Raw genomic sequence first — 166,200 nt, 5'->3', positions numbered from 1 at the left:
TACGGTCTTTCCCTTTGTTTACTCTAATTGGAAAAAGGCAATACCTTTCTATTTTAAATACCTTATCTGTAGTGGAGATTGAAGCTTCTTTGAAAATTCTTCCAAATAACTTTCCCATTCCTTAGCATTTGAAAATTGTCCGCTCTCTTTCCAAGCAAACCCGGCATAGTATTTCGCAGTACCGTCTTTTACCTTTAGTTGGGCATACACGTTATTTTCATCTGGCTTCCCATTTTGATATTCTTCAACTGCTATTAAGTCTTTTGAATTACTAATAATAGCCGTACCCAATTCTGATTTTCCGTGTGGCTGCCAGTAGCTTACAACACCTTTGGACTGGTTTATAGTGGTCTTACCATCATTTTCGTGCATTGTCAAACCTGCAGAAACCTGGTCCGTTCCTTCAATTTTAATGATAAATTGAGAGAGGTTAGAACCATAATCCAATGATATATGCTTTTCTTCCGTAACAATGTCTTCCCCAGCATTCCAATCCCCATATTTTAAAACAAAGCTTGTTCTAATAGGCCCGGTAGTTACTCTTTCATAACTGACAAAGTTCTTTGAAACATGGTACGTACTATCTTTTTTAATCGCAATACCGCCCACGCCCCTACTCACTCCAACATGAAAATTATCCAAACCTTCACCTGTATCTTTATGATAAGTTCCATCGGTTTCCAGTTCTTTTTTATACCACTTGTTGATAATTGGGTAATCTACCTTTTTTAACCAGGCGTCTATTCCGCTAGACAGAGTTCCTCCGGGAACACCGTCTTCTTTTAATTTCTGGGCCGTTGGGCCATAGGTTCTAAAAGCTACACGATTGTTTTCCCAAGCATAATCATCTGTACGCTCGGGAACAAACCGTGAGTAACAAGCGGGTTCATTCGCTTCTTCCACAACCTCTGTAGACGGAATAATCTCAAAAGTCTTTACCTCATTGGGTTGCATAGTAGGTTGAAACAAAAGCTGGTCAAAACGCCCATCTCCGTCATTGTCTACAGCTTGCGAAGTTATTTTCGCTTTTGCGGACGAATCAATAAGTTCATACGATTTTGCCGAAACCAAAACCTCTTTTTTAAAAGGAACCGCTTGTAAATCTATTTCAACCGTTTCCAATGTCCTAGACTCATTTAACGGGTTCGTCAGTTCTATTTGATAGATTTCTTTGGTAGTGTCCGCGCAACCTGTATGTATTATCATTCCACAAACCCCAATCGCAACTAATAACTGTCTTTTCATAGGCTTATTTTTCGTTGGATGGTTTTCCTATTGTGGCTAAAATTCCCCCATCAACATAAAGTACATGTCCGTTTACAAAATTACTTGCCTCGGAGCTTAAAAAGATGGCCGCCCCTTGGAGCTCATTGGGATCTCCCCATTTGGCCGCTGGGGTTCTATTGATAATAAATTCATTGAACGGATGCCCGTCAACCCGAATAGGTTCTGTCTGTGACGTCGCAAAATACCCCGGTCCAATTCCATTTACCTGAATATTATGTTTGGCCCACTCCGTAGCCATATTCTGGGTAAGCATTTTTAAACCTCCTTTGGCAGCTGCATAAGCTCCTACCGTATTTCTACCCAATTCGCTCATCATAGAGCAAATGTTAATAATTTTCCCTTCTTTACGGGCAATCATACTTTTGACTACATGTTTTGATACAATAAACGGACTCACCAAATCAACATCTATAACCTGTTTAAAGTCCGCCACTTCCATATCCTCAAGCGGGGTTCTTTTAATAATACCCGCATTGTTCACTAGAATATCTATTTCACCTACTTCTTTCTGTATTTTTTGAATTGCTTCTATTACCGCCTGCTCATTGGTTACATCAAATTTATAGCCGTGGGCAGTAATTCCTTCTTTTTCATACACTTTAAGTGCCTCATCTATCTTTTCTTGTGACGAGTTTCCATTTACAATTAAGGTGGCACCAGCGTTACCTAAGCCTTTGGCCATAGCCATTCCCAACCCGTGTGTACTTCCCGTTACTAGGGCTACCTTTCCTTTTAAATCAAATAATGAAATACTCATATTTATCTTAGTTCTGTAATTTTTGCTACGTCCATATCACTATAATCAAGGTTCTCACCGGCCATACCCCAAATAAAAGTATAGTTAGATGTTCCGGAGCCACAGTGAATTGACCATGGTGGAGAGATTACCGCTTGGTGGTTCTGCATCCAAATATGACGGGTTTCTTGTGGTTGTCCCATAAAATGGCACACGGATTGATTTTCAGGCACATCTGTATAAAAATAAACTTCCATACGACGGTCATGAACATGAGCAGGCATAGTATTCCAAACACTTCCTGTTTTTAATTCAGTCATTCCCATTTGAAGCTGACACGTAGTAACGATACCTCCAATAATCATTTGATTCACGGTCCTATGATTGGCCGTTTCCAAACTACCCAACTCTAATTTATTAGCCTCTGCCCTACTAACTTTTTTGGTAGGATACGAAGCGTGTGCCGGAGCAGAATTAAAATAGAACAGAGCAGGCTCATTTGCATTGTTGCTCTTAAAAATAACTTCCTTTGCACCTGACCCAATATATAATGCGTCTTTATGCTCAATTTTATAAGAGGTTCCATCTACTTCTATGGATCCGGAAGCTCCTACATTAATTATCCCTATTTCTCTTCGCTCTAAAAAAAAACTGGACTTCAAAGGGTCTATCGCTTCAAGATGCAATGAGGTTTCTGGAACTGCCCCACCGGTAATATATCTGTCGTAATGGGAGTAGGTCATGTTCACTTTTCCCTGTTCCAGTAGATTTTCAATCAAGAACTCATCTCTTAATTGGGTAGTATCATACTCTTTTACAGCTTCTGGACTTGAAGCATATCGTGTTTCGTAATTCAATTTCATGTTTAAAAACAGTTTCGGTTATGTTTTTGTTTCAATTCTATTTTCTGTAGGATAAAAGTACTTTTTAACAGTCCAACCGTACGGGGCATATAGTCCAATAAAAGGGGGCTAATCATTCAATATCACGTATTCACAGGGCTGAGCGGAATTACCCTAAATTATAGCTTAGAAAATTCTCTGAAGAATCACTAACTTTTACCTTTTATAATACCTTATATGTAATGAAGTTTAATTTTGCCCTTGTTGTTCTCTTTGGCTTTCTCGTGCAATTACAAGCACAATCTCCCCACAAGGCTACCGACGAACTGAATTTTAAGAATTACACTACCGAGGAGGGACTTTCCCAACGTTCCGTAGTTGCCGTTGCACAGGATAAGCAGGGCTACTTATGGTTCGGTACGCGTTACGGGCTCAATAGATTTGATGGACATGAATTTAAAAACTACTACTATGATGCCACAAACAAAAATAGCTTAAGCAATAGCTGGATAAAAGTATTGTTCAGAGACGATAGCGGCATCCTATGGGTGGGGACAAAAAATGGACTGAATACCTATAACCCCCAAACCGATAACTTTGATAGGGTGCAAATTCCCAATCAAGAAAACAGACCTTTTAAAGGAGAAGTATATGATATTATTTCTGATGGAAACAAAGGAGTATGGGTAGCCGCAGATATTGGTTTAATGCACATAGATTCCGATTCTAAAGAAATCAACAATTTCAACGAATTATATAAGCCCGCTACGCTGGAATCCAACAGGGTACTATCACTCCTTAATTTAGAAAATGATGCTTTATGGATTGCTACCTCAAAAACAGTCCATTTATATAATAAGAAAGAAAATAAAATTCAGGCATATAGTTATCCAGAGGGTCAATCTCCCGAAAGCACAAAGAACTACCATACCGTTCTTTTCCAAGATAAGTCCGGTAGCATTTGGTTAGGTCACGACGGTGGACTTGCAAAACTTAACAAAGAGAAGCTGAAATTTATAGATTTTAAGATCGCTAAAAACTCAAAACCAATTGAGAGTCCCGTCCGTACTATTTATGAAGACGATGAACAAAATCTCTGGATCGGCTCCTACAGCGGACTATATTTTTTAAACAAAAAAACAGATGAGGTAACTCATCATGATAACGACCCAGAAGATCCTGAAAGCATTAGTCAAAATTCCATTTATAAAATAATGGAAGACTCTAGAGGAGACATTTGGATTGGCACATGGGCGGGCGGAGTCAATTACTTGAACAGAAAATCTAATATATTCAAAAACTACCAAATAGGTTCTAACGGCCTAAATTACCCTGTTGTAAGTTCTATTGTAGAGACAAAATCAGAAAATTTATGGGTCGGAACCGAAGGCGGCGGACTCAATTATTTCAACACATCAAACAACACTTTTAAACATTTTGTTCATGATGACGCTGACAAGAGCTCCATATCCAGCAACAATATAAAAGCCATTGTAAAAGATTACAAGAGTAATTTATGGATTGCCACACACAACAAAGGGCTTTCTTATGCTTTACTTGAAAAACAAGGGCCATCATTTAAAGATTGGGTAGACAAAACTCATACCTTCTCCAACTTTTCAACCAATAGGGCCACTTCTTTAATAGAAGACATGAATAATAACCTTTGGGTAGGAACAGATAATCGTGGGTTAAACTACTATGATACCAAAACTGGAAAAAGTTTTAGAATTGCCGACCCTAATAATATATTAGGAACTTTCATTAGTGCAATTACTCAAAGCCCAAATGAAAAAATCCTTCTTGTTGGTGGTGAAAACGGACTTGGTTCAATTTCTATAGACACCAAAGTAATAGAACCCATAAAATTTAAGGAAGGCACCCATACTCCGTATGATATTCAGAAAGTAATTAGTATTTACCCCCAGTCCAGCACCCAGTTATGGATAGGTACCGAAGGAGACGGACTCTATTCTTACAATCTAGAATCTAAAAAATCGGTACGGTACGGAATAAATAATGGACTCCCAGATGAAGTGGTTTACGGCATTCTCCCCGATAATCAAGGGTATATCTGGCTTAGTACAAACAAAGGTTTAAGTAGGTTGAATATTTCTACGGATGAAATAAAAAACTACTCGCAATCAGATGGTTTGGTAAACAACGAATTTAATTATGGAGCTTATTTAAAGACCAGAAAAGGAGATTTGATCTTTGGAGGAGTAAATGGTTTTACCGTTTTTAACCCTAAGGAAATAAAACGGGATTCTTTTATCCCCCCTGTACTCATTGAAAATTTAAAAATAACAAATACTACCCAAAAAATAGTAGACCACAGTTCCTCCAAATTTAAGTTGGCATACAATGAGAATGATATTAGTATTGAGTATGTAGCGTTAGACTATTCCAGACCAAATAACAATCAATACGCTTATATGCTAGAAGGGTTTGATTCTAAATGGCAATTTGTTGGCAATCAAACAAAAGCCACATACACCAATCTAGATCCCGGCAGTTACACTTTTCTTGTAAAGGCCACGAATAGTGACGGTGTTTGGAATGGGAAAACAGCCTCACTGGACATTCATATAAACCCGCCTTATTGGCTTACTTGGTGGGCATATATAATCTATGCAATTTTATTGGTAAGTGCTTTTTTATTGATAAGAAGATATACTCTTATACGCATTAAGGAGCGTCATGATTTAAGAAAAGAACGTCAGGAAAAGACGCAGATTCAGGAATTAAATCAATTAAAATTACAGCTTTTCACCAACATCTCACATGATTTCAGAACACCGTTAACCCTTATAACCGCTCCGTTGCAACGCCTTATTCAAGAAAAGAAAGGTGATGCGCAAATGCAAAGACAATTAACGGGTATGCAGCGTAACGCACGTATTTTGCTGCAACTTATAAATCAGTTGTTGGATTTTAGAAAGGCTGAAAATGGAAAGCTGAAAATGGCTTTTTCCAAAAATGATGTAATTCCTTTTATTGAAGAAACCAAAGCTTCCTTTAACGACCTAGCCCATGACATGGCCATACAATTTGAACTTGATGTTCCTGAGCCTCCATTGGAAGTTTGGTTTGATCGTATAGAAATGAAAAAGGTGGTTTTGAACATTCTAAGTAACGCATTCAAATTCACCCCTCCCAACGGTAAAATAAGCATCAAAATAACAACGGAGAACGATGCAATAAACATCAAAATAAAAGATTCAGGAAGAGGTATTAATGAAAAAGACATTGAATTTGTTTTTGACCGCTATTTCCAATTAGGCCAGAAAAATGATTTACGTTCTGGAACCGGTGTCGGCCTTGCCTTGGCTAAGGATATAGTTGTTCTTCACCAAGGTCAAATTAGCGTAGAAAGCGAGGTTGGCCAAGGTTCTTGCTTCACCATAAGCCTTCCATTGGGGAAAGAGCATATACAACCGGAAGACCTGATTTATGAAGAGCATATTACTGAAGCTGACCCTTTAGATTACTATGACCCTTCCACCTTAAAATCCAATTGGGTAAAAGATGAAATAGATAACGAAACCGATTTTCAAAGTGATGACAGCAAACAAACTATTCTCATTGTTGAGGACAACGTAGAAGTCCGAGCTTTTGTAAAAGGTATTTTCAATGATGAATTCAATGTACTGGAAGCCAATAACGGTATTTCCGGCATCCACTTAGCTAAGAACAAAACTATAGATTTGATTGTTAGTGACGTAATGATGCCAGAAATGGATGGTATTGAAATGTGCGAAACCCTGAAATCCGATATACTTACCAGTCATATCCCTGTTATTCTGCTTACAGCCAGAACCTCTTCCAAAATTCAAAAAATAGGTTTTGAGACAGGTGCCGATGCTTACGTGACCAAGCCTTTTGAAGCGGAATTATTGAAGCTACAGGTGCAAAATTTATTGGCTACCCGAAAAAAACTTGCCAAGAAATTCAGAACCGATCTTGTATTAGAGCCTAGCGAACTGGAACTGATATCTACTGACGAAGTATTTTTAAAAAATGCTATGGATATTGTGGAAAAGAATATGTCGAGTGCCGAGTTGAACGCAAGCTTCCTTAGCGAGAACATTAATATGAGCCAATCTGTTCTATATCGAAAATTGAAAGCCCTAACGGGCAATACCATTTCCGAATTCATTAGAGGTGTCCGTTTAAAAAGGGCTGGCCAGCTTCTGCAAGAAACCGAATTGAACATTAATGACGTTGCTTACGAGGTTGGTTTTAACGATATAAAGTATTTCAGGTCGTGTTTCAAAAAAGCCTATGGCAAAACGCCATCAGCCTTTAAAAAACAGTCCAACTTGAACCCCAAGAATGCGTAAAGAACTCAAAAACCCCTATTATTAACCCATTACTACCCCTATCAAAAGCAACATGCGCGGTAGTTTAGCTTTAACAAAAAGGTTTTCAGAAACCCTTATATAAGGTCTTAAAAGGAGAGCCTATTAACAAAGACAAATGAATATAAAAAAATACCTATCTATCGCTGTCGTGATTGTTCTTATGAATAGTTGTGCCACCAAAACCAACACTGTTACCAAAACAGAAGTTACAAAAACAAATGCTATTAATGTAGATGCAGTTTTGGCACATGCGGAGAAACAACTAGCCCTACAAACAGCAATTGCAGAGAGCCAAAATAAAATACCCAGAACGGTTACCGCAGATGGGGAAATGCATTGGGCCCACGAAAATTTTGACTGGACGGAAGGTTTCTTTTCAGGGAGCCAGTGGTTTCTTTATAAAGCCACCAATAATGAAGCTTGGAAAACAAGAGCAGAAAAATCCCAAGCCTTATTTGAGGAACACAAATACAAAACCACCAATCACGATTTAGGCTTTGTCTTTAACAACTCCTTTGGACACGGTTACGAGCTAACGGGCAATGACGATTTTAAAGCTGTAATGATTGAAGCTGCAAAATCTCTTTCCACAAGGTTCAATCCTACAGTAGGTTGTATCCAGAGCTGGGATGTAGACCGCGGATGGCAAGCGGAAAGAGGTTGGAAGTACCCTGTAATCATTGATAATATGATGAACCTAGAGCTTCTTTTTAAAGTTTCAGAATTTACTGGAGATCCTAAATACAAAGAGATAGCTATTGCACACGCAAACACCACTCTAAAGAATCATTTTAGAGCAGATAACAGTTCCTACCACGTAGTAGATTACGACCCTGAAACGGGTGACGTACGCTTCAAGCATACCGCTCAAGGCACGGCCCATGAAAGCGCTTGGACCAGAGGCCAGGCTTGGGGTCTATACGGCTACGCCCTTTGTTACCGCTATACCAAAGATCCAGCGTATTTAGATATGGCCAAGAAAATAGCCAGCTACATTATCAACCAAAAGAATCAAAAAAATGGTATCCCTTATTGGGATTATGATGCTGAAAATATTCCCAACGAACCTTACGATGTATCTGCAGCATGTGTTACGGCTTCCGCCTTGTTGGAGTTAAACACCTACACCAATGATGCTTACAAAGCTGATGTTGAGCGAATTTTGACTTCCCTAGCTACAGATGAGTTTACTGCTGAAATAGGCACTAATCATAATTTCATACTAAAACATAGCGTAGGAAGCATTCCGCATAATGCTGAAATAGATGTACCGCTCAATTACGCAGATTACTACTACTTGGAAGCTTTACTTAGATATAAAGAACAATATGAAAAATAGAGGTAGTTTCTCCATAACCTTGTTTCTCCTTTTTACTTTTTCACTGGCAATAAACTGTGCTGCACAAGAAAGTAACGTATGGTTAAATTACAAAAATGCCGTCCAGAACAACACAGAACCTATACTGCCCAACTTTTCCTATGCCGGTTACAGGTTTAGTGAAACAGGGATTCCGGAAGCTGCTCATAAAGTTTTTAGTGTTCAGGATTTTGGAGCACGTCCAAACGATGGCATATCCGATAAAAAAGCGATTATAAAAGCCATTGAAGCCGCTGAAACAAACGGTAGCGGAATTGTCTATTTTCCTGCTGGAAAGTACCTTATTAACACAAAGGACGATGATTTGAATACCATTAAAATAACATCGTCCAACATTGTTTTAAGAGGCCCGGAGAGTCCTTCTAACAAAGCGATTTTATTTTTTGAACAAGATATGCCCCCTACAGTACCTGAACACTTATGGACGTCTCCTTACGCTATACAAACCAAGACCGCCAAGGAAAGTACGTTCATCACAGATATTACGGGTGCCGCCGGAAGGGAAACCCATTCCATACAGGTTTCGGATGCTTCTAAAATTAAAAAAGGCGATTGGGTCATTGTTCAAGTAAAAGATAACGACCCCAAATTTGTAGAACAGGATATTCACCCCCTACCCTTAAACCCCAAATGGACGTCGATAATTGAAGACGGTGTACAGGTTAATGAACGGCACAAAGTTGCGTCCGTCTCGGGGAACAAAATAACTTTTGTAGACCCCATTCATTATAATATTTCCGAACAGCAGGATTGGAAACTATATACTTTCCCGCATTTATCAGAAGTAGGTTTTGAGAATTTGACCTTTGAAGGGAATTGGAAAAAAGATTTCGTACACCACCGCTCCGCACAAGATGACGGAGGATGGAGCATTTTAAACCTAACCGGATTAGCTGATTCTTGGGTTAAAAATTGTACGTTCACTAATATCAATAGAGCCATTTACTTTTCTCATTGTGCGGCTACAACAGCTCTAAATCTTGTGATAGATGGAAAAATTGGACACAGTGCCGTCAGTGTAGGCGGAGGTTCTACGGGTGTACTTCTCGCCTATATTAATGACAAGGACGGTATGCAACATGCATCTGGTGTGGGTGGCGGAAGCACTACCGGTACAGTGGTCTGGCGATCAAAACACCCGGCACACAGCAGTTTTGAATCACATGCCTCACAACCAAGATCCACCCTTTTTGATAATATTGAAGGTGGTTTTTTTAGCGGAAGAGCTGGTGGAGCGGTTAAAAACCTTCCCAACCACGGCAGGTATCTTGTACTCTGGAATTACAAAGAAACCGATGCCCCCGAAACGAACTTTCCTTTTGTTGCCAAGGATATGGAATATTGGCGCGTTGTACCTCCAATAGTTGTCGGTTTTCATGGTGCCGGCACCACTTTTAAACCAGATGAAGTACAAATTGTAGAAAGTTTAAACGCTCCCGTAAAACCGGAATCATTGTTTGAGGCTCAGTTAGAATTGAGGTTAGGAGAATTACCTAAGTGGATACAAGACCTTAAAAATGATTCCCCAAAATAATCAAGATTATTTTTTATGAAAAACGTACTGCTTCTTGCCCTTGTTTTAATGGCTTTAGGATGTAAAGATGAAAAAAAGACAGAACCGGTTTTAGCCAAAACTAAAGCCCCAAATGTTCTAATTATTTATCCAGACCAACTAAGGCGTTACAGCGCAGGGTTCTGGTCCAAAGAAAAATATAGAGCTCATGTCATAGGGAAGCCTGATCCCGTGGTTACTCCCCATATTGATAAATTGGCCGAAAACGGCGTGGTTTTTACGCAAGCCGTCAGCAACTTTCCGCTATGTAGTCCCGCACGAGGCATGATTTTATCAGGAAGGTATCCAGAACAGAACGGAATTTGGAACAACTGTAGAAAGGATCGGGACGAAAGTTTACGTGATGACATTGAAACAATAACCGACCTGTTCTATGACGCTGGTTATAATACTTCCTATTTCGGCAAATGTCATTGGCTGAAAAACGAACCCTTATTTGACGAAAAAGGGACATACGTAGGTTCTACCGAAGAACCTGGCGGAAACTACATCAATAGGTATGACACCTATGTTCCCCCAGGGAAATCCAGACATAGTATAGAGTATTTTTATCAATCCATAAGAGATACACACTATGACCCATTGGTCTATAGCAATGACCCAAACACCATTAATGGCAAAAAGGATGGTGAATTACACGAACCCAAAATCTTCACTCCAAAAAATGAAGCTGAAAAAATCAAAAACTATCTTTTGAACAAAGGCAATGTACGTGATTCCAATAAACCCTTCTTTTTAATGTGGTCACTTAATCCGCCCCATAATCCTTGGAACGATGAAAATACGGATATGAAAACCCTTGCCAAGTACTACAATAAAGAAAAGTACCCAGAAGACAGCCAATTGGCCGTACGTGATAATGCCGATTTAAAAGTGGCCAACTACGTACGCCACTATTTTGCCAACCTCACCAGTGTAGACAACTATATTGGGCAGGTTTTAGAGACTTTAAAAGAAGTGGAAGAACTAGACAACACTATTATACTTTTTAGTTCTGATCATGGTGAAATGCTTGGCAGCCATGGCAAAGAAGGCAAAAATGTATTTGAAACCGAGTCATTGGCAGTTCCCTTTATCGTGCATTGGCCAAAGGGCTTACAAGGCGGCACAATAAACGATGCCCTCTTTGGCGGACCTGATGTATTGCCAACCGTAATGGGCTTGGCCGGGTTGAACAAAAACATACCTGAAGCTATTGAAGGGATTGATTTTTCTCCTCTTTTAACCAATTCCAACAAAAAAACGGTTCAAAAACCTGAAGGAATCTTACTCATGCTCGCCAATTCACGAGGCATACTCACCAATAGATATACGCTTTGTGTGGACCAGAAAAAGCACGGAGACGATAAAGCCAAAGGTTTACAAGAAGTTTATATGTACGACAATCAAGAAGACCCGTACCAACTAAAAAAACTTAGCATAGACGAACAACCCGAAGTGGCCGGAAACCTTTTAAGTATCCTAGGAAAAGAGCTTAAAAGAACCAATGACCCATGGTACCAACAAAAAAAGTTCAAAGATGTTATCCGATATGAATAATACCGGGACATCTTTGAACTCTTGTTCACCTAACAATTAAGAAAGCGGATACTTGTCATTTAGACGGAATCCGCTTTTCTAATGATGGCAAAACGACTACTTTGTTCTTCTAACCAAAATAGTCCAATCCTGTTGTTTTTTATCTGGCGATTTTCCTAAATCCACAACGGCACCACCAGACACTTTCTTGACCTTTGACTTTCTAAGGTCTCCCCCTTTTTTCGGATTGAACCATAATACTTCAAATTCACCGGAAGCATTGGACAAATCTAACTGGGCAGTTGGTTCTGAATTAAGATAAACCACATAGACTTCGTTTTCCTTTGCCAAACAGTAGACTGTATTTTCATTCTCCGTATTACCAACAAGGTCGTTTCTATTTTCTGTTTCCCAAAACGGAACATCATTCTTTTTGAAGAAATCCATGGCGTGTACCGCTTGATCCCAGAACAAGTCCCTAGAGCGGTAATCTTCACAAGTAAGGTCTGAATGTGGGTGTGCATATCCAAAATACCATTCATTACCCCATCCACCGGCCATGAACGTACCCCATAAGGCATTTCTACGGGCATTGTCATGATCAGGATTTTCAGCATCCGTAATTAACGAATGTTGTGCGTCACCGGGTTCATCAACCGCTACGGCCCATTGAAAACCGGCTTCCTTGGATGCATTCAACCAACGTAACACTTGCCCGTGCACACGGCTGAAATCTACTTTATTCGTTTGCACTGATGGTCCTGTAAGTCCGCTTTCAGGGCCTAATAAATCATCAAACTCAATTCCATTATGGATTACCAAATGATGATGATAAGGATCGTTCTTTTTAAAGTATGTGGTCATAGCCAAACGTTGCTCCTCCTCTTGCGGAGGTGTTGTTGGGTTTGTTACCCATTCACCATTCTCCTCACAAAGATTCCAGTTTAAAGCCAGATGATGCCCAAAACGCGCCATCAATTCTCGATAATACAATTTGGTATTGGCTCCAACACCGCCATTGTCCAAAAGCCCTTGGTTCTCAACTTCAAACATTTTAAAGTGAAGAAAAAGCCCCAACTTTTGGGCATGCTCAAAAATAATCTCCCATTGGTCCATTTTGGACACATCAATTCTATTATAGGTATCATAATCTATGTAAGGGAATACATTCTGATCATCTCCGGCAATGTTGTTGGTCAAGAATGAGACCGAGTTTAAACCTTTTGAAGCCAAATAGTTTAAAGCGCCAATGATAGCTTTACCCTTTCCGTTTTTCCAAGTTGGGTCATTCTGCTTGTAATCCTGTAAATGAGCCGACCAAGTTTTAACCATACCATCCTTATGGCCATCGTCCTTAAAAGTACCATCAAGGTCTACATAGGAAAGAAAATTTTCGGGCGCATCAGGACCTTGCTTTAAAAAATACTCACCTGTTTCGGCAAATTTCAAATAACGCTCCCCTACATATTGCAATCTTCCCTTAGCCCTAAAGTCGTTTCCTTCTTTATCTGTTTTTTCAACAGTAAAGGCTCCACTGGCACCGTCCATATAGGAACCACTGAGTCCCGTAGTAGGTTTTGTACTCACCGCTGAATAGTTTCCTTTTCTAAAATCAACCTTGTACGTCCACTCACCAGTTTCGTCAGGAGCAAAATGAACACGCCACTTATTTCCTTCTTCCGAAGAAGATTGTCCCGCATAACCATCAGCAGCAAAATAACCAGGTATCACATAGGATTTACCACTTTGCGCGTGAGCAAAAGTTACATTAAAGCGATAGTTCATAAATGGGTTGTAATCTGCTTTTTCTGAGGTTCTTGGCCCATCAAAAGTCAAGGTTATTTTATGCCATTTCTTAAGCTCTCCCGAAATTTTTAAATTGGCCTGCTCAGCCATTTTTTGTTGCATTTCCTCTAGCAGTTTCTTACCGGTTCCAGCTTCAACAACCACCAATCCGATCCATCTTGCTCGACTAAATTCCTTACCGTCCCTACTCTTTGGAACTGCCTTTATCCCTATTTCATCTTTACCGTTTAGCTTAATGTTATTGTAGACTTTTACATACTCCAAGCCTTCTTCAAACATATTACTGCTTAACGGAGTTCTGAAATCCTGAAAGCTTTCTTCATTTTTCCGTAAAGTATATACAGACCGGCCATCATTTTCGCCTACCGTAAACAACACCACATCATATGTGCCGTCACCTCCATCAAAGGGAAGAAAAGCCTCCGCTTCCTCATATTTTTCAGGATTGATGGCCAACCATTTTCTATCGTTATAAAATGAATTTTTAGTGCTTTTAAACCCCTGTGCCGGATATATTCTGGCGCTTGGCCTTACTTCCTTTGCCATAGCTAATAAATCATCAGAAGCAACCTCGTTAGTTTTTTCAGGATGAAAGCTACTATCCTTGGACAATATAAATTGGTCCATTTCAAAACCATCTTCCCTCATACTAAACTGAATATCATGCTCACCGGCCTTCTCAATGTCCAAATATATCAACCCTGGCACACCGCAGTGCACTTCTAGGGTTCTTTGGCTACTGCCCCATGTCCAAGCATCTTTACCTTCGCACCATTGCATACGCTGGCCCGACTCTGGCCATGTGCCATTTACCCCCACATGAATCCCATTATCTTCAGAACCGGTGCTATAGGCCCTTGCCCATACATAATATCTGCCAGGCGTAGAAAAGTTGACTTTATAATGCAAAATGGCCATCTTACCGGGCTCGTTGGAGAAATTTTCTCCTACTATAAGCTTTTCATCATGATTGGTACGCGTATCTGGTAATATTTCTACATATCGCTCTCCACTCGCGTCTTTATAATGCAACTTGTCCTCAGTACTTTTTAATGTTGATTTAAAGTTGGAATCTATTACATACCACTTACGGATATCCGTATTTGTTTGTTTATAAAAATCCTCCGCTTCCACAACTGCTTTTCCGCCAGTCTCGTTAAACACCTTGTTTTCCTGTGACTTAGCTTGAAAAAATCCAAATGTGGTCAAGGATAGTGCGACTAAGAAGTGTTTCTTTAAACTAGACTTCCTTTCTTTTTGTTTCATTGATGTTCTGTTTTCTATTTGTTGGAATTACTACTAAAATGTCTTCAGCAAATTTTCGTTCTTTTTAAGTATTGCTATCTTAGCATTAACCTCATCAAAGATACAGGCGTAACAAGCTAACAATACATTACTAATGCGATAAACAATTTGCACAAATTTTGCGCAAAACTTATGTAATCTTGTTTTTACACTATCTAATTTGCTAAAACCATACAATTATACTGAATAATTGGGTGATATTTCATTTTTAATATGCGCAAAATTGCGCAAAAAATTTTTATTCTTTTAATGAGTGTAACAGTTATCGTCATGCATTTTTCAAAAAAGATTCTTTTACGGACTACAACCAAGACCTAATAGATTCTATCTTATCTTTGCTATAGACGCAGTGTTTCGTTTCATATTCTAATTAAATTATAGGACTTGAGAAATTCCCTATTCGTACTATTCTTTTTGTTTTCACTATCCATAATTGCACAGGGTACTTTTACCAGAACACTAAAGTTAATGGGGAGCAGGTTTGATATTACTGTAGTTACCAAAGATTCAACCGAAGCAAATAAAAATATAGATTTGGCAGTGGCCGAAATTTCCAGAATTGAAGACTTGATATCTTCATGGAATCCCCATTCACAAACCTCTGAAATCAATAAAAATGCCGGAAAAAGTCCTGTAAAAGTTTCTACGGAACTCTACGACCTCATTGAACGGGCAATAGGCCTTTCCACACTTACCGATGGTGCTTTTGACATTAGTTATGCTTCTATGGATAAAATTTGGGTGTTTGACGGCAGCATGACCCAAATACCAGACACCACAGCCATTCAATCATCAGTAGCAAAAGTAGGCTTCCATAATATAGTTTTAAACCCTGAAAATAGTACCGTTTTTCTGAAAGAAGAAGGTATGAAAATAGGTTTTGGAGCAATTGGCAAAGGCTTTGCCGCAGACAAAGCAAAGGCTCTATTAATTGAAACAGGGGTTGCTGCCGGAATAATCAATGCTTCGGGAGACATGAATACATGGGGAAAACAACCCAATGGCGAGCCTTGGAAAGTTGCCATCACCAACCCAATGGACAAAAATAAGGTGTTTGCTTTACTACCCATTACACAAGGAGCGGTGGTTACTTCTGGTGATTATGAAAAATTCGTAACCTTAGACAGCAAACGATACTCCCATATCATTGACCCAAGAACAGGATTTCCGTCAACAGGAATTATTAGCGTTACCGTTTTTGCGCCAAAAGCGGAATTGGCTGATGCTTTGGCCACTTCGGTTTTTGTAATGGGTAAAGAAGTAGGTTTGAACAGAATCAATCAAATGCCCCAAATAGAATGTATAATAATTGACGATAAAGGAAATATATCTACATCCGAGCATATTGAAATAGAGAAATTATGATGAAACGATTTTTAATAGGAATAGGGGTTGCCGCCACAATGCATAGCTGCGTTGTAGTAAAAGAATACGAAAAAGTAAATCTCAGCGACCCGGATATGACCCTGAGCGACAAAAAATGTGACCGAAACGTTACCATAGCCCACTCCTATAGAGAAGCAGCTGTAGGGGCTAACGGAGGTAAAACAGGAGGTGGCTGCGGCTGCAATTAAGTTACAAGGTGATGCACAAACGAATTATGACTTCAATAAAAAACATAGCTTTTATCTTCTTGACAGTAGGACTTCAGTTTGCTTGGTCACAGGAGGAAAATCAGGGATATAAAAAACGGGTTCTTGAAACCACCGAAGTAGATTTTTTGACCAGTTATTATTCCCAAGATGGCGACAATGCAGCCGTAACCGGCGGAAAAGGCACAGAAGAACTAACGGATGTAACCGGAACAATTATCGTATCCATTCCGTTAAACGATGACGACGTACTTACCATAGATGCGGGCGTTTCCGCTTACACCTCTGCTTCCTCAAGCAATGTTAATCCTTTTGACAAAAAAAGTGATGCCGACCCATTTGTCGCCAGTTCAGGAGCTTCACAATCCGATACTTGGGTAAATCTAACAGGTAGCTACAGCCACAGTTCCGATGACAGAAACGATGTTTGGTCCGCGAAATTCTCCGTTTCCTCAGAGTATGACTACTTTTCTTTGGGTTTTGGCGGGAGCTACGCCAAACTCTTCAATGAAAAAAACACAGAAGCCAGCATAAACGCCAATGTGTATTTGGATAAATGGACCACCATATACCCTTTTGAACTTAGACCTTTTGGCAATGATGGTGTTGGATTTTTTAGACCCGATGAAATTACCGGAAACAGTAATTACACACCCAATTTTACCGAACTAGACAAAACCAACCGCAACTCCTACTCACTAGGACTTGGCCTTTCCCAAATACTACACAAAAATGTACAGGGGCTGATTTCCTTTGATATTATTAACCAACAAGGGCTTCTTTCAACGCCTTTTCAACGTGTATACTTTTCGGATGTACCGGACTCTTTTATAGAAAATTTTCAACTGGCGGATGATATTGAACGTTTACCTGATGGGAGGCTAAAATTTGCTCTAGGCGGACGTTTAAACTGGTACCTCAACGAAATCCTAACGCTTAGAACGTATTATCGCTATTATTTTGATGATTGGGGTGTCCGCTCACATACGGCAAGCTTGGAAGCAGCCGTTAAATTGAACGATAAGTTTACACTTTACCCTTCTTACCGATTTTACAATCAATCTGCCGCGGATTATTTTGCACCTTACGAAGGACACCTTTCCAATGAAGAGTTCTACACCTCGGACTATGACCTATCCGAATACACCGCCAACCAATACGGCCTGGGAGTTTCTTATACCGATATTTTCACCAAAATGCATATCTCAAAATTTGGCCTTAAGAGTATTGACCTGAAGTTTTATCAGTACGACAGGGACACCACATTTAGCTCTTCAATCATTACCGCAGGAGTAAAATTCGTTAGGGATTAAATTGAACCCAAAACCTATTTCCAACTAGTTCGAAATAAGCATTTTATGGATTGTTGACCCTCCATCTACAGTTACAACTTGAATGACGTACATTTCAGGTTTTAAAATACTTACGTCCATTTTATAAAGTTTAGGTTTAACCTGTATTGCATTACCCTTTTCCATTTTAACCAATGTTCCATCCATGGTATAAATAGCAATATATTCCGCTTCTTTTTGCTCTTTTTGAAGCGAAATATGAACTTCCGTATGTGCCGGATTGGGATATAAACTTACTGCACTTTCGCCCTGCTCCATCAATGAATCGGAACCAATTCCCGAATCCGTAATATTCCTAGACAACACATTAGCTTCTTTTTGTACGGTCGAATTTTTACTGCTCAGCGAACATGTAAAATCACTCTCCCCAAAACTGGTTGGAAGTTGCCCATTTTTAGTAACATATATTTTATCAAGCTTAGCACCTTGTTCCCTATGGGCAAAATCTATGGTGTTATTTCCCTCGTTCAAATTAAAAGTAACAAACACTGTCCTACGCTCCTTATCGTGCAATTGCCTCCAATTAAAACCATTGCCCCCTAAAATATAATTCCACTTTAACCAAGGCCCGTTATTTGCCCGTACCCAAAAACTATCCGTATCACCTGTTGGAGTATCTACTAGAGCATACAGGCGATACGTTCCTTCTTCAACAGAAAAGTCAAAACGTATCCTTGAACCGCCACCGGAAGGCGCACTATTAAAGTAATTGCCAGACGGCGCTTCTAAATACGTACCACCTGAAACAGAACTATCTGTTCTAAACAACCAATCAGCACCAACATCTGCACACTCCGCCTCTAGCCAAATATGGTCATCCAGACCAACCGCTTCCGGACTAACGACCACTGTCACCTCATCCGAATCTACTTGACTTTCATCATCCGTTACCGTTAACCGAAAAACATAAGAACCTTCAATTAGATTACTCACATTAAGTTCCGAAGTCGTAGCTGAAGACAAGGTAGCTGTACTTGGGCCAGTAACCTGCACCCATTGAAATGAAACCGCACCACCATCAGGATCGCTACCAGAACCATCTAAAACCACTTCATCTACAGGCAAAACTATATTTTGGTCTTGGCCTGCATTCGCAATAGGTTCAAGTGAAGGTTGCCCGCCTTCTCCGACAATCTCTATGGCATTTATAATCGGATGCCTAGAGCCTCTATCAGAAGCCAAGGCTGAAAAATCAATATTAAGCATACCATCCGTAACAGAAACCGAGTGCGTTCTTACCAATAACGCATCTGCTCCAACCAATGCAAAAACATCTAAATTATCCTCTACCAATTCATTCTCCAACTGTACATCAAAAACGCGACTGCCTATTCCTCCGGAACCTCCTCCTGTTGCACCAAACCATAGTTCGGCAAAATGTAATCTTACCGAATATGCTCCGTTGGGCAACGGAATATCATAACCCATAACCTGAGATCGGCTAAACCTAAAACTCCGGTACGGCTCAGGCAAACCTGTTTGTGGCCTGTTAAGAGTTGAGCCAGTGTCAAAATGCTGGTCGGCAGTAAAGTCGATTCCGTTATAAACTATAGACGAACCACCTGCATTAATAAATAATGAAAAAGCCCCAGTAGTAGGTTCTGGTAGCACTTTCAGTTTAACCTCATCAAAATCCGATTCGCCCTCATCATCCGTAACTTGCAATCTAAAGACATAATCACCCTCAACCAGGTTACTAACCGTTAGGTTTTTAGTATTTGCTCCGGACAACTGCACCCCACCAGGACCACTTTGTTTATTCCATTGAAAGGACACCGTTCCACCGTCCGGGTCATTTCCCGAACCGTTAAAAGTATAGGTTGATGTATCTTCCAAACTCACCGTTTTATCGTTACCCGCATTTACTTCTGGCGGAAAAGAAGGTTGCTCTCCATCACCTACAATTTCAATAGCATTAATTATAGGATGCCTGGACCCTCCATCGGAAGCCAAAGCGGAAAAATCAATGTTAAGAAGACCATCTTGTACTGTTACGTTAAAACTCTTTGTTAACAGGGTCTCCGCACCTACTTCAGCAAAAACATCAAGGTTATCAAGAACTCTACTATTCTCAATAGCCACATCAAAAACCCTACTACCAATACCACCTGAGCCGCCTCCCGTGGCACCGAACCAGACTTCGGCAAAATGTAGTTTTACCGTATAATCCCCATTAGCCAATGGAATATTGTAACTCATTTGCTGCGTACGGCTAAAACGTATGCTACTATAGGGTTGAGACAACCCTGTTTGATGCCTGTTCAAAGTACTTCCGGTATCAAAATACTGATCTGCAACAAACTCTTCCCCATTCTGCACCGCTCTTGGCCCACCGGCATTTATAAGCAATTTAGAACTGCCAGCAATGGGTTCGGGAAGGACTTTTACCAACACTTCGTCTGTGGCACTCTCATTTTCATTATCCGTAACAATAAACTGGAAAATGTAATCCCCTTCAATTAGATTGGAAGCCATTAGGTTCTTAGTTGTTGTATTAGCCAGAGTCGCCGTATTAGGTCCGCTTTTCTGCGCCCATTTATACGCTATCGCTCCCCCATCCGGGTCACTGCCGCTACCGTTTAATGTGATAGTAGCTGTAGGCAAAACAAGGGTTTGGTCTTCTCCTGCATCCGAAATCGGACCGCTATTTGTTATAGTGGACTTGTTTTCGAAAATTCGGGGAACAATATGATCCCAACCAATGGAAACCACATCTAAATCGCCATCATTATCAATATCTACCACCTGAGCTCCATCATGGTGATCAAAACCAGTTCCGCCAGCATCTATGGTATGCTTTATCCAATCACCGGAATCACATAAATCATTCTCAAAAACAAGCAATCTATTATCTCCTTTCCATTCGCCCACCACAATATCCGGGTCGCCATCGTCATCAATATCCGTAGCATAAAGGCTAAGGCTCGAACTAATATCTGTGGCCAACACATGTTTTATCCATGTGGAACTTGGGTTGGAAGGCGCTTCAAACCACGCAAATTCTTTGCGATCCGTGGCACTAGTACCAATTCCTAATTGCCCAACCACAGCATCCAAATCGCCATCCCCATCAAAATCGGCCAATTGCGACCTATCCGAAGTAGTACGATAACCAATACCAGTAGATATGGTAGTCCAATTGCCGTTACCGTCGTTTCTCAGCCAATTATCGGATTGAAATAAATCCAAATCCCCATCACCATCCAAATCGGCACTTTGCAAATCCTCTCCTAAGGAATCATCGCTAATATCCCTCAAGCTCCATGTACCGCTTTTGGGATCGGCCGGTACCGTCAACATTTGAACCGTAGAACCTGAAGATTCAGCGCCGTTCCAATTAATCGCAATTTGAAAAGGCCCGCCAGGCTGGAATACACCCGATGTAATACCTTGTATTTTTTTCTCCCAATACGTTGTTCTACCTGAAGGAATATTGGTGTGGATCGTAAAGTTTCCAGCGCCATCATTCTCCGCCCAAGCCATATCCGCACCTCTGTACGCACCTTGAGTACCCAATAAATCCTGATCTCCATCACCATCAAAATCATAAACAAAAGCGACGTTTTTAAACGGATTCCCTATAGTTTTTTGCTCCCAATTTCCAGAAGCGCTCCCAGGGTTTTTATACCACCATCCTCCTGCAACAATATCTTTTAGTCCATCTCCATTCAAATCTTCTTTGGGTAGAATATAAACGGCACGGTAGGGCAATTCCGAACTTTGTAATTCATGTGTTTGCCAGTCATTGGGGAAAGGGGTGGAGCTGCACGGATTTGAGGACTGGCCGTAGACCATTCCCGTAATCAACATATTCAAAGAAAGCACCCAAAAATAAACCGATAGAAATGTATTTTCTATTTTCATAATCTCTAGTTCTAGAAAAAAGGTTGGTTAAACGTTTCCGTTAAATTATGGTATTACAGCGACCCGTAATTCCGTAATCCTCAATAAAAATAGGCTTAAAAAATAGACAAGCAATAGATGCAATCACTTAATCGACTAGTTGCTATATTAAAAGACAAACAACTACAGGACAATTACTTAAAAATTAATCCTAAAAAGAATCATTAAAATGCTTCAGACCAAAACAAGAAACTTTCTGTACCGATACCGGTACACATAAGGCCACACAATACCCTATTAAATTATTGAACGAAAACAGCTTCCAAGTATTCTTTTCTTTAGAATCCCATTGAGTTCTTAAAAGTTCCGGGGCCTGATCAGCGATAGAAACAGAAAAGGAGGTTAAATCAAAAGAGAGTCCAACTCCCTTAGCCTTAATAAAGGCTTCTTTTCGCGTCCAACAATTAAAGAAAACCTGAGTTCTTTTCTCTTCCGGAAATGCCAACAAAGACGAAATTTCATCCGAAGAAAAGAAACCTTCCGCTATTTTAGCTACCTCAAAATCATTTTTTATTCGCTCCACATCTACCCCTAATTCTCCTGTATTGGTAAAGGCTATTACAATACTATCCCCTGAATGGGAAATGTTAAAGCGCAAGGGTGTGGAATGGGAATAATATGGCTTTCCAAATTCGTTATAACTAAAATTTATTTGAGCCGAATTAATTTGTAAATATCCCCCGGACAAGACACGAAGGAGACCTCTGGCCAGGACATATACTTTTCTATCCTTTTCAAACTTAAACCTATTTCTTCGCTCCAATTCATCCTGAGATAGCAACTGCAAATAGTCAAGTTCATGAAAATCACTTGTCTTAAAAGACCATACGTGTGCTTCGGTTTTAGATAACTCCATAGGGTTCCATTCAGCCTGTTTTTCTGCTAGTCTCAAAATTTTTCATACACGTATCTATACTGGCCGCCGTTTTCTCGGCATTTAAAGCATCTTCAAAAAGTTTGTCATGATGACCTTCCACGGAAACAACAATAACCTGTTTATTCGTCATCTTTTCCCATGAAGCCACTACTTTCTCATTGAAATTCACCTCTTTTTTATCAGTTAGCAGTAATTGTATATCATTATCTACGGGCTTCCAGTTGTACTGTCTATATAATTTGATATGATTATCATGTAACGTACGGACAAGCCTTTGACTACCACTGCTCATGAAAGACTTGTACTTTTCCTTGAGCGGCAGCATCAACTTTGACCTAACAAAACTACGAACTGCTTTTACCGGGTCCGACTTTAGCCTCTTTAAAAATGCCGTTGCCCTAACATTGGTCTGCGACGGAGCAAACAGACTAAGGTAGTCCGCCATAGTGTCTGCTATGACAAGATTTACCGAATCATTCATTTCATTCAACAATCTTGTAACCTCCATACCAATGGCCGTATTGAAACAATACGCTATAAAGTGATATGGCCCTTGGGGTTGTACTTTTTTAATTTCCTTTATGAAATCAATCGCCATCTGATGGACGCTTCTATGCAGTACAAGTTTATCTTCATGACCCGATGCCTGCAGTGCATAAACCGGACGGTCTTGATGCAAATGTTTTGCAAACTGATTGTAATAAAAGAAATGGGTGCCACCGGAGTGCAAGCAAAATAAGCCAGGTTTTGTTCCTCCGGAACGAATAGCCACTAAATGCTTAAATTCTGAGGTGTCAAAAGCTTCTGCCCGCTTTTGTTTTTCAGTTTCTATATGTCGAGTAAGCTCAGCAATAGTCTGATACTGGAACAATTGATTGGGAGACACCTCTATTTTTTCCGATTTCGCTTTTGAAATAACCTGTATGCTCAATATAGAATCTCCCCCTATATCAAAAAAATTCTCATGTAAACCAATTGAAGGGAGATCCAAGACTTCTTTCCAAATAGTTGCCATTTTTGTTTCAAGCTCTGTAGACGGATGTTCCATTTCTACAACAGTGCCGCGCACTACGGAAGGTTTCATACGAGACAGACTTACCTTATCTACCTTACCATTAGGCAAAAGTGGAAACTCCCCCACTTCTATTATCCTAGATGGCACCATATATTCGGGTAACTTCTCTTTTAAAAACAGTTTAAGTGCCCTTTCCTCAACTGTACTGCTAACCGTAATATAGGCCTCCAAACGTTTGTTGTCCTCTACCATGGCCACTGTAGCAGTCACCTTATCGTATTCGGATATGGTTTTCTCTACCTCATCCAGCTCAATTCTAAAACCGCGTACTTTAACTTGATGGTCTGCCCTTCCTAAAAATTCAATAGTTTCGTTATTCCGGTACCTGCCTAAATCACCCGTTCTGTAAATTGTAGCAGAGCCTACTCCCAACGGATTCTTTACAAACACCTTTTCAGTAAGGTCTGCTCTATTAAGATACCCATTAGACACTCCTGGACCTCCTATATAGATTTCCCCAACTGCACCGTAGGGAACCATACGCTTAGCTTCGTTTAGAAGATACACCTCTGCATTAGCAACCGGCCTACCAATGGGCACATCGTCTAAGCTATTACTCTTTTCTACCTTGTGCGCAAGACACCAAACTGTGGCTTCCGTAGGCCCATATTCATTGTACAAATGTACCGAGGGCAGGTTTTTATAGTGGATTTCACACAAAGAACGCGTGCAGGCCTCACCCGCGACAATAACGGTATCCAGACTTTTTAGTTTTGTAGTACTTCCATGCTCCAGTAAAACTTTATACAAAGAAGGAAGCATAAGGGTATGGCTAACCTTGTGTTTCTCTATCAACCCCTCTATTTGAGTAAGGTCTTGCTCTATTCTATTTTCGGTTAGGATAAGATAGCCTCCTGTACAAAGTGTCCAAAAAATTCCAGCTTTGGAACTATCAAACGAAATGGAGGACATTAACAAAAAAGCACTCGGATTTTTAGGGTAAAAATCCAATCTCCCTGCTGTTGAATTGATAATGTTCTTATGGGTTATGGGTACACCTTTAGGTTTTCCTGTACTTCCTGAAGTATAAATAACATAGGCTAAATCGTCTTCTTTTACCTCGGGCAGAACAACATCTAACTCCACATCAAAATCAACGGTATCAACTAAAATAGTATTCTTGTTAGTGCCATCAAGAACTTTGGTGAGACTACTATGTGTCACAACAATATTGCAATTGGCATCTTCCAAAATAAAGCTTAACCTTTCCATGGGATAATTGGGGTCCATAGGCAGATAGGCACACCCAGCTTTAAGAATAGCCAATAAAGAAACTATCATTTCAACTGACCTATCCATACAAAGCATTACTATCTCGTTTCGCTTCTTTGTTTTTTGGAGTATGGCTTCAGCAATTATTCCTGACCGCCTATCCAATTCTCCATAAGACAAGAACACATTGTTAAATGTCAACGCATTACGATTCGGAATCTGATGTGATACATCAGATATAATATTGTGAATTCCAGGATAAGTTTTGAAATGATTTCTGCCTTCTACAACTTGGGGGAACAATACTTTTTTCTCCTCTATGGTCATCATTGGAAGTTGACCAATAGATTCATTAGGGTTTGTAATTACCCCATTCAATAACATTTTATAATGCGATAAAAAACGAGAAATAGTAGTAGATTCAAATAAGTCCGTATCATATTCAAAAGCCAAAGAAAGAGTTCCTTTTGACTCAGAGATGGACAGCGTTAAATCAAATTTAGAAACCTCGGTATCAAATTCAGTTTCATCTACTAAATGTAAATCAGTCCCAAAAGAAGGTGTGGCCGTAGCTGAATGGTATAAGAACATTACTTGAAAAAAGGGACTTACCGCTAAAGACCGTTCAACCTTCAATTCTTTTACCAATACATCAAAGGGTATCTCTTTGTTGGAAAAAGCTGAGAGCGTATTGGATTTTACAATTTCCATTAGGTTTAAAAAGCTACTGGAATCCTCTACCCTACTTCTCAAAACCACTGTATTGATAAAAAACCCAAGCACTTTCTCCAAAGACTTGGAACTCCTATTAGCAATGGGGGTTCCTACCAAAATATCCGACTGTCCCGAGTACTTATACAAAAGAATGTAATACACGGTAAGCAAGAAAACAAAGGGTGTTGTGCCAAGTTGTTTTGATGTATTCAATATGTCCGAAGACAACTCTTTGTCTAGTGGCAAGGCTTGTTGCTTCCCCTTAAAAGATGGTCTCGCCGGTCTCGTACGGTCTGTTTGCAGATTTAAAATAGGTAAATCTCCCGATAACGATTTTCTCCAATACTCCAATTGTTTTTCATCAATTGGTGTGTTTCGTTCCCAATATGCATAATCACAATATTGAAGAGTTTCATCTGGAATATCCAACGATTGTCCGGATAATAATTTCAGGTACGTGTCTGCTAATTGTTGTTTTAAAACATCTATAGACCATTCATCTATTATAATGTGATGCATGGTAAAAAACAGAAGCGTTTTGTTTACAGAAAGCTTAATTAAGGATACCCTTACCAGACTTGGAACGGACAAATCAAACACCTGTGATGACTGTTGCCGCATAACCGCCTCTGTTTCTTTTCCTACTTCAGATTTCGTTAAATGACTAAAATCATATTCCTTAATTTCAGGAACATTGTTATGTGTTTTAACTATAGGACTACCGCTAACAGTTGGATAATAAGACCTTAAAACCTTATTAACTAAAAATATATGCTCAAGACTATCTTTTAAACATTCAACTTTTAAATCTCCTTGAAAAGTAAGTGCCTCTGAATAATTATAAAAAGGGTTGTCTTTATACAACTCTTGAAGAAACCATATACGTTGTTGCCCTGAAGACAAGGGCGCCGAGCTTGTATCAGGAGCCTTGGGAATGGTTGTTAAAACAACCTCCTTCTCTTCGCGATTTTTCCACCGGCTTAATAACGAATTATTTTTATCACTTTTTTCCAAATGCTAAATCTTGGGTGTTATTACTTCAAACCAAAAAAATGCGCAACAGGATATAGTATGTTTTTATTGATGAAACTACCCAGACGTAAATCAATGTCAAAAGCACGTTCTGTTAACCAATAAGCAGATATAACAATTAAAACAATGGAAATCCAAAGTAGGAGTCTTGTATAAAATTTATTGTTTCTAATAAGATAAAGAATTGGAAAAATCAGTGCGATAATAGCAATTTGACCTAACTCTACCCCTATATTGAATCCAACCAGAGACAATGAAAGGTATTCACCTTTAAAACCTAAATCTCCCAATACACTGGCAAAACCAAACCCATGAAAGAGACCAAAAACAAAAGCAATAACCCAGTCTTCTCCTTTAAATATAGGCCTGATGTTGTGATAAGCTGCAAGGCCAACGGAAAATGCTATTATTGATTCCACCACGCGAGAAGGCAATGTTATAATTTCTAAAGATGCAAGACTTAAGGTAATTGTATGGGCAATGGTAAAAAAGGTAACGATTTTAAGGATATACATAAAAGCAGGTCTAAAACTCTTAACCGGCTCCCAGCCCCAAAAACCTGACTTAGTAGTATTAATAGCTTCGCCTGTGACTCCCTCTTTCTTGCGTCTTCGTACCACAGATGGCAGAATTAGAGCTACTAAAAATAGGATATGATCCATTCCGATCCAAATGTGCCACACACCTTGTTGCACCATAGCCAAAAAACCCTTCCACAGAGAAGTTTCTTTGATAGAAAACGTTCCATTACGTTCCCCTTCCGATAAATATAGAGCTACAATATGCTCATTATTAATGAGACCCGCCTTCCAATTATACTCCATTGCCACAAGACACATATGTGACGGGTCTTCATCAAAAAAAGCGTTGTAATCCAACGTTAAGCTATCAGGTAAATTTTCTGAATTTTCAAGACGGAAATGAAAATTGATAAAGTCTCCATAAGACAGGTTTAGTTTTGTAATCTCTCCCGTAAAGACAATTGTATAGTCTGCTAGTTCAGATGAAAATTTAGCATTTTCGAATAAATAAGCCTGAATTCTTTCTTGAAATGGCCTTACCTGTTCTATACTCGGGTGCAACCCTAAATCCAGCCCAAAAACACTATTAAGTTCGTGAGCATTTACTTCAAAACGACCTTCTATTCCAGTCTTCTCATAAATCCGAAGATATATTAAACTTTGTTTTGGTTGGTGGCCAAACGTTACTATTGGCAACAGCAGAAATAGGCCAAAGATTAATGGCAGTAATAGTTTTTTCATAGCGTTCTCAAGATAGAAAATTATTTTTTAGTCTGGTCGTTATTGGTATTTTCAAAAATTAACCATTAAATATGGCCCGCTTTTCAGGAACAAAAGGAGCTCTTTTTTCGGGCCACTACAAATATTTATAGCAAACCACCCAAAACTGATTTAATCATTAATAAACAGTAAAACAGTTACCAATATCAATTTAATTTAAAAAACATTAGGTAAAAGTCAGGATTTTTCGACGATCGACGTGTAAATCAGTTATTGAATTAGTTTTTAATTTGATAAGCTCCAAATCATAAATTAACTTAGCCATGCTATGAATCAGAAGGTTTCAACATTGTTTGAAGTCCTCATGGTTTGTGGTATGATATCAACTAGACCGTGAATTTGAAATCAACTTATACACTACCACAGCTTTTGGAAAGTGTAGCAACTGCATCACCCCAAAGTGAAGCATTTCGCTATTTGGAGGAGGCTATGTCTTATGGAGACCTTCACATAAAAACCAATCAACTGGCCTCATACCTTATCTCATTAGGTATTAAGAAAGGTGACCGTATTGGTATATATATGAACAGATGTTTGGAAACCTGTATTGCAGTATACGGAATCTTAAAAGCCGGAGCTGTCTATGTTCCCTTAGACCCTTTTACCCCAATTAACCGAACACTTGCAATTATAAATGATTGTGGAATTACGTGTCTGGTAACCACTCCTACAAAAAGAAGAAAGATAGACAACTTGCTGAACGAGCAAAGTCCAATAAAAACAATTATTGGAGATACCCTTAAAAACACAATGCAATCCACTTCATGGGATGAGATTTTCTCGGTTTCAACTAATGGTTTCATTGCGCCCAATATTTTGGAGCAAGATTTAGCATTTATCCTTTATACGTCTGGTTCTACAGGAGTTCCAAAAGGTATTATGCATACGCATTACAGTGCCCTGAGCTTGGCCAAAATTGCTGCTGACACTTACGGCTTTAACTCTGATGATGTTTTTGGGAATCCCGCTCCGCTTCATTTTGACCCTTCTACTTTTGGCTATTTTGTAGCTCCATTGGTTGGGGCTACTACGGTTATTGTTCCAGATGCCCATTTAAAAATGCCAGCAAGCCTAAGTGCACTTATAGCAAATGAAAAAATTACAGTCTGGTATAGCGTTCCGCTTATGTTAATCCAGCTTTTAAATAGTGGTACATTAAGCAAAAATGACTTCAGTTCTCTACGATGGGTGCTTTTTGCCGGTGAGGTTTTTATCACTAAACACCTTAGAGCACTCATGAACGAATGGCCGCATGCCAAGTTCAGTAATCTATACGGTCCGGCAGAACTTATTCTTTGTACCTATTACCATCTACCGGAGCCTCCTAAAACAGATGACCCTATTCCTATTGGTAATGTTTGGAGCAACACCGAGTTTAAAATACTTGATAAAAACAATAATGATGTAAGCTCTAATGAACCTGGAGAGTTAGCAGTACGCTCCGCAACTATGATGCAAGGGTATTGGAACAACAAATCGCTAACGGAACGTTCCTTTCATAAAGTAACCATAGCGGAAGGATACGACCATATCTATTATAAGACCGGTGATTTGGTTAAACTTAACCCAAAAGGAGAAATATTGTTTTTAGGCAGAAATGACCGGCAAATAAAACTTAGAGGCTATCGCGTTGAGTTGGACGAAATAGAACTAACCTTATTAAAATATAAAGATGTTGAAGAAGTAGCGGTTCTGGTGTTAGGAAAAGAAGAGGAAGTACAAGAACTGGCCGCGGTAATAAAACCTTCTAAAGATTCCTGTATAAACCTTACCTATCTCATGGAGTTCTGTAAAATAGAACTTCCCTCCTATGCTGTTCCAAAAACCATAGAATTTATGGATGATTTTCCAAGAACCAGTTCCGGAAAAATAAGCCGAAAAGAAATAGGTAAATTATTGGAAGAAAACCAAATATGAAAGACAAGATAGTATCGTACATCAAAAATAAATTAGCCTCAGAACCTATTGAAGAAATAGAGGCTGATGAAGACCTTTTGGGGTCTGGACTTGTTGATTCTATTGGAATGGTACAGTTGATTCTTTTTATTGAAACCGAAGCAGCCATAAAGGTACTACCAGAGGAGATGACCATTGAAAATTTCATGACCATAAACCACATGCTAAGATTTATAGACAGCAAACAAGATACCGACACGAAGCAGATTTAATTATGAAGAGTAATCAAAAAGATACATTTCTACCTCTTACAAAAAGTCAGTCTGCACTTTGGGCCGGTCAGCGAATGCATCCAAATGTTCCGCTTCACAACGTGGTATACACCTTTGAAGTAGAAGGAGAAATAGAACATACCCTATTCGAAAAGGCATTTCAAAAACTTATCAATGCGACAGATATACTTCGGATGGTCTTTTCCGAAGAACAAGGAAATCCAATACAGACCATTCTTAATGAAATAGATTTTTCATTGGAACTTGTAGACTTTACCAGTAGTAATGATAATATTACTGTTGATGAATGGCTCTACCAACGTACATTGCAGCGCATGGATATTTCAAAAAGGGTATTTCATACTGCTCTATTGAGAACCGGCCCGAACAACTACATTTGGTTTTTAAAGCTTCACCATTTGGTGACGGATGCCGTATCCAATTCCATTCTTTATAATCGGATGAATTCCTTTTACCAAAACGAATTGGAAAAGGTAACCGCCCCATTACAAGATTTTCCATCGTTTTCAGATTATATAAAATATGAAAACGACCAGATTACAACCAAACCAGGTGCTGATAGCCAAAACTATTGGATAGATAAAACAAAAGATACATTAGAGCTACCTCAATTTTACGGAGAAAAACTTAAAAAAAGTACCGAAGCCAGGCGCACGTATGTTCACCTTGGAGCCGAACGTTCTCAGAAGTTACGGGATTTAGCAAAACAACCTGAGTTTAGGGGATGGACGGAAGACCTGACACTCTTTAACATATTCCTCACGCTATATTTCAGCTATATTCACCGGGTAAGCGGACAACATAAAATAGCAATTGGTGCGCCAGCACATAATCGTCCTACCCGGGATTTTCAGAAAACTGCAGGGCTTTTTATTGAAGTTCTCCCCCTAGTGATTGAAATTGATGAAGATGATACGTTCATCAGTCTTTTTAACCGAGTTAAAGTTGAAACAAATGCATATTTACGAAATGTAAGCCCAGGCTGTGCAACACCTAACACCAATGCTAGTTTTAATGCCATTTTAAACTACATACACGCAGATTTTCCTGATTTTAACGGCTTTCCTACAAAAACCGAATGGCTACATTCCAATCATATGGACAGCAATCATGCGCTCCGCACCCACGTCTATGACATGAACAAAAGCGGTACGTTCAAAATAGCTTTTGATACAAATTGCCTCACTTTTTCAAAAGCTACCGCAGAAGAAATGCCAAATCACTTTCTAAACATCCTAGACGGTTTTTTAGAAGATTTTGAACAATCCATATTTAAACCCGCACTACTACCTATTGAACCTTTAAAATGTAATAGTGAAGATATATCATCTACACAGTTTCAGTCTATTTTAAGTAGCTTTCAACATAATCAGGAACAACATCCAAATTCCGTTTCGCTACAAGCGGGGAATGAAATTCTCACCTATGGCTCATTAAACAAAAAGGCCAATCAACTGGCACATTATTTAAAAAGTAAAGGTGTTGATAAGCAAAGTAGAGTGGCTCTTCATTTTTATCGCAGTCCAGACTACATAATCTGCATATTAGCCGTTCTAAAAACAGGTGCAGCATTCATTCCCGTCTCATCGGACCAACCAGCGGAACGAATTAAATACATTATTTCAAATTCTCAGAGCGCTCTTTTGCTTAGTCAAAGCGAACTCATTTCAAAAATAGAGGTGCCAGATATTGGCATTCTAGATATCCAAAAAGAACGTTCAATTATTAAAGAACAACCGGTTACCGATATTGAAATACAAAACGAACCCACGAGTTTAGCGTATATACTCTACACATCTGGGAGCACAGGCAAACCCAAGGGCGTCTTAATTTCAAACGGAGCGTTGTCTAATTATATTTTCTGGGCAAAGGAAGCTTATAACGTTAATCAAAAATCGGTTTTTCCGCTTTTTACGTCCATAGGTTTTGACCTGACCATCACCTCTACCCTTTTACCTTTAGTAAGTGGTGGTAGAATCAATATCTATAAAGAACCCACTACCGGGCCGGATGTAAGTCTGTTGAAAGTTATAGAGGATAATCTGGTAAATTGTATTAAGCTCACCCCTTCCCATCTATCTCTTTTAAAAGACAAGAAACTAGAAACCTCCTATATAGACACCATGATTGTTGGTGGTGAGGAATTAAAATCTAGCTTAGCAAAAACAGTACAGGCAGCATTTCCGTCGGAATTAAAAATATATAACGAATATGGCCCTACGGAAGCCACTGTGGGCTGTATTGTCTCAAGATACGACCAAGATAAACACACAGCGAGTTCCGTGCCAATAGGTCTTCCTATTTCCAACATGAACGCCTATATTTTGGATACCTATAAAAATCAGGTTCCCAATGGCGTTATTGGCGAGCTCTATTTAAGTGGTGCTGGGTTATCTGACGGATATGCCAACGCCCCTAACATGACGGCCGAAAAATTTGAGAAAAACCCTTTTTCACCTGAAACTAAAATGTACAAGACTGGAGATTTGGGCAGGGTGAATAAAAATGGGGAGTTTGAATATATTGGTCGCCTGGATGAACAAGTAAAACTTAGAGGATACCGTATAGAACTTGCGGATATAGAAAGTAACCTCCTTGAGGTTCCTGAAATAACCAACTGTGCAGTAGTATTAGTTGAGAACAAAGAAACTACCCCTGAAGAAGAGGTAGTAAACTGTACTACATGCGGATTACCTTCTAACTACCCAAAGGCAGATTTTGATGAGGATGGGGTTTGTCATTTATGTACCGCGTTCGAGACCTATAAAGACAAGACCGAACGCTATTTTAAAAATGATGAGCAGTTGGTTTCGCTCTTAACATCAAAAAGAAATCAAAACCGCAGTTATGATTGCATTTCACTTTTAAGTGGTGGAAAAGACAGTACCTATGTTCTTGCTCGGCTAGTTAATATGGGGCTCAAGGTTCTAGCTTTCACCATGGATAACGGCTACATTTCCGAACAGGCAAAAGCAAATGTTGACCGTATTGTAAAAAAGTTGGGCGTAGACCACATCTATGGACAAACACCCCATATGAACGAAATATTTGTAGATAGTCTTAACCAACACCACAACGTTTGCAATGGGTGCTTTAAGACCATTTATACCCTGAGCACCAAAATAGCACTTGAGAAACAAATTCCATTTATAGTTACCGGTTTAAGTCGTGGTCAGTTTTTTGAAACCCGACTTACCGAAGAACTTTTTTGGGATGAGGAATTGGACACCTCAAAAATCGACGATACCATTTTAGAAGCAAGAAAACTATATCACCAAGAGTCGGATGCCGTAAAACGACTTTTAGATGTATCCATTTTTGAAGACGAAAGTGTTTTTGAAAAAGTAGAATTTGTAGATTTTTATAGGTTTAGTGATGTCAGTTTAGAAGAAATGCTGGTTTATCTAAAAGAGAAAGCAGGCTGGATAAGACCTACGGATACCGGCAGATCTACGAACTGCCTTATTAACCAAGTTGGTATTTATGTCCATAAAAAGGATTTAGGGTATAGCAATTACTCTTTTCCATATAGTTGGGATGTACGATTAGGCCATAAGACTAGAAACGAAAGCCTTGAAGAAATAAACGAGGTAATTGATGAGAAGGAGGTTTTGCGAATCATGCACGAAATTGGGTATACCCCTTCACATCCAGACTGGGAAAACAACTCTAAGTTGGTTGCTTATTACACAGGTAAAAAAGACTTGTCCATTAAAAAATTACAAAATTTATTGGCCCAACAACTTCCTTCGTATATGCTTCCTTCTGTGTATAAACACTTGGAGGAAATGCCATTGACCTCCAACGGGAAAGTTGATAAGAAAAGTTTAAAAAACCTATCGGCGGTACAGCTGGCTATGGACACATCATATACAGCACCAAGAAATGAAATAGAAGAACTACTAGAGAATATTTGGGCCGAAGTCTTGAAATTGAACAAAGTTGGCGTACATGATAACTTTATTTCTTTAGGAGGTCATTCACTAGCAGCAATACGTGTCACTGCCCGGATTAACGAGGAAATTGAATATAATTTTCCTTTAAATAAAATATTTGAGATGCCTACAATTGCAGAATATGCAACCTATATAGAAGAAACCTTAACATCTCTTCTAGAAAAATAAAACCTTTAGTACCCTGTTTCCGTAAGTAAAACTGAATGCAGAGCAAAAAAGAAAATTTTAGCCGTTCAACAAAGCCAACGCTTATAAAATATGTAGCGTTGATAATCGCTTTGTGCTATATTTTAAATCCACTGCATCAAAAAATAAGCACTGTTTTTCACGAAGTTTCTCACATTTTGGAAATGCCTGATTCGGTAATTGGCCATGACTCCTCCATTCATGAAAATAATACCCACTATACTCATCATCATACGGATATTGATAGGCATGAGCATAATTTTATTAATATAATTGACGCCATTTTTGATGCTTCCGGCACCAATGAATCAACAGAAGACTCGCTATTAGCAGATTTTAAGTTTGATAAGCATATTACTACAGCTTATCCGGTGTTTCATCATATTCCGGCAATGAAATCTTTAGCGAATTTTAAAACCATAGAAAGTAACCTAAAACTAGGTTATTTTACCGTTTTAAAAGAACCTCCACAACCAACCAACTTCCCCATTTCCGGTTAAGGTTTACTCCTACATTTTATTTTTTTATTCAGCATCAAGTTATGTCTATGGATACGCTTGTATGTTCACTATATTTCAATCTTGTTTATTATGAAAAAACATATTACTCTTATAGTACTATTAGCTTTTGGTCTTGTGGTCCAGGCCCATGACCTTAGTGGTACGGTAACGAACGAAAAACAAATTGCCCTAGAAGGTGTTGGCGTTTATAACAAAACTACCGGTGGGTATACATATACCAATGTTTCCGGATATTTTGAACTAGATGACATATCCGTTGGAGATGTTATTTATTTCTATAGTTTAGGCTATAAAAATCATCAACTTACTATTACGGAATCGCTTTTAGACAGCAACACAAACATCACCCTAATAGAATCTGCCGTTTCTTTGGAGCAAGTGGTACTGGTTTCAAAAGTAAACGCCCTTAGCAACTTTGTAAATGTTGATGTTAAAGCAAACCCTGTTAAATCTTCGCAGGAAATTCTGCGAAAAGTACCGGGATTAATCATTGGCCAACATGCCGGAGGTGGAAAAGCCGAGCAAATTTTCTTAAGAGGATTTGATATTGACCACGGAACGGATTTAGCCATTAATGTAGACGGTCTACCTGTAAACATGGTATCTCATGCTCATGGGCAAGGGTATTCGGATATGCACTTTATAATCCCCGAAACTATTGATAATATTGACTTTGGAAAAGGTCCTTATTATGCTAACAAAGGAAACTTTAATACCGCAGGGTACATCGACTTAAAAACGAAACGCAAACTAGAAAACAACTTGATTTCGGCAGAAATTGGTCAATTCAATACCTTGCGTACCGTAGGTATGTTCAAAGTGGCCGAAAGTGATTTTAGCAATGCATATTTAGCTTCTGAGTTGGTTTTAACAGATGGCCCATTTGATTCTTCTCAAAACTTCAATCGTCTAAATATTATGGGGCGATATACTTTTAACAATCGTAAAGACCAAGATTTGAGCATTACACTTTCTCATTTTCAAAGCAAATGGGATGCTTCCGGTCAGGTTCCGCAAAGAGCCGTAGATGCAGGTTTAATAGGTAGATTTGGAGCAATTGATGATACTGAGGGAGGAAACACAAGCCGCAGCAATATTCTCCTTAACCATACCAAACAACTAGATGAACATTCTAGGGTAAAGTCTAAGGCTTATTTGACAAAGTATGATTTTGAGCTCTTTTCCAACTTTACGTTCTTCTTGGAAGATCCAGTAAACGGGGACCAAATAAGACAATTTGAAGACCGGACCATAATTGGTGCCGAAACTAGTTACGAACATTCCGTTCATGTGGGAGACCACGATTCTCAATTAAAATATGAATCAGGAATAGGTTTTAGGTATGACGATGTTAACGATGTTCAACTATCCCGAACAAAAAACCGTCAAAGCCTATTGGAGCGCTTGGCTTATGGAGATGTTGACGAGTTAAATGCCTATGGTTTTTTTGATGTAACCTATAAAAAAAATAAATGGACTTTAAACACTGGTCTCCGATTAGACTATTTTAAGTTTGATTATGTAAACAACCTTACCGAAACCTATGATAGCAAAAGCGAGAACAAGCTTTTTCTAGGTCCAAAACTTAATGTTATTTATGCTCCAACTTCCAATTTGCAGCTTTTTGCTAAATCGGGTATTGGATACCATTCAAATGATACTAGAGTGGTAACAGCAAACAATGGTAAGGAAATTCTTCCCTTGGCCTATGGAGCGGATTTAGGAGCAATTTACAAACCAGTGGATAGATTGGTTATTAATGCAGCCTTGTGGACATTGTTTTTAGAACAAGAGTTTGTCTATGTTGGTGATGCCGGTATCGTAGAACCCAGTGGAAAAACAAAGAGGCTCGGAGTTGATTTTGGTTTACGCTACCAAATTACCGATTGGCTTTATGCTAATGGAGACGTAAATTACACTTACGCCAGAAGTTCAGAAGATCAAGATGGGCAAGACCTTATTCCCCTTGCGCCAGATTTGACTTCCACAGCTGGATTGTCATTTATTGATATTAAGAATTTCTCAGGTGGAATAAACTATAAATATGTAAAAGATAGACCGGCAAACGAGGATAATTCAATTGTAGCAGAAGGTTATTTTGTAACCGACTTAAATTTAAATTATTCCATAAAGAACTGGACACTGGGCGTCATTGTAGAAAACCTTTTTGATACCGAATGGAACGAAACCCAATTCGCAACGGAAAGCAGACTGTTTAACGAAACCGCTCCTGTTGAAGAAATACATTTTACACCAGGTATACCTTTCTATCTAAGAGGAAAAGTATCAGTTAATTTCTAATAGGATTTAGATTTTACTCGATAATCGAGATTTAAATGCTTCGAGGCTTACCTCGAAATAGTAAAGTTTTTTCTTAACGAATGCCTCGTGGGCTTGCCCCGAGGTTATTTACTAAAGCGGAGCTATGTCCAATTGGATATATCTCCGCTTTGTTATTTGTACCATACTGTAAAGATGTTAAGAATTATTCTCATTATGGTGGTTCTAACTTATCTTTGCACTATACAAAACATCATAAATATCGGCATTGTCCGTTATAACTCATACATAATAACGAAACCACTATACATGTTTCAATTTTTCAATAAGAAAAAATATTTAGTCGACTACCTAGATGGTTTTATTGACATTCATAATCACCTATTGCCAGGTATAGATGATGGGGCAAAAACAGTGGATGATTCCATTGCTCTTATAAAAGCTTTGGCTGAATTGGGTATCACTCATTTTGTTGCCACTCCACATATCATGTCCAACTATTACCCCAATACAAAAGAAACCATAAATGCCTCTCTTACCGAGTTAAAAAATGCATTGCTACAAAATGATTTAAAGGATATATCCATAGAGGCGTCTGCGGAGCATATGATTGATGACATTTTTGAAAACCTATTGGAAAGTGATGGTGTTATGCCAATGAAGAAAAACTATTTATTGGTAGAAATGTCCTATTTACAGCCCCCTATTAATTTTGACGAAGCTATTGTAAAAACCGCTTCGAAGCGTTTTTTCCCAATCTTGGCACACCCAGAGAGATATGGCTTTTTGCATCATAGAAAGAAAAGGTACCAAGAATATAAAGACAATGGCATTCTCTTTCAAATGAACTTACTATCACTTAGTGAATATTACGGTAAAGAAGTGCCCAAAATGGCATTAGAACTACTAGATAACGGCTTAATAGATTTTGTAGCTTCGGATATTCATAACATGAATCAGCTTAATGCACTAAAAAAAATAACCTTATCCAAAAAAATGGTAGATCAGATTCTACCATTAATTAATAATTCTATTCAGAATTTCTACTAGATAGAAGTTCATAATTTTTATACCTAGGGAATAGCATAAAAAATGCCGCTAAATTAGCGGCATTTTTTATATCCAGTTATCAGCTTCTTAATTCTGTACCAGTATTTTCATGGTTACTGGTTTTCCTTTATTATTGGCTATACTCAAGAAATAAATACCATCCCTTAAAAGATAAACAGGAATTTGATATGTATCAGCCCCAACCATCACTACTTCATCCGCATTGATGCCACTAATTAATCTACCTTGCTGGTCAAGCAAATTAATGCCCAACATCATGAAATCTTCCGGTTGATTTAAAATTCTAACATTGGCTACGCCTTCTTTAATAGGATTCTTTTCTAAAATATAACCCATTTTATCTCCTTCTAAAGTTTCGGAAACCGTTATCAACACTGTATCCGAATGTGTTTCTCCACCGGCATTAGTAACTGTAAGTACAACCTCGTAGACTCCATTTTCTAGGAACGTACTTGCACTATCAGCTTCTCCTGATGTATTCCCATTATTGAAGTCCCAAAAATAATCTTCAATATCACCAATTGAATTACTACCAGTAAAAGTTACCTGTAAAGGGGCTTTACCCTCCTTTGGTGCAGCTTCGGCAACCGCTAGGAGACCATTTTCAGGAACTACCGTAACCTTTACTTCGTCTGTAACCGTTTGATTCTCATCATCTGTTACCGTCAATTTAAAGACATAGACACCTTCAACCATACTACTAACTGAGAGTTCAGCCGTATTATCGCCATTTAATGTAGCCGTGTTAGGTCCACTTTCTTGTGTCCACGCGAAAGTAACAGTCCCTCCATCAGGGTCTGAACCTGATCCTGAGATTACCGTACTATTATCAGGTAAGGTTAACATTTGGTCCTCACCAGCATCTGCTGTAGGAGCTCCTTCAACAACCGGTTCTATTATTTCAATACCCGATATTTTAGGAAATTCCGTAACAGGACTTAAGGTAATTGTTAGGCTTCCGTCCGTTACATTTATTCCGTTAAATGTTTCAACTATAGCAGTGGCAGCCCCTCCTGCTTCAACAAAAATATCATAGTTTTCAATTTGCTCTTGACCTTCTACATCAATATTGAAAACCCTAGAACCAGCGCCACCTGCAGAACCATCACCGGGTACACCATAATAAATCTCTGCAAAATGCAGATTAACACTATGCTCTCCATTAGCTACAGGTATATCATAAATCAGACTACCTGTGGTACGGTATCTTTCAGTTTGATAGAGAACATCGTTCTCCGTATTTGCTATGGCAATTGTATTGGTAATTGTACTCCCACCATTACTATACTGATCAGACGCCCAATTGGTTCCATTATAATTATAGCTAGGGCCTCCACTATTAATACGAGTTACCATAGATGTACTTGATTTTGTCACTGATACATCATCAAACCCTACATCCCCTTCTTCATCGGTAACGGTCAAGCGAAATACGTAAAGCCCATCTTGAAGGTTACTAACTGTTAACTCTGTTGTAGCGTCTCCACTTAATGTTGCAATACTAGGTCCGCTTTGCTGTGACCATTCATATGAAACGATTAAACCGCCATCAGGATTATTTCCAGAACCAACTAAGGTAACACTGGTTGTTGATATAATTTTATCGGACCCCGCATTTGCAATTGGTCTATTATCTTGTAAAAGTGGTGTAGTGTTTTCGTATATCCTTAACACCTTATCATTTAACCATCCATTAGAAACAACATCTAAATCTCCATCAGCATCAATATCTACGACTCTGGCACCATCATGATGTTCATAACCTAAAGCACCATCATCCAAAATAATTTTATTGAATTCTCCCGAACCACAGAGATCATTTTCGAATGCTATCAGGCGTTTGTCACCCCTCCACTCTCCAACAACAATATCTTGATCTCCATCAAAATCTATATCTATTGCAAATACACTTAAACTTCCGTTAACTTCACTGTCCAAATCATGACGTATCCATAGCTGTGTTGGGTCTGAAGGTGCTTCAAACCAAGCAAATTCTGTCTTAGGGCCTGTTCCATCACCCCCACTCCCTAAACTTAACTGACCAACGACTGCATCTAAATCACCATCACGGTCAAAATCAGCCAACTGTGCACGGTCAGCTGTTGTAGAATAGGCATCATTTACACCGGTTTCAAATTTTTCAAAATTTAGGTCGCCATTATTTCGCAACCAATTAACACCTTGAAATAAATCTAAATCACCATCTTGGTCAATATCTCCAGCTTGGATATCCTCTCCCGAAGAATCAAAACTAATATCTATTAAATCCCATGTTTGGGTGGTTATATTATTTTTATTGGGAGGTGTAAGCATTTGAATGGGTGAACCAGTAAATTCCGCTCCGTTCCAATTTATTGCCATTCTATACGTACCAGTATTATCAAATACACCGCCAGCAAGGCCTGCCAAGAAAGGTTCTACGTAATCAGTATCTCCTTCCGGAATATTTTCAAAGACCGTAAAATTACCATTTCCATCATTTTGGGCCCACACCAATTGAGCTCCGGTATACTCGCCCGTAGTACCCAACAAGTCCATATCTCCATCATCATCAAAATCATACACATGAGCAACGTTTTTGAATGTGCTGCCTATAGTGTTCTTTTCCCAATTACCAGAAGCTGAACCTGGGTTTTTATACCACCATCCACCAGTAACAATATCTTTAAGTCCATCTCCATCTAAATCGTCATCTGCAAAGGTATAGACCACTGTATAAGGATTTGGGTCAAATTCATGCACAACCCACGATTCAGGAAACGGAGTTTCGTTACAAGTTATCAAACCTGTTACATTTACCACTACTTCATCATAAATTCCAGTACCCGTATGGTCCGCATTAAATAATTCTATTCTAATAGTATGTTCTCCATCAGCTAAATCATTAAATGGGATAGGATCGTACCCATAGTATTTATCTATTAAGTCACCATCTACGTAATAATGAATATGAGTATCATCTTCATTTATAACCCAATTATCCACCCTAAAAGCAACTTCGAAAGGTTTGTTAACATCCCAACCGTTTGAAGGTGAAGTAATGGTAATATTAGCATTTGTAGGAGTTCCACCTTCAAAAGTATCTTTTGATAAAATTTCTATCCCATTAACTTTAGGACTTTGTACCACACCATTAAAGAATATACTCGCAAAGCCATCGGTAACCGTAACATTGTCAAATTCCTTCACCAAAGCTGTTGCTGGGTCTGTTTCGGAAAGTATGTCAAAGTTAGATAAAACCTCATTACCTTCAATTACTACATTAAAGACACGAGCACCAGCACCCTTATCAAGTTGATTTTCATCCACACCGAAGAATATTTCAGCAAAATGAAGTCTTATGTCATATTCCCCAGCAAGAGCTACCGGAATTTGATATTCAAAAGAGCCCTTATTATTGGTGTAACGTTCGGTTTGATACAATTCATCATCATCCGTTCCTGCAACGTCCACAGCTTTACCGTATTCACTCCCAGAGTTAAAATATTCATCTTCTTTGAAAATTTCTCCTCCAGGCCCGGTAATTTGATTTCCACCTGTATTGATTCTAATTTCCTCGAAAACAAAGAATGAAAAACTCTCAGCTACCATAGGAATACCGCTAATGTTCTCTACATTGGAAATACTAAGGTTATAATCGACATCCGCACTTAAAAGAGACGTATTTAGAAATACAGTGTGCCCGTCCGGTTGAAGCTCTGCACTTTGCACAGATACACCGTTGGTAATTGAATAATTTGACACATTCTCTGCGGTACCCTCATCCACGTATTCGGAAAACCTAACCTCCAAAACGTTGTTTCCATCAGGTTGCACACCATGAACTTCAGGAGGTGTGTTATCTTCTGAAACTCCATTGCCTAGAAATTCAACATAATTTAATCTTAAGATATCCTGTGATGAACTAGCATTCTTAAATACAAAAAACAAATCATGTTTTCCTGTTGGTACACTATTTATTGGAGTTTGCATATGTAACCAATTATCGTTCCCTCCGGTTGAAGGTATAGTTGTGGTTGTTACCAAGGTACCTGTAGGGCTGTCCAATCTAAGTTCAATAGTACTACCCGAATTGTCTGACGCCACCAAGTACTTGACGGCATTCATATTCATCAAATTACGTCCTTCAAAAGATATATATGAATTGTTATCTACCTGTATAGCATCCTTAGCTCCTTCCAATTCATACGTATTCGATACAATCGTGACGCCACTTTGATTGTCAAAATATTCAGCTTCCCGCCTCTTTGGATGTACTCGTATTTGCCCTCTAGATATAAGTCCATCACTATCCGTATAATTGGCATTTAGAACGTAAAAAATATCCATACCACCATCTATTTGGTGGTCTCCATCATCTAAATTAAGAGTTGATGTGCATGGATCTACACTTCCAACATCGTGAAAATGGTTTTCATGTCCGAGAGATGGCACCACATTAATATCCTCACAGGGAATAACACCGTCTTCCGCATCATTAGCAACCAGATTGAAATCTACATCATCGTTCCAATTAAAAAAGCCACCATCTACAGGCGAATTAAAACTAAATTCAGTAGGTGTATTACCCGCATAAATTTTTATTGTTTTAGCACCAATAGCCCCTTCAGGGTCCGTAACTTTAAGTTGTGCTGTATAAGTGCCTTTCGTAGTGTAAGGGTGTGAAATATTTGGCGTGGTATAATCAACCGTACCGTCTATATCTATATCCCAAGCATAACTTAAAGGAGAATCCCCATTAGGATCAGTAGTCTGATCTCCGGTAAAATTAACAGTTAACGGCAAAGGTCCAAAAGTCACATCGGCCGACATAACTACAGAGGGAGGAGAGTTTGTGGTAATACCTGTATAATTAACTTGAATAAGTCTGCCGATACCTTCTGGAATATCCTGAGGGCAACAACCTTCCCCATAAGCCAATATGTACATTTTACCATCTGGGCCTAATTCCATATCAATATAACCATCTTTACTGTTTCCCGACCCTGGAAAAACATCGTCATCTAGCATTTCTTCAGAAATAATGGAACCATCTGCAGCCATTTCTACTGCCCAAATGCGACTCGTATTAAAATCAAAGTAAAAGAATAAACCATCAAATTCAGCGGGAAGACGTTGTTGATCTAATAATTCATTATCATAATTATATCTAAATCCCGCTAAATAACATTTATGGAATTTTTCAATCCATGCCTCTTGAGCTGGAGGCAGAACCGTAGCTCCCGTATTCCATTTTGAAATATTTTCTGGAGCGGCTGGATTATTATAATAGGTTGGATTAGCATACGAAATTTGGTACGGATCATTATCAGCACCGGAAAAATATGGCCATCCATAATTACCCGCTTGTTTGGTCAAATTAATTTCATCTAAACCCTCTGGACCTAATTCGCTTGCAACATTTCCGTCTGGACCAACCTCTCCCCAAAATAACCAATCAGTATGCTCTTTATCCACAAAAATCCGATAAGGGTTTCTAGCTCCCATTACATAAATTTCTGGTTTTGTATTTGGAGTTCCAGCGGCAAATAGATTTCCACTTGGTATAGTATAAGTTGTGCCTGGACCAGGTTTAATCCTTAAAATTTTCCCTCTTAAATCATTTGTATTAGATGAGGCCTTCTCTGCACTAAAGTCAGAATCATCTTCATCCAATGGCGAATAAAGTTTACTACCATAAGTAGTGTTATCACCTGTGGCTATATATAGGTTCCCTTGAGAATCAAAATCCATATCTCCTCCAGAATGCCATAATGCAGACCTCGAGGTATTCCACTGAATAATAACTTCCTCTGAGCTGAAGTCTACCATATCTTCAACAACACTAAACCTAGAAACTCTATAGCCAACAAAATCTATCGGTGCATAATGAAGATAAATTTTATTGTTATTTTCAAAATCCGGGTCAATCGCTACACCCACCAAACCATCTTCATGCTCATGATAAACCGGCAAAGTACCTGCTGAAACTGTAAATTGCTCGTCAGGTTTATAAATTAAGATTTCACCAAAGCGATCTAGAATAAATATCCTGCCATCAGGTGCAAATTTAAAGTTAGTTGCATTCGATAGCCCAGTTACAATATCAACTTTGGCAAATTCATCGGTTAATTGTGCATTAACACTAGAAAGACCCGCTAAATATATAGAGAGACATGTGAAAACTAGTTTTAAAAAGTACTTTTTTTTCATGCTAATTAAGTGTTTGGTATCAAAATCTAGCGTGTTAACACACGGCTGACAAATATAATGTAATAACACTTTGGGACTGAAATACCCTACTGCTTTTCGTTAAAAGAGGATTGATACTCGGCAAATAACCGATCGACTTGAAACTCTACAACCCATAAGGCATTTATGAACAACCTAATTTTTGACTCATTAATAAGTAGAACTAGATTAGATAAATTTACAGGGGGAAGATTACTTGTATTGAACTTCTTAAATTCTAAACTCTAAATTTAGCTTATAACAACAACTCATAAAAGTTAAAAAAATACCCCAAATATAAGTTCGGGGTATTTTTTTTGGTGAAATTATTTAAAACTTCCACCATTTTTTTTGAGTTTTTCCATAGCCATAGCCATATTTTCCGCCATAACCTAGATTAGAGGAATCTACATCATTAACAATAAATGACAACCCTTTAATTTTTCCTTCTTCTTGAAGTTTGATTGGGTAATCCACGGCGTTTGTCTCTGTTATTCCTGCTCTAGTCACATAAAGAAGTAAGTCCGCATATTCACTAATTAAAAGTGTATCCGTAACCACCATTAAAGGTGCTGTATCTACGATTACGTAATCATAAGTTTCAGAAACTTGGGCAAACAATTCTTTTATTCTATCGCTCATTAAAAGCTCAGCAGGGTTAGGAGGTATTCTACCAGAGTAAATCACATCTATAGTATTTCTATGAACCAGCATAGGGTTTACTATATCCCTAATCTCAATAGTGTTGTCATACAGAAATTCAGTAAGCCCCGCATCTTTATTTCTACTGGGTTTTTGCATGTTATCAATATTACCTCCTGAGAAAAAAGTATACAACTTAGGATTTCTAATATCCGCACCTATTAAAAGTACTTTTTTATTCGTGCTTGCAAGTATCATAGACAGATTAGTAGAAAGAAACGTTTTACCCTCACCTGGAACACTAGATGTAACGAAAACAATATTACTTTTTCCTGATTTTTTCTGTTTTGATTTTATCAAATAATCTAGATTCGTACGAATAATTCGAAGAGACTCAGCCAGAACGGACCTATCTTCTTTTACCACGAGCTTTTCATCTTTCTTGGTTAATCTAGGGAGTTCACCCAAAATAGGTGTATTTTTCACTACTTTTTCTAGCGAATGCATGTTATGAACCTTGTTATCCAAAAGATCTTTTGCATAAATAACGCTAAACGGAACTAGCAAACCTAAAATGAACGAAGCTAGATATATAATTGACTTTTTAGGCGATACAGGCAACTTACTAATACTATAAGCTCGATCTACAATTTTAGACTTAGGGGAGCTTGAAGCTGCAGAAATCTGCGCTTCTTCCCTCTTCTGTAAGAGATAAAGATATAGAGATTCAGTAGTCTGTTGTTGCCTGGTAATATCTCTCAAAGCTCTTTCATTTGCGGGCGAAGAGTAAATCTTAGAATTAAATCGTGCCTGTTGTCCACTTAAAGAATTTACCGTAAGACCAAGGTTATTTACGGTACTACTTAAACTAGATTGCATACTTCTCTTCAAGCCAGCAATCTGTTGATCTAAATTAACAATTACCGGGTTCTTCTCATTTGAACTTTTAAGAAGCCGCTTTCGTTCCAGAACCAGCTGGTTATATCGATCCGTAGTACTTGCTATTGTTGGATCAGAAAGTCCAATATTCGTTGGTAAAACCTCGTAACTACCTTGTTGCTGAACCAATTCTTGCATTGATGCAGCCATATTAAGCTGATTTCGTGCATTTGCCAATTCTTGTTGGTTAGCAACACCCACATTTAAGTTGACATTCGCTTCGGCTGCAATATCCGTAACACCTTTTTCCGTTTTAAAATCTTGTGCCGACTGATCAACACTTGCCAAATCAGAAGAAATATTAGCGATTCGTTCGTCAATAAAATTAGAGGTACGATCAGCAATAATCTGCTTATCCTGAATAGCATTTTCATTATATATTCTAACTAAAGCATCAAGAATATTTGCAGCTTTTTCACGGATAGGATCCTCCAAAATAATATTAACAATATTAGAAAGCTCACCTGGATTACTAACTACAATTCGTTTCCTATACGCTTGAGCAACATCTTCTATAGGTTTTACAGAAATTCTTAATTTTTTATCCTTATAACCCTCAAAAACTCCAACATTTGGTGTTATAACAATATCCCCTATAGGCGTAGAGATGTTTTTACCAAAGGCATATATTTTCACGGGTTTGTCCTCTTCTTCAGTATAACCAAAAGTCGTAGAAGACGAAATTGTAATAAAAAAGTCCAAATTCGCCCGATTTAATATAGAATCAGCAGCAATGAAGTTCAGATTAACAGGTGGATTCTTGTACAACTCCGTTTCTTTAATATTTCCCTGAACTAAGATTTGAGTGTTTAGATTTAGTTCTTTAACCACTCTAATAAAATTTGAACGAGAACTTATGAGTTGTAATTCATCTTCTACTTTATTTTTCCCTCCTCCTAAAAGATTTAAATCCTGAAAAACATCAAGCTCGGAACCAGATGTTTTGTCCTCCAATATCTGAATCTGCGTTTGAACCGCAAACTGCGGTGTTGCATATCTAATATATAGCAAAGCAATAATTAACGCAAAAACTACGGATAGCACAAACCATTTGACATGTTTTGCATAAGTAGCGAGTATTTCCTTAAAATCAAACGAGTTGTTTGATATAGAATTTTGATTATTCAAGCTCATTTTGTTTTTTTAATGTCATATACTAATGTGCTATTGCCTAACCTTAATTTGTTCTTGTAATCAAGAGTACAGTTGAAGTAATCAATAATGACGCTATTGAAACTGCAATAGACATTCTGCTATCGAGAGTTGAAGATTTTATTGCAGAATTATTAGGCTCAACATAAACCACATCATTCTGAGTTAAATAATATACTGGAGAGCTTAGGGCTTCTTTTTTAGTTAAATCGATTCTTGTATATACTTTGGTTCCATCAAAGTCCCTGATTACCATAACATTTTCACGTCTACCTTTAATGGTCAAATCACCCGCAAAACCCAATGCCTCCATAATAGTTATCCGCTCACCATCTACAGGGTAGGTTCCCGGTCTACGAACTTCTCCCAAAACAGATATACTAAAGTTTCGAAGACGAATATTTATAATAGGGTCTTTCAAATAATCAGAAAGCTTATCTCTTAGAAGAACTCTAACTTCTTCACCTGAAAGTCCTGCAATTTTCACTTTCCCAATTACCGGGAAATCAATTTCCCCATCCTTATCTATTAAATAATCTACCTGTTCCGGTCTAATTCCACCTTCTCCTCCCCCTCTTAATAAATTAAAAGGAGCACTAGCTTCACTGTCCAAGGTAGACACATAAATACTTACTAAATCATCAACTTTAAATTTTGGTGTAAAACTGTTTTTATCAACCAAAGTTTCAAAATCACCAGTATTTTGAAAATACACAACTTCCTTTCTTGTAGCACAAGAAGAAAGTAGGATTCCCGAAACAACTAAGAGTGGGGCTACAGTTTTTAAAAATCGAAAAATATCAAGTGAAAGCATTTTTTTAATGGACATAGTGTTCAAATTTTGGTGCAATGATAGTAAATTAAAAAATTATAGAACTTTTTTAAGAGGATGATTCTTAGTTGTCGTTTTGTCTTTTTTATCCAAAACACATAATTCTGAGTTATTAGATATAAATTCCGGAACGATCTCTTTCATTAAACTAACAGTGCTCTCATTGAAGAACATATTGGACACACAAAGCTCATCAATTTTAGACCTCACTAGTATATAATCAAGTTCTCTAGTTTTACCGATCATAATTTTTTTATGATAAGTAGGCAAGGTGTTTTCTCCATTTGCTAATAACTCTTCATATAGTTTTTCACCTGGACGCAAACCGGTTATCTTAATATCTATATCCTCTGGATACTTAAGTCCTGAGAGTTTTATCATATTTTTTGCCAAGTCAAATATCTTTACAGATTCGCCCATGTCAAAAATGAATATCTCTCCTCCATCTCCCATTGCTCCCGCTTCCAATACCAATTGAGAAGCTTCTGGAATAGTCATAAAAAAACGAGTAACATTCTCATGGGTAACCGTTAACGGACCACCATTTTCAATTTGTTTTTTGAAAAGAGGAATTACTGAACCATTTGATCCTAATACATTTCCAAAACGCGTTGTTATAAATTTCGTTTTTCCTTTTTGCTGCATACAACTAATATACATTTCTGCAATTCGCTTTGTAGCACCCATTACATTTGTAGGGTTAACAGCCTTATCAGTAGAGATGAAAATAAATTTATCTACGTTATGACTAATAGATAAATCGGCAACAACTTTAGTACCCGCTACATTAATTTTTATAGCTTCATAAGCATTGTATTCCATTAAAGGCACGTGCTTATACGCTGCAGCGTGAAACACAATATTAGGCTTGTATTCTTGAAAAAGATTATTTAATCTATTCTTATCACGCACATCCCCAACAATAGGCATGAAATTATGAAAGCCATTTTGTTTCAATTCCTGCTGCAGGTCATATAATGCAGATTCTGATTGATCTATCACGATGAGCGACTTATAATTATATGTACAAACTTGACGTACAATTTCACTACCAATAGACCCTGCACCTCCTGTAACTAAGACAACCTTATTCTTAACTTCTTCGGAGATTTTTGAGTTTCTAATGTTAATTGGAGCCCTATCCAAAAGATCTTCAATCTGAATCTGTTTAATTTGAGAAACTTTCAGCTCACCATTGATCCACTGTTCTACAGGAGGGACAATTTTCACCTGAACAGGAAAATCAACCAGACCTTCAACTAACACCTTAAGGTCTTTAGGGTCAATATTCTGAATAGAAAAAATAACCTCAGAAATACTATTTTTCAATATAAAGTCCTTGTTCAAAACATCTTTGTGGAAAACTTTTACTCCGTTTATCTGTTTCCCAACCTTTTTCTCATCTTCATCTATATAACCAACAACCCTTACCCTACTTTTGGTATGGTTAACCAGAGCACTTTGGGTTAGTATCCCTGACTCCCCTGCTCCAAATATCAGAACATTCTTATTGACCTTAAAATCACGGGCCATAAAGGTACTGTACAAAGACTTAAAGACATACCGGGAAGCGGTTAACGCAACAAAACTCAGTAAACTATGAATAATAATAATCCCTAACGGTACCGTGAAGTTTTCAAAAACCCCTAATTCACGATTAAAAAGAACCATTGAAATTAACAAAATACTAGACAGACAAATAGCATTAAATATGTTGTAAACATCCCTAACACCCGTATGCCTAACTACCCCTTTATAAGATCCTGTAAAAATAAAAGACGCCAAAGCTATCAATGAAATGATTGGCAATTGAACAAAAAGCTTATCAATATCAAAGTCCAAAGTAAGGTTAAAACGTATAATATATGATAAGACGAAAGAAATAGCTATCATTACTACATCAATAGCTAAAACCAGCCACTTAGAAGCGTACTTGTGAGCGTTATTTACTAAATATTCTTTTATCATCAGATTAAATTTTGGTTAGTATCAACTCTACCACTCTTTCAAGGTCACTTTGCGAAAGATTAGAGCCACTAGGCAAACATAGTCCTCGATTAAAAAGGTCTTCGGACGTACCATCAGAATAATGAGGGAACTCAGTGAAAACCGGTTGCAGATGCATAGGTTTCCATAAAGGTCTTGATTCAACATTGTCTTCCAAAAGAGCAAGACGGATTTTTTCTCTTATAACAAAAGAAGGTGTAAGTATACAGCTTAACCATCTATTGCTATAATAACCACTAGGTTCTTCTAAAAATTCAATTTCAGGAAGATGTGCTAAATGTTTTTTATAAAATTCGAAATTAGATCTTCTCTGGTCAACACGATTTTGAAGTACCTCCATTTGACCACGACCGATTCCCGCTAAGATATTACTCATTCGGTAATTATACCCTACGGATGAATGTTGGTAATGAGGAGCATCATCCCTTGCTTGGGTAGCCAGAAACACAGCTTTTTTCTTTATTGCTACCTCTTTAGCAATCAAAGCCCCACCACCAGAAGTTGTTATAATTTTGTTTCCGTTAAAAGACAAAATCCCTATTGAACCGAAAGTACCGCATTTTTGATTATTAACGCTGCTACCTAGAGCTTCAGCACTATCTTCTACAACCGGTATACCGTACTTTTTTGAAATTTCGGCTATGGCTTTAACATTGTATGGCATACCGTATAAATGAACAGCTACTATTGCCTTAGGTTTTTTACCCTTTTCAATCCTATCCTGGATGGCATTCTCAAGTAACTTTGGAGAAATATTCCATGTATCCCTTTCACTATCCACAAAAATTGGTGAAGCACCCAGATACATAATCGGGTTTGCAGAAGCTGAAAAAGTGAAACTTTGACAAATAACTTCATCACCTCTAGTAACACCTAACAATTCTAAAGCCAAATGGATAGCAGCAGTACCCGAACTTAGCGCGGCAACATGAACGCTACCCCCAACAAACTCGTTTATAGATTTTTCAAAATTATCTACATTAGGTCCCAATGGAGCCACCCAATTGGTATCAAAGGCCTCTTGAACATATTTTTGTTCGCCCCCGCCCATATGCGGAGAAGACAGCCAAATCTTATCTTTAATAATAGTTTTCAATTAAAATTGGTTTTAGTTCTTTTAATTTGGGGTTGCCTTAATTTATTTATAATCATCGGCCAAACATATAAATATAATCTAAAAATTACTAAAAAGTTCTTTTTGATTACGGAATACAAAACTAACCTCTAATTCCTGAACTCCTTACTAATTTTGTTATAAGCCTAAAAAATTCGGTTAATAACACTTGTATGGCTTATTATCTTTAATTAAGCTTGAGCTGTCATACCTACGTTAGAAAGTTGAAAATAGATTTCCCAATCTACTTGCAACTATTTACACAAATACATGCATATCCCTATTAACACTAACAATTATTGCATTAAAAAAATAAAGGAGCAAATTCGTTTTCCGACTGCTCCTTTGTTTTTTCGTTCAAAATTAAATCCTGTTGTAATCCTTAAAGTCTTTGTGATTTTTTTTATACAATTCCTCTTCCGGCAGGGATTTAAAGTATTCATACGTCTTCTTCATCCCTTCGGACCTGGACACCTTAGGTTCCCAGCCTAAAATTTCTTTTGCCTTTGAAATATCCGGCTGTCGCTGCATAGGATCATCTTGTGGCAAGGGCTTATATATTACTTTTTGATATGTACCTGTTAATTTAACAATTTCCTCAGCAAAATCCCTTATCGTAATCTCGTGCGGATTACCTATGTTCACGGGTAAAGCATAATCGCTAAGCAAGAGTCGGTATATGCCTTCAACCTCATCATCAACATAACAAAACGAACGCGTTTGGCTTCCATCACCAAAAACAGTCAAATCTTCACCTCTCAGTGCCTGACCTATAAAAGCGGGAATAACTCTTCCATCATTTAATCGCATTCTAGGACCGTAGGTGTTAAAAATACGTACAATTCGTGTTTCCAAACCATGAAATCGGTTATAAGCCATTGTAATTGATTCCATAAATCGTTTTGCTTCATCGTATACCCCTCTTGGACCTATAGTATTTACATTACCGTAATATTCTTCGGTCTGCGGGTGAACAAGGGGATCCCCATATATCTCTGAAGTAGATGCAATAAGGATTCTAGCATTTTTAACTTTTGCCAAACCTAAAAGATTATGAGTGCCCAATGCCCCTACTTTTAAGGTCTGTATTGGAATTTTCAAATAATCAATTGGGCTAGCGGGTGATGCAAAATGCAAAATGTAATCCAATTTACCAGGAACACTTACAAATTTTGTAACATCATGATGGTAGAATTCAAAATTTTCCAACTTAAACAAATGTTCAATGTTACGTAAATCACCTGTAATAAGATTATCCATGGCAATGACATAATAACCTTCTTTAATAAAACGGTCACACAAATGGGACCCTAAGAAACCTGCCGCCCCGGTAATCAGTATTTTCTTCATTTTGTATTTTTATTATTCTGATCAACTAGCCAAAAGAACTTACACGCATTAAGCTCCAAATAGTTTGTCAAAATTGAATATCATAATCACCACGAATATAAATACAATGTGCAAAACAGAAGGTTATTTTTCTTTAAAAAACTATAAACTTCAATTATCTAAGTTAAAATGCATATAGTCCTATCCAACATCTTGTTCGTATATAATTTCGGACAATGCTTAGCAAACAAGAATTACATCCCCTATAAAATAATAATAATCGAGTACATCAATATATAAGATATTGTTAAACCGTAGCACTTTCCAACACATAATCCTGAAATAAATCTTTTTAAGCGAAAAATGTAAGGTTGTTTTGAGTTATTTAGTAATCTTTGCAACCTAATAAAATGAACCCAGTCATGAAAAAAGTAAATAAAATATGCTGTATTGGTGCAGGATATGTAGGTGGACCAACAATGTCCGTTATTGCTAGTCAGTGCCCTGAGATTACCGTAACCGTTGTAGACATCAACCAATCTCGCATTGACCAATGGAATGATTCAGACCTAGACAATTTACCCGTTTACGAACCTGGCCTAAAGGAAATAGTTGCCAAAACGAGAGGAAAAAACCTTTTCTTTTCTACCGAAGTGGACAAAGCTATTGATGAAGCCGAAATTATATTTATATCCGTAAATACCCCTACAAAGACTTACGGAAAAGGAAAAGGACAAGCGGCAGATTTAAAATTTGTAGAGCTTTGTGCACGTAATATTGCCAAAGTAGCTAAGAGTGACAAGATAGTTGTAGAAAAATCTACTTTACCGGTTAGAACCGCTAGTGCTATTAAAAGTATCCTTGAAAATACAGGAAACGGTGTTAAATTTGAAATACTTTCCAATCCTGAATTTTTAGCAGAAGGAACAGCCGTTGAAGATTTGCTAAAAGCAGACCGCGTACTTATTGGTGGTGATGAAACACCTTCAGGTCAAGAAGCCAAGGACACTTTAAGTTCAATTTACGCACACTGGCTTCCAAAAGAACGAATATTGCAAACCAACGTTTGGTCTTCGGAGCTGTCCAAGTTGGTTGCCAATGCATTTTTAGCTCAGAGAGTTTCTTCCATTAATGCTATTTCGGCCTTGTGCGAACGAACGGATGCAAATGTTTCCGAAGTTTCAAGGGCAATAGGTACAGACAGTAGAATTGGACCAAAATTCCTAAACGCTTCCGTAGGTTTTGGCGGATCTTGTTTTCAAAAAGACATCTTAAACCTTGTTTATATCTCAAGAAGTTTTGGTCTTACTGAAGTTGCGGATTATTGGGAACAGGTAATTATCATGAACGATTACCAAAAGAGACGTTTTGCGGAAAATATAATATCCACTCTATATAATACGGTTTCCGGTAAGAAAATTGTGTTTTTTGGATGGGCTTTTAAGAAGGACACAAACGATACTCGAGAATCTGCAGCCATTAATATTGCCGATGCCTTGTTAGAGGAAAAAGCAGAAATCGTAGTCTATGACCCAAAAGTATCTGCAGAGCGAATCTATGCTGACCTAGATTATTTGGATACCCGTTCTCCAGAAGAAAACAGAAAGCTTTTAACCGTTGTTTCCAATCCTATGGACGCCGTTCAAGATGCCCATGCCATTGCTATTTTAACCGAATGGGACGAATTTAAAAATTATGACTGGGATTCCATATTTGAAAAAATGTTGAAACCGGCATTTGTCTTTGATGGTCGCCGCTTGCTTTCAAAAGAAGATATGGAAGCCAAAGGCTTTCAGTATTATAAAATAGGACAATCATGAAAATTCTTGTCACCGGTGCGGCCGGTTTTATAGGATATCACATTTGCGAAAAACTCCTTGAACAAGGATATGAAGTTATAGGCTTAGACAACATCAACGATTATTATGATGTAAACCTGAAATATAACCGATTAAAACAACTGGGCATTGCAAAAAACGATGCCCAAGTTTTTCTCAAAAAATGTTCTGGCTCTACACATGGCAATAAATTTTCTTTTGTTCGAATGAACTTAGAGGATAGAGAAGCTCTACCTCAGCTCTTTAATGATGAGAAAATTGACAGGGTGTGTAATTTAGCCGCTCAGGCCGGTGTACGCTATAGTATTGAGAACCCTGAAACCTATATAGATAGTAATATTGTTGGTTACTTAAACCTATTGGAATGCTGCAGACATAATAAAGTTGAGCATTTAGTATACGCCAGCAGTTCCAGCGTCTATGGTTTGAACGAAAAAATACCTTTTTCCACATCCGATAGTGTAGACCACCCCATTAGCTTGTACGCTGCAAGTAAAAAGAGTAATGAATTAATGGCCCATACCTACAGCCACTTGTTTGGTTTTGCAACAACAGGTTTACGGTTTTTTACCGTCTATGGCCCTTGGGGAAGACCGGATATGGCCTTGTTTTTGTTTACTGATGCCATCGCTAACGGAAAACCCATTAAAGTTTTTAACCATGGAAAAATGGAAAGAGACTTTACCTATGTTGATGACATTGTAGAAGGAGTTGTTCGGATTTTGACAAAATCTACCAAAAATAGAGAGTTGTACAAAATTTACAACATAGGGAACAACAACGCTGTTAAACTCACCAGTTTCATAGATGCTATTGAGAACAGTATGGGGCAAAAGGCCGAAAAAGAACTGATGCCCATGCAACCTGGGGATGTAGAACGTACTTGGGCAGATGTTGATGATTTGATTAGAGATTACGAATATCAACCCAATACCTCGGTTACAGATGGTGTTCAAAGATTTGTAGAGTGGTATAAGGGATATTATTATCAATGATGAATATAATATTGGATATTTTAAAACTTTTCAAATATTACGCTTCTATTATCGTTATTCAGTAAAAAATAGTGCACTCCTGTTTTAATTCATCTTTTAAAGAAAAAATTAATAGAACTTTAATACTGAACCAACATTTTAATATAAATATACTTCGTCATTTTTTAGTACAGAAGTTAACATATTCTATTTTACCACTAATATTTTAATCTAAATTTGAATGTCACTCGAAAAACTGAATTTTCCATCCGAATATACAATTTTAGTAACTGGAGGCGCAGGATTTATTGGTTCAAACTTATGCGAAGCCCTATTGAAAAATGGCAATAAGGTTATTTGTCTTGATAACTTCGCAACCGGAAAACGCCAAAACATTGAACCATTTCTTAGTAACGAGAATTTCACTTTAATTGAAGGAGATATTCGTGAGTTAAATACTTGCGAGAGTGCCTGTAAAGATACTGATTATGTGCTACATCAGGCCGCATTAGGATCCGTTCCGCGCTCCATAAACGACCCAATTACAAGTAATGAGGTTAATGTTTCGGGATTTTTAAATATGCTGGTTGCAGCTCGCAACGCAAAAGTTAAGCGTTTTGTATATGCTGCTAGCTCCTCAACTTATGGCGATTCAAAGTCAATGCCCAAAGTAGAAGATGTTATCGGCAAACCTCTATCCCCATATGCCATTACAAAATATGTAAACGAGCTTTATGCAGATGTATTTTCAAAAACTTATGGAATTGAGACCATAGGACTTAGGTATTTTAATGTTTTTGGAAGAAGGCAGGACCCTAATGGCGCATACGCCGCGGTAATTCCAAAATTTACCATGCAACTCATGAATCACGAATCGCCGGTAATAAATGGAGACGGAAGCTTTTCTAGAGACTTTACGTACATTGACAACGTTGTAGAAATGAATATCAGAGCTCTTATAGTTGACAATAAACAAGCACTTAACACCGTTTACAACACGGCCTATGGGGAGCGAACGGACTTAAAAGAATTGGTTGAATTATTAAAACAATACTTAAGTAAGTACGACTCCAAAATTGAAAATATTAAAGTAATTCATGGTCCTCAGAGGCAAGGAGATGTACCCCATTCTTTGGCCTCTATTGACAAGGCGCGAAAAAACTTAGGTTATGATCCCCAGTACGATATCAAGTCAGGTCTAAAATCAGCAATGGAGTGGTATTGGAACAATTTAAAATAAATAAAAGTATGAACACATCAAAGATTGCGATTATCGGTCTAGGCTACGTAGGTCTGCCCTTAGCACGTTTGTTTGCTACCAAATATCCAGTAATAGGTTTTGATATAAATGAGAAAAGGATTGAAGAACTACAATCCGGAAAAGATAATACCCTGGAAGTAAGCGATGAAGATTTAAAAACTGTTTTACAAAACTCTTCTAATTTTGATAAAGGTCTTTACTGTACATCCAAGCTAGAGGATATTGCGGATTGTACTCATTATGTTGTAACGGTACCAACTCCAGTTGACAGCACGAATAGACCAATCCTAACCCCTCTTTACAAGTCCAGTGAAACAGTTGGTCAAGTTTTGAAAAGGGGTGATTTGGTTATTTACGAATCTACGGTCTATCCAGGGGTTACCGAAGATGAATGTGTACCAGTTCTGGAACGAGTAAGCGGATTAAAATTCAACGAAGACTTTTTTGTTGGTTACTCCCCTGAACGAATCAATCCAGGAGATAAAGAACATACTGTAGAAAAAATTCTTAAGGTAACTTCTGGCTCTACACCTTCCATTGGTAAAAAAGTAGATGAACTATATGCTTCCGTTATTACAGCAGGAACACATTTAGCCCCCACTATAAAAGTTGCTGAGGCGGCAAAGGTCATAGAAAACTCACAACGCGATATAAATATTGCCTTCGTTAACGAATTGGCCAAAATTTTCAATCTAATGGAGATTGATACAACGGCTGTTTTAGAAGCTGCTGGAACCAAATGGAATTTCCTTCCATTTAAACCAGGTTTAGTAGGTGGGCATTGTATTGGGGTAGACCCTTACTATTTGGCTCAAAAGGCACAAGAGTACGGTTACCATCCAGAAATTATTTTGGCCGGGCGCCGTATGAATGATGGAATGGGAAAATATGTTGCTTCAGAGGTCATAAAGTTAATGGTTCAAAGAGATATCAAGATTAAAGGAGCAAATATTCTTGTTCTAGGTATAACTTTTAAGGAAAACTGCCCAGACGTTCGGAACACCAAGGCAGTTGATGTTATAAGCAACTTAAAAAGTTACGGGACAAACTTAACTATATTTGATCCATGGGCTTCTAAGGAGGAAGTTAAAAAAGAATTTAATCTTGACATGGTATCAACCCTGCCCAAAGAAAAGTTTGATGTGGTTGTTTTAACAGTAGCCCACAAAGAATTTCTTGAATTTAACCTTAAGAACTCTTTAAATCCTAATGGTATTATATATGATGTCAAAAGTATACTTAAAGATAATGTAGACGGCAGACTGTAATAAACTCTACTCAATTTTAAAAGGCTAACACATGTGTTGGCCTTTTTTTTTGATTTTGTCCTTACCTATTACAACTAGGTTCAATCAGACTATTTATAAAGGGGCATGCAAACATCCATGTTCACAAAACTTTCTAAGCTCTTCTCCACTTTTTCAATCCATTCCCCCGTAGCTTATTACTTATCTATTCCAGCTTATAGTTAAAATGCGTTATCAAATCCTGCAATAAAAAATAGGCTTTATCAACTAAAGATTTAACCATATTGCGCATTTCATCGATTTTATTATTAACAAAATGTTAAAAATCATATATAGCAACGTCTCTAACATGGTGCATTACCGTACTGTATCATGTATTCGACAAACGGTATATTTTAACATATTTTAGCGCTTTTCATCGATTTTTATATATTTTTTATCGATAAAAGCAATTTTTAAGATTTTGTTTCTATTTTTGGCCGCTTGCATTTTGTCGATTAATTTGGTTTTTGACCGATAGAAAACAATTTGACAACCGTAATTTTTTTGACGAAAATTTAACTTTTTAGCCCACTTATGAAATTTTACCCCACCACTCCCAGCAAATCTTTTATTGGATTCGTTTTTATTTTTCTACTCATTATTATATCATGTAGCAAAGACAGTGAATTACTAAAAGATGCCGTTTTAGCCGACCCATCAACTGCAATTAAAGAAGACACTAAAGAAACTTCCGAAGAAATTACGGAAGAGGAATTAGTTCCGGAAGAAGCGGTTCTTCCTGAAGAGGAAGAAATTGTAGAAGAAAAAGTTTATGAGACCAGAACAACTGTGTTTACTACTATTCATGATGCACATTTACAAAGTGGTAAAGGATATAATCAAGATTTAATTCGTCTTGATGAAGGGCATAGAGAAAGCTACCTTATGTTCGATATTAGCCCTATTGACTCTATTGGCGGAATCATAGAAGAGGCTCATCTAGAATTCACTATAAGTACAGATGATGGCCATGGAACTATCTCTGTATTAAAAGGGGATTCAACTGACTGGTCCGAACATGATATATCAGAAATAACCGCGCCTAAATCAGATACTTTATTAGGATCTACAACAGATGATTATCATGTGAATCAAACACAGGAGATTATTTTAGATCAAGAAAAATTAAATCCGGAAGTTCTTACATTAGTACTTAAACACGAAGATGGAAACGATTTGGCTTTTGCGTCAAAAGAACATAGTTCAAAGAATGGCCCAAAACTGGTCATTACCTATAGCGCTCCTCAAGATTCCGAAGGTATAGTCTCTGCTGATCAAAATCCAACTAAAGAAGTACCGTCATCTCCATCTATAGATGACGAAGATGCTCCAGTAAGCGAAACACCGGAAGAGCCTACTAACCAAGAAGAAGAAGAAGAAGAAGCACCAAGTAATGATACGCCTGAGGTTATAGAAGAGGAAGAGCCGGATACTCCTATTTCAACGGAAAATCAATCCCCTATTGCTGTAGTAGATGCATCACCTTCTTCAGGTACAGCTCCGCTCAAAGTAAATTTCACAGGGAATAATTCCAGTGACGATGAAGAAGTTAAAAATTACGGATGGAACTTTGGGGACGGTTCATCTTCTAATGAAGCTAATCCTTCACACACCTTTGAGAAAGCCGGGACCTTTAAAGTTGTACTTACAGTACAAGATGCTCAAGGAAAAATTGACACAGAAGAAACCACGATTACGGTAAAAGCCAAAGAAAACAATGCTCCTGCTGCTGTAGCCAAAGCTTCGGTAACTTCTGGCGAAGCTCCATTGAAAGTTACTTTTGACGGAAAAGAATCATCAGATGATATTGGAGTAACCAGTTACCTATGGGATTTTAAAGACGGTGACAAGGGAAGCTTGTCCTCTACTTCCCATACGTTTACAAAAGCAGGCACTTATGTAGTAGTGTTGACTGTCAAGGATAAAGATGGATTAGAAGACACGGATACCGTAACCATAACTGTTACTGAAAAAGAAAATGAAGCTCCCACTGCCAAAGCTTCCGCAAACACCACAGAAGGAGAGGCTCCATTAGAAATTCAATTTAAGGGAAGTAACTCTACCGATGACACTGCCGTAAAAAGCTATTTTTGGGATTTTAAAGATGGGAGTACATCTACAAGCTCCAACCCGTCTCATTCCTTTACAAAAAAGGGAACTTATAATGTAATACTTACTGTAACTGATGAAGAAGGTTTAAAAGATTCTGATACCATTACAATTACAATTACCGAAACAGAAAACGAAGCACCAGTAGCGGTAGCCTCTGGTTCTCCCCTAACAGGTTACGCCCCTTTAACAGTAGAGCTAAAAGCTTATAACTCTACTGATGATAAAGCTATCAAGGGTTATTTTTGGGATTTTAAGGATGGATCGACCACAACCACAAAAAATCCTTCACATACGTTTAGCGAAGCAGGCATTTATCAAGTTGAACTATCCGTTAAGGATGAAGAAGGACTTACCCATTCTACGACTATAGAGGTTAAAGTAAATGAAAGACCAGTAGACAATAGTGGTGGAAATACCGGGGGTGGCGATACAGGTAGTGGTGGTAACACCGGAGGAGGAAGCTCTGGAGGAGGAAGTTCGAGTGGAGGAAGTTCGAGTGGAGGAAGCTCGGGTAATTATCCTTCCAACGCAGTTTTTGCTTCTGATTATGGTTTCAAATCCGGAGACGCGACGGCTGCTTTTGAAGCTGCTATTACCTCTGGAAACAGTTATATTGTTATAGATAAACAGAGTAGTGATTGGGTTATTCAACCAATGAAGTTTTTTAATTTAAGAGACATAACAATTGTTTTTGAAGAAGGAGTAGTCTTAAGAGCTAAAAAAGGTGCATTTGGAGCATCTAATGCTCAATTATTTCAAATGGCCAACCCGAGTAACGTTACTATTGAAGGTAACGGAGCTATATTTCAAATGAATAAATCTGAATATACTAATGGAGAAGGACGCCATGGAATTAGCATATATGGAGGCAAAGATATTAGTATTAGTAATTTAACAATCAAAGATTCAGGAGGAGATGGCATTTTCATTACGCGAAGTTCAAATAAAACATTTTCTGAGAACATTAATCTTACAGGATTGATTTCTCAAAATAATCGTAGACAAGGTTTGACTATTACCAGTGGTCATAATGTTAACGTAAAGAATTCCAGTTTTTCTAGTTCAAGTGGAAGAAAGCCTGAGGCCGGAGTAGATTTGGAGCCAGACGAAGATTTTGAGAGACTAACGAATATAAATTTTTCCAATTGTATATTTTCGGGTAACGACAGTTTCGGATTCCTGTTGTCAACTATCAAATTAAATTCTAGTTCCTTACCCATTTCAATTACCGTTAAAGATAGTGAGTTTAAGAACAATGGTAAATCACCGGAAAGTGGTGTAAGTACTACAGAAATTTATATCGGTGGAGGACAAAAATCAAATCCAGTAAAAGGAGAAATCCGATTTGAAAGAATAAAGTTTAACGGAAGTCGAAGCAGAATTATTTTCTCTAGAAAATCAGCAAATGGTTATAAAGCGATTTTTAAGGATTGTGAGGCCAGAAATGTTGTTTCTTCCAACTCTGATTCTCCTATTGAGCTTCAAGCCGAATCTACCAATAATACCTTAGGTAATTTTGTCTTCGATAATTTCTATATCGAATACTCTAAAAACGTACCATTTATGGAAATCAATGCTCCAAGTGCTGGAGGTTCTTTTACCGTAAAAAATATTTCAGGTTCTTTCATTTTAAAGGAGCCTAACAATCATCCATTATTATACTCTGGAGGGTATAACCCCGCGAAAAACAGTAACGTATCAATAAATTGGAATCATTAATATATTGATTTCTTCAAAAAAACTCCTTGTCAAATGGCAAGGAGTTTTTTTTTGGGGAAAAACTAAAAAACATTCTCCTGTGATAGAATTTAAATACTAACGAAGTTAAGTATTCGTTTTTTTAATTAAGTAACTAAATTAGCTATAAATACACATAGATTTTGGCAAAGGCCATTTCTTGATTTTAATTTGAATCAAATATTTTAGAAAGTGTCGAAACTCATTTATATTAATTACCGTAATAATCCACCTTCCAATATCTCAAAGAAACTGTTTAAAATCAGCAAACTTATAGAACCCGAGAATATTGAAGCTAATCCTCCATTCATTTACACCGAAAACAAAACATTTTACTCCATCGTTAATCCAGTGGAAAATGTAAAAACTGAAGATGGTTGTATTTTATTGGGATATTGTAAAAGTATAGATAATTGGTACAAGGTTCATGAGAATATATCAGATGGTAGTTATGCTATCATAAGAGAAAATGAAAAAACTACTGAGCTACTATCTGATAATGTTGGTTCACGGACACTTTGGTACTATTTTGATGAGAATATATTTGTAACATCAACCTCTCAAAAAGCAATAGTATTATATCTAGAAAATTTTGAGTTTAATGAAAAATTAATTCCCTGGATGTTATCAACAGGTACTCTAGGCCCAGAATTCTCTTGGGATAAACGTATTAAACGCTTAAAACCTAAAGGACGAGTATTGCTAAATAAAGCAAATTGGAATTTAACAGAAGAATATATAGCTACCAAGTTCATTGAAAGTAATAAAAGTTTTAAGTATCATAAAAGTCAACTATTCGAAACTATTAAATCTACATTTTCATCATTAAACATTAATTATGAAAATTGGGTTCTTCCTTTGTCCGGAGGTTATGATAGTCGAGCTATTTTATATCTACTTAAAGACTCTATAAATAACACGAAGTCTATAAAAACAATTACTTGGGGAACAAAAAATGCGGTACTCTCTGAAGGCAACGATGCATCCGTTGCAGAAAAAGTGTCAAAAATTGTTGGAACTAATCATAACTATTTTCCAATAGATTCAAGCATTTATTCTCCTGAATTAATTTTGAAACGTTTTCTAGACAACGGGGAAGGTAGAGTTGATCATATATCTGGTTATACAGATGGCTTTTTTGTTTGGAAAAGTTTATTCGAAAATGGGGTAAATGGTATTATTAGGGGTGATGAAGGGTTTGGCTGGGTTGATGTTGCATCTCCCCTACGAGTTCGATATAATATTGGTTGTGCTCATTGCGAAGATTTCATCAACTTGAAAAATTATAGACAATATGGTATTCCAGAACAAGTCATACCTACTTATATGCTTCAAGGCAAGGATGAAAGTCTAGAAACATGGAGAGACAGACTATATCATGAATTTAGAATACCTACAGTTCTGAGTGCACTTTCTGATTTAAAACTGGGTTATGTAGAACAAATAACCCCATTGATGTCAGATAATATTATTACCGCCGTTCAAAATCTACCGGATAAGTTACGAACAGACAAATTTCTATTTAGAAAAATTACTGAAAATCTAAAACCTAAATTAAAATATGCAACTAAGAGTGCTACTTCCGATCCTCAAAATATTCTTAGCTCGACTGAAGTAATGTCATATATAAGAAAAGAGTTGTCTTCATCATATGCAAAAGAAATTTTTTCAGAGGAATTTTTACATATGATTATTGAAAAAAGTCAAATAAATAAAGATAATACACCAAAAAATAAGTATAAAAAATGGTTGAAGCCCACATTAATAAAACTTATACCTAATAAAATCAGAATTCACTTGGCATCTAACCATAAACTTTCCTTAGATAATAATATTTTAATGTTTAGAGTATATATTATTATATATATGCACCAAAAATTATCCTTTACGGAAAGTTTCAATGAATAAATATTGCTAATAACTTATTATCACATCAACTAACTAATTATTATTTACCAGTTCGTCATTTAGTTTTTGAGATAATTAGATTTTAATTTTTTCAATATTATATCGATTAACTGCACATTAATTACTTTTACTGTGTAGTTCATCCAATTTAATATAATTCCAATACCAAACACATCTAACATTTGTTATTAACTTATAATCAAAAAAAAAATGTAACTATAAATAAAAGGGAGTGTAATTTAAAGTGAGGTTATTGAAACCCAAATTCAATATTTCTCAAAACGGTTAAGACCTATTTAAATCCCTCCTATCAAAGAGACTCAAATCTCTTAAAAAATCTTAACCTACTTATGAAAATTCATCGCTCTAAATATGTTCGATTGATACTAGCTGTCTACGCTTTAACTTTTTTACTATCCTGTAGCAAAGATACTGACCTCTTAGCCGATTTGGTTGTATCTGATGTGCAACAGGCTAAGCTTACGGCAAACTTAGCAGTTAGTGATAAATTTTTAATTAATTCTCAAGAAAGTACGGTATTAGATGTATTGAATAATGATTCATTTATAGATGACAATAAAGTTGAAATAATTGAGACAAGTCAACCAGAGAATGGGTTAATCGTGATTAACACTGATAAGACTCTGACGTATTTCCCAAATCCTTCAGATGCTCCCGATGAAGTTGTAAGTACCGAAGAAAAACCATCCATCCCAAGTGAAATACCAATAATTGAAAATCAACAAAATCCCGAAATGGAAGAACCTTCAGTAATGGAAGAAGAGACAAATGGGACAATAGAAATTGAAAAAAGTAAAGAAGAAGAACCAATTGAAGAAACCTTTACTTATACAGTAGAAGTTGAAAATAAGGAAGGGGAAACAGAAACCCAAGAAGCCAGTGTAACCATTATCAAAGATATGGGCGAATTAAAAGCCTTTCCCGGAGCGGAAGGTTTTGGAAAAAACGCTACAGGCGGAAGAGGTGGTTTTATTTATCACGTTACAAATTTAAATGACGGTGGAGCTGGAAGCTTAAGGGAGGGGATTGAAAAAAAATCCGGCACTAGAACTATAGTCTTTGATGTATCAGGCTATATTGTTTTAAAAAGTCCTCTAAAGATACGCAAAGGATATGGCAATCTCACCATTGCTGGGCAAACAGCCCCCGATGATGGTATAACGCTTAGGGGTTCGAGTTTTTGGATTCATGATTCAAATGTAATCATCAGATATCTTAGAATAAGGCCTGGTAAAGATTGGATACCAAGTAATGTGGGTACATCCAATTCAGAAAATTACGAACCTGATGACGCTTTAAGAATTAAGGCTTGGCCGGGTACTACTGTAGAAAACATTATTATTGATCATTGTAGCATTTCTTGGGGTAGAGACGGTGTATTAGATATATCGGGATCAACAAATGGTTATTTAAAAAAATTGACTATCCAAAATAGCATTATATCCGAAAATGTAGATAAAGGTTATGGAACCTTAATTGACAAGAATATTTCTGATATTACTTTGGTTCAAAATCTATGGGCTCACAATAAAGAGAGAAATATTTTATTTAATAATAATCCTGGCGATGGCGGTATTGAATTTATAAATAATTTAATATACAATTTTAAAAGGGGAACAATTTTGTTTTATAGTACAAAGGCAGACATTATAGGAAATGTTTATTTAACAAATTCTAACTCTAACCGAACTCTAGAAACTATTCGTCTAGAAACTAGCAATCAATCAAGAAGTAGTACTGAGTTATATGCCTTTGATAACATTGAAGATAACAATGCTATTACCCTATCGAAAAATGGAAATAATAATATATATCCTTATTTAAAAAACTCAGCAATACTTAATTCTACCACCACAATAATTCCAAGTTCCGAAGTTGTTAAAGCTGTTCTTCCAAATGTAGGCGCTTCATTTGTTCAGGATTTAGTAGATGTTCGAATAATTAACGATGTAAAAAATGGAACAGGGTCTAGAATAAGCCACGAAGATGAAGTAGGCGGATTTCCAAATCTAAAATCTTCCAAACGAGCATTAACTTATGACCAAGATAAAGATGGAATACCTGACAACTGGGAAATCGCTAATAATTTAGACCCATTGGATGCTCATGATGCAAATGAAGATTTCAATAATGATGGTTACACCAATTTGGAAGATTTTCTATTTAGCTTGTTATAAGAGACTACTTTATAATTTGGTTTGACTTAATTGAATATAGCTCGTATATTTTGATAAAGAAAACTTTTATTCAAGTACAATCTTTAAAGATGGTAAATTAAATGAGGCTTGTGTAGCCTTACCGTTTCTGTAACCTTCCTTAAAAATGCCCCGTGGGCTTGTCCCGGGAAAAATTTACTCTCTCCGCTAAAGTTTTGATTTGCTTCTCAACAGCAAAAGTTATCTTTAAACAATTAAATAGGGTTTCTTCTTTCTTTTTTCTAATCTTGCAAGAAAATATTTTTTATAAGATTTTTTTATGGCAAAAAAAAGCATTGCTTTCATAATTCACTCAATGTCTTCCGGTGGTGCAGAAAGGGTTGTAAGTATTTTGAGCAACGAATTAATTAATAATTATCAGGTCTATATTTTTACTTTGACCAATGCACCTAGTTTTTATAAATTAAATAAACAAGTAGTACTTGTACCAGGTTTAAATGATATGAAACCTAGCGCAAATTTTATTTCGTCACTTAAGCTAAATTATAGGCTTCAGAACTTAATTTATGAAAATTTAAAGAGATACAATATTGATGCCTGCATTGCTTTCATGACTTCTACCAATATAATCTCCACTCTTGCCGCTAGGAGGGCAAAAGTACCTGTTATAATTAGTGAAAGGAATAACCCTTTTGCACAAAAAAACAATCTTAATTCGTTTTGGCACATACTACGAAGATACGTGTATCCAGTATCTGACCGGTTGATAGTTCAAACAGATAGAGTTGCAAAATTTTATGAACCTTTCATTCATGAACGAAAATTAATTGTTATTCCTAATCCTATCAATCCTGATTTCAAATATGATTACGAAATACAAAGAAAAAATATAATTTTAAATGTTGGAAGCTTAGAAAACCAAAAGGGACAGAAAATTCTTATTGAAGCTTTTAATAAGCTCCAAATTAACGATTGGGAACTTCATATAGTAGGAGAAGGCAGTAAAAAGAAAGATTTACAACACTTGATTCAAAAGTATAATTTAGAACAACGAGTATTTCTTCTTGGGAGAATTTCAAAAATCGACCAGTTATATTCTACCTCTAAAATTTTTGCATTTTCTTCTCGTTTTGAAGGGTTTCCCAATGCCCTTTTAGAAGCTATGCATTTTGGATTGCCATGTATATCTACAGATTGCCCAACAGGCCCTTCTGAATTGATTAGAAATGGAGAAAATGGTTTTTTGATTCCGGTTGATGACATTGACCTGTTGTCCAAAAAGATGAAGTTGCTTATTGATAACGAATCTTTACGAATGAATCTAGGAGAACAAGCGAAATCCTCTGTCCACTCCTATTCTTCTGATAAAATCGTTAAAAAATGGAGTATAACATTAGAAAAACTACTTTCAGAAAAGAGTTCGGTTCACGGATAATTACACGATGATACTTAAAAAAATTAAGAAATTCATATTACCCTTAAAAAAAAGTGTTGTAATACAAAACTTACTTTTAGTAAGTTTTATTACATTTTTGATTAAAGGTTTTGGTTTTTATAAGGAAACTATGGTGGCCGCTAACTTCGGCCTCTCTGAAGTTTTAGATACTTTTTTTATTGCTATTTTAGTTCCAACCTTCATCAATAATGTTTTTTTAGGAGCTTACAGAAGCGTATTTGTTCCTAATTATATCAGCGAATTAAAAAACAACGGTAATAAGGGTTCTTTTCAAAGTACTAGTTTTTTGATTACAATTGCTTTAGGAATTTTTTTCATGCTAATTGCATATCTCACTACAGACGTATTTTTAGAGCATATTTATCCAAGTCATGATAAGGATTATTATAACTTAGTAAAAGGACAATTCTATATAATGTTACCATGCGTTATGTTCTGGGGTCTTGCGTCTCTTTTAGGAGGTCTCCTAAACATCGCTAACGAATATAGGCTGTCTACTTTTGCTAACATATTTACTCCAATTACCGTTATTTTATGCCTAACTTTTTTCAAAGAGTTAATGGGTAATAAAGTTTTGGCTATGGGAACATTAATAGGATCCGCTTTATCATTTCTGTATCTTTTCACTATTGCAATGAGAAAGAAGATTTTATACTTTGATTTTCCAGATTTTAAAAATAAAAATATTCAAATTCTTTTCAAACAAATACCAGCCAAAGTAAGCTCTGGATTATTAACTGGTTTTAACCCTGTGGTAGACCAATTTTTTGCGGCACAACTTGTTATTGGTTCTATTGCGGCAATAAATTACGGTGTTAAAATCCCTGCTTTTTTCGCGGGTCTAGTAACAATTGCAATATCTAATGTTTTGCTCCCTTACTTTTCCAAATCAATACATGATGACAGAAAAAAGGCTTTTGAAAATTTATTTAAATCTTTAAAAATCGTATTTGCCACTGTAAGCGTGTTAGCCATTATCGGTATTTATTGGTCAGAGGATGTTGTTAGCTTACTTTTTGAACGAAAAGAATTCACTTCAAAAGATACTCAAGTAGTTTCAAGCATTCAACAAATTTTTCTTATTTATCTACCTTTTACAATTTCAGGTATGTTAATGGTTAATTTTTTAACTAGCCTAAATAAAAATTCAATAATGGCTTTTGCAGCTCTTGTTGCCCTAGCTATGAATTTTCTACTAGATTATGTATTAATGCAATATTATGGTATACTTGGAATTGCATTCAGCACTACCACTGTTGCTGTTCTAAAAAATACTTTTATCTTCTTCTATATTTATAAAATAAGTACTAGGGAAGGTGAATATTTCTAAAAGATCGGTCTATTCTTGTAAACTCTATTAATGCTAGAAAGTCTTAAATTTAAATTTATCCAAGTAGATTCAGCACTAATTTTCTCATCTTTTCGTTACTAGAGATACTACACATTTCAAAATAAATATTATGAATTCTTTCATTTTAAAATTTTATCATGGGACACTTTTAGGAAATGTATTCCGTAGCGTATTTCATACTTTAATAAACAGCTTACCTGACGTAGCATTTCAGAGATACCGTTATTTTAAAAACATGGGAAAAAAACTAAGGTTAAACCCGCCAAAGACGTTGAATGAAAAAATATGCTGGTTAAAGCTGAATGATCGTACCCCACTACACACACAATGCGCAGACAAGTATGGTGTTAGAGATTACGTTATTGAAAAAATAGGATCTGAATATTTGGTGCCTCTCTATTTTCAAACAGAAAAAGTAGAAGATATCTGCGATGAAAAATTGACTGAAAGACCTTGCATAATAAAAACCAATCATGATAGTGGAGGAGGGATATTTATTTACGAAAAACAAAAGATTAATTGGGAAGAGGTTCAATCTGAATTGAAAGACAGATTATCACATAATTATTACGAAAAATATAGAGAATGGCAATATAAAAATATTAAGCCTTCTATTATAGTTGAAAAATTATTAATTAATAAGGAAGGCGGCATCCCATTTGATTACAAATTACACTGTTTTAATGGAAAAGTAAGAATGATTCAAGTAGATATGGGCAGAGGCACGGATAATCATTATAGAAATTGGTATGATATTAACTGGAAACGAGAACCTTACAAATGGTCTTCTCCTAGTAAAAATGGTCAATTTACCGACCCTAGCAAGAAAGATGTACCAAAACCTGAAACATTTGATGAAATGGTTCACTTATCCAATAAACTTTCTAAACCGTTCGATTATGCAAGAGTTGATTGGTACGATGTAGATTCAAAATTGTATTTTGGTGAAATAACATTTCATCATGATGGAGGAACTAAACCAATTCTACCTGAAGTATGGGATTTAAAACTAGGTCAAGAATTGAAATTAACTAAATATAAAAAATAGAATTACCATAATTCAAGCTTTAAACTAATTTTAAAGTATATTACATTTGACTCTGCTTAAATCTACTTACTATATTTCCATTTAAATGAAGATTTTAGAATTTGGAAGGTACATTCTTTTATTTCTGTTATTATGCAATATACCTGCGTACTCATTACTGTATTTTGGTTCAGGCATGGGAGTAATTACAAGTTACCTTAGTACACTTTTATTATTAGTTTATTATCTTCTTTCCAAACCATGGGAAAAACCAGCCTTGCCATTTATAGTATTTGGGTTGCTTTTTTTTACTTTCAGTAGTTTTAATTACACAGAAGTAGATACTACTAATTTCTTTATTAAGGAATTTTTCAGGTTTATGATTGCTGTTATTTGTTCTGTAACACTATTAAAAAAATCTAAAACTGAAGATTTTTTTTTCATTCTATTAATTGGAGCGCTGAGTATAATTATAAATGCAATTGTTTTTCCTGAAGCGAATGCTGCACACCAATTAGTAAAAGGCCGTTTTAGTGGTTTTTTCCTGAATCCAAACTACGCGGGTAGTGCTTGTTTAATAGGCTTTGCATTGACATATCGCCTAAAAAACCGACTATTAATGTTGTCAGGGCAATTTCTTTTCACGTTGGCGGGCATCTTCACTCTTTCGCGTACATTTGTAATTGTTTGGCTATTAATAAATGTAATAGCTACTTTTCGAGACAGGAAAAATGTTTTTGTGCCGTTAATTGGTTTGGGGGTTTTGATAATCATGTTCACATTCACGGATACAAAAATTTTTGCCAGTAATCGTTTTTCTGCCCTCGAAAGTTTCTTTGGTGATGGACCTGTAGAAACTGAAACTCTAAAGGAAGATTCAAGAACTGCAACATGGGCTTTATATTATGATTTGATTATTGAAAAACCTATCGTAGGACGTGGTTTTATGAAATTACAAAAACACACCGCAACACTTCCTGGTATCCACAATACATATCTACTAGTATTAGGAGAGGCTGGTATTTTTCCTTTTATAATATTTATCCTTATATATATTTACCTACTAACTAATAGTTACAAAAATTTTAAAACGCATCCAGAACTCTTATATATTACACTTATTATAATGCTATCAATGGCAGTAAGTCATACATATTTTTTTATCTATAATAACTTATTGTTCTCTATTTATGTATATGTACAACTCAGGACAATAAGAAATCAAAAAATCACTAATTCCACAATTAAAAGCTAAAAGTTTAAAATGGCGTGAAGTACCTCGATGATTATGGAAAGTTTAAAAAAAGTCAAAGTAGTATTTATAATTCCTTCTCTTAAACCGGGAGGTGCGGAACGTGTATTTGCGTTTGTTTCACAAAATCTAGATCAAAAACGTTTTCGGAGTGAATTGTTAGTTATCGGTCATAAAAAAGACTCATCTTACATAATAGAAAATATCCCTGTTACTTATTTATATAAGGAAAGAGTTCTATATGCTATCCCGAGCATAATTAATTTTATAAAATTAAATAAACCTAACATTGTATTAACTTCAATAGGCCATTTGAATTTGATTGCAGGTGGTTTGACAAGAATATTTAAGAATACCCAGTTTATCATTAGACCAACCAATATACAAACAGATACAAAAATAACATGGTGGGAATCTAAATGCATTTCATGGGTTGACTCTATAATATGTCAATCACAAGATATGTCCCAAAATTTCAGGCAGATATATAGAACACCTTCATATAAGATTAGTATTATTCAAAATCCTATAACTAATGTTGCTCCTATAATCGTTTCCGATACCATTACGAAATTGCAGAATTTTGTTACAGTTGGCCGCTTAAATAAAGTCAAAGGACATATTCGAATCATTGAATTATTATCAGAATTGGAGAAAGATTTTCATTATACTATAATTGGAGACGGGCCTGAGCGCGAAAAAATTTTTTCGAAAATAGAATTTTATGGTCTTAAGGAGAAAATAACCCACATCCCGTTCACGAATGAAGTAAATAAATACCTTCTCAAAAATGACCTCTTTTTACAAGGCTCTTACTCAGAAGGTTTCCCAAATGCTGCTTTAGAGAGCTGCACTATGGGTACACCCGTTTTAGCATTTGATGTTCCGGGAGGAACTAAAGAGATTATTCAAAATGGAGTTAACGGTTACTTGGTAGATTCAAAAAAAGAGTTTCTCAATGCTTTAAATGGTCAATCAAATTGGAGTCGAAACAAAATCAGGAAATCCGTTTTAGAAAATTTTGGTTCAAAGGTTATCTTGAAAAAATATGAAGAGTTACTGTTAAGCTTTAATTAGAAAATTTTATAATACCTAGTATTTTTATATTGTAATAAATAATGACCATATCCATTTTCATATATTCCATGGCTGGTGGTGGAGCTGAACGTGTAGTTTCATATCTCTTGCCGTACATACAACAGCAAGGTTTTACCGTTCATTTAGTTCTGATGAACGATACAATTAGTTATGATTTACCACAAGACACTGTAATTCATTATTTAGAAAGATCAAAGGGTGATGAAAATGGTATTATTAAATTAATAAAACTTCCCTTTTTAGCTTTTCAATATGCAAGACTACTTAAAAAATTAAATATTACTCATTCTTTCAGCTTACTTACACGACCTAACTACATTAACACTTTGTCACGGTTGTTTCCTTCGTCCAGTCCCAAAATTATTATAAGTGAGCGATCTTTTCCCAGTCTACAGTATGGTTATGGAAATTTTCAATCGAAAGTGAATAATTGGCTTATTTCTAAGTTGTATCCCAAGGCTGATTATATTCTTTGTAACTCTCAAGGTAATGCAGATGATTTAACTACAAATTATGGTATTGAATTAAATATAACGGATGTCATTTATAACCCTGTTGACATTGAACGTATTGCGAAGATACAGCGGATTACCTCATTTTTTAATCCTGATTATTTTAACTTGGTAACCATCGGACGACTTGATTCCGGAAAAAACCATGAACTTTTGATTCGTGCTTTGCAGAACATTCCAAAAGCTAGACTTTATCTATTAGGTGATGGAGTCTTACTAAAGTATTTAACGGAGTTGACAAAACAATTAAACCTCCAAGACCGCGTTTTCTTTCTTGGCTTTGACAACAACCCTTATCAATACTTAAAAGCGGCCGATTTATTTGTTTTCGGCTCCAACCACGAAGGCTTTCCCAATGTTCTCTTAGAAGCCATGTGCTGTGGGCTACCTATTTTAACAACAAATTGTAAATCTGGCCCCAGTGAGATCATGAAGCTCGAAGAAGCCCATGATCAGGATATAATGAAAACACCTTACGGGATTTTAACTCCGGTTAGTGATGTCGGCCTTATGGCCAAAGGAATGACTTATTTTTTAGAAAATCCAGAGTACTTAGATAGCTGTAAAACCCATGTTCTTGAGCGCATAAAGGACTTTAGTAAGGAAGGAATCCTAAAATCTTATGAACTAGCTCTATCCAAACAATAAAGGCCTTCATCCAAAGTTTTATTGGTGCAAACACCTTAATAGATAATGAAAAGAAAACTTTTTAGAATCGCCGCTGTTCCCGGCTCACTTGCCGTGCTCTTAAAAGGTCAATTACGCTTCATGAACGAGAGTTTTAATGTTAGCGCAATAGCTTCTGAGGGCGAGCAACACCAAACCATAAGAGAAACTGAAGGCATCAACACTATAGTGGTAAATATTGACAGAAGGATTAATATTCTTGCCGACTTAAAATCGCTTTACAAATTATATACCCTTTTTAAAAAGGAGAAACCTTTCATTATTCACTCCATCACTCCCAAAGCCGGACTTTTAAGTATGATTGCTGGCTACTTAGCAGGTGTACCTTATAGATTACACACCTTTACAGGACTCGTATTTCCTACCCAAACAGGGATGATGAAAAAAATGTTGATATTTTTTGACCGCATTATATGTTTTTGTGCCACAAACATCTACCCTGAAGGGTTAGGGGTTAAAAATGACCTAATTTCGTACGGAATTACCAAAAAACCTTTAAAAATAATTGGACATGGTAATGTGAATGGAATAGACCTAAATCATTTTGACCCAAATTTGTATAACAACTCTATAAAGAAAGATATTAGAAGAGAACTTTCTATAGCGAAATCAGACTTTATATGGTGTTTTGTAGGTCGCATAGGGTATGATAAAGGTATAGAAGAAATGATCAATTCATTTATTCAGGTGCAAAAAAAGTCAAAAAATTCAAAATTATTACTTGTAGGACCGTATGAAAAAGAACTTGACCCATTACCCCATTCAATCGAACATGAAATTGAAACAAACAAATCTATAATTTCAGTAGGTTGGCAACAAGATGTGAGACCTTATTTTGCTATCTCAAATGTTTTTGTTTTTCCAAGCTATAGAGAGGGTTTTCCAAACGTTCTGCTGCAGGCAGGTGCCATGGGTATTTACAGCATTGTTACTAATATAAATGGCTCCAATGAAATAATAGACAACGGCATTAACGGAACTATAATTCCTGTAAAGGACAGTATTGCATTAACAGAGGCTATGTTAAACTGTCTAGAAGACGCTTCAAAACATAAGAACTACAATGAAAAATACAGGCGGTTTATCGCTGAAAAATATAGTCAAGAGTATGTTTGGTCCGAACAGTTAAAAGAATATCAGCTTCTAAACTAATCCGCATCCATCAGGTTATTTAAAAAGCGGTTAATAGTTTTTAGTTAAGACCTTTACACATCAAGTACAATATTATTTGAATCATTAGTTATGACCTATTCCTAATTGTATTTTAACAAAAAATCAAGTACTTGGTCTATATCCAAAATTAGTAGGTATTTTTATAGTTATTTTGCGACAGGAATTAGAATTGTTTTATGATTTACCGACATTTTTTTAAAAGATTAATTGATTTTATACTGGCATTATCAATTTTAGTATTGACCTCACCAATTATACTATTGGTCATTATTTTTTTAGGAATTGCAAATCAAGGCAATATATTTTTTATTCAAAGCCGCCCGGGCAAAAATGGTAGAGTTTTTAAAATACTGAAATTCAAAACCATGAACGACAAAAAAGATGCCTCCGGTAATCTTTTACCGGATGAAGTAAGGCTTACCATTGCAGGCAAATTTGTAAGAAAGACGTCACTTGATGAATTACCACAATTGATAAATGTCTTAAAAGGAGATATGAGCCTTATTGGCCCTCGCCCATTATTAGTTTCTTATCTACCCCTTTACAATGATTATCAAAAACGAAGACATGAAGTCAAACCCGGCATAACAGGATGGGCACAAGTAAATGGCAGAAATGCTATTTCTTGGAATAAAAAGTTCGAATATGATGTCTGGTATGTAGACCATTTGACATTTATACTGGATTTTAAAATACTAGTTATGACGGTATTGAAAGTTATAAAAAGTGATGGTATTTCCTCCGATACAAGCGCTACAATGGAACTATTTACAGGAACAGGAAATAACGAATTATGCGATTAAGTATCATTATACCATGTTATAACATGGAACTCTATCTAAAAGAATGTGTAGACAGTCTTTTAGACCAACAAATGACCAAAACAGAATATGAGATAATTATCGTAAACGATGAATCTAAGGATGCTACGCTGCAAATAGCACAAACTTATTCCAGTAAGCATTCCAACATCCATGTAATTGATAAAAAAAATGCCGGAGTTGGCGCGGCTCGTAATTCGGGCTTTGATATAGCACAAGGGGAATATATTTACTTTTTAGACCCTGATGATTACGTTGCACAAAATACGTTGCCTTTGCTCTTGGAGCTATGCAAAAAGAATGATTTAGACATTCTTACCTTTACAACCAAATCAGTTGTTAGTAAGCCTTATCCCTATTCCAGGAATATTGATTCTTTTAATCCAGATGTTCCTTTAGAAATAAAAGATGGTATTACCTATATTGCCGATAAAAAGCATAAGAATGAAATCTGGTGGTACCTCATAAAAAGAGAGTTCATAAAAAACACGGGAATCCGTTTTATTGAAGGCAAATGGATGGAAGATGCCATACTCACTGCCGAGCTGTTCTGCCAGGCCAAAAGAATGGCACATACCAATTTAGACGTACATAGATACCGAATTTTACCAACTTCGGCAATGCGCAATAAGAGCCCGGAACATTACAATAAAGTGATTTATGACAACGCCAATGCCGCTCATGTATTTGATAAGTTAATAGCAACTGTTCCTAAGGAGCATGAAAATGCCCAAGCATGCATTAAGCGGTTAAAGACCAGACAGCAATCGTTTGTTTTTTTCCTCATGGTACGCTTAATGAAGTCAGATATATCAGTTTCGGAGATTCCGGCAATGTTATCGGACTTTGAAAAAATAGATGCTTACCCATTAAAAAAATTCATAGGAGAAGATTATCACGGAATAGGCTATTCTTGCTTGGTTTTCGTATTTAATAGGAAACCTTTGATTAATCCATTCATAAAGATGTTCCGATCTTTTTACACCCTAACACAATGAACATTCTCATATCTTCTGCGGGCAGACGCGTTTCTCTTGTCAGAGCTTTTCAAAAGGAGCTTAAAAAAATATACCCTAGTGCAAAGGTATTTGCTTCAGATGCCGATCCAACTTTATCCGGAGCCTGCCAAATAGCCGACGGTTATTTTAAAGTACCTTTTGTTACCCATCCTGACTATTTTGATGTTCTCATAAAAGAATGTAGAGATAGGAATATTGAGTTATTGATACCAACCATAGATACAGAATTACTACCGCTGGCTCAGAATAGGCTTCTTTTAGAAAAAAACGGGGTTACTCCTGTAGTGGCTTCATCTGATTTTGTGGGCAAATGCAGGGATAAAAGACAAATTCATAAGTTTTTTGAGGAACATAATGTTGCGGTAGCCAAAGAGTTTTCAAAGGATAAGTATGAACTACCCTTATTCATTAAGCCAATAGACGGTAGTCGTAGTGTAGACACTTATCTTATAAAGGAGGAAAAAGATTTGACCTCCTATCATTTTGAAAATGATAAGCTCATGTTCTTGGAGTATCTTGACCATGACTTTTATGATGAATTCACCTGCGATTTATATTATGGAAAAGACAACAAACTGAAATGTGTAGTTCCTCGTAAACGGATTGAAGTTAGAGATGGTGAAGTTTACAAAGCTTTGACCGTTAAAAATCTCTTGGTTGATTACATTAAGAAGAATTTAGCGCATGTTAATGGTGCTGTTGGATGTCTTACAGCTCAATTTTTTGTCCATAATACAGAAGATAAGGTTAGAGCTATAGAAATTAACCCGAGATTTGGTGGTGGCTACCCCCTATCCTATTTATCAGGAGCCAATTATCCAAAATGGATTATTGAGGAATTTACTCAAGGCAAACATATTGAGGAAAACTTTGATTGTTGGGAAAATGATTTGCTTATGATACGATACGATGATGAAATTCTAGTTCATGGATATAAAGGTTGATGAAAAAACAGTTATCGTTTTTGATTTAGACGATACACTCTATAATGAAATTGACTTCCTCAGGTCGGCCTATTGTGCAATTGCCCAAGAATTGGATTTCAAAAAATGGAGGTCTCTATTTGCACAAATGTTCTCTATGTACAGAAATAAAGAAAACGTATTTGAACATTTAGCAACTACTTATAACATCAAAAAGGAAGCTCTCATAAACCTTTACCGAAATCACAATCCTACTATACAACCATTTTCAGGGGTTCTTCCTTTACTACAATCAATTAAGGACAAGGGAGGAAAATTGGCTATAATTACAGATGGGCGCAGCAAAACCCAAAGAGCTAAGCTTTTAGCGTTAGGTATTGAAATTTACTTTGATAAAATAATTATTTCTGAAGAGTTGGGCTCGGAAAAACCTGATAAAAACAACTACTTAGAAATAGAAAAAACCTTTGCAAATCATAGTTACTGCTATGTAGCGGATAATATAAGGAAAGATTTTATAGCTCCTAATTTTTTAGGATGGGACAGTATTGGTTTGATTGATAATGGCTTAAATATTCATAGCGATGGCTATCGCTATTTTATAGAAACCCATCTTCCTAAAGTTTTTATAGAAAAAATTGGAGATATCGCCGTAACATAAAGCAATTATTACCTTATTTTTTGAATAAAAGTTAACTTTCCTATTTTTTTGAAAATCCTCCTTAAAGCAGTAATTTTATAATACTATTTTACTCATCTTTACACCATGCGAAAATAGGTTTACATTAGACAATTTGTAACTGAGTATCAATTAAATACAATCGAATGGCTTCAGAAAAAAGTTATTTGCTAACCAACACCACATCAGTAATCAAAATTTTGCTTTACGGTTAAATTCTATTGAGAAATCTCAACAATGAAATCCAACACTAACCTGAGGTTTAAGATTACTTCTACCTCAAGCATTTAACCTGCATTAATGATTGAAATTGTAACCGAAAGGAATGAATGGAACGATCTCATGAAAATGGTCGACCACTGTGACTTTTACCATACCTACCACTATCATTACCTTTCAAAAAACGAAGACGAGACACCTATTCTAATTCACTATGAAGAAGATGGGGCCAGTATTATTATACCTTTAATGCTAAGAGATATTGAAGGGACATGCTATAAAGATGTTACTTCTGTCTATGGTTATGCCGGACCACTCTGCAGTACCAAAAGCCTTAATTTTGAAAATACCACGTTTAAAATTGAATTACAGAAGCTTTTTATTGAGCAAAAAATAGTTTCCGTTTTTTCCAGACTTCATCCTTATATAGACCATCAAGAAGAGATTCTTGCCAATATTGGAGATATTTCAAGTCCTGGAGAAGTGGTCTATATAGACCTTACCCTTCCCTTGGATATACAGCGCCAACAATACAGTAGTCGCTTAAAGACTTACATCAACAAAAGCAGAAAAGTATGTTCTGTCAGAAAAGGTACTTCCGAGGAGGATATTCGGACCTTTATGGATATCTATTACGAAAACATGCGTAGGGTAAATGCGGATGAAAGTTATTTTTTCAATGACCGCTATTTTTATCAGCTCATGTTAAGTTCATTCTTTAAAACAGAACTTTTGCTATGCGTTATAGATGAAACCCAAGAAGTTATAGGCGGCGCCATGTTTATTAAAACCGATGAGATTGTTCAATATCATTTATCCGGCTATAAGGAAGAGTATGTGAACCTTAATGCCATTAAGCTGATTATTGATACTATGCGTATTGATGCCACTGAGGAAAACTACAAGTTTTTTAATCTTGGCGGTGGAAAAGGTGTTAAAAGTGATTCTTTATTCGCTTTTAAATCCACTTTTTCTAAAAATCACAGACCGGCTAAATTTTGGAAATGGATTGTAAATCCTAAAGTCTACAAAGACTTGGTTAAAAAGCGGGAAGAGCAGCTATGCGACAGCACGAATGATGGTGAAAGCAATTTTTTCCCAGCATATCGCCAAATGCCCAAATCTCATTAATCTTAATTTGTTTTGATAAAAAATAATCCCTTTCTCTCAGATACCTACGTTTCCGTTTGGTCTAAACACTTTAACCAAAATAAGAAACCACTGAGCTTTGATTGCTTTAAGAATATTGGTTTTTATGGCTCAAGCTACTTGCCTTTATACATTAATACTGGAAAAACCCTAACCAAGGGCATGGATTACAGTATGGGAAGTACAGATGGCAAGGATTATAAAAACAAGGTCTTTCTTATTTATGATGTTCCAGCATATTTTAATAATGATATAAGCATTACTGCTGACTCAAAACTCAAGTTTCAAAGCTCAAAGCAATATCCTGGTTTTGCAATAAATTTAGAAGAGTATAGCAACTTCAACGAGTATATGCTTGCTACTTTCAGTAAGAGTAGCAGATACAAACTCAATAAATACAAAAAGCGCTTTGAAGCCTGTTTTGATATTACTTACAAAATGTACTTTGGTGAAATCACTAAAGATGAGTACGATGCAGTTTTTGTTTCATTTAAAGAATTACTCACTAAGCGCTTTAACGATAAACAAATAACAAATAATAACCTCAATCCTGGAGAATGGCAGTTTTATTATGATGTTGCCTTTCCCTTAATTCTGGAAAATAAGGCTTCTTTATTCGTTATTTATGACGGAGACACTCCCATTGGAGTTACCTTAAGCTACCATTCCGATATCGTACTATTTGATGCCATTACCGTTTTTGATATTGACTATGCCAAATTCCATTTAGGCTCGGTCACTATTATGAAACTAATTGAATATTGCCTAACTGAAAAAATTAAGATTTTTGATTTCTCAAAAGGATATTTTGATTATAAAACTAGATGGTCCAACAAAACATACGATTTTGAATACCATATTTTTTATGACTCCTCATCTATATTGGCTAAAACATTGGCTCAGGGACTAAAGTCCTTTTTTGATTTAAAACAGAAGTTGCGTGAGAAAAATGTAAACGAAAGATTACATAGACTAACTTATAAGCTTAAGAGCAGAAAAACAGAAGTATCAACAACGCAGACCGCGTTCAAATTTGAAGCTATTTCGGAAGAGCCGCACCAAAATGATTTAACCGAAATTGATTTAAAAGCTGCGGAAAACCATATACTAAAATCATTGGCTTTTGAGTTCTTATATCTTAATGATGAATGTTCAAAAGACTTAAAAGTATATAGAGACAATGCAAAACAGTATTACTTTATAGGCCAAACAAAAAAAGCAAAGGCAATACCAGTTCAACAATTGTAACTATTGAACAAAATTGATATTAACTCAATAAACATTTAATAACAGTGCTGTTTAATTCGCTTGATTTTTTGATTTTTCTTCCAGTGGTCTTTATACTGTACTGGTTTGTGTTCAAAAAGAGCCTGAAAATTCAAAATTTATTGGTAATTGTAGCCAGTTATGTCTTTTATGGCTGGTGGGATTGGCGCTTTCTCATTTTAATATTTTTTAGCACCGTTCTAGATTTTTTCGTTGGTCAACAAATTTTCAAATATCAGGACAACAAGCAAAAAGCCAAATATTGGTTATGGGTAAGTGTAGCTTTTAACCTAGGACTATTAGGCTTTTTTAAGTATTTCAACTTCTTTGTTGACTCCTTTATAGAGTCTGTAAATGCACTAGGTTATAGTATTAAAAGTGTTTGGACACTCCGTATTATTCTACCTGTAGGGATATCTTTTTACACTTTCCAGACCATGTCCTACTCGTTTGATATTTACTATAAAAAACTGAAGCCTACTACTAATTTCGTTTCTTTTGCCGCCTTTGTAGCTTTCTTTCCTCAACTTGTGGCAGGACCAATTGAAAGGGCGTCAAATTTATTGAACCAAATTAATACCCGCCGGGTCTTTAACTACGAACAAGCTACTAGTGGTCTTAAATTAATTCTATGGGGATTCTTTAAAAAGCTAGTAATAGCTGATTCTCTAGCTCCCATAGTAGACGATATTTTCACCAATTACCCAGATTACCCGGCCTCTACCCTTATCCTTGGGGTCTCGCTTTTTAGTTTTCAGGTATATGGTGATTTTAGCGGTTATACGGATATTGCAATTGGCACCGCAAAACTTTTTGGTGTAGAACTAATGTCTAACTTCAAATTTCCAAACTTCTCCAGGAACATTGCGGAATACTGGCAAAGATGGCACATTTCATTAAGCACATGGTTCAGGCATTACCTGTACATTCCCATGGGAGGTTCACGAGTAAGCAAACTAAAATCGTTACGGAACATTGCGGTTATTTTCTTGGTAAGTGGCCTTTGGCATGGTGCAAACTGGACATTTGTTTTTTGGGGCGGTATTCATGCGCTACTCTACATTCCCGTATTTTTAATGGGAAGAAATAGGGTGTACGCAGATAATGTTATTGCAGAACGTACCTGGTTACCTAGTATTACGGAAATAGGCCAAGTACTTCTAACTTTCTTTCTGGTTACTTTTTCCAGAATATTTTTCAGGTCCCCTTCCCTATCCTCCTCTTTTGATTTCATAAAGCAGATAAGCAGTAACTTTCGCTACGAACCCTATATGCACCCTATGGGCTATAGAATGCTGGACTTTTATGTATTGATTGCCCTTTTCACTATTTATGAGTACCTGATAAGAAAGGATGAGAGGTCTCCATTTAAATTCAGCTCGCCAGTTGTCCGGTTTTTATTGTATACCCTGGTAGTTTTGAGTATATTATTATTCTATGATGATGGTGTAAACCGTTCGTTTATCTACTTTCAATTTTAGTTGGGATGAAAAAATTTGTTCTAAAAACTATAGTATATATTCTATTGATTCTTCTTGTATTGGAAGTAATTGTTAGGGTATTCCATTTATATACTGAAGACCCACCGCGTTTTATAGATGAATACGGCGTTGAAAAGCGAGTACCTGACCATGACGGGTATGCTGTTACTGGAAATAGGAATCAAAATTTCTCGAAATTCCATATTAATAAAGCTGGTTTTAATTCCTTTAGGGAATTTACCCCATCTACGGATACATATGAAATGGCACTAATTGGAGACTCTTTTATTGAGGGTTTTCATCAAGATTTCACCAACTCTATAGGTAAACAAATAGAAAACCAGACTAATGGCGTACAAGTTTATGAGTATGGATATGCGGGTTATGATTTTGCCAATCAAATGCATCTTGTGTATGCCTATCAAGATGATTTTAAACTTATAGATCAAATTGTTCTATACTTGAATTACGATAACGATTTGGGCCGCGCAGAATATGAGCCAAACAAAGACCGAATAAAAATGTTGTCCTCTACATTATTTAAAATAAGGGACAACATTAAGCTACTGGCCTATGGAAGCAAAATTGGGATTGTAGAACCGCTAAAAAAACTAGCACAACGCGGTGTAGCTTTTAATGAAACCGATAAAGGGTATCAAACCAACGAGCTAAAAGACAGTGAAGAAGCAAAATTAAAACAAGATCAAGAACGGATTGCCAATTTCAAAAATCTTATAAAACTATATGGTTTTGACAAAAGTAAAACCAGCTTACTTTTGGACAGCAGAAAAACCAGCGAGCGTTTTCTAGCTTTTTGTCGTGATAATGACATACGTTATATTGATTTCTCTATTAGTTTTGAAAGCTCAAAGAAACCCACTACTCTTATCTATGACCATCACTGGAACTCACATGGGAGAGCCTTAATTGCAAATGAGTTAGCTAACTATCTAAAGAAAGCTAAATCATCCAAGCCTTTACCAAATACAGCTGAGTAAGCACCTGCTAATCATACACATGAATTCATTAAACTTTTTCTTTAGCGCATACACAAAAGAGTCCTTGCCCTCTTATTACAAAAGCTTACTGAACTGCTATACACAAGAACTAGTCTTTACCAATTCTAAAGAAGAAAAATTTCAACTACCAGCCTCATCTTTTGTTGTGGAGGATATTCCTGGTTATTTTACGGTAAAAAAAGATGTACTTCCTAAAGAAATAGGGTGTTTAAGTATAAAGCAGTATCCCGGTTTTCTTATCAATTTTGAAAACGTAAAATCGCTCCCGGACTACCTTAATGAGAGGTTCGGAAAAACCAGTCGTTATAAACTACGTCGGGAACAAAAGAAACTGGAACAGTGTTTTGACATTAGGTATCAAATGTATTTTGGTGCTATTGAAAAACCGGAATACGATTTTTTAATGGACGAGTTTTACCGCCTATTGGTGCTACGCTCATTAGAAAAAGGAATCAAAGACAATATTAACCTAGCTACACAAGATTTTTATAGAGCACATGTTTACCAAATGATTTTAGACAAAAAGGCTTCGTTCTATGTTATCTATAACGGTAAAATGCCAATTGATATTTGTCTTAACTTTCACATGAAAGACGTAATCTTTCAATATATAAGAACCTATGACATTGATTATTCAAAATTCAATACAGGGTATACGGACTTAATGAAACAAATAGAATGGTGTATCTCTAACAAAATAAAACTTATAACTTTTTCCAAAGGCGATTTTTATTGGAAAAGACGTTGGTGCAATACTGTTTACGATTACCACTATGAAATCTTCTTTTTAAAAAATTCATTGATAGGAAGATTAAAAGCTTCATCATACTATTTATTGAAAGCCCTGAAGCAATATGTACGCGAAAAAGGATTGATTGAAAAATACCACGATTACCAATCCAAAAGGAAAAACTCTCAGGAATTAAATAGCGAGTTGCCCAAAATTAAACACACCAATATACCTTTTCATACGGAAATCAAGAATATTGAATCCATAAATTTTAAGAGTAGCGAATTCGATTTTTTAAGAAGAGATATTTACGATTTTCTTTATGAGAGTGACGAAAAAGAGTCGGAAATTAACGTTTACTCAATTTTAGACCAATCTGATTCTTACTTGGTTATAGGAAAAAACAGCAAAACGGTGCTCTCCAATACTGCATTTTCATCATCTTTTTAAAACAAATTAGAGAAAAAACCGGCTTTTTAAAACCGGTTCTGCCGTTCATCGAATATTTTCTTAATATTTTCTTAAAAAACGTCCAGACACTACACTTCGTCGTATATATTCGCAGTTAAACCCCGTAAACGAGAACATCGTGGCTGAATTAAATAAAAGTTCCCAAAAGTCGACCCTAAAAGTTTGGTTCGCAGAATTGAAAGAAGATATTATTCTTTCTATTTATCATAGATCCCCAATAATTTTTCTTCTATTTATCCGTTAGATCTGTCAATTAGAAGTTAATTGAAATTATTTTAACTGATCCCCCTTGATAGACCTGAAGCATAGAATTTCGCGGTTTCCAAATCGGGAAGTTCTTTTCACAGACTTCTTTGATACACTAGTTCATCGTACTGTACACCCCAACTACGCTATACGCCTATGGGGCAAGTTTATGGTCCGGGAGCTTGGTATGAAACTTTCTTCCGAAAAACTCTTTACAATACGTAACGAATCATTATTGTACCTCGGAAAAAAGCAACACCGGTCTACACTAGAGATAAAATACAAAGAGGTTATTGAAGAGGTCTACAAAAGACTTGTTAATTCAGAGAATCTACATGATGTTCCATTCGCTAGATTCAAAAACCTATTTGAAAACGCAGATTATATTGCGGAAATATCCGTTCAGTTTAAAAATGACGAGCTTATTGAAATTCTTTCGCATTATAAACAGAAAGGATATAAAATATATTTACTATCAGACTTTTACCTTTCCAAAAGGGTAATTTTAAGAATACTAGAGCATCATAAAATTGCAGACCTCTTTGATGCTGTATTTATTTCAAGTACCGTAGGACTTAGTAAAGAAAAAGGTGGACTATACCCATATGTACTTGACAAGACCAATACAGAAGCTAAATCTGTATTGATGATTGGAGACAATAAAAAAAGTGACGATATAAACGCATCCAAGTACGCTATTGACTCCTTACATTTAAAACATTTTTCGCATAAATTCAGGAATAAGCGTAATCTTTTAGGATCTGATAAAAATGATTTTAGAAAGGCCTGTAACCTTATTAAATCAAGATGTTTAAATAGTGAACATAAGTTTAGTGAATATATAATTCATTTCTATTTCTTTACGGAAAGACTCTATATTAATGCCAGAAGAAATGGGACAAAAGACCTGTTTTTCCTCGCCAGAGAAGGTCATTTTCTAAAACAATTGTTTGATTGTTATCAAGAAATGAACTTGTTTAAATGTGAAGAAAAGATAAACACACATTATCTAAAGGCTTCAAGACAATCTGCCACCCAACTGGCCTTGCGACCTTTGGAAAACGAAGATTTTGAAGAGCTATTAAGGAAGTTTGGAGATATGTCCTTACAGCATTTTCTTGATTGGTTTCCTTTTTCGGACACTACCAAGAACAACATTACCAAAGACATACCCGCCTCTAAGGACGAGACCATAACGGACTTCTTTAAATCGCCCACTATGGCACTTCTTAGAGAAAACGAAGCTTTTCAAATTGCCTACGAGAAAAATAGAAATTTACAGAAAACTGCATTTTTAATGTATCTAAAATCTTTTGGAGCCAATTATGAAAAAGATGGCCTTGCCCTAGTTGATGTTGGTTGGGGAGGAACCATGCAAGAGAGTATTTACAAGTTCCTAAATAAGAAAACACCGGTAACCGGGTACTACTTAGGTTTAAAAGAAATATATAATATAGAAAAGGACACCAAAAGATTTGGTTTGAATTTCTCCATATATCCTAGCCAAGATTTCTATGATGATATCCTAATGGCAAACGGACAACTTTACGAACAATTGTTAGCTGCACCACATGGCAGTACATTAGCCTATAAGTTTGCAGAAGAAGGAGAGTCCCCAACCGTTGAATACCATGAACCCAATGAGAAAATGGTTTTCGATAAATTTATTTCTCCTATTCAAGATTACATGTACAGAGAATTTAAAAATCTGTTTACAGAACTTCGTCCTATAGATTACTCAGAGCAAGTAACCCAGGAGTATATAACGGATATGGCTTTACGAACTGGTATATTCACCAACAGAAAGAAGCTTAATTTCATAAAACAAATTACTAAGGGGTTCTACCAAAACGTAGGAGAAAATAAAGTTGGTCTAGAATACGACCCCAACCAAATAACTATTTCCAAAATAGGTCTTATCAAAACCTTTATAAAATCACCTGAAAAGGTTTTTAGATACTTGGTAAAGATAAAACCCTTCTTGTACTACAAAGGCTTCTATTGGCTTTCTTGGCCGGTAAATTTATCCTACTACTATATTAAGTTCAACTTTTGGGCCAAGAGAAAATGGCTTAAGAAAGGCTTAATCTCTTAGTAATTAAAATTTAGAAATTATAAATTCTGAACGTCTGTTTATTTGGTGCTTTTCTTCACTACAGTACGTAGTATCATCACATTCGTTCAACAAATTGCTTTCACCATAAGCTTCGGCAGAAAGTCTACTAGCTTCAACGCCCTTCTTCAAAAGGTAGGCTTTGGTTCTATCTACCCTTCTTTGGGATAACCAATCATTATATTTTGATGCACCTCTAGAATCCGTATGGGAAGTAATTTTCAATTCCAATTCCGGATGTTTTTCCAGAATAGCCGCTAACCCATCCAATACTTTTTTCGATTTTGCATTTAAGTAGGATGAATTCAGGTCAAAGTAAGCAAAACCTAAATCATCAATTTCTGCTCTTATTTTTGCTTTACGTTGGTTCTCTGCCTCTAATTTGACCTTTTCTGCAGCAGCTAAACGTGCCTCTTCTTTTTCTTTCGCCAAGCGAGCGGCTATAGCAGCCTGTTCTCTTTCCCGTTGCTCAACGGCAGCAAGAGAATCTTTTTCTTTTTGGAGCTTTTGGGCCAATTCTTCCATTAGGGCCAACTTCTCTTCTCCTTTTTTGGATAATCCCTTTTCTATACCAAATTGATACACTACTCCCGCGGCATGTTGCAAATGATTAGTGGCCTGATCATTATTGGCCGACCACTTTCCTGATGAACTAAAATCAAGTCCAATTCTATCGGAAAACCAAGTTCTAAAGCCTACAACCGCATTATAAGTTCCCCTTGGCTGATTGTTCGCATCTGTATAGCCAGCACCAACACCCAAGTAGGGGTCAAACCAGCCCGTTTGTCCTATAATTTTATTAAGATCATAAGTTAATCTTGCATCCAGCCCATAGTAGTGAGATTCTTCAAGGTTTGTTTCTCCATCAATAAACTTACCTATCTTATATTTATTATAGCTACCAATAGCCTCTACTCCTATTCCACTTTTAAAATATCTGCCTATGCTTACCCTAGATGGATAAGAAAGTACGTTCCACTGCTCGCCAAATGAAAAGAGCTCGTCAAAAACATCTCCAGAATCATCCACAATGTTGTAGCCAATGCCAAACATCCATGAGCTTTTTACAATACTATCTTTTTTGGTGAGTTGAAGTTCTTCTTGTGCCTGTAGCAAATTGACCGAAGCGCATAGCATAGCCACTATATAATACGTATAGGTTTTCATAGCAATTAGATTTGGGTGTTCTAACTACAAAGTAATGACTATCAAACCAATAAGACTACAATACACTTTGAACGGTAACAAAATTCGATGGTCTGCTGGAATTATAATATTCTTAACAGCCTTTAACGCTACTGTTGTAAGAGGATATTTTTCTGTGCAAGTGGTAATTTGTAAACGGAGAACGGTGTGATTATAGAAGTTGATGTTTTATCGTTACCGGTAATATTTTCAACTTTTAAAACAAGCTGGTCTTCGGTCTCATTTTCAATGAACAACCTAGGTTGAAAGGAGTTTTTGCTCTTTCCGGCACAATAAATAACCAAAACCTCCTTTGAAAAATCTACTTGAGGGACCGGTAACCCTGGTTTCCTTGTTCTGTTAACCGTTGAATAAAACTTCTGCAAAGTTTTCATATCCGTAACCACCAAGAATTCTTCTTGGTCCGAACCGCTATAATTATCACTTTCTATAAGTTGCAATCGGGCTTGGGTTAAGGTTTGTAATTCTCCTTCATTCTCTGCCCTCTTCTCCTGCACTTTACAGGTTGAAAACAAGACTAAAAAAATTAAGAGAACGGATTTCATACTAACTATACGATTTATCAAATCTTGCCTTATATGCTTTTTCATAAAGGGCTTCGTACAAAGGTAAAACCTTCATTATATCAAAACGCTCAGCAGAAATAACGGCATTTTTCTTGAACGTTTCCAAAGTTGCATCGTCCTCTAAAATACTTACGGCATTTTTGGCCATATCCACAACATCGCCAACATCACTTAAGAAACCGGTAATTCCATGTTCATTAACCTCTGGTATACCTCCAGCATTACTGGAAATAACAGGTACTTTATTTATCATGGCTTCCAGAGCGGCCAATCCAAAACTCTCCGACTCGGATGGCAATAAAAATAAATCGGAAAAACACAGTATCCGGTCTATCTCATTACTATTTCCTAAAAATATCACCCTATCCGAAATCCCTTTTTCTTCACATAACCTTTCGGCATTTGCTTTTTCAGGACCTTCTCCTACCATTACCAATTTGGCCGGAATTTCTTTCTGTACCCGGTCAAAAATCTCAATTACATCAGGAATACGTTTTACCTTTCTAAAGTTACTGATGTGGGTGATAATCCGTTCATCATCCTCTGCCATCAAAGAACGCTGACAGTCCGTAAAAGATGTGCTGTAATTTGATTTATCAATAAAGTTGGGTACAACCTCTATTTCCTTTTTTATATCAAAAATTTCCATGGTGTTTTGTTTCAGGTTTTCTGAAACCGAAGTAACCACATCCGATTGATTGATGCTAAAGGTAACCGCAGGTTTATAGAACGGATGCTTACCAACCAAAGTAATATCCGTACCATGCAGTGTTGTAATCATAGGTACGTATATGCCTTCTTCCTCCAACATCTTTTTTGCCATGTAACCCGCATACGCATGTGGTATTGCATAGTGCACATGAAGAAGGTCTATCTTATGAAGCTTTATAGTATCTACCAATTTACTTGATAAGGCCAGTTCATAAGGCTGATATTTAAATAGAGGATATTCTGGCACATGAACCTCATGAAAATAAATCTTGTTGCCCAAAAGCCCCAAACGAACCGGTTGCTTATAGGTTACAAAATGAACTTCATGACCTCTATTGGCCAAAGCTATACCCAGTTCTGTGGCTACTACACCGCTGCCCCCAAAAGTAGGGTAACAAACTATTGCTATTTTCATTAGTCAAATTTAGCTAAATCTGTAAAGTATGTCGGTATAAGTTGTTCTAAATTTCAAACCTGCCTCTAGATTGCACACGAAACGCGCTATTTATCAATTGAGAAATTGATTAACAATGAAGTACTACATGAAAAAAGATTGATTTAATTTAAAATAGCATCATAGATAACCTGCTGAATCCGGGTTCTTAACCCTGACTTTATCAAAAGTGTATTGGATGAAGAAGGGTATGTTCTATTGGATAAGAACACATAAACAATCTCTTCCTCAGGATCAGCCCAAGTATACGTACCCGTAAAACCGCTATGTCCAAAGCTTTTCCTTGAAACGCATCCACAAGTAGGTCCGCTATCTTTTAGTTGGGGTTTATCAAAACCTACACCACGTCTCACATTTTCATCACAGAAATAACAGGTATTGAATTTTTTCACGGTACGGGCATCCAAGAACCTAGTTCCCCCATACATACCGTTCTGCAAGTACATTTGCATAATCTTAGCCACATCTTCCGCATTGCTAAAAAGGCCTGCATGGCCTCCTACACCACCTTGCATGGCAGCGCCCATATCATGAACATAGCCCTGAACGGTTTCATAGCGGTAATATTTATCTTCTTCAGATGGCACAATCCTATTTTTTGGAAATTTCTCAAGCGGATTATACGCCGTACTGGTTGCACCTATCGGTTGATACAGAAACTTATCTACTTGCTCATCTAACCGTTTCCCTCCTACTTTTTCCGCATATTTTTTCATGACGTAATACCCTACATCACTATATCGGTACCGGTTGGATTTTAAATCTTGACGCCCGATCCTATTATAAATTGAATCGTTATAAGCATCGGTCAAATACAACTTGTCCGTTACCTTATACGAAAAACCATCAGTTGGTTCCGTTCTATAGAACTCCTCTGAGGGCTTTCGGTTTTTATCAAGCGTATCTACATAGAAGGCAATCCATGCCGGAAGGCGCCCGTAATGGGACAAAGCTTTTAATACGGTAACATTTTTTAATTCCGTATCTGCGTACTCCGGTATTAAATCTTGAAATGTACTATTAAGTTTAATATCTCCCTCTTCTTCCATTTTCATAATCATAGGAAGTGTTCCTAAAATTTTAGTGATGGATGCCAAGTCATAAATACTCTGAGTGGTAATACTATCCTTGGAATCATAGGTTGGCTTTCCAAAACCTTTATTGTAAACAACCTTCCCTTTGCGGGCAATCAAGACCTGAGCCCCGGGAAACATTAACGAATCAATTCCATGCCCTACCAAAGTATCTACTTGGGCCAGTTTAGCGGCATCAAAACCTACTCTTTCCGGGTAACTGTATCCTAACCGTAACAGAGACTTTAACTTCACCTGAGTATTAACAGGAAAATCTTGGTTTGCTGTAACAGGAAGCTTTCCATCCGTAGGAATAGCACCAAAAATCGCTTGAGCGGCCTTACGCTGCGCCAATTCACTATTTTGATAGGCTACCAACACCGCGTCTATACTTTTAAAAGAAGGGACATCTAAGAGCGCATAGGGCTTAGCAAATACAGATAAAATGAGGTTGGAAGTCCTTTCTTCGGCTATCTCCTTCAACCATTGCAGTTCTTTTTTTGAAAATTTATAGGCTTTCCACGGACTTTCATTGCTCTTATGATGACCAATAATCACCAAGTTGTAATCTTTAAGTTTGTTCTTTAGCGTTCCAATATCGCTCGCATTTACCTGAGTAACCTTAGCATACTTGTTCAGTTCTTCAACAAATGAATCGCTATCCGCATCGCCAAACTTTACATAAGCAATCTTTTTATTCTCCAATTGCTTAATGCCCATTAGGTAAAAGTTGTTCTTTACAACAGTAAGTGCCTTTTCAATAGCCTCTTCATAGACCAAATCATCCGTTCTAGAATTTAAATCCTCATATAAATTCTCTAATTGAATGGGTTTATAGTTGTTGAGTCCCACTTTGTATTTGGCCATTAGAATTTTCTTTACCGAACTAGCCAATCTTTCTTCGGAAATTTTCCCTTTATTATATGCTTTTGTTAGTTTTTCTTTGGCTTTTACCACCTCTGTAGGCATTAATAGAATGTCATTCCCGGCCATGAACGCAGCTACTTCAGCATCACCGTCCTTACCGTGGTTGGTTACGCCTTTCATGTTAAGGGCATCGGTAAAAACCAGACCTTCAAAGCACATTTCTTCTTTGAGCAAACCAGAAATAATTTGTTCCGACAGTGAAGAAGGAAGCTCTTTTTTCAATTCCAAGGCCGGAACTTCTAAATGTGCTACCATTACACTACTTAGGCCCTCATCTATCAACCTTCTAAACGGATATAATTCTACACTATCCAAACGTTCTCTTGTAAAATTGATGATAGGAAGAGCTTTATGTGAATCCGTAGCTGTATCTCCGTGCCCCGGAAAGTGCTTTCCACTAGAAAGTACTCCTGCACTTTCCATACCTTTCATAAAGGCAATACCTTTTTCGGCTACATTTTCTCGATCTTCACCAAAAGAACGGTTACCTATTATTGGGTTTTGTGGGTTTGTGTTGATATCTACATCAGGAGCAAAATTAATATGGACACCTAAGCGCTTGGCATGTTGCCCTATTCGCTCACCTACCTTATAAACAATGGTGTTATCCGTAATAGCCCCTAAGGTCATGTTCCAAGGAAAAGCGTAGGTAGAATCCAACCGCATGGCCAAACCCCATTCCGCATCCATACCAACCATAAGGGGTACCTTTGCTACAGATTGAAATTCATTGGTAAGTTTTGCCTGTCTAATTGGACCTCCGGTGGAAAATATAACCCCTCCTATCTGCTGTTCCTTAATGAGGCTTTTTAGCTTGTCCGTACTGGATTTTGCCTGGTCCGAAGCTACCATAACCATAAAAAGTTGCCCCAGCTTTTGATCCAAGGTCATTTCATTGTAGCGCGCATCTACCCAATTGCTCTGCGCCAAACTATCTTTGGTTACCAAAGGATGTTGCTGGGCACTGACACTCAGAAATACGAAAAAAAGAAAGGAAAAAACAAGGAAAAACCGCATTATAAAATAAATCTATGGCAATAACTAAAAACTAAAAGGAATATTGCATTTCATCCGATATATATAATGAAATCAATACCTCAGAAAATAAAAAATAGTATTACTACATAAAACGGGAATGCCAACTTTCCGATGCCGGCACCTCCCAATGTTCCTGATATTCCTCTTTGTTGGTAACCAGATTATTGAAAACAATGGTGTTTTTTGAGACCGCTTTTTGCTTTGCCATCTTTTTAAAATCCACAAGAGGCTTGTAGGCTATATGCTCTCCTTGCTTATAGGAGACATTCATCTTATCCAACAGCTCAACATTGTATTTTTTTTCTAAATGTTGAATAAAATGTACAGATGCATCAATAGAACAACCTGATGCCGCTGTAGCACTCTGATCTAAAGCCAATACTATAAATCTCCTATATTTAATTTCGTATCCGGCCTTTAATTGACTACCGTGAGCCGTCCACTCGGTAATGAACGCATCCAACTCTTTCTGAATTTCTTCTAGTTCTGTTTCGGTAAAGCTGCGGCTACCTTGATAAATCCAAATGCGTGAAGCACTGGGTAATGTATTAAATTCTACTAGCATTTTAGTGTTCTAAATTTGGGGTTCTTATTGGGGCATTTATAAGTCTTTGGCAGAAGCTATAAGCTCTGCTATATCCATTACTGCAATGGCTCCTTCTTTCTCTTTATTCTTTACACCATCCGTCATCATAGTATTGCAAAACGGGCACCCGGCGGCAATAATTTCCGGCTGAGTTTCCAATGCCTGTTCAGTTCGCTCTATATTAACGTCCTTATTGCCTTTTTCCGGCTCCTTGAACATTTGGGCACCACCGGCACCACAACATAGCCCTTTTTCCTTACAGCTTTTCATTTCTATAAGCTCTGCATCCAATTTACGGATCAAATCCCGGGGAGCTTCATAAACATTGTTGGCCCTACCTAAATAGCACGGATCATGATAGGTTATACGCTTACCTTTAAATTTTCCACCTTCCAAAGTAATTCTTCCATCTTCAAAAAGCTTTTTCAAGAATTGCGTATGATGAACTACCTCGTAATGACCGCCCAAACCGGGGTATTCATTTTTAATGGTGTTAAAACAATGCGGACAGGCCGTAACTATTTTGTTAATCCCATAGGCATTCATCACCTCTATATTGGTGACTGCCTGCATTTGGAACAAAAATTCGTTTCCCGCTCTTTTTGCCGGGTCTCCGGTACAGCTTTCTTCGGTTCCCAAAACGGCAAAAGAAACATTTGCCTTATTCAACAATTGAACAAATGCTTTGGTTATCTTTTTTGCCCTATCATCAAAACTACCTGCGCAGCCAACCCAAAACAAAACTTCGGGTTTTTGACCTGCAGCAAAAAGCTCTGCCATTGTTGGAACTTTTAATTCGTTCGCCATTCTATAAAATTCAAGTTCTATAAATTATTCTAGTGTCCTTAAAAGACTATACCTATTCTTCTTTAGCCCAATTTAATCGGTCCATTTGGTTAAAAGGCCAAGGAGCGCCATTATTCTCTACGTTACCCATCATATTATTGAGGTCCGTAGGAGCGGCAGATTCCTCCATTACCAAGTATTGACGCATATCCATAATTATAGAAAGCGGATCAATGCTTACCGGGCAAGCTTGTACACATGCATTACAAGTAGTACACGCCCAAAGTTCTTCTCGGGTAATATAACCATCCAAAAGTTGCTTTCCGTCATCAACAAATTGGCCTTTATTGGCATCTATATTTTTGCCTACCTCTTCCAACCTGTCCCTGGTGTCCATCATTATCTTTCTAGGAGACAGCTTTTTTCCGGTCTGGTTGGCAGGACATTCATCCGTACAACGGCCACACTCGGTACACGTGTAAGAGTTTAACAGTTGTACCCAACTCAAATCCATAACATCTGAAGCCCCAAATTTAGCCGGTTCGGCAGACTCTTCTTCTGCCGGAGCAGCAAAAGGATCGGCAGACGGGTCCATCATTAATTTGACTTCTGCGGTTACCGCATCTAAATTCTTAAACTGTCCTTTAGGCTCTGATTTTCCGTAGTATGTATTAGGAAAAGCTAAAAGTATGTGCAAGTGTTTTGAATAGTACAGATAGTTCAAAAAACAAAGTATACCTATAATGTGTAACCACCATGCCGTGCGTTCAACAAGAATTAATGAACTCACGGACATTCCGTCAAAAAGTGGTGCTATAAACTGACTTACTGGAAACATGCCGGCTTCCGTATAGTGTGCAGCACCCATCTGTTGCAACTGGTAATCAGCACCGTTCATGGTCAAAAAAAGCACCATTAGCACTAATTCTATATAAAGAATAAGGTTACCATCTTTTTTAGGCCAACCGGTCATTTCCGGTTTTAAGAATCTTTTAATCCGGACAATATTTCTACGAATCCAGAAAACGGTTACAGCTACAATAACCAAAAAAGCCAATATTTCAAAAGAACCTATTAAAATATCGTAAACTGTACCGAGTGGGGCAAAAAGACGATGTGTTCCTAAAAGACCGTCCAAAATAATTTCTACAACTTCAATATTTATGATAATGAACCCCACATAGACGATAATATGAAGGAAACCCGCAATAGGACGAACGACCATCTTGGTCTGCCCTAAGGCTATCTTGGCCATATTTTTCCATCTCTGCCCTGTATTATCGGACACATCAACATCTTTACCCAGCTTAATATTTCTGGACAAACGTTTTACATTCCTAGCAAAGAAGCCAATACCGGCTACGAGTACGATTAAAAATAAAATATTGGGTAAGTATTCCATTTATTGTTCAGTTTGTTGAGGGTTGGCCGGGTCTTCTTCAGGAAGTTCATATTCCTTTTGCTTTTTACCAAAAACAGAAACATTTACATATCGTTTCGGGTTTAAACGAAAATCCTGTAACAACAAATCTAATTCTCTAGATGCATTGTTTAAATTATTGTACAATTCTTCGTCCTTCATGAGCTTACCTAATGTACCGTCTCCCTTTTCTATATTGGCCATCAGTTTATTTAAATTGCCCATAGTAGACTCAAGATTTGCCAATGTACGTCCTAAGCCTGCGTTATTCAATGAATCGGACAGTTTAGCAAAATTGGATGTCAATGTTTCAAAATTATCCAAAGACTCATTCAATCTACTCTCATTACTGCTCAAAATTCTATTAAGCACTTCGGCACTTTTTTGAAAACTAGCTACGGTACTGTTCAATCCGCTTAAAGTTTCCCTTAAATCTCTTTTGGCCTTATCATCCAGAACTTCGTTTACGTTCATAAGCAAACTATCTGCATTCGTAACCGCGCCTTCTACTTTTTGTTGCAGAGGAGTAAGTTGTTTTTGGACCAATTGTGTAAGCCCCAATTGAATTCTACTTGGTAAAGTATCTCCCGTTTTTGCCATGGGAGCACCATCAAAAACAGGTTTTATCTGAATACCCTTACCTCCTATAATACCTGTGTCATAGAGTTCTGCGGTACTATTTTTAGAAAAATCGAAATCGCTCTTAATAAAAAGTTCCACCGATAAATCTCCGCTTTCATCTTTAAATTTCACACCGGTAACGTTCCCCACCACAAAACCATTTATGGTTACCGGAGTCCCTACCTGCAGGCCTCCAACTTCCTTATAAACAGCATTTAAAGTTTTACCATCTTCAAACAATGGCGACGATTTTAAGTAGCTAAAACCTAAGATGAACAACAGTATACCGCCTATAACGATAATTCCTGTTTTGATTTCCCTGGATAGTTTCAAAAGGATCGATTTTGGGTTAATAAGAGACTTTCATAAAGCTGAAGGTCTCTAACAAAATTAGAAATAAAATATGGAAGGTACTTATTTATTGCTGTGAAACCTACTTGAGGCTATCTTTAAAAGGTATACGCTTACCATCTCTATAGGCCACAATATATGATGTTTTATACCCTTTTAAATCGGCATTGGACTTCAACATTTTTGCTTCCTCTAGCGAACTTGTTTTTCCATAAACATACCTAAACAGGTTTTTATAAGGCTCCTTTTCAACCCGGTTCAACCCATTAAAAGAGGAGGGTCGTAACGGAATATTTTTGGCGCTAGCCATAATTTGAATCTTATAAATAACATTAGATTTAGTTTTGGATGGTGTATCCGGTGCCTTCTGTTCTTTAGGCTCCTCTTTAACCGAAACAGCTTTTTCACCACTTTCTTTGGCCTCATCTATAATCTGAACCGCATTCTTTGTTTTTTCTTCTACTGCAACCTCGGTAGTCTTGGCCACAGACGGCTTATCTTCTATTTTCTTTGTTGCCACTTTTTTCTTAACCGGACTTTCCTTTTTAGCTTTCTCTTCTTTTGCTGGTGCCTTAACAGCTTCCGGTTCTGGCACATCTGGAATGGTATTGGGTGTGAAATCCGCCATATTGGCCATCGCATTCTTTTTGTAGGTAAGAATAGCGTCTGCAATTGAAGTGGCCATTTCATTCTGACCTCTACTGGAATTGAGGTACGCACCTTCTTCTTTATTGGTCAAAAAACCTGTTTCTACCAATACACTTGGCATTACGGTCTGGTGTAAAACAATAAACCCGGCTTGTTTTACCTTTCTATCGGTACGTTTTAATTTATTGGAAAAATTATCTTGGATAGCTTTTGCCAAAGCAATGCTCTGATCCAAAAACTCTTCCTGCATAATGGTAAGACCTATAACCGATTCTGGAGAATTTATATCATAATCCGCATACTTGGCTTTATAATTGTCCTCTAGATAGATAACGGAATTCTCTTTCTTTGCAATCTCAAAATTCTGTTTATTGGCATGCAACCCCAAAACAAAGGTGCCGGCACCGTGTGCATTGGATGTATGAGAATCACAATGTACGGAAACAAAAAGGTCGGCATTGGCTTTGTTGGCTATTTGCCCTCGTTCATAAAGGTCTACAAATGTATCGTCATCCCTCGTGTAGATTACCTTTATATCCGGATTCTTCTCCAATTCCTTACCCGCTTTCAATACAATATTCAGTGCTATTTTCTTCTCTAAATAGCCGTTTCCAAGGTTGCCGGGATCATGGCCACCATGACCTGCATCCAGCACCACAACAAACTTATCATTATCATTATCTTGGGCATTATTTTTGTAAAAAGAAGATAATAATAGTGTTAAAAAAACTATAGGAAATAAAAGAAACCGTCGTACGCGCATGTTCTCACTATGTTTATAAGCCTTCATTATGGTTAAATTTATGGTAACACCCTGTATGGGGAACGAAAAATATATGTAAGTTTGGACTCCGAAAATAAAGCCAAACGGTTACAAAAATAGGATATATAGCCTTGCAATCAAACAAACATCTTTTTCTTTTACTGGCATTGCTATTTGTTGGCACTTTCTCCTCACTTGCACAAGAAGATGGTATTATACCATTACCCATTAAGGCAGAAAAGGATACAATTATTGCGCCACTTTTTCCCGACCCGGCTAAAAAGGACAGTATTTCAGGGGACTCCACCGCATTAAAAAGAAAAAACGGAAATGATCCTCTTCTTCTCGATAAAATTAAATACAAGGCCAAGGATTACGTTAAACTTAGCCAAAAGGACCAAAAGATATACCTCTACAACGAAGCAGAAATCTATTATCAAGATACCGAGTTAAAGGCAGGTATCATTATAATGGACTATATAAAGAATGAGGTCTATGCCGGCCGAATCAAGGATTCTCTGGGTAATTACACCCAACTCCCCTATTTTAAACAAGGAGACAATGAGGTAAGACCGGATAGTATCCGCTTTAATTTTGACACTCAAAAAGCACTTATCTGGAATTCCAGAACCGAACAACAAGCAGGTCTTGGACAATTGGGAAGTGATGCCATGAAGGTATATGCCGAAATCACAAAAAAAGAAAATGATTCAGTTTACTTTTTACATGAAGGAAAACTCACGACATCAACCGATACGGTAAATCCAGATTATTACATCCGTATTAGAAAAGCAAAATTTGTTCCTAAAAAGAAGGTTATTGCCGGTTTCAGTAATCTTTACATAGCAGATGTTCCCACGCCCGTGGCATTGCCATTTGCCTATTTCCCCTTAACAGTTGGCCGGTCTGCAGGTTTAATGATGCCTACATTCGGTAACGATCCGGACAGAGGTTACTTTTTACAGAACGGAGGGTATTATGTTCCTTTCTCCGATTATGCGGATATTACCCTTACGGGAGATTTCTATACTAACGGAAGCTATGGTTTTAGAACACAGAGTGTGTATACCAAACGCTATCGCTATCGTGGTAACGTAAACTTTAGGTATGAAAATCTTGTAACCAGCCAAAAAGGGTTTGACGATTACAGCAATAGCAAGGTCTGGAACATTCAAATATCCCACTCCCAGGATACCAAAGCCAGTCCTAATTCACGTTTCTCGGCATCCGTAAACTTAGGAAGTAGTTCTTATTACCAGAACTCTTTAAACCAGGTTAACTTGCCTTTGACACAGAACAATAACCTGTCATCATCTATCTCATATTCAAAGACATTTCCGGCCTATCCGTCCGTAAACATGAGCCTTACGGCCAGCCATTCGCAAAATACGAGTCCTACGGCCCGGGCCAATCCTGATCAAGACAACATACAAATGACATTGCCTACTTTTCAGGCCAGTATGGAACGTATATTTCCATTTGCAAAAAAGGACGGTATAAAAAAAGGCGTAATACAGAATATTAATTTTCAATATGATGTAAACGCTCGTAACTCTCTTACTACCAATGATGAGGATTTTCTAAAAGCGGCCATGTTCGATAATGCCAAAGTGGGTGCCAGACACAGAATCCCCATCAGTACCAACTTTAAAGTTGCCAAATTTTTTAGCGTTACTATGGGTGGTAGCTATGAAGACGTATGGACCCTGGAAACGTTTACCCAGCGGTACGAACTTGGTGAGGACGGCGCAATTGGCTCCGTAGTACGGGATACGATTTCCGGATTTGACCGCTACAACAAATACAATATGAGTGCCAGCGTTGGAACCACGGTTTACGGTACTTTTAATTTTGGGGAAGACAAAAAAATTCAAGCACTTAGGCATGTTATGAGACCTTCGTTAAGTTACGGCTACTCCCCTTCCTTTGACCAGTTTTATGACGAATACCTCAATAATGATACTGGCGAAGTTGTACAGTACAGCCGTTTTGAGGGTACCTTAAACGGAGCCCCAAGCTTAGGCAAAAGTAATAGTCTTAGCTTTTCTTTGGCCAACACCTTGGAAGCTAAAGTGAGGGACAAGGATTCAACAGCCACCGAACCTAAAAAAGTTCCTATTCTTAGTAATTTTAATATTTCTACCGGATATAATTTTGAATCGGATTCCTTAAAACTAAGCCCACTTAGAATTAACGGTGGAACAAACATTTTGGACAATAAAATGTCCATTAACTTTTCCGCTGGGTTGGACCCCTACGCCATAGACAACAATGGCCGAAGAATAGAAAAGTTTAATATTGATAATGGGGGAAGCCTTTTTAGACTTACCCAGGCCAATCTTAATATTGGGTACTCTATAGACAGTGAAACCTTTTTTGGAAAAAAGGAGGATGAAGAAGAAGAGGACGAAGATGAAGCTGGGGCGTACGATTATGTAGCACAAAGCGGTGGTAGGGATGACGACCTCTTTGGAAGGGCGGATAATTTTGATGACCGCCGTGGTGGGGACGATTACGACAGAGACGAAGATGAAGATATTGACAACCCGCGCTACGGGACAAAAATACCCTGGAATTTCAGGTTAGCTTATTCGGCCAGTTATTTTAATTCGGCCCGCCAGAACGAGTTTAGCAGCCACTCTCTAATGTTTTCAGGAGATATAGAACTTTCGCCCCGTTGGAAGGTTGGTGGCTCCAGTGGTTATGATTTCAAAAATAAAGGCTTCACCTTGACTCAATTGCGTTTTGAACGAGATCTTAAGAGTTTTAGAATGAACTTTAACTGGACTCCATTTGGCCAATACTCCAGATGGTATTTCTTTATCGGTATAAAAAGTTCTATTCTTAGCGATTTGAAATGGGAAAACCGAAGTCAGCGTTAAGAAGCTAAATTCTTCACCGTTTCTTATTTATATTTGCTACCGTTGATGGCTTAAAGCCCAACCTTTTTCCTTTTAAACCAAAATAATACATCATCATGAAAAAAATAATCAACACCACTAACGCCCCGGCCCCAATAGGTCCGTACAATCAAGCAATTTTAAGTGGAGACACCCTATACGTTTCCGGACAAATACCCATTGACCCTGCCACAGGAGAGCTTGTTCAAGGAGATATTAAAAAAGAGGCGCGCCAATCTATGGAAAACTTAAAAGCGATACTTACGGAAGCTGATATGACTTTTGAAAATGTGGTAAAGAGCTCTATTTTCCTAGCGGACATGAATCAATTTTCAGAAGTAAACGAAGTTTACGGTTCCTATTTTGATAGTGAAACCGCTCCGGCCAGAGAAACCGTTGAAGTAGCCAATTTGCCCAAATTCGTAAATGTTGAAATTTCTGTGATAGCAGTGCGATAAAACAAAACGGCCTTGGTTGTTAACCAAGGCCGTTTTGTTTACTTTTCACAGATTGTTACAAGGTTTCCTTATGGAACTCCATAAGACCTTCAATTGGTCGTTGTCTGATAACCCCAACAATCAAATCATTACGTTCCAATACAGTTACCAGCTCATCTCTTAGGTAATGAGCAATACTTCCCACAAAGTTAATTGGCACCTTTGTAGCCAACTCAAACTGCATGATATAGTTGTTTACGAACTGCTGAAAACCTTTATCAATTACACCTTTGCAATAAGGATGATTTTTATTCTCAACTAAAAAACGGGCAAACGTGGCCAAATATGTATTTGGGTTAGGCTGCTTGTACAGGTTTTCCTTTATTACATCAGCATCCAAATCATATTCCTTAGCAAATCTGATTCCTAAATCCTGCGGCATTTTGTGGAAATAGTAATCTCTTATCAACTTTCTTCCAAAAAAGTTACCACTACCATCATCCATAGGGATATAGCCTAACGAAGTTACTTTCTGGAACAACTGATGCCCATCATAATAGCTGCAATTAGAACCCGTTCCCAGAATACAGACTATACCTTGGTGACCAATTTTTGTTGTAGAGAAAATAGCTGCGTAGGTATCTTCTTTAACATCGGCCTTTGCATTTGGAAAAAACTCTTTAAAGATATCCCTAAGGAAACTCTTCATACGCTCCGTTCCACATCCTGCGCCATAGAAATGCAATCTAGAAACCTTATCCCTGTTTTTAGAAAGTTCAAAATTATTGGCCAGTCTATCTTCTATTACTTCTCTTGTTAATACCTCTGGGCTTAACCCTAACGTTTGGGTCAAAAACAGCTGATTTCCCTTTTCATCCAAGGCAATCCAGTCCGATTTTGTGGCCCCACTATCTACAATTAAAATCATAATGTTCTTTTAAAAAAATAATCCTGAAAATAAGCAAATTTTTGCCCACTCTCAGGATTACCATTAGTAATATTCAAAAAAATTACAAACTAGCAACGTGCTGAGCTAAATCTACCATTTTGTTAGAAAAACCAGCTTCGTTATCGTACCAGCAAATTAATTTGAAGAACTTAGAGTTTAATTCAATACCGGCACCGGCATCAAAAATACTTGTGCGTTTATCACTTACGAAATCCTGAGAAACAAGAGCCTCTTCAGTATATCCTAGAACACCTTTCAACTCACCTTCAGAAGCTGCTTTAAAAGCTTTTTTGATTTCTTCGTAAGAAGTTTCCTTTTCAAGACGAACCGTTAAATCTACTACAGAAACATCAGCAGTTGGAACTCTAAAGGCCATACCTGTAAGTTTACCTTCTAATGCAGGAATAACTTTAGTTACCGCTTTAGCAGCACCAGTAGACGCAGGAATAATATTCAACATAGCACTTCTACCACCTCTCCAGTCTTTTCTAGAAGGACCATCAACAGTCATTTGTGTTGCAGTAGTAGCGTGAACTGTAGTCATCAAAGCCTCTTCAATACCAAAGTTATCGTTCAATACTTTGGCCATAGGAGCTAAACAGTTAGTAGTACAAGATGCATTGGACACAATAGTGTTTGAAGCTTTCACTTCTTTATGGTTAACACCCATTACGAACATTGGCGCATCTTTAGACGGAGCAGAGATAACTACTTTTTTAGCACCACCATCAATATGGTATTGTGCAGTTTCCAAAGTTGTAAAAATACCGGTACATTCAGCAACTATTTCAGCACCAACTGCATCCCACTTAATACTTTTAGGATCACGCTCTGCTGTAATTCTTACAGTTTTACCGTTAACGATCAAGTTACCATCTTGAACATCAACAGTACCTTCGAACTTACCGTGTACGGAATCATACTTTAAAAGGTAGGCCAAGTGCTCAACATCCAACAAATCATTGATGGCAACCACATCTACACCTTCTCTTCTTACAGTTTCTCTAAAGACCAATCTTCCGATACGGCCAAATCCGTTAATTCCTATTTTTAAATCTGACATGTTCTATTGTTTTGAATTTAATTATGTTGTCATTATTTCTGAAACCCTAATAAGCTCCTTATCTATTTTAGTATGACCCTTAATAGCCTTACTGATAGGAGTTAATATAATTTTGTTGTTCTGGATACCCACCATAAAATTGGTCTGACCTTCCAACAAACTTTCTACAGCCTTTACACCCATTCTACTGGCCAGCACCCTGTCATAACAAGATGGTGCACCACCACGTTGCATGTGTCCTAATACGGATACCCTTACATCATATATGGGTAAATGCTCCTCTACATATTCTTTAAGCTCAAAGACACTTTTTCCTATTTTATCACCTTCGGCAACAACTACGATACTAGAAGATTTTCCAGATTTTTTGCTGCGCTTTAACGATTCTAACAAACGCTCAAGACCACGATTGGCTTCTGGAATAAGAATTTCTTCCGCTCCTGCGCCAACTCCCGTGTTTAAAGCAATATGCCCAACATCCCTACCCATAACTTCTACAAAGAAAAGTCGGTTATGAGAACTGGCCGTATCCCTAATTTTATCGATTACTTCGACTACAGTATTCATAGCCGTATCAAAGCCAACCGTATTGGAAGTACCAAATATGTCATTATCTATTGTTCCGGGAATACCTATTACAGGAAAATGGTATTCTTGGTTGAACACCATGGCACCGGTAAAACTACCGTCTCCACCTATAACCACAAATGCATCAATACCTTCTGCCTGCAATTGCTCATACGCTTTTTTCCTGCCTTCTGGCGTTCTAAAGTCGTCACAACGTGCAGATTTAAGAATGGTACCACCCTTATTTATAATGTTGTTAACGCTTCTTGCGTCCATTGGCTTAAAATCCCCCTCTATCATGCCCTGATATCCTCTGTAGATACCTACGCAATCTACTTTCATATAGGCACATGTTCTAACAACTGAGCGTATTGCTGCGTTCATGCCGGGGGAATCTCCGCCAGAAGTTAAAACACCTATTTTTTTTATTTCTGAAGCCATTAAAAAAAACTAAGTCGCAAAACTAACAAACTTATTTGAATTCCAACTGTCTTATCCTTCTAATTTAACGTCATGATAACTTAGCTCACATTTTCTTAGTTTTTTCTTTAAATTATAACAAACTTACACTTTAAAACCCCTGTATATTGAGAATGCCGTAAAATGAGGTTTTCCTCCATACTATAACGTTTTCGAGAATTTTTAGTAATTTTACTAACGTAAAATGCCCTATCTACAGTTGAAGTCAATGGGGCCATTTTTTTTTACATAAACGGTTTTATTTTAGCCGTTTATCCTTGGGGTAAAATTTTATTAAACTATCCTTACCCATTACCGAACTAGGGACTTGATCCGGTTTCGGAATTTTCTTTTTTGGTTCTTCCTTCTTTAAAATATTTTTAAAAAGCTCTCTAAAACTATTAAAATCCACCTCATAAGATATACCCACACCCTGAGTATACCCTAACCTATCCGCCAGATATTCCTGTATTTCATTTTCCCTATTGAAAAACTTGGCACTAAGCGTACCTTCTTCGTTCAGTAGCAACTGAATTTCAAAATTACCGGCCACAACAGTTTCCGTAGTACCACCAACAGGAACCCCAACTTTTCCATTAAAAAGTAAACGGTCACTTATTTGTGTAGATACCGTAACCCCTATTCTATTTTCGGTTTGATAATCTGCACTCCTGTCCAGAATACCTTGCTCATAGGACAGCCCCAAATTAAATTTATCATTATCACCCAAAACTTGGTTTAAAAGACCTGATGCAGATTGTAACAAATTACCAGTTACCGCTTGCTGATCTATACCCGTCTGATCATTTACAAATGAACCTTGGGCCAACAAAAACAATGCATTTCTTTCCTCTACCGTGGGATCCTGTAAACGATACTCCAGCTCTGACTGCACTATAGAGTTAGTTCCCGGAAAATCTATATTGAATTCAATATCCGGACTCTCAAGATCATCTGTTAGCTTAATAACAACCTCAGTTGCTATACGACGGGTATAGCCAGGGTTATCCAATAAAGGAGCCGGATTGGCATTTAAAGCATATACGGCCTCAAGATCCAAAGTAGCTTTTAAAGGTTCACGATCCCATACAATGGTTCCACCAGGTTTCACCTGAAAAGTCTTATTGATGACCCCTCCAAACTTATAATTGTATTCTCCTTCCACTACAACAAAATCGCCATACATTTCAAAAGCCCCCCTAGTATTGATACGGATCAACAAAATTCCCACTCCGCTGCCCTTTAAGGAGCTTCCGGTTTTAGTATCGGTTACGATCTCTACCTCGGCATCTGGGGTAACATCTAAATCAAAAGTAAGTTCCAATCCCTGAAATTCATCAAGAACACGTTCTTCCTCTACATGGTTCAACTTGTTTTTTTCAACAAAATTGATAAATGAATAATCTCCAATAGACGCAACATCGCTCAACGGAATCTTTAACGAGGTGCCCCTAGCCGTTTTACCTTCCACCTTTATGTTCAGTGCTTTGGTAGGTCCAAAAATTCTACCCTTACCATCTAAATAACCGGTTCCGTAGTATAAAACCTCCTCTTCAAAATCTGTGTTTAAAATTAAAAGGCGGTCATTCTTTGTATCAACATTTAAATCTAAAAGCCAATTATCAAAAAAGGAATGACTGATCGTGCCATCTAATGTAGCTTTCGTTTTTTTGTCTACATCGGTAATTCTGATCTGGTCAAAATCAAAAGTTTGTTTATCCAGATTCACCCTAGAATTGGCCGCAAAATCATAATCTACGTTTAAATAAGGTATTCCCAGTCCAGCCTTGTCCAATGTAAGCGTTCCGCTGAATTCCGGATTATCCACAGGCCCCTGTATACGCGCATTACCACTAACATAACCTCGGATATGACTAATAATATCCTCTCCCAAGGGTGCAAAAGGCTCTAAATCAAACTTATCCAAACTCACCAATAAATTGGCCTTGGGCATATCTTCTTTGTTATTGATATTACCTACCACGCTGAGTTTTTCAATGCCTTTGTTCGTAATTTGCGAATTTACCGCGAACTCCGTTAAATCTTTGTTCCCAACAATACCCACGGTTAAATCGCCCAAACGCATATCGTTAATGGAAAAATCCTCTACAGCAAGGTTAGAAGATGGCAAGTAGATATTGTCCTTTTGTAGAATATTGAGGGTCCCGTTAACTTCACCCTGCAGCTTTAAACTGTCTATTGCAGGGGTGATTTTATTAAGCGAAACGATTTTAAATTGAAGTTGTAAGTCCTTGTAAGTGGAATCTGCCAACTGCCCCTTGAGCCTAATTTGCTCTTGAGCACTATTGTTCATTACAATCTCCCGAATATCAATACTATCCAACGTACGGTTGATGACTACCTTATTCTTATTATCACCATCCTTGTTAAGAATCCATTTGTTCCCTTTAAAATTAACATCCGAAGTTTTAAGACCTATAACGGATTTATTATCCTTATTAAACGTGTGGTAAAAATTGAGATTATAACTATCATTTAAATCACTACCGCCTTTAAATTCCGTTCTAAAGAACAGCGTATCTTTTAAAGTAGTGTTGATTAAATTGAAATCCTTTACATCATAATAGTTCGTAGAAAGGTCGCTTACAGAGATATACGTATTAAATAGCGGGTTCTTGTTATCTATTTTAACATCAATATTATCCGCTTCATTACCAAAAGCAACTATACTAGGCGATTTAAAAGTGAGTTTAAAATCTCCCTCATCTGCTACTATATTTCCTTTTATAAATGTATTAGGGTCAAATTTCACTTCTGGAAAAAAGACATCTACAATTTTATTGTAAATCTTGAAGTTAAAGGCAAGCGTTTGCCCATCCGAAATATTAAAAGGCCTATAATTGGTATAGATGCTACCCAGGGAATTCTGAACCAATCGCCCAAGCTCGGCAACTTTAAAACGCCCTTTCATGTAACCGGTTATAATATCCGGTGAATTGATATCTATAACCCTATCACCATTGGCCTCAAATGTGGAAGACACCTTAAAATCTTCAAAATAATAAGTATCGTTCTTATTCTGAAAAATGGTTTTTGTAAATTTAATATCACCCACTAGATTATCCAAAGTGTTTCCGGTGACATCCATATTTACGTTACCCTTAAATATAGAAATGCTGTCCTTAATGAAATTCAACTTGTTCAAATCTGCATAATCCACAGACGCAATAAAGTTGAAATCATTTCGGTTTTCACCAAAATCTGCCAGTCCTTTAAAACTGAATTTGACATTCTCATCATTACTCAACAAGGTACCATCAAACAACTGCTCTTTTAGTATTCCCGAAACTTTAAGATCATTATACTCGTAATTATTGAACTCTACGGAATACACTTCACCTATAACCTCTGTATTCAAGGTTTCCTGCACAAAGCCCTTCCCTTCTACATTAAAATCCAGAGAGGTTTTACCCAGCTTTTTATTCTCGGCAAAATCGCCCAGATCAAAGTCTATTAGCGACACAAAACCTTTATACGTAGCATTATCTATATTATTTATTTCCGAAAGCTCAAGATCAGCATAACTACTACCAATAGCGGTATTCAGGTTTACCTTGGCATCTATGGAATTTTCAGTGATAACTGCATCACCACGTATAGTAAACTGCCCCAATTTTTGAAACGAAGACGGTAAGGATTTACCCAAAATATTTGGCATTAGCGCCCGTAACTCATAATAACTAGAGGTTACGTTTTTCATATCTGCACGCATAATGAAAGGCATTTTCCGCACAAATAAATTCTTAAAGTTAAAATCTCCTCTAATGCCCGTGTTATCAGATTGCAAGAAAAGCTCGTTGGCGTTCAAATCATTAAGAACACCACTTATTTTAGATGAAAAATTAACCTCCTTGCCTCTCCCGAACTGATCATAAAGCAAATTTATTTCATCAAAAGCCAAGGCAGACTCCGTAAACTCCGCAGTAAGATTCACCTTGTTCAGAAAATCGGCAAAATCCTTACGCTCATAATCAAAAACCAAATCGCCCTTTAAATGTGAACCTACCGTCTGTATCCGCAATGAATCAAAACGCATCTGTTGCTTGGTATACTTAAACTCGGTAGACATTTGTTTTACATCAATACCTCTTTGACTATTAAATGCCATGGTATTGATTTTAGCAGAAACCTCTGGACCTAAAATCTGAAAATCCGTGGCGCCAATATTGAGCTCCTCAAAATCCAACAAAAGTTCGTTCTCAAAATTCTCGTCTATTAGTTTAAATCTACTGTTCTGTATATCAACATTGGAAGAAGAGAAAAAGAACGGGTCCGTTCCCGGTTTACGTGGTTTTCCGTCATCAAACTTGTCAATGAATACCTCAAGATTAGTATTCCTGTTATCTAAATAGGTTTTTAGCTTAAAATCTAGCTCATCTATTTTAATATCTCCAAATTCCAATTTACCCTTGCTTAAATTACGCATGCTAAGGATGGAAGTAGTGAGCTGGTTTACGTAAAAAAGTGTGTCTTTTTGATAATCTTCAATATACACACCTTCTAAGTTGGTGTCCCAAGTAATTAAGGAAATACGGAGCTTATCAATATTTATACTGGTACCAAAGTCCTTGTTAATGGTATCTGTGGCATACTTAGCAAAACTTGTCTGAACAAAAGGCAACGAGAGGATGACCGTACCCAAAATACAGATCAGCACGAGTACCATCATGGTTCTAATCAGTATTTTTCTAAGTTTTTTGATAGGTCTTTATGTTTTACCTTTGCGATGTCAACTTTTATTCCAAACTCGGTGAAAAACGAAACTATTTATATTCTTGCTATTGAATCTTCTTGCGACGACACTTCCGCTGCTGTTTTAAGCAATAAAAAAGTGCTCAGTAATGTAACGGCCACTCAAAAGATTCACGAGGAATACGGCGGTGTTGTACCTGAACTTGCCTCACGGGCTCACCAACAAAACATTGTTCCGGTAGTACACCAAGCTTTGAATAAAGCAAATATCGACAAAAAACTAGTATCTGCCATAGCTTTTACACGCGGTCCCGGATTGATGGGTTCACTTCTTGTTGGAACCTCCTTTGCCAAGTCTCTTTCATTAGGTCTTAATGTACCCCTAATTGAGGTAAACCACATGCAAGCACACATCTTGGCGCACTTTATTGAAGGCCAACCAGATGGCACTCCGGAGTTTCCGTTTTTGGCCATGACCATTAGTGGCGGACACACGCAAATTGTTCTTGTAAGAGACCATTTTGACATGGAGATACTAGGCGAAACTCTAGATGATGCAGTGGGTGAAGCTTTTGATAAAAGCGCTAAAATTTTAGGTCTGCCCTACCCCGGAGGCCCATTAGTTGATAAATATGCACAAGAGGGAAACCCTAAGGCGTTTCCTTTTCCAAAACCTAAAGTAGACGGCCTTAATTTTAGTTTTAGCGGATTAAAGACAAGCATTCTATATTTCATCCAAAGAGAAACGGCCCAAAACCCCAATTTTGTTGAAGAAAATCTAAAGAATATTTGTGCGTCCATCCAAAAAACAATCATTAATATTTTGATGGATAAGCTAAAAAAAGCTGTGGAACAGACCGGTATTACGCAAATTGCCATTGGAGGTGGCGTTAGTGCCAATTCCGGAATAAGAAACGCACTTAAAATGGCCGAAAAAAATAGAGGATGGAAAACCTTTATACCAAAGTTTGAGTATTGTACGGATAACGCAGCAATGATCGGTATTGTAGGTCACCTAAAGTACAAACAAAATGTATTTGCAAAACAGGATGTTTCCGCTAAGGCGCGTTACGTTATTTCCAGTAAGTAAATAACAGTGTTCATTTTTTCTTGTGCCCAAGTACAACCTAAGCCTCTAAAATTGTTTATACATTTGTCCTATGCAATTATTTTACAACCCCGATTTAGACAAGAGCATTACACAGTTTACCTTCTCTCAAGAAGAGAGTAGGCATATTGTTAAGGTATTGCGTAAAAAGGAAGGGGACCTACTACATATTACAAATGGAAAGGGTTATATTTTTAAGTCCGAAATACTTCTTGCAGACCAAAAACGATGCAAAGCGCAAATAGTATCTACACAAAAAAAACACCCAAAAGCACATTGGTTGCACATGGTTGTAGCACCCACTAAAAACAACGACCGTCTGGAATGGTTTCTGGAAAAAGCCACAGAAATAGGTGTAAGTGAGATTACCCCCATATTTTGTGATAGATCGGAGCGAAAAGTCATTAAAAAAGAACGCTTGGAAAAAGTGATACAATCTGCCATGAAACAAAGCTTGCGCGCTTACCTACCCAAACTTAACGATGCTATCTCTTATAAAGATTTTATGACAAAGGAGCTTAACGGACTCTTATTTATTGCGCATTGCGAAGAGGAAGAAAAAGTTGATTTAAAACGAAGAGTTGCCCCAGACAAGGATGTTACCATACTCATAGGACCGGAAGGGGATTTTTCGCAAAACGAAATAGACATGGCGTATGAAAAAGGGTTTCTTCCCGTTTCCTTGGGGGAATACCGCCTTCGTACCGAAACGGCCGCGATTGTGGCCTGTACTACCGTGAACATGATTAACAACGGGTAAAAAGAACACCACTAATTGAATAATTCGGTTTTAGCAGCAGCAGTGATATCGTAATCCGTTGTCTCCATTACAACAATAAGACTCAATTTTTCTCCATTTTCAACCACATCCGGGATTGTTATCGTAGCTTTACCATTTGTTTCATGTATTTCAATATTCTTTTCCCCAACTACTATGTTACTATTTTTTAGTGTTCTATTTCGGTTTTCACCACGCTTCACCACTGTAGTTCGTTCATCCAAGACCAATATGGCCCGTAAATTTTTACCCGTAACATCTCCACCTAACTCATAATTGAACGAAACAGAACTACCCCTTCTTTCAACTAGACTCAAGACTACCATATTTTCCGTATCTATCGCTCCATAGTGCTTTATGGTCGCATTCATTTTACCTGAGTTAGACCCTACAAAATGAGCCTTACCATTCACCACTACCTGAGGTGTATAATTACTTCTACTCTTTAATTTGATATTATACTTACGTTGCTTATCCGTATAATCCGATTTACTGAACGGGTCTTTCCAACCAATATAATTCCAATAATCAACATGATATGAAAGTGCGTAAACCGAATTACCATATTCTCTTTTCACCTGTTGCAACAATACATCTGCCGGTGGGCAACTAGAACAACCTTGTGATGTAAAAAGTTCCAAAACCACTATGGGGTCATGCCCCTCAAAAGCTTCAAAAGCCTCTAGTTTTCTGGTCTTTACATCGATATTAAAAGCCATTGTAACACATCCTACCAAAACAATACACATAAGTGCAATTCTTTTCCCCACCATAATTCATACATTTGAGTTATTGTTATTTAGTTCGCCCTAAGATGAAACAACTTACATACTGCATTATAATCTTATCTCTTATGACCACCCACCTTACGGCACAAGAAGTAGCCATTCTTAAGTATAACGGAGGCGGAGATTGGTATGCCAACCCTACAGCTTTACCTAATCTTATTAAGTTCTGCAATGAAAATGTTGGCACTTTAATGAACGAAAAGCCAGAAACCGTAGAAATAAGCAGCAGTACTATTTTCCAGTACCCTTTTCTACATATGACCGGTCACGGCAATGTTGTTTTTTCGGACGAGGAAGCCCAAAATTTAAGAACTTATCTTTTTTCAGGTGGATTTTTACATATTGATGACAACTACGGAATGGCCCCTTATCTGAAAAAAGCACTCGAAAAAGCCTTCCCTAATACCGTTTTAGAAGAATTGGGTAGCAACCATCCTATTTTTAATGAATTTTATAAGTTTCCAGAAGGTTTGCCAAAAATTCACGAACACGACGGTAAACGCCCACAGGCATTAGGTTTGTTTCATGAAAACAGACTTGTACTATTGTTTACCACCGAAAGTGATCTAGGGGATGGCTGGGAAGACCCATCAGTACATAATGACCCCGAAGAAATAAGAACAAAAGCATTGCAAATGGGTGCCAATATAATGCTCTATGCTTTTAAAAACTAACATAGCCACATAAATAGACCAAAAATGACCGCAAGAACCATTAGTCAAGGAATTCTACGCTCAGTAGGGATAATAGTAGGCGTAGTCCTACTCCTTTATTTTCTTTGGAAGATACAGTCCGTAATTGCCTATTTGGCCATAGCCGCCGTCATTGCCCTGATAGGCAGACCAATAGTCCTCTTTTTAAGAAGAAAATTAAAACTACCCAACACCGTGTCCGTTATCATCACAATGTTTTTTATGGTAAGCGTGCTGGCAGGTATTATAGCACTCTTCGTTCCTCTGTTAACGGAACAAGGCAAAAACCTCTCGTTGTTGGACATTAACCAGCTAGAACAAAACTTAAATTCACTGCATCAGCAAATTGTGGACTTCATTGGAACCGCGCCTAACGTTGTTGACGAAATTATTGAAGAAACAGATTTTGAAAAAACCATTGTAGATAGTTTAAATGTAGGCTTTATACCCAATTTTCTCAACTCGTTTTTAGACGTACTTAGCACGGCTAGCATCGGGCTGTTCTCTGTTTTATTTATTTCTTTTTTCTTCTTAAAAGACAGCAATCTTTTTCAACGCGGAATTTTAGCTTTCGTCAACCAAAATAATGAAGGCAAAACCATAAATTCCATCGATAAAATCAATAATCTTTTATCTAGATATTTTGTAGGTCTGTTACTTCAAATTTTCATCCTGTTCGTAATTTACACCATAACTCTTTTAATCGTAGGTATAGAAAATGCGATTGTAATTGCCTTTCTTTGCGCCTTGTTTAATATCATTCCTTACGTGGGTCCTATCATTGGAGGAGTGATTATGGTAGTGCTTACAATGACCAGCAATTTAGGCATGGATTTTAGCTCTGTAATCCTACCAAAAGCAGGGTTTGTTTTAATAGGATTATTGATAGGTCAATTAGTCGATAATTTCTTTTCACAACCCTTGATATTTTCGAATAGCGTAAAGTCGCATCCACTAGAAATTTTCTTGGTAATTATTATTGCCGGTCTGCTCTTTGGAGTAGTAGGAATGATCGTAGCAGTGCCCGGATATACTGCAATAAAGGTCATTTTAAAGGAGTTTTTATCCGAAAACAAGCTAGTTAAATCACTTACAAAAAGTTTATAGTTATAGTTTGAATAAAAATATTTTAAATACTGGTGTACAGGGGTTTATAAAAAATAAATTTAATACTGACATCATGTCAGTTCTGCTTAAAAGACCTATTTTTGAAGAAATTTCCAATCGCGAACTTGCTGAACAACTTGAGTCTAAGAAAAAGTGCGAAAAAAAATTACCTACCTGGTTTTCTTCTGCCAATATTTACTACCCGAACAAGCTAAATATTGAGCAAACTTCTTCCGAAATTACAGCCAAATACAAAGCGGATTTAGTCAGTGGAAAATCACTTGTAGACGTCACCGGAGGGCTAGGTGTAGATAGTTACTTTTTTAGCCAAAAAATAGACCAAGTTCACCATTGTGAATTAGATAAAAATCTATCTGAAATTGCAACCCATAATTTTAATATTCTAAACATAAACAATGTAATAACCCATGCGGAAAACGGATTGGATTTTTTGGAAAAATTAAAATTCCCTGTAGATTGGGTTTACATAGACCCTTCCCGAAGAGGTGATTTAAAGCAGCGCGTTTTCCTATTATCGGATTGCTTGCCCAACGTGGTAGAAAACTTGAACCTGTTATTTTCAAAATCCGAGAATATCCTCATAAAAACAGCTCCACTTTTAGATATTTCCGCAGGAATAAATGAGCTTGATTATATAAAGGAAATTCATGTAATTGCTCTAGATAATGATGTAAAGGAACTATTATGGGTTTTAAAAAAAGGATACCAAGGCAGCATCACAGTTAAAACAATAAACAAGACCGCAAAACAGGACCAAAGCTTCGATTTTGAACTTCCCGCGGAAAAAGATGCTATTTCCGAATTTTCAGAACCTCTCACCTATTTATACGAACCCAATGCGGCTATTCTCAAGTCAGGTGCATTCAAAATCATTGGGCAAGCAACACAATTAAAGAAACTCCATACCAACACCCATTTATACACCTCAGATAGCCTGATTGATTTCCCAGGACGAAGATTTAAAATTGAACATATTTTTCCCTACAATAAATCGGCTTTGAAAAAAGCGGATATAAAGAATGCAAACATAACCACACGGAACTTTCCTGAAAGCGTAGCTACCATTAGAAAGAAGATGAAAATTAAAGATGGCGGTCAGATTTATCTATTTTTCACCAAAAACCTACTCGAAAACGTTGTAGTTCTACGTTGCAAAAAAGTTTGATTTTAACATTTGTGCTTGTTTATTCGTTTTATTTGTAATACTTTTCCTTCAATATTTAATTAATTTCTAAAACAAATGAAGCATTGATTAGCTGAAGTTATAGATTCCATAACTCACATTATATCAGTACTAAACAAAATTTAGAAAGCTCTAAACATATTGTAATTGCAACATTTGTATTATTCAATTAGGCTTAATTCGTCAAAAATAATTTGTTGCCTATTTTTAACATACCCATATTATTATTACATTTATTTTTTGTTTTTCTTAACATAAGGCCAGAAAAATAAGAATTTAATAAACTAACAAACAACACTCACATTATGAACCAAAAACGAAGTTACAATTCGTTAAAGCCCAAGGGAAAAATCTCAACTCTTGGAATTGGGCTTTTCTCGATGATGATTTGCGCTGGGTCACAAATCACCTATGCAAAATCAACCAATGACCCTAAACTTGAGGTCAAGGACATTTTTCAAACAACCATATCCGGTACTGTTTTAGACAGTGGAGGAATTCCTCTTCCGGGTGCAAACGTGGTAGTTAAAGGTACTACGAACGGAACACAAACCGATTTTGACGGAAACTTTACTTTAGAGGTAGAAAGCGACGCAACTCTAGTAATAAGTTATTTAGGGTTTGTTACGAAGGAAGTAGCTGTTGACGGACAGTCTACAGTGAATGTAACGCTGGCTGAAGATGCCGCAGCATTAGACGAGGTTATAGTTACCGGTTACTCAACAGAGACGAAAAGAGAAACAACTGCAGCCGTTTCCATTGTCAAAGCCGAAGAATTAGCGGCCATACCATCTGGAAATATAGAACAACAACTCCAAGGTAGGGTTGCTGGGGTTACCGTTCTTTCAAATGGACAACCTGGCACAACCAGCCAAATTAGAATTCGAGGCTTTGGCTCATTTGGCGGTAACCAACCTTTGTATGTAGTTGATGGTGTTCCGGTAGAAAGCACTGAATTCATCAATCCGGATGATGTTGAAACGACAACCGTTCTAAAAGATGCAGCTGCTGCATCTATATATGGGGCCAGAGCTGCTGGTGGTGTTGTTGTGCTAACAACTAAACAAGGAACAAGAAAAAGGGAAAAAACGAAAATTACAGTTGATATTACAAGTGGGGTCAGAGATCCAAACGTTGCCGGGTCTCCAGATCAATTAACACCACAACAAGACGCAGAGTGGTCTCACATTGCGTACAGAAACAACGGAATAGCAAATGGCGAAGCTCCTATTTATGATCATCCGCAATATGGCTCTGATGCTACACCTAGGATACCTGATTATTTATTGGTAGGTGGTATTGGCGGTGGTGATCAAAGTGGGGTTGTTGGCAACATTGATATGGCTGCAGTGCGTGCCGCATACGAACTTGACCCTGACAATGTGTTTCTAATAAAACCAAATCTACAAGGTACAAATTGGTATAAGGAAATTACTAGACCTGCACCAATAAGTCGTATCACCCTAGGCTTTGAAGGAGGTACAGAAGATGGTAGATACTACATGGGTATTAATGCCTACAACGAATCCGGAATACTTCTTGAGAACGAATTTGCCAGATATTCGGCCAGATTTAATTCTGAATGGGATGTAACTCCTTGGCTAAGCATTGGTGAAAACTTTCAAGCCACTTACCGGTCTATCAGAGGTGGTTATGGGGGTGACGGAGGTGTAAGTGGTGCGGACGACGAATCCGTATTATTATCCGCTTACCGTATGCCAACTATTATTCCTGTTTATGATGAATTTGGAAGTTTTGCCAGTACTAGGGCAAAAGGGTTCAATAACCCAAGAAACCCTGTAAGACAATTAAAAACCAATGATAGCCAGGATAAGAATTTTAGCTTAGCTGCATTTGGAAATTTATATGCACTGTTAAAACCCTTTGAAGGATTAACAATAAGATCCAGTATTGGAGGACAATACTTAAATTATTATAATGTTAACTACGGTTTTAAATATTTAGGCGATTCAGAACCTGAAGCCAGTAACTCATTTTCAGAAGGCAGTGGTTATGTGTTCTCATACACATTTACCAATACAGCATCCTATGAAAAACTGTTCGGAAAACACAAAGTAAAAGCCTTAGCGGGTATTGAGGCCCTAAACACAGGTAAAGGGCGAAATATTAGTGGAAGTGGTATCAACCCGTTTTCTACTGACATCAACTACCAAAACCTGTCCACAGTACAATCGCCTAATGTAAACAGTAACTTGTTTAATGGTGTAAATTTCTTTTCGGTTTTTGGGAAACTAGATTACAACTATGACGAACGTTATTTTATCACAGGAGTATTAAGAAGAGATGGCTCGTCTAGATTTGGAGCCAATAACAGATATGGGGTTTTTCCTGCCATTTCCGGAGCATGGAGAGTCATTGGAGAATCTTTTATGCAAAATCAAGACATTATAAGCGACTTGAAAATTAGAGCTGGATGGGGAGAAATGGGTAACTCTAACAATGTTAACCCTAATAACCAATATGTTCTGTATAATTCAAATAGAGCAAGTACATTTTATCCAATTGGTGGACAAAATAGCGGAGCCGATGAAGGGTATAGACAAGGTCAGATTGCAAATCCAAATGCAAAATGGGAAACCAGTATTTCTACAAATATTGGCTTTGACGCCTCTTTTTTCAATGATAAACTAGATATTGAATTTGATTGGTGGAACAAGGACACCGAGGATTTACTTTATCAGGTTCCATTACCTGGAGTTACCGGAAACGATGCCAACGAGCCGTTTGTTAACATCGCCACCATGAACAATAAAGGTATAGACATTAAGCTTACCGGAAGAGGTAACTTCACTGAAGACCTATCTTTTGAAGTTACGTTGAACAATTCGTTCCTAAGTAATGAAATTGAGTTTTTAGCGGATGGGATCGACTTCTTTGACGGAGCGGCATATAGAGGAAATAGTCCAATTAGAAACGCCGTAGGTCAGCCATTATCCTCATTTTACGGTTATAAGGTAGAAGGTTATTTTAACACTCAAGAAGAGGTAGATGCTTTTAAAGCTGCAAATAATGATGCTGATGTTGCCTTGGGGAGATTTAAATATGCCGATGTAAACGGTGATGGACAAGTTACACCAGATGACAGGACTTTCATTGGTAACCCTATACCAGATTATACAGGAGGTGTTACATTTAACCTTAAATACAAAAACCTTGAATTTGAAACCTATTGGTTTGGTTCTTTCGGAAATGAAATTTATAACCAAACAAAATGGTTTAGAAACTTTTTTGGTACATTCCAAGGTGCGGCAAAAGGCACAGCAGCACTCAACTCATGGACTCCTGAGCTAGGTAATAATGCAGAAGCTCCAATATGGGAAAGCAAAACAAATATTTATACAAGTGGGGCAGCAAACTCCTATTATGTAGAAGATGGTTCTTTTGTAAGGCTTCAAAGGCTAGCTCTAACTTACAGCTTTGACTCTAACCTATTAGATCGCCTTGGTGTGACTAAATTTAAACTTGGTTTCTCTGCAAATAATATCTGGACCATCACGGATTATTCCGGTCTTGATCCTGTAGTAGCCGGTGCCGATACCAATTTTGGTGTTGACGTTGGAAATTACCCAGCTACTCCCTCCTATTTAATCAGCTTAAATATTGGCTTGTAGGCAACTAATAATTAAAAAATAAACATATAATGAAAACTATAATTATAAAAAAATTATGCTACGGAACCTTGGCAACTGTATTTCTGATTGCCTCTTGTTCCGATGATTTTTTGGAAGTGGCCCCCACAGGGTCCATTGATGAAAATTCAGTCGCCACAGAAGATGGTGTACAAGGCCTGCTAATTGGAGCTTACTCTGCACTAAGCGGTGTTTTTGGAAACCGCTTTGAAGGACCCAACCATTGGGCTACGGGTTCAATCATGGGAGGAGAAGCTAATAAGGGTACGGATTCCGGAGATTATTCGTCACTAAACCCTATTCAGAGATATGAAGCTAGCCCGGTTGACCCCAACGGCGATTTCAACAACTTATGGCGAGGTCGTTACGAAGGTATCAAAAGATGTAATCAAACCTTAGAAAAATTAGCTAGGGCAGAGAACATTAAACCAGAGGTTGTTCAGCAAATTACGGCAGAAGCACGAATGCTCCGAGGACATTTCTATTTTGACCTTAAAAAGCATTTTAACAGTATCCCTTATATAGACGAATCTATTTACTTAGACGATGAACTGGATGAAGCTCAGAAACTTGAGGCTCTAAAAGCTATACCCAATACACCAGATGTTTGGGATAAAATAGAAGCTGATTTCCAGTTTGCTTTTGACAATTTGCCCGAAACAACGGATGCGGGTAGAAACAATAAGTGGGCGGCAGCGGCTTATATGGGTAAGGCAAAGCTTTACCAACAAAAGTATGCCGAAGCTAAAGAATGGTTTGATGAGGTTATTGAAAAAGGAGTAACACCCTTAGGCGAAAAGTATGCTCTTCTAGAGGATTATGCCCAAATTTATAATGCCGAAAACGACCAGCATGCTGAAGCCGTTATGGATGTGGAATCTGCCAATAATACCGGAAACGTAAGAAATGCTAACTGGTTTGATGATTTAAACTATCCACATAACACTGGTCCCGATGGTCCTGGTAATTGCTGTGGCTTTTTTCAACCAAGTATTGAATTGGGTAATTCATTTAGAACTACGGATGAAGGGCTTCCCCTATTGGATGGATCATATAATAATCCTGAAAACGAAGTGGCAAACAACTGGAAGCATGTCATTGTAGACAAACAACCCGAAAGTTCATTTGTTGAAGACGCAGGACCCTTAGACCCAAGAATTGACCATGCTATAGGTAGAAAAGGAATTCCTTACTTAGATTGGATTATTCATCCAGGGGCTGCTTGGATAAGAAGCTTTTCTTACGCTGGGCCCTATACTCCTAAAAAGTATATTTATTATCGTTCCCAAGAAAATAGTTTTACTGATGGTAGCTCTTGGACGCGAGGTTATGCTACAATGAACTATACAATTATTAGATTTGCCGATGTTCTATTAATGGCTGCCGAAGCGGAAATAGAGGCTGGATCATTGGAGCAAGCACGAACCTATGTAAATATGGTAAGAAATAGAGCCGCTAATTCAGAGCATTGGGTAAAGGAGTACGATAGCGATGAAAATGCCGCTAACTATGTGATTTCCGAGTATCCCCCGGCTCAGTTTGCAGATAAAGCTTCCGCAACCGCGGCAGTTAGGTTTGAGAGAAAACTTGAACTTTCAGGAGAGGGACATCGTTTCTTTGACCTCGTTCGTTGGGGCATTGCCGATAGTGTTTTGAACGCATATTTAGATTATGAGTCTCAATTTTTGAAAGAAAAATTTGGTGGCGCCAAATTTACTGCAGGTAAAAATGAATTTTATCCAATACCTCAAAGACAAATTGATTTGTCTGGAGGGTCAATAAAACAAAATCCTGGGTACTAATACTTAAGTTAGATACTAATAAAAGCTGCTCGTACGAGCAGCTTTTTTTGCTTATTTTAGAACCTTCTTACATATTTGCAACGTACCATATCCTATGTGTCAAATGAAATCAAATAATTCTTTCCAAGGAACATTTACGCTTCTCTTATCTATTGTATTAATAGTATTTACAAGTTGTTCCAAAAAGACACCTACAACAAGATTTGTAAACGTACACCCAAGCAAATCCAACCTGGTATTTAGCAATACCCTTATTGAAAATGACTCTATAAACATTATGGATAACGAATTTGTTTATAACGGGGCTGGAGTTGCACTAGGAGACTTAAACGGCGATGGTCTTGATGATATTTTCTTTGCTGGGAACCAAGTTGAAAACAAACTGTTTCTTAATAAGGGAAAACTCAAATTTGAAGATGTAACCAAAGCTTCCAATATAACAAAAAACGATTCACTAGAGTGGTCATCGGGGGTATCTATTGTTGATATAAATGCAGATGGCAGACTAGACATATACGTATGTAATACATTCAGAAAAAAAGATAGTAGAAGAAAGAACTTACTATATATCAATACAGGGAATTCAAAAGACGGTATTCCTTCATTTAAAGAAATGGCAGAAGAATATGGTCTTGCAGACGATACTTACTCATCTCACGCCCAGTTTTTTGATTATGACAATGATGGAGACCTTGACCTATTTATTGGAGTAAACAGGATTGAAGGTATTGACCCCAGCGATTTTAGACCTATTGAAGATGACGGCTCGTCTATGAGTAAAGACCGCCTCTATGAAAATATATGGGATTCTACCCTTAATAAGCAACGCTTTAGAGATGTTTCTGAACAAGCTGGTATTAAATTTCACGGATATAGTCACAGTACTTTAATCCATGATTTTAACGGAGATAATTGGCTGGATATTTATGTAGCGAACGATTTTCTAAGTAGTGACCTTATATATATTAACAATCAAAACGGCACATTCAGTAATAAAGCACGGGAAATATTCAAGCATTTTAGCTTCTCTTCCATGGGTAGTGATGCGGCTGACATCAATAATAATGGAAATCTTGAATTTTTTACTACGGAAATGCAGCCCTATTACAACAAAAGAAAAAAATTATTTCAAGGCCCCAGCAATTATCAAAAAGAGATATTCATAAAAAAATACGACTACGAAAAACAATATGCCCGCAATACACTTCAAACCCAGTTAGGAAATAACCCAAACACAGGTTTACCTATATATGGTGATGTTTCCATGCTTACGGAAACAAAAGAAACGGACTGGAGCTGGGCCCCTCTTTTTGGTGATTATGATAATGACGGGATGCAAGACCTCTTTATTACCAACGGATTCCCTAAAGATGTTACTGATCGAGATTTTGGTGATTTTAGGATTGCCGCCAGCAAACTTCTGAATAAGGAAAAACTGATAGCTGCAATACCTGAAATTAAGATTCCTAATTTCATGTTCAAAAACAATGGAGATTTCAAATTTGCGGATAGTACCGAAAAATGGGGTTTAAACTTACCTACATACTCTAGCGGTGCGGCTTACGGTGATCTTGATAATGACGGAGATTTGGATTTAGTGGTCAACAATATCAATGACAACGCAATGCTCCTTGAAAACAAATCTAATGAGTTTAATGAACCTCAGCATTTTATCCGAGTAAAATTAATCGGAAAGAAAAACAATCCTAATGCCATAGGTTCTTACGTGGAAATTTTTTCAGATTCCATCCACCAAAAGAAATCTTTGTTATCGGGACGAGGATATTTATCACAACCGGAATTCACGCTTCATTTTGGCCTAGGAAATAATAAAAAAATAGACAGTCTTGTTATAAATTGGCCAGACGGGCAACAACAAGTGGTTAAAACCAATGCCATAGATTCAGTTCTCGCTATCTCATATAGTCCTAAAGCTGAATCATTTTCCACTTTAAATACGAAAAAAACGAGCCCGATTTTCAAGAATGCTGCCAAAACGTATGACTTAGAGCATTTTTCTGAAGATTACGATTTTATTGATTTCAATTTTCAAAGTACGCTTCCTCATAAATTTTCTCAATATGGCCCTTCTCTAGCAGTTGGTGATATAAATGGCGATGGTTTAGACGATCTGTTTGTTGCTTCTAGCAGAGGTTTTAAAGAAAAATGGTTTATTCAAAAACCTGACCAAACCTTTGAACAAAACGAAGTAGCCTATAAAACTTCAGAAAAACTAGAAGAGGAAGATGCTGGAACATTACTTTTTGACGCAGACAATGATGGAGATTTAGACTTGTTCATTGCACGTGGTTGCGGCCAATACCCTAGCGGTCATGAATATTATCAAGATATTTTGATGGTCAATGATGGAAAAGGAAATTTTACTCAATCCAATATAGATCTTCCTGTTATGAAAACGAACTCATCTGCAGTTAAAGCTGCCGATTTTGATCGTGATGGAGATTTAGACCTTTTTATAGGAAGTAGGGTTTTGCCTTTCTCCTACCCTAAAACAGATCGCTCATATATTCTAAGAAATGATAGCACTAAAGACCGGATTAAATTTACCGATGTCACTACCCTTGTTTCCAAAAATCTAGAATACCCCGGTTTAATTAGCGATGCCATTTGGACCGATTTTAACGGAGACTTCTGGCCAGACCTTATTATAGCCGGAGAATGGGCCCAATTACGCTTCTTCAAAAACGAAAATGGTAAGCTATTAGAAGTTACGGAGAACACAGGCATATCTAAATATTCTGGATGGTGGAATAGTATATCTTCCTCAGATTTGGACAATGACGGAGACATAGATTACATTGTTGGGAATGTTGGCGAGAATATAAATTTTAAAGGTTCGCTAGGAGAACCTGTTCGCATATACGCTAAAGACCTTGATCAAAATGGTTCCATAGACCCCCTTATATCCTTCTATTTAAGAGATAGTATAGGCGTTAGAAAAGAATATTTATACCATCCTTGGCAGGATGTAACAAAGCAATATGTTGGTATTAGAAAAATGTTCAATTCTTATGGGGAATTTGGGGAATCCACTCTACCTGAAATGTTCTCTAACGGGCTTTTAGATGACGCCAAAGTAGATTCTTTGACCTATATGAAAAGTTCATGGATAGAGAATTTAGGAAACGGACAATTTAAAATGCACCAATTGCCCGTGGAGGCTCAATTTGCTCCAGTTTATGGTATTCTACCACAAGACTTTAATGAAGATGGCCTAACGGATATTCTATTAATTGGAAATGATTACGGCATGGAAGTACAACAAGGGCCAGCTGATGCATTTGCTGGTCTCGCCCTTAAAAATATAGGGAACGGCAAATTTACTACCGTTTCACTAAACGAGAGTGGCTTTTTTGTTCCGGGTGACGGTAAAGCTATTGTTAGTTTGCGCACAGGAGATTCTAAGAAATTAATTGTAACCTCACAAAATAACGACTCCTTGAAAGCTTTTGAATATCCTAGACAAACCAGAATAAAATTAATGGCTGTGCAACCCAATGAAATAAAAACATTAATTAAGCTCAAGAATAATACTAAGCAAATGCATGAGTTCTTTTGGGGCAATTCCTTTCAATCGCAATCAGGTCGTTTTGTAGAGATTCCTGCAAACTTTGTGGAAGTTCAATTTTATAATAATAACGGAAAACTAACTAGAACATTTAAACCGTAAAGAATTATTTTATTAATCTATTTTTAAGAACTAATATATCCCAAGGATTTTCTTTGTAAATCTTGGACAAGTCTGCAGGCACGGAGTTAAAGTTAAAAGTAGAACAGCTTAAAGCTATATCAATATCTCCATCCTGGTCAAAATCACCTGAATCCATTAAAAACCATCGCCCTTGAAAATCATTTTCTATAACCTGAGTTTCAAAGACAAAATTATTTGTATCGATATTATTCAAATACACGAATGATTTTTGTGACTCTCCTTCGTAATCAGGAAAGGTAGACACTATTCCAAAATCTATATCTCCGTCTTTATCAAAGTCTGCACTTACACTTCTAGTAGCACCGTACAATGGATAGAAAAATTCTTCTTTAAAGTTATTAGCTCCGTCATTTAAATGAATACGCAGACCATGATAAGGTTTCAATACCTGAGTTCTATCTGCATTGTCCCCGTGTAAGGTTACAATATCTTGATCCCCATCATCATCAAAATCAAGCATTTCAAACCAGCTACTTCCATACAGAGGACCAAACCGAATTACTTGTTCTGTTTTAAATTCCAAATTTTCAGTTTGATAAAGAATGGTAATACCCTCATTACCTTGTGCTGTCAGCACAACAATATCTGCTTTGGCGTCTTGGTTCATGTCTTTGACCACCGTTCTTATTGCCCCTGGTTGCCCTAATAAGATATTCTTTTCTAAAGAACCGTCATCAGATTTTACAACTAATGATAAACTACCTGTTAAGTTACCATACTCACAAACTAAAATTTCATCTTCCCCATCATTATTAAAATCAAATACTGTGGTATGTACCGGTCTATGAAAATCTAAAGGTATAGGTTGAACAAATCTATCTTTTATAGTAAAAATTTTTCCGTTTGCAATTTCTGAAGGACTCAGAGAACCTATAGAAGTGGCGTACTTTACATCATCCATCTCGGTAAAGTCAGAAATAGGACCAATTCCATTAAGGATTTTTTTGAGAGTCTTAGTATCCTCCCGATACTCATAGATTCTACCTCTTAAGTCGGCAATATTTAACTTGCTATTTTCCGTATCAAATTGGGTAAATACGATAGAGCTTCCATGTACGCTATCTATATCTACCGGTACCAATTCAAAGCCATTGAGCTTTTTAGCTTGTTTTTGGGAATTGTTTAGAATAAGACTGTCTGGAGCGGTGGATACAATATATTCTTTGAGAAGTTGCCAATCAGCTTCCGAAATTTGGGGTTCAACACTATAAACGCCTGAATTTAAAATAGCATGCTGTTCTTCAAAGGAAAAACCGCTTAACGGATCAAATCCTGTATTTTTCATTCCCATTCTTGCTCCCATTTCGGGCAACACCTTGTCTTTCCATAAACTTTTTGGCAAATGCTCAATATTGGGCAACTCATGACAAGCGGCACATTGCGTTTTATACAACTGCACTGCTTTTTCATGCTTATTTTCCGAACAAGAAAATACAAACGGAAGTAGAACTACTAAAATTATAAAAACTCTCATTTTGTTTAATTACTTCCTTTAAATTGCTTAAAACAGAAGTCCTTGTTCTATTTTAATATTCCCCCTTGTGCTTATAGTCGCCAAAACGATATTTTACAGTTCGTTTAATAGGCGTTTGCATACCATTTGTTCTTTCTAACCAATCATAAATGGCAATTGACATAGATTTTACTATTTCCTGTTTATCCGGATCCGCTATTAAATTATACATTTCATCAGGGTCGTTCTCTAGGTCATAGAGCTCATTTCTATCCCAAATTCCCTGATACTTCATATACTTATATTTGTCAGTTCGCATGCCAAATACGGTTGGAGTCATAGGAAAGTCATACTCCCAAAAATACTCATAGAAGACCTCCTCACGAACCTTTGCCCCTGGCTCTCCAGTAAGTGCCGGGATAAAAGATACTCCAGGCATATTTTCTGGTTTCTCTATTCCCGCTTCCGCTAAAATTGTTGGTCCAATATCTATATTTTGCACCATAGCCTTAGGTTTTAGGCCTCCTTTAAACAGTTCCGGACAACGCACCAGCAAAGGCACTTTAACCGATTCTTCATAAAAATGCCGTTTATCAATAAGCCCATGCTCTCCCCAACTAAATCCGTTATCGCCCATATAAATAACCAGGGTAGATTCATCAAGCCCTTCATCCTTTAGGTATTCCATAACTGAACCTACACTCTCATCTACCCCTAAAAGTGTTTCGCAATAATCCACAACCATTTCATTTATATCCCTATTCTCATGGTACATATAGTCTACGCCATGCCAACTTACTCTTTGGTCAGCTACCCATTGTGGCCATTTCAAATCTTTATAAGCTCCGGTCTTGGTCTGCTCATAAGTTGCCGGTAATTCTATTTTGTTACCTTTATATCGCCCTTTATGCCTTCTAGCCGGTTGAAACCCAGCGTGAACTGCTTTGTGAGATAAATACAGGAAAAACGGTTTCTTTTTATCTCTCTTCTCCATCCAATCAATGGCATGTTCGGTCAACAGATCTGTTATATAAGTCGAATCTTTATAAGCTACCCTCTTTCCATTGATATTTAACGTAGGGTTGTAATAAACCCCTTGTCCCGGGAAACTTTCCCAGTGGGTAAAGCCTGGTTGAGGAGAGTCTCCATGATCCCCCATATGCCATTTACCAAAGAAGCTAGTTTGATACCCCGCTTTTTGAAGGTATTGAGGAAAATATGTCAAATTTCCAGGATCTGGAGCTTGGTTATCCACAATGGTATGTGAGTGGGAAAACTGTCCCGTTAAAATTGAAGCCCTACTTGGAGAACACAGAGATGTTGTAACAAAGGCGTTGGACAAATAAGCTCCATCTTCCGCAAGTTTATCCATGTTCGGGGTTTCTAACCAAGGAACTTTACCCGTAAAACCTATATAATCATAACGGTGGTCATCCGTTAAAATAAAAACAACATTGCGAGGTTTCTTCTTGGTTTTCTTTTCAGGCTCCGTATTTGCAAATAGAACCGACATCTCAAAAACCATTAGAAACATTATTCCGTAAAACAGCCTCGTCTTGCCCATATCAATAGTATTAAATTATCGTTTTAAGAAAATTATTAATCATCTACCCTATTAAAAAAAACGTTTTTGACTACTAAATGTAACTTACTACCGCTCCTGCTCCATAAACCATTTATACAGCTCATCATTATCATAGGCCGGCACCCAAGAATCATGGCCAACACCGGGGTACCTTGTAAATTTTACATCATACCCCATACTCTTTAATTTAGAAACCATAGTCTCCGATTCGGATATGGGAATGGATTGGTCCTCTTCTCCATGGAAGACCCACATGGGCATTTTTTTGTCTATCCAAGAAGCATATGGTAGCGGTGTCATACCACACACAACAGCCATTGCCGCAAATTTTTCGGGATACTGCACTGCCATTTCCCAGGCGGCTCCTCCACCCCTACTGAGCCCGGTTAAATAGATTCTTTTTTTATCTACATGATTGTTCTCCACTATCGTGTCCAATAATTGCATTACCGATCGCGTATTCCACCACATTTTCTTTTCTGGATTCTGAGGGGCCAAAATTAAGAACGGGAATTTTTTGCCTCTCTTTATCAATTTAGGAGGGCCGTTTCTTTTTACATAAACCAAACTATCTCCAGATTCGCCACCACCATGAAGAAACAATAACAACGGAAACTTTTCCTCGGGTTTTTCCTCATACCCTTCAGGATAATAGAGGTAGTAACTATAATTTTCTTTGATGACGGTTTCTTGTTCGGCATCTATTAATTTGTATTTTGATTGTGCAGCACAACTCTGAAAAGCAAAACAGAGCAAAATAATATATAATTTCTGAGGCATTTACGTATTTTTTTCCGCGCTTAGTTGTAACGGAATTTATCCGGTTAAAATACAATTTTAAAAACAGTACAAAAAAGAAACGGACACCTAAAAAGGTGTCCGTTTTTTAATTTATTATTTAATTAAGATTTATCTATAGAGGGTGAAATGCCCTACATACCGTATATCTCTGTCATCATTTTGATTTACTACATACCAGTAATCTCCGGTTGGCAGCTCCTTACCTTCATAGAGTCCGTCCCACTTGCTTACTTGATCAAGTTCGGCAACAACCCTACCATAACGATCATAGATAATAACTTCAATATTAGGGAAGAACTCACGGTTACCCGGTGCCCAGAAATCGTTTTCATTATCCCCATTAGGTGTAAAGAAATTTGGTATCTCTAACATTCCGGTAAACTCAAACGGAATCACCGCTACGGCCTCACATCCATTCTGATCTACCACACGTATTTCCACTTCGCCACTTTCTGTGGTCGTATACAAGCCTTCACTACCGTAAGACACTCCATCAAAAAAGAACTCATACCCTCCAAAACCTCCTTCGGCTGTTGCCGTAATTTCGTTAGGACCGGTCTTTTCGGCAAAAAGTGTTAATGGGTCGTATGCATCTATGGTAAACTCTACAAAATTGGTACATCCGTTTTCATGGTAAATATAAGCTGTATAGTCTCCTGCAGGCAAATCTCCCCAAGAACGTTCCGTAGTAGCCAATGCTGTTATAGCATCAGTTGGGTCAATAGGGTTCAATGCGAACAACAGTTCAGGAATTAAACTCTCTTCTTGCATCTGTACGGAAGCCGTACTGTTAGGAAAAATACCTTCACAACCGTACTGAACTACAGGAGATGCCGTTAAATCAACTCCTATTTCAATAGGTATGAATACATTTGTACTACATCCATTGGCATCTTGCACGAAAGCGATATAACCTTCTCCTCCTATTAGATTATCAAAGTATAAATCATCATTTCTTAGGAAAACCTCCGTTCCGTCCGAATTTGGACCTACCAAACGAGTTTCATAGTATTCCACCGATGTTAACGGATCTACAAAAGGAGTACCTCCCGTAACCGTTAACCTTGCGGTACCATCTTCAAAACCTATACAGGTCTCAGGCGTTGTACTAAAGTCCGCAATTTCCAATTCCGTAGGCTCATCCACTACAATTTCAAAAGTTTGTGGACAACCTTCCGCATCCTGCACCAATACAGTATAGGACGGATTACTAGGTGTGTTTGCAGGTAAATCTGTAAATGTATAAACCGTTGGGTTATCCGAATCACTAAAGAACTCGCTCAAATTAGGTTCTATGGCAAATTGTACCAATCCAACCGTAGGGCTGGTAACATTCATAGTTATTGTACCATCCGTTTCACCATAACAGGTTGTGGGCGTTGAACTATATGCTATAGTTACAGGCTCGGCCGGAGCAATAGAAAATGGCCCTTGTACCACACCACAATTGGCTCTACTGATTACTGAAATCCAATAGTCACCGGCATCCAAGTTTTCGAACGTTCCAAAATCCTGCATTGTTCTATTTTGGTAAGTTGGCAATGTTTCCGCCACAAACGCATCAGTACCTGGGTCTGAATTATAAATTCTGAACTCATAAATACCAGTACCACCATTAGCCACAGCTTCAATTCTACCATCTACCTCATAAGCACATGACACATCAAATGTTGGAGATGTTGGGTCAAGTGTAAGAGGTTCTGCGGCGGTAATTGTAATACCATTGGTCTTACGGGCCAAACAAGAGCTTAGACCACCCACTTTACGAACTTCAAAACGATAAGAGCTTCCTATTACACCTGGTATTCCTGTTTTTACCGGAAGTCCGTTTGCATCTAATTCATCTATAGGCAACCAAGGTCCTCCAGAATTGTTTACGCTATATTCATAGGTTCCCCCTTGTGGATTGTTCACACGTATCATCATAGTTGCACTGTTACCACAGGCCGGCACCGAAGTCTGAATTAACGCAGGGTTAATTGGTGGTGGCGGAATTACCTGTATAGGCGCAGAAACCACTCCGCAATTTAGGGTAGACACTACCTCAACGGCATACCATCCTCCAGGGATTACCCCTGTTGTACCCGTAAACTCAGGATCACTTTGAAAACCGGTCATAGAAACTACATCCGCATTATTATTGCTTCCTAAATGCAACAATCTGTATTGGTATCCTGCACCTGGTACCCCACCAATAGCTCCCGGTGTTGTTGTACCTGGCTCTACCGCAACAATTACAGCATCGTTTCCTGTAGGACATTCCAATTCTCTTGTAATTATAGCTTCTACCTCAATTTGCGGAACAGCGATCAGTTCCAATTCCCTGCTATGGGTACAGCCTTCTATATCTCTTACGGTTACTCGGTAATTTCCACTAGAAAGGCCTGTGAACGTGTCATTGGTTCCATTAGCAGCAAAAGTTGCATACGCCGGATTTGAATGTGGAGCAAAACCGCTACCCACCGTACTTTCATATTCCAACATATATTCATAAGGTGATGCATCCCAACCTCCTTGGGTCGTAGCTACTATTTCACCTAAATCATCACTACAACCTACGCGACCTATCTCATCCAAAGAAGTTATGGCCAATACAACACTAGGTGTGCTCAGAACAGTAGCGTTACTGAATACATTACAGCCACTTACTGTTTTTCCCTGTTCGCGTATTACCACACGATGGTTACCTCCTTCGATCCCAGTAATAACAGCAGGATTACCATCTACAGCTGTATCTATAGTTCCCGTTGAATTACCTGCTACCGGGGTTCCAAATGCACCTCCTGAGAATCCTGGGTCAGAAGATTCATAAACCCAATACTCGTACACTCCTGTAAATCCGCTAACATTAATTGTCAGCTCTCCGTCAGTAGCCCCAAAACAACCTACTGCTTGTGATTCCGTAATTGAAACTGTTGGAAGTACAGGTTCTGCCACATTATAAGCCGTAATAGGATAGGTACAACCACCTACGTCGTTAATTTGTAAACGATATTCCCCTGCAACCATTGGAAGGTCAAACTCCACAAAGCTACCACTAGGTTGAGATACGCTTGCTACTGGCGAAACAGAGAAACCTTGGTCTTCAATTATGAAATTGGTACTTCCTGTTACATCAATTCGGATACGCTCAGGATTTTCACAATCCATTGGTCTTATTTGAGTAATGGTTGCCGTTACAGTATTTGGCGCTAAAACCGTAACTGAATCGCTATATTCACATCCGTTTGCATCTCTTGCATAAACAGTTATTACTTGGTCCGACCCTGTATCTACTATTTCAAAATCCGGACTAGACTGATAACTATCCGCTAAATTAATTTTATAGCCATAAGGAGCCCCGTTACCTACATTACCACCAACTATACTAGCACTTACTATGGTTGTACTATATTGATTGGACGCAGGGTTACAAACAAGGGTTCCCGATGTTACATCGATTTCAAAAAGAGGCGGTTCATTAATAACTACTTCTTCTCTATCAAAACAATTTCTGTCCGTTACTACTTCTATTACATAGGTTCCTGGTGTTAAACCAGAGAAAGAACCTGAAATATTTGTATTGATACGACCTGTAGTATCCAGACCCGAAGGCATTGCAGCCAGTGTGCTGGAGTATAAGTTGTATTCCTGAATACCGTCTACATCAGTACCCGCAATTAACGAAGCTGAAATGCTACCGTCATTGGCCCCATTACAACTTACATCAGACTCACCTGTTTCATCAATATCAGGACTGGTAGGAGCTGATCTAACTATACCGCTAACAGTAAAACTACAAGGGTTCGTTCCATCTGTAACCTGATTATCAGTTACTTCTACTTGATAATCTCCGGCAGCCATACCTGGGAAAATACCATCATTGTCTGGGTCGACAATGTTCACGGGACTACCAAAAATATCAGTACCAGTTAATGTATAGGTAAAGTCACCACTACCACCATCTGCGGTAATTGTTATTTCTCCATCGGTTTCTTCACAACTTGGCTCGCTAGTAAAATCTCCTGAAGCAGATAATACTTGGAACACTTCTGCCACATCATCAACATCACAACCGTTAGCATCAATGACATTTACGGGATAGGAACCTATATTATTTACCGTAAAAGTGGCTTGAGTAGGTGTACCCGCAACATAAGGAGGAGTTTGACTCTCTCCGTTCAAGGTAAAGGTGGGCGTATCTATATCACCTGGAACCTCTACTGTAATTGTAAAGCCTCCAACAGGAGTTGTAACGTCACATTGGTTATTCACACTTATCGTCGGTGGCGGTAAATCAGGGTTCAACTGTATAACCGCCGCAGAAATCCTATAAGCACAATCATTAGCGTCCTTTACCCATATATCATAATCAATACCAGGAGCCAATGCACCGGGCAAGGCAACTGTAGAAGCTTCGCTAAAATCATCTGAAGGATCACTTGGTGTTGCGGTTCCGTCATTATCCACTGGAGTACCGGCCGGTACATAAGCGTACAGATATGGACTTCCTGTGGCATAAGGCGTACCTCCACTACCCCTAACCGTCAATTGACCTAGGGCATTACAGTTTGCGTTTTCGTTACTAATAATATCAACTCGTGGAGCCAACAAAATAGCTTCACCTTCATCTCCATAGGAACAATCACCGGCGTCTTCAACGGCCACTCCATATCTTCCACCAGAAACAGAAATAGCAGATGCCATAGTGGTTAATGAGGTACCTGAATCCGTATAAACAACTTCGCCAGTATCAAGATTGGTAATAACCACGTCAAACGGAGCAGTACCTGAAGTAATGTTGTAATTTACCCCAACATCACCGTTTCTACAAGTAGCATTATCTACCACTATATTAACATTGCCCCCTGGGCCATCCGGTAAAGTAATTACCTCTTCATAGGTACAACCAGTTCCCAAATCACGCACCTCAACCGTATAGGATACTCCCCATAACAAATTGTTGAAACAGTGGTTTGCAGGCGGATTACTTGGTGTGGTCCATCCCACTAAAGGATCCGGATCCGCCAAGCGTATCTCATAACTACCCGATCCATTTAGGATATCAACACAAACTGTAGTTCCTCCTGGGCTACAAGTTGCTGGTGGCGGTGGATAGTTAGGAATAATGTCCAAACTTAAAGTACCTATAGTAAACGCTTCAATATCCCTACATCCTCTAGAGTCCAAAACAATTAACTGATAATTACCCGGAACAAGACTAGGATCCGTTACCGCTAAAGGAAAATCAGAATCCGATACGTTGTTTTGTGTATAGAAAGGGTTTCCAAAATTATCTTCAATTATAACTGTATAGTTCTCTACACCGGCAGTAGGCAAACCTATAGTTACCCCTCCAGAAAGTGCTCCGGGCGAACCTGGTGAACAAGTAGCATCAATTGGTGTTGCCGTGACATCCGGAGACGGACGACCATCAGCAGCTACAGTTATAGGAACTACGGCCGTGACACAATTTCTGGCATCTTTAACCACATACTCGTAATTACCGGCAGTTAACCCTGAATATATAGTTTGATCCGAAAAAACATAGTTTAAGGTTGGATCAGGGTTACTAGGGTTAGCTGTTAGATTACCTGCGGGTGCAAAGACCACTTCAAATGGAGGAATACCGGATGATACCGTTGGTATAATCTCTACAAAACCACTGTTAGCGTCACCACAACTGGGGCCCTCTATTCTATGCGTGGCAGCAATATTTGTAGGTTCCTCAAAAGTTATAATTTCCGAAGTATTCGTACATCCATTAGAGTCTGTAACCGTTACTTGATAATCTCCATGATCTCCAAAAGGAACTGTATAGTTAAAATTCCCAGAAGGCAACTGTACCCCATTATGCCCTGCAACAGGTGCAAATGGATTAGGACTTACATCTCTATACTCAATAGTATAGGATGTGGCTCCCAAATTAGAAATATCACCACCAGATATGTCAATTTCCATTTCTCCATCGCCACCACAAGGTATTTCACTGGCTATATCCAGACTTACTTGAACCTGCGGAGGTATCCTAATTGAGGACGTAGAAGCAATACAACCGTTACCATCTACTACCTCAATGGTATAATTACCAGGAACCAAGCCTGTAAATGTATGCGTACCCGCTGTACCTGGAGTTATTAACGCTCCTCCATTAATTCTATACTGGTGCGTACCAATCAAAGCGGAACCTGCCGTTGAGGATACTGTAATTTCAGCATTATTTGTAGGTGAATAACAATAATCCGCTGAATCAAATGTAATTGCGGGTGCATCTACACTGGTAAGTGTAAATGTCGTTGAAGCCCTACAGCCCTCAGAATCTATAACGGTTAAGGTATAAGTTCCCTCCTCTGTTAAATTACCGAACGTTCGCCCCGTTTTAGGACCTTGTGTTCTTCCATCGGAAGGCGGCCATTCTAATTCATAACGATATCCGCCAAATCCACCTGTGGCATCTGCACGAACTCTACCCACATTGTTATTCTGGCAGCTCATATCAGTTACTGTTGGAGTAATACTCAATGGTGTTGCCGCTTCTTCTATATCAAAAGAGGTAGTAGAAGTACAGTTCGTATCATTGTCCGTTACAGTAATTTCATAGGTACCTGCACCTAAACCAGAAATGGGAATTTCCAAATCAGTACTTGTCCCTGTGGAAATTACCGCTGCGGTAGGAGCAGTTCTATTTACCGTATAATCGTAATCCGTAGCAAAACCGTCTATTAAAAACGCACCATTACCATCCGTTGCACTAGGGCAAACACGTCTATCTCCTCCGGATTTTACACGAGCTCTAATAGTACTGAACCCACCTGTAGTATAACTTGCCGTATAGGTACAGCCACTTGCGTCCGTTATTTCAAATTGATAGGATGTATCTAAATCCAAACCTGGAAAAACATTACTAGCCTGTGCAGGCGGTAATGTGGTTGCCGGGATAGATGAAATAATTTCATATTGTGTAACCGTATAAGTTGCCGGTAACACATCTACCGTAACCCTACTCGTTCCTGTAGCACAATCAAGGTTATCTTGAGCAAAGGTAATTGATCCCGGAGGAGTTGGCTCCGTAATGTCAATTGGTGATAATGCCTGAAAACACCCTGCATCATCTTTTATATAAGGTATATAATTTCCTGGTGTTAACCCTGTAAAAGTTGTTCCTGATTGGTAGTTAACATTGTCTATACTATATTCATAACCTGTACCGGAACCTCCGCTTGCTGGCGCAAACTCAATTATCCCTCCTCCGTTAACACATGTATAATCTTGCGTCATAGAAGCAGAACCACTAAGCCCACCTGCAGATGTAACCGTAACAGCTGGTAATGACAATACACAAGTAAATGCTCCTTGTGAATACTGAACTTCAACTATACTATATGTTCCATCGGCTACGGGTATTGTAGAAGAACTTGTAAAGGGGTCCCCTGCATTGTTAGTAGCTCTAAATTCCAGGTTAAATCCTCTGGGGTCGGTTACGTTAAAATCTACTTTTCCACCTCCATTGGTACAGGTTCCCACAATATCGGATGCTGTAACATCTGGTGGGTCTAATTCTGCCACATATTCAGATTTTTCCGCAGTACACCCTTGATCGTCAGTAATATAAAAAGTATAAGTACCGGGACTGGTTACCGTATATGCACTTGTACCTGTAAATGTCCCTCCTGAATCACCTCCATCACTAACAGTATAGCTATACGTACCTGAACCTCCAGAAGGGGTTACATCTATATCTACACTAGAAATTGTAGAACAGCCAAAACTCATTCCGTTAGTATCAGTAACTACTGTTATTGGACTTAAGCCTGTACCTACTGTAATAGGATTTCCACTTGTATCCGTATATTGGATTGGGGCAGGTATTCCATTTGGAATATCTTCCTTACAATCATTGGTCTCTACTTTAACCGCATATGTACCTTCACTAACGGCTCCAAACGTATAAGTGTTGCTAGATATAGTTGATGTAAATTCTATCTCTGCCCCACTATCATCCAATAAAGTATACACATATGGTCCCGGAACTTCAGGGTTTACAGTAACATCAATAGAACCTGTTTCTCCACTACATACTGGATTAGTAAAGGTTACATCTATTTCTATATCTACTTGTCTAATTTCAATAACATCATATAGATACTCACAAACCTCACCTGGAATGTTCAATCTAGCCTGTACGGTATAAAATCCTGGGTCTAAGTTCGAAAAAATAGAAGATGACTGGTAAGGACCGAAACCGCTAGACCCTTCTTGAATTCTAAACTGATAACTATTTGGAAGCCCGGTAATTTCTATCCTACCTGGATTATTACAAACAAAATCTTTCTTTTGGTAGGTCTGAGTAATAGTACTTTTCTTAACCTTGAAAAAGTACTGCTGCCCATCTGCAACAACACGAAATTCCGCACCTGTAGTGGCCGGAATAGTACTTGCATCTAAATTAAATGTTGGTCCCGAATGGACTTCCGTATAACAGGATATATTTGTATCCGGACAATCTTGGTTTATATTAGGACTACAACTACCCCCCAAAACTTGCCAAGAGACCGTACTATAGGATCCCGATAGGGAAACAACCCTGTCATCAGAATCACCACAGAGATTAAATCGTGCTACGGTAAAACCATTGGCGGTACACCCAACTTCGTTATCGGCACCTTGAATGATTGTTGAGAACATTGGCGCGGCAGCTGCTGTCTTGGCCGTTGTACTATTCTTTAGTGACTCAGCTGAAATTGACTTGGCCATAGAGGTGGCCTCGCTTTTTTCGGAAACCACTTCTTTTACGGCAGAGGCTACTTCAGCATAAATGTTGAAAACCTTCTTACCGGCAATAGCAGAAGTACAGACTACTGAAAAGGTCGTTAACAGTAGAGCGTATAGAATACGCTGTGTTTTTTTTGGGAGCATAGGTTAAGTCATTTAAGAAAGAAAATGAGCGATTTGGGGTGCATCACTTTCTCTCGGGTAATTCTTTTAAACTTATAAATTCTCGTTACCTTTAACCGTAACGGGATACCTTAATAATATCATTTAACGTAAAATTATGCGAAATAGTGTACTATCTATAGCCATTGCCGCCATAACGCTTAGTTATTCTTGCGCACAAGACTCTGAAAACAAGGCAAATACCCCCAATAACACACCCTACACCGCAGAGCTAATGATCGATGAACTGCAAACTCCATGGGGTATGGTATTTTTAGCAGAAAATGAACTCTTGATAACTGAAAAATCCGGTGAAATTATCCACTTTAAAAATGGAACAAAAACAGCAATAAAAAATGTTCCCGAAGTTTACGTTAGAGGACAAGGGGGGCTTTTGGATATTGAACTACATCCCGATTATAAAAACACAGGCTGGATCTATCTTTCCTATGCTTCCGAAGAAGGTGATGAAAAAGGAGGTCATACTGCCTTGATCCGGTGTAAACTAAATAACAACTCCTTAACTAACAAAGAGTTTCTGTACAAGGCTTCTCCCAATACAACTAAGGGTCAACATTTTGGATCCCGCATTGAGTTTGACAATGATGGTTACCTCTATTTGTCCATAGGTGAACGCGGCGCAAGAGATGTGAACCCACAGGATATTACACGGGATGGAGGTAAAATATACCGATTTCATGATGACGGTCAAATACCAAAAGACAATCCGTTTACAGGAAAGGAAGGGGCAAAAACTGCAATATACAGCTACGGACACCGAAATCCACAAGGACTGGCAAAACATCCGGAAACTGGAGAAATTTGGGAAAACGAACATGGCCCACGAGGGGGCGATGAAATCAATATTATCAAGGCTGGTGCCAATTACGGGTGGCCGCTTGTAACTTATGGCATAAATTATAGCGGTACATCCATTACAGATAAAACCGAAATGGAGGGTATGACCCAACCTATTCATTACTGGGTACCTAGTATTGCTCCTAGCGGTATGGCTTTTGTAACAACGGACAAGTACAAAGATTGGAAAGGTAGTATATTGGTAGGTTCTTTAAAGTTTCAGTATATGGAGCGTCTTATAATGGATGGAACCAAAGTTATAGGTCGTGAAAAACTATTGACGGATTTAGGACGAGTGAGAGACATAAAAGAAGGACCAGACGGGTTAATTTATGTGGCCGTTGAAGGAAAAGGAATCTATAAATTAGTACCTAAAGCGTAAACGTAAATCGCGTCCAGAACCGTGAAAAATTCTCAAGCATGAAAACCTTTTGTTGCTTCCTCTATTTTTTGATTTTCATAGGGTATTTTACTCAAGCCCAAGAAACAGAACTCTCCAAAAGTATGTTACGGGGTAGCGAAATCTATGCAGACCTTTGTGTTACATGTCATTTAGAAGAAGGCGAAGGCATTTCCAATACCTTTCCGCCATTGGCAAAATCCGATTATCTGGCCCAAAACCGACAAGCAAGTATCCGAGGTGTTAAATTTGGGCAACAGGGTGAAATGACCGTAAACGGAGTAAACTACAATAACATCATGCCCCCAATGGGCCTTGACGATGAAGAAATTGCGGATGTTATGAACTATATTCTAAATTCCTGGGGCAACACCTCCAAAGAAATGGTTACTGTAAAGGAAGTTGAAGCTATTGAAAAGTAAATTTAAGCTCCCGCATCAATAGCAGCTTTTACAGACCCGTGTTTTTTAAGCAATTCCTCGGCCTTATCATAATCAATTCCTAAACCTTCCGAAACATAACGAGCTCCACGGTCTACCAATTTGCTATTGCTCAACTGCATGTTCACCATTTTGTTTCCTTTCACCCTACCAATCTTAATCATTAGGGCGGTGGAAATCATATTAAGTGCCAGTTTTTGCGAGGTTCCACTTTTCATTCGGGTGCTTCCGGTTAGGAATTCAGGGCCTACGTTCAATTCTATAGGAATATCCGATGCTACGGCCAATGGAGAACCCGGGTTATTAGTTATCCCAGCGGTAAGAAGTCCGTTTTTCTTTGCTTCGTCTATACCTCCCAGAACGTAAGGAGTAGTTCCAGAGGCCGCAATCCCCACTACTACGTCGTTATCCGTAATATTATGCTCCTTCATGTCTTTCCAAGCCTGTATTCCGTCATCCTCGGCATTCTCTACAGCTTTTCGTATCGCAACATCCCCACCGGCAATTAAACCTATTACCCTAGTGTGTGGCATTCCAAAAGTGGGCGGTATTTCGGAGGCATCCAAAATCCCCAATCTACCACTAGTTCCCGCTCCAATATAAAATAGGCGCCCTCCTTTTTCAAAACGCTCTGCCAAAGCATCTACCAATTTGGTTATCTGTGGAATAACGGCTGCAACGGCATCCGCCACCTTTTGGTCTTCTTCATTTATCTTTTGAAGAAGAGTGGTGGTATCCATCTGCTCTAAGTTATCGTGGTTTGATGGTTTTTCGGTTATTTTGGTATACTCCATACTACTTACAGAATTCTAATATCGTGATTTCTAAATGAGTTCAAAAGGTCGTTCTCTGGGTCTAACTCGGTTACTAACGTATTAATTGCATTTATATCGCAAGTTTTATACCTATGTTGGGAATTCAATTTTTCAGAGATAGACAAAAGTACCGTTTTTTTTGAGCATTTTATCACCGCTTTTTTCACTTGTACAATATCCCAATCAAATTCAGTTAGTCCATAATGTGAATCCACATAACCGGTTCCTATAAAACTGAAATCTACTTTTATCTCGGCCAAATTATGAATAGCATTAGCCCCAATAGCTGTTTGCGACTCCCCAGAAACCTGACCGCCTACCAATATGACGGTAATCTTAGGTTTGGTAAGAAGTTCCATAGCCACGGGAAGACTGTGGGTAAAGCATGTTAACTCAATTTCTGTTGGTATTAAATGTGCCAGCTCTAAACAAGTAGTACCGCCATCCAAAAAAATAACGCCTCCTTCTTTTATAAGCGCCAGAGCTTTTTCGGCAATAACCATCTTCTCTTTCTGCTTATAAATATTACTATTTCTTGTATTGTTCGTAGTAAAACCCAAGGAAATGGCTCCACCATGTACGCGGCGCAGCTTATTTTCAGCATCCAACTCCTTAACATCACGTCTTACTGTATCTATAGAAACATCAAGGGTTTCGGCAATATCCGTCAACAAAATTCTATTATGGAGATCTACTTCCCTTAGAATGGTCTGTTGCCGTTCTTCTTTTAACATGGCACTTTATATTAGATTCATCGGCAAAGATAGCAAAATATAAGAATTGCCGTTTTATACTACCTTAAAGTTAAATAATCATTAAAAATGCATAAAACAGCAACTTAAAAAAGCAAAAAACAGCAAATAGAATTTGTTTTGCCTATATTTGCATGATTCAAACTACACACAACAAACACAAAAGAGCTACTTGCATGAAAACAATTTTAGAAAAAAATGGTGCCAACATAAGGTATAGACCTGTTGGCCAATTTGAAGAAACTCGTTTTGAAAAAATTCACAATGTAATTTTTGCAGATTCTAACCAAGCATCTATTAAAGTTGCGGAAGAAATAGCCGCTCTCATTAGAAAAAAGCAAGAAGCCAATAAGAATTGTGTTTTGGGCCTTGCCACAGGTTCATCGCCTATTAAGGTTTATGAGGAGCTTGTACGAATGCACAAGGAAGAAGGCCTTAGTTTCAACAACGTAATTACCTTTAACCTAGACGAATACCTTCCAATGGAAAAAGAGAACCGTCAAAGTTACTGGTATTTTATGCATGAACATCTCTTTAATCATGTAGACATTGCTTCCGAGAACATTCATATTCCGGATGGCACCGTTTCCCCGGAAGAGGTTATTGAATACTGCATTGCCTATGATGACAAAATAAAGAAGAACGGCGGACTAGACTTTCAGCTTTTAGGTATAGGACGAACCGGACATATTGGATTTAACGAACCAGGATCACATTACAACTCGGGCACCCGTGTCATAACCCTAGACCACATTACACTTGTAGATGCAGGTCCTGCATTCTTGGGGATTGACAATGTTCCTAGAAAAGCTATAACTATGGGTATTGCTACGGTTATGAGTGCCAAACGTATTGTACTTTTAGGATGGGGAGAAAACAAAGCCAGCATTATCAAAAAAACGGTTGAGGGCGAAATTTCATCCCAGGTACCGGCCACCTATTTGCAGAACCATAAAAACTGTACGTTTGTTTTGGATACAGGAGCGGGCAGCCAGCTTACAAGGAACAAAACGCCATGGTTGGTAGACGAATCTTTGGATTGGACGGAAAGCTTAACTTCCAAAGCTATTGTTTGGCTTTGCAACGAGACCAAAAAATCTATCCTAAGCTTAACGGATAAAGATTACAATGACAATGGTATGTCCGGCTTGTTGGCCATGAAAGATTCGTACGACCTTAACATTCAAATGTTCAACAAATTACAGCACACTATTACAGGTTGGCCCGGTGGAAAACCCAATGCGGATGATTCCAGCAGACCAGAGCGCGCAGAACCTGCTAAGAAACGAGTTATTATTTTTAGCCCACATCCAGACGATGATGTAATTTCAATGGGCGGTACTTTTGATAGGTTGATAGAGCAAGGCCATGACGTTCACGTGGTATACCAAACTTCAGGAAACATAGCTGTATCGGATACCGATGCCCTCAGATACGCCGAAATTTCAAAACGTATTGCACCATCGGACGAGGCCCAAAAAATTATCGATTCCATAAAAGAGAAAAAAGACAGCAGTTTTGATTCTCTTGAAGTACGAAAACTCAAAGGGAATATTAGAAGAGGAGAGTCCTATGCGGCGGTACGATACCTAGGTTTAGACGATGTCAACGTTCATTTTCTAGACCTTCCGTTCTACGAAACCGGAACCATAAAAAAGAACAACCTTTCCGAGACGGACATACAAATTATGATGGACGTTATTTCTGAAATAAAACCACACCAGATTTTTGCTGCTGGTGATTTGGCCGATCCTCATGGAACACATAAAGTATGTCTTGACGCCGTTTTTGAATCTCTTAGACGCTTAAAATCGGAATCTTTCATGGAAGATTGTTGGTTATGGCTTTACAGAGGTGCTTGGCATGAATGGGATGTTGATGAAATTGAAATGGCGGTACCCATGAGCCCAAGCCAGGTGCTTAAAAAACGATATGCCATTTTCTGCCATCAGTCCCAAAAAGATGGGGTAATGTTTCAAGGTGATGACTCCCGTGAATTTTGGATGCGCGCTGAAGAACGTAACAAAAATACCGCAGAAAGATATCGCGCACTAGGGCTGTCCCACTATGCCGCCATGGAAGCATTTGTTCGTTACAAATTCTAATTTCACAAATCCTAAAGACCTGCTACTACAGCCTAGCAGGTCTTTTTTTTATTGGAATTCGTCAATTTTAATCCCTACAAACAAATTCTGGGAATGGTTTTTATGAAAAAACATGGCAGTTCCACACATAGGCTTTCCAAAATACCCCTAAAAAACAGTAGCTTTAAACCACTGTAAAGTTTTAAGCTACACATTTTATTTCATGATAGAAAAAGATAAAGGAGCATGGGTCTGGGTACCCATTCTATATTTTACCCAAGGATTGCCATACGTTTTGGTCGTAAGCGTATCCGTCATAATGTACAAACAATTGGGCGTAAGTAATGAAGATATAGGTCTTTACACTAGCCTTCTCTACTTACCTTGGGTCTTAAAACCGCTTTGGAGCCCGTTTGTTGACCTTAAAAGCACCAAACGAAAATGGTTCTTGGCTATGCAACTAGTAATAGCCCTAGCACTTTTTGGAGTGGCCCTTACAATTCCTACCAGCCTTTTCCTGACCACTACCCTAGCCTGTTTTTGGATGGCCGCGTTTGCTTCCGCTACCAATGATATTGCTTCGGATGGATATTATATGCTAGGTCTTACCGAGAAAAAACAATCCTTTTTTGTAGGTATGCGCAGTACATTCTACAGACTTGCCATGGTTACGGGAGAAGGACTTATTGTAGTCATGGCCGGATTCTTGGAAAATAAATACGGAGACAACACCAAAGCTTGGAGTGTTACCATGACCGCTGCGGCGTTCCTTATGTTAATACTTACGGTATCCAACTTTTTTGCGGCCCCAAAATATGAATCTGCGCAAACGGCAATTAAAAATAAACCTAAAGGCTTTTTTGAGGTGTTCGCTTCTTTCTTTAAGAAACCTGGAATAGGTATTGCCTTAGCTTTTATTCTTACCTACCGCCTTGGAGAGTCGCAATTGGTTAAAATGGCCGCACCTTTCTTATTGGATAGCCCGGATAAAGGAGGTTTAGGCTATTCAACGGAACAATTGGGAACTATATTTGGTACAGCAGGAGTAATTTTTCTTTCTATTGGAGGTATTTTAGGTGGTATTTTAATTTCAAAAGATGGACTCAAGAAATGGATGCTCCCTATGGTCATTTCACTAAACCTGCCCAACGTGCTTTATGCCGTTTTGGCCATGACCAAAACCACCAGTATATATGCCGTAACGGCTACGGTTGTGTTGGAAAAATTCGGGTATGGGTTTGGTTTTGCCGCATTCTTAATGTACCTCATCTACATTTCCGAAGGCAAGTCAAAAACCTCTCACTATGCTATTGCCACGGGCTTTATGGCCCTAGGTATGATGCTTCCTGGCATGATAAGCGGTTTTATGCAACAGTGGTTAGGATATGGCGGATTCTTCATCTGGGTGGTCATTGCCGCTCTTCCCGCCCTATTTCTAGTGAACTTTATTAAATACCCGGCAGATTTCGGGAAAAAATCTACCAAATTAGATGCTTAAGATTTTACCGTACACCCAAATTACCAAAACACTAAGTTTAGCCGAAAAAGTAGGGCAATTATTTATGCCTGCGGCTTTTATAAACGATACCGAAGAGGAAATCCAACGGTTAGAAAAACTTATAGAAGAACAACATATTGGGTCCTTGTGCTTTTTCCACAGTAGGGCAAGCGCAGCTACCAATTTTGAAGGAAAGAAGAAAATAGTTTCCAACGAAAAGAGTTTTGAAACTTTACGAAATCTTATTGCCCGTTACCAAAAAGCAGCTAAATACCCTTTATTAATTGCTATTGATGCCGAATGGGGATTGGCCATGCGTATTGAAAACACACCGCAGTACCCATACGCTATTACCCTTGGAGCAATTCCAAATACGTCCGAAACGTTGATTTATGAAGTTGGGAAAAACATTGCAAAAGATTGCAAGGCTGCCGGAATACACTGGAATTTATCTCCATGCATCGATATTAACAACAACCCGAACAATCCGGTTATTGGCTATCGTTCTTTTGGGGAGGATAAAATTCGAGTCACCCAGAAAGCCTTGGCATATATAAACGGTACGCGCTCCGAAGGTGTACTAACCAGCATCAAGCATTTTCCCGGTCATGGAGATACGGCAACGGACTCGCATCTTGGCCTTCCCGTAATCAGCAAAACAAAACAAGGGCTTACGGATAATGAATTGTACCCCTTTCGGGAATTAGTTTTAAAAGGAGTTGATTCAGTTATGGCCGGACATTTATCGGTTCCTGCTTTGGCCAATGGTGCAAGTACCCCTTCAAGTCTTTCCAAAGATATGATTCAGGGAGTTTTAAGAACGGAAATGGGATACGACGGAGTTGTAATTTCAGATGCTTTAAATATGCATGCCGTATCCAAAAACTACCCTACAAAAGGTGAACTGGAGTGGTTGGCCTTTGATGCCGGAAACGATGTACTTTGCTTTGCAGAGCACATTTATGAAGGTAAGGCCGCTATTTTAAAAAATTCATCGGAAACTCAAATAGAGGAAAGTTTCGGCCGTATTTGGAAACTTAAGGAAAAAGCATTTTCATCAGGAAATCCTGATTCGCATTTGACAAATCCTGACGCACTGAACCAAAAAATAGCGGAACAAAGCATCACACTATATAAGGGAAATCAAGTTGATTTAACGGAATTCGCAAAGAACAAATTCTCCGGATTAGAAATAGCATTGAACACTGATAATCATTTTTTTAAGTCGATTTTAAAAAATAAAAAGTTTAGCATTTCAACGAATGAAACCGAACTTGATGTAAGCGATGAAAATATACTTTTGGCACTTTTTCCACCTCATATAAAACCTACCAATAACTTTGGCTTTACCGCCGAAGAACTAGCCTCGATAAACCGAGTTATCAAAACCAAAAACGTAATTCTATATGTCTTTGGAAACCCCTACATACTCAACCATATAAACGTAGAAAACGCAAAAGCCGTAATTATTGTTTATCAACACTTAAAGTCGTTTCAAAACGTTGCAGCAAATCATTTTTTAGGTAATTTAGAAGCTCATGGCAAACTTCCAATAACCATTTGAAAACTATGACTACATATAAAATTCTTGGCTTAATGTCCGGCACCTCGTTAGACGGACTAGACCTTGCATATTGCACCATTTGGCAAGAAGGACATACTTGGCAATTTGGTATAAAAAAAACCAAAAGCGTTTCATATTCAAAGGAGATGCAAACGCAGTTAAAAAATTCCATAGAACTACCTGCAGAAGAACTTCTAAAACTCAATAACAGCTATGGCACTTGGCTAGGCGAGCAATGCGACCTGTTCATTAATGATAATGGACTGGAAGTAGATTACATTGCCAGCCACGGACACACCACACACCACCGGCCAGAAAACGGATTCACATATCAGGTAGGTAGCGGTCAGCATTTGGCCAATGCCAGCAAACAAAAAGTTATATGTGATTTCAGAACAAATGACGTAGCTCTAGGCGGCCAAGGCGCTCCACTTGTTCCTATTGGCGACCGTTTATTTTTCAATAAATATGACTTCTGCCTAAATTTAGGTGGTATTAGTAATATTTCGTTTGAACACAACGGTAAGCGTATAGCCTATGACATAGGTTTGGCCAATATGATTTTGAACCATATTACCCGTAAAAACGATTTGGATTACGATGCGGGAGGAAATCTGGCAAAAAACGGCAAAATCAATATAGAGATGCTAGAACAGCTTAACGCTCTAGAATTTTACAAACTTCCATTTCCTAAATCCATAGGGTATGAATGGTTTGTAGAAAAAGTTGTTCCAATTGTTGAAAGTACCGAAGACCTTATGGAGAATCTACTCTGCACCGGAATCCACCATGTATGCGAGCAAGTGGCCATTCAGGTAAAGGCCAACAAGAAAAAAACGGCTAACACGCTATTTGTTACCGGTGGCGGTGCATTAAACGATTTTTTAATAGAGACCCTACAAGAAAAACTAGGTAATTCCACCAAAGTAGTTGTTCCTTCAAAACAACTCATAGAATTCAAAGAAGCCTTGGTATTTGCTTTAATGGGGGTTCTTAGAATTGAAAAAAAGACAAACGTTCTTAGTTCCGTAACTGGCGCACAAAGAGACTCGTCTTCAGGGGTGCTGTTCTTACCAAGTTAAGTCCTCATACCCTTAGTAGAAGAAAATTCGCTATTTTCAACATCATAACCAAAACTCCAAAAATGTCTAAAAAACAAGAGCACGCCACCGCATACTGGAAAGAGAACTTAAAATACCTTTTTATCTTACTGGCTATTTGGTTCGGTGTGTCTTATGGAGCTGGTATCTTGTTCAAGGACGCCTTGAACACCATAAAAATTGGCGGGTTTGAATTGGGTTTTTGGTTTGCACAACAAGGATCCATTTATGTTTTTGTTATTCTAATCTTTGTTTATGTCAGGCTAATGAACAAACTGGATAAAAAGTACGGATTTAACGAATAACCCAACCAAAACCAACCCGTTATGAGTGTTCAAACCTGGACGTACCTTTTAGTAGGAATTACATTTGCCCTTTATATTGGCATTGCCATTTGGTCTCGTGCCGGGTCAACCAAGGATTTTTATGTAGCAGGCGGTGGTGTTTCCCCCTTGGCCAACGGTATGGCCACAGCAGCGGACTGGATGTCTGCCGCATCGTTTATTTCCATGGCGGGAATAATTTCATTTGCGGGTTATGACGGCTCTGTGTATTTAATGGGATGGACAGGTGGCTATGTGCTCTTGGCCTTACTTCTGGCACCCTATCTACGTAAATTTGGAAAATTTACCGTTCCTGATTTTATAGGGGACCGGTATTATTCAAAAACTGCCAGGATTGTCGCCGTTATTTGCGCCTTAATCGTATCGTTTACCTATGTAGCTGGTCAAATGCGGGGTGTTGGCGTGGTTTTCTCCCGTTTTTTAGAGGTAGATATAAATACGGGTGTCATCATTGGTATGGTCATCGTTCTTTTTTATGCTGTATTAGGCGGAATGAAAGGGATTACCTATACTCAGGTGGCCCAATTCTGCGTGTTGATTTTTGCGTTTATGGTACCCGCAATTTTTATATCCATTCAAATGACCGGAAACCCCATTCCCCAATTGGGTATGGGCTCAAAACTGAACGATGGTCCCGGAATGTACTTATTGGATAAGTTAAACGGACTCTCCACAGAACTAGGCTTTGCCGCTTATACGGAAGGTAAAAAATCAACTATAGATATATTCATGATTACCCTTGCACTCATGGTGGGTACTGCCGGTCTACCTCATGTTATTGTACGTTTCTTTACTGTAAAACGGGTAAAAGATGCAAGAAAGTCGGCTGGGTTGGCATTACTATTAATTGCCATTCTTTATACCGCAGCACCCGCTGTAGCCGTATTTGCACGTACGAACATGATTAATACGGTTAGCAATCAAGAATACGCAAAGATGCCCGAATGGTTTAAAAACTGGGAAACCACGGGGCTACTGAATTTCAGTGACAAAAACGGAGATGGAAAAATTCAATATGTAGCGAACGGTGCACAAAACGAACTTATAGTAGATCCGGACATAATGGTGCTTGCCAACCCTGAGATTGCAGACCTCCCCGCTTGGGTAATAGCCTTAGTAGCCGCCGGCGGGCTGGCAGCGGCCCTATCTACGGCAGCAGGCCTGCTTTTAGTTATTTCCGCCTCCGTGTCCCATGATTTAATAAAAAAAATATTCGTTCCAAATATTTCCGAAAAAGGAGAGCTTTGGGCAGCGAGAGGTGCTGCAACCGTAGCCGTTGTAATAGCCGGTTATTTTGGGATAAATCCCCCAGGGTTTGTTGCGGCAGTAGTGGCGCTCGCTTTTGGTCTGGCCGCCGCATCTTTCTTTCCTGCTATTATACTGGGCATTTTTTATAAAAAGATGAACAAAGAAGGAGCCATTGCTGGTATGGTCATTGGCATCTCGCTAATGCTTTTTTATATGTTGAAATTCAAATTTGGAATATTTGACGGTGGAAAAGAAGCTGTTCCCGCCTTAGAAAAGGATTGGTGGTTTGGAATTTCACCGGAAGGTTTTGGCAGTGTAGCTATGGTAGTGAATTTTATCGTTTCAATAATCATTATGAAATTCACACCGGAACCTCCAGAAAATGTACAACAAATCGTAGAAAACATTCGTATTCCCAGTGGTGCCGGAGAGGCCATAAATCATTAATATTTTATGTAATTTTAAGATCCCGATGCATTTTTCACCCATATTAAATCAAGAACCGCCATTCTCTAGGGTATTCGCATCAAAATAATATCAATTAAAACAATCAAGGCAAAATGAGTAATTACCACATTAAACATCTAGAAGAATATTATCAGGTCTATAGAAAATCCGTTAGAAACCCCGAAGGTTTTTGGGAGGAAATAGCGGAAGAGCATTTTGTGTGGCGAAAGAAATGGGATAACGTTTTAAGTTGGGATTTTTCAAAACCCGAAATAAAGTGGTTTGAAGGGGCAAAGCTTAACATTACTGAAAATTGCCTAGATAGACATTTGCCCACCCGTGGAGAGAAAACAGCTATTATATTCGAACCTAACGATCCTAACGAAGAGGCCCAACATATTACCTTTAGGGATTTACACGAAAGAGTTTGCCGCATGGCCAACGTTCTAAAGGACCATGGTATAAAAAAAGGAGATAGAGTTTGTATCTATCTTCCCATGATTCCGGAATTAGCCGTTTCCCTTCTGGCATGCGCCCGAATTGGAGCTATCCACTCTGTTGTTTTTGCAGGTTTTTCCTCCAATGCACTCGCTACGCGTATTAATGATAGCGACTGTAAAATAGTCCTTACTTCAGATGGTTCGTACCGAGGTTCAAAATCAATTGATCTTAAAGGTATTGTAGACAAGGCCCTTGAAGAATGCCCGGGTGTTAAAGATGTATTAGTGGTCAAACGCATCAATAGCGATATACATATGGAAGAAGGTCGTGATAAATGGCTACAACCATTACTGGACGAGGCTTATGCGGACTGCGTAGCCGAAATAATGGATGCCGAAGACCCTTTATTCATTCTATACACCTCCGGCTCTACGGGAAGACCTAAAGGAATGGTCCATACCACAGGAGGCTATATGGTGTATACCGCGTATACGTTTAAAAATGTTTTTCAGTATAAAGAAGAAGATGTGTACTGGTGTACTGCCGATATTGGTTGGATCACCGGACATTCCTATATTGTGTACGGCCCACTGGCCAACGGCGCTACTACCGTTATGTTCGAAGGTGTTCCTTCATACCCGGATTATGGTAGATTTTGGGAAGTTGTTGAAAAACACAAAGTGAATCAATTCTACACGGCTCCTACAGCAATTAGGGCTTTGGCCAAAGAGAATTTAGAATTTATTGAAAAACATGACCTTTCCTCTTTAAAAGTATTGGGTTCCGTAGGGGAACCTATTAATGAGGAAGCCTGGCATTGGTACAATAACAACGTGGGGAAAACCAATAGCCCCATTGTTGACACTTGGTGGCAGACCGAAACAGGTGGTATTATGATAACCCCAATTCCATACGTTACCCCTACTACCCCTACCTATGCAACTTTACCTTTTATCGGCATCCAACCCGCATTAATGGATGAAGAAGGAAAAGAGCTTAAAGGCAATCAGGTTTCAGGGCGGTTATGCGTTAAATTTCCATGGCCTTCTATTGCAAGGACCATTTGGGGCAATCACGAACGCTATAGGGATACCTATTTTTCAGCGTATAAGGATATGTATTTTACAGGTGATGGCGCACTTAGGGATGCTGTAGGCTATTATAGGATTACGGGGCGTGTAGACGATGTAATAATTGTTTCGGGCCACAACCTTGGTACGGCGCCCATCGAAGATTCCATAAACGAACATCCTGCAGTTGCAGAAAGTGCAATTGTTGGTTTCCCTCACGACGTAAAGGGCAATGCGCTATATGGCTATGTTATTCTAAAGGAATTTGGTGAAACAAGAGACCGTGACAACCTGCGAAAGGAAATTAACCAGCAGATTACGGAACATATAGGACCTATTGCCAAACTGGATAAGATTCAGTTTGTTTCTGGACTTCCCAAAACACGTAGCGGGAAAATTATGCGTCGTATCTTGCGTAAAATCGCCTCAAAAGACACCTCTAATTTAGGTGATACCAGTACATTATTGAACCCAGAAATAGTTGAAGAAATAATAGAGAACGCCCTTTAATTAGAGTGCGGACATTGTAGAAAACCGGTAGAAGTGAATTAGAGAATTCACCTTTTGCCGGTTTTTTATTTTTCGTTTACAAGGTCATACAACTTATGCCGTGGCAACAATTCTCCTTTTCGTAACCAAAAGAATAGTCCCCAAAGAAAGGAGTCCGCATACCGCAAGACCCGCAAACATAGGCCACACGGTATCTTGTACAAACCCTCCTATATAATTTGCTATGGGCACGGAAAGGAGTGTTGAAATAAAACCGTTTATAGCCGCCCCAATACCCGCAATATGACCTATGGGCTCCATAGCTATGGACCTAAAATTCCCCCATAAAAATCCCAAACATAAAAACTGAACGAACAAGAAGGCTACCAAAACAGGCACGCTTGGATTAGGTTTTCCCCAAAACACCACCACATAGGTTAGAGCAATGATACAAAATGCACTCATAGCCGCAAGTGCCAAACGACGCATGCCAAAACGAATTACCAATGTACCGTTCAGAAATGTGGAAAGCCCTACAGAACAGGCAAGACCTGCAAAAATGTACGGAAAGTTCTCTACCATTCCATATTGATCTTCAAACACATGTTGCGATGAACTCAAATACACCAAGAACGCTCCTGTTACAAACCCGGAAGCAAATGTAAACGCAACGGTTTCCTTATGCTTTACAAACTCTTTTGTTCCGCTAACAAAAACGGACATGGAAAAGGGTATTTTAAATTGAGGTTTTAATGTTTCGGGCTGTCGTTTCCAAAACCAAATAGCCACTACTAGGCCAAAGAACAGTTGAATATAAAATATATACTCCCAACCAAAAGCATCCATAATCCACTTACCAATAGCTGGCGCCACAACAGGGACCAAAATGAAAAAAGCGGTAACGAAAGACATTATTTTTGCCATATAATCTCCCCTATAAGTATCCCTTATAATAGAAATAGCAATAGTTCTAGGTGCAGATAGTCCAATACCTTGTAGTATGCGCCCCACAATCATGATTTCCAATGTGGGCGCTAAAACACAAATTACACTTGCCACCGCAAAAACGGTAAAACCAATATACACTACAGGTTTTCTGCCATAGCTATCGGATAAAGGTCCAAAAAACAATTGCCCTACTCCAAGACCCAAAAAAATCATGGTAATCAACAACTGATTTTCCAATGGATCCAAGCTATTTATAGTTATGCCTATGTGCGATAACGCGGGCAATAAAGCATCAATTGCCAACGCCACGATAGACATTAAGGAAGCCATTAAGGCTATAAATTCAAAATTGGGTTTCACATTATCATTCTGCATGGTGCAAAAGTACGTATTCGACTAGGAAAGGACATTAACAAAAGTTCCTTTTAAGTATAAACCTATAATTGGTTCACAAATATGTATTTTTGACAAAAAATTTAAGAGCATGCTGATAATAGGAATAGCCGGAGGTACCGGTTGTGGAAAAACAACAGTAGTAAACCAAATTATAGACTCGTTACCGGAGGGCGAAGTTGGGGTAATCTCCCAAGATTCTTATTATAACGACCTTTCAGAATTGTCCTTGGAAGAGCGAAGAAAAACCAATTTTGACCACCCCCAATCTATTGATTTCAGACTGCTGGAAGAACACTTAAAATTATTAAAGTCAGGGCATTCCATAAAACAGCCCGTATACTCATTTCTTGAATGTAACCGTACGGACAAGACCGTTCCCGTGCACCCTACCAAAGTATTGATTGTAGAGGGTATTCTTATTTTAACCAACTCCCTACTCCGTAAAATGATGGATATTAAAATATTTGTCCATGCCGATTCTGATGAAAGACTGATCAGGAGGTTAAAACGAGATGTAAACGAACGGGGATGGAATTTAGATGAAACGCTAGACAAATATCAATCTAATATTAAACCCATGCATCTTCAATTTATAGAGCCTAGCAAAGAATATGCAGATATTATTATACCCAACAATAAATATAACACAGTTGCAGTTGATATTGTACGAACAATAATCAATGAGAAACTAACTTAGAAAAATGGGATTCAAAGATTTACGAAAGAAAAAATGGTTTGGTATACTCACCAATATGTATGTATTGGTGCTGACCGTTTTTGTGATATGGATGTTGTTTTTTGACACCAACTCCCTACTCATTCATTTGGAGCTAAAAAAGGAAATTGAAAAACTTGAAAAACAACAAGAGTTTTTAAAGGATGAAATTGCCAACGATAAAAAAATCCTAGAAAAATTATCCGACCCAGAGGAACTAGAAAAGTTTGCAAGAGAGCAATATTTCCTCAAAAAAAAGAATGAAGAAATTTATCTTATTGAATACGAAGACAGTTTAAAAATTAAAGAAAAATAAGAAGGTTTTACATCCGTATTGCACTTCCGTAATTTCCATTGTTAATAACAAATTCGGTTTTTAGAATTAGATTCTATTTGTGCTTGACCATCCTACAAAGCTCAAAAAATGTTTTTCTCGCTTCATGAATTAAAAATTCACACAAAACATTGTAATTAATTTAATTTCAAATACTTACATGTTTTATGATTTTAGATAACTGGTTTCACTTAAATCACTTATTAGGAATATCATATTTACTCTGGCGTAAAATTAGCAGTAAAAAAAGTGCTTTAAAAACCCTAAATTTTAAAAAAAGACACTTTCAGTTAACGAACTTTAACGCAAAAGGCCACACTTATTCACTTTGTGTTAACAAAATGGTTTCAATAGCATTGTAAATAATCGTATTTTTACCCCCTAACTCAGACTGATAATGGGCAAGATTATTGCTATTGCGAATCAAAAAGGAGGAGTGGGTAAAACCACAACAACAGTTAATTTAGCAGCTTCCTTAGGTGTTTTGGAAAAGAAGGTATTGCTAATAGATGCAGACCCCCAGGCAAATGCCACATCGGGATTGGGCATTGATGTAGAGAGTGTTGAATATGGCACTTACCAACTACTTGAGCATACCAAAACGGCCAAAGAGGCTATTATAACTACAGATTCCCCTAATTTAGATTTAATTCCCGCACATATTGACTTGGTTGCCATTGAAATTGAATTGGTAGACAAGGATCAACGGGAATACATGATGAAAAGAGCAATATCCGAGCTTAGGGACAGCTACGATTATATCTTGATCGATTGCGCTCCTTCCCTAGGCCTACTTACATTGAACGCTCTTACTGCGGCAGACTCCGTTATAATTCCTATACAATGCGAGTATTTTGCACTGGAGGGACTTGGCAAGCTTTTGAATACTATAAAAAGTGTTCAAAAGATTCACAATGCCAATTTGGATATTGAAGGCATGTTGTTGACCATGTACGATTCACGTTTACGACTGTCTAACCAAGTGGTAGAGGAAGTACGTAAACATTTTGCAGATATGGTTTTTGATACTATAATTCAGCGTAACGTACGGTTAAGCGAAGCTCCTAGCTACGGAGAAAGCATTATAAAATATGACGCAAGCAGTAAGGGAGCTACAAATTACCTAAACTTGGCCCATGAAGTAGTCAAGAAAAACAAAGAGATAGCTTAATGGCGAAAGCAACAAAAAAACAAGCACTGGGCCGCGGACTCTCCGCTCTATTAAAAGATCCTGAAAACGATATTCAATCCGCAGCGGATAAGAATGCGGATAAAGTAGTTGGCAATATTGTAGAGCTAGATATTGAGTCTATTGAAATGAACCCGTTTCAACCACGTTCTAATTTCAATGACGAGGCCTTGAACGAACTTGCTATTTCTATAGGTCAATTAGGTGTTATACAACCTATTACGGTTCGTAAATTAGATTTCAACAAATATCAGTTGGTTTCTGGGGAAAGAAGGTGCCGTGCGTCAAAATTAGCAGGGCTTACCACTATTCCGGCCTATATACGTATTGCCGATGACCAAGAATCATTGGAGATGGCTTTGGTTGAAAATATTCAACGCCAAGATTTAGACCCTATTGAAATTGCACTTTCGTACCAAAGGTTGTTGGATGAAATTCAGCTGACCCAAGAAAAATTAAGTGATCGCGTAGGAAAGAAACGCTCTACCATAACTAACTATTTACGTCTTTTAAGGTTAGATCCTATTATACAAACCGGTATTAGGGACGGGTTTTTAAGCATGGGCCACGGTCGTGCCTTGGTAAACATAGAAAAGAAGGGCGATCAGATAGATTTATACGAAAAAATTATAAGTCAGAACCTTTCTGTTCGTGATACCGAACGTGCCGTAAAAGCGTATCATGAAGGTGACTCTCCCGAAAAACCGGCTAAAAAAGTTTCAAAAACCCCTGAATTTGTTCAAGGAAACATTAAACCGTTTACGGATCATCTTTCGGTAAAAGTAGATATTTCCGCAACCGAAAAAGGAAACGGTAAAATAACAATTCCCTTTCATTCTCAAGAGGAGTTTAAACGAATTAAAAAATTGATTCTAGGTGAGTAAATCCCTGCTAGCCCTTGTTTTTATTTCACTTTTTACGTTAACCGTTACCGCTCAAGAGGAAACGGCAAAAAATAAAGAGGTAGACTCGCTTCAAACAGATTTGGCAGAAGAGGGTATCATTGTGGTGGACACACTTAAAAAGGAAAGGGTAAAAATCAATCCGCTTGCCCCGAGTAAAGCGGCTTTTTTATCCGCAGTAATCCCTGGGCTAGGTCAAGTTTACAACAAACGTTACTGGAAAGTTCCTATTGTATATGGAGCTATTGGAGCTGCCGTTTATGGTTATACTTGGAACAACAATAATTACCAGCGTGTGCGAACCGCTTTTAAAAGACGAAAAGCCGGCTTTACAGATGATGAATTTTACGACCCGAACAATACGGGTAGCGGACCGCTCTTAGGGCTTGACGATTTACAGAACGAACAAGAAAATTTTCAGCGAGATCGTGATTTGTTATTGCTTGTTTCCATAGCACTGTATGCCTTAAACATTGTAGATGCCAATGTTGATGCGCATTTAAAGCAGTTCAACATAGATGATGACTTGAGCTTTGACATGGAACCTTTTTTAGATTTAGATCCTGTGACCAACAACCCCAACTACGGGATGGCACTGATAATAAAATTTTAACACAAGTAACTATTATCTAACCAATTACAAATAGTTACCGAAACAATTATACAAATTGAAAATAGCACTATTCGGATACGGTAAAATGGGCAAGATGATTGAAAAAATCGCCCTAGAAAGAAATCACACCATTGTAGCAAAAGTGGATGTTGATACAGTAGATATTGATTTTTCGGAAATGGATGTTGCCATTGATTTTAGTATGCCCAGTGCCGCTTACGGTAATCTTACCAAGTGTTTTGAAAACGGCGTTCCGGTAATATCGGGCACTACAGGATGGTTGGACAAGTATGATGATGCCGTATCAATATGTAAAAAAAACAAAGGTGCTTTTATATACGCTTCTAACTTTAGTCTAGGGGTAAACGTGTTCTTTGAGCTCAATGAATACCTTGCCAAAATGATGAAGAATTTAGACCAGTACAATGTGTCCATGGAAGAAATTCACCATACCCAGAAGTTGGACGAACCCAGCGGTACTGCCATTACCCTTGCAGAAGGCATCATTAAGAACACCAACTACAGTGCGTGGAAACTTGAAAACGCTCCGGCAGGTGAAATACCAATCGTGTCAAAAAGAATTGGAACAACACCAGGTACACATAGTATAGATTACAGTAGTAAAGTAGATTCCATAGAAATTAAGCATACTGCACATAACAGGGAAGGTTTTGCCCTTGGCGCTGTTATTGCAGCTGAATGGATTGTGGGGAAAACCGGTATTTTCTCTATGAAAGATGTGTTAAACCTTGGTTAATACATACAATATTTAAACAAGAATTAAGCTTACTTGCAATAGACGCCTTGAAATTCAATAATTTATAGGTTATAGATTTTTAGAGCGGCACTTAAAAATAAAAATACAAATGGACGCAACACAGTGGTTACTTTTTATTCTGGTCATTCAGATTATCCATTTTGCAGGAACCTGGAAATTATATGTAAAAGCAGGTAGAAAAGCTTGGGAAGCGGCTATCCCGGTGTACAACGCTATTGTATTGATGCAAATCATCAATCGCCCTAAATGGTGGACCATACTCTTGTTCATCCCAATCATCAACCTTCTCATGTTCCCTATTGTATGGATCGAAACCATACGTAGCTTTGGACGAAATAGCACTGCAGACACCTGGCTGGTATTGCTTACTCTAGGGTTTTACATCTACTATGTAAATTATGCTTTAGATGTTAAATACATTAAAGACCGAAGTCTTCAACCTAAAACAGCAACCGGCGAATGGGTTAGTTCAATTGCTTTTGCAATTATTGCGGCCACTTTGGTTCACACCTATTTTATTCAACCTTACGTAATTCCAACACCTTCTTTAGAGCGTACATTACGTGTTGGCGATTTGTTGTTCGTAAGCAAATTTCACTACGGTGCCAGAACCCCAATGACCACGGTTGCAGCTCCCATGGTACATGATACCTTACCCATACTTGGTGTAAAGTCGTATTTGAACAAACCTCAGTTGCCCTATTTCAGAATTCCCGGCTTTACAAAAGTAGACCGAAACGATATTGTCGTATTCAGTTGGCCCGCAGATACGGTTCGCCAATTCTTTAAAAAAGAAAAAGGGGTTATTAAACCTATTGACAAAAAATCCAATTACGTTAAGCGTTGTGTAGGTATTCCCGGAGATTCATTGGCGGTCATAGATGGCTATGTGTACATTAACGGAAAACAGTTACAACTATCGGACCGTGCCAAACCTCAATATGATTATGCACTATACTCCAGTAAAGGAGTTTCTTCTACATTATTGGAAAAAGTAGGTGCAACAGGCTGGAGCAGAAAATACATTATCAACTCATTAAACCAACAGCAGCTTAACGGTATTCAGAAATACGTTAAAGGCTATAGACAACGTAATGATGGTAAATTAGAGGTCTACACCAACGAAGGCGGCATTCCTGTTTCCGTGGCCCGAAAAAATGCTATTTCATTGGCCGAAGAAACTGGTCTTGAGCGCATTGTTCCGCTAACGGATGAAATGGTGGCACAACTCAAGAATGAAGCCTCCCTAGACTCTATTATACGGATTGTAGAGAAAAAAGGAGTGCCAGGCGGAAACATCTTCCCTCAAAGTCCAGATTACCCATGGAATTACGATCAAATGGGACCTATATACATTCCTCAAAAAGGAGCTACGGTACCCTTAAACCTAAAAGTACTTCCACTTTATAAAAAGATTATTAGAGAATATGAAGGAAACACCATCAGCGTTTCGGGCAATCAAATAAAAATTAACGATCAAGTAGCGGATTCGTATACATTTAAACAAGATTACTATTGGATGATGGGTGATAACCGAGATCACTCCGAAGACAGTAGAGCTTGGGGCTACGTTCCGGAAAACCATATTGTGGGCACACCTATATTCATATGGTTAAGTGTTGATAATTTTAATGATGGTATCTTCAGTTGGAAACCAAGATGGGACCGTATTTTTACTACAGTAAATGGTGAAGGAGAGCCCGTTTCTTACTTTAAGTATTTCCTAATTGCACTGGTAGCATACTTTGTAGGAAGTTGGTTGTGGAACAAAAAGAAAGCTAAAGGTTAATTTAAATCTATAGCCAAAATTATTACACATGATTTCTTTCGAAAATGCTTACGACCAAGTATTACAGCACACGTTTAATCTAGGTGATGAAACAGTGTCTCTATTAGAAAGTACAGGAAGGGTTCTTAGTGAGGATATTAGAGCCGATAGGGATTTTCCTCCGTTCAACCGTTCTACAAAGGATGGAATCGCCATTGCTTTTTCGGCTATAGAGAAAGGAATTACCCGTTTTAAAATTGAAGGCGTGCTAAGTGCCGGAATGCCTCAACAAACGCTGTCCAAAGACACCAATTGTTTTGAAATAATGACAGGTGCCGTTCTTCCCGAACAAGCCGATACTATTATCATGTACGAAGAAACAGAAACCGAAGATGATTACATTTCTATTTCAAAAACCCCGAACAAGGGTCAAAACATACATCGCCAAGGCACAGATGAAAAAGAAGGTGCCATTTTATTAAAGAAAGGAACAGAGATTACCGCTGCTGTAATTGGTGTACTAGCTTCCGTAGGAAAAAATAAAGTTACAGTAAAAAAGCTTCCTAAAATTTGCGTGGTCTCTACGGGAAACGAACTTGTAGAGGTAGAAGACAAACCATTGCCCCATCAGATAAGGAAATCCAATTCACTATCCTTATTCGCCGCACTTGAAAGGGTAAAAATCACCCCTACCCTTTTACACTTGGCAGACAACCAAGCTATAATAGAAAAAGAGCTTGAAAAGGCCATAAATAATTTTGATGTTTTAATGCTGAGCGGCGGAGTATCAAAAGGGAAGTTTGATTTTATTCCCGATGCCATGGATAAACTTGGTATAACAAAGGTTTTTCACCGGGTTGCCCAACGCCCAGGTAAGCCTTTCTGGTTTGGAGTCCAAAAGGAAAAGCAGAAAGTTATATTCTCATTTCCCGGAAACCCCGTTTCCACTTTTGCCAATTATCATGTGTACTTTTTACCTTGGTTAAAAAAATGCCTTGGTTTGAAAGTAGAAAAAAAGCAGATTATTTTAGAGGAAGCTATCCAACCTCACCCTTCTCTAACACTATTTGTACAAGTTACCACACAATACAAAAAAGGCAAGCTCATGGCCAAAACAGTTAAAGGAAACGGTTCTGGCGATTTGGTTAGTTTGGCTCTTGCAGATGGGTTTATTCGCGTTCCCCCGGGCACTGATGAAATGACCCAGGAAACGGTTTTCGATTACATAGAAACTACTTAGCTTCAACCTTATTTCACTATTTACCTTGATATTTACCTTCATAACGCTTCCAAAGTTCCGTTTGGTGAGTTTCTAATGAAATCTCCCTGCCATCTATAAAAGCATGCGTTAGCCGGTTTCCACTCATATCCAAAGCATCGCCTTCAGAAACAATAAGCGTAGCACTTTTACCCGCTTCCAAAAAACCGTACATATCATCTATACCAAGAATTTTAGCCGTGTTCCCGGTAATCAATTCCAATGCTTTTTCTTTTTCCATCCCTTGGGATACCGTTTGGCCCGCATAAAATGGAAGATTCCTGATTTGAAAATTAGATGCCGTACTGTTTTGAAGACCTACCAATAAACCTGCGTCTACCAAAAGTTTTGGCAGCTTGTACGGTAAATCATAATCATCCTCATCAAAAATAGGTAAATTGTGCGTAGCACCTACCAATACCGGAACTTCATTTGTTTTTAAAAAGGAAGCTACCTTATGAGCATGGGTGCCACCTACAAGAACCACCTCTTTGATTCCTGCCTCTTTCACATTGGTTATAGCATCAATAATTTCCTTTTCGCCATTGGCATAAACAAACAACTTCTGTTTACCCGTATACAAACCGGACATAGCACTTAAAACAGGATTTTTTATTGCTGACCCAGAATCGTAAACCGCTGCATTTTTAAGAAAATCCATAGTTTCCTTAACCTCATCTCCATATTTTTTATTGGCTTGATAACCACGGCCTTCACCTTCCCACCATTTTCCTTTGCGAAAAGTAGTCGGCCAGTGTAAGTGAATTGCATCATCTTCTTTGACAACCGCATCTTCCCAGTTCCAAGCATCAAACTGAACCACCGATGAAGTACCTGAAATACGCCCTCCTATTGGCGCAATCTGTCCTAGAAGCACGCCATTAGGGCGCATGCTCTCAACCACTTTAGATTCTGCATTATACGCTATTAAACTTCTAACATGCGGAATCATCTCTCCAATCTCATCTTGATCTTTTGAAGCCCGGACAGCATCTACCTCTATTAAGCCCAAAGACGTACTAGGTGCTATAAAACCAGGATACACATGCTTGCCCTGCCCTTTTATCTTCATGCCCTTTCTTGCGATTTTAGTCATGGCACTTCCCACAAAAGTGAGTTTACCGTCCTCGAACATAATCAGGGAATTCTCCATCACCTCGCCATTGCCCAAATGCGCCGTAGCACCCTCTATTGAGTATGCGGTTACTTGTTTAGGTGCCGGTGTCTGTTGGCCGTTGGTCTGTACGGTCATCATTAAAAACGCTATCCATAAACAGACTTGAAACTTATATTTTTTATTTGACATCATATTTTTTATAAAAAGTCCTTATTATTTTAATGTAAGTATTCCGAAAGGGTGTCGCAATGCATTATTTGCTTCTTACTTTGTTGGGGTTCTTGCGTCTTTTTACCTTTCTCTTTTTCAAGTAACATCAAATTGATAAGTTCATTTCTTTCTTTGACAACCTTTGCTCTTAACTGCATATCTTTTTCCAAATCAAAATAGATAGCTCCATCAATCATTGTTTTTTCTGCTTTCGCATAAATAGATAAGGGATTATCGCTCCATAAAACCAAATCAGCATCTTTACCTTCTTTGATACTTCCGGTTCGGTCATTTAAGTGTAATAGCTTTGCGGGATTGATGGTAACCATATTCCATGCTTCTTGCTCCGTCATACCACCATATTTCATGGTTTTTGCCGCTTCTTGATTCAATCTTCTAATCATTTCTGCATCATCACTATTTATAGCTACTGTTACGCCTTGATTGTGCATAATTGCGGCATTATAAGGGATGGCATCGTTAACTTCAAACTTATAGGCCCACCAATCACTAAAGGTACCGCCCCCGGCACCATGCGCTTTCATTTTATCGGCCACTTTATAGCCCTCAAGAATATGTGTGAACGTATTTACCCTAAAACCAAATTTTTCGGCCACCTTCATCATCATATTAATTTCGCTCTGAACATAACTATGACAACTAATAAAGCGTTCCCTGTTTATTATTTCCAATAAAGTTTCCATTTCTTCGTCATACCGAAAAGCTTCTCCGCTTTTTTTCTTTACCCCATATTCTTTTGCTCTTTGAAAATAATTCTCAAAAACCTGCTCAACTCCCATACGGGTTTGAGGAAATCGGTTGAAACTGCCCCAATTACTTTGCTTTACATTTTCACCTAATGCAAACTTTATGAACTTTGGAGAGTTATCATAAATCATATTTTCTGCACTCTCTCCCCATTTTAACTTTAGTATAGCCGAACGCCCCCCAATAGGATTTGCCGAACCATGTAAGAGTTGCAAAGAGGTTACCCCACCTGCCAAGGCTAGATAGATTCCTTTATCCTCATTGTCTACAACGTCTTCCATTTTTACTTCGGCAGAAGAGTTCTGTCCTGATTCATTTACCGCCAAAGCAGCTATATGACTATGTTCATCAATTATTCCGGCCGTTAAATGTTTACCCGTGGCATCTATGGTTTTTACTCCTCCTGCAGAAAGGTTTTGCCCCACTTTTGCAATTTTTCCATTCTTTACCAGTACATCGGTATTCTTTAAAATACCTGCCGCTTCACTCGTCCAGACAGTAGCATTCTTAAAAAGAACGTTTTCTTGTTTAGGGATTGCCTCATACCCATATCCTACATTGGGGTATGTTACCGCCACGGTTTTAGAAGGTTGCTTTTTATCTTCTTTTACCCTCTCTGAAAAAGGAACCGTCTTTAAAGCGGAAAAAGTAGTTTCGTCCCCAGATGGGAGTACCGCTTTACCAATTATAGACTTGTTATCAGCTTTTACAAAAACAATCATTCTATAACTTCCGGTTTTCTCTTTATCTGAAAACGATAGTTCCAACCAATTATCTGCGTAAGTCAATTTAGATTTTAAAGTGACGGTATCTTTCTTAACTACGAGTTTTGGTTTTTCTACCGTACCTTTTATTGAAGCTTTAAATTTTTGGTTACCAACAGACAGGTCATATTCGCCTCTAACATCAACCAAAGACATATCTGAAATTACATTCTTGGTACCTTGAACCCAATTTTCATATAAAACAGTGTTCTTGTCAAAAACATCTCCGGAAGTGATTAAAAAGTTGGCATAGCTTCCCTTGGTTAACGATCCTATTTGTTCTGATTTTCCTAAAATCTGAGCTGGAATAGTGGTTAACGCCTTCAAAGCCGTGGTTTTATCCAAACCATGATCAATCGCTTTCAATACTTTCTCCTTAAAATCAACCGGGGATTTTAGTCCGTGTAACGTAAAGGAAAAAGACACTCCATTCTCTGCCAATACCTTTGGATTAGAAGGAGCCTGGTTCCAGTTCCTCATGTCTTCCAAAGTTACATAAGCAGCTGCATATGGGTCAGACACATCATAGGCATCCGGAAAATTCAAGGGTAAAATCAATTTTGCATTAGACGCTTTAATATCGGACACGCGTTCGTACTCATTTCCTCCCCCAAAAATAACGTATTGTATACCAAAAGCATCTCCTATACCATCTGCCCTGATAATATTACCCTTATCACCTGCATCAAAAATCTGAACAAGATTTTTGTTGCGTGCCAAGGCCTCCAAAGACCTGTCCTTGGTATCCACCTTTCCTTGTGCGTACCAATTCTCATCATTGTACATCTGCCTTAGCAAAGCCATTGACCCCATCAATGAACTTGGGTATGATTGGCTTTTGGCTATGCTTTTTGTAAAAGAAAAATACTGTGCCGATCGATCATCTATAATACGGTCTGCATTATTCCCTTTACCGTTTAGAGCTACCAAAACACCGGTACCACGGGCAATACCATCTTGAATATGCGAATTAACCACACCAAAACCTACCTTGCGCAAGGTCTCCGCAACAGTATCATCATATTCAAATTTAGCGATGGCATCATTCTCTGGCATGATATGATCGTTCCAGTAAAAACCAGATCGAGATGGCTCATATTCTGCCGACCTTCCTTGTTCCTTTAACTTCTCCGGTTTTTTCACACCAAAACTTGAAAACAAATCTATAAAAGAAGGGTACACAGACTTCCCGGAAATATCTATAACGACCGTATTTTTAGGAAGCGTTACACTTTTCCCAACTTCCACTACCTTTCCATTTTGGACCAATAGTGTACCGGACTCCACTACTTGAGTTGGAGTAATATAGATTTTGGCATTGGTAAAAGCGGTATAATTTGTGTTTTTGGTCTTTACACCTTCATTGGCAGGAAAGTAATCTTGTGCCAAGGCTACGAATCCGTAACAGACCATAGCTGTGGTAACTAATAATTTTTTTATCATTTTTTAGATTCAAATGTCTATCTCTAAAAGTAAGGAATGAGATCTGAATCAAAAAATAATATAACAATTACAAGGTCAATCCTTATAAAATCACATTTTTTCTTAATCAATATTCAGAAATGCACGTTAAACCAAAAGTAAAAATGTAGAAATTGTATTGTTCACTATTTTGCTAGATGGGGTATTTCTCATGATAGCCCACCATTAATTGTACTATTTTACTATAGCTCTTTATACCGTCTTTCTGTTGATTCGCCTTTAAAAAGGTATTGAAGACCGACTTAAAAATGGGTTCAAAAGGATTTAGATATTCCAAATTGTGCTCGTACAGCTCCCTATAATTTTCTTGTACCCCAACATTCACTTTAGCATACAGTTCATCAAACTTCTCCTTGTCCGTGCGGCGTATAGCACTTAAACAATGACTAAGGGCATAAGCCGATGCCGAATACTGAAAGTAAGGATCATCATTCTTCACCGTTACCAAGTAACCAATAAAATTGGTTTCATTTTCTTTGGAGTACCCCACTTGATGTCCAACTTCATGACCGCTTACTACGGGAAAACGAAATTCAGGGGTTAGTGCATTTACTTGAGCCTCATTGGTAAAAGGGTTTAAGTACCCACCAATTCCCATATAACTTGCCAAGGTACTGAACATAGATTTTTTAAGGCTACGGTGGTCATATTCCAAAAATGGAAGTTCTTCCTGTAACTGCTCGTACCCATTCACCGTTTTATCAAAAATCTCATTGCGGGTATATGGCACCTGTACTCTTTTTGTACTATCCGATGTCAAATTAAATTGAAGTTGATTTGTCTTTACTATCAACCCTTCGGCCAAATCAATAACCTCATGCGTTTGTATACTATCGCGAATGGCAAAATTCTCGGCAATGGGTTTTCGGTAATAGTTTAACCCCCAAACCAAATTGAAAGTGAAATAAAAAACAGAAAGCACTACTACCACGTTTCTTAAAAACTGAAATGGAAACTTTCTAATCTTCAATCGGTTTGCATAAAGATACCGGATGCCCAAAATTATAAGTAACACATACAGAATTTCACCCACCGAAAAAGGAACCCACCCAAACAGAATTCTAAAAAACTGACTGATTACGGGATAAATACCGTTACTGTAGTACGTCTCTACAATCTCCGATTTGCCCCCTAACCAAGCCACCAAAAGAATTTGAGGAAGCAAACTCAAGGCAATCCCGTTTCTTAATTTATTTTTCAAAAGCTTATGTTTAATGCAAAACCATCATACTGAAACGCTTAAAAAAATGAACAGCTTCCGTATGACATACATAAAGCCAAAATTAACCAAATATCGTCCATACCAATTTTTGACTCCGTATTTTTGCAAAAATATAACATCACATGAACGAAGCTATAAGAGAATTAGAACCTAAGGAGGTTTGGAACAAGTTTGCGGACTTAAATGCCGTACCCCGCCCATCAAAAAAAGAGGAACGTGTTATACAATTCATGTTAGATTTTGGCAAATCCCTTAATCTGGAAACCTTTAAGGACGCGGTTGGCAATGTTATTATAAGAAAGCCAGCTAGCAAGGGAATGGAAGATAGGGTTACCGTTACCCTACAATCGCACTTGGATATGGTGCACCAGAAAAATAATGACACCGTCTTTGATTTTGACGAACAAGGTATTGAGATGTTTATTCAGGAAGACTGGGTAAAAGCCCGCGGAACTACCCTTGGTGCGGACAATGGCATGGGCGTTGCAGCAATTATGGCTTTGTTACAGAGTTCAAATATTGCCCACCCTCCATTGGAAGCTCTTTTTACAATTGATGAAGAAACGGGAATGACCGGCGCTATGGGTCTTGAAGGTGGTGTTTTGCAAGGTGAAATACTTCTAAACCTAGATACCGAAGAAGATGATGAGCTAGATATTGGATGTGCCGGTGGAATAGATATTACCGCAACCAGAAAATATAATGAAAAATCTGTGCCACGTGCCACCGTAGGTTATGAGATTACCGTAAACGGATTAAACGGAGGCCATAGTGGCATTGAAATACACAAGGGACTGGGGAATGCCAATAAAATAATGAACCGTCTCCTTTACAGCGCATCCAACTCTTTCATGCTGCGTATTGCAGAAATTGATGGAGGCAGCCTTAGAAATGCCATTCCTAGAGAAAGTGTGGCCAAAATTGTTATCCTTAAATCACAAAGTGAAGAATTTGAGAAGACCGTCAAAGAATTTGAACAGGTTATACAGAAAGAACTGAACACCTTAGAACCCAATCTAAAAGTATCTTTTAAATCCATAAAATTGCCAAAAACGGTTATGGGTCTGGGAGCACAAGAACGTTTATTACAAGGGCTTTATGCCGCTCACAACGGCGTTTACGCAATGAGCGCTACTATACCCGGTTTGGTAGAAACCTCAAACAATGTGGCCCGGGTTCTAGTTAAAGAAGGAAAAGCTAAAATAGGGTGTTTAACACGTTCTTCCGTAGATTCGGCCAAGATGGATTTGGCACATGCATTAAAATCCACTTTTGAACTTGCTCGTTTTGATGTTGAATTTAGTGGTACTTACCCAGGATGGACACCCAATGCCAATTCTAAAATTCTAAAGGTAGCAGAGGAAAAATATAAATCGCTTTTTAGCGAACAACCAAAAGTCGCCGCGTGCCATGCCGGATTGGAATGTGGTATTCTAGGCCAGAATTATCCTGAAATGGATATGATAAGTTTTGGGCCTACCATCTTGGGAGCGCACTCTCCAGATGAGCGTGTGAGCATATCTTCTACCCAGAAATTCTGGAAATTTCTATTGAACATTTTAGAAGACATTCCAAAAAAATAGTTTCAAACAAAAAGGGTTTGCCAAATGGCAAACCCTTTTCTATATTGTTCTATTACTACTAAACTTTCTGTAAAGTGGCCTCTTCTTCCGCTTTAGGATTTGGACCATATTGGTTATCTCCAGCTTCACTATCCGTACAGGCCAAGATCAAACTGTAAATAGGTACGAGTAGAAACCAACCGCTCTTTCCAACATCGTGCATTCTTCTTACACCTACAGCTATACCTGGTATTAAAACACCTAGTGAATATATAACCGATAAGAACAAAAGTGCCGGAACATCAATTACAATTGCTAAAATTTGTAACCCGTAAGCAATTAAAATATTGAATAAAAAAAAGATCCAATACTCTTTTCTTCTTGCACGACCTTCAAAGCCAGCGTAGTTTTGTAATACTTTTAAATACCAATTCATAGGTTTAAGATTTAGGGGTTATTACTATTTATGAATGGTACAAACGGGCATCC

The 166,200-nt window shown here is 37.8% G+C and carries 104 protein-coding genes; 65 read left to right on the top strand and 39 right to left on the bottom strand.

Annotated elements, in window-relative coordinates; genetic code table 11:
- Window positions 1-48: 48 nt before the first annotated feature.
- The 3 genes from KO513_RS16365 to kduI are packed head-to-tail and all read right to left on the bottom strand — an operon-like array spanning window position 49 to window position 2,886.
- Window positions 49-1,245, bottom strand: coding sequence for a DUF4861 domain-containing protein (locus tag KO513_RS16365; RefSeq protein ID WP_252735914.1), 1,197 nt, complete (start codon window positions 1,243-1,245; stop codon window positions 49-51).
- 4 nt (window positions 1,246-1,249) lie between these two features.
- Window positions 1,250-2,044, bottom strand: coding sequence for a gluconate 5-dehydrogenase (locus tag KO513_RS16360; protein WP_215914319.1), 795 nt, complete (start codon window positions 2,042-2,044; stop codon window positions 1,250-1,252).
- Window positions 2,045-2,046: 2 nt separating this feature from the next.
- On the bottom strand, window positions 2,047-2,886 hold the full coding sequence (gene kduI / locus KO513_RS16355) for a 5-dehydro-4-deoxy-D-glucuronate isomerase (RefSeq protein ID WP_038233566.1): 840 nt from the start codon (window positions 2,884-2,886) through the stop codon (window positions 2,047-2,049).
- A gap of 221 nt (window positions 2,887-3,107) precedes the next feature.
- Here kduI and KO513_RS16350 point away from each other — a divergent pair, with 221 nt between their 5' ends.
- From KO513_RS16350 to KO513_RS16335, 4 genes are all read left to right on the top strand, one after another.
- The gene (locus KO513_RS16350; RefSeq protein WP_215914318.1) at window positions 3,108-7,208 is read left to right on the top strand and encodes a hybrid sensor histidine kinase/response regulator transcription factor; all 4,101 of its coding nucleotides are present in this window, start codon (window positions 3,108-3,110) and stop codon (window positions 7,206-7,208) included.
- A 136-nt stretch (window positions 7,209-7,344) separates the two neighbouring features.
- A complete protein-coding gene (locus KO513_RS16345) occupies window positions 7,345-8,568 on the top strand; it encodes a glycoside hydrolase family 88 protein (protein ID WP_215914317.1) in 1,224 nt (407 codons plus the stop codon).
- Window positions 8,558-10,141: a DUF4955 domain-containing protein gene (locus tag KO513_RS16340; RefSeq protein ID WP_215914316.1), complete on the top strand. Its 1,584-nt coding sequence runs from the start codon at window positions 8,558-8,560 to the stop codon at window positions 10,139-10,141. The genes KO513_RS16345 and KO513_RS16340 overlap by 11 nt, the downstream gene beginning before the upstream one ends.
- 15 nt (window positions 10,142-10,156) lie before the next feature.
- Window positions 10,157-11,719, top strand: coding sequence for a sulfatase family protein (locus KO513_RS16335; protein WP_215914315.1), 1,563 nt, complete (start codon window positions 10,157-10,159; stop codon window positions 11,717-11,719).
- Between the two features lie 96 nt (window positions 11,720-11,815).
- Here KO513_RS16335 and KO513_RS16330 read toward each other — a convergent pair whose 3' ends face one another.
- Entirely contained in the window at window positions 11,816-14,770 is a 2,955-nt protein-coding gene (locus KO513_RS16330; RefSeq protein WP_215914314.1) for a DUF5060 domain-containing protein, read from the bottom strand.
- A 423-nt stretch (window positions 14,771-15,193) separates the two neighbouring features.
- Here KO513_RS16330 and KO513_RS16325 point away from each other — a divergent pair, with 423 nt between their 5' ends.
- Genes KO513_RS16325 through KO513_RS16315 form a run of 3 tightly spaced genes read left to right on the top strand, consistent with a single transcriptional unit; the run spans window position 15,194 to window position 17,714 of the window.
- On the top strand, window positions 15,194-16,174 hold the full coding sequence (locus KO513_RS16325; protein ID WP_252735913.1) for an FAD:protein FMN transferase: 981 nt from the start codon (window positions 15,194-15,196) through the stop codon (window positions 16,172-16,174).
- Entirely contained in the window at window positions 16,171-16,383 is a 213-nt protein-coding gene (locus KO513_RS16320) for a DUF4266 domain-containing protein (RefSeq protein WP_215440038.1), read from the top strand. Before KO513_RS16325 ends, KO513_RS16320 begins: the two co-directional genes overlap by 4 nt.
- A 26-nt stretch (window positions 16,384-16,409) precedes the next feature.
- A complete protein-coding gene (locus KO513_RS16315) occupies window positions 16,410-17,714 on the top strand; it encodes a DUF3570 domain-containing protein (protein WP_215914313.1) in 1,305 nt (434 codons plus the stop codon).
- A gap of 24 nt (window positions 17,715-17,738) precedes the next feature.
- Here KO513_RS16315 and KO513_RS16310 read toward each other — a convergent pair whose 3' ends face one another.
- The 4 genes from KO513_RS16310 to KO513_RS16295 all read right to left on the bottom strand — a co-directional run bounded on the left by KO513_RS16310 (window position 17,739) and on the right by KO513_RS16295 (window position 27,828).
- Complete coding sequence (locus KO513_RS16310) at window positions 17,739-21,617, bottom strand: PKD domain-containing protein (protein ID WP_215914312.1); 3,879 nt, start codon at window positions 21,615-21,617, stop codon at window positions 17,739-17,741.
- 190 nt (window positions 21,618-21,807) lie between these two features.
- Window positions 21,808-22,512 (bottom strand): 4'-phosphopantetheinyl transferase family protein, encoded by a 705-nt coding sequence (locus tag KO513_RS16305; RefSeq protein WP_215914311.1) that lies wholly within the window; start codon window positions 22,510-22,512, stop codon window positions 21,808-21,810.
- Between the two features lie 10 nt (window positions 22,513-22,522).
- Entirely contained in the window at window positions 22,523-26,548 is a 4,026-nt protein-coding gene (locus tag KO513_RS16300; RefSeq protein WP_215914310.1) for a non-ribosomal peptide synthetase, read from the bottom strand.
- Window positions 26,549-26,568: 20 nt separating this feature from the next.
- Window positions 26,569-27,828 (bottom strand): HupE/UreJ family protein, encoded by a 1,260-nt coding sequence (locus KO513_RS16295; RefSeq protein ID WP_215914309.1) that lies wholly within the window; start codon window positions 27,826-27,828, stop codon window positions 26,569-26,571.
- A gap of 378 nt (window positions 27,829-28,206) precedes the next feature.
- Between KO513_RS16295 and KO513_RS16290 the strand changes: the two genes are divergently transcribed.
- The 6 genes from KO513_RS16290 (at window position 28,207) to KO513_RS16265 (ending at window position 38,049) form a co-directional block, all read left to right on the top strand.
- Entirely contained in the window at window positions 28,207-29,784 is a 1,578-nt protein-coding gene (locus KO513_RS16290; RefSeq protein WP_215914308.1) for an amino acid adenylation domain-containing protein, read from the top strand.
- Entirely contained in the window at window positions 29,781-30,035 is a 255-nt protein-coding gene (locus KO513_RS16285; RefSeq protein WP_215914307.1) for an acyl carrier protein, read from the top strand. The genes KO513_RS16290 and KO513_RS16285 overlap by 4 nt, the downstream gene beginning before the upstream one ends.
- A gap of 2 nt (window positions 30,036-30,037) precedes the next feature.
- Window positions 30,038-34,180, top strand: a complete 4,143-nt coding sequence (locus tag KO513_RS16280; protein ID WP_215914306.1) for a non-ribosomal peptide synthetase — start codon at window positions 30,038-30,040, stop codon at window positions 34,178-34,180.
- 35 nt (window positions 34,181-34,215) lie between these two features.
- On the top strand, window positions 34,216-34,698 hold the full coding sequence (locus KO513_RS16275; RefSeq protein WP_215914305.1) for a hypothetical protein: 483 nt from the start codon (window positions 34,216-34,218) through the stop codon (window positions 34,696-34,698).
- 90 nt (window positions 34,699-34,788) lie between these two features.
- Window positions 34,789-37,020 carry a TonB-dependent receptor gene (locus tag KO513_RS16270; RefSeq protein ID WP_215914304.1) on the top strand — a complete coding sequence of 744 codons (2,232 nt, stop codon included), beginning with the start codon at window positions 34,789-34,791 and terminating at the stop codon, window positions 37,018-37,020.
- A 288-nt stretch (window positions 37,021-37,308) separates the two neighbouring features.
- Window positions 37,309-38,049, top strand: coding sequence for a tyrosine-protein phosphatase (locus tag KO513_RS16265; RefSeq protein ID WP_215914303.1), 741 nt, complete (start codon window positions 37,309-37,311; stop codon window positions 38,047-38,049).
- Between the two features lie 87 nt (window positions 38,050-38,136).
- Here KO513_RS16265 and KO513_RS16260 read toward each other — a convergent pair whose 3' ends face one another.
- From KO513_RS16260 to KO513_RS16235, 6 genes are all read right to left on the bottom strand, one after another.
- The gene (locus tag KO513_RS16260; RefSeq protein WP_215914302.1) at window positions 38,137-44,262 is read right to left on the bottom strand and encodes a malectin domain-containing carbohydrate-binding protein; all 6,126 of its coding nucleotides are present in this window, start codon (window positions 44,260-44,262) and stop codon (window positions 38,137-38,139) included.
- A gap of 348 nt (window positions 44,263-44,610) precedes the next feature.
- Window positions 44,611-46,995 (bottom strand): GumC family protein, encoded by a 2,385-nt coding sequence (locus tag KO513_RS16255; RefSeq protein ID WP_215914301.1) that lies wholly within the window; start codon window positions 46,993-46,995, stop codon window positions 44,611-44,613.
- A gap of 43 nt (window positions 46,996-47,038) precedes the next feature.
- Entirely contained in the window at window positions 47,039-47,842 is an 804-nt protein-coding gene (locus tag KO513_RS16250) for a polysaccharide biosynthesis/export family protein (RefSeq protein WP_252735904.1), read from the bottom strand.
- A 39-nt stretch (window positions 47,843-47,881) separates the two neighbouring features.
- Window positions 47,882-49,813, bottom strand: a complete 1,932-nt coding sequence (locus KO513_RS16245; RefSeq protein ID WP_215914300.1) for a polysaccharide biosynthesis protein — start codon at window positions 49,811-49,813, stop codon at window positions 47,882-47,884.
- A gap of 4 nt (window positions 49,814-49,817) precedes the next feature.
- Complete coding sequence (locus KO513_RS16240; RefSeq protein WP_252735926.1) at window positions 49,818-50,903, bottom strand: aminotransferase class I/II-fold pyridoxal phosphate-dependent enzyme; 1,086 nt, start codon at window positions 50,901-50,903, stop codon at window positions 49,818-49,820.
- Between the two features lie 426 nt (window positions 50,904-51,329).
- A complete protein-coding gene (locus KO513_RS16235) occupies window positions 51,330-52,316 on the bottom strand; it encodes a UDP-glucuronic acid decarboxylase family protein (protein WP_215914299.1) in 987 nt (328 codons plus the stop codon).
- Window positions 52,317-52,717: 401 nt separating this feature from the next.
- Here KO513_RS16235 and KO513_RS16230 point away from each other — a divergent pair, with 401 nt between their 5' ends.
- From KO513_RS16230 to KO513_RS16115, 24 genes are all read left to right on the top strand, one after another.
- Entirely contained in the window at window positions 52,718-54,115 is a 1,398-nt protein-coding gene (locus KO513_RS16230) for a nucleotide sugar dehydrogenase (RefSeq protein ID WP_215914298.1), read from the top strand.
- Window positions 54,112-55,128: an NAD-dependent epimerase gene (locus KO513_RS16225; RefSeq protein WP_215914297.1), complete on the top strand. Its 1,017-nt coding sequence runs from the start codon at window positions 54,112-54,114 to the stop codon at window positions 55,126-55,128. Before KO513_RS16230 ends, KO513_RS16225 begins: the two co-directional genes overlap by 4 nt.
- A gap of 220 nt (window positions 55,129-55,348) precedes the next feature.
- Window positions 55,349-56,347, top strand: coding sequence for an SDR family oxidoreductase (locus tag KO513_RS16220; protein ID WP_215914296.1), 999 nt, complete (start codon window positions 55,349-55,351; stop codon window positions 56,345-56,347).
- Between the two features lie 8 nt (window positions 56,348-56,355).
- The gene (locus KO513_RS16215) at window positions 56,356-57,636 is read left to right on the top strand and encodes a nucleotide sugar dehydrogenase (RefSeq protein WP_215914295.1); all 1,281 of its coding nucleotides are present in this window, start codon (window positions 56,356-56,358) and stop codon (window positions 57,634-57,636) included.
- Window positions 57,637-58,191: 555 nt separating this feature from the next.
- Window positions 58,192-61,488 carry a PKD domain-containing protein gene (locus KO513_RS16210; protein WP_215914294.1) on the top strand — a complete coding sequence of 1,099 codons (3,297 nt, stop codon included), beginning with the start codon at window positions 58,192-58,194 and terminating at the stop codon, window positions 61,486-61,488.
- A 210-nt stretch (window positions 61,489-61,698) separates the two neighbouring features.
- Entirely contained in the window at window positions 61,699-63,414 is a 1,716-nt protein-coding gene (locus KO513_RS16205; protein ID WP_215914293.1) for a hypothetical protein, read from the top strand.
- 350 nt (window positions 63,415-63,764) lie between these two features.
- On the top strand, window positions 63,765-65,612 hold the full coding sequence (locus KO513_RS16200) for a pectate lyase family protein (RefSeq protein WP_215914292.1): 1,848 nt from the start codon (window positions 63,765-63,767) through the stop codon (window positions 65,610-65,612).
- 298 nt (window positions 65,613-65,910) lie between these two features.
- Entirely contained in the window at window positions 65,911-67,026 is a 1,116-nt protein-coding gene (locus tag KO513_RS16195) for a glycosyltransferase family 4 protein (RefSeq protein ID WP_215914291.1), read from the top strand.
- A 7-nt stretch (window positions 67,027-67,033) separates the two neighbouring features.
- A complete protein-coding gene (gene murJ / locus KO513_RS16190) occupies window positions 67,034-68,377 on the top strand; it encodes a murein biosynthesis integral membrane protein MurJ (protein ID WP_215914290.1) in 1,344 nt (447 codons plus the stop codon).
- Window positions 68,378-68,507: 130 nt separating this feature from the next.
- Window positions 68,508-69,446, top strand: a complete 939-nt coding sequence (locus KO513_RS16185) for an ATP-grasp fold amidoligase family protein (RefSeq protein ID WP_215914289.1) — start codon at window positions 68,508-68,510, stop codon at window positions 69,444-69,446.
- Between the two features lie 85 nt (window positions 69,447-69,531).
- Window positions 69,532-70,680, top strand: a complete 1,149-nt coding sequence (locus tag KO513_RS16180) for an O-antigen ligase family protein (protein ID WP_215914288.1) — start codon at window positions 69,532-69,534, stop codon at window positions 70,678-70,680.
- A gap of 33 nt (window positions 70,681-70,713) precedes the next feature.
- Window positions 70,714-71,754, top strand: a complete 1,041-nt coding sequence (locus KO513_RS16175) for a glycosyltransferase (protein ID WP_215914287.1) — start codon at window positions 70,714-70,716, stop codon at window positions 71,752-71,754.
- Between the two features lie 41 nt (window positions 71,755-71,795).
- On the top strand, window positions 71,796-72,935 hold the full coding sequence (locus KO513_RS16170) for a glycosyltransferase (protein ID WP_215914286.1): 1,140 nt from the start codon (window positions 71,796-71,798) through the stop codon (window positions 72,933-72,935).
- A 45-nt stretch (window positions 72,936-72,980) separates the two neighbouring features.
- On the top strand, window positions 72,981-74,126 hold the full coding sequence (locus KO513_RS16165) for a glycosyltransferase family 4 protein (protein ID WP_215914285.1): 1,146 nt from the start codon (window positions 72,981-72,983) through the stop codon (window positions 74,124-74,126).
- A gap of 200 nt (window positions 74,127-74,326) precedes the next feature.
- The gene (locus KO513_RS16160) at window positions 74,327-74,950 is read left to right on the top strand and encodes a sugar transferase (protein WP_215914404.1); all 624 of its coding nucleotides are present in this window, start codon (window positions 74,327-74,329) and stop codon (window positions 74,948-74,950) included.
- On the top strand, window positions 74,941-75,966 hold the full coding sequence (locus KO513_RS16155) for a glycosyltransferase (protein ID WP_256439104.1): 1,026 nt from the start codon (window positions 74,941-74,943) through the stop codon (window positions 75,964-75,966). Before KO513_RS16160 ends, KO513_RS16155 begins: the two co-directional genes overlap by 10 nt.
- Window positions 75,963-76,931 (top strand): ATP-grasp domain-containing protein, encoded by a 969-nt coding sequence (locus KO513_RS16150; RefSeq protein ID WP_215914283.1) that lies wholly within the window; start codon window positions 75,963-75,965, stop codon window positions 76,929-76,931. The genes KO513_RS16155 and KO513_RS16150 overlap by 4 nt, the downstream gene beginning before the upstream one ends.
- Window positions 76,915-77,571 (top strand): HAD family hydrolase, encoded by a 657-nt coding sequence (locus tag KO513_RS16145; RefSeq protein ID WP_215914282.1) that lies wholly within the window; start codon window positions 76,915-76,917, stop codon window positions 77,569-77,571. Before KO513_RS16150 ends, KO513_RS16145 begins: the two co-directional genes overlap by 17 nt.
- Window positions 77,572-77,889: 318 nt before the next feature.
- On the top strand, window positions 77,890-78,939 hold the full coding sequence (locus tag KO513_RS16140; protein ID WP_215439970.1) for a peptidoglycan bridge formation glycyltransferase FemA/FemB family protein: 1,050 nt from the start codon (window positions 77,890-77,892) through the stop codon (window positions 78,937-78,939).
- 180 nt (window positions 78,940-79,119) lie between these two features.
- A complete protein-coding gene (locus KO513_RS16135; protein WP_215914281.1) occupies window positions 79,120-80,205 on the top strand; it encodes a GNAT family N-acetyltransferase in 1,086 nt (361 codons plus the stop codon).
- 107 nt (window positions 80,206-80,312) lie between these two features.
- Window positions 80,313-81,704, top strand: a complete 1,392-nt coding sequence (locus tag KO513_RS16130) for an MBOAT family O-acyltransferase (RefSeq protein WP_371735861.1) — start codon at window positions 80,313-80,315, stop codon at window positions 81,702-81,704.
- Window positions 81,705-81,709: 5 nt separating this feature from the next.
- Entirely contained in the window at window positions 81,710-82,702 is a 993-nt protein-coding gene (locus KO513_RS16125) for a hypothetical protein (protein ID WP_215914279.1), read from the top strand.
- Window positions 82,703-82,721: 19 nt separating this feature from the next.
- Window positions 82,722-83,903: a GNAT family N-acetyltransferase gene (locus tag KO513_RS16120; protein WP_215914278.1), complete on the top strand. Its 1,182-nt coding sequence runs from the start codon at window positions 82,722-82,724 to the stop codon at window positions 83,901-83,903.
- A gap of 310 nt (window positions 83,904-84,213) precedes the next feature.
- Entirely contained in the window at window positions 84,214-86,265 is a 2,052-nt protein-coding gene (locus KO513_RS16115) for an HAD family hydrolase (protein ID WP_215914277.1), read from the top strand.
- A gap of 3 nt (window positions 86,266-86,268) precedes the next feature.
- Here KO513_RS16115 and KO513_RS16110 read toward each other — a convergent pair whose 3' ends face one another.
- The 9 genes from KO513_RS16110 to KO513_RS16070 form a co-directional block, all read right to left on the bottom strand.
- Entirely contained in the window at window positions 86,269-87,450 is a 1,182-nt protein-coding gene (locus tag KO513_RS16110; protein ID WP_215914276.1) for an OmpA family protein, read from the bottom strand.
- A 128-nt stretch (window positions 87,451-87,578) separates the two neighbouring features.
- Complete coding sequence (locus tag KO513_RS16105) at window positions 87,579-87,986, bottom strand: hypothetical protein (protein ID WP_215914275.1); 408 nt, start codon at window positions 87,984-87,986, stop codon at window positions 87,579-87,581.
- 49 nt (window positions 87,987-88,035) lie between these two features.
- Window positions 88,036-89,181: an N-acetyl-alpha-D-glucosaminyl L-malate synthase BshA gene (gene bshA, locus KO513_RS16100; RefSeq protein WP_215914274.1), complete on the bottom strand. Its 1,146-nt coding sequence runs from the start codon at window positions 89,179-89,181 to the stop codon at window positions 88,036-88,038.
- 143 nt (window positions 89,182-89,324) lie between these two features.
- A complete protein-coding gene (locus tag KO513_RS16095) occupies window positions 89,325-92,237 on the bottom strand; it encodes a glycoside hydrolase family 3 N-terminal domain-containing protein (protein ID WP_215914273.1) in 2,913 nt (970 codons plus the stop codon).
- A gap of 103 nt (window positions 92,238-92,340) precedes the next feature.
- Window positions 92,341-92,823: an ABC transporter ATPase gene (locus tag KO513_RS16090; RefSeq protein ID WP_215914272.1), complete on the bottom strand. Its 483-nt coding sequence runs from the start codon at window positions 92,821-92,823 to the stop codon at window positions 92,341-92,343.
- Between the two features lie 36 nt (window positions 92,824-92,859).
- Window positions 92,860-93,651 carry a (Fe-S)-binding protein gene (locus tag KO513_RS16085; RefSeq protein WP_215914271.1) on the bottom strand — a complete coding sequence of 264 codons (792 nt, stop codon included), beginning with the start codon at window positions 93,649-93,651 and terminating at the stop codon, window positions 92,860-92,862.
- Window positions 93,652-93,703: 52 nt separating this feature from the next.
- Window positions 93,704-95,032 (bottom strand): (Fe-S)-binding protein, encoded by a 1,329-nt coding sequence (locus KO513_RS16080; RefSeq protein ID WP_215914270.1) that lies wholly within the window; start codon window positions 95,030-95,032, stop codon window positions 93,704-93,706.
- A complete protein-coding gene (locus KO513_RS16075) occupies window positions 95,033-96,004 on the bottom strand; it encodes an MlaD family protein (protein WP_215914269.1) in 972 nt (323 codons plus the stop codon).
- Window positions 96,005-96,104: 100 nt separating this feature from the next.
- Complete coding sequence (locus tag KO513_RS16070; protein WP_252735900.1) at window positions 96,105-97,460, bottom strand: N-acetylmuramoyl-L-alanine amidase family protein; 1,356 nt, start codon at window positions 97,458-97,460, stop codon at window positions 96,105-96,107.
- 104 nt (window positions 97,461-97,564) lie between these two features.
- Here KO513_RS16070 and KO513_RS16065 point away from each other — a divergent pair, with 104 nt between their 5' ends.
- Window positions 97,565-100,315 carry a putative LPS assembly protein LptD gene (locus KO513_RS16065; RefSeq protein WP_215914268.1) on the top strand — a complete coding sequence of 917 codons (2,751 nt, stop codon included), beginning with the start codon at window positions 97,565-97,567 and terminating at the stop codon, window positions 100,313-100,315.
- Between the two features lie 95 nt (window positions 100,316-100,410).
- Window positions 100,411-100,791, top strand: a complete 381-nt coding sequence (locus KO513_RS16060) for a RidA family protein (RefSeq protein WP_215914267.1) — start codon at window positions 100,411-100,413, stop codon at window positions 100,789-100,791.
- Between the two features lie 55 nt (window positions 100,792-100,846).
- On the opposite strand, the gene KO513_RS16055 is transcribed toward KO513_RS16060, so the two are convergent.
- The 4 genes from KO513_RS16055 to KO513_RS16040 all read right to left on the bottom strand — a co-directional run bounded on the left by KO513_RS16055 (window position 100,847) and on the right by KO513_RS16040 (window position 108,498).
- Window positions 100,847-101,698, bottom strand: coding sequence for an N-acetylglucosamine kinase (locus tag KO513_RS16055; RefSeq protein ID WP_215914266.1), 852 nt, complete (start codon window positions 101,696-101,698; stop codon window positions 100,847-100,849).
- A gap of 82 nt (window positions 101,699-101,780) precedes the next feature.
- Complete coding sequence (gap, locus tag KO513_RS16050) at window positions 101,781-102,782, bottom strand: type I glyceraldehyde-3-phosphate dehydrogenase (RefSeq protein WP_215439938.1); 1,002 nt, start codon at window positions 102,780-102,782, stop codon at window positions 101,781-101,783.
- Window positions 102,783-102,803: 21 nt separating this feature from the next.
- Complete coding sequence (pfkA, locus tag KO513_RS16045) at window positions 102,804-103,790, bottom strand: 6-phosphofructokinase (RefSeq protein ID WP_215914265.1); 987 nt, start codon at window positions 103,788-103,790, stop codon at window positions 102,804-102,806.
- Between the two features lie 277 nt (window positions 103,791-104,067).
- A complete protein-coding gene (locus KO513_RS16040; protein WP_215914264.1) occupies window positions 104,068-108,498 on the bottom strand; it encodes a translocation/assembly module TamB domain-containing protein in 4,431 nt (1,476 codons plus the stop codon).
- A 57-nt stretch (window positions 108,499-108,555) separates the two neighbouring features.
- On the opposite strand from KO513_RS16040, the gene tsaD reads away from it, so the two are divergent.
- The gene (tsaD, locus tag KO513_RS16035) at window positions 108,556-109,611 is read left to right on the top strand and encodes a tRNA (adenosine(37)-N6)-threonylcarbamoyltransferase complex transferase subunit TsaD (RefSeq protein WP_252735898.1); all 1,056 of its coding nucleotides are present in this window, start codon (window positions 108,556-108,558) and stop codon (window positions 109,609-109,611) included.
- Window positions 109,612-109,681: 70 nt separating this feature from the next.
- Window positions 109,682-110,389: a 16S rRNA (uracil(1498)-N(3))-methyltransferase gene (locus tag KO513_RS16030; protein WP_215914263.1), complete on the top strand. Its 708-nt coding sequence runs from the start codon at window positions 109,682-109,684 to the stop codon at window positions 110,387-110,389.
- Between the two features lie 11 nt (window positions 110,390-110,400).
- Here KO513_RS16030 and KO513_RS16025 read toward each other — a convergent pair whose 3' ends face one another.
- Complete coding sequence (locus KO513_RS16025; protein WP_215914262.1) at window positions 110,401-111,180, bottom strand: DUF1223 domain-containing protein; 780 nt, start codon at window positions 111,178-111,180, stop codon at window positions 110,401-110,403.
- 41 nt (window positions 111,181-111,221) lie between these two features.
- Here KO513_RS16025 and KO513_RS16020 point away from each other — a divergent pair, with 41 nt between their 5' ends.
- The 6 genes from KO513_RS16020 to KO513_RS15995 all read left to right on the top strand — a co-directional run bounded on the left by KO513_RS16020 (window position 111,222) and on the right by KO513_RS15995 (window position 123,341).
- Window positions 111,222-111,869 carry a DUF4159 domain-containing protein gene (locus KO513_RS16020; protein ID WP_215914261.1) on the top strand — a complete coding sequence of 216 codons (648 nt, stop codon included), beginning with the start codon at window positions 111,222-111,224 and terminating at the stop codon, window positions 111,867-111,869.
- A 24-nt stretch (window positions 111,870-111,893) separates the two neighbouring features.
- Complete coding sequence (locus KO513_RS16015) at window positions 111,894-112,994, top strand: AI-2E family transporter (RefSeq protein WP_215914260.1); 1,101 nt, start codon at window positions 111,894-111,896, stop codon at window positions 112,992-112,994.
- A gap of 73 nt (window positions 112,995-113,067) precedes the next feature.
- Window positions 113,068-114,180, top strand: coding sequence for a THUMP-like domain-containing protein (locus KO513_RS16010; protein WP_371735856.1), 1,113 nt, complete (start codon window positions 113,068-113,070; stop codon window positions 114,178-114,180).
- 323 nt (window positions 114,181-114,503) lie between these two features.
- Window positions 114,504-117,830, top strand: coding sequence for a SusC/RagA family TonB-linked outer membrane protein (locus KO513_RS16005; protein ID WP_215914258.1), 3,327 nt, complete (start codon window positions 114,504-114,506; stop codon window positions 117,828-117,830).
- 29 nt (window positions 117,831-117,859) lie between these two features.
- Entirely contained in the window at window positions 117,860-119,650 is a 1,791-nt protein-coding gene (locus KO513_RS16000) for a RagB/SusD family nutrient uptake outer membrane protein (protein ID WP_215914257.1), read from the top strand.
- A 103-nt stretch (window positions 119,651-119,753) separates the two neighbouring features.
- Entirely contained in the window at window positions 119,754-123,341 is a 3,588-nt protein-coding gene (locus KO513_RS15995) for a VCBS repeat-containing protein (protein WP_252735896.1), read from the top strand.
- Between the two features lie 4 nt (window positions 123,342-123,345).
- On the opposite strand, the gene KO513_RS15990 is transcribed toward KO513_RS15995, so the two are convergent.
- From KO513_RS15990 to KO513_RS15975, 4 genes are all read right to left on the bottom strand, one after another.
- A complete protein-coding gene (locus KO513_RS15990) occupies window positions 123,346-124,857 on the bottom strand; it encodes an FG-GAP repeat domain-containing protein (protein WP_215914255.1) in 1,512 nt (503 codons plus the stop codon).
- 52 nt (window positions 124,858-124,909) lie between these two features.
- Window positions 124,910-126,400 carry a sulfatase family protein gene (locus KO513_RS15985; protein ID WP_252735894.1) on the bottom strand — a complete coding sequence of 497 codons (1,491 nt, stop codon included), beginning with the start codon at window positions 126,398-126,400 and terminating at the stop codon, window positions 124,910-124,912.
- A gap of 87 nt (window positions 126,401-126,487) precedes the next feature.
- Window positions 126,488-127,201, bottom strand: a complete 714-nt coding sequence (locus KO513_RS15980; protein WP_215914254.1) for a dienelactone hydrolase family protein — start codon at window positions 127,199-127,201, stop codon at window positions 126,488-126,490.
- A gap of 129 nt (window positions 127,202-127,330) precedes the next feature.
- Window positions 127,331-136,117 carry a T9SS type B sorting domain-containing protein gene (locus KO513_RS15975; protein WP_215914253.1) on the bottom strand — a complete coding sequence of 2,929 codons (8,787 nt, stop codon included), beginning with the start codon at window positions 136,115-136,117 and terminating at the stop codon, window positions 127,331-127,333.
- Between the two features lie 136 nt (window positions 136,118-136,253).
- Here KO513_RS15975 and KO513_RS15970 point away from each other — a divergent pair, with 136 nt between their 5' ends.
- Window positions 136,254-137,375 carry a PQQ-dependent sugar dehydrogenase gene (locus tag KO513_RS15970; protein WP_215914252.1) on the top strand — a complete coding sequence of 374 codons (1,122 nt, stop codon included), beginning with the start codon at window positions 136,254-136,256 and terminating at the stop codon, window positions 137,373-137,375.
- Between the two features lie 38 nt (window positions 137,376-137,413).
- Entirely contained in the window at window positions 137,414-137,815 is a 402-nt protein-coding gene (locus tag KO513_RS15965; protein ID WP_252735886.1) for a c-type cytochrome, read from the top strand.
- Between the two features lie 2 nt (window positions 137,816-137,817).
- On the opposite strand, the gene murQ is transcribed toward KO513_RS15965, so the two are convergent.
- Window positions 137,818-138,627, bottom strand: coding sequence for an N-acetylmuramic acid 6-phosphate etherase (murQ, locus tag KO513_RS15960; RefSeq protein ID WP_215914251.1), 810 nt, complete (start codon window positions 138,625-138,627; stop codon window positions 137,818-137,820).
- A gap of 5 nt (window positions 138,628-138,632) precedes the next feature.
- A complete protein-coding gene (locus tag KO513_RS15955) occupies window positions 138,633-139,382 on the bottom strand; it encodes a DeoR/GlpR family DNA-binding transcription regulator (RefSeq protein WP_215914250.1) in 750 nt (249 codons plus the stop codon).
- Between the two features lie 194 nt (window positions 139,383-139,576).
- Here KO513_RS15955 and nagB point away from each other — a divergent pair, with 194 nt between their 5' ends.
- The 7 genes from nagB (at window position 139,577) to acs (ending at window position 149,706) form a co-directional block, all read left to right on the top strand.
- The gene (nagB, locus tag KO513_RS15950; RefSeq protein WP_215914249.1) at window positions 139,577-141,505 is read left to right on the top strand and encodes a glucosamine-6-phosphate deaminase; all 1,929 of its coding nucleotides are present in this window, start codon (window positions 139,577-139,579) and stop codon (window positions 141,503-141,505) included.
- 202 nt (window positions 141,506-141,707) lie between these two features.
- Window positions 141,708-142,982: an MFS transporter gene (locus KO513_RS15945; protein ID WP_215914248.1), complete on the top strand. Its 1,275-nt coding sequence runs from the start codon at window positions 141,708-141,710 to the stop codon at window positions 142,980-142,982.
- Window positions 142,975-144,546 (top strand): glycoside hydrolase family 3 protein, encoded by a 1,572-nt coding sequence (locus tag KO513_RS15940; RefSeq protein ID WP_215914247.1) that lies wholly within the window; start codon window positions 142,975-142,977, stop codon window positions 144,544-144,546. The genes KO513_RS15945 and KO513_RS15940 overlap by 8 nt, the downstream gene beginning before the upstream one ends.
- A gap of 5 nt (window positions 144,547-144,551) precedes the next feature.
- Window positions 144,552-145,628, top strand: coding sequence for an anhydro-N-acetylmuramic acid kinase (locus KO513_RS15935; protein ID WP_215914246.1), 1,077 nt, complete (start codon window positions 144,552-144,554; stop codon window positions 145,626-145,628).
- A 62-nt stretch (window positions 145,629-145,690) separates the two neighbouring features.
- The gene (locus tag KO513_RS15930; RefSeq protein WP_215439897.1) at window positions 145,691-145,951 is read left to right on the top strand and encodes a DUF4212 domain-containing protein; all 261 of its coding nucleotides are present in this window, start codon (window positions 145,691-145,693) and stop codon (window positions 145,949-145,951) included.
- A 21-nt stretch (window positions 145,952-145,972) separates the two neighbouring features.
- A complete protein-coding gene (locus KO513_RS15925; RefSeq protein ID WP_215914245.1) occupies window positions 145,973-147,685 on the top strand; it encodes a sodium:solute symporter family protein in 1,713 nt (570 codons plus the stop codon).
- A 113-nt stretch (window positions 147,686-147,798) separates the two neighbouring features.
- Window positions 147,799-149,706, top strand: coding sequence for an acetate--CoA ligase (gene acs / locus KO513_RS15920; protein WP_215914244.1), 1,908 nt, complete (start codon window positions 147,799-147,801; stop codon window positions 149,704-149,706).
- 93 nt (window positions 149,707-149,799) lie between these two features.
- Here acs and KO513_RS15915 read toward each other — a convergent pair whose 3' ends face one another.
- The gene (locus KO513_RS15915; protein WP_215914243.1) at window positions 149,800-151,008 is read right to left on the bottom strand and encodes a multidrug effflux MFS transporter; all 1,209 of its coding nucleotides are present in this window, start codon (window positions 151,006-151,008) and stop codon (window positions 149,800-149,802) included.
- A gap of 109 nt (window positions 151,009-151,117) precedes the next feature.
- On the opposite strand from KO513_RS15915, the gene udk reads away from it, so the two are divergent.
- From udk to KO513_RS15875, 8 genes are all read left to right on the top strand, one after another.
- Window positions 151,118-151,726 carry a uridine kinase gene (gene udk / locus KO513_RS15910; protein WP_215914242.1) on the top strand — a complete coding sequence of 203 codons (609 nt, stop codon included), beginning with the start codon at window positions 151,118-151,120 and terminating at the stop codon, window positions 151,724-151,726.
- Between the two features lie 4 nt (window positions 151,727-151,730).
- Window positions 151,731-152,060 carry an FtsB family cell division protein gene (locus tag KO513_RS15905; RefSeq protein WP_215439888.1) on the top strand — a complete coding sequence of 110 codons (330 nt, stop codon included), beginning with the start codon at window positions 151,731-151,733 and terminating at the stop codon, window positions 152,058-152,060.
- 415 nt (window positions 152,061-152,475) lie between these two features.
- Window positions 152,476-153,249 (top strand): ParA family protein, encoded by a 774-nt coding sequence (locus KO513_RS15900; RefSeq protein ID WP_215439886.1) that lies wholly within the window; start codon window positions 152,476-152,478, stop codon window positions 153,247-153,249.
- Window positions 153,249-154,151, top strand: a complete 903-nt coding sequence (locus tag KO513_RS15895) for a ParB/RepB/Spo0J family partition protein (RefSeq protein WP_215914241.1) — start codon at window positions 153,249-153,251, stop codon at window positions 154,149-154,151. Before KO513_RS15900 ends, KO513_RS15895 begins: the two co-directional genes overlap by 1 nt.
- Entirely contained in the window at window positions 154,144-154,782 is a 639-nt protein-coding gene (locus tag KO513_RS15890; RefSeq protein WP_215439882.1) for a DUF5683 domain-containing protein, read from the top strand. Before KO513_RS15895 ends, KO513_RS15890 begins: the two co-directional genes overlap by 8 nt.
- Before the next feature lie 55 nt (window positions 154,783-154,837).
- Window positions 154,838-155,539 carry a 4-hydroxy-tetrahydrodipicolinate reductase gene (dapB, locus tag KO513_RS15885; RefSeq protein ID WP_215914240.1) on the top strand — a complete coding sequence of 234 codons (702 nt, stop codon included), beginning with the start codon at window positions 154,838-154,840 and terminating at the stop codon, window positions 155,537-155,539.
- 109 nt (window positions 155,540-155,648) lie between these two features.
- Complete coding sequence (gene lepB / locus KO513_RS15880; protein WP_215914239.1) at window positions 155,649-157,349, top strand: signal peptidase I; 1,701 nt, start codon at window positions 155,649-155,651, stop codon at window positions 157,347-157,349.
- A 28-nt stretch (window positions 157,350-157,377) separates the two neighbouring features.
- Window positions 157,378-158,568 (top strand): molybdopterin molybdotransferase MoeA, encoded by a 1,191-nt coding sequence (locus KO513_RS15875; protein WP_215914238.1) that lies wholly within the window; start codon window positions 157,378-157,380, stop codon window positions 158,566-158,568.
- A 16-nt stretch (window positions 158,569-158,584) separates the two neighbouring features.
- On the opposite strand, the gene KO513_RS15870 is transcribed toward KO513_RS15875, so the two are convergent.
- The 3 genes from KO513_RS15870 to KO513_RS15860 all read right to left on the bottom strand — a co-directional run bounded on the left by KO513_RS15870 (window position 158,585) and on the right by KO513_RS15860 (window position 164,128).
- Window positions 158,585-159,895: an amidohydrolase gene (locus KO513_RS15870; protein ID WP_371735849.1), complete on the bottom strand. Its 1,311-nt coding sequence runs from the start codon at window positions 159,893-159,895 to the stop codon at window positions 158,585-158,587.
- 26 nt (window positions 159,896-159,921) lie between these two features.
- Window positions 159,922-162,888, bottom strand: coding sequence for an amidohydrolase family protein (locus KO513_RS15865; RefSeq protein WP_215914237.1), 2,967 nt, complete (start codon window positions 162,886-162,888; stop codon window positions 159,922-159,924).
- Window positions 162,889-163,060: 172 nt separating this feature from the next.
- The gene (locus KO513_RS15860; protein ID WP_215914236.1) at window positions 163,061-164,128 is read right to left on the bottom strand and encodes a DUF3810 domain-containing protein; all 1,068 of its coding nucleotides are present in this window, start codon (window positions 164,126-164,128) and stop codon (window positions 163,061-163,063) included.
- 143 nt (window positions 164,129-164,271) lie between these two features.
- Here KO513_RS15860 and KO513_RS15855 point away from each other — a divergent pair, with 143 nt between their 5' ends.
- Window positions 164,272-165,732, top strand: a complete 1,461-nt coding sequence (locus KO513_RS15855) for an aminoacyl-histidine dipeptidase (protein WP_215914235.1) — start codon at window positions 164,272-164,274, stop codon at window positions 165,730-165,732.
- 58 nt (window positions 165,733-165,790) lie between these two features.
- Here the strand turns inward: KO513_RS15855 and KO513_RS15850 are convergent, their stop codons facing one another.
- Window positions 165,791-166,147, bottom strand: a complete 357-nt coding sequence (locus KO513_RS15850) for a DUF805 domain-containing protein (protein ID WP_215914234.1) — start codon at window positions 166,145-166,147, stop codon at window positions 165,791-165,793.
- Window positions 166,148-166,200: the final 53 nt, after the last annotated feature.

The organism is Zobellia sp. B3R18 (assembly GCF_018860715.1).
Taxonomy (GTDB): domain Bacteria; phylum Bacteroidota; class Bacteroidia; order Flavobacteriales; family Flavobacteriaceae; genus Zobellia; species Zobellia russellii.
This window is presented reverse-complemented; position numbering and strand designations above follow the sequence as displayed.

What these genes read in the sequence shown, in the direction of transcription:
- KO513_RS16280 (WP_215914306.1), top strand. Translation starts at nt 30,038, where the DNA reads ATGAAGAGTAATCAAAAAGATACATTTCTACCTCTTACAAAAAGTCAG.
- nagB (WP_215914249.1), top strand. Translation starts at nt 139,577, where the DNA reads ATGAAAACAATTTTAGAAAAAAATGGTGCCAACATAAGGTATAGACCT.
- KO513_RS15895 (WP_215914241.1), top strand. Translation starts at nt 153,249, where the DNA reads ATGGCGAAAGCAACAAAAAAACAAGCACTGGGCCGCGGACTCTCCGCT.
- KO513_RS16185 (WP_215914289.1), top strand. Translation starts at nt 68,508, where the DNA reads ATGAATTCTTTCATTTTAAAATTTTATCATGGGACACTTTTAGGAAAT.
- KO513_RS15940 (WP_215914247.1), top strand. Translation starts at nt 142,975, where the DNA reads ATGCTTAAGATTTTACCGTACACCCAAATTACCAAAACACTAAGTTTA.
- KO513_RS16125 (WP_215914279.1), top strand. Translation starts at nt 81,710, where the DNA reads ATGAAAAAATTTGTTCTAAAAACTATAGTATATATTCTATTGATTCTT.
- KO513_RS16175 (WP_215914287.1), top strand. Translation starts at nt 70,714, where the DNA reads ATGGAAAGTTTAAAAAAAGTCAAAGTAGTATTTATAATTCCTTCTCTT.
- KO513_RS16120 (WP_215914278.1), top strand. Translation starts at nt 82,722, where the DNA reads ATGAATTCATTAAACTTTTTCTTTAGCGCATACACAAAAGAGTCCTTG.
- KO513_RS16135 (WP_215914281.1), top strand. Translation starts at nt 79,120, where the DNA reads ATGGATTACAGTATGGGAAGTACAGATGGCAAGGATTATAAAAACAAG.
- KO513_RS16220 (WP_215914296.1), top strand. Translation starts at nt 55,349, where the DNA reads ATGTCACTCGAAAAACTGAATTTTCCATCCGAATATACAATTTTAGTA.
- KO513_RS16295 (WP_215914309.1), bottom strand. Translation starts at nt 27,828, where the DNA reads ATGAAAAAACTATTACTGCCATTAATCTTTGGCCTATTTCTGCTGTTG.
- KO513_RS16360 (WP_215914319.1), bottom strand. Translation starts at nt 2,044, where the DNA reads ATGAGTATTTCATTATTTGATTTAAAAGGAAAGGTAGCCCTAGTAACG.
- KO513_RS16345 (WP_215914317.1), top strand. Translation starts at nt 7,345, where the DNA reads ATGAATATAAAAAAATACCTATCTATCGCTGTCGTGATTGTTCTTATG.
- KO513_RS15965 (WP_252735886.1), top strand. Translation starts at nt 137,414, where the DNA reads ATGAAAACCTTTTGTTGCTTCCTCTATTTTTTGATTTTCATAGGGTAT.
- KO513_RS16170 (WP_215914286.1), top strand. Translation starts at nt 71,796, where the DNA reads ATGACCATATCCATTTTCATATATTCCATGGCTGGTGGTGGAGCTGAA.
- KO513_RS15970 (WP_215914252.1), top strand. Translation starts at nt 136,254, where the DNA reads ATGCGAAATAGTGTACTATCTATAGCCATTGCCGCCATAACGCTTAGT.
- KO513_RS16270 (WP_215914304.1), top strand. Translation starts at nt 34,789, where the DNA reads ATGAAAAAACATATTACTCTTATAGTACTATTAGCTTTTGGTCTTGTG.
- KO513_RS16315 (WP_215914313.1), top strand. Translation starts at nt 16,410, where the DNA reads ATGACTTCAATAAAAAACATAGCTTTTATCTTCTTGACAGTAGGACTT.
- pfkA (WP_215914265.1), bottom strand. Translation starts at nt 103,790, where the DNA reads ATGGCTTCAGAAATAAAAAAAATAGGTGTTTTAACTTCTGGCGGAGAT.
- KO513_RS16215 (WP_215914295.1), top strand. Translation starts at nt 56,356, where the DNA reads ATGAACACATCAAAGATTGCGATTATCGGTCTAGGCTACGTAGGTCTG.
- KO513_RS16060 (WP_215914267.1), top strand. Translation starts at nt 100,411, where the DNA reads ATGAAAAAAATAATCAACACCACTAACGCCCCGGCCCCAATAGGTCCG.
- KO513_RS16265 (WP_215914303.1), top strand. Translation starts at nt 37,309, where the DNA reads ATGTTTCAATTTTTCAATAAGAAAAAATATTTAGTCGACTACCTAGAT.
- KO513_RS15925 (WP_215914245.1), top strand. Translation starts at nt 145,973, where the DNA reads ATGAGTGTTCAAACCTGGACGTACCTTTTAGTAGGAATTACATTTGCC.
- KO513_RS16055 (WP_215914266.1), bottom strand. Translation starts at nt 101,698, where the DNA reads ATGATTTTAATTGTAGATAGTGGGGCCACAAAATCGGACTGGATTGCC.
- acs (WP_215914244.1), top strand. Translation starts at nt 147,799, where the DNA reads ATGAGTAATTACCACATTAAACATCTAGAAGAATATTATCAGGTCTAT.
- KO513_RS16195 (WP_215914291.1), top strand. Translation starts at nt 65,911, where the DNA reads ATGGCAAAAAAAAGCATTGCTTTCATAATTCACTCAATGTCTTCCGGT.
- KO513_RS15990 (WP_215914255.1), bottom strand. Translation starts at nt 124,857, where the DNA reads ATGAGAGTTTTTATAATTTTAGTAGTTCTACTTCCGTTTGTATTTTCT.
- KO513_RS15995 (WP_252735896.1), top strand. Translation starts at nt 119,754, where the DNA reads ATGAAATCAAATAATTCTTTCCAAGGAACATTTACGCTTCTCTTATCT.
- KO513_RS16255 (WP_215914301.1), bottom strand. Translation starts at nt 46,995, where the DNA reads ATGAGCTTGAATAATCAAAATTCTATATCAAACAACTCGTTTGATTTT.
- KO513_RS15985 (WP_252735894.1), bottom strand. Translation starts at nt 126,400, where the DNA reads ATGGGCAAGACGAGGCTGTTTTACGGAATAATGTTTCTAATGGTTTTT.
- KO513_RS16340 (WP_215914316.1), top strand. Translation starts at nt 8,558, where the DNA reads ATGAAAAATAGAGGTAGTTTCTCCATAACCTTGTTTCTCCTTTTTACT.
- KO513_RS16320 (WP_215440038.1), top strand. Translation starts at nt 16,171, where the DNA reads ATGATGAAACGATTTTTAATAGGAATAGGGGTTGCCGCCACAATGCAT.
- KO513_RS16150 (WP_215914283.1), top strand. Translation starts at nt 75,963, where the DNA reads ATGAACATTCTCATATCTTCTGCGGGCAGACGCGTTTCTCTTGTCAGA.
- kduI (WP_038233566.1), bottom strand. Translation starts at nt 2,886, where the DNA reads ATGAAATTGAATTACGAAACACGATATGCTTCAAGTCCAGAAGCTGTA.
- KO513_RS16365 (WP_252735914.1), bottom strand. Translation starts at nt 1,245, where the DNA reads ATGAAAAGACAGTTATTAGTTGCGATTGGGGTTTGTGGAATGATAATA.
- KO513_RS16210 (WP_215914294.1), top strand. Translation starts at nt 58,192, where the DNA reads ATGAAATTTTACCCCACCACTCCCAGCAAATCTTTTATTGGATTCGTT.
- KO513_RS15875 (WP_215914238.1), top strand. Translation starts at nt 157,378, where the DNA reads ATGATTTCTTTCGAAAATGCTTACGACCAAGTATTACAGCACACGTTT.
- KO513_RS16165 (WP_215914285.1), top strand. Translation starts at nt 72,981, where the DNA reads ATGAAAAGAAAACTTTTTAGAATCGCCGCTGTTCCCGGCTCACTTGCC.
- KO513_RS16110 (WP_215914276.1), bottom strand. Translation starts at nt 87,450, where the DNA reads ATGAAAACCTATACGTATTATATAGTGGCTATGCTATGCGCTTCGGTC.
- KO513_RS15955 (WP_215914250.1), bottom strand. Translation starts at nt 139,382, where the DNA reads ATGTTAAAAGAAGAACGGCAACAGACCATTCTAAGGGAAGTAGATCTC.
- KO513_RS16040 (WP_215914264.1), bottom strand. Translation starts at nt 108,498, where the DNA reads ATGATGGTACTCGTGCTGATCTGTATTTTGGGTACGGTCATCCTCTCG.
- bshA (WP_215914274.1), bottom strand. Translation starts at nt 89,181, where the DNA reads ATGAAAATAGCAATAGTTTGTTACCCTACTTTTGGGGGCAGCGGTGTA.
- KO513_RS15900 (WP_215439886.1), top strand. Translation starts at nt 152,476, where the DNA reads ATGGGCAAGATTATTGCTATTGCGAATCAAAAAGGAGGAGTGGGTAAA.
- KO513_RS16140 (WP_215439970.1), top strand. Translation starts at nt 77,890, where the DNA reads ATGATTGAAATTGTAACCGAAAGGAATGAATGGAACGATCTCATGAAA.
- KO513_RS16025 (WP_215914262.1), bottom strand. Translation starts at nt 111,180, where the DNA reads ATGGTGGGGAAAAGAATTGCACTTATGTGTATTGTTTTGGTAGGATGT.
- KO513_RS16080 (WP_215914270.1), bottom strand. Translation starts at nt 95,032, where the DNA reads ATGGAATACTTACCCAATATTTTATTTTTAATCGTACTCGTAGCCGGT.
- KO513_RS15975 (WP_215914253.1), bottom strand. Translation starts at nt 136,117, where the DNA reads ATGCTCCCAAAAAAAACACAGCGTATTCTATACGCTCTACTGTTAACG.
- KO513_RS16030 (WP_215914263.1), top strand. Translation starts at nt 109,682, where the DNA reads ATGCAATTATTTTACAACCCCGATTTAGACAAGAGCATTACACAGTTT.
- KO513_RS15945 (WP_215914248.1), top strand. Translation starts at nt 141,708, where the DNA reads ATGATAGAAAAAGATAAAGGAGCATGGGTCTGGGTACCCATTCTATAT.
- KO513_RS16070 (WP_252735900.1), bottom strand. Translation starts at nt 97,460, where the DNA reads ATGAAGGCTTATAAACATAGTGAGAACATGCGCGTACGACGGTTTCTT.
- KO513_RS16230 (WP_215914298.1), top strand. Translation starts at nt 52,718, where the DNA reads ATGAAAAAAGTAAATAAAATATGCTGTATTGGTGCAGGATATGTAGGT.
- udk (WP_215914242.1), top strand. Translation starts at nt 151,118, where the DNA reads ATGCTGATAATAGGAATAGCCGGAGGTACCGGTTGTGGAAAAACAACA.
- KO513_RS16005 (WP_215914258.1), top strand. Translation starts at nt 114,504, where the DNA reads ATGAACCAAAAACGAAGTTACAATTCGTTAAAGCCCAAGGGAAAAATC.
- lepB (WP_215914239.1), top strand. Translation starts at nt 155,649, where the DNA reads ATGGACGCAACACAGTGGTTACTTTTTATTCTGGTCATTCAGATTATC.
- KO513_RS16200 (WP_215914292.1), top strand. Translation starts at nt 63,765, where the DNA reads ATGAAAATTCATCGCTCTAAATATGTTCGATTGATACTAGCTGTCTAC.
- KO513_RS15915 (WP_215914243.1), bottom strand. Translation starts at nt 151,008, where the DNA reads ATGCAGAATGATAATGTGAAACCCAATTTTGAATTTATAGCCTTAATG.
- KO513_RS16015 (WP_215914260.1), top strand. Translation starts at nt 111,894, where the DNA reads ATGACCGCAAGAACCATTAGTCAAGGAATTCTACGCTCAGTAGGGATA.
- KO513_RS16275 (WP_215914305.1), top strand. Translation starts at nt 34,216, where the DNA reads ATGCAGAGCAAAAAAGAAAATTTTAGCCGTTCAACAAAGCCAACGCTT.
- KO513_RS15865 (WP_215914237.1), bottom strand. Translation starts at nt 162,888, where the DNA reads ATGATAAAAAAATTATTAGTTACCACAGCTATGGTCTGTTACGGATTC.
- KO513_RS16000 (WP_215914257.1), top strand. Translation starts at nt 117,860, where the DNA reads ATGAAAACTATAATTATAAAAAAATTATGCTACGGAACCTTGGCAACT.
- KO513_RS16335 (WP_215914315.1), top strand. Translation starts at nt 10,157, where the DNA reads ATGAAAAACGTACTGCTTCTTGCCCTTGTTTTAATGGCTTTAGGATGT.
- KO513_RS16010 (WP_371735856.1), top strand. Translation starts at nt 113,068, where the DNA reads ATGTCAGTTCTGCTTAAAAGACCTATTTTTGAAGAAATTTCCAATCGC.
- KO513_RS15855 (WP_215914235.1), top strand. Translation starts at nt 164,272, where the DNA reads ATGAACGAAGCTATAAGAGAATTAGAACCTAAGGAGGTTTGGAACAAG.
- KO513_RS16250 (WP_252735904.1), bottom strand. Translation starts at nt 47,842, where the DNA reads ATGTCCATTAAAAAAATGCTTTCACTTGATATTTTTCGATTTTTAAAA.
- KO513_RS15930 (WP_215439897.1), top strand. Translation starts at nt 145,691, where the DNA reads ATGTCTAAAAAACAAGAGCACGCCACCGCATACTGGAAAGAGAACTTA.
- KO513_RS16305 (WP_215914311.1), bottom strand. Translation starts at nt 22,512, where the DNA reads ATGGAGTTATCTAAAACCGAAGCACACGTATGGTCTTTTAAGACAAGT.
- KO513_RS16090 (WP_215914272.1), bottom strand. Translation starts at nt 92,823, where the DNA reads ATGCTAGTAGAATTTAATACATTACCCAGTGCTTCACGCATTTGGATT.
- tsaD (WP_252735898.1), top strand. Translation starts at nt 108,556, where the DNA reads ATGTCAACTTTTATTCCAAACTCGGTGAAAAACGAAACTATTTATATT.
- KO513_RS15935 (WP_215914246.1), top strand. Translation starts at nt 144,552, where the DNA reads ATGACTACATATAAAATTCTTGGCTTAATGTCCGGCACCTCGTTAGAC.
- gap (WP_215439938.1), bottom strand. Translation starts at nt 102,782, where the DNA reads ATGTCAGATTTAAAAATAGGAATTAACGGATTTGGCCGTATCGGAAGA.
- KO513_RS16330 (WP_215914314.1), bottom strand. Translation starts at nt 14,770, where the DNA reads ATGAAACAAAAAGAAAGGAAGTCTAGTTTAAAGAAACACTTCTTAGTC.
- KO513_RS16260 (WP_215914302.1), bottom strand. Translation starts at nt 44,262, where the DNA reads ATGAAAAAAAAGTACTTTTTAAAACTAGTTTTCACATGTCTCTCTATA.
- KO513_RS16155 (WP_256439104.1), top strand. Translation starts at nt 74,941, where the DNA reads ATGCGATTAAGTATCATTATACCATGTTATAACATGGAACTCTATCTA.
- KO513_RS16180 (WP_215914288.1), top strand. Translation starts at nt 69,532, where the DNA reads ATGAAGATTTTAGAATTTGGAAGGTACATTCTTTTATTTCTGTTATTA.
- KO513_RS16225 (WP_215914297.1), top strand. Translation starts at nt 54,112, where the DNA reads ATGAAAATTCTTGTCACCGGTGCGGCCGGTTTTATAGGATATCACATT.
- KO513_RS16095 (WP_215914273.1), bottom strand. Translation starts at nt 92,237, where the DNA reads ATGCGGTTTTTCCTTGTTTTTTCCTTTCTTTTTTTCGTATTTCTGAGT.
- KO513_RS16085 (WP_215914271.1), bottom strand. Translation starts at nt 93,651, where the DNA reads ATGGCGAACGAATTAAAAGTTCCAACAATGGCAGAGCTTTTTGCTGCA.
- KO513_RS16145 (WP_215914282.1), top strand. Translation starts at nt 76,915, where the DNA reads ATGGATATAAAGGTTGATGAAAAAACAGTTATCGTTTTTGATTTAGAC.
- KO513_RS16310 (WP_215914312.1), bottom strand. Translation starts at nt 21,617, where the DNA reads ATGAAAATAGAAAATACATTTCTATCGGTTTATTTTTGGGTGCTTTCT.
- KO513_RS15980 (WP_215914254.1), bottom strand. Translation starts at nt 127,201, where the DNA reads ATGCCTCAGAAATTATATATTATTTTGCTCTGTTTTGCTTTTCAGAGT.
- KO513_RS15850 (WP_215914234.1), bottom strand. Translation starts at nt 166,147, where the DNA reads ATGAATTGGTATTTAAAAGTATTACAAAACTACGCTGGCTTTGAAGGT.
- KO513_RS15905 (WP_215439888.1), top strand. Translation starts at nt 151,731, where the DNA reads ATGGGATTCAAAGATTTACGAAAGAAAAAATGGTTTGGTATACTCACC.
- KO513_RS15870 (WP_371735849.1), bottom strand. Translation starts at nt 159,895, where the DNA reads ATGATGTCAAATAAAAAATATAAGTTTCAAGTCTGTTTATGGATAGCG.
- murQ (WP_215914251.1), bottom strand. Translation starts at nt 138,627, where the DNA reads ATGGAGTATACCAAAATAACCGAAAAACCATCAAACCACGATAACTTA.
- KO513_RS16020 (WP_215914261.1), top strand. Translation starts at nt 111,222, where the DNA reads ATGAAACAACTTACATACTGCATTATAATCTTATCTCTTATGACCACC.
- KO513_RS16235 (WP_215914299.1), bottom strand. Translation starts at nt 52,316, where the DNA reads ATGAAGAAAATACTGATTACCGGGGCGGCAGGTTTCTTAGGGTCCCAT.
- KO513_RS16285 (WP_215914307.1), top strand. Translation starts at nt 29,781, where the DNA reads ATGAAAGACAAGATAGTATCGTACATCAAAAATAAATTAGCCTCAGAA.
- KO513_RS16240 (WP_252735926.1), bottom strand. Translation starts at nt 50,903, where the DNA reads ATGGGCGGGGGCGAACAAAAATATGTTCAAGAGGCCTTTGATACCAAT.
- KO513_RS16245 (WP_215914300.1), bottom strand. Translation starts at nt 49,813, where the DNA reads ATGATAAAAGAATATTTAGTAAATAACGCTCACAAGTACGCTTCTAAG.
- KO513_RS16350 (WP_215914318.1), top strand. Translation starts at nt 3,108, where the DNA reads ATGAAGTTTAATTTTGCCCTTGTTGTTCTCTTTGGCTTTCTCGTGCAA.
- murJ (WP_215914290.1), top strand. Translation starts at nt 67,034, where the DNA reads ATGATACTTAAAAAAATTAAGAAATTCATATTACCCTTAAAAAAAAGT.